The organism is Treponema sp. TIM-1 (assembly GCF_046533115.1).
Lineage (GTDB): Bacteria > Spirochaetota > Spirochaetia > Treponematales > Breznakiellaceae > JAIRMO01.
Window position 1 is genome coordinate 1 of sequence record NZ_JAJQRC010000002.1, and the last position, 230686, is coordinate 230686.

Annotated in this window: 202 protein-coding genes, 2 tRNA genes and 4 pseudogenes (1 of these 208 cut by a window edge); 101 read left to right on the top strand and 107 right to left on the bottom strand. The window is 51.1% G+C overall.

What is annotated here, in order from left to right:
- The first annotated feature begins 64 nt into the window (after positions 1-64).
- The 9 genes and pseudogenes from LQZ21_RS01495 (at position 65) to LQZ21_RS01535 (ending at position 12315) form a co-directional block, all read left to right on the top strand.
- The gene (locus LQZ21_RS01495; RefSeq protein ID WP_411042371.1) at positions 65-3949 is read left to right on the top strand and encodes an AAA domain-containing protein; all 3885 of its coding nucleotides are present in this window, start codon (positions 65-67) and stop codon (positions 3947-3949) included.
- Positions 3950-3980: 31 nt separating this feature from the next.
- Positions 3981-5153, top strand: coding sequence for an SH3 domain-containing protein (locus LQZ21_RS01500; protein WP_411042372.1), 1173 nt, complete (start codon positions 3981-3983; stop codon positions 5151-5153).
- Entirely contained in the window at positions 5150-5761 is a 612-nt protein-coding gene (locus LQZ21_RS01505; RefSeq protein WP_411042373.1) for a tetratricopeptide repeat protein, read from the top strand. Before LQZ21_RS01500 ends, LQZ21_RS01505 begins: the two co-directional genes overlap by 4 nt.
- A 120-nt stretch (positions 5762-5881) precedes the next feature.
- A pseudogene (locus LQZ21_RS01510) lies at positions 5882-6027 on the top strand (ISNCY-like element ISTde1 family transposase); the annotation flags it as partial.
- Between the two features lie 153 nt (positions 6028-6180).
- On the top strand, positions 6181-6420 hold the full coding sequence (locus LQZ21_RS01515; protein ID WP_411042374.1) for a hypothetical protein: 240 nt from the start codon (positions 6181-6183) through the stop codon (positions 6418-6420).
- A 149-nt stretch (positions 6421-6569) separates the two neighbouring features.
- Positions 6570-8078, top strand: coding sequence for a DUF3696 domain-containing protein (locus LQZ21_RS01520; protein ID WP_411042375.1), 1509 nt, complete (start codon positions 6570-6572; stop codon positions 8076-8078).
- Positions 8071-9243, top strand: coding sequence for a hypothetical protein (locus LQZ21_RS01525; RefSeq protein ID WP_411042376.1), 1173 nt, complete (start codon positions 8071-8073; stop codon positions 9241-9243). Before LQZ21_RS01520 ends, LQZ21_RS01525 begins: the two co-directional genes overlap by 8 nt.
- Before the next feature lie 67 nt (positions 9244-9310).
- A complete protein-coding gene (locus tag LQZ21_RS01530) occupies positions 9311-10948 on the top strand; it encodes an McrB family protein (RefSeq protein WP_411042377.1) in 1638 nt (545 codons plus the stop codon).
- A 5-nt stretch (positions 10949-10953) separates the two neighbouring features.
- The gene (locus LQZ21_RS01535; protein ID WP_411042378.1) at positions 10954-12315 is read left to right on the top strand and encodes an McrC family protein; all 1362 of its coding nucleotides are present in this window, start codon (positions 10954-10956) and stop codon (positions 12313-12315) included.
- A 50-nt stretch (positions 12316-12365) separates the two neighbouring features.
- Here LQZ21_RS01535 and LQZ21_RS01540 read toward each other — a convergent pair whose 3' ends face one another.
- Positions 12366-13337, bottom strand: coding sequence for a helix-turn-helix transcriptional regulator (locus tag LQZ21_RS01540; protein ID WP_411042379.1), 972 nt, complete (start codon positions 13335-13337; stop codon positions 12366-12368).
- A gap of 145 nt (positions 13338-13482) precedes the next feature.
- On the opposite strand from LQZ21_RS01540, the gene LQZ21_RS01545 reads away from it, so the two are divergent.
- The 3 genes from LQZ21_RS01545 to LQZ21_RS01555 are packed head-to-tail and all read left to right on the top strand — an operon-like array spanning position 13483 to position 15227.
- Positions 13483-13992 carry a CsgG/HfaB family protein gene (locus tag LQZ21_RS01545; protein WP_411042380.1) on the top strand — a complete coding sequence of 170 codons (510 nt, stop codon included), beginning with the start codon at positions 13483-13485 and terminating at the stop codon, positions 13990-13992.
- The gene (locus LQZ21_RS01550; RefSeq protein WP_411042381.1) at positions 13992-14522 is read left to right on the top strand and encodes a hypothetical protein; all 531 of its coding nucleotides are present in this window, start codon (positions 13992-13994) and stop codon (positions 14520-14522) included. Before LQZ21_RS01545 ends, LQZ21_RS01550 begins: the two co-directional genes overlap by 1 nt.
- Positions 14523-14525: 3 nt before the next feature.
- On the top strand, positions 14526-15227 hold the full coding sequence (locus tag LQZ21_RS01555) for a hypothetical protein (protein ID WP_411042382.1): 702 nt from the start codon (positions 14526-14528) through the stop codon (positions 15225-15227).
- 534 nt (positions 15228-15761) lie between these two features.
- On the opposite strand, the gene LQZ21_RS01560 is transcribed toward LQZ21_RS01555, so the two are convergent.
- Positions 15762-15835 (bottom strand) — tRNA-Ile (locus LQZ21_RS01560).
- Between the two features lie 138 nt (positions 15836-15973).
- Between LQZ21_RS01560 and LQZ21_RS01565 the strand changes: the two genes are divergently transcribed.
- The 7 genes from LQZ21_RS01565 (at position 15974) to LQZ21_RS01595 (ending at position 23579) form a co-directional block, all read left to right on the top strand.
- Positions 15974-16939 (top strand): ABC transporter permease, encoded by a 966-nt coding sequence (locus tag LQZ21_RS01565; protein WP_411042383.1) that lies wholly within the window; start codon positions 15974-15976, stop codon positions 16937-16939.
- On the top strand, positions 16936-17817 hold the full coding sequence (locus LQZ21_RS01570; RefSeq protein WP_411042384.1) for an ABC transporter permease: 882 nt from the start codon (positions 16936-16938) through the stop codon (positions 17815-17817). The genes LQZ21_RS01565 and LQZ21_RS01570 overlap by 4 nt, the downstream gene beginning before the upstream one ends.
- A 14-nt stretch (positions 17818-17831) precedes the next feature.
- The gene (locus tag LQZ21_RS01575) at positions 17832-18821 is read left to right on the top strand and encodes an ABC transporter ATP-binding protein (RefSeq protein WP_411042385.1); all 990 of its coding nucleotides are present in this window, start codon (positions 17832-17834) and stop codon (positions 18819-18821) included.
- Complete coding sequence (locus tag LQZ21_RS01580) at positions 18821-19777, top strand: ABC transporter ATP-binding protein (RefSeq protein WP_411042386.1); 957 nt, start codon at positions 18821-18823, stop codon at positions 19775-19777. The genes LQZ21_RS01575 and LQZ21_RS01580 overlap by 1 nt, the downstream gene beginning before the upstream one ends.
- Before the next feature lie 96 nt (positions 19778-19873).
- Entirely contained in the window at positions 19874-21421 is a 1548-nt protein-coding gene (locus tag LQZ21_RS01585; RefSeq protein ID WP_411042387.1) for an ABC transporter substrate-binding protein, read from the top strand.
- Between the two features lie 7 nt (positions 21422-21428).
- Entirely contained in the window at positions 21429-22505 is a 1077-nt protein-coding gene (locus LQZ21_RS01590) for a M42 family metallopeptidase (protein ID WP_411042388.1), read from the top strand.
- A 3-nt stretch (positions 22506-22508) separates the two neighbouring features.
- A complete protein-coding gene (locus LQZ21_RS01595; protein WP_411042389.1) occupies positions 22509-23579 on the top strand; it encodes an aspartate aminotransferase family protein in 1071 nt (356 codons plus the stop codon).
- A 104-nt stretch (positions 23580-23683) separates the two neighbouring features.
- Here LQZ21_RS01595 and garR read toward each other — a convergent pair whose 3' ends face one another.
- Positions 23684-24568, bottom strand: coding sequence for a 2-hydroxy-3-oxopropionate reductase (garR, locus tag LQZ21_RS01600; protein WP_411042390.1), 885 nt, complete (start codon positions 24566-24568; stop codon positions 23684-23686).
- A 186-nt stretch (positions 24569-24754) separates the two neighbouring features.
- Between garR and LQZ21_RS01605 the strand changes: the two genes are divergently transcribed.
- A complete protein-coding gene (locus LQZ21_RS01605) occupies positions 24755-24883 on the top strand; it encodes a hypothetical protein (RefSeq protein WP_411042391.1) in 129 nt (42 codons plus the stop codon).
- 61 nt (positions 24884-24944) lie between these two features.
- Here LQZ21_RS01605 and LQZ21_RS01610 read toward each other — a convergent pair whose 3' ends face one another.
- On the bottom strand, positions 24945-26414 hold the full coding sequence (locus LQZ21_RS01610; RefSeq protein ID WP_411042392.1) for a carbon starvation CstA family protein: 1470 nt from the start codon (positions 26412-26414) through the stop codon (positions 24945-24947).
- A gap of 448 nt (positions 26415-26862) precedes the next feature.
- Here LQZ21_RS01610 and LQZ21_RS01615 point away from each other — a divergent pair, with 448 nt between their 5' ends.
- From LQZ21_RS01615 to LQZ21_RS01630, 4 genes are read left to right on the top strand one after another with little or no spacing between them, the layout of a single operon-like run.
- The gene (locus LQZ21_RS01615; RefSeq protein ID WP_411042393.1) at positions 26863-28044 is read left to right on the top strand and encodes an OmpA family protein; all 1182 of its coding nucleotides are present in this window, start codon (positions 26863-26865) and stop codon (positions 28042-28044) included.
- A 27-nt stretch (positions 28045-28071) separates the two neighbouring features.
- A complete protein-coding gene (prs, locus tag LQZ21_RS01620; protein WP_411042394.1) occupies positions 28072-29304 on the top strand; it encodes a ribose-phosphate diphosphokinase in 1233 nt (410 codons plus the stop codon).
- A gap of 7 nt (positions 29305-29311) precedes the next feature.
- Entirely contained in the window at positions 29312-30718 is a 1407-nt protein-coding gene (locus LQZ21_RS01625; protein ID WP_411042395.1) for a xylulokinase, read from the top strand.
- Positions 30715-31368 carry an HAD family hydrolase gene (locus tag LQZ21_RS01630; protein WP_411042396.1) on the top strand — a complete coding sequence of 218 codons (654 nt, stop codon included), beginning with the start codon at positions 30715-30717 and terminating at the stop codon, positions 31366-31368. The genes LQZ21_RS01625 and LQZ21_RS01630 overlap by 4 nt, the downstream gene beginning before the upstream one ends.
- Before the next feature lie 57 nt (positions 31369-31425).
- Here LQZ21_RS01630 and LQZ21_RS01635 read toward each other — a convergent pair whose 3' ends face one another.
- From LQZ21_RS01635 to LQZ21_RS01645, 3 genes are all read right to left on the bottom strand, one after another.
- Entirely contained in the window at positions 31426-31803 is a 378-nt protein-coding gene (locus LQZ21_RS01635) for a RidA family protein (RefSeq protein WP_411042397.1), read from the bottom strand.
- An 80-nt stretch (positions 31804-31883) separates the two neighbouring features.
- A complete protein-coding gene (locus LQZ21_RS01640) occupies positions 31884-33209 on the bottom strand; it encodes a sodium-dependent transporter (protein WP_411042398.1) in 1326 nt (441 codons plus the stop codon).
- 88 nt (positions 33210-33297) lie between these two features.
- Positions 33298-34692, bottom strand: coding sequence for a tryptophanase (locus LQZ21_RS01645; RefSeq protein ID WP_411042399.1), 1395 nt, complete (start codon positions 34690-34692; stop codon positions 33298-33300).
- Between the two features lie 454 nt (positions 34693-35146).
- Here LQZ21_RS01645 and LQZ21_RS01650 point away from each other — a divergent pair, with 454 nt between their 5' ends.
- The 3 genes from LQZ21_RS01650 to LQZ21_RS01660 all read left to right on the top strand — a co-directional run bounded on the left by LQZ21_RS01650 (position 35147) and on the right by LQZ21_RS01660 (position 39355).
- Positions 35147-35812 carry a helix-turn-helix transcriptional regulator gene (locus tag LQZ21_RS01650; protein ID WP_411042400.1) on the top strand — a complete coding sequence of 222 codons (666 nt, stop codon included), beginning with the start codon at positions 35147-35149 and terminating at the stop codon, positions 35810-35812.
- Positions 35813-35906: 94 nt separating this feature from the next.
- Entirely contained in the window at positions 35907-37019 is a 1113-nt protein-coding gene (locus LQZ21_RS01655) for a diacylglycerol/lipid kinase family protein (RefSeq protein ID WP_411042401.1), read from the top strand.
- A complete protein-coding gene (locus LQZ21_RS01660) occupies positions 37019-39355 on the top strand; it encodes a hydratase (protein WP_411042402.1) in 2337 nt (778 codons plus the stop codon). Before LQZ21_RS01655 ends, LQZ21_RS01660 begins: the two co-directional genes overlap by 1 nt.
- On the opposite strand, the gene LQZ21_RS01665 is transcribed toward LQZ21_RS01660, so the two are convergent.
- Entirely contained in the window at positions 39352-39651 is a 300-nt protein-coding gene (locus LQZ21_RS01665) for a Trp family transcriptional regulator (protein WP_411042403.1), read from the bottom strand. The genes LQZ21_RS01660 and LQZ21_RS01665 overlap by 4 nt on opposite strands.
- Before the next feature lie 83 nt (positions 39652-39734).
- On the bottom strand, positions 39735-40397 hold the full coding sequence (locus LQZ21_RS01670) for an HAD family hydrolase (RefSeq protein WP_411042404.1): 663 nt from the start codon (positions 40395-40397) through the stop codon (positions 39735-39737).
- A gap of 266 nt (positions 40398-40663) precedes the next feature.
- On the opposite strand from LQZ21_RS01670, the gene LQZ21_RS01675 reads away from it, so the two are divergent.
- The 4 genes from LQZ21_RS01675 to LQZ21_RS01690 all read left to right on the top strand — a co-directional run bounded on the left by LQZ21_RS01675 (position 40664) and on the right by LQZ21_RS01690 (position 45554).
- Positions 40664-42133 (top strand): extracellular solute-binding protein, encoded by a 1470-nt coding sequence (locus LQZ21_RS01675; RefSeq protein WP_411042405.1) that lies wholly within the window; start codon positions 40664-40666, stop codon positions 42131-42133.
- 2 nt (positions 42134-42135) lie between these two features.
- Positions 42136-43047 carry a carbohydrate ABC transporter permease gene (locus LQZ21_RS01680; protein WP_411042406.1) on the top strand — a complete coding sequence of 304 codons (912 nt, stop codon included), beginning with the start codon at positions 42136-42138 and terminating at the stop codon, positions 43045-43047.
- Position 43048: 1 nt separating this feature from the next.
- Positions 43049-43924: a carbohydrate ABC transporter permease gene (locus tag LQZ21_RS01685; RefSeq protein ID WP_411042407.1), complete on the top strand. Its 876-nt coding sequence runs from the start codon at positions 43049-43051 to the stop codon at positions 43922-43924.
- 265 nt (positions 43925-44189) lie between these two features.
- Positions 44190-45554: an MATE family efflux transporter gene (locus LQZ21_RS01690; RefSeq protein ID WP_411042408.1), complete on the top strand. Its 1365-nt coding sequence runs from the start codon at positions 44190-44192 to the stop codon at positions 45552-45554.
- 14 nt (positions 45555-45568) lie between these two features.
- On the opposite strand, the gene LQZ21_RS01695 is transcribed toward LQZ21_RS01690, so the two are convergent.
- From LQZ21_RS01695 to LQZ21_RS01705, 3 genes are read right to left on the bottom strand one after another with little or no spacing between them, the layout of a single operon-like run.
- On the bottom strand, positions 45569-46444 hold the full coding sequence (locus tag LQZ21_RS01695) for a class I SAM-dependent methyltransferase (protein WP_411042409.1): 876 nt from the start codon (positions 46442-46444) through the stop codon (positions 45569-45571).
- Between the two features lie 44 nt (positions 46445-46488).
- Positions 46489-47391, bottom strand: a complete 903-nt coding sequence (locus LQZ21_RS01700) for a hypothetical protein (RefSeq protein WP_411042410.1) — start codon at positions 47389-47391, stop codon at positions 46489-46491.
- Positions 47388-48458, bottom strand: coding sequence for a PQQ-binding-like beta-propeller repeat protein (locus tag LQZ21_RS01705; RefSeq protein WP_411042411.1), 1071 nt, complete (start codon positions 48456-48458; stop codon positions 47388-47390). The genes LQZ21_RS01700 and LQZ21_RS01705 overlap by 4 nt, the downstream gene beginning before the upstream one ends.
- A gap of 286 nt (positions 48459-48744) precedes the next feature.
- Here LQZ21_RS01705 and LQZ21_RS01710 point away from each other — a divergent pair, with 286 nt between their 5' ends.
- Entirely contained in the window at positions 48745-49404 is a 660-nt protein-coding gene (locus LQZ21_RS01710) for a PTS sugar transporter subunit IIA (RefSeq protein WP_411042412.1), read from the top strand.
- A 62-nt stretch (positions 49405-49466) separates the two neighbouring features.
- Here the strand turns inward: LQZ21_RS01710 and LQZ21_RS01715 are convergent, their stop codons facing one another.
- The gene (locus LQZ21_RS01715) at positions 49467-50702 is read right to left on the bottom strand and encodes a hypothetical protein (RefSeq protein ID WP_411042413.1); all 1236 of its coding nucleotides are present in this window, start codon (positions 50700-50702) and stop codon (positions 49467-49469) included.
- A gap of 67 nt (positions 50703-50769) precedes the next feature.
- Here LQZ21_RS01715 and LQZ21_RS01720 point away from each other — a divergent pair, with 67 nt between their 5' ends.
- Entirely contained in the window at positions 50770-51465 is a 696-nt protein-coding gene (locus LQZ21_RS01720; RefSeq protein WP_411042414.1) for an RluA family pseudouridine synthase, read from the top strand.
- On the top strand, positions 51465-52487 hold the full coding sequence (locus tag LQZ21_RS01725) for an aldo/keto reductase (RefSeq protein ID WP_411042415.1): 1023 nt from the start codon (positions 51465-51467) through the stop codon (positions 52485-52487). The genes LQZ21_RS01720 and LQZ21_RS01725 overlap by 1 nt, the downstream gene beginning before the upstream one ends.
- A 33-nt stretch (positions 52488-52520) precedes the next feature.
- On the opposite strand, the gene LQZ21_RS01730 is transcribed toward LQZ21_RS01725, so the two are convergent.
- From LQZ21_RS01730 to amrB, 4 genes are all read right to left on the bottom strand, one after another.
- Positions 52521-53978: a hypothetical protein gene (locus LQZ21_RS01730; RefSeq protein WP_411042416.1), complete on the bottom strand. Its 1458-nt coding sequence runs from the start codon at positions 53976-53978 to the stop codon at positions 52521-52523.
- Between the two features lie 65 nt (positions 53979-54043).
- A complete protein-coding gene (gene hflC / locus LQZ21_RS01735) occupies positions 54044-55027 on the bottom strand; it encodes a protease modulator HflC (RefSeq protein ID WP_411042417.1) in 984 nt (327 codons plus the stop codon).
- Positions 55027-56001, bottom strand: coding sequence for an FtsH protease activity modulator HflK (gene hflK, locus LQZ21_RS01740; protein ID WP_411042418.1), 975 nt, complete (start codon positions 55999-56001; stop codon positions 55027-55029). The genes hflC and hflK overlap by 1 nt, the downstream gene beginning before the upstream one ends.
- Before the next feature lie 134 nt (positions 56002-56135).
- Positions 56136-56981, bottom strand: a complete 846-nt coding sequence (gene amrB, locus LQZ21_RS01745; protein WP_411042419.1) for an AmmeMemoRadiSam system protein B — start codon at positions 56979-56981, stop codon at positions 56136-56138.
- Positions 56982-57063: 82 nt separating this feature from the next.
- Here amrB and LQZ21_RS01750 point away from each other — a divergent pair, with 82 nt between their 5' ends.
- Complete coding sequence (locus LQZ21_RS01750; protein ID WP_411042420.1) at positions 57064-58266, top strand: hypothetical protein; 1203 nt, start codon at positions 57064-57066, stop codon at positions 58264-58266.
- Here the strand turns inward: LQZ21_RS01750 and LQZ21_RS01755 are convergent.
- The 17 genes from LQZ21_RS01755 to LQZ21_RS01835 form a co-directional block, all read right to left on the bottom strand.
- Positions 58235-59221 (bottom strand): DUF4340 domain-containing protein, encoded by a 987-nt coding sequence (locus LQZ21_RS01755; RefSeq protein WP_411042421.1) that lies wholly within the window; start codon positions 59219-59221, stop codon positions 58235-58237. The genes LQZ21_RS01750 and LQZ21_RS01755 overlap by 32 nt on opposite strands.
- Positions 59211-60827, bottom strand: a complete 1617-nt coding sequence (locus LQZ21_RS01760; RefSeq protein WP_411042422.1) for a GldG family protein — start codon at positions 60825-60827, stop codon at positions 59211-59213. The genes LQZ21_RS01755 and LQZ21_RS01760 overlap by 11 nt, the downstream gene beginning before the upstream one ends.
- A 3-nt stretch (positions 60828-60830) precedes the next feature.
- Complete coding sequence (locus LQZ21_RS01765) at positions 60831-61565, bottom strand: ABC transporter permease (protein ID WP_411042423.1); 735 nt, start codon at positions 61563-61565, stop codon at positions 60831-60833.
- Positions 61562-62527, bottom strand: coding sequence for an ABC transporter ATP-binding protein (locus tag LQZ21_RS01770; RefSeq protein WP_411042424.1), 966 nt, complete (start codon positions 62525-62527; stop codon positions 61562-61564). The genes LQZ21_RS01765 and LQZ21_RS01770 overlap by 4 nt, the downstream gene beginning before the upstream one ends.
- A 90-nt stretch (positions 62528-62617) precedes the next feature.
- Positions 62618-63544, bottom strand: coding sequence for a ribonuclease Z (locus tag LQZ21_RS01775; protein ID WP_411042425.1), 927 nt, complete (start codon positions 63542-63544; stop codon positions 62618-62620).
- A complete protein-coding gene (locus LQZ21_RS01780) occupies positions 63541-64584 on the bottom strand; it encodes a lipid II:glycine glycyltransferase FemX (protein ID WP_411042426.1) in 1044 nt (347 codons plus the stop codon). Before LQZ21_RS01780 ends, LQZ21_RS01775 begins: the two co-directional genes overlap by 4 nt.
- Positions 64585-64673: 89 nt before the next feature.
- Complete coding sequence (gene metG, locus LQZ21_RS01785; RefSeq protein WP_411042427.1) at positions 64674-66947, bottom strand: methionine--tRNA ligase; 2274 nt, start codon at positions 66945-66947, stop codon at positions 64674-64676.
- A gap of 29 nt (positions 66948-66976) precedes the next feature.
- Complete coding sequence (gene cyaB / locus LQZ21_RS01790) at positions 66977-67570, bottom strand: class IV adenylate cyclase (RefSeq protein WP_411042428.1); 594 nt, start codon at positions 67568-67570, stop codon at positions 66977-66979.
- 54 nt (positions 67571-67624) lie between these two features.
- Positions 67625-68686, bottom strand: a complete 1062-nt coding sequence (locus tag LQZ21_RS01795; protein WP_411042429.1) for an HD-GYP domain-containing protein — start codon at positions 68684-68686, stop codon at positions 67625-67627.
- Positions 68679-69026 carry an Hpt domain-containing protein gene (locus LQZ21_RS01800; RefSeq protein ID WP_411042430.1) on the bottom strand — a complete coding sequence of 116 codons (348 nt, stop codon included), beginning with the start codon at positions 69024-69026 and terminating at the stop codon, positions 68679-68681. The genes LQZ21_RS01795 and LQZ21_RS01800 overlap by 8 nt, the downstream gene beginning before the upstream one ends.
- A gap of 305 nt (positions 69027-69331) precedes the next feature.
- Entirely contained in the window at positions 69332-70516 is a 1185-nt protein-coding gene (locus LQZ21_RS01805) for a hypothetical protein (RefSeq protein ID WP_411042431.1), read from the bottom strand.
- Between the two features lie 23 nt (positions 70517-70539).
- A complete protein-coding gene (locus LQZ21_RS01810; RefSeq protein WP_411042432.1) occupies positions 70540-71286 on the bottom strand; it encodes an outer membrane lipoprotein-sorting protein in 747 nt (248 codons plus the stop codon).
- A 105-nt stretch (positions 71287-71391) separates the two neighbouring features.
- Positions 71392-72666, bottom strand: coding sequence for an ABC transporter permease (locus LQZ21_RS01815; protein ID WP_411042433.1), 1275 nt, complete (start codon positions 72664-72666; stop codon positions 71392-71394).
- A gap of 11 nt (positions 72667-72677) precedes the next feature.
- Positions 72678-74429: an ABC transporter permease gene (locus tag LQZ21_RS01820; protein ID WP_411042434.1), complete on the bottom strand. Its 1752-nt coding sequence runs from the start codon at positions 74427-74429 to the stop codon at positions 72678-72680.
- Complete coding sequence (locus LQZ21_RS01825) at positions 74429-75112, bottom strand: ABC transporter ATP-binding protein (RefSeq protein ID WP_411042435.1); 684 nt, start codon at positions 75110-75112, stop codon at positions 74429-74431. The genes LQZ21_RS01820 and LQZ21_RS01825 overlap by 1 nt, the downstream gene beginning before the upstream one ends.
- Positions 75113-75148: 36 nt before the next feature.
- On the bottom strand, positions 75149-76267 hold the full coding sequence (locus LQZ21_RS01830; protein WP_411042436.1) for a slipin family protein: 1119 nt from the start codon (positions 76265-76267) through the stop codon (positions 75149-75151).
- 19 nt (positions 76268-76286) lie between these two features.
- Positions 76287-76619 (bottom strand): GntR family transcriptional regulator, encoded by a 333-nt coding sequence (locus tag LQZ21_RS01835; protein WP_411042437.1) that lies wholly within the window; start codon positions 76617-76619, stop codon positions 76287-76289.
- A 241-nt stretch (positions 76620-76860) separates the two neighbouring features.
- Here LQZ21_RS01835 and LQZ21_RS01840 point away from each other — a divergent pair, with 241 nt between their 5' ends.
- On the top strand, positions 76861-77361 hold the full coding sequence (locus tag LQZ21_RS01840; RefSeq protein ID WP_411042438.1) for an REP-associated tyrosine transposase: 501 nt from the start codon (positions 76861-76863) through the stop codon (positions 77359-77361).
- 46 nt (positions 77362-77407) lie between these two features.
- Here LQZ21_RS01840 and LQZ21_RS01845 read toward each other — a convergent pair whose 3' ends face one another.
- The 5 genes from LQZ21_RS01845 to LQZ21_RS01865 are packed head-to-tail and all read right to left on the bottom strand — an operon-like array spanning position 77408 to position 82839.
- Positions 77408-78769: a PFL family protein gene (locus LQZ21_RS01845; RefSeq protein WP_411042439.1), complete on the bottom strand. Its 1362-nt coding sequence runs from the start codon at positions 78767-78769 to the stop codon at positions 77408-77410.
- A gap of 5 nt (positions 78770-78774) precedes the next feature.
- Positions 78775-79044, bottom strand: a complete 270-nt coding sequence (locus LQZ21_RS01850; RefSeq protein ID WP_411042440.1) for an ACT domain-containing protein — start codon at positions 79042-79044, stop codon at positions 78775-78777.
- 10 nt (positions 79045-79054) lie between these two features.
- Complete coding sequence (locus tag LQZ21_RS01855; protein WP_411042441.1) at positions 79055-80137, bottom strand: AI-2E family transporter; 1083 nt, start codon at positions 80135-80137, stop codon at positions 79055-79057.
- Positions 80134-82128 (bottom strand): tetratricopeptide repeat protein, encoded by a 1995-nt coding sequence (locus LQZ21_RS01860; protein WP_411042442.1) that lies wholly within the window; start codon positions 82126-82128, stop codon positions 80134-80136. Before LQZ21_RS01860 ends, LQZ21_RS01855 begins: the two co-directional genes overlap by 4 nt.
- A gap of 9 nt (positions 82129-82137) precedes the next feature.
- Positions 82138-82839 (bottom strand): tetratricopeptide repeat protein, encoded by a 702-nt coding sequence (locus LQZ21_RS01865; protein ID WP_411042443.1) that lies wholly within the window; start codon positions 82837-82839, stop codon positions 82138-82140.
- A gap of 332 nt (positions 82840-83171) precedes the next feature.
- On the opposite strand from LQZ21_RS01865, the gene LQZ21_RS01870 reads away from it, so the two are divergent.
- From LQZ21_RS01870 to LQZ21_RS01885, 4 genes are read left to right on the top strand one after another with little or no spacing between them, the layout of a single operon-like run.
- Positions 83172-83837 (top strand): metallophosphoesterase, encoded by a 666-nt coding sequence (locus LQZ21_RS01870; RefSeq protein WP_411042444.1) that lies wholly within the window; start codon positions 83172-83174, stop codon positions 83835-83837.
- Position 83838: 1 nt separating this feature from the next.
- Entirely contained in the window at positions 83839-84762 is a 924-nt protein-coding gene (locus LQZ21_RS01875; RefSeq protein ID WP_411042445.1) for a transcriptional regulator, read from the top strand.
- Positions 84763-84815: 53 nt separating this feature from the next.
- Positions 84816-85679: a pyridoxal kinase PdxY gene (gene pdxY, locus LQZ21_RS01880; RefSeq protein WP_411042446.1), complete on the top strand. Its 864-nt coding sequence runs from the start codon at positions 84816-84818 to the stop codon at positions 85677-85679.
- Positions 85679-86614, top strand: a complete 936-nt coding sequence (locus tag LQZ21_RS01885) for a M28 family peptidase (RefSeq protein ID WP_411042447.1) — start codon at positions 85679-85681, stop codon at positions 86612-86614. The genes pdxY and LQZ21_RS01885 overlap by 1 nt, the downstream gene beginning before the upstream one ends.
- A gap of 12 nt (positions 86615-86626) precedes the next feature.
- On the opposite strand, the gene LQZ21_RS01890 is transcribed toward LQZ21_RS01885, so the two are convergent.
- The 3 genes from LQZ21_RS01890 to LQZ21_RS01900 are packed head-to-tail and all read right to left on the bottom strand — an operon-like array spanning position 86627 to position 89331.
- The gene (locus tag LQZ21_RS01890; protein WP_411042448.1) at positions 86627-87193 is read right to left on the bottom strand and encodes a flavin reductase; all 567 of its coding nucleotides are present in this window, start codon (positions 87191-87193) and stop codon (positions 86627-86629) included.
- A 56-nt stretch (positions 87194-87249) separates the two neighbouring features.
- Positions 87250-88842 carry a glucose-6-phosphate isomerase gene (locus LQZ21_RS01895; RefSeq protein ID WP_411042449.1) on the bottom strand — a complete coding sequence of 531 codons (1593 nt, stop codon included), beginning with the start codon at positions 88840-88842 and terminating at the stop codon, positions 87250-87252.
- Positions 88843-88857: 15 nt separating this feature from the next.
- Positions 88858-89331 (bottom strand): arginine repressor, encoded by a 474-nt coding sequence (locus LQZ21_RS01900; protein WP_411042450.1) that lies wholly within the window; start codon positions 89329-89331, stop codon positions 88858-88860.
- A gap of 269 nt (positions 89332-89600) precedes the next feature.
- Here LQZ21_RS01900 and LQZ21_RS01905 point away from each other — a divergent pair, with 269 nt between their 5' ends.
- From LQZ21_RS01905 to LQZ21_RS01915, 3 genes are all read left to right on the top strand, one after another.
- The gene (locus LQZ21_RS01905) at positions 89601-91046 is read left to right on the top strand and encodes a flagellar assembly protein A (RefSeq protein ID WP_411042451.1); all 1446 of its coding nucleotides are present in this window, start codon (positions 89601-89603) and stop codon (positions 91044-91046) included.
- Positions 91047-91143: 97 nt separating this feature from the next.
- Positions 91144-91746, top strand: a complete 603-nt coding sequence (locus LQZ21_RS01910) for a phosphoribosyltransferase (protein ID WP_411042452.1) — start codon at positions 91144-91146, stop codon at positions 91744-91746.
- A 5-nt stretch (positions 91747-91751) separates the two neighbouring features.
- A complete protein-coding gene (locus LQZ21_RS01915) occupies positions 91752-92372 on the top strand; it encodes a ribonuclease HII (protein ID WP_411042453.1) in 621 nt (206 codons plus the stop codon).
- Here LQZ21_RS01915 and LQZ21_RS01920 read toward each other — a convergent pair.
- Both LQZ21_RS01920 and LQZ21_RS01925 read right to left on the bottom strand, forming a co-directional pair.
- Positions 92332-92799, bottom strand: a complete 468-nt coding sequence (locus LQZ21_RS01920; RefSeq protein WP_411042454.1) for a DUF3276 family protein — start codon at positions 92797-92799, stop codon at positions 92332-92334. The two genes, LQZ21_RS01915 and LQZ21_RS01920, sit on opposite strands and share 41 nt — an antisense overlap.
- Positions 92800-92811: 12 nt before the next feature.
- Positions 92812-94731 (bottom strand): phosphatidylglycerol lysyltransferase, encoded by a 1920-nt coding sequence (locus tag LQZ21_RS01925; protein WP_411042455.1) that lies wholly within the window; start codon positions 94729-94731, stop codon positions 92812-92814.
- A gap of 451 nt (positions 94732-95182) precedes the next feature.
- On the opposite strand from LQZ21_RS01925, the gene aroF reads away from it, so the two are divergent.
- Positions 95183-96208 (top strand): 3-deoxy-7-phosphoheptulonate synthase, encoded by a 1026-nt coding sequence (gene aroF / locus LQZ21_RS01930; RefSeq protein ID WP_411042456.1) that lies wholly within the window; start codon positions 95183-95185, stop codon positions 96206-96208.
- Between the two features lie 3 nt (positions 96209-96211).
- A complete protein-coding gene (locus LQZ21_RS01935) occupies positions 96212-97081 on the top strand; it encodes a prephenate dehydrogenase (RefSeq protein ID WP_411042457.1) in 870 nt (289 codons plus the stop codon).
- A gap of 21 nt (positions 97082-97102) precedes the next feature.
- Here the strand turns inward: LQZ21_RS01935 and leuS are convergent, their stop codons facing one another.
- The 3 genes from leuS to LQZ21_RS01950 all read right to left on the bottom strand — a co-directional run bounded on the left by leuS (position 97103) and on the right by LQZ21_RS01950 (position 103958).
- Positions 97103-99586, bottom strand: a complete 2484-nt coding sequence (gene leuS / locus LQZ21_RS01940; protein WP_411042458.1) for a leucine--tRNA ligase — start codon at positions 99584-99586, stop codon at positions 97103-97105.
- Positions 99587-99697: 111 nt separating this feature from the next.
- Entirely contained in the window at positions 99698-101353 is a 1656-nt protein-coding gene (gene cimA / locus LQZ21_RS01945; protein ID WP_411042459.1) for a citramalate synthase, read from the bottom strand.
- Positions 101354-101426: 73 nt separating this feature from the next.
- Positions 101427-103958, bottom strand: a complete 2532-nt coding sequence (locus tag LQZ21_RS01950; RefSeq protein WP_411042460.1) for an ATP-dependent DNA helicase — start codon at positions 103956-103958, stop codon at positions 101427-101429.
- 413 nt (positions 103959-104371) lie between these two features.
- On the opposite strand from LQZ21_RS01950, the gene LQZ21_RS01955 reads away from it, so the two are divergent.
- Positions 104372-106147: a hypothetical protein gene (locus LQZ21_RS01955; RefSeq protein WP_411042461.1), complete on the top strand. Its 1776-nt coding sequence runs from the start codon at positions 104372-104374 to the stop codon at positions 106145-106147.
- A gap of 89 nt (positions 106148-106236) precedes the next feature.
- On the opposite strand, the gene LQZ21_RS01960 is transcribed toward LQZ21_RS01955, so the two are convergent.
- Together LQZ21_RS01960 and LQZ21_RS01965 are read right to left on the bottom strand one after the other, a co-directional pair.
- Positions 106237-106665 carry a PIN domain-containing protein gene (locus LQZ21_RS01960; protein WP_411042462.1) on the bottom strand — a complete coding sequence of 143 codons (429 nt, stop codon included), beginning with the start codon at positions 106663-106665 and terminating at the stop codon, positions 106237-106239.
- The gene (locus LQZ21_RS01965; RefSeq protein ID WP_411042463.1) at positions 106662-106853 is read right to left on the bottom strand and encodes a type II toxin-antitoxin system VapB family antitoxin; all 192 of its coding nucleotides are present in this window, start codon (positions 106851-106853) and stop codon (positions 106662-106664) included. Before LQZ21_RS01965 ends, LQZ21_RS01960 begins: the two co-directional genes overlap by 4 nt.
- A 210-nt stretch (positions 106854-107063) precedes the next feature.
- Here LQZ21_RS01965 and LQZ21_RS01970 point away from each other — a divergent pair, with 210 nt between their 5' ends.
- Complete coding sequence (locus LQZ21_RS01970; protein WP_411042464.1) at positions 107064-108218, top strand: cysteine desulfurase family protein; 1155 nt, start codon at positions 107064-107066, stop codon at positions 108216-108218.
- A gap of 9 nt (positions 108219-108227) precedes the next feature.
- Positions 108228-109415: a tRNA uracil 4-sulfurtransferase ThiI gene (gene thiI / locus LQZ21_RS01975; RefSeq protein WP_411042465.1), complete on the top strand. Its 1188-nt coding sequence runs from the start codon at positions 108228-108230 to the stop codon at positions 109413-109415.
- 42 nt (positions 109416-109457) lie between these two features.
- On the opposite strand, the gene LQZ21_RS01980 is transcribed toward thiI, so the two are convergent.
- Genes LQZ21_RS01980 through LQZ21_RS01995 form a run of 4 tightly spaced genes read right to left on the bottom strand, consistent with a single transcriptional unit; the run spans position 109458 to position 114267 of the window.
- On the bottom strand, positions 109458-111572 hold the full coding sequence (locus LQZ21_RS01980) for a 6-bladed beta-propeller (RefSeq protein ID WP_411042466.1): 2115 nt from the start codon (positions 111570-111572) through the stop codon (positions 109458-109460).
- Entirely contained in the window at positions 111569-112249 is a 681-nt protein-coding gene (locus tag LQZ21_RS01985; RefSeq protein WP_411042467.1) for a tetratricopeptide repeat protein, read from the bottom strand. The genes LQZ21_RS01980 and LQZ21_RS01985 overlap by 4 nt, the downstream gene beginning before the upstream one ends.
- A 5-nt stretch (positions 112250-112254) precedes the next feature.
- On the bottom strand, positions 112255-113040 hold the full coding sequence (surE, locus tag LQZ21_RS01990) for a 5'/3'-nucleotidase SurE (RefSeq protein WP_411042468.1): 786 nt from the start codon (positions 113038-113040) through the stop codon (positions 112255-112257).
- A gap of 6 nt (positions 113041-113046) precedes the next feature.
- Positions 113047-114267: a galactokinase gene (locus tag LQZ21_RS01995; RefSeq protein ID WP_411042469.1), complete on the bottom strand. Its 1221-nt coding sequence runs from the start codon at positions 114265-114267 to the stop codon at positions 113047-113049.
- 256 nt (positions 114268-114523) lie between these two features.
- Here LQZ21_RS01995 and LQZ21_RS02000 point away from each other — a divergent pair, with 256 nt between their 5' ends.
- From LQZ21_RS02000 to LQZ21_RS02025, 6 genes and pseudogenes are all read left to right on the top strand, one after another.
- Complete coding sequence (locus tag LQZ21_RS02000; RefSeq protein WP_411042470.1) at positions 114524-115543, top strand: biotin--[acetyl-CoA-carboxylase] ligase; 1020 nt, start codon at positions 114524-114526, stop codon at positions 115541-115543.
- A 12-nt stretch (positions 115544-115555) separates the two neighbouring features.
- Positions 115556-116137: a biotin transporter BioY gene (locus tag LQZ21_RS02005; RefSeq protein WP_411042471.1), complete on the top strand. Its 582-nt coding sequence runs from the start codon at positions 115556-115558 to the stop codon at positions 116135-116137.
- Positions 116130-116888 (top strand): energy-coupling factor ABC transporter ATP-binding protein, encoded by a 759-nt coding sequence (locus LQZ21_RS02010; RefSeq protein ID WP_411042472.1) that lies wholly within the window; start codon positions 116130-116132, stop codon positions 116886-116888. Before LQZ21_RS02005 ends, LQZ21_RS02010 begins: the two co-directional genes overlap by 8 nt.
- Positions 116876-117583, top strand: coding sequence for a CbiQ family ECF transporter T component (locus LQZ21_RS02015; protein WP_411042473.1), 708 nt, complete (start codon positions 116876-116878; stop codon positions 117581-117583). The genes LQZ21_RS02010 and LQZ21_RS02015 overlap by 13 nt, the downstream gene beginning before the upstream one ends.
- 420 nt (positions 117584-118003) lie before the next feature.
- The gene (locus tag LQZ21_RS02020) at positions 118004-119389 is read left to right on the top strand and encodes an RlpA-like double-psi beta-barrel domain-containing protein (RefSeq protein WP_411042474.1); all 1386 of its coding nucleotides are present in this window, start codon (positions 118004-118006) and stop codon (positions 119387-119389) included.
- A 266-nt stretch (positions 119390-119655) separates the two neighbouring features.
- Positions 119656-119859 (top strand): annotated as a pseudogene (locus LQZ21_RS02025) (septal ring lytic transglycosylase RlpA family protein); the annotation flags it as partial.
- Between the two features lie 43 nt (positions 119860-119902).
- Here the strand turns inward: LQZ21_RS02025 and LQZ21_RS02030 are convergent.
- Both LQZ21_RS02030 and LQZ21_RS02035 read right to left on the bottom strand, forming a co-directional pair.
- Positions 119903-120085, bottom strand: coding sequence for a hypothetical protein (locus tag LQZ21_RS02030; protein ID WP_411042574.1), 183 nt, complete (start codon positions 120083-120085; stop codon positions 119903-119905).
- A gap of 268 nt (positions 120086-120353) precedes the next feature.
- The gene (locus tag LQZ21_RS02035) at positions 120354-120689 is read right to left on the bottom strand and encodes a hypothetical protein (RefSeq protein ID WP_411042575.1); all 336 of its coding nucleotides are present in this window, start codon (positions 120687-120689) and stop codon (positions 120354-120356) included.
- Between the two features lie 88 nt (positions 120690-120777).
- On the opposite strand from LQZ21_RS02035, the pseudogene LQZ21_RS02040 reads away from it, so the two are divergent.
- Positions 120778-120984 (top strand): annotated as a pseudogene (locus tag LQZ21_RS02040) (SPOR domain-containing protein); the annotation flags it as partial.
- Here LQZ21_RS02040 and LQZ21_RS02045 read toward each other — a convergent pair.
- From LQZ21_RS02045 to ppdK, 5 genes are all read right to left on the bottom strand, one after another.
- Complete coding sequence (locus LQZ21_RS02045) at positions 120965-121732, bottom strand: ABC transporter ATP-binding protein (protein WP_411042475.1); 768 nt, start codon at positions 121730-121732, stop codon at positions 120965-120967. The pseudogene LQZ21_RS02040 and the gene LQZ21_RS02045 sit on opposite strands and share 20 nt — an antisense overlap.
- Positions 121729-122499, bottom strand: a complete 771-nt coding sequence (locus LQZ21_RS02050; protein WP_411042476.1) for an ABC transporter permease — start codon at positions 122497-122499, stop codon at positions 121729-121731. The genes LQZ21_RS02045 and LQZ21_RS02050 overlap by 4 nt, the downstream gene beginning before the upstream one ends.
- Before the next feature lie 53 nt (positions 122500-122552).
- A complete protein-coding gene (locus LQZ21_RS02055; RefSeq protein ID WP_411042477.1) occupies positions 122553-123509 on the bottom strand; it encodes an ABC transporter substrate-binding protein in 957 nt (318 codons plus the stop codon).
- Positions 123496-124755: an MFS transporter gene (locus tag LQZ21_RS02060; RefSeq protein ID WP_411042478.1), complete on the bottom strand. Its 1260-nt coding sequence runs from the start codon at positions 124753-124755 to the stop codon at positions 123496-123498. The genes LQZ21_RS02055 and LQZ21_RS02060 overlap by 14 nt, the downstream gene beginning before the upstream one ends.
- A 126-nt stretch (positions 124756-124881) precedes the next feature.
- Positions 124882-127683, bottom strand: coding sequence for a pyruvate, phosphate dikinase (gene ppdK / locus LQZ21_RS02065; RefSeq protein WP_411042479.1), 2802 nt, complete (start codon positions 127681-127683; stop codon positions 124882-124884).
- A 120-nt stretch (positions 127684-127803) separates the two neighbouring features.
- Between ppdK and LQZ21_RS02070 the strand changes: the two genes are divergently transcribed.
- Entirely contained in the window at positions 127804-130338 is a 2535-nt protein-coding gene (locus tag LQZ21_RS02070) for a helicase-related protein (RefSeq protein WP_411042480.1), read from the top strand.
- Positions 130339-130402: 64 nt separating this feature from the next.
- Here the strand turns inward: LQZ21_RS02070 and LQZ21_RS02075 are convergent, their stop codons facing one another.
- From LQZ21_RS02075 to lepB (LQZ21_RS02085), 3 genes are read right to left on the bottom strand one after another with little or no spacing between them, the layout of a single operon-like run.
- A complete protein-coding gene (locus LQZ21_RS02075; protein ID WP_411042481.1) occupies positions 130403-131623 on the bottom strand; it encodes a coproporphyrinogen-III oxidase family protein in 1221 nt (406 codons plus the stop codon).
- Positions 131610-132338 carry a signal peptidase I gene (lepB, locus tag LQZ21_RS02080; protein ID WP_411042482.1) on the bottom strand — a complete coding sequence of 243 codons (729 nt, stop codon included), beginning with the start codon at positions 132336-132338 and terminating at the stop codon, positions 131610-131612. Before lepB (LQZ21_RS02080) ends, LQZ21_RS02075 begins: the two co-directional genes overlap by 14 nt.
- A gap of 19 nt (positions 132339-132357) precedes the next feature.
- The gene (lepB, locus tag LQZ21_RS02085; protein WP_411042483.1) at positions 132358-133344 is read right to left on the bottom strand and encodes a signal peptidase I; all 987 of its coding nucleotides are present in this window, start codon (positions 133342-133344) and stop codon (positions 132358-132360) included.
- Between the two features lie 66 nt (positions 133345-133410).
- On the opposite strand from lepB (LQZ21_RS02085), the gene LQZ21_RS02090 reads away from it, so the two are divergent.
- From LQZ21_RS02090 to LQZ21_RS02100, 3 genes are all read left to right on the top strand, one after another.
- Entirely contained in the window at positions 133411-134904 is a 1494-nt protein-coding gene (locus tag LQZ21_RS02090; protein ID WP_411042484.1) for an SUMF1/EgtB/PvdO family nonheme iron enzyme, read from the top strand.
- Positions 134901-135362, top strand: coding sequence for an SsrA-binding protein SmpB (smpB, locus tag LQZ21_RS02095; RefSeq protein WP_411042485.1), 462 nt, complete (start codon positions 134901-134903; stop codon positions 135360-135362). Before LQZ21_RS02090 ends, smpB begins: the two co-directional genes overlap by 4 nt.
- Positions 135363-135479: 117 nt before the next feature.
- On the top strand, positions 135480-136316 hold the full coding sequence (locus LQZ21_RS02100) for a TP0183 family DNA metabolism protein (protein ID WP_411042486.1): 837 nt from the start codon (positions 135480-135482) through the stop codon (positions 136314-136316).
- Here LQZ21_RS02100 and LQZ21_RS02105 read toward each other — a convergent pair.
- On the bottom strand, positions 136313-136747 hold the full coding sequence (locus LQZ21_RS02105; protein WP_411042487.1) for a septum formation initiator family protein: 435 nt from the start codon (positions 136745-136747) through the stop codon (positions 136313-136315). The genes LQZ21_RS02100 and LQZ21_RS02105 overlap by 4 nt on opposite strands.
- A 316-nt stretch (positions 136748-137063) precedes the next feature.
- Here LQZ21_RS02105 and LQZ21_RS02110 point away from each other — a divergent pair, with 316 nt between their 5' ends.
- The 4 genes from LQZ21_RS02110 (at position 137064) to LQZ21_RS02125 (ending at position 142911) form a co-directional block, all read left to right on the top strand.
- Positions 137064-139334: a hypothetical protein gene (locus tag LQZ21_RS02110; protein ID WP_411042488.1), complete on the top strand. Its 2271-nt coding sequence runs from the start codon at positions 137064-137066 to the stop codon at positions 139332-139334.
- 1 nt (position 139335) lies between these two features.
- Positions 139336-139677, top strand: a complete 342-nt coding sequence (locus tag LQZ21_RS02115) for a hypothetical protein (RefSeq protein ID WP_411042489.1) — start codon at positions 139336-139338, stop codon at positions 139675-139677.
- A gap of 89 nt (positions 139678-139766) precedes the next feature.
- Positions 139767-141197: a 6-hydroxymethylpterin diphosphokinase MptE-like protein gene (locus LQZ21_RS02120; RefSeq protein WP_411042490.1), complete on the top strand. Its 1431-nt coding sequence runs from the start codon at positions 139767-139769 to the stop codon at positions 141195-141197.
- Positions 141190-142911 carry a motility associated factor glycosyltransferase family protein gene (locus LQZ21_RS02125; protein WP_411042491.1) on the top strand — a complete coding sequence of 574 codons (1722 nt, stop codon included), beginning with the start codon at positions 141190-141192 and terminating at the stop codon, positions 142909-142911. Before LQZ21_RS02120 ends, LQZ21_RS02125 begins: the two co-directional genes overlap by 8 nt.
- 40 nt (positions 142912-142951) lie before the next feature.
- On the opposite strand, the gene LQZ21_RS02130 is transcribed toward LQZ21_RS02125, so the two are convergent.
- The 4 genes from LQZ21_RS02130 to murB all read right to left on the bottom strand — a co-directional run bounded on the left by LQZ21_RS02130 (position 142952) and on the right by murB (position 146625).
- On the bottom strand, positions 142952-143431 hold the full coding sequence (locus tag LQZ21_RS02130; protein WP_411042492.1) for a DUF192 domain-containing protein: 480 nt from the start codon (positions 143429-143431) through the stop codon (positions 142952-142954).
- Positions 143421-143999 (bottom strand): hypothetical protein, encoded by a 579-nt coding sequence (locus LQZ21_RS02135; RefSeq protein WP_411042493.1) that lies wholly within the window; start codon positions 143997-143999, stop codon positions 143421-143423. Before LQZ21_RS02135 ends, LQZ21_RS02130 begins: the two co-directional genes overlap by 11 nt.
- 177 nt (positions 144000-144176) lie before the next feature.
- Complete coding sequence (locus LQZ21_RS02140; RefSeq protein WP_411042494.1) at positions 144177-145379, bottom strand: Crp/Fnr family transcriptional regulator; 1203 nt, start codon at positions 145377-145379, stop codon at positions 144177-144179.
- A gap of 241 nt (positions 145380-145620) precedes the next feature.
- Positions 145621-146625 (bottom strand): UDP-N-acetylmuramate dehydrogenase, encoded by a 1005-nt coding sequence (gene murB / locus LQZ21_RS02145; RefSeq protein ID WP_411042495.1) that lies wholly within the window; start codon positions 146623-146625, stop codon positions 145621-145623.
- Between the two features lie 38 nt (positions 146626-146663).
- Here murB and cysS point away from each other — a divergent pair, with 38 nt between their 5' ends.
- From cysS to LQZ21_RS02195, 10 genes are all read left to right on the top strand, one after another.
- Positions 146664-148103, top strand: coding sequence for a cysteine--tRNA ligase (gene cysS, locus LQZ21_RS02150; protein WP_411042496.1), 1440 nt, complete (start codon positions 146664-146666; stop codon positions 148101-148103).
- Between the two features lie 111 nt (positions 148104-148214).
- Positions 148215-148709: an RNA polymerase sigma factor gene (locus LQZ21_RS02155; protein ID WP_411042497.1), complete on the top strand. Its 495-nt coding sequence runs from the start codon at positions 148215-148217 to the stop codon at positions 148707-148709.
- 1 nt (position 148710) lies between these two features.
- Positions 148711-149286: an anti-sigma factor family protein gene (locus LQZ21_RS02160; RefSeq protein ID WP_411042498.1), complete on the top strand. Its 576-nt coding sequence runs from the start codon at positions 148711-148713 to the stop codon at positions 149284-149286.
- The gene (locus LQZ21_RS02165; RefSeq protein WP_411042499.1) at positions 149283-149792 is read left to right on the top strand and encodes a hypothetical protein; all 510 of its coding nucleotides are present in this window, start codon (positions 149283-149285) and stop codon (positions 149790-149792) included. The genes LQZ21_RS02160 and LQZ21_RS02165 overlap by 4 nt, the downstream gene beginning before the upstream one ends.
- Before the next feature lie 28 nt (positions 149793-149820).
- Positions 149821-151419, top strand: coding sequence for a transglutaminase domain-containing protein (locus tag LQZ21_RS02170; RefSeq protein ID WP_411042500.1), 1599 nt, complete (start codon positions 149821-149823; stop codon positions 151417-151419).
- Between the two features lie 52 nt (positions 151420-151471).
- A complete protein-coding gene (pyrH, locus tag LQZ21_RS02175) occupies positions 151472-152158 on the top strand; it encodes a UMP kinase (RefSeq protein WP_411042501.1) in 687 nt (228 codons plus the stop codon).
- A gap of 226 nt (positions 152159-152384) precedes the next feature.
- Positions 152385-154052: a diphosphate--fructose-6-phosphate 1-phosphotransferase gene (locus LQZ21_RS02180; RefSeq protein ID WP_411042502.1), complete on the top strand. Its 1668-nt coding sequence runs from the start codon at positions 152385-152387 to the stop codon at positions 154050-154052.
- A 65-nt stretch (positions 154053-154117) separates the two neighbouring features.
- Complete coding sequence (locus LQZ21_RS02185) at positions 154118-156214, top strand: hypothetical protein (RefSeq protein WP_411042503.1); 2097 nt, start codon at positions 154118-154120, stop codon at positions 156212-156214.
- A gap of 684 nt (positions 156215-156898) precedes the next feature.
- Entirely contained in the window at positions 156899-158338 is a 1440-nt protein-coding gene (locus LQZ21_RS02190; RefSeq protein WP_411042504.1) for a right-handed parallel beta-helix repeat-containing protein, read from the top strand.
- Between the two features lie 243 nt (positions 158339-158581).
- A complete protein-coding gene (locus tag LQZ21_RS02195; RefSeq protein WP_411042505.1) occupies positions 158582-159259 on the top strand; it encodes a hypothetical protein in 678 nt (225 codons plus the stop codon).
- A gap of 36 nt (positions 159260-159295) precedes the next feature.
- Here LQZ21_RS02195 and LQZ21_RS02200 read toward each other — a convergent pair whose 3' ends face one another.
- From LQZ21_RS02200 to LQZ21_RS02245, 10 genes are all read right to left on the bottom strand, one after another.
- On the bottom strand, positions 159296-160564 hold the full coding sequence (locus LQZ21_RS02200) for an FtsX-like permease family protein (protein WP_411042506.1): 1269 nt from the start codon (positions 160562-160564) through the stop codon (positions 159296-159298).
- Positions 160561-161277: an ABC transporter ATP-binding protein gene (locus tag LQZ21_RS02205; protein WP_411042507.1), complete on the bottom strand. Its 717-nt coding sequence runs from the start codon at positions 161275-161277 to the stop codon at positions 160561-160563. Before LQZ21_RS02205 ends, LQZ21_RS02200 begins: the two co-directional genes overlap by 4 nt.
- Positions 161270-162586 (bottom strand): ABC transporter permease, encoded by a 1317-nt coding sequence (locus LQZ21_RS02210; RefSeq protein WP_411042508.1) that lies wholly within the window; start codon positions 162584-162586, stop codon positions 161270-161272. The genes LQZ21_RS02205 and LQZ21_RS02210 overlap by 8 nt, the downstream gene beginning before the upstream one ends.
- On the bottom strand, positions 162586-163668 hold the full coding sequence (locus LQZ21_RS02215) for a hypothetical protein (protein ID WP_411042509.1): 1083 nt from the start codon (positions 163666-163668) through the stop codon (positions 162586-162588). The genes LQZ21_RS02210 and LQZ21_RS02215 overlap by 1 nt, the downstream gene beginning before the upstream one ends.
- A gap of 31 nt (positions 163669-163699) precedes the next feature.
- Positions 163700-164668 (bottom strand): signal recognition particle-docking protein FtsY, encoded by a 969-nt coding sequence (gene ftsY, locus LQZ21_RS02220; RefSeq protein ID WP_411042510.1) that lies wholly within the window; start codon positions 164666-164668, stop codon positions 163700-163702.
- A gap of 13 nt (positions 164669-164681) precedes the next feature.
- Complete coding sequence (locus tag LQZ21_RS02225; protein ID WP_411042511.1) at positions 164682-166130, bottom strand: hypothetical protein; 1449 nt, start codon at positions 166128-166130, stop codon at positions 164682-164684.
- Positions 166131-166164: 34 nt separating this feature from the next.
- Positions 166165-167275, bottom strand: a protein-coding gene (gene prfB / locus LQZ21_RS02230) for a peptide chain release factor 2 (RefSeq protein WP_411042512.1) whose coding sequence is annotated in 2 segments (ribosomal slippage) — positions 166165-167202 and positions 167204-167275 — 1110 coding nt in all. Because the reading frame shifts where the segments join, the coding sequence is not laid out codon by codon here.
- Between the two features lie 150 nt (positions 167276-167425).
- Entirely contained in the window at positions 167426-169084 is a 1659-nt protein-coding gene (locus LQZ21_RS02235; RefSeq protein WP_411042513.1) for a nucleoside kinase, read from the bottom strand.
- A gap of 44 nt (positions 169085-169128) precedes the next feature.
- Positions 169129-170580 carry a nicotinate phosphoribosyltransferase gene (locus LQZ21_RS02240; protein WP_411042514.1) on the bottom strand — a complete coding sequence of 484 codons (1452 nt, stop codon included), beginning with the start codon at positions 170578-170580 and terminating at the stop codon, positions 169129-169131.
- Positions 170577-171317, bottom strand: coding sequence for a nicotinamidase (locus LQZ21_RS02245; RefSeq protein WP_411042515.1), 741 nt, complete (start codon positions 171315-171317; stop codon positions 170577-170579). The genes LQZ21_RS02240 and LQZ21_RS02245 overlap by 4 nt, the downstream gene beginning before the upstream one ends.
- 150 nt (positions 171318-171467) lie before the next feature.
- Between LQZ21_RS02245 and LQZ21_RS02250 the strand changes: the two genes are divergently transcribed.
- A complete protein-coding gene (locus LQZ21_RS02250) occupies positions 171468-172319 on the top strand; it encodes a DUF4097 family beta strand repeat-containing protein (RefSeq protein ID WP_411042516.1) in 852 nt (283 codons plus the stop codon).
- Between the two features lie 168 nt (positions 172320-172487).
- Here the strand turns inward: LQZ21_RS02250 and araD are convergent, their stop codons facing one another.
- Together araD and thpR are read right to left on the bottom strand one after the other, a co-directional pair.
- On the bottom strand, positions 172488-173186 hold the full coding sequence (gene araD, locus LQZ21_RS02255; RefSeq protein WP_411042517.1) for an L-ribulose-5-phosphate 4-epimerase: 699 nt from the start codon (positions 173184-173186) through the stop codon (positions 172488-172490).
- 57 nt (positions 173187-173243) lie between these two features.
- Positions 173244-173864: an RNA 2',3'-cyclic phosphodiesterase gene (thpR, locus tag LQZ21_RS02260; RefSeq protein WP_411042518.1), complete on the bottom strand. Its 621-nt coding sequence runs from the start codon at positions 173862-173864 to the stop codon at positions 173244-173246.
- A gap of 326 nt (positions 173865-174190) precedes the next feature.
- Here thpR and infC point away from each other — a divergent pair, with 326 nt between their 5' ends.
- The 7 genes from infC (at position 174191) to LQZ21_RS02295 (ending at position 177921) form a co-directional block, all read left to right on the top strand.
- Positions 174191-174709, top strand: coding sequence for a translation initiation factor IF-3 (infC, locus tag LQZ21_RS02265; RefSeq protein WP_411042519.1), 519 nt, complete (start codon positions 174191-174193; stop codon positions 174707-174709).
- A gap of 10 nt (positions 174710-174719) precedes the next feature.
- Positions 174720-174920, top strand: coding sequence for a 50S ribosomal protein L35 (rpmI, locus tag LQZ21_RS02270; RefSeq protein ID WP_411042520.1), 201 nt, complete (start codon positions 174720-174722; stop codon positions 174918-174920).
- Between the two features lie 12 nt (positions 174921-174932).
- Positions 174933-175292 (top strand): 50S ribosomal protein L20, encoded by a 360-nt coding sequence (gene rplT, locus LQZ21_RS02275; RefSeq protein ID WP_411042521.1) that lies wholly within the window; start codon positions 174933-174935, stop codon positions 175290-175292.
- Between the two features lie 3 nt (positions 175293-175295).
- The gene (locus tag LQZ21_RS02280; RefSeq protein WP_411042522.1) at positions 175296-175802 is read left to right on the top strand and encodes a cell division protein ZapB; all 507 of its coding nucleotides are present in this window, start codon (positions 175296-175298) and stop codon (positions 175800-175802) included.
- Positions 175803-175811: 9 nt separating this feature from the next.
- Positions 175812-176111 (top strand): cell division protein ZapA, encoded by a 300-nt coding sequence (locus tag LQZ21_RS02285; protein ID WP_411042523.1) that lies wholly within the window; start codon positions 175812-175814, stop codon positions 176109-176111.
- A 65-nt stretch (positions 176112-176176) separates the two neighbouring features.
- Entirely contained in the window at positions 176177-177436 is a 1260-nt protein-coding gene (manA, locus tag LQZ21_RS02290; RefSeq protein ID WP_411042524.1) for a mannose-6-phosphate isomerase, class I, read from the top strand.
- Positions 177433-177921: a DUF188 domain-containing protein gene (locus LQZ21_RS02295; RefSeq protein WP_411042525.1), complete on the top strand. Its 489-nt coding sequence runs from the start codon at positions 177433-177435 to the stop codon at positions 177919-177921. Before manA ends, LQZ21_RS02295 begins: the two co-directional genes overlap by 4 nt.
- Here LQZ21_RS02295 and LQZ21_RS02300 read toward each other — a convergent pair.
- From LQZ21_RS02300 to LQZ21_RS02335, 8 genes are all read right to left on the bottom strand, one after another.
- Positions 177884-179137, bottom strand: a complete 1254-nt coding sequence (locus LQZ21_RS02300; RefSeq protein ID WP_411042526.1) for a GAF and HD-GYP domain-containing protein — start codon at positions 179135-179137, stop codon at positions 177884-177886. The two genes, LQZ21_RS02295 and LQZ21_RS02300, sit on opposite strands and share 38 nt — an antisense overlap.
- Positions 179138-179357: 220 nt before the next feature.
- On the bottom strand, positions 179358-179672 hold the full coding sequence (locus LQZ21_RS02305) for a peptidylprolyl isomerase (RefSeq protein ID WP_411042573.1): 315 nt from the start codon (positions 179670-179672) through the stop codon (positions 179358-179360).
- Positions 179673-179853: 181 nt separating this feature from the next.
- The gene (locus LQZ21_RS02310) at positions 179854-180102 is read right to left on the bottom strand and encodes a hypothetical protein (RefSeq protein WP_411042527.1); all 249 of its coding nucleotides are present in this window, start codon (positions 180100-180102) and stop codon (positions 179854-179856) included.
- Positions 180103-180105: 3 nt separating this feature from the next.
- Positions 180106-181134, bottom strand: coding sequence for a hypothetical protein (locus LQZ21_RS02315; protein ID WP_411042528.1), 1029 nt, complete (start codon positions 181132-181134; stop codon positions 180106-180108).
- 45 nt (positions 181135-181179) lie between these two features.
- Positions 181180-181971 (bottom strand): lipoate--protein ligase family protein, encoded by a 792-nt coding sequence (locus tag LQZ21_RS02320; protein ID WP_411042529.1) that lies wholly within the window; start codon positions 181969-181971, stop codon positions 181180-181182.
- Positions 181964-182254: a hypothetical protein gene (locus tag LQZ21_RS02325; RefSeq protein WP_411042530.1), complete on the bottom strand. Its 291-nt coding sequence runs from the start codon at positions 182252-182254 to the stop codon at positions 181964-181966. Before LQZ21_RS02325 ends, LQZ21_RS02320 begins: the two co-directional genes overlap by 8 nt.
- On the bottom strand, positions 182254-183120 hold the full coding sequence (gene lipA / locus LQZ21_RS02330; RefSeq protein WP_411042531.1) for a lipoyl synthase: 867 nt from the start codon (positions 183118-183120) through the stop codon (positions 182254-182256). Before lipA ends, LQZ21_RS02325 begins: the two co-directional genes overlap by 1 nt.
- A 4-nt stretch (positions 183121-183124) precedes the next feature.
- Complete coding sequence (locus LQZ21_RS02335) at positions 183125-184450, bottom strand: lipoprotein N-acyltransferase Lnb domain-containing protein (protein WP_411042532.1); 1326 nt, start codon at positions 184448-184450, stop codon at positions 183125-183127.
- 299 nt (positions 184451-184749) lie between these two features.
- On the opposite strand from LQZ21_RS02335, the gene LQZ21_RS02340 reads away from it, so the two are divergent.
- The gene (locus tag LQZ21_RS02340; protein ID WP_411042533.1) at positions 184750-185412 is read left to right on the top strand and encodes a redox-sensing transcriptional repressor Rex; all 663 of its coding nucleotides are present in this window, start codon (positions 184750-184752) and stop codon (positions 185410-185412) included.
- Entirely contained in the window at positions 185393-186424 is a 1032-nt protein-coding gene (locus LQZ21_RS02345; RefSeq protein WP_411042534.1) for a class I SAM-dependent methyltransferase, read from the top strand. Before LQZ21_RS02340 ends, LQZ21_RS02345 begins: the two co-directional genes overlap by 20 nt.
- Before the next feature lie 7 nt (positions 186425-186431).
- Here the strand turns inward: LQZ21_RS02345 and rpmE are convergent, their stop codons facing one another.
- The 8 genes and pseudogenes from rpmE to rpsT form a co-directional block, all read right to left on the bottom strand.
- Complete coding sequence (gene rpmE, locus LQZ21_RS02350; RefSeq protein WP_411042535.1) at positions 186432-186635, bottom strand: 50S ribosomal protein L31; 204 nt, start codon at positions 186633-186635, stop codon at positions 186432-186434.
- Positions 186636-186661: 26 nt separating this feature from the next.
- Positions 186662-187945 (bottom strand): annotated as a pseudogene (gene rho / locus LQZ21_RS02355) (transcription termination factor Rho); the annotation flags it as partial.
- Positions 187946-188767: 822 nt separating this feature from the next.
- The gene (locus LQZ21_RS02360; protein ID WP_411042536.1) at positions 188768-189247 is read right to left on the bottom strand and encodes a CinA family protein; all 480 of its coding nucleotides are present in this window, start codon (positions 189245-189247) and stop codon (positions 188768-188770) included.
- Complete coding sequence (locus tag LQZ21_RS02365; protein ID WP_411042537.1) at positions 189234-189653, bottom strand: bactofilin family protein; 420 nt, start codon at positions 189651-189653, stop codon at positions 189234-189236. Before LQZ21_RS02365 ends, LQZ21_RS02360 begins: the two co-directional genes overlap by 14 nt.
- 7 nt (positions 189654-189660) lie before the next feature.
- The gene (locus LQZ21_RS02370; RefSeq protein ID WP_411042538.1) at positions 189661-190374 is read right to left on the bottom strand and encodes a response regulator transcription factor; all 714 of its coding nucleotides are present in this window, start codon (positions 190372-190374) and stop codon (positions 189661-189663) included.
- On the bottom strand, positions 190371-192014 hold the full coding sequence (gene lnt, locus LQZ21_RS02375) for an apolipoprotein N-acyltransferase (RefSeq protein ID WP_411042539.1): 1644 nt from the start codon (positions 192012-192014) through the stop codon (positions 190371-190373). The genes LQZ21_RS02370 and lnt overlap by 4 nt, the downstream gene beginning before the upstream one ends.
- Positions 192011-192340: an HU family DNA-binding protein gene (locus tag LQZ21_RS02380; RefSeq protein WP_411042540.1), complete on the bottom strand. Its 330-nt coding sequence runs from the start codon at positions 192338-192340 to the stop codon at positions 192011-192013. The genes lnt and LQZ21_RS02380 overlap by 4 nt, the downstream gene beginning before the upstream one ends.
- Before the next feature lie 67 nt (positions 192341-192407).
- Positions 192408-192683 carry a 30S ribosomal protein S20 gene (gene rpsT, locus LQZ21_RS02385; RefSeq protein WP_411042541.1) on the bottom strand — a complete coding sequence of 92 codons (276 nt, stop codon included), beginning with the start codon at positions 192681-192683 and terminating at the stop codon, positions 192408-192410.
- 929 nt (positions 192684-193612) lie between these two features.
- On the opposite strand from rpsT, the gene LQZ21_RS02390 reads away from it, so the two are divergent.
- Both LQZ21_RS02390 and LQZ21_RS02395 read left to right on the top strand, forming a co-directional pair.
- The gene (locus tag LQZ21_RS02390) at positions 193613-194059 is read left to right on the top strand and encodes an RrF2 family transcriptional regulator (RefSeq protein WP_411042542.1); all 447 of its coding nucleotides are present in this window, start codon (positions 193613-193615) and stop codon (positions 194057-194059) included.
- Between the two features lie 8 nt (positions 194060-194067).
- Entirely contained in the window at positions 194068-195558 is a 1491-nt protein-coding gene (locus tag LQZ21_RS02395) for a hypothetical protein (RefSeq protein ID WP_411042543.1), read from the top strand.
- Positions 195559-195617: 59 nt separating this feature from the next.
- Here the strand turns inward: LQZ21_RS02395 and LQZ21_RS02400 are convergent, their stop codons facing one another.
- The gene (locus LQZ21_RS02400) at positions 195618-199160 is read right to left on the bottom strand and encodes an SNF2-related protein (protein ID WP_411042544.1); all 3543 of its coding nucleotides are present in this window, start codon (positions 199158-199160) and stop codon (positions 195618-195620) included.
- A gap of 48 nt (positions 199161-199208) precedes the next feature.
- Between LQZ21_RS02400 and LQZ21_RS02405 the strand changes: the two genes are divergently transcribed.
- A complete protein-coding gene (locus tag LQZ21_RS02405) occupies positions 199209-200903 on the top strand; it encodes a capsule assembly Wzi family protein (RefSeq protein ID WP_411042545.1) in 1695 nt (564 codons plus the stop codon).
- Here the strand turns inward: LQZ21_RS02405 and LQZ21_RS02410 are convergent.
- Together LQZ21_RS02410 and LQZ21_RS02415 are read right to left on the bottom strand one after the other, a co-directional pair.
- Positions 200885-202132: a DEAD/DEAH box helicase gene (locus tag LQZ21_RS02410; protein WP_411042546.1), complete on the bottom strand. Its 1248-nt coding sequence runs from the start codon at positions 202130-202132 to the stop codon at positions 200885-200887. The two genes, LQZ21_RS02405 and LQZ21_RS02410, sit on opposite strands and share 19 nt — an antisense overlap.
- Positions 202133-202143: 11 nt before the next feature.
- Positions 202144-203385 carry a glycosyltransferase gene (locus LQZ21_RS02415; RefSeq protein WP_411042547.1) on the bottom strand — a complete coding sequence of 414 codons (1242 nt, stop codon included), beginning with the start codon at positions 203383-203385 and terminating at the stop codon, positions 202144-202146.
- Between the two features lie 195 nt (positions 203386-203580).
- Between LQZ21_RS02415 and LQZ21_RS02420 the strand changes: the two genes are divergently transcribed.
- From LQZ21_RS02420 to LQZ21_RS02435, 4 genes are all read left to right on the top strand, one after another.
- On the top strand, positions 203581-205056 hold the full coding sequence (locus tag LQZ21_RS02420) for a sodium:solute symporter family protein (RefSeq protein WP_411042548.1): 1476 nt from the start codon (positions 203581-203583) through the stop codon (positions 205054-205056).
- Between the two features lie 69 nt (positions 205057-205125).
- Positions 205126-206856 (top strand): thiamine pyrophosphate-dependent enzyme, encoded by a 1731-nt coding sequence (locus LQZ21_RS02425; protein ID WP_411042549.1) that lies wholly within the window; start codon positions 205126-205128, stop codon positions 206854-206856.
- Between the two features lie 182 nt (positions 206857-207038).
- A complete protein-coding gene (locus LQZ21_RS02430; protein WP_411042550.1) occupies positions 207039-207626 on the top strand; it encodes an indolepyruvate oxidoreductase subunit beta in 588 nt (195 codons plus the stop codon).
- Between the two features lies 1 nt (position 207627).
- Positions 207628-208941: a phenylacetate--CoA ligase family protein gene (locus tag LQZ21_RS02435; RefSeq protein WP_411042551.1), complete on the top strand. Its 1314-nt coding sequence runs from the start codon at positions 207628-207630 to the stop codon at positions 208939-208941.
- Positions 208942-208958: 17 nt separating this feature from the next.
- On the opposite strand, the gene LQZ21_RS02440 is transcribed toward LQZ21_RS02435, so the two are convergent.
- From LQZ21_RS02440 to LQZ21_RS02465, 6 genes are all read right to left on the bottom strand, one after another.
- Positions 208959-211730 (bottom strand): ATP-binding protein, encoded by a 2772-nt coding sequence (locus LQZ21_RS02440; protein ID WP_411042552.1) that lies wholly within the window; start codon positions 211728-211730, stop codon positions 208959-208961.
- Positions 211705-212709 (bottom strand): diacylglycerol/lipid kinase family protein, encoded by a 1005-nt coding sequence (locus LQZ21_RS02445; protein ID WP_411042553.1) that lies wholly within the window; start codon positions 212707-212709, stop codon positions 211705-211707. The genes LQZ21_RS02440 and LQZ21_RS02445 overlap by 26 nt, the downstream gene beginning before the upstream one ends.
- A 25-nt stretch (positions 212710-212734) precedes the next feature.
- Entirely contained in the window at positions 212735-215140 is a 2406-nt protein-coding gene (locus tag LQZ21_RS02450) for a PAS domain-containing sensor histidine kinase (RefSeq protein ID WP_411042554.1), read from the bottom strand.
- Positions 215141-215150: 10 nt separating this feature from the next.
- Positions 215151-216302: an FIST N-terminal domain-containing protein gene (locus LQZ21_RS02455; RefSeq protein WP_411042555.1), complete on the bottom strand. Its 1152-nt coding sequence runs from the start codon at positions 216300-216302 to the stop codon at positions 215151-215153.
- 67 nt (positions 216303-216369) lie between these two features.
- Positions 216370-217398: an HD-GYP domain-containing protein gene (locus LQZ21_RS02460; RefSeq protein WP_411042556.1), complete on the bottom strand. Its 1029-nt coding sequence runs from the start codon at positions 217396-217398 to the stop codon at positions 216370-216372.
- A complete protein-coding gene (locus LQZ21_RS02465; RefSeq protein WP_411042557.1) occupies positions 217391-218455 on the bottom strand; it encodes a response regulator in 1065 nt (354 codons plus the stop codon). Before LQZ21_RS02465 ends, LQZ21_RS02460 begins: the two co-directional genes overlap by 8 nt.
- Before the next feature lie 266 nt (positions 218456-218721).
- Between LQZ21_RS02465 and LQZ21_RS02470 the strand changes: the two genes are divergently transcribed.
- The 3 genes from LQZ21_RS02470 (at position 218722) to LQZ21_RS02480 (ending at position 222006) form a co-directional block, all read left to right on the top strand.
- On the top strand, positions 218722-220023 hold the full coding sequence (locus tag LQZ21_RS02470; protein ID WP_411042558.1) for a phenylacetate--CoA ligase family protein: 1302 nt from the start codon (positions 218722-218724) through the stop codon (positions 220021-220023).
- A gap of 9 nt (positions 220024-220032) precedes the next feature.
- The gene (locus LQZ21_RS02475; protein WP_411042559.1) at positions 220033-220449 is read left to right on the top strand and encodes an ACT domain-containing protein; all 417 of its coding nucleotides are present in this window, start codon (positions 220033-220035) and stop codon (positions 220447-220449) included.
- 66 nt (positions 220450-220515) lie between these two features.
- On the top strand, positions 220516-222006 hold the full coding sequence (locus LQZ21_RS02480; RefSeq protein WP_411042560.1) for a glycogen synthase: 1491 nt from the start codon (positions 220516-220518) through the stop codon (positions 222004-222006).
- 38 nt (positions 222007-222044) lie between these two features.
- Here LQZ21_RS02480 and LQZ21_RS02485 read toward each other — a convergent pair whose 3' ends face one another.
- On the bottom strand, positions 222045-223298 hold the full coding sequence (locus tag LQZ21_RS02485) for an HlyC/CorC family transporter (protein WP_411042561.1): 1254 nt from the start codon (positions 223296-223298) through the stop codon (positions 222045-222047).
- A 90-nt stretch (positions 223299-223388) separates the two neighbouring features.
- Here LQZ21_RS02485 and pepF point away from each other — a divergent pair, with 90 nt between their 5' ends.
- The 7 genes from pepF to LQZ21_RS02520 all read left to right on the top strand — a co-directional run bounded on the left by pepF (position 223389) and on the right by LQZ21_RS02520 (position 230233).
- Positions 223389-225188 (top strand): oligoendopeptidase F, encoded by a 1800-nt coding sequence (gene pepF, locus LQZ21_RS02490; protein ID WP_411042562.1) that lies wholly within the window; start codon positions 223389-223391, stop codon positions 225186-225188.
- 174 nt (positions 225189-225362) lie between these two features.
- Entirely contained in the window at positions 225363-226052 is a 690-nt protein-coding gene (locus tag LQZ21_RS02495) for a methionine ABC transporter permease (protein WP_411042563.1), read from the top strand.
- Positions 226053-226177: 125 nt separating this feature from the next.
- The gene (locus LQZ21_RS02500) at positions 226178-227035 is read left to right on the top strand and encodes a MetQ/NlpA family ABC transporter substrate-binding protein (protein WP_411042564.1); all 858 of its coding nucleotides are present in this window, start codon (positions 226178-226180) and stop codon (positions 227033-227035) included.
- Positions 227036-227139: 104 nt separating this feature from the next.
- On the top strand, positions 227140-227646 hold the full coding sequence (gene msrA, locus LQZ21_RS02505) for a peptide-methionine (S)-S-oxide reductase MsrA (RefSeq protein ID WP_411042565.1): 507 nt from the start codon (positions 227140-227142) through the stop codon (positions 227644-227646).
- A gap of 409 nt (positions 227647-228055) precedes the next feature.
- A tRNA-Met gene (locus LQZ21_RS02510) sits at positions 228056-228128 on the top strand.
- A gap of 358 nt (positions 228129-228486) precedes the next feature.
- Positions 228487-229860, top strand: a complete 1374-nt coding sequence (locus tag LQZ21_RS02515; protein ID WP_411042566.1) for a tyrosine-type recombinase/integrase — start codon at positions 228487-228489, stop codon at positions 229858-229860.
- Positions 229861-229972: 112 nt separating this feature from the next.
- Positions 229973-230233 (top strand): hypothetical protein, encoded by a 261-nt coding sequence (locus tag LQZ21_RS02520; protein ID WP_411042567.1) that lies wholly within the window; start codon positions 229973-229975, stop codon positions 230231-230233.
- Here LQZ21_RS02520 and LQZ21_RS02525 read toward each other — a convergent pair.
- The gene (locus LQZ21_RS02525; protein ID WP_411042568.1) at positions 230206-230553 is read right to left on the bottom strand and encodes a helix-turn-helix domain-containing protein; all 348 of its coding nucleotides are present in this window, start codon (positions 230551-230553) and stop codon (positions 230206-230208) included. The genes LQZ21_RS02520 and LQZ21_RS02525 overlap by 28 nt on opposite strands.
- Positions 230554-230685: 132 nt before the next feature.
- On the opposite strand from LQZ21_RS02525, the gene LQZ21_RS02530 reads away from it, so the two are divergent.
- Position 230686: a 1-nt sliver of a hypothetical protein gene (locus LQZ21_RS02530; RefSeq protein WP_411042569.1), read on the top strand. The gene runs 413 nt beyond the window's last position; only 1 of the gene's 414 nt is visible here; only part of the start codon is in view: it crosses the right edge, with 1 base visible at position 230686; its stop codon lies beyond the right edge, outside the window.

Here is a 230686-nt window from a genome sequence, read left to right on the forward strand (position 1 = left end):
GTGTAGCGTTTTTTTTCTCATGGTATTCTCCTCCCGGATTTTATCTTACCACATTTTTCCCTTTATGAAAACCCTTAACTTGTTGACATTGGATTTTGATTTGGATAATGATATACAGCAATTTTTCTCGGAAATTGAAAAAAAAATAAGCAGCCTAAAGAACTGGTCATTGTCACAATCCGTAGTATTAAGTCTGTTTTCGTTTCTAAAAATCAATATGTATAATGATTTTGAACGCAATGACAAAAAAATAAAAAAACACCCTATCGTAAGAGCGTTGTGTGGTGATACTACTCAACTTGCAGATCCATTAACCATAAATCCATCCGAATATGAACACGACAAGAAGAACCCGGCTGATATATTTCAAGTGCTGGATGCTGATTCAAGCCAACAGGATGCCATAGTAAGCGCCAAGAATGGATTAAGTTTTGTCTTACAAGGGCCGCCCGGAACCGGGAAAAGTCAAACCATAGCTAATATTATTGCTGAATGTTTGGCAAATGGTAGAAAAGTTCTTTTTGTTTCCGAAAAAGTGGCAGCACTTGATGTCGTTTTTAAAAGATTGTCAGACGCCGGAATCGGAGATTTTTGTCTGTCCTTACATAGCCATAAATCAAATAAAAAAGAAATAATTGAACAACTGGGAAATAATCTTGGCTTGGCTTCTGCAAGAAAAAGTGTTCAAAACAATATGACCCAGGTTTATACTAAATTATTTATATACAGAACTCAGCTTAATAATTATACCCGCGAACTTCATGCTAAACGATTAGGGCTTCAAAAATCGGTATATGAAATTTATGGTGAATTAATAAGATTTTCAGACAATAAGGATATAGTATTTTCCATCAGCAATATTGATAAAATAACAAACGCAGAATTTGAGAATATAATTCTTACGCTTGAAGAATATTGTTTAACATTACAAAAAAATACAAGGGAACAATCAGAAAATCCTTGGTATGGCTCCACAATAAAAACCTATACTTATGAATTGGAATATAAAATTAAAGAAAAACTGAACATTTTGTTTTCCTGGTTATCAGAAATTATCCCTCTATGCGATGAAATAAAAAACAATATATCTCTTAATACTAATAATATATCAAATGCACTAAAAATACTTAATGATTGTTCAAATGCCGTTGTAATTCCATATTTATGGATAAATTCAGATGTGTCAAAAGACTTGATTAGGAAAATGGATATTGCAAAAAAATATTATACTTCATTGTCAGCAATAATTGAAGAACTTGATAAGTCATTAAGAATTATTAAAAAATTGCATCCACGGTTTGAAGATATAGATGTACTAAAGATAAAATCATTTTCTGAATTTAACAAATTATTGAATTATTTTAAGTCATTTGTACGAAATGATGAATCCTATGCAATCTGGGAACAGCTTTTTGATTTCAATGAACTATTGCAATCTTTTGATGAATTGCAGACCATGGCAGCCAAATATAACTCTATATTAAATGAAATTCTCGTTAAATATGATAAAGATATAATGAAAATTGACGCAAAACAAATGTTGAAACGGTTTCAGCTTGATTATTCGTCTTTATTACGATTTTTTAATGCTCAATTTCATAAAGATAGAAAATTAATACTTAGCCATTTCAGAGAAATAACCAAAGATACAAAAATGATAAAAAATGATAGTGCCATACATGACTTAAAAATGTTGTGCGAACTAAAGGCTTTGCAGGAATGGTTTAACAGTAATCAGGATAAGCATGAAAGTCTATTTGGAGCCATGTATTCTGGTTTATCCACAAATACATCACAGTTGAATAAAAAAATCGAAAATTTTAAATCAATAATTGTTTCTGCCGGAATTTTCACCAAAGCCTTCTCGTTGTTTTCTAGATTTGATCAGTATAATATCGAATTTTCCGCTTTGTTTTCATTTTATTTTAGTGGGCTTGATACAAACTGGAACGAACTGAAAAGTGCTGTTGCATGGGCAGAACATTTTATTTCTTTAAAAAAAGATAGGCCCATGAGCGAAGATTTTATAAGACGCATTTGTGAAGACACTACAATGCCTGGTATTTGCAAAAGTTACTATTTCCTTCTTCTTAAAAAATCAGAGGATATGCTTGAAATGATGCACTGGTTTTATGGATTATTTGAAAAGGATACTTTTAAAACGTATGATTTAAAAGCACTTTCAATAAAAATAAAAGCTTGCGAGAAAAATATTGGTTCTTTGTATAATTGGATTGATTACAATAATGCTAAAGAAAAATGCAATTCATTGGGGCTTGCATCATTTATTTCAGAAATCGAAAATGAAATATTTTACAAGAATGAGATTATTCCCGTATTTAAAAAATATTTTTTTAAATCATGGATTGATTTTATTATGAAAGAAAACGAAATATTACAAAATTTTCGTGGACAAAATCAGGACAAAATTGTTTCAGAATTTCGTAATTTGGACAAAAATCAAATATTTATTGCTAAACAGCGTATCCGCGAAAAACTTATTGAAAAAATGCCTTATCAAGATATTTTTTCCAGAGGCAGCGGCGAAATAAAGCTTTTACAAAAAGAATTAAACAAAAAACGCCGGATTATGCCTTTAAGGAAACTGTTTCAAAATATCCCTGATCTTTTACTTGCGCTTAAACCCTGCCTAATGATGTCTCCTTTAACTGTTAGTCTGTTTTTGGAATCGAGCCAATTTAATTTTGATACTGTTATATTCGATGAAGCATCACAGGTTTGTACGGAAAATGCCATAGGAGCAATATCAAGAGGCAAACAAGTTATTCTTGCGGGTGACAGCAAACAATTGCCTCCGACTACCTTTTTTACTGCGGTCATTTCAGACCCCGAATACGATGATGAAGACAAAGATGATTATACAGAAGTTGATTCATACGAATCAATACTTGACGAAGCTGTCTCATTTTCATTTCCATCACAAACTCTTAAATGGCATTACAGAAGCAGAAATGAACATTTAATTGCTTTTTCTAATGCAAAAATATATAACAACAAACTAATAACATTTCCTTCAAACATTGATAATGGCAAGGATAATGGAGTTGAATATATTTATATACAAAATGGAATTTATGATAGAGGTGGCAAAAGAGACAATATTGAGGAGGCTAAAAAAGTTGTTGGACTGATATTTGAGCATATCGAAAATTTTCCAAACAGGTCAATGGGAGTTATTACTTTCAGCGTTTCTCAACAAGAGACTATTGAAACCGTATTGCGAAAAGGACGGCTAAACAACCCAAAATTTGAATTTTTTTTCAATGAAGAAAAAGATGAGCCGTTTTTTATTAAAAATATTGAAACCGTACAGGGTGATGAAAGAGATACCATAATATTCAGTATTGGTTATGGTAAAGACCATGCTGGAAAAATGTCAATGTTTTTTGGTCCGTTAAGTTCAACCGGCGGTGAAAGGCGTCTGAACGTAGCAATTACCAGGGCCAAGTATAATATAAAACTAGTTGGATCCATTACGCCGCAGGATATAAAAACAGAAAAAATTACAAGTGAAGGTCCGAAATTGTTAAGGTCCTATATAGATTTTGCAATAAACGGACAAAAGATGTTTCTAAATGAAAATTATGCCAGCAGTGATATTCAAATGGAATCGCCATTTGAGCAATCTATCTGTGATTTTCTTATACGGAATGGCTATAAGGTAAGTACACAGATAGGATGCTCCGGCTATAGAATTGATATGGGTATACATAAGCCAAATGATTATTCCTCATATTGTCTTGGCATTGAATGTGATGGAGAAACTTACCATTCAGCCAGAACTGCAAGAGAAAGGGATCGGTTAAGACAGTCTATTCTTGAAGATATGGGCTGGAAGTTATACCGAATATGGTCTACTGACTGGTTGAGAAATCAAGAAAAAGAAAGAGAAAAACTTATACAAGCGGTAAATTCTGCTTTGTCTTAGGCAATCGAAGGAAAGGGGCGGTGGATTTAAAATGGGAAGACGAAGAAACGATAGCTTTTCGAGTATTGTTCTTATAGTTGCACTCCTTCTTTTTACAATTTGGAAAATTGTTAGTTCGATAATAAATTTCATTGGAATGATAATTAATAGTATCGTAACTGCTATCGCTTCTTTCTTTTTTTTTATTGTAAACAATATTCTTGTGATTGGATTATGCGTATTATTATCATTTTCATTCTATCTTTTGGTTAAACAATTTAAAAAGCGCAAACCAGTAATCAGGCATAAATTCAAGAAACCTCAAAAATTACAATTGCATATATCGAAAAAAATAAATCACCCATTATATGATTTTTTATTAAATATAATTAAAAATTTTGGCAGTAATGTTTTTAGTGATGTACAGCAATGCCGTGGGCTTCTAAAAGATTTTGCAAAGAACGAGTATAACGAAGAAATTAAAATATTCAATGATTTATTGCTTGCTGAAATACCACGCAAGATTATGCATTCTACTGGTAAATGTTATTACAATAATTTTGTGCACCTTATTTTTAAAAAAAATTTTTCCGGAAAAAAACATGCTAAAGATTATGAAGATGAAATTTCTTTACTTGTTGAAATTTTATCAACTCTGAATCTGTTGGATATAAAAATCAGAGACGATTCAGAAAAACCATTGGAGATAGCAAAAAGGTTTTTTAAAAATATATACCAGTTTACCAAATACTATACGCGTATTATGTTCTATTATATAAAAAATAATTACAAGATAATTATTCCGAGTTTCTTAATGGTATTGTTTTCAATATTATTATTTTTCAGCTACACTTATCAATGGAGAGCATTCAATAAAATAAGCTATCCGTCCAAAATAAATTACAAACAAGTGGAGCAGACTGCAATTCAACCAGTTAAGGTATTTGCATATGTCAGTTCTCACGCCCTAAATATGCGGTCAGGGCCATCAATCTCAAATTCAATAATAACACAACTGAAGCAAAATAGTAAAGTTGAAATTATTTCTGTTTCTGAAGGCTGGTCATTAGTAATATTTGATGGGTATAGAGGGTATGTTAATTCTTCGTATCTGGAGAATAATCCGGTGCAAGTTCAAATTAACCAGTCCACAAATCAACAGAACGCACCAGCCCCTGCGCCAAAACTCAATCTTGAAGAAAAAGAGGTAAAGGAAAGAGAATGAATAGACTGTATTTTGTCTTTGCTTTAACTGTTGTATTAGCTGGATGTGTTTCTCTTCATATGACCAGCCTTGATTTAGGCAATGATTATTATCGGGCTGGTAATTATGAAGCTGCAATAATTGAATACCAAAAAGCAATTTATTCAAACCAAAACAACGCTCAAGCATATTATCAGATTGGTCTTGCATATGGGAAATTGGGGGATACTGACCATGCGCTCTTATCTTACGACAAGGCAATACAGTTAGACAGAAATATGGTAAATGCATATATCAATGCTGGTGCAATATATTTAAAGAAAAATGAATTTATTAAAGCAATAGATTACTTTACTGCGGCAATTCAACTCAATCAGTCTGACCCGTTATCGTTTTATAATCGGGGTATTGCTTATTATAAGCAAAGCAAGTATGAATTAGCAATATCTGATTTTGATAGCGCATTAAAAATTATCCCGACCGATGCAGATGCTCTTACTATGCGTGGTAATTCCTATGCTCAAAGAGGGAGCTATAAAGAAGCAATATCTGATTATAAGAAGGCCATCCTGATTGATCCATATAATGATGAAGCAAAAAACAATCTTGCTCTGGTTGAAAAATTGTAAGGCTACCGTATGAAATTAATAGTGGGGGCAGCCCCCTCCCATCCGCAGATAGGTGCGGTCAGAGCCCAATTTTTCCCCGCTACCTTCCGCCTGAAACTCCCGGTTCAGGATGGGATAACCCAGCCGAAAAGCCACTTTGGCAAGGCCTGCCAGAAGCGGGGCATTGAGGTCATCCGGCGAACAGCCCCCAGGCGAAAGGACGGGTGGGGCGGAACCACGGGGTGGACCAGGACCGGCTGGTGAAAGAGTTACGCATGGCTGGTGTCTTCTATTGCATAATCTTTTATCCTATGGTAAAATACAATATGGCATAAATGGTAAATCATAACAGACTTGAAAACCAAAAGCAGATGGGCAGGAGAGATCTGCCCAAATCTTTTGGTTAAGGAGTTCGTTTTAGCGGATTCCGGGAGTTTGTTATGGAAAAGTCTCAATTTCCAGACGATGGTTGTTGTTATGAAGGGTCCAAGAGCCGCCTTGTGGAGCGGAAAAAAAGAACGGCCAGTGCTATGGGGAACCCTGCGGTAAAAAAAGCCGAGCCGGCACCGGCAGTCAGGGAAACGCCGGAAAAGATGATCCGTGAACTTCAGGGCATCTTTTGCAAGGGCCGCTATCGGTCATGGATGTTTACGGCAGGGAGACGCGGTACTGACTGGTAAGTGACGAAAACAGCGCCGCCGAGGCAAGGCCAAAGCGGCGCAGAATTCGCACTATTTTTGCCTGGTTTATCAATAGTTGATAAACCAGGGTGATATGATGGGCGTAAAGCCCATAGCGTTGATTTACCTTAAAGCAGAGGAGTATGCGAATGTTAAAAAATTGGAAGGTGTCTAATTTTAAATCAATCTACTCTATGGAAGCCCCCCTGGAATTTGCTCCTCTCACCATCTTCTGTGGTACCAATTCGAGCGGTAAGAGTTCTGTTTTACAGTCTATCCTGCTTTTGCAACAAACACATTTGCAACAATTACAAAAAAATAGTAAGTATTGGCTGCCTACAATACTTCTTAACGGTGAATTAACCCGATTAGGGAAATTTAGCGAAATAATTTCGGCAGCAAGAAAATCTGATAAAAATAATGATAAAATAGCAATTGCATTTACAATAAATAACTATAAGACTAATTTTTATGATAGTTTTGATATAAATGATGAGCCGAGCGTATCAATTGAAAGTAAAATTGAGTTTAAATTGGATCATGATACGCAAGAACGTTTGCCTATTGTTAATTATATTTCAATTACCGATTTAAACTGTAAAGAGAGTAAGATTATTCTTAATTATCAAGACGAGCATAGACGAATGGGTAACTATGTTGTAGTAAGCGATAATGTCCAATTTATAGATAACATTAATAGTTACGATGATCTATCTGAGAGGGACCTCGGTATTCCATTTTTTCAGGGAGATTTTAACTCTTTCTTGCCAAGAATAAAATTTAAAAAAGAGAATCTTAACGAAAGCTATAATAAAAATATATCTATAATCCATGATTTTTTTTCCAAAAAACTATACTATATTGGTCCCCTAAGAGCTGATCCGAAAAAAAACAGTGACAACATAAGTCTGTTCGGAGACATGGGCGTGGGGTACCAAGGCCAATATACTGCAGATTTTTATTTTACCAATAAAGACAAAGGTGTTATTAATTTAAATCAGGAATATTTGAAAAATAACAATCTTGATATAAAAATGTTCATGGAGGATCTGGATAAATATGGTTCTGCTGCTTTTCGAAAAGGTTTCTCACTTGAAGAATATATTAGTCAATGGCTGGAATATATAGATGTTGCTGATGACATAACCGTAAATGAAGAAGGTAACTTGAAGGTTAAGCAGGGAGAGAGAGAGATGGGCTTAAACAATGTCGGTGTCGGCGTAAGCCAGGTGCTTCCGATAATTGTACAATGCTTTGCGGCAGAACCCGGTTCCACCATTATTATTGAACAGCCGGAACTACATTTACATCCCAAGATGCAAAGCCGGCTCGCTGATTTTTTCCTGGTTATGTCCCTTACAGGCATACAACTTATCATCGAGACCCACAGCGAATATATTATCGATAAATTGCGGCTGCGTATTGTTCAAGCCCCGCTTGATAAACCAATCAACAAAAAAGTCGCCCTCTATTTTGTCGAAAAGCACAACGGGGCTTCTGAATTCAAGAGAATTGAAATCAACGATTTTTCTGTAATGTCCGAATGGCCTGAGGGTTTTTTTGAGGAATCCATGCAGATAGCAAATGATATTTTATCGGCAGCCCGGCAAAAAGAAAAAGATAGTGGCTTGGATAAAGAGGAGAATGAAAATGACTAATATTTTCATTGATGCAAGTGTTCTGGCTTTCCCGCAAGCGGCACCGGAAGAAAAAGATGAATTTAATAATTTAGAAATATTTTTTCGCAACATTAGAAGGCTTAAGGACCTGGCCTCTAATCCCATGATAACAATCACAATAAAAAAGGATTTAAAAGACTGGCTGAAAGACAATGATTATTATCTTGATTATGATAAGAACAGGGAAAGGATAAATAATTTTACTGGTTCCAGAAAAAACTTTACAATCCCACCAAGAGAGATTGCTAAAATTTATGGATTTTTTTTTGAGAAATATCAAGCCTTATGTGTAGATATTCAAAAAGTGGAAGATGCTAAAGATAGATTGCTTTCAAAAGAAGAGTATACTGTATATTTAACAAATATTTCAGAAAGACTCATTGAAGAACATGAAAATCTGGTTCGTTATGTGGCAATGTTGAATAAGGTTTACAACAAAAAGGAAGACCGGCTTGTTTTAGTAGGTACCAGTAAAACGAATCTGTCTGAAGTTAATGAAAAAATCGCAAAGGTGTTGCCCGTCTCTGTTAATATCAGAGGTGTAAAAAAAGCCAGCAATGATTATGAGTATCATAAAAAATATAAAACGCCTGTTGAGGCATATCTTGCTGCAAAAGAAAATTTATCTCAGGATAAGAATATTGTATTTGGGCAGGATATTGATAAATCAACAGATTCTATTATTACTAAAATGGATTATAATTCTGATGATGAAATAGCGGCAGATAGATTATATGCTTATTTGAAATCACTTTCTGAGGTTGCTGAATTTTGTCGAATTAATAACATAGGAATAAAGGATGATAATGAATTTAATAACATTGTAAAATCATTTGGATTGGATTCTGTAAATGATGGTTCAACATATAATGATTGTCCTAGAAGAAAATGGCATTGTAATGATTCTTGTGCTCAGTTTACATTGCATCTTCGTCCAACAACCGAACCAGAATATTCTTTTTCTTTTATATGTGCTAAAACTGTGCGTGTATATTATAAATTAAATGATGCACGACAAATTATTGTTGGCATGATATGTAGACATCCCCCAACTCATGGCAAGGGAGGAGATCATGATAAAAACAAGTGCATGCGAGGCGAGTATTTCAGTATTGGCGATATCATTAATAATAAACGAAGATAGATTATAATCGACAAATGAAAAAAAATTTCATATTATAATAGCATCGTAGAAAAATTGGGAGATTTATATGATATTGCTTAATCATGGCATTGATTTTGAGAAGTCAAAGCAGCTTATGAAAACCATTCCTCACACGACTGCTCAAGGACAAGTTGAATCAAAATGGCGCAATAGTAATAACAGGGAAATAAAAGCACAAAGTTTTTGCTGGTTTGTCTGTTGGGCTTATACCGGAATGAGCAGTCCTGCCGCAAAAGAGAGGGCGCGGGAAATCTTCAACTCTATCTTTAGTGAGATATTTGGTGATTTTTCTCATTTTCTGAAAAAATATCCTTTAGATGGCGCATTTCACACAAGGGCAAGAAGCATTCGAAATAATGAACCTCAAGATGATGATAAATCAGAAGTTGAACTGGGAAAAATTCTAGATCGAGTGGAAATTTTAACTGAGGAGGGTTCCATAATGCAGAATCTTATTGATTTACTTGAATCAAATTTTAACCTCATCCTTACCGGGGCGCCGGGAACTGGGAAAACGTATCTCGCTAAACAAATCGCGATAAAAATGATATTTCCCCCAAAAAATAAATCGGAATTGTCAGAAAAAAAATTATCTCTTGAAGAAAATCTGATATTTTCTGAACACTATAGTTTTGTTCAGTTTCACCCATCTTATGACTATACGGATTTCGTGGAAGGTTTGCGGGCGGAAGAAGCCGATTCGGGTGTAACTTTTAGGCTCTATAATGGAATATTTAAGGAATTTTGCAGAAGAGCCATTGCGAAAAATACTGGACCGGCGAATAATTTTGACGAAATGTATGATAAGTTTATAAATGAGTTTCTTGAAACCCCTGTTCATTTCGAAACATTGGTACAAAAGAAGAAGTTTCGCGTGGAAATAAATAGCAAAAAAAGCTGTGTGGCAATTCCCGAAACAGAATCCGCAACACCCATGTCTGTTACAAAGGAGATGATCCGTAACTATGTGTTAACCGGTGCAATAAAAGATTGGAAACCATACACCACTGCGATTGGTGAATATTTTAAGGAGAAATATCCGATTCATACCACAATGGAAACTCATCAAGAAAATAATCTGCCTTATATATTTGTAATAGATGAAATTAACAGAGGGGAAATTTCAAAAATCTTTGGAGAATTATTTTTTTCTATCGATTCCGGGTATCGCGGGACAGAAGGCAAGGTAATGACCCAATATGCAAATATCCAGGATGATGAAACCATATTTGACCCTGAGTTGGGAAAAGGCTGGTTCTACGTTCCAAAAAACGTCTATATCATCGGTACAATGAACGACATTGACCGAAGCGTTGAAAGTTTCGATTTTGCTATGCGCAGGCGCTTTGTGTGGCAGGAAATCAGGGCAGATGATACGGCCGTTGATATGGGCTTATCACAAGAAAGTATAAACCGTATGAAAAACCTGAACAAAGCAATTGAGAGGATTGAGGGCTTGAACTCATCCTATCATGTTGGCGGCGCTTATTTTAAAAAATTGATTAATTATGGGGGTGATTATACAAAATTATGGGATAATCATATTTATCCACTTATAAAGGAATATTTGCGCGGTTTGCCGGATGAAGAATCAAATATAAAGTTGCTGGAAAGAGCTTATAAGAACGGAACCTCTGTTTCATCAAATATTGCCGACACAAAATTAGAAGACGATGATCTATAACCGTTATGCAAATTATACTTGAAGATAATAACGCGAAAGGCCGGTCGCTTCACCAGCTGTTAGAACAGTCTGTTGATTATTCTCGGGTTGTTTCCGATCTTAAAAGAATAGCCAATAAACCTATCGGCAGATTGGATGTATCAAATCTATTGATATTTCCCCATGACTGGAATGTTAGTAAGGATGAAATACATAATTCGATAATTATTGGTCTGGAAGAAACTGAAAATGACTGCCTAATCTCATCTGGTAACATAATGGGATTTGTCGGTGTAAATGAAGCTGAGGTTTTTATCAAATCACGTTTCGCAAATGATGATGGACACGACTATTTTTTGCATTATATGTTACAAAAAGTCAACAAATTGAATATTGTCAACTTTGATCTTAGGGGCGGTAAAGATACAATATGGGATTTTCTAATCTATATGTTTCCCGATTATTTGAGCAAGGCAATTAAACAAGGTCTTTATAAGGAATATAGACATATAAAACACAATGACACCAATGTCAAGGGGTCTATTGATGTATCCCGTCATATCCGCACTAATATACCTTTTGCGGGAAAAATCGCGTACAATACAAGAGAATATAGTTTCGACAATCCTGTATTGCAGTTGGTTCGGCATACAATTGAATATATCAAAACCCATCCTTATGGCCGTAATGTTCTTGCACGGGATTCAGAGATGATTGAAAACGTATCAAAAATTGTATTTTATACTCCAACTTACAACAAGAATGATCGTCAAAAAATAGTGAATGCCAACCGTCGTTTGGTACGTCACCCGTACTTTACAGAATATAAAAACTTACAAATATTTTGTCTGCGTGTTTTACGTCACGAAAAATTGTCTTTTAGTGGCAAAAAAGACAAAATCCACGGTATCCTGTTCGATGGCGCCTGGCTTTGGGAGGAATATCTGAATACCGTTTTAAAAAAGGACTTTATACATCCTGAAAACAAAACCGGAAAAAATGGGTTTAAGCTTTTCGAAAAAGGACCTCAAAGGATATATCCTGATTTTATCAGTGAACAAGTCCCCAAAATTGTAGCAGATGCAAAGTATATTCCATTAAATAGGCAGGAGTCTTATGCCGAATCCGATGATCGATTGATTAATATTTATTATAAAACCATTACTTATATGTACCGTTTCAATTCAAAGAGAGGCTTGTTATTTTTTCCTTACCCTTTTGAAGGAGAACCGTTTAATAAAGAGTATAAAATAGAAGACAGGGAAGGCACCTTGACAAAAATCGGTTTCAATATTCCAAAAAATATAGACGACTGGGGTGAATTCCAGGAGGCAATGAAAAAATCCGAGTGCAAATTTAAGAATACTATAAAAAAAATTTCAGAATGATTGGGCTGGTAAAAAGCATAAATGATAACCAGGACACAAACATTTTTATACTACATAGCCCCCATTTTCCTGACATTCTCTCTCCATTCGGCGACAAGTTCTTTCGGCTCTTCGGGAATGGCGAATTGTCCGAAAGATAGTACCCAGGCAAGAATATTTGAATATTGGGTACTGGAAAACTCAAGGATCAATCCTTGTTTATTTTCGGTGATAGTTTGATCATCCGCCCATTTTCGTTCTTTTATTATCAGGATTGCCATGCCGGAAAATTGTATCCGGTAATGGCGTATGATATCGCCATGATACATACCGAAAAAAGTTCCACCGGTTCTGGAACAAAAATCAAAATTCAGGGGAAGCTTAAAGCTTTCACCGGTCTTGTGGATATTCCGCATACGCGAAAGAGAAAAAAGCCTGACATCCCGGCGATCTTCCGCCCAGGCAAATATGCACCATCGTCCGTTGTCAAAGATCAGCTGGTAAGGGTATACACGACGTCTTTTGTAGTCAGAATCCTTCGCCCCCCAATAGTCAAATTCCAGTATTTTATTTTCTCGCAAAGAATCAATCACGGTATTCCAGATTTCAACCGGGACAGTTGCTTCCTGCACAGGTGGAAAAACGATTCGTTTATCAATCCAGGTAGTGTTTTTTCCGGTTTTAAGTGGGGCGACGATCCCTTCAAGTAAACGAGTTGCACTCTCAAAAAGCGGTGTGTTTTTACATAGAGTTAATATTGTCTTTACCATACCAAGAGCCATTAAATCGCTTTCCGTGGCAAATCCGCCGGGAAGCCGGTAAGTATTATCGCTGTAGTAAAAGCCGCGATGTAGGGCACTGTATTCAATGGGGGCATCCATCCTGACCCGCATAAACTCAATATCCCGGTGTATTGTTGCAGTTCCCACTTCATAGCGTTTTGCCAAAATAACGGCATTTGGATAACTCCCGGAAGCTATGTCCCGGTCGATTTCATAGATCCGTGGAAGCGCAAAACGGGGCCGTGGCGGCTTCTTCTCCATACGGGAATTATAGTATAATTTAGCTGATTTTGACAATATGGGCGGAAAAGTCCAAAAAAATTACAAATTTCGATAAATTTCAGTTTGGTTTATCATTACTTGATAAACCATCGTGTTATATTATGAATATATCATGGAGGAAAATATGAGGAAAATTATTTTATCCGTCTTCTTGATATCGTTATTTACCAGTTGTGCGACAACACTCAAAATTACAGATCAAATGGTACAGCCTATAATTGACGCACAACTCGCCGAGATTGAGGAATCAATTGAAACTGGCGCGCCCATGGCCATTTGGTGGTGTGACGATGAACGATTCCCCAAAGAACCAGGTGAAAAGGAGCATATAACAACTATTTCATATTGGATTCAAGGATATATTGAGGAGAAATTTGTCCGCTTAAATAAATATGATGTTGTGAGCAGAACACAACTTGATAAAATATTCCGCGAACAGGAATTTCAATATTCAGGTCATGTTGACGAGCAGACCATGGTATCCATCTGTAAAATATTCGGTGCGAAATATATGATAGTACCCAGAATAACACAAATAGAAACCTTCAATATTCAAGTCTTAAACAGCGAGACGGGTAAAATAATTTATACATCTAATACCGCCTTTAAAGAAAATCAAAGGATTGGTAAATAATGGGCGATTCTATAAAATATTCCGTTATTGGGATAATAGTATTTTATATTATTGTTTTTATCGCGGGACACCAAAAAGGAATGAAAGAAAATTATGAGACAGATATGGCCATTGCTGCCGAGTCATACAAGGTGGAGATTAACGAACTACAGAAAAATATAAAGAGTACAAGGGAAAATTACGACAACGAAATTCTTACTTTGCAAAAACGCCAAAGTGTTGAAATTAATACTTTGGAAAGGAAACTGTTTACTGAAATTGTTTCTTTACAAGAAGAACGAAGCGCTGAAATTGATTATTTAGAAATAAAACAGGATACAGAAATTGTTTCTTTACAACAAAGCATTGTCACAAATATTGATAAACTAAAAGAACAAAACAAAGAAGAATTGATACAAATACAAAACGCTTATTACATTCAGGGTCAAAAAGACAGCAGGGATGTCATGCAAAGAGAAATTGATTCAAAAGCACGGAAAAATATGTCAAAAGGCGATTGGAATGCACCGGTATATTCTATAGTAAGGTGAATTATGGACGAAAGAATGAAGAAAGATCCTACTGATTCAAGTCTACCGCAGGTGTGGTTAAAAAAAGAAGAATTGCCCTCTTTTCTCATCGATTATAATGGTATCATTAAAAAAGCAATTATTGAAAGAAATATAAATAATAGTGTAAAAACTATTCTTGGGGGCATGGGAAATATTCTGAAGACCGTGTTTTTTGTAAGTACAATAAATATCCCGATAACTATAGCGATACTATTTTGTATCGTCAATTGTCATAGTTTTTTTCAATCCGGATATGAAGCAGGAATAAAAAACAGTAAAGAAAAGGCAAAAAAGGAAGCAGCCGCTAACTATGAGCCGCAAATTATCGATTTAAAGTCAGAACTAAATATAATTACCGATGAATATAAAAAAACGATTAACCGCATGCAAAACGGTCATTCGGCAAAATTGGATTCCATGCAAGGCAGCCATTTAGCTCAATTGGATTCTATAGAAAATGATTATATAGGTAAAATAAATTTTATGGAGAATAATCACATGGCTAAAATGAATACAATGCAATGTGATTACGAGGCGGAAATCAGTACTATCCAAAGTGCGCATCAGGTGGAACTTAAAAAAACAAAAGAATCTAGTTATAGAAACGGACAAAGGGCTATGAAAAGTCGTATTGACGCTATGTTTAATCTGGAAGTTGAGAACACTGCGGTCCGATTTAAGTAGATAAAAAAGAGAAAAAGCTTGTATTTCTATCTTTTAAATGTATAAAGAAATTGACGTGTACTATGGCATTATGTTACGCTCCCTTCCCACGCCAGGCTGTACCCACATTTTGCAGCCATGGTCTGCTTTGGAAAGCCCTTATACACACAAGGTATCGTCCAGGGCGATGCAAAGTAAGCTTTTTGACGAACAACCAATGGTTCGGAACCTAATGCCGATCTAAAATCTAGTTTTGAAACAGTTTTGGACTGTATGTGACCTGAGTCACATACCTTATGAGAATCACATACCCCGACCGCTTGCGATGGTTTGTCGCAACAACAAAAGCATCATAAACAGCCCGAGCCCGAGCGATATAAGTAAATGGTACGGGAACCAGGGTTCCGCTGGTAGAGACTTGTAAGAATTACGGGTTATCTCCTGCATTATAAACCATCCTTATCTTAGTGCTACAGTGGGTACTACACTAAAATACAAGCATCCATAATCCGTCCATCTGCATTTGCTAATTCCTTATACTATAAGGAATTAAGTTGGGCCTTCCTGGACTTGAACCAGGGACCTACGGATTATGAGTCCGCAGCTCTAACCAACTGAGCTAAAGGCCCTTATAATAGACATATTTATACCCCGGATAAACAAAAAAGTCAATTAAGCCGGATTCAAAACTGAAATTTTGAATCCGGTTTGGGTTACTTGATTAATTCTTAAAATAATAATATTCTCCATTTTTATAGAAGACGTGTATGATAAAGTATATTATCAAAAGACTCATTTTGATGATCCCCGTCTTATTGGGGGTTACTTTTATAGTCTTTTTTATTATGAATCTCACTCCCGGGGATCCGGCGGTATTGATCCTGGGGGAACAGGCTAGCCCCGAGGCCATAGCCCAGGTTCGGGAAGAGTTGGGCCTCAACGATCCCCTCCTGGTACGGTACTTTACCTATATCAAGAATATGTGCCGGGGAGACCTGGGGATTTCCTATCGGAATAAACTCAGCGTTTGGGACCAGGTTTTGGATAAATTCCCTAATACCTGTATCTTGGCCTTTGCGGGTATCATCGTTGCCCTCATCATAGGGATTCCCGTGGGCATATTGTCGGCAAAAAAACAGTATACCGCCCTGGATAATATTACCGTGGTCCTGTCCTTGGTGGGGGTTTCCATGCCGAATTTCTGGCTGGGCCTGCTGCTTTCCCTGCTTTTTGCCCTTAAACTGGGCTGGCTCCCCTCCCAAGGCATGGGATCCGGTTTTCTTCCCCTGCTCAGGAGCGTCATTCTCCCCGCCATAACCCTGGGAACCGGGGTGGCTGCCACGGTGGTCCGGATGACCCGGTCTTCTATGCTGGAAGTCATCCGCCAGGACTACATCGTTACCGCCCGTTCCAAGGGGATCACCGAAAAGGAAGTAACCCGTAAGCATATGTTCAAAAACGCCCTTATCCCCATCATCACCGCGGTGGGCCTGGAGTTCGGTATCCTTCTCGGGGGGGCCATGTTGACCGAGACCGTGTTTTCCTGGCCCGGATTGGGGAGGCTCATGGTGGATGCCATTACCCGCAAGGATATTCCCATGGTCCTCGGTTCGGTCATTTTTATGGCCGTCATGTTCTCCCTGGTGAACCTCGCGGTTGATATAATCTATGCCTTTGTGGATCCCCGGATTAAATCCCAGTACAAGAATTCGGAAATAAGGAAAGCGGCATGAAACAAACCAAACAGCGTTCCCTCTGGGGCGAAGTGTGGCGCAGACTCAAAAAAAACAAATTGGCCTTGGTTGGTTTAGGCTTTCTTGTCCTCCTATTTACCGTGGCGATAACTACCATCATCATTGATGGGGTGACCCATGGGGGAATTTACAATACCTATGTAATTAAGCAGAACCTCCGCATGAGGCTCCAAGCGCCCAGCCTTCAGCAGCCCTTCGGCCTTGATGAATTCGGCAGATCCATCCTGTACCGTATGCTTTGGGCTATACGGTACAGCCTCTTTATGGGAACCGCCGCCATCATCATGTCCACCATAGCGGGGGGCGTTCTGGGCGCCCTGGCAGGTTATTACGGAAAGATGGCGGATAATTCCATCATGCGTTTTATGGATATCCTCTTAGCCATCCCGTCCATGCTCCTCGCCACCGCCATTGTGGCGGCCCTGGGGACAAGCCTGGTTAATGTGCTTATCGCTATCGCCATATCCTATATCCCCACCTTTGCCCGCACGGTCAGGGCTTCGGTGCTTACCGTAAAAGAACAGGAATACATTGAGGCGGCCCGGGCCCTGGGAGCGGGGGATTTCCGCATCATCTTTAAATATATCATCCCCAATTCCATGGCGCCCTTGATCGTTCAGGCTACCCTGGGAGTGGCGGGGGCGATCCTTTCCATAGCGGGCCTTTCCTTCCTGGGGCTGGGCATACAACCCCCCACCCCTGAATGGGGCTCCATGCTTTCCGGGGCCCGTTCCTATATTCGGGAAGGTTGGCATATCACGGTCATTCCCGGACTGGGCATCATGCTTACCATCCTTGCCCTTAACGTGTTGGGGGACGGGCTGCGGGATGCCTTGGACCCCCGGCTTAAAACCTGAGAGGCGGTTGAACCATGGCAGAACGGGAATTGCTTCGGGTAGAGGATTTAACCATCCGGTATGTAACCGATGACGGTATTGTGGAAGCCCTGAACGGGGTGAGTTTATCCCTTAAGGAACAGCATACCCTGGGTTTGGTGGGTGAAACTGGCGCCGGAAAAACCACCCTGGCTAAGGGTATCATGGGACTCATCCCGGACCCCCCGGGGGAAGTCCTCAAGGGTAAGGTGATTTTTGATGGACAGGACCTGCTTAAGGTGGGGGAAGGGAAGATGCGGACCATCCGGGGAAATCAAATATCTATGATTTTTCAGGATCCCATGACCAGCCTGAATCCGGTGATGACCGTAGGGGATCAGATCATGGAGGTTATCAAAACCCACAATAAAAAACTGAGTTCCCGGGGGGCCGTGGCGGCGGTGCGGGATATGCTGGAAACCGTGGGCATTTCCGCGGACCGGATAGAAGAATATCCCCATCAATTTTCCGGGGGTATGAAACAGCGGGTCATTATCGCCATCGCCTTGGCCTGTAATCCCCAATTGCTCATCGCTGATGAACCCACCACCGCCCTGGATGTAACCATCCAGGCTCAAGTGCTGGAAATGATCCGGGACATAAAAGACAGGCTCCATACCTCCATGTTGCTGATCTCCCATGATTTGGGAGTGGTAGCCCAAAACTGCGATCATGTGGCGATTATCTATGCCGGTGAGATTATGGAATACGGAAGCCTTCGGGATATATTTAAAATCCCCCGGCACCCCTACACCATAGGGCTTTTGGATTCCATTCCCAGCCTCGCGAAGGAGGTGTACCGGCTTAAACCCATTAAGGGACTCATGCCGGATCCTACGGATCTTCCCCGGGGCTGTAAATTCCATACCCGGTGCAACCATGTGATCCCTCCCTGTACCGAAGCGGTTCCCGGGCTTATCAACCTGGGGGATACCCCGGAAACAGAACATCTGGTCCGCTGTATCCGCGCCCAGGGAGAACCGTAATGGAAAAAAAAGAACTCCTCCGGGTGGAACACCTGAAAAAATACTTTCATACCCCCGCGGGGTCCCTGCATGCGGTGGATGATGTTACCTTTACGGTAAAAACCGGAGAAACCCTGGGGGTGGTGGGGGAATCGGGATGCGGTAAAAGCACCCTGGGCCGGGTCATACTGCGGCTCCATGAACCCACCGCGGGCAGGGTGTTTTTTGAGGGGTACAACATCCTTCAGTATAATAAGGAACAGATAAAACGCCTGCGCCGGAACATGCAGATCATCTTCCAGGATCCCTTTGCCTCTTTGAATCCCCGGATGACCGTGAGTGAAACCATCAGTGAAGCCCTGGTAATCCAAAAACTCTATTCCCCCCGGGATAAGGCGGGGCTGCGAAAACGTTCCCTGGAACTGATGGAGATGGTGGGCTTAGCCGAGCGCTTGATCAATACCTATCCCCATGAACTGGATGGCGGGCGGCGGCAGCGTATCGGCATAGCCCGGGTACTGGCCCTGAATCCTAAACTTATCGTATGTGACGAACCGGTCAGTGCCTTGGATGTGTCCATCCAGGCCCAGATCCTCAACCTTATGCAGGATATTCAGGATGAACTGGGATTTACCTATCTGTTTATCACCCACGACCTTTCGGTGGTAAAACACCTCTCCGATGATATTCTGGTTATGTACCTGGGACAGATGGTGGAAAAGGCCCCTACGGCCAGGCTTTTTAAAAATCCCCTCCATCCCTACACCAGGGCCCTGCTTTCGGCGATCCCCGTACCGGACCCGGACTTCGACATAAACCGTACCATCCTCAAGGGGGAACTGACCTCCCCCATAGAGCCTGCCCCGGGCTGTCGTTTTGCCAAACGGTGCCCCCAGGCGCGGGAAAGCTGTTTGGGGACGGATATTCCCTTTAGAGAAATAGAGGACAATCATTTTGTCGCCTGCGGGGAGATTTGAGGAGCTGGGTTTAACCGGTCTTGAGAAAAAAGCGGTCATTACGCCGTTTTCAAAACTGAAATTTTGAAACGGCATTAAATTTTATTTAGGAGTCAAATGATGAAGAAAATCGCAGGTGTCCTTTTGTTGGCAGGCTTGGTCCTGGTATGTATCGGTTGCGGCGGCGGTAGTTCCGGTGGTGCCGCTAGTTCCACGGTGGAGGGAAGTGAATATAAAGATACCATTACCTGGGGTCAGGGGGCGGATGTTACCTCCTTTGATCCTCATGTGGGCAGGCAGACCCCGGCGGTCCAGGTAACTAACCATATATTCGACACCCTGGTTCAATTTGACGGGACAAGTTCCGAAGTTATACCTCAGATCGCCGAATCCTGGGAACAGCTCTCCCCTACTTCGTACCGCTTCCACATACGGCAGGGCATTAAATTCCACGATGGAACCGATCTGACCGCGGAGGATGTCAAATACTCCCTGGACCGGGCGGTTGCGAGTTCTATGATCTCCTATCTGATGGACTTTATTTCCGAGACTATCATTGAGGATCCCTATACGGTGGTGGTTAATACCCATTTCCCCTATGCCCCCACCCTGAGGAACCTCTCGGTTCCCTTTGCCGCCATACTTCCCAAGGCCTATACCGAAACCGATCCGGATAGTCAAGCGAAAAAACCTGTAGGTTCAGGGCCCTATAAGTTCGTTTCCTGGACCCAGAGCGATTCGGCGGTTCTCGAAGCCTTTGCGGATTATTATGCCGACCCCCCAAAAACTAAAAATCTGGTTATGAAGGTTATTCCCGAAGCATCCCAGCGAACCATTGCCCTGGAGACCGGAGAAATTGATCTGGCCTATGACCTTCCCTCTAATGACCACAAGCTCATCACGGGAAATGAAAAGCTCTCCCTTTTTTTAGCGCCGCCCCTGAGCCTCTTCTATCTTTCCATGCATATGGAAAAAGCGCCCTTTGAAAACAAACTGGTGCGTCAGGCCATAAGCCACGCCATCGATCGGCAGCTCATTATTGATACCGTCGTAAGCGGCGCCGCTCAGGCTGCGGATGCCATTATCGCCCCCGGGGTATACGGCTATTACAGTGCCGGAGTTGACCAGTACGATCCGGAACTCTCCAAACAACTCCTTGCCCAGGCAGGTTACCCCAACGGTTTTACTACCAACCTCTGGGTAAACAACAACCAGGAACGGGTTGAGGTAAGCACCGCCATTGTGGATATGCTCAGGGAAGTGGGGATTACCGCCAAACTCGAAGTGATGGAAGCCGGGGCTTTCTGGGACAAAACCGACAACGGTGAACATGAAATGGCCTTTTTCGGTTGGATAACCTCCACCAAAGATGCCGACTATACCTACTATTCCCTGGGCCATTCCTCCAAATTCGGGCCCGGTGGCAATACCTCCTACATCAGCGAGCCCCAGGTTGACGCCTTGATTGAAAAGGGCCGGAACAGTACCGAGCCGGCAACCAGGGAACAGGCCTATAAGGATCTGGCGATCCTTTTGGCGGACCTGACTCCCTATATCTCCATCATGTATTCCCCCATCAGCGTGGGGGGTAACAAGCTGGTTGAGAACTTCGAGCCCGATCCGATTGGGTATCACCGGCTCGAAAATGTCCAGGTTAGGAAATAAAATTCGTATGGATAAACAGGAAACATTGTCCATGATCGGGGCCCTTTCCGATGCTCCGGGGGTCTCCGGTTTCGAGGATGAGGTGGTGGCGCTTTTAAAACGCTACGGTAATGGGTTGGGTAGTTTTACGGAGGATGCTATGCGTAACCTCTATGTAAAACGCCCCGGCCTGAGTGAAGGACTCCCGGTGTTACAGCTCGATGCCCACAGCGATGAGGTGGGGTTTATGGTCAAGGCCATCCGTCCCAACGGGACCCTGGATTTTATCCCCCTGGGGGGCTGGGTCCCCGCGACGGCTCCTGCCCATCGGGTGTTGGTCCGTAACGACGAAGGCCGGTGGATTCCCGGTCTCATTGCCAGTAAGCCCCCCCATTTTCTCAGTGAAGCGGAACGGAAGGAAGCTCCGAATCTGAGCGACATGGTGATTGATGTGGGAGCCTCCGATGACCGGGAGATTCGGGAGGATTTTCGTATACCCATTGCCGCTCCGGTGGTTCCCGATGTTACGTTTGAATACCTTGCCGACCATGATCTTATGATCGGCAAGGGTTTTGACAACCGTATGGGCTGTGCGGCTATCATTGCCACCCTCAGGGAATTGGCGGCGGAGGAGCTGGGGGTAACTATCATCGGGGCCTTTGCATCCCAGGAGGAGGTGGGACTCCGGGGGGCCACGGTTACCGCCCAAAGGGTTAAACCGGATATTGCCATTGTTTTTGAAGGCTGCCCTGCGGACGATACGGTGATGGAACCCTATGCGGTCCAAACCGCCATAAAGAAGGGGCCCATGCTCCGGCATATCGATGCCAGGATGATCACCAATCCCCGGTTTCAACGGTTTACCCTGGATACTGCCCGGTCCCAGGGTATCCCCGTCCAGGAGGCGGTACGTACCGGGGGCTCTACCAACGGTGGAGCCATCCATCTGAGTGGTCAGGCGGTACCGGTCATAGTAATCGGTATTCCGGTTCGGTATATTCATACCCATTACGGCATCGGCGCCTATTCGGATTTTGCGTATTCGGTACAATTAGCCTGTGCCATCATCCGTGCCCTGAATAAAAGACTTATCGAGGGATTTTAACCCATGACCATCGGGGGTATGTTTTGTCTTGAAAAACACCAGCCCCCAAACGCTTCCGGGGGGCTGGTGGACAAGTTGGGCGGGGAGGACCGACGGTTTTGTATGTCGGGTCGTTGTGCCATTTATTATTGCCTCCGGGATCTCATGGAGAGGGATACCAAACGGGTGGCCTACCTCCCCGCCTATACCTGCGAAACCGTTGTAGCCCCTTATAAAAAAGCCGGATACACCCTGTTGTTTTACGATGTCTCCCCCAAAAACCTGGTTCCCCGGTTTAACCGGGAGCTTATTCCCCGGATTTCTGTGCTGGCCCTGTGCGGTTATTATGGTTTTTCATTCTATGACCGGGAATTTATCGCCCTCTGTGTTGATGCCGGGGTGGCCGTCATCCAGGATATTACCCACAGCGTGTTTTCTGTCGACGGCATTGAACCCCTGGCGGATTATAATGCGGGCAGCCTGAGGAAATGGATGGGCATACCCTCCGGGGGCATCGCGGTAAAACGAAAGGGAAAGTTCAGCCTTCCCCTGCTGCCCCCGGAAGAAGCGCATATTCAGGGCCGGCTGGACTGTTTTACCGAGCAGGAACGGGTAACAAACCGGGAACCGGGCGCTTCGGAAGAAGGGGTGGATGCGATCTTTTGGGAAACCGAATTACGGCTCCGCCGTATGTTTGATGTGTATGAAAGCGACCCCTTCTCCGCGGAACTGATAAGCCGTTATCCCTGGGAGGATCTTTTTCGGAAGCGCCGGGACAACTACCGGTATGTTCTATCCCAGGCTCCCTTTGGTTCCGGGGTGGTTCCGGTGTTCCCCGAGTTGGGAGAAGGGGTTTGTCCCAGCCATCTTTCCCTCTACTCCCCAGACCGGGACGCCGCCCAAAAAAAACTTGAAAGTCTGGGGGTTAAATCCACCTTTTATTGGCCCTTCCATGGGGAGTGTTCCCTTTCGGATTTTCCCGGCGCATCCTATGTATACGATCATATTTATTCGCTTCCCGTGGATCAGCGTTATTCCCGGGAAGCCATGGCCTTTCTCTGTGGCGCCCTCAGGGAATTGGCCAATTCCGCTTAGGCCCCCGTTTGCCGATTCTTACCAAAGCCCCGCCTTTGCAAGTTCCCGACGGAGGTTTTCTATGGTTGTAATACCGAAAGACGGTCCCGATCATGATCCTGAGCTTATTTTCCGATTTTTGTTCCCGATACTTTGGCGTAATACCGGGCCAGGGCACTGTGATCATCCTGGCCAAAACCGTCGGCATGGAGGGTCTCCATCATTTCCCGTATCAGGGCGGTGAGGGGCAGGGGTGAACCTACCCCATGGGCGGTATCCAGGGCATTGGCCAAATCTTTGATATGAAGATCGATTCTGAAACCCGGTTTGAAATTGCTTTCAATCATCATGGGGGCCTTGGCGTTCAGAACGGTGGAACCCGCCAGCCCACCTCTGATGGCCTCAAAAACCAGTTGAGGGTCCACGCCGGCTTTTTTCACCAGGGTAAAAGCTTCGGCCACGGCGGCAATGTTGAGGCCCACCACAATCTGGTTTGCCAGCTTGGTGGTATTCCCCGCACCGATGGCCCCGCAGTATACCGCGGTAGAACCCATGGCGAGGAGAACGGGTTTTACCTCCTCAAAGACCTTCAGGTCGCCGCCCGCCATAATGGCCAGGGTTCCGTCTATGGCCTTGGGTTCACCCCCGGAAACCGGCGCGTCGATCATCTTGACCCCCTTGGCGGCGCAGGCTTTTTCTAGTTCCTGGCTTGCCAGCGGGGCAATGGAACTCATGTCGATAAGGATAGTCCCCGGTTTTGCCCCTTCAAGAATTCCCTTTTCGCCCAATACCGCGGTTTTTACATGGGGGGAATTGGGAAGCATGGTAATCACCAGCGGAACCTGTGCAGCGGCCTCCGCCGCCGAAACCGCCGCCTTTGCCCCGGCGGTAGTCACATTGTCGAGATTCTCTTGATGGTGATCAAAAACAACCAGTTCATGCCCCGCCTTAATCAAATTTTTAGCCATGGGTTTCCCCATGATTCCCAATCCGATAAATCCGATTTTCATAATACTGCTCCTCATGTTATTTTATGGACATATTCCGCTTTTATATTTTATCATTTACAACTATTTCATGTTATAGACGCGGGGTCAAAAACAGCCAAATCATTGTACAAGGTGTATGGCTGGACGCCCTGATAGCCCAAAAGGGACTGAAAAGTTTTACTGATAAAAATAATCACCCGGGCGGATATGCTGAAGCAAGAGCTTGCCCGGGTCCGGGAAGAGTATATCCTCAAAGACAACTATAACGCAGTCCCCATCCGTAACAGCGAGGGAAAGATCATCGCCGCCATGAGCCTTACCGCTTTTGAAACCTAGTTTTTTACTTTGGGCGTATTCGGCCGCATCGATCGATGCGGCCGGATGGCCTTCCTGCGAATCAGGTGCCTGCTACTCCCACAACCTCTTCTTTCAGGGTATTTTTCTGTTTCACCGCAATAAGGGAGATGAACAGACCAAACACCACTGCGGCAACCACCAGGCCCGTGACAATTCCCACCATGTAGGGCAGTCTAAAGCCTTCGGGGGCGATTAGAATATAGGAAGTAACCACCACAGTCATAAAAGTCGCGGGAATAGTGGTGATCCAGAACAATTTACCGGTTTTTGCCAAATAGGCGCTGGCGGCCCAAAGGGCTATGGTGGCTAGGGTCTGGTTCGACCAGGCAAAATACCGCCAAATCATGTTGAAATTAGCGGTACTACCAATGGCAAAGAGGACCAGCAAAATACCCACGAAAAAAAGCGGAACGGCGATTAAAAACCGGTTTTTTATGGGCTTTTGATCGAATTTACTGATATCCGCAATAGCGAGCCGGGCACTCCGGAAAGCCGTATCCCCCGAGGTTACCGGGCAGGCTACCACCCCGAGGACCGCAAGGACACCCCCAATGGGCCCCATAAGGTCGATGGAAACCTTTTTGACTACCACCGCGGCGGCTCCCGCTGCGGCAAGCCCTTCCTGGCCGCCAAAATGGGCCATAGCGGCGGCGGCCCAGATCATGGCCACCACCCCTTCGATGATCATGGCACCGTAAAATACGATCCTGCCGTCCTTTTCGGACTTGATACAGCGGGCCATGAGAGGAGACTGGGTGGCATGGAAACCGGAAATAGCACCGCAGGCAATGGAAATACAGAGAAACGGGAAGATATGCATAGCATTAGGATGCAGGTTCTTAAAGGTAAATTCAGGGATCGTCGCCACTTCGCCGGTAACAAAAAGCATGATAGTAATACCCACACCCATGATAAGCAGAGCCGCCCCAAAGATCGGATAAAGCCGCCCGATAACCTTATCGATGGGCAGGATCGTGGCAATGATGTAGTATAAAATGATCACGGTGAGGGAGATAACGTAAACAATACGGGAGCCCTCGGCATGGGGGATGAGGCTGTCCAAAACCTGAGCCGGAGTGGTAACAAAAACCACCCCCACCAGGATGAGGAGTACAATCGAGAACACCCGCATGATCCACCGGGGAATATCCCCTAGGTATTTGCCCACGATCTCCGCAATCGTCGAGCCCTCGTTCCGCAGGGAGAGCATACCGGAAAAGTAGTCATGGACCGCGCCGGCAAATATGCAGCCCAGGACTATCCAGACAAAAGCGGCCGGTCCCCAGAGCGCCCCGGCGATAGCCCCAAAGATAGGTCCCGTACCGGCAATGTTCAAAAATTGGATGAGTACGGCCTTCCATGTGGGAATTTCCACAAAGTCAACCCCGTCATTGATCCGCCCTGCAGGAGTTTTGGAATTCGGATTAATCACAAAGATTTTTTCTACAATCTTACCGTATACTACATATCCCAGTATTAACGCGATAACACCTACGATAAAAGAAATCATAGCGCCTCCTGAATTTTTCATTGAATGTATTCCCCAAAAATTCATTTTTTGGGGAATACGACCTTGAATTTAGAAAAAAAACGAACTTTCAACCGCTTTTTCCATAGCCAATCCAAATTCAAAAGAGGGTTGGAACTGACTCACCGGCCCTCAAAAACCTCCTATTATAATTTAACCATGGGTTTTCAAAATTTGTCAAGTTTTTTATAAGGTTCGAATTCTTCGGTATTTGACTATTCGATATTATTTTTCTTATATGCTTGACGTGATGTTTGGGGAAGATGATTCCCGGTTGCGTAAAGATAACGGACCGGAAAACATGACTTTTCTTACCCTATGAAAAAACAGCCTTGTCATCATTGCATAAAGGATTATCGGAAGGACGAATCCTGCCGATATCCTATAGGGAGTAATTATGCCGGAAATAAAAAGAGGGCTATTGTGCCTCATGGTTATAGGTTTTGCGATTCAGGTTCCGCTTCTTAGGGGAGAACAGTTTTTTTATAAACACAAAACAGGGGATAAATACCGGATTTTGTCCACCGTAAATGAAGAAGTTTACATAAACCGGCGGCTCTCCCACCGCGCGGAAATTTTAAACCGGATCGCCGTGGAAGTAACGGAAATCCATGACGGTATTGCCCGCCATGGGGCCCTGTTTCAGACCGCTGAACGGGCCCAGGGGGTAGGAGGAGGCCGGAGTTTCCAGTGGGCCCGGGAATATGAATCCGAATTCAACCGGAATCCCCAAGGATTTATTACCATTGATAGCAAGTTTTTTATGCCCGTGGTAAGGAATGTACCGGTTTTCCTGGATCAGGACCTTAATCCGGGAGATACCTGGTCTGCCGAGGGACACGAGATGCACGATTTTAGGGACAGTTTTGGCATAAATGAACCCTACCGGATCCCCTTTATCGCCGATTATACTTTTTTGGGCCGCCGGCAATGGCGGAATAAGGACTACTCTGCTTTTTCCGTATCCTACCGTATTTTCACCGAACCCGAATCGGTCCGGGGAACCCTCTGGCCCCGGCGTATCATGGGGGCGTCGGATCAAATCGTCTATTGGGATACCGAATTAGGTCAGGCTGCGGCGTATAACGAGGTATTCCGTATGGTTTTTGAACTATCCAACGGCAGTACCGTGGAATACCGGGGCAATGCGGAGGCGGAGATTATCGAATCCCCAGGGATGGATAAAGAAAAAATCGCCCGGGAAATCGAGGATACGATAAGGCGGATGGGTATTACCGATACCTCGGTCCGGATTGTGGATGAGGGAATATCCATTAGCCTCGAAAATATTCAATTTCAGCCCGATTCCGCGGAATTACTGCCGGCGGAAAAGGTAAAACTCGACCAAATCGCCGGGGTTCTCCAAAAATATAGGGAAAGGGACATCCTGGTGGGGGGGCATACCGCCCTGGCCGGTAGTGCCGAGGATAGGATGGTCCTTTCCCGGGAACGGGCGGCGGCGGTGGCGGACTATTTAATCGAAAAAAAAGCCCGCAGCCCCGACCGTATCGTGGTCCGGGGCTATGGGGCGGAACAGCCCCTGGGGGACCATAACACCGAAGCGGGCCGCCGAAAGAACCGGCGGGTGGAAATTACCATACTTGAAAATTAAAGGATGATATGCTAAAAATAAATATCCATGAACTACTCCAACCCGGCAAATCTTGCTGTGCTCGCCTGTCCCGGAGGGGAAGTCTTCGCCGATGAGGTAATTACCCATCTTAAGAAGTGTTATTATCATCACTTTAAGAAAACCGCCTCCGAATTAGCCCGGCGGTATAATATGGACACGGAAGAGGTCATTAAGAAGGTCAATTTCATCAATGAGGTTAATTCCCCGTCATCAAATTTGCCCGCGGATGTCCTAAAATTTCATACCCCCCGGTTCAAAGTCCCCGCCCGGTTTACCCTCTTCTCCAACGGTGAGATAAAATCGGAAATTCTGGAATCCATCCGGGGCAAGGATATCTATATTGTACAGGACGTGGAGAATCATTACCCCTTACAATTCAACGACGGTGCGGTGACCAGTTCCCTGTCGGTGAACGATCACCTTATGACCATTTTTGTGACCGTGGACGCCGTTAAACAGGCCGGGGCGGAACGGGTCACCCTGGTGGTTCCTATTTATCCCTATTCCCGGCAGCACAAAAAAAAAGGCCGAGAGGGGCTTACCGCAAGCCGGGTGGGAACTATTTTGGAATCCCTGGGGGTCAACCGGATCATTACCCTGGATATTCATTCCCGGGAAATTGGAAATGCCTTTAATTTTATGCGCCTGGAGAATCTTCATGCCAGCTATCAAATTATCCGCCGGTTTCTACAGATCACCGGGATCAAGGACGATGATCTTGTGGTGGTTTCCCCGGATACGGGGGCGGTAGACAGGAATAAATTCTATGCCACCGCCCTAAAACGGCCCCTGGCCCTGTTATACAAAGAACGGGATTATTCCCGGGTTTCCAAGGACGCCCTGGAAAATAACATTGCCGAGATAAAACTTCTGGGAAATGTCAGGGATAAGACGGTTTTTATGGCTGACGATATGCTGGGTACCGGAGGAACCCTTCTTAAGGCCATGAAATTCCTCAAGGAACAGGGGGCAGGAAAGGTAATCGCCGCCATCAGCCTTCCCCTATTCTCCGGGGATGCGGTCAAATATTTTGATACCGCCTATAATGAAGGGCTTTTTTTCCGGATCATTGGAACCAATGCCATATTTCAAGAGGAAGTGTTAAGCCGGGAATGGTATGTGAGCGTCAATATAACCAAACTTTTTGCCCAAACTATTTCCCGGCTCCACCAGGGGCTTTCCATGAGTTCCCTCCTGGATAACCGGGACATCATAGAAAAGCTCTTCACCGACACCTAAAAATTCCATGAATACCCGGCGGTTTATCCTCTGTGTTGATATCGGAACCTCCTCGCTTAAGGCCGCTTTTATTGATGTCAAGGGCCATAGCCGTGGGTTTGTCCGTAAGGCCTATCCCCGGGAACACCTGGTCCGGGGCGCGGTAAATGGGTCCGATTGGGAAAAAGCGCTGGTCCTGGCCAGAGAGGATCTGGCCAAACAAGCACCGGGCCGCAAGCCCGATGCCCTCTGTATTTCCGGAAACGGTCCTACCTTGGTTCCCCTGACCCGGGGGGGCCAATCCCTCGCTCCCCTCCACTGGTATAAAAGCCGGGCCGATACCCCGGAACAACTCCCCTCCCTGTTTCTCCCCTATGCCGCGTATTTTTTACAGGAAAATCCCGAAGAGTATGAACGGACCCGGTATCTCTTTTCCGCGCCGGAGTGGTTTTCTTACCGATGCGGAGCGGAGCCGGTAACCGTCCTCCCCTCCCCCCTTTACGAACCCTACTATTGGGATGAAGCCCAATGTCGGAAATTGGGCCTGGACCGGGACAAATTCCCCCCCTTTGTACCGCTGGGAAGTTCCATCGGCAGGGTTTCCGCCGAAGCCGCGGAATATTTTGACCTTCCCCGGGGAATCCCCATCATCGCCGGGGGGCCGGATTTTATCATGGCCCTTATAGGGGTTGGAGCGGTTGAGCCGGGAATCGTCTGTGACCGGGCCGGCAGCTCCGAGGGAATTAATATCTGCACCCCCGGCCCGGTTCATATTCCCGGATTCAGAACCCTGCCGCATATTGAAGCGGAATTTTGGAATCTGGGGGCTATCCTGCCCGCTTCAGGCCGTTTTTTTGACTGGTACCGGGAACTCACCGGACAGGCCGATAGGGGGTATGACGAATTATTGGAGGAACTTATCGGAAAACACCTTCCTGCTGAATCCCCCACAGCTCTGTCCCCCGGAGAGGGCCTTTTTTTTCCGGTATTGCCCTTCCCCGGTAAGCCTTTGGCGGCGGGCCTCTTTACGTCCTTCCCGGGACTTCTCAGCCAGGCCGGGTTCGGCAGGGCGGTTTTGGAAGCCCTGGGCTTTTTGGTTCGGGATACCCTGGAAATCTTCAACAGCCATGGTTTTCCCATAAAGGAGATGCGGCTTTCCGGGGGACAGAGCAAAAACGCCCGCTGGAACCAGCTGAAGGCGGACCTTACCAACTGTACCCTGCTGCTCCCGGAAATACGGGACGGCGAGCTTATGGGAGACGCCTGTATTGCGGCCCGGGCTCTGGGAGAATTCTCCGACCTGCCCCAGGCCGTCTCCGGCATGATCCGTTTTACCGGCTCCTATACCCCCTCCCCCAAAAACGTGTCCCGTTATACCGAAGGATTCCACGCTTATCGGGAATTTAAAGAAAAGGCCCGGAGTTTCCTGGAATGAAGATCTATCGGATCCCCTCGGTACGGTCCGCCCTGATTTTCGATATGGACTCGACCCTCTATACCAATGCGGAATACGCCCGGGACCAAATCGATCTTCCCATCTGGCATCTTGCCCGTATCCGCGGCCGGAGTTTTGAGGATATGAAGAGAGAAATAGAAACCTACCGGGAAACCTGGGCCCAAACCAAAGGAGAAAAAATCAGCCTTACCAATACCTTCAAGGATTTCGGTATTTCCCTGGAAGAAAACATCCGCTGGCGGGAAGAACTATACGAACCCTCCCGGTACCTCAAGCCGGATCCGGTCCTTGGCAAAACCCTCGACGCCTTGGCATCCGCCTTTTCCTTTGCCCTGGTTACGAATAATCCGGTGTTGGTTGCCAAAAAGACCCTCGCCGCTCTGGGAATCGGTGAATTTTTTACTATCATGGTGGGCCTTGATACTTGTAAGGTATCAAAACCCCACCGGGCCCCCTTTATTAAAGCAATGGAGTTCCTGGAAATTCCCGCCGAAGAATGTATCGCCCTGGGGGATCGGTATGATTTTGATATAGCCCCTCCCCTGGAACTCGGCATGGGGGGCATCCTGGTCGACGGGGTTGAGGATGTGTATGGCCTTGAGGAAATACTCAAACAGGACCATGTGTAATGATTCTCTGGGGTAAGGAACCCTCTGAAAACTTTAGTTTTCAGAGGGTTTCCAATCTTATTTCGCGGCGACTACCTCAATCTCAATTTTCGCGCCCAGGGGCAGCGCCGCGACCTGAACACAGCTGCGGGCGGGCGGATTTTCGGGAAAATACAACCCATACACTTCGTTCATCGCGGAAAATTCGGAAAGGTCAACCATGAATACGGTGGTCTTTACCACATTTTTTAACGAGAGTCCCGCTTGTTCCAAAATCGCTTTGCAGTTCTCAAGAGAATTCTTTGCCGCTTTTTTGATGTCCTCTTTTTCAAGCGTCCCAGCCGCCATATCCACCGGTAACTGCCCGCTGGTGAACACAAAACTTCCGGCGTCAATTCCTTGAGAATAGGGACCGATTGCCTTTGGAGCTTTTTCCGTAATAATTGCGTTTTTCATAGTATGTACTCCATTTATCTTGAGAATATCCTACACCCGGCATTCCCCGACATTCTAAAAATGTCAGGGAATTAAGGATTTTAACCTATACCGCCGAAGGCGATACTCAGGACGAACACCAGGAACGCAATTGCGCAGAACCCGTATTTACCCAGGGGAACAACCCACTTGCCGATTTTCTTCTCCCTGCCAAGCTGAATTTGCTCTGCGGCAAAATCCTTTCCCATAACCCAGAAGAAGATAATCGCCGCGATGAACGCCCCCAAGGGACAGACATAAATGGACATAATATCCATCCAGACCCCGATGATATCGGCATTCTCCAGGAAAACACCGCCTATGGACGCCAAAAGGAGAATAATGATTACCGACTTAAAGCGGGAAAGTTTAAAGCGATCCTGGAGCATCTCAATGGGCGTTTCAAAGATGTTGACAATGGACGTGGCCGCCGCAAAGAAAATAGCCAGGAAGAAGATGATGGCAAAGATCTGGCCCCCTGCCATCTGCTGGAAGATCGCGGGCAGGGTAATGAATATTAGGGGTGGCCCGGCGCCTATTGAGTCCGCTCCGAGCAGCGCGAATACCGCGGGGACAATCACGATTGATGCTAGGATGGCCGCGAGGGTATCAAAAATAGCGATGTTTTTCGCACAGGCAAGAACATTTTCTTTCTTACTCAGATAAGAACCATAGACCACGGTCCCGTTCCCCGCCAGGGATAGGGAGAAAAACGCCTGTCCCAGGGCAAAGATCCAGGTTTTGATGTCGCTTATATAGCTCCACTGGGGGATAAATAAATATTTGTACCCCTCAACGACGCCGGGCAGCAGGGCAACCCGAATGGCCATATAGATAAACAGGAGGTAGAAAACGGGCATCATAACCTTACATACCTTTTCGATACTCTTGGAGATACCCCCAATCATCATAATAAAGGTGATACCCAGGGCGGTAAGGTGCCAGCCTATGCTGCCGAAGTTGCCGACAATTTGGCCAAAGTAGGCCCCGGTATCCTTGTTGCTAATCACTGCCCCTGAAATGGAACCCCACAGATAGCGGAGAACCCAGCCCATGATGATCGCATACCCTGTCCCGATACCGAAGGCGGCGATGACCGGGATAACTCCGATTTCCTTGAAGGGTTTATTTTTTTGGGTCAGCGCTTTACGGAAGGTCCCCAAGGGTCCCGCACCGCCCCAACGGCCGAAGGCGGTTTCCTCCACAACGCCGGTCGCCCCCAGGATAAGAATACAGATGAAATACGGGATGAGGAATGCCGCACCGCCATATCTCGCCGTCCGATACGGGAAGGCCCACACATTTGCCATCCCTACCGCCGAACCTATGCAGGCGATAATAAATCCCCACCTGCCCGAAAACGAATCGCGTGCTTTTTCGTCCGACACAGTCTTACCTCCTATATTGATTAGCGCTGGGGCCGGCCGGGAAATTGGTTACTTCCCGGCCGACCCTCACATCAAAACTGAAACCAAGTCATTTAATCGGCTCAAGATGCGCCTGAAAATGCCGCAGAATCGGGGGTTCCCAAACAATGCGGAATCCGCGTTTTATGCTCGGTGCGCGCTTTTTAACTTCTATTACCGCGTCGATTATTACGTCCAGATGGGCCTGGGTGTACACCCGGCGCGGGATGGCGAGCCGTGAAAACTCAAAGTCGGCCTTGAGCTGTTTGCCCGTGTCGGGGTCGTTACCCAACATATACGAACCGATGTCGCAGCAGCGGATCCCCGCCTCCCGGTAAAGCTCAACGCAGAGGACCTGAGCGGGGTACTCGGTGTAGGGGATATGGGGGAACATGGCCTTGGCATCCAGAAACACCCCGTGACCCCCAACCGGTGCCTGATAGCCAATACCGGCATCGTCGAATTTTGCCGCCAGGTACTCCATCTGACCCACCCGGTAGCGGAGGTAGTTATCGTCAAGTCCTTCGCGAAGACCTACCGCCAGGGCTTCCAAATCCCGGCCCGCAAGCCCCCCGTAAGTGTAGAGCCCCTCAAATTCAATACACCGGGACTTGATTTCCAGGATGATATTTTCGTTGAGCTTCTCGTTCTTCACGCCGATCATGCCGCCCATGTTGACAATAGTATCTTTCTTTGCGCTCATGGTAAACATATCCGCATAGCTGAAGACTTCCCGCACGATCTCCGTGATAGATTTATTCGCATAGCCCGGTTCGTCCCGCTGGATGAAGTAGGCATTCTCCGCGTAACGTGCCGCGTCGATATCAAAGGGGATTCCGTACTTCTTGCAAACCGCCGAGGTCTCCCGAATGTTTTGAACCGAGACCGGCTGACCTCCGGCGGAGTTATTGGTGATGGTCATCACCACAAGGCCGATCTTCTCCGGCCCATGTTCTTTGATGAGCTTTTCAAGCCGCTCCACATCCATATTACCCTTAAAGGGGGCGCGTTTGGCCGGGTCCAGAGCTTCCGGTACCACGCAGTCCAGGGGGCGGGCCCCCGACAAAATGACATGGGCCCTGGTGGTATCAAAGAACATGTTTGAAATGGCGAATTTACCCTCGGACAAGAAAAGCGGAAGCAGTATCTTCTCGGCGGCGCGGCCCTGGTGTACCGGCTGGATATAATCGTAGCCGAAGATATCTTTGGCGGTATTGATCAGCTTATAGTAGCTGGACGCCCCCGCATAGGCTTCATCACCCTGCATCACGCCCGCCCATTGGAACTGGCTCATGGCGTTGGTCCCCGAATCCGTCAGAAGGTCGATATACACATCTTCACTTTTTAGATAGAAGAGGTTGTAATGAGCTTCTGCGATTTTCTTTTCGCGCTCTTCCCGCGTCAGCATACGAAGCGGTTCCACCACCTTTATGCGGAACGGTTCCGGTACATACTTTATTGCCATAAATGTTCTCCCCTAAAAAAATTAAATTTGAATTCGTTTCAAAACTCACGTTAGTTTGAAACTGATTTAGGGAAAAGCGGTTAGGCCCTAAATTAAGCCGGCCCGCTTTTTCTCTTAGATCTAAGGCCACTTACCAAGCAAAACTTATCGCTCAAAATCATGGTTGTCCCGGACCAGTGTATTTTGAAACCGTATCGCTTGATAAATTCCTCTACCTCATTATTGTATAATGAGGATGGGTACCTGTCAATGATTTTTTTTAATTATAATAAAAAATTATTATAATTTTTGTCCCGTCCCCTGGGACAAAAATATTTGCGTTTTTCCGAAGCGGCGGTTTCAAAGGCCGCTTGCTTTTGAAACTACTTTGGCTTTCAATTTGAAACCGGTTCGATGGTATCTTATCCTGCAGGATCTCCTTGTGTAATGCCCAGGGGACCGTTATAATACAACAATGGACTCCATCGAAGTAACAAAAAGCATCGTGGAATTTTTGGGCAAGGCCTGCGGGGAAAATTGCGAGATCGTGCTTCAGGATCTGCGGGAAGGGAAAATGGAGATTGTGGCCATCGCCAATGGTCATATCAGCGGCCGTACCGTCGGGGCTCCGCCCACGGACCTTGCCCTCCGTATGATGGCTCAGGAAGAATGGAAGACTCGGGATTATGTTTGTAATTATGAAGGAAAAACCAGGGATAACCGGCATCTTCATGCATCCACCTTTTTTCTTAAAAATGAAAAAAAGGACAAACTCCTGGGGATGCTCTGCGTCAATATTGATACCAGTAAATATACCCAATTAAGCGAAGCGGTACTTAAACTTGCCGGTTTAGGTTCCTTAAAAGACATCAAGCCCTCTGAAGAATTCCAGGCGGAAAATTTTTATGAAAACATGGAAGAGATTATCAAGTCGGTCCTGCGGGAAATGGGGGTAGGCGGCCAAACGCATCATCGGCTTTCCCAGGAAGAACGGCTTACCATCATTGAACGGCTTATGGAACACGGTATTTTTCTGCTCCGCGGGTCCGTAAGTAGTGTGGCGGAAAAACTGCATTGTTCCGAGGCGAGCCTATACCGGTATATCGCCATGGTGAACAAACGAAAAACCTACAAGCAATGACCGCCTTACCGGTTTCTTAACCGGGTAACAAGCAACTGCGTTTTTCCTGGATCCTATACTGGTAAAAATGAATTTGTTTCGGTATACTGCCCGTATGATTTTGCGGGATTTTGCCCAGGATCTGACGGAACTTTGTTTCCATACCCCTCTGGCTTCGGGACGGCCCCTCAGGTGGACCATTATCGCCAACCCCACCGCGGGAGGGTTTACCATCCGCTCCCGGTGGAAAAAACATCAGACCGCGCTTAAAAACGCCCGGGAGATAGCGGGAAAGAACCCCCGGCGGGAAAACGCCGGACCATCCCAAACCGCCCGGGAAGGGGATGGCGGTTCCGGCGAATTGGGAAGCCTGGGGCTCATCCCCACCAGGGCCCCGGGCCATGCGGGAAAAATCGTGAAAGCCCTGTTGGATGAGGCCGGCTCTCAGACCGATTCCTCCTTCCATCTGCTTATTACTGCCGGGGGGGACGGGACCAGTCTGGAAGCGTTAATCCCCCTTTTCGAGGCATCCCCGATCCTCCGCTCCCGGTTTGCCATACTCCGCCTTCCCATGGGAACCGGAAACGACGGTGCCGATGCCTGGGAGTTAGCCCAAGCCCTGGACCTCCTCATTTTTCCCACCCGGATCGAGGGGGCCCGGGCCGTGCGGCTTACCACCCGGACCCCGGGTAAGGGGCCTTTTCTGGCCTTCAATATCCTTTCCGTGGGGTTGGACGCCTTTGTTACCCACATGACCAACAAAATGAAGGGAAAACTCCCGGGGGATTCCTATAAATTATGGGTAGATATCGCGTCCCTCCTCTATGACCGGCTTTACCGGGTCGGCCCCATGGAGATCAATGCCTTTGACGGAACCGGCCGGACGGTGAAGTCCTTCCGGGAACCTCTCCTGTTATTAGCCGTGGGGGTCAGCGGCCACCGTACCTACGGTTCCCACAAGCGGATCCTCCCGGACGACCGGAATGTCTGCGGGGTAAAACAGATGCCCCTCCTGCGAAAGGTGGCCCTCAAGGGGCTTTTTACTGCCGGGGGTCATATTGATAAACCCGAATCCATCCTGTTTACTGCGGACCGGGTGGAATTCCGGGGGGAATATCCCATCCTGGCCCAGATGGACGGAGAGGCGGTACTCCTCACCCCGGAAGACTTTCCCGGAACCATAGAACTCACCGAACCGGTAATTCCCATCTTAAAGAGGAGCTTTTAATGGTACAAGTGATAGACCGGGGGGTATATCTCTGTAAGGGCAGGGAAATTATTGAGGATATCCCGGAAAATCAGGACCTTTTACGACAGCGTTCCCTTCGACGGGAGGAAGGGCGCCGGGCTACCATGGCCTATGGGGTACTACAGGCTCACAACAAAAGCGGGGATGAAAATAAACTGGAACTGGGTTTTGATGCCCTGGCATCCCATGATATTACCTTTGTCAACATCATCCAGACCGCCCGGGTCAGCGGTCTGGAACAATTCTCCCTCCCCTATATATTAACCAATTGCCATAACTCCCTCTGCGCCGTAGGGGGGACCATCAACGAGGACGATCATATATTTGGCCTTTCCGCGGCAAAAAAATACGGTGGGATCTATGTGCCCCCCCATCTGGCGGTGATCCATTCCTATATCCGGGAAACCCAGGGAGGCTGCGGCAGGATGATCCTGGGAAGTGACAGCCATACCCGGTACGGGGCCCTGGGAACCATGGGGGTAGGCGAAGGCGGAGGGGAACTGGTCAAACAACTCCTGGGCCGGACCTATTCCATGGCCTATCCCCCGGTAATCGGGGTTTACCTGTCGGGGAAACCCCGGCCCGGGGTAGGCCCCCAGGATGTAGCCCTGGCCCTTATCCGGGCGGTTTTTAAAACCGGGTTTGTCAAAAACAAGGTCCTGGAATTTTTCGGTGAAGGCGTCGGTACCCTTTCCGCGGATTTCCGCTTTGGTATCGATGTGATGACCACCGAAACAACCTGCTGGTCCTCCCTTTGGGAGACCGACCACCGTATTCGGGATTACCTTGGCGAACATCACCGCGGTGGAGAGTATTTTCCCATGGCTCCGGGGGATACGGCCTACTATGACGGTCTTATCCGTATCGATCTCTCGGCGATAACGCCCATGATTGCCCTCCCCTTCCATCCCAGTAACGTCTTTGAAATCGATACCCTCCTGGCGAATCCCGGGGATATCCTCCGCCGGGTTGAACAGGAGGGGACAGAGCTTCTGGAGAATAAAGAAGTTCCCTTAAAACTTACCGACAAGGTCGATGATAAGGGCCGGATTCGGATAGATCAGGGGGTAATCGCCGGATGCGCCGGGGGTACCTATGAAAATCTCATGGCCGCGGCAGCCATACTCCGGGGAAGTGGCTGCGGCAATCCCGGTTTTGCTCTGTCCCTGTACCCCGGCAGCCAGCCGGTGATGCTGGAACTGGCAAAAAACGGAGCCCTGGGGGATCTCATCTCCGCCGGGGCGGTGATCCGGACCGCTTTTTGCGGTCCCTGTTTTGGCGCCGGGGATGTGCCCGCCCATAAGGGCCTTTCCATCCGCCACACCACCCGAAATTTTCCCAACCGGGAAGGTTCCCGGCCCATGGACGGCCAGTTGGCTTCGGTGGCCCTGATGGACGCCCGGAGTATCGCCGCCACCGCCCGGAATAGGGGGTATCTCTGTTCCGCCGCAACCTTGGATTTTGAAGAAAAATTTCCCCCCTACCACTACGACGACAGCCCCTATAAAAACCGGGTCTATCATGGGTTCGGAAATCCTCGGAGCGACACGGCCCTGCATTACGGTCCCAATATCACCGATTGGCCCTCCATGGAGGCCCTGGGAGAAAATCTGCTCCTCAAAATAGCGGCTTATATCACCGATCCCGTGACCACCACCGATGAAATTATCCCCTCCGGGGAAACATCTTCCTTCAGGTCTAACCCTGTGGGGCTGGCGGAATTTACCCTGTCCCGAAAAGATCCCGGCTATGTAGGCCGGGCCAAGGAGGCGCAGCGGGCGGAAGCCCAGCGGCTTGCCCTCATACGGGGGGAAACATCACCGGAAACGAACGACAGACGGATCCTGAGTGAAATCGACGGCATCCTGGAACGGCTCCGTACCGTCCAAGAAATGGAAACCCTGGGATATGCCCGCCTTCAAATCGGTTCGGCGATCTTTGCCCACAAACCCGGGGACGGAAGCGCCCGGGAACAGGCGGCAAGCTGTCAGCGGGTCCTGGGGGGACTGGTCAATTTTGCCGGGGAATACGCTACCAAACGGTACCGGAGTAACCTCATCAACTGGGGGATCATCCCCTTTACCCTGGAGGGGGAGCCTTCCTTCAAACTGGGGGATTATGTATTTATACCCCGAATACGGGATGTGATAACAGAGGCCGGAACCTCCGTTACCGCCTATATAGTCACCGCCGGAGAGCTCTGTCCCTTTACCCTGGTCATACCGGAGCTTACCCCCCCGGAGGCGGAGATCATCCGGCAAGGTTCCCTGATAAACTATAACCATTCACGAAGTCTTTCCCCAGGAGCATATTAACCCAGACTCTCGAATAAGGCCAAGGCACGGCGAAAAGCGGAATTAGGTTTTTTGAGTTCCTTTGATCCCCGGGTTATTTTGCAGAGGGAAATCCCCAATTCCCGGGCGATTTTCCGCTGGGGTATCTTTTCCCCCAGGGCCTTTACCAAAGCCCAACGGGCGGCAATATCCGCGGTTTCCGCCGGGGTTAAGAGACAGCGCAGGAAGGCCTCAATCAATTCCGGATCTTCAATTTTAGCGAGGAGCCGGACCAATTCGCCTAAATTTTCCGCTACTCTGGGATCGTCAATTTTCATAATAGACTCCATACCTCTTTATATCTATGGCTGCCTGAAAAATTTGAAAAACTTGTTCGGATCCTTTTTTTAGTACGGCATTTTTACATGGTTATGTCCATCAGGGGGAGGAGTTCCTCCGGGGTATCGATAATCCGGTCGGCGCCGGCGGCTTCCAGGGCGGAGCGGTCCCTGAAACCCCAGCTTACCCCCAGGGCATGACAATCCGCGGCATGGGCGGTTTCCATATCAATTTCGGAATCCCCTATAAATATGGTTTCCCGGGGGGTCCGATCCAGTTCCATAAGGATCTCCCAGGTGGAGGCCGGATCCGGTTTACGGGGAACTCCCGCTTTTTCTCCCCGGATCAGATCAAAGGACCCCGGGGGAAAAAGCCCATTCACCACCAGGGTCGTTACCGGATCGGGTTTATTGGTTAAAACAGCGGTTTTTAGGCGCCGCCGTTTTAATTCCGCCACTACGGCGGGAATCCCCGGATAGGGCCGGGAATAGGTTAAGGGCCTTTCCACATAAAACCGGGCGGCGTCGGCAGCCAGGGCTTCGACGGTTTTTTCGTCCCGGGCTGCGGCAGGCAGGGCAAGGAAGGCTAAGCGCCTTATCCCCCACCCGATCATGGTAATATATTTCTCCTCGATAATTGGAGGATAGGCCCTGAGGATCAAAGCCCGGTTCATAGCTTCGGCAATGTCCTTTAGGGTATCAGCCAGGGTCCCATCCAGATCAAAGATAATACATTTAAATTTCATAGTTCTATTATATTACCGAATACATGAAAAAAAACGATTTTTTTGAAAAAAAATGAAGGAAAAACTACAAAAAAACACAATATCGTTTTATACTTGTGATAGAGTCAAGTAAACACTTGAAACTCGGGCTTGTTCAAACGCAGTTGGGTTTGGGCATGTTTTTGGAAAACCGGTCAAAAGTCCGGGTTTTCCGCTAAATCCAAGGAGGCTTTTCCAAAAACGGAAAATTTGGAATAGTATCCCTTTATTATTTTTAGGAGATTTTAATGAAAAAAACGGTTGGTATTCTTTTGAGTTGTTTTGTTATGTTAACGATCTTTGGAAGCTGCGGTAAAAAGGATCCGGAGTATGATTTGTACATATTTAACTCCAAAGGGGAGAATGCCCAGCAATTTGATGCTATGTGCCGGGCCTATGAGGCGGAAACCGGGGTCAAGGTCAAGAATTTTTCTATCGGTTCGGGGCAGGACCATTCAGAACCTTTGAACGCGGAAATGAATTCCCGGAATAAGCCGGTTATCTATTCCATCCAGGGGGTTAAGGAACTGGTGGAGTGGATTCAGGGAGGTTTTGTCGAGGACCTCTCTACGGTGACGGATCCGGCCTTTGCCGCCTTGGTGTCCGCCATCCCCCCCTCGCTACGGCTCACCACCGATGGGAATACCAGTTTCGGTATCCCCTACAATGTAGAGGGTTACGGGTATATCGCCGACACCAAGCTCCTGGGGGATATTTTCGGCCAGGCGAATGTGACCAATCTTGCTGCGGATATCAAGGCCGCAAGCTATGACGAGTGGGCGGCCCTGATTACGGCCCTGGACGGCTGGATCAAAAACCCCGCTCCGGCTCAGTTTACCATCAACGGTCATACCTATAGCTTCGCCCCTTCCAAAAGCGGCTTGGCGGTAAACCTGACCGGGATATTTGCGGTGATGGGCGCGGAAAAATGGACCTATGGGGACCATTTTATCAACGTGGCCCTGAATGCGATCTTCACTTCTCCTAACGACGCCAATACCGCCACCGAAGAGAAGCTCCGGGCCGGTAAAGGGGCCTTTGTGGATTACGCCCGGGCCCTGGACCTTAAGACAAGCCACTTGGCGGGGAAAAACGGCCCGGCCCAGCGGGGGCAGGATTTTGTATCCTCCGCCAATTTCGGCTATGATCAAACGGTACAGATCTTTGCCGACAGCAAGGCGGTATTTTTTAAACAGGGGAACTGGGCCTATGGAAACATTGCCGGGGTTAACCCGGAAATGGCGGAACGACTCATCTTCCTACCGGTTAAGATGCCCTTTAAGCCGGAGGATATCGTGAGGACCGACGGTATGACCGTGGAAAAACTCAACCGTTCCATCCCGGTGTTTGTCCCCAATTATTACGCGGTTAATAAACTTTCCTCGGACGCGGAAAAGAAACATGCCTATGATTTTTTGGTATGGCTCAATACGGCTCCTTCCGGTCAGCATTATGTGGTGGATGAATTTGCTTTTATTCCCTATAACGCGGACCCTGCGGTTACCACGGTACCCAATTCCCTGGGGAACTCCATCATCAGTTATATGAAAAGTGGGGATATCATTGCCGCCCCCTACCATGGAGCGCCCGCTTCCTGGTCCGGAGATGTGGTGGGTCTGCGGATCATGGAAAACTACATGACCAAACCCCAATGGACCGAAGGGGATTATAACGATATCGCCGACTATGCCATAACCGAATGGATTAAACTAAAATAGCCATGAACATCTATAAAAAGTGGTTTTGGCTGTTCCTTCTCCCGGCCCTGGCCCTCTTTATTTTGGTGATCCTTCTGCCCTTTGTGATGGGGGTGTTTAATTCCTTTGCCGCCTGGCGGGGGATCTACTATTTTGATCCCCAAACAGGAACCCGGGCGGCTTCGGCTTTCGATTCCCTGGTGGGGCTGGCCAATTATAAGGCGGCTTTTCAGGACGAACGGTTTATCCGGGCCCTGGGTTATACGGTACGGTACACTTTGATGGCGGTGATCACGATCAATATCGCCGCCCTTTGCTTGGCCCTTCTTTTAAACAGGATTATCCATGGGGCGGGCCTCTTTCGGACCACCTTTTTTCTGCCGAATATGCTTGGGGGCCTTGCCCTGGGTTTTATTTGGCAGTTCATCTTTCAAATCATCTTTACCGACGTACTTTTTGGGCCCCAAGGGATCTTCCATATTGAATTTTTGCGCTACATGACCCAGGATTCAGTCAAAGCCCTTTTCGCCCTGGTTTTCCTTAACACCTGGCAGACCGCCGGATATATGATGATCATCTATATCGCGGGACTCAATAATATCCCCAGGGATTTTTATGAAGCCGCCAGTATAGACGGGGCCTCTTCATGGCTTACCTTTCGTAAGATCACCGTACCTATGCTGATGCCCTCCTTTACGGTGGTGTTTTTTATGACCCTGGCGGGGAGCTTTAAGCTCCTGGACCAAAACGTGGCCCTCACCGATGGGGAGTTTAACACCCGGATGTTAGCCATGCAGATCCTTAGGACCATCAAGGATACCACCCCGTCGGACTATGGGAAGGCCCAGGCTCAGGCGGTGATCTTTTTTATTATCGTAGCGGTCATAACCCTGACCCAGGTCAACATCACGAAAAAACGGGAACTGGAGATGTAGGATGAAACAAACCGATGCCATACCCCATTATCAGCATAATTATTTTCTCAAACGGCGGATAACCCAGGCCCTGATCTATGGGTTCCTTACCCTGTTTTCCCTGTACACCCTCGCCCCCCTGTGGTTTCTATTGATCAATTCCTTTAAAAGCCAGGCGGAGATTATCAACGCTCCCCTGGGTTTTCCCGGAAAATTTGATTTTAAATACCTAGCCAACGCGATCCGGGAGATCCACTTTTTTAAAGCCCTGGGGGTAACGGCGGTCCTTACGGTGGTTTCGGTGGGGTTAATCATCCTCATCTCCTCCATGGCCGCCTGGGTTTTGGTGCGGAACAAGACCAAAACTTCGGGCGGTATCTTTATGCTTTTTGTGGCGGCCATGTTGATCCCCTTTCAGGCAATCATGTACCCCCTGATCCAGTTTTTCGACACCCTGGGACTTAAAAACCTCGGAGGGCTTATCGTCATGTATGGAGGCTTCGGCCTGTCCATGTCGGTGTTTCTCTACCACGGTTTTGTTAAAGGGGTTCCCCTGGGTATTGAGGAAGCGGCCTTTATCGACGGCTGTAATGTATTTCAGATGTTTTTTTTCATCGTGATGCCGCTGCTCAAATCCATTACCGTAACGGTGATAGTCCTCAACTCCATGTGGATCTGGAACGATTATCTCCTGCCCTTCCTGGTGATCGGTAATTCGGATACCAAAACCCTGGTGTTGGAACTCTATTTTGCCCGGATCCTCGCGGGCCAGTTCGGTAATCCCTGGCAGCTCATCTTCCCCGCGGTTTTGGTATCGATCATACCCATTGTGATTGTGTTCCTCTTTCTCCAAAAATTTATCGTCAAAGGTATAAGCGAAGGGGCGATAAAAGCGTAATTCCGGCCACCCCCGGCAAAAGCCCGGGGATTCCCGGAATATTCCCCCTTGATATATTACCCAGGATGTGGTATTTATTAAAAGGAATCTCTCAAAACTTTAGTTTTGGGAGATTCCTTTATTCATGGAAAAAAACGCATTGCGTATGCAAATGCAAGGTCTATCCATAAAGCAACCGACTTTAGGGATAGACAACTAAATAGCGCCACTTTCAAAATCATGGTCCCCGAACACCGGATTTTGAAACAGCCTCAGATAATAAGAAATGACAAGAAATCTTACCGTAGGAAATCCGGCGCTGCTAATCTTTTCCTTTGCCGTCCCTTTATTGATAGGCAACCTTTTCCAGCAGTTTTACAATATGGCGGACACCTTCATCGTCGGTCGTACTATCGGTGTTTTTGCCTTGGCGGCGGTGGGTTGTACCGGAAGCATCAATTTCCTCATCCTGGGATTTATGATAGGTTTTACCCAGGGCGCGTCTATTATCACCTCCCAGCGTTTCGGCGGGGGGGATAGCCGGGGAATCCGCCGGAGTTTTGCGGCAAATTTACTTTTAGGCGCCGGGATAACCCTGGCCCTTATGGCGGTGAGTATCACCACGGCCCGTCCCCTGTTAAAGCTCCTCAATACCCCGGAGGAAATTTTTGATTCCGCCTATTCCTATATCATCGTCATATACTGGGGTATCCCCGCCGCGTTTTTGTTTAACCTGTTTTCTAATATAATGCGGGCGGTCGGAGACAGCCGTACCCCCCTGATATTCCTGGTGATCGCCTGTATCATCAATATAATTTTGGATTATGTGTTTATCTTGGCCTTTCATACCGGAGTAGAAGGGGCGGCCTATGCCACGGTAATTGCCCAATTATTATCGGGTGTTTTTTGCATTCCGGTGATCCGCAAAAAACTCCCCATCCTCAGGATAACCCGGGAGGACTGGAAGCTTGATCTTCGGGAACTGATGAAACATCTGCGGATGGCGGTTCCCATGGGGTTTCAGATGAGTATCATCGCTATCGGGGTGGTAACCGTCACCTTTGCCTTGAACATCCTGGGGACTACCGCTGTGGCGGCTTTTACCGCGGCCCAAAAAATAGACATGGTGGCCACCATGCCCCTAGGTTCCTTTGGGGCGGCCATGACCACCTACGCGGCCCAAAATTACGGGGCCCGAAAGATAGACCGGATTGAAAAAGGGGTACTCCAGTGCTCCCTGATGTCCTGCTCCTTTGGCATCCTTATGGGGATCCTCTTCTTTTTTATCGGGAACCATCTGGCGGCGATCTTTTTAGGCACCGACTTAGCAGCCATCGCCTTGGCCCATACCTATCTTAAAATAACCGGTTCCTTTTATTTCTTTTTAGCCTGTCTCTTTATCTTCCGTCAAACCCTACAAGGGCTGGGGGATAGTTTAATCCCTACCATCGCGGGGATCACGGAACTGCTCATGCGTACCTTCGCCGCAATAATCCTTTCCCGGTATTTTGGGTTTATCGGGATCTGTTTTGCCGGCCCCATGGCCTTTGTCGGGGCCTGTATTCCCCTCACCTCCGCCATTATTTTTACCCTAAAACGGCTCCTCCGTAAATCCGTTGCCGAAAAAAAGCAGCTTACCTATAACCGGTAGGATCTGATAATCTTTTATACTCTTTTCACCGCCCGGATAAGCATCACATCCCCCCAGCCATATTTTTTAGCCGCCCGGTCTGCCCAGCGTTTGACCGGCGGCGGGGCCGTACCAGCCGCGAGCCCTCCCCAGGTAATAACCCGCTCAACGCCAAACCCGGTTTGCAGGAGCAATTGGGAAAGGGTTTTAACCGAAAAGAGGTACAGATGGTCAAATATGGCGGAACGCCAGCGGCCTTTAAAGAACCGAGCCTGAAACCCGGCTATATTGGGGGTGGTAACCAAAAAAAGCCCTCCCGGGGAAAGGATCCGGTACACTTCTCCGACAAAGGCGGCGGGATCATTCAGGTGCTCGATCAGATGGGAAGCCAGGACCAGGGTAAATTCGTTTTCGGGGAAATTATTTTTTTCCAGGGGAAGCACCCTGACATCAAGGCCCCGTTTGGCCCGGGCATATTCCGCCTGGGGGGTACTGATCTCCACCCCCCGGACCTGCCAGCCCCGTCCTCGCAAGAGGGTGAGGAGGGAACCCGTGGCACACCCCACATCCAGCACCTTGGGGAACGGTTTCTTAGACAGGTTTAGGCTTTTTTCCCACTCGTAAAAACCGGCATCCTCCAGGGCCAGTTCTTGGAGGCGCAAAAAGGAAACTTCATTGGCCAATTCATAGGAAAGATAGGATTCGCCATAATCTTCCCGGTACCGGCTCATCACCGTTTGGTCCAGGGGTTGGGGATTTATTTGGACCAGGCCGCAGCCCCGGCAGGCGACATAGGAAAAACCTTCACAGGAAAGCCGGGGCCGGAATTGCCGGGAGCCGCATAAAACACAGGGGATAAACTGAGACTCCACGCCCCGTACCGGCGTGGACCAGGTTTTAATCGTCCTCATACCTGTCCTTATGTAAAAGTCTGGTAATACCCCGAGCCGCGGCGTCATTCCACCAGGAAACGATATACATTATTCCGGACATTTCCGGTGATATCCTGGGCGATGACGGTAAGGGTTGCCTGTCCCCGTATAAACTCCACCTCGCCGATCTCAAAGGCCTGTTCAGAGGAATAAACCTGCTGGACCGGTACCAAACTGTTGCGGTACACCATCAAAACCCCGTCCCGGATGGAAAAGGTTTCAAAGGTCAAAACCCCAATCTCGATCCCGTTAAGGGAACATACAATCCGGTAGGGTGCCAGGGGTATTTCATTGGGATTGATACGGGTATCCGATGCCGCCACCAAAACCGTATACCGTCCCTGGCGTATTGTCTTTGCCTGGGAAAGATCGATCCGGCTGTTTCGGTCAGTTTTCAGCAAAACCGATTGAATCTGGGGCGGCATGGTATCCTCAAGGGGGGCAATAATGGTGGAAGGATTAACCCAACGCCGTTCCCGACGATCAAAGAGGGAAAAATAAAATCCCCCCTGATTTGTCCATCCCGATTGACCCGCCGACGCGATAACCACATCCTTATCTATTATATCAGGAAGCGCAGGATTCGTCATATCCTCAAAGCGGCTGTATATACCGATGATCCCGTCCCCATGTTCCAGGGCTATCCAGGAACCCAGGGGAGAGGGCAGCACCGACGCAGTGTTGGACGGGGTGTGGTAAAAGATCAGTTCTCCCTTATCCGCGGCCCGGATAGGTCCCTCTGCCAGAAAAATATTACCCAAGGATGGCCGGCCTTCATCGTTCCATCCAAAATTACGGGTAATCCGGGCTTCCTGCGAGGGCCAGTCCATGGGGTAAAGATAGGTAATCCCCAAAACGGTAATACCTCCCAGGAACGCCAGAAAAAACATCCCGGGAATCCGCCGCTTTTTTATAAACCACCTCATTTTTTATCCAACTCAAAGGAAACCATGGTTGTCCCCCCCCCAATAAAAACCCGGGAATCTTGACGGCCAAGAAATACGGCTTGACTAATAAAGGGCGCTTCAATAATTTTAGTTTCCGGAAGCCGAATCACCACCAAATTTTTCCGGAATTCAGACTCCGAGGTAATAACAAAGAGAAGACCGTCATCACCACTACCGTCTATGGCATGAATATCCCCATCCAGGGGTAAAAAAAGACTCTTTCTGGTTTGAATAGTATAGACCCCCAGACCTCCGTTCCGCTCAAACACCACACGGTTGTCGTTATCAATAAAAGCGATATGTACTTCCCGTCTGAACCCCTGGGGTAAGAATTCATGGTAAATAACCTTATAGGAATCCCCAAACCGTCCTAACAGAAGAAAACGCTGGGGGTCTATGCCGGAAACCATTGCCAATTTTGAACCGTCCCGGGAGATCCGGCAACCCAGAATCACCGAATACCGGGAACCTCCCGGTTCAAAGGGGGGGAAAACCAAACGGCCGTTCCCGTCCAAAAGTTCCACCGTGCCGTCCAGGGAACCGGTTACGATAAGACCGGCGGCGGCATCCATATAGGTAAGAGGGGCGGCAAAATCATGGGTCCATTGTACGGTCCCGGATTCATCCACCAGAGAGAGGGAAGTCTGTTCATAGTTAATAATGAACACCCGGTTATCCAAAAATTTAGGATAACCCCGGCTGTTTTTTATGGTTACTATCCGGCTGTTTAGGGGATCCCGGACCTCAATGGATTCAGGCATGGCTTGATATTCCGCCCAGCGGTCTTTTGAGAGGGATACATATCCCCCCTTAATGCGGTTAAGGGCAAAATTGCCCTGGGAATCAACATAACCAAAACGCCCCCCCAGCTCAAAGGGGATAAGCGGGCCGGTATCTTCAAAATCAGGATAATCGGATTCAAGGGATCTTAGCCATTGGGATGTTAAGATAGTTTCTACCGGTATCGGCCGGCCGGCGATAAAAGCATAGAACATAAAAAGAAGGAAAACCGCGATAATCCAGTATTTTTGTTTTTTTTTAACCACCCAGGCCCCTTCCGTATGATTTATAAAGGGGTGTTTCAAATTCCAACATTTTGAAATACCCCTTTATATATAGTATAGCAGGAGATCCTGTGTCAATCCGCCTCGGCGTATTCCCGCCATTGGGCAGGAGAACTGGAAGGCGAGGTAGTTTATCAATACCCGCCATGCCGCGGTAGGCTTGGTTAATTGTTCCGATTATCGTTCTGTTTTATGTAATGACTTGACATATTCTGCGGTATAATACAATACTTTAACCAGTCTGAAGTTTGCCACAAAAGGAGCGGTAATGATTGATGACGATATATTAACCATAGAAGAGGTGGCCCGGTATTTACGAGTTTCGGAGCGGACCGTCTATGATTGGGCACAAAAAGGGGAAATTCCTTCAGGGAAAATAGGGACCGTATGGCGGTTTAAGAAAACGGAGATCGAACAATGGGTAAACGACCGTTTATCGGCCAATAAATTGAATCCCCAGTTTAATTCTATCCATATCGCCACGGTAATTTCTCCGGATCGGATCATTTTTCTTAATTATTCCACAAAAAAGGATGCCCTCCTGGCATTGGCGGATAATCTTGCCAATGCCCCCCAGGTAAAAAACCGGCAGGAATTAGCCCAAGAGATCCTAAAGCGGGAAGAACTGATGAGTACCGCCATGGGCAGGAGTATTGCCATACCCCACGTCCGGTTGTCTTCGGTAACCGATTTGGTTGTTTCCGTGGGGATAAGTCAGACCGATATTATTGATTTTCAAACCTTGGATGATGAGCCGGTCCGTCTGATCTTTATGATCGCCGCGGCTTATAACCAGCATGCCTATTATCTCCAGACCCTCTCTTTTTTTAGTGCCCGCTTGAAAAATCAGGAACTTAGAAATGCCCTGCTGGCGGCAAAAACTCCTGAAGAGGCCTATACCCTTTTGGCGGGGGAGTACAGGACTTAACGGAACCTGGGGAACTTAACCGCGGCTGTTTAAAGGCTGCTATTAGAGGAGTATTAACCACCCTATTCAAATCGTATACCCATCCACCGGGAGATTTCGCTTACATCTGCCCTGATGCGGCCCAGGGGAACCGGGGCGGTGGTTTCCGCCACCAGCCACTGGATCCCTTCATGGGTAAACCGGGCGCCGGTTCCGGGCAGATCGACCAGCCCCATGGCATGGTTATAGTCGGCGGAAACCATAATCGCCCCGGGGATATTGGCCTGTTCCAGAATAATAGCCCAGAGCATGGCCCGGCTGTCGCAGTCACCCCGGCCTTCGAAGGCGGCGCTCACCAGATTTACAAAATCACTGCCCAAAAGATCCCTCTCATAGGTAAAGGATTGTACCCATCCCAGGGCTTTTTCCGCGAGGACCATACCGGGGGATTCCTCTGCTGCCGGAGCCGCCGGATCTTTCCAGGCCGATACATTCCAGTATCGTTCCAGGACAAAGGCGGCATTGGCCAGTCGTTCAAAGGAATCCCGGTATATGGCCCGATAAAAACGGGTCCAGGCCTCCCGCCAAAGGGGGGATCGTCCGTAAAGCCTGAGAACGACAAATTCCCGGTCTACCAGGGCTTGGGCGCCTTGGGCATCAAATTCCCTGAGAGAGACCTCAAGGCCAAGTCCCGCAAGATTATCAGTGATCCGCTTACCCCGGGGATAGGTAAATTCCGTAATGGGCCCCGGGACATATCTATCCGCCTCTGAGGGCGCAATGGAATCCAGGGCTGATAAATGGAGGTACTCAAGCTCCCCTGCCCCGGCCGGGCCGTAAGCTAAGGCCAAAAGCAGGGGGGGTGTCTGGGCGCCTGCATTTTCCCCGCCGCCTTCCAGCTCAACACAGAGCCCCCAGCCCGCAAAAGCGGAACCTTCCTCTCCCGTCCGCTTATCCCTGGTCCCAAAGGCCAATTCCAGGAGAGCGGCTTTTTTATTTCGATATTCAAAGAAAACCACTTCTCCCTGGTTTCCCAGGCGTTCTTGAACATCCGCAGTCAGGGCTTCCACCGACGGGTAGGCGGCTCCGGCATAAACAGCCAGATCAAGGGAGGTCTTCCATGAGGAAAAAAAAGAAAACCGATCCTTCCCGTTTCCGTCTTGATATTCATATCCTTCAGGAACATCAATACGAAATCCCCAGGTAGGAGAATAAAGGGGGGCGGAAACCATAAAAACCGGGCTTATCCCTCCAAACAAGAGGAGGATAAAAAAAACACTCCGTAAACGGGATATAACCGGATAAATTATTTGTTTCATGTTACTATAATAATCGGTAGATGCCGCAGGACTTATCTCAACGAAAATGGAAAACCCAGGAGGTTTTTTGAAAAATATTTCCCTTTTATTTGAAAATGACGAATGTATTATCCTTAATAAGCCGGCCGGGCTTCCGGTACAGGGAGGGGAAAAGGTAGGAGCTTCTCTGGATAGGATCCTGGCCTCGGAACGATCTCCCCGGCCCCTTTTGGTACACCGTCTTGATAAGGATACCTCCGGGCTTATTCTGGTGGCAAAAAACCGGGAAGCCGCCGCCCGTTTTTCCGTCCTTTTTTCCTCCGGGGGGACGAACCGGGGTATCACCAAGTTATATCTCGCTATTTGCGCCGGGCAGCCGAATCCCCCCTCGGGGATCATCCGGGAGGAGCTTTCCGGCAAGCGGGGGATCCAAAAGGCGGTAACCTCCTATCGATTACTGGATGAAAACGGGGGATTTTCCCTCATGGAACTGAAACTGGGCACCGGTCGTACTCATCAGATCCGCCGCCACCTGTCCCGTTTGGGAAATCCCATCCTGGGGGATGATAAATACGGGAATTTCGCCCTAAATAAAGAACTCCGTAAAACCCTGGGACTCAAGTACCTCCTCCTCCATTCCGCCCGGCTCATCATCGATGCCTCCCTTTTAGGATATCCCCTGGATGTCAGCACCCCGCCGCCGGATTATTTTCAGATTTTTAACATAGGGGAAGGGCCGGGTTATGAACCGGTGCATCTGCCAAAAAGAAAGGAGAGTCTATAATGGCACAAATAACTATAGGGAAAACCGGAGTACGGGTGGAACAAAACGGCTTCGGCGCATTACCGATCCAGCGAATAACCGCCGATGAGGCGGTGTACCTCTTGAAGAAGGCCTATCACGGCGGTATAAATTTTTTTGATTCCGCCCGGGGCTATACCGACAGTGAGGAAAAGTTAGGGAAAGCCTTTACGGGTGAGTGGGAGCATATTTTTATTGCCACCAAGACCCCCGCCGGAAAAGCCGAACAATTTTGGGAGGATTTGGAAACCAGCCTTAGAATGTTAAAAACCGATCATATCGATCTATACCAGTTTCATAATCCCCCTTTCTGTCCAAAACCGGGAGATCCCAGTAAACTCTACGATGCCATGGTTCAGGCAAAAAAGCAGGGGAAAATCCGGTTTATCGGTATTACAAATCATCGTCTCCATATCGCCTGGGAAGCTATAGAATCAGGACTCTACGATACCCTCCAGTTTCCCCTGAGCTATCTGAGTTCTGAAAAAGACCTTGCCCTGGTTGCCGCCTGCAAGGAAAAGGGCATGGGCTTTATCGCCATGAAAGCCCTTTCAGGGGGACTTATCACCAATGCCGCGGCGGCCTATACATGGATGGCCCGTTTTAAAAATGTTATTCCTATCTGGGGTATTCAGCGGGAAGGGGAACTGGATGAATTTATTTCCTATATAAAAAATCCGCCGGTTTTAACCGAAGAGAGGATGTCCTTTATCGAAAGGGATCGAGCGGGCTTACAGGGCGCTTTCTGCCGGGGCTGCGGATACTGTATGCCCTGTCCTCAGGGAATCGTGATCAATATGTGCGCCCGGGCGTCGCTCTTACTCAGGCGTGCGCCTCTGGAGATGTTGATGTCGGAGCGGGGAAAGGCGATGATGAAAAAGGTGGAGGATTGTATTCACTGCGACCAATGCTCCGCCAAATGTCCCTATGGCCTGGATCCTCCCACCCTTTTACAAAAGAATTACCAGGATTATCAGGAGATCCTGGCGGGAAAACCGCTATAACCAGAAGCTTTTTCAGGATCAAGCGCCGGGACATCACCCTGAATCCGCAGGGGTTTCCCGCCGGATTTCTCCGATAAGCCAAAGATCCTTCCGTAATACCAGGCGTAATTCGTCCCGGTAGAAAACGCTTTGGGGGAGGGTTTTGAAATCCCCGGAAGCCGGTTCTGTTGCTTCCGGTGTTTCGGAGGATGCGCCGGGTAACCAGAGGGTATAGGATACCCGGAAGCTTACTTCACCGTCCCCCGGATCGGTATCCAGTTCCGTGAGATCCATACCGGTAATCCCCACCACGGTTTGATCCGTGGGAAGTCCCCCGGCATCCAGCCATTCCTGGGCGGATATTACGGGATTGTTCATTTCATAGGCCATCCGGACCCGGCTCATCACAAAGAGATTGCTTATCATGGCAATATCGTTTTTTCCCGCCTTGTTGGTAACGCAGGCCTCCATCAGGGTATGATCCAGGGTACCAAAGGCTCCGTAATAGGTTTCAACGACTTCCCGAGGATTCATCCCCCGGGTGTTGGGCATATTGGCCCGTCCCGAAAGGATACTCCTCACGGAAAGAACCAGAACAACTAACGCGATAAGGACCCCGGTGATGATGGCCGTATTCCTCACCAGGAAACGTTTGGTTTTTACCGTGAGGTCCTTCTTTTTTTGGAACTGTTCCAATTCTTGGTTGAGCTTCGCCTGCTCTTCCCGGGCAAGTTCCCGAATATAGGAAATACTTTCCCGGGAACCGGGGGGGCCTAAGATCTCCGCAAAGGATTCCAAACTGGGACGTTTTGTTCCTTTCTGGGAAAAATATTTGACCGGGGCCAGGGTCTCGTCCAAAAGCCGGGCCAGATTCTTGTCCAAGCCCGGGGCCAAAAGCCGGACAGGAACAAAAACCCCCTCCCGCATATCCTGGCGGACCACATCAATATCCGGATTTTGAAAAGCCCCGGTTCCGCAGAATATCCGGTACAACATGGTCGCCGCTGCGTAGGCCGCAGCTTCCCCTCCGGTAAGGTCCGGATGTACCCAGCTTGCCGCGCCGGCAAGCCAAGCGTCATCCCCCGCCGCCTCCAGAATCCGCCGGAGGATCCGTTCCGGCGGAAAAAGAATAGTTCCATCCCCGGAGGCGGCCACGAGGGTCCCCGCGGGCCAGGGGAATGGGGGGCTTTTCTGGTTCTCTAAAAGAAGCCGCCCCTTGATCCAAAACCGTACTGCGTCCAGGGCCGTTTCTTTTTTTGTCGTATCGCAAACTAATTTGTCCAGTCCTTCTCCGTCAAAATCAGGACCCCAGATGACCATGGTCCCTTCCCGCTCAATGACCCCCCCGGGTTTCCACGGCTCAACCGTCCCCCTGGGGGTTACGATATAACCCTGCTGGGTAATAAACTGGGCCATCTTCGCCTGGGCAAACGCCTGAACGTTAAGGCCCGTATCAAAACCTAAAACGCCGGTTCCTTCAACTTCAAGATGTATGATCCCAAGGTCCTTCACTATGATTCTCCTTGAAGTATTTGAAATAGCATGATCCGGTTAGCGCCAGCTCCTTTATCCGGGACTTACCTCCCCTGGGGTGAATAGAGGTATTTAAAATAATCCATGTCGGTGGAGAGGGTTTTTTCAAACTTCGGTATGGTAGTACGGTAGGATTCCACTGCCCGCCAGAATTCGAAGAAGTTTCGATCCTGGTTGTAGGCCTCCGCATAGATGCGGGAGGCCTCCGCGTCCGCCGCTCCCCGGATGGCCTCGGCCTTTTCATAGGCCGCGGAAAGGATGGATCGTCGTTCATTATCCATCCGTCCCTGCCAGCCCGCCTTTTTTCCCTCCCCTTCGGACCGGAAGGCCTGGGCGATCTGATTCCGCTCCTTGATCATCCGGGCATAAACACTCTGGGTAAGTTCGTCGGAATACCGGATCTGCCGGACCACCACGTCGATAAGTTCAATCCCGTATTCGGGAACCATCCGCCGGGACCGGGTCAGGATCTCTTCCGCCAACTGCCGGCGGCCCTTTTGGATGGGTTCGTAGGTGGTATCGGGCTGGATCGAATCGGTGATAAGCTCCGGATCGAGTTCCACCCCTATCCCCAGGGCATCCGCGGCTCCGCTCTGTTCCATGATGATGTTGGAGTTCCGCACCGTTTCCCGAAGGTAGTTTTCCGCCACCACGGTCCGCACTTCGGAGTCGATAATTTCCGCCAGCTTGGAATAGGCCGCCCCCACGGTGGAGATGGACTCGTAGAATTTTTTTGGATCCGATATCCGCCATCGGGCGGTAATATCCACCCAGATGTACTGTTTTTCCCGGGTAGGCATACTCTTTTGTTCCCCGTTCCAGGCCATGATCCGTTTGGGATACCGGACAACCTCATCAATAAAGGGCATTTTCAGATGAAACCCGGCGTCGATCACCACATCCACCAGTTTTCCCATTTGAACAATCACCGCCTGTTCACCTTCATCAATAACATAAAAGGGTCCCACCGCCAGGATGCCGATGATAATTACGATGATAACCACCATTACCATGATAAATTTTTTCATTACCGGCCTCCCGTACTTCCGCCGGAGGAATTGAGATTCTTTAACGAAAGAAAACTATCCAGATTCCGATCGATAAGGGTAGTACCCGTATCTTCCCTAAAGATCTCTTCAATCATTTCATAATAAAGCCGCTGCCGGGTAACCTCCGGCGCCCGGCGGTACTCGTTGTAGACCAAATTGAACCGTTCCACTTCGCCATTAGCCTGGTTGACCCGTTCCGTGGCATAACCCTGGGCTATCTGAATACGCCGGTCCGCCTCACCCTTGGCTTTAGGGATCTCCTCGTTATAGACTTGCTGGCCTTCGTTGATCAACCGGTTCATATCCTGGATCGCCTTATTCACATCGTCAAAGGCCTCCTGAACCCCCGCAGGGGGATCTATATTTTGGAGTTTTACCGCGATAACGTTAATCCCCAACCCGTAGTTGCGAAAAGTTTCATTCATAAAATTCGTCCCCTCTACCTCAATAAAGCTCCGTTCCGGTCCCATGATATCCATGATTGTCCGGTCCCCCACCAGCATATTGATAACCGAACGGGATACATCCTGGATGGTTTCGCTCCGTTCCATTACGTTAAATACCCAGGCCTTGGCATCCACAATACGGTACTGGATGATCCACTCCACCTCAATAATATTAAGATCCCCGGTAAGCATGGTGGATTCATTGGTCTGGTTCGTATAGGTAGAGGAAACCCCGCTGCTCAGGGTACGGAAGCCGAATTGTTCGGTCTGAACGTTTTTTACGTTCACCACATAGTGGCGATCTATGCCAAAGGGCAGCTTAAAGTGCAATCCCGGCCCATTAATAGTATAAAACCGGCCGAACCGGGTAACGACCGCTTCTTCCGTCTGATCCACAATATAAAAACTCGTCCCCAGAAGAATCACGAGTACAATCCCTATAACAACAAGGGTCATAGTTACCGGGGTAAGCCACTTCGATAAAACCGAAGGGGTAACGTTCTGCATAGAGAACCTCCTTTACGTTTGATTGATTCCGATAATTCTAAAATTAACCGGTATTTGAAACCGGTTTAACGCAAGCCAATCCCCATTGAAACCGGCTGAATACATTACTCCTTTCCAGGATTCCTGTCTTCCCATCAGCGGCTTCTATACCACGCCATGGCGGCATATCCCACAAAAGAATCGGGGAAACTCGAACCGTCTTTGTCCTGTATATCGGCGCTGGTACCGTAAGCGAGGAGCTTCCCCCGGCCTAATCCCCGGGCTTCGGCAAAACCCAGGGCGCCTAAGACCGCCCCGGAGGAACAGGCGGCCTTTTCCCTTTCTGCCCGTTCCAGTACCAGGCCGGGGTCTCCCGCCTCAACAGCCGCAAGAAACCGGGCGTCATTTACCTTTTTTACCCATTCCAGCGCCTTTTCCCCTACACCCTGGGGTATAAAACCGTAATTATATCCATAGTGGGTAAGATCCGTGGAAGCGACAAGAACGATTTTCCGCTTCAGGGCCAGCCCGGTTTGGGCGATCTGTTTTCCCGCCTCAAAGGAGGCCTTTTCTGCGGGGAGCCGCAGCCAGAGGAGCCGGGCCCGGGGCAGAAAATAAGCTGCCATGGGAAGCTGTATTTCCACGGTATTATCCTGATAAGCATCTCCGGAACCTCCCAACGCTTTTTTAAGAATTTCCCGGAATTCCCAGTCGATCTCTATAGTCCCCCAAGGGCTTATCACCCCGTCTTCTTCGGCAAAAAGAGGAGGCGCCCCGGCGGGGAGGTGCCCGCCGATGATCACCACCGTATCGGCATCCCGATCCAGGGTCGATATGGCCCGGGCCGCGATAGCCCCGGAATAAAACCACCCCGCATGGGGGGCCATAACCGCCAGGGCCGATCCTTCCCCTGCCGCTTCATAATCTTCGAGAAATTGCCTGATCTCCTGGGGGTTTTGGGGGTACCATCCCGGGGAGAGCTGTCTTTTTCTCAATATCATCGTTTATTACACCCTTTGAAAAAGCCCCAAAATATCTTATTTTATTCTAGCATAATATAAAAAAAACGTATATAATAGGTTCATGCGTCAGAAAGTATCGTCGAGTATAGCACTTATCTGTATAGCGGTATATGTTTTGGCTCTGGGAATTGCGGCGTATAAAATTATTACCGGTATTAACGAACGTCAAAGATTAGCGGAACGGGAATTTGCCGAATTGGTGGATATCTCTTCGGCGGCAGGGGTTTTGGGGTTTATGAACGAACCCTTTAGAGAGGCTATCCAGGATGCCCTCATGGATTCCCAGACCCTCCAGGCCGTGATCATTTCCGGTCCCCTGGGGGTGGATACCTTTGAACGGGAGCGGGGCCGGATCATTACCTGGGTGGGTGAGTCTCCCCGGTTTAAAACCGCCTTTGGCCTTTCGGCGGAACCTTTTTTTATGCCCCTCAGGCTGGAGGGTATCCGAAATACCACCATCAGCGCGGTCTCCAATTATATCGACCATGACGGTCTTATCGATATATTGAAATATACCCTTCTCGCGATTTTAGTAGCCCTGGCCATTGCTTTTTCCACCCTGATCATGGAATTTCTCCAAACAAAGACCGAGGTAGCCGCCAAATCTTCCCGGAAACACGAGGCCGGCCCGACATCGGAAGAAGATGAGGCCTTTGAGGAGGAAGCTGTTTTTCACGGGGAGGAGTTTGTTGCCGAAACAGAAGCAACCCCCAAAGCGGCGGCCGAGGAGGTTCCTCCGGAAGATCCCCGTGGTCTTTATTCGCCCCATGGCAATATAGGATGGGAGGACTATATCAAGGATCGGCTTTCGTCGGAACTCCACCGTTGCGCCGCCTCTGAACAGGATTTGGTTTTTGCTATTATCGAATTCAAAAATCCCGAGAAAATCAACGAGGAAGTATTTATTAAGCTTGCCGATGAAGCAGTGGAATATTTTATCCACCGGGACCTGATTTTTGAAAAAGGAAACCGGGGCATTTCGGTTATTATTCCCAATATAGACGTGGATCAGGGGCTGACGAAATCCGAAATTTTCCATAATCAGATTCTGCAGCGCCTGTCCCCGGCCTTCCAAAAAACAGATCTTTGCATTGGCCTTAGTTCCCGTTCGGGAAGGCTTATCGACGGGGAAAGACTCATTTTTGAGGCCGAAAAAGCCCTGGAAAAGGCCATGCAGGAGCCGGTATCTTCCGTGGTGGCCTTTAAAAGCGATCCGGAAAAATACCGGGCCTTTATTGCGTCACAAAATAAGAAACGTCCCTGAAAATACGGTTCATCGTCCACTCCGCCAGGGAGTACACATAGTTGGAACCGGATGACCGGGCGGAGCGGTTCCCCGATTCCAAAAGGGGACCGATCTTGATGACCCGGGTGGTATTATCCCCGATTTGCAGGGTAATTTGCCCTTCGGTAAAGACCGGAGCCGCGGAACTTATGGAAGAAATAAAATCCTCCCCCTCCGCTTCCATCACGGCACGGATATAGGATTCTACTTTACCCGTATCCAGCACCTCTCCGCCCCCCCCCTCTTGTATCCAGTTTGCTCCGTTCCGGCTGAGGGTAAAACCTGGGGTTGGGGAATTTTCATCCTCCGGATTGGGGGGAGGAATAAGGATAATCCGCTGAACCATGTCGGCCCCTACCGGGGCGGCTTCGTTTTCAGGAAAAAGCCGAAGATTGTACCAGGAAGAACGGGCGCCGGTAATATACGAAGCCAGTTTGTTTTCCCCGGAACGGACCTCGTCCTGGGTGTTTTTGCGGAGGTATACCTCCTTGCCCGAAGCATCCCCCTCGCCGATAAGCAAATCCAGCAGGGGATAGCTGGTACCCGGACCGCCCCGGACGATGATGCGGGATGCCTTCTCGGCGGCAAGGCCCAGTTTTTCATGGGAGGCGGCAGAAGACGCCCGGATGGGATAGGCGGTGTTGGTTGAAAGGATCCGGAAGAGGTCCTCTACCCGGGATTGTTTGGCGGGATATTCTTCCCCTTCAAAGGAAACAAACCATCCGCCGCTGTTCCGTATCAGGGTAACCCCCGTACTTCCCTGGTCATAGATCTCCACCCGGTCCGCCTGGTCCACCTGTTCGGGCTGGAGCCAAACATAGGATGCATCCCGGGAATTGACCCGTTCAGGATCAAAAACCACGGTAGCGGTATATACCAACCCAAGAACGCCGGTTAAAACCAAAAGAACTAATAATCGCTTTTTAAACTCCATCGGAAAGCTCCCTTCCTTTAGTTTTTGTCCGTCTTTTAAGATTTCGGACTATGCCCACGACCACGATCCCCAGGGGAATGACCCCCACATTAAGAATCTGGCTGAACCTCATGGCCTTGAGCCGTTTTTCAGGATCGATAATCCGGTCAAGCCGTCCTGCCGGGGGCTGCCGGTTTCTGATGCCAATAATATCATCATCATTCCCCAGCCAATCCGCGGTTTTGAGCATAAAATCAAGGTTCTGAAACCCCTGTCCCTGGGTCATCTGAATGAGGGTAGTGGCCAGATCGCTATCACCAATGACCACTATCCGGGATTCCTTGGCTTCCACAGGAAGATCCGGTAATTCCTCCTCGGAACCTTCCCGGATTGGTTTGGGCTTATCCCTAAACCAGCCGGGAAATTTTCCCGAAAGGGCCACGGCGAGGACTTTACTTCCCCGGGTAGCTTCTTCTTCCATTTCGAAGAGGTAACTGGTCTCGGGATTTGCCGAAAAGTCCTTGGTCATGAGCCACGCATCGGGGGTGGTGGAAAAGAGGATCTCCCCCTCCACCGATTCGGGGGGAGTTAAGTTTATGGGACTTGCCCAAAAAAGGTCCATCCCTCCGAAACCCACGGTAAGGGGATGTTTCGGATTGCCGTTTTCCGCCAATACCCCTATCCAATGGGGATAACGGATTATCCTAAATTGTATGGAACCGCTGGGAGTCGCGGTCTGGTATTGGAGGGTCAGGGCGGAACGATCCAACACCATTTCGGGCTGTACCGCGGCGCCATAGGATGCAACCATGGCAAGCAAGCCGCCGTCATTTTTTATCCGGGATTCCAGGGTATTTTTGGCATCCACAAAGACCCCTTCCAGGGCGAAAAGAACCTTTCCCCCATTCTGAATATACCGGTCTATACGGTAGAGGGCCCATTCGTCCAGTTCCTCCACCCCCCCCAATACCAAAAGGACCGGCAGGACATCGCTTATTTCTTCTCCGGGGCTTAACACCCTGACCCGATACCCTGATTGGGTAAAAACCTGATCCAGGTATCCGTAATCCGATGTCCACTGTTTATCCGCGTCCCCGACTAAAACCCCCACTTCCCGTTCGGATTCCCGCAGCATGGAACGGATCCGGGAACTTATATCGTACTCCAGGGTATCCAGAGAAAATACCCAGGGCAACACCGCAACTTGGTCAAGATATTCGATCACAATTCCCGTATATACCGTGGAGAAAGTAGCCTCGTCCCGTTCAACGCTTTGGATCTGCCGGGGCTGGATCCCCATTTGCTCCACCGCCTGAACCATCTCTGTTTTTGAGGGGTCCCGCCGGGTAAAGCGGATCTTACCCCGGGAGTAGGCCGCGTATTCCCGGAGCAGATCCTCAATTTCCCCGGGGATGGGATGAATAGCGGAGAGTTTTTCCGACACATAATAGGTGATCCGTATCTGGTCGGGAATCTCACCGGAAAGATTCCGGGAAACCTGGGAAATGGTATAGGCCTTGTTTTTGGTCAAATCCAACCGGAACCAGAGCCGCTGACTTAACAATAAACCCAGGATAAGGGCGATGACGGATATAACCGTTAAAATCCAGCTTTGTCTTTTGGTCATCCCTTACCTCCATTTCCTGAAAAGCAGTACCCGGGTATTAAAAAACAAAAACAACACCGTGGTAATAATAAAAAATGCCAAATCCCGGGTATCGATAAGTCCCTTGGAAAAACTTTCAAAATGAAAGGACAGGGAAATAAAATTAATGCCTTCGCTAAGCCACAGGGGAAGGTTAAAGGTCATGGTGAATTGACTGGCCAGCATCACCAAGAGGAGTACCACCGCACTTCCCAGAAAGGCGCCGGCCTGATTTTTCGACAGGCAAGAGAGGAAAAGCCCCAGGGCAGTGGCGGATGAACCCAGGAGAAGGGCTCCGGCGTATTCCCCCAGAATGACCCCGGCATCAAAAAAACCAAGTGGTAAAAGGCTTACGGGTACCGGTATGGTAAGGACAATGATCACCGTTAACACGGCAAAGGATGAAAAGAATTTCCCCAGGACCAGATCCCATTCGGAAAAAGGCATGGTCAGGAGGATTTCAACACTCCCCAGTTTCCGTTCCTCTGCCCAGCTTTTCATGGTGATCACCGGGATCACCATGATGAATGCCAGGGGGAAGGCCGAAAAAAAAGGCCGCAAGGTAGCGGTATTTAACGAGAAAAAACGCTGAAAATAAAAAAACCACAGGGTAGTAAAAAGGAGAAAAAATACCCCGACTCCATAAAAAGCCGGAGAAATGCTGTAAGAATAGAGTTCTTTCCTCGCCAATGCAAGGGCTTTACGCGGCAAATACTTCATGGCCGGGACTCCTCTTCGCTGGTTAATTTTACAAAAATATCTTCCAGGCTGAGCCGCTTCCGGTCCATCCTGAGAATTTTGAAACCCCGGGAAACCGCCCAGTCAAAGATCCGCTCCCCATCGGCCCATTCGGTAGCCGACCCCCGGATTGGCAGGAAAAAACTTACCTTCACCGTACCGTCGGGACCATCACTGATACTGCCCGGCCGGACATCCCCTTCGGGAAGGCCAAGCCCATCCCGTAAACCCGCGATATCCGTCCCTTTCAGGATCAATTCCCAGGTATCCCCCCCCTTCATAGTGCCGGCAATTTCTTCGGGTTTACCCTGGGCGGCGATCCTGCCCTCGTTGAGGATGAGTACCTGAGAACAAACCGCTTCGACTTCCTGCAAAATATGGGTAGAGAGGATAACGGTTTTCCGTTTGCCCAGTTCCGTGATGAGGCCGCGGATCTCGATGATCTGGTTCGGGTCCAAACCGGAAGTAGGTTCATCCAGGATGAGAATGGGCGGATCATGGATGATTGCCTGGGCAAGCCCCACCCGCTGTTTATACCCCTTGGAAAGATCTTCAATCTTTTTGCCCGCCACCTGCTTGAGCCCACAGGCTTCCAGAGCGGATTGGATCTTCCCTTTTTGCTCCTGCCGGGGGATAAGCCGGGCCTGGGCAATAAAGGTGAGGTATTCCAGGGGGGTTAAATCCCCATAAAGGGGGACGCTTTCGGGAAGGTATCCGATGCGGCTTTTTACCTCCACCGGATCATCCTGAACGGAAATACCATCCACCAAGGCCGTCCCCTCCGACGGAAAATGATAGCCGGTCAGGATCTTCATGATGGTGGTTTTTCCCGCCCCATTAGGCCCGAGAAAGCCCAGGACCTGATCCTTACCTACGGAAAAGGACACATCCTTTACCGCTTCTACCGATCCGTATCGTTTTGTAAGGCTATTTACTTCTATCATATCGAGTTATATATAAAAAAAACAAAAAAAAATCAACACACCCCTGCGGTAACGGCTAAACTCGACTTAAAAATTTATGGGGTCTTCGCTTTAATCCACATACTCCAGGGGAAAAACCGACCGATCCCGGGAGAGGACCGTATTGGGAAAAATATCCCGGGCTTCCTGCAGTAGCGTCTTAAGGTTGTATTCATTGTACCGGGGGCTGTAATGGATCAGGGCGAGCTTTTTTACCCCCGCGGCAGCGGCGATTTGGGCGGCCTGTTCCGCGGTCATGTGTTTTTTTTCCCGGGCGCTTTCTTCCAGCTCTTTTTCAAACATTCCCTCGCAGACAAAAAAATCCGAACCCGCCACCTCGGCGGCAATCTCAGGAAAAGCCAGGGTATCGGTCACAAAGGAAAATTTTCTTCCTGAACGGGATTCCCCCAGTACCTGATCAGGGAATACCTCGGAGCCGTCCGCGGCCCGGACAGACTCCCCGGCCTGAAGCCTGGACCAAAGGGGACCCCGGGGAACCCCCAATGCCATGGCTTTTTCGGGGTGGAATTCCCCGGGGCGGCGGTTTTCTTCAAATACATAACCCATACAGGGTTTGGTATGCCTCAAAAGAAAAGCCCGTACCTGAAAGTCCTCCCCGGTATATACTATTCCGGGAGAATTTATTTCCTTAACCACGATTTCATAGTTGATATACATATCCAGGGTACGGCGATTGGTTTCAATATATTCGGCGATTCCCCGGGGACCGATGATGTATAGGGGATCGTCCCGGTCCACTTGGGAGGAAAGCATCAGGATTCCCGGAATACCCGTCACATGATCCGCGTGGAGGTGGCTTACAAAGATAACGGAAATTTTCTTCCACCGGAGGTTTAACCGGCGCAGGGAAACCTGGGTCCCCTCCCCTCCATCAAAGAGGAAAAGCTCCCCTTCCCGCCGGAGTAGGACCGAAGTTAAGTGCCGGTTGGGCAGGGGCATCATGCCCCCGCAGCCGAGGATAAAGGCTTCCAGGTTCATCGTTTTTTTATACTCCGTAAAAATTTCCGCAGGGACTCAGCAACGGTAAAAAGGCTTTTCCTTGCCCCTCGGTAAGTATAATCCCAGCTTCCACTCCGGTGGATAATCCGGCCCCCAAAACCGGTCTTAAACCGGTATAGTCCCGCCATGGGATGGGTGGGGTCCTCCCGGGGAGGGATGCCGTAAAGGTCATATTCCATACAGCCGGCGGCCCGGGCATCCTGCATAGCCCGCCATTGCAGGGCGTAGGGAGCCATAAGATTCCGCTTTTGATTGGAAGAGGCTCCATAGAGGTAGACCGCCTCAGGGCCCCGGAAGAGCACGATGCTACCGGCGATGGGGACCCCTTCGTGGGAGGCCAGATAAAGACGGAACTCCTGGGCGGATTTTTCCCGGGAACAGACAAAAAGGGTCTTATAGTATTCCGGACCGTGGATGGCGATACCGTCCCGTTTTGCCGTTTCCCGGTAGAGGGCATAAAAAACATCCAGATCCTGCTCGTCCCGGCGATCCACCACGACCCCCTTCTTTGCCGCAAGGCCGATGTTGTAACGCCACTTGGGTTTCATTCCCCCCAGGAGCTCTTCTTCGGAAGCCGCAAGGCCCATAATCACCGTATCCGGCGGCTGGACATCCATTCCCGCCCGGGAAAAGGGGGGATCTATCCGGGGAGGAGCGGTTTCGGCCCCTTCGGTATACCAGGGGGGATCAAAGCGGATAAAAGCCGTATTTCCGGGCAAGAGGGACCGTAAAGCCTGGGCTAGCTCCTTGAGGGCGCCGTTTCGGGCCCCGTCATCGGTAGGAAAGGCCGGGGGCAGTTCCGGCCCCCAGGGAACATAAGCGAAGGAAAGAGCCGGCGCCAGGGGCCGCCAGAGGATCAGGAGGGACAGAGCTTCCGCCCCGGCCCAATCCGCCAGAAAAGCCCGGGCCGTCCAACCGAACCGGGCCTTGAAGTCCCCCCAAAAGTCTGACTGGAGGAAAGAGCCTGCTTTCCCACAGCAGGATAGCTCGGCGGGAATGATACCGCGAAGATATCGCATGGGGACAGAGCTCAACTTGGAGGAGGCTGCATGGGGACAGAGCTCGACTTGGGAACTCAGATTGGGGATAGATTGTCCATTGGCAATCATTAATGCACCTCGCCGGCGCCGATTACCTTAGTATGGATGGGATTTCCCTGAAGGGTGAGAGCTCTGTCCCCAACGGTTACTTCATGGCTTACTACCTTGATAGGAATGGAGAAAAAGATATCGATATCTATCTCGGCAGGAGGTGTTCCGACGGGCAGACCTTGGATCTGTACCTGGGTACCGGTAGGGGTATCCCCCGCGTCGAGGACCTCCACCCGTTCATTACCCTCGGCATCCTTATCGGAAGCTGCCAGGAGCATACCCCGGCTTTCCACTCCCCGGAGTTTTGCGGTTTTCAGGTTATAGGCGAGGATGATATGTTTACCCAAAAGCTCCTCTTCTTTATAAAAGGGGACAAGACCGGAGACGATAATCCGTTCCTCTCCGGCGATTTCCAAGGTTTCGATGTAAAGCTTGTCCGCCTTGGGATGCCGTTCGATTTTTACGATCCGGGCAACCCTGAGGTCCAGGGTTTGGATAAAACGATCCGGGGCCGGGAGGGTCTTTTCCGGGGGCGTATTCCCTGACACCGCCGGGGTATCTTCTGGTTTAGCGGCTTCCCGATCCATCCTATCCTTCTGACTGCCGGAATACCGTTCCCGCAGGTCCCGTACCAGGTCATCCTCTAAGCGGGGGAAAAGGACCTCACTTTTTTCAACCCTCAATAGTCCACCCTCCTGACCGATATCCTTCCAGGAAAGAATTTTTTCCTGGGCAGAACCCTGAGGCCCAATGGCAAGACCAAAAAAGGATGCGATCTTCTCGGCGGCGGTGGGAATATAGGGATGGATCATCACCGCAATATCCCGAACCACATGGCAAAGATCCCGGATGAGGACCGCCGCGGCCGGAGGATCCTCCGTCCGTTTCTTCCAGGGTTCACCATCCTGGAAGGTTTTATTAGCAAATGAGGATAATTCAAAGACGGTCCTGAAGGCATCCCGGAGTTCCGCCCGCTCCAGCTTTGCAGTAATATCGGCCTCGAAATTCCGCACCCGTTCCCAAAATGCCGGATTTCCGGGTTCACTGGGGATCATCCCGTCATAATACCGGGTTACAAAGGAAAGGGTACGGTTCACCAGGTTCCCCAGATTACCGATCAACTCGCCGTTTACCTTCTCCTGAAAATCCTTCCAGGTAAAAAGGGCATCTGCCTTCTCCGGACGGTTATAAAATATATAAAAACGCCAAATATCCGTACCTATACCGGTATCCATGACATCGGTACCAAAAACCCCCATTCCCTTGGATTTGGAAAATTTCCCCCCTTCGTAGTTCAGATATTCGGTACTGGACATGTGGTGCAGCATGGTCCAATTTTCCCCGGTTCCCAGAAGGCTTGAGGGAAAAATAACGGTATGGAAGGGAATATTGTCCTTACCAATGAACTGAAAGAGTTCCACCTGCCCGGGATTTTTCCACCAATCATCAACAAAACAACGCCAGTCCCCGGTGGTCTCCGCCCCGTAATTTCCGGTGATGGAAATATATCCGATACAGGCATCGAACCAAACATAAAAAACCTTATTTTCATACCCCACTTTGGGAACCGGGATGCCCCATTTCAGATCCCGGGTGATGGCCCGTTCCCGAAGGCCGTTACGGATCCAGGAATGGGTCATCTGCAAAGCGTTATTTGCCCAAAAGCCCTTGACCGAAGCATCCTTAAGCCATTCCTCAAGGCGATCCTTTAGCTGTGGGAGATCAATATAGAGATGTTTGGTTGATTTGAGTACCGGCTCAGAACCGCAGCTTGAACACCGGGGGGCCTTCAATTCCGTGGGGTCCAGAAGCTTACCGCAAACCTCGCACTGATCCCCCCGGGCATCCGGGGATCCGCAGTAGGGACAGATACCTCGGACATAACGATCCGCTAAAAACCTATCACAGTGGGCACAGTGAAGCTGCTCTATGGTACGCTCCACAATGAACCCATGGGCATCCAACTTTTTGAAGATATCCTGCACAATTTCGGTCTGAATCGGCGTTGTGGTCCGGCCGAATTTATCAAAGTTGATATTGAACCAACGATAAATGTCCGCATGGATAGCATAATAACGGTCACATAATTCCTGGGGGCTCACCCCTTCTTCGGCGGCCCTGGTTTCCGTGGCGGTACCGTATTCGTCGGTTCCACATATATAAAGAGTATCGTAGCCCCTGAGTCGGCAAAACCGGGCAAAGGCATCGGCAGACAGAACCTGGATAAGGTTCCCTAGATGGGGTACATTGTTTACATAGGGTAACGCAGAGGTTATTAATCTTCGTTTCATATTAGATCACTATAAAAAGGCGATACCGCTTAGTCAAGGTAAGGAAAAGGACCGGGCTTAGCTTTCTCCCGGAGCATTTCTGTGTAATACCGGGGTTCGATCCGGTCTTTTTTGATGCCGATTTTGTGGAGCAGCTCCAAAAGACGGAACCTGGCGGCTGTTACGGCTTCATTCGTATCATTATCGGTGATGATTTCCAGCTCTACAAACCAGCCGAGGCCTTCTACCTCGGTTAGCTCCGTGGTAATGCCCTCGCAGATCCAGGCCCAGCCCCGTTTGTTTTTTTCTATACCCTTCTCAAGCCCCAGCCGGCGGAGTAACTCTTCAAAAGCAGTGTCATCGGATACTGAAAATTCCCGCTCATCGTTTATTTCTATACCCTCCCGGATCTCCTTGACCTTATAGGTTACCCACAAAGCGTGAGAAACCCTTCCGTCAGGATCGGTTTTGGTTTCCCGGCGGATCCGTACCCCTGATAGGGGGACAGAGCTGCCGGTCCCGGTAATAAACCAATAGGAATCCGCTTTCTCAAAGGATGTTTCAAGTCCGGCAAAGGAAAAAAGTCGGGCCCGTAAACCATCCGGATCATCCACCCAGGCTTTTAATTCTATTTCGATGGACATATATACTCCCTTAGCGAAAATATTGAGTAAAAGTGGTTTGGAAACTGAAGTTCCCTATTGATTTTGCAGGGAAATTTCCTTGAAAACATCCTGAATTTCAATTACCGCATCGGTAAGGAAGGGATCGAACTGGGTTCCCCTGCCGTCACTGATTATTTTGATGGCTTCACTATAGGGGAAGGCTGCTTTATACACCCTGGAACAGACCAAAGCGTCATACACATCCACCAGGGAGACGATCCGGGCGGAGAGGGGAATATCATACCCCTTAAGTCCCCGGGGATAACCTTTTCCATCAAACCGTTCATGGTGGCAATAACAAATATCCCGGCAATGTTTTAAATAAGGAGTATCGCTATGGGTCAAAATAGACTCGATAATGTTTTTCCCGATGGTGGTATGGGTTTTCATAATTTCAAATTCTTCCGGATCTAATTTTCCAGGCTTAAGGAGGATCTTATCGGGGATGCCTATCTTGCCCACATCGTGGAGGGCCACGGATTTGACAATAATATCCGGTTCAAGGCTGCGGAGTTCATCCGCATAGGGAGATAATGATCCCATCACATGATCGATAAGGGCCTTTGAAAAAAACTGGGTTCTTTTAACATGGCTTCCGGACTCTAAATTACGGTATTCTATGATATTTGCCATGGCCTGGAGCATGTTGTCCAAGGTTGAGGTTATTTCCGCAGCCTTTTCCGCAACCATCTCTTCCAAGCTGTCACTGTAATTCTTTAATTCAATCTGATTCATTACCCGGAGTTTTACAATTTCAGGCTGGAAGGGCTTAGAAATAAAATCCACCGCCCCGGCGGATAGGGCTTCGCTCTCCGAATCCGAGGTGGTGATGAAGATTACTGGAATACGCTTGAGGGAATCATTGGTTTTCATCACATTGAGCATTTCATACCCATTCATCTCGGGCATAAAGACATCAAGTAAAATGATTTTAGGTAAAACCTCAGCATGATACAGAATTTCCAGGGCTTCTTTCCCATTTTCCGCGGTAATAATATGATAACTATCCTTGAGGATCTCCTCCAGGATGAGGAGATTCATTTCAACATCATCAACTACCAGAACCGTAGGAATTTTAGTACCGATCTTATCCATATTGCTCAATTACCTTATCAACATTTTTTATCGTCTCCTCAAAGCAGGTTTTAAAAGATTCCGGGACGCCGGATTTTACCTCTTTGTTTTTTATCTGGACTTCAAAATCAACAGACTGTTTGTAGAGCTCTGTTAAAGACAAATTAGCGGCAATCCCCTTAATAGTATGGACTAAGCCCTGGGCTTTTTCATAATCCGCCCCTTCTACCGCGGCGAGAAGGGCTTCCAGGCTGGGATCCGCCTTAAATTTGTTTAATAATTTTACATAGAGTTTGGTATTTCCCATCACCCGTTTGATGCCTTCCGTTAACTCAATATAAACAACATCGTTATCAGCCATGCTCTTCTCCTCCTCGAAAAACATTTTTACGATACGTATACTGAAAGTTTACCGGTTTTACACGATAATTGTCCATCCCGACTGATAGTATTCTGTCAACATACCCTAAGCAAGGCCACAGAATATGCTCCCTTAATACAAATCAACAAATTCCACCCCCCAAACCTTGAAATTTAAAGAAATAATTGAATAAAGTATACACAAAAAAATTCGTTTTAGCAATTAAAATAAGTTGAAATGTCATATTTTGAACCGGTAACGGTATTCCCGAAACTTCAATTTTGGGGGTGGCTAGGCGGTCCCCGTTAAAACCGTAGTCTGACCTTGGCGGTAACCAAACCGTTGGTTCCACTTATTTGTGGACCCAGTTCCCCCCGAAGGCCGTTTCCGGTAAAGGCATCCCGATCCAAAGGAACCCGACCGGTTAAACTGAGGGTTATCCCTTGAAAAAGGTCATGATCCAGGGTAAGGGATGGAGAAAAAGATATATCGTCCAGACTGCAAAGGACCGTAAGGTTTATCTGGGTATAATCACTAAAATGATAGAGGAAGGTACCGCAAAGGTAGTTCCGGTTTGAGAATCCGGTTTGATTTTCAGTACTTTGCGCGGTGGACGACGCGGCCCCATTGTAAAGGTATTCAGTCAAAACATAGAAATTTCCGTTAAAAAAAGAATAGTCAAACCCGCTACTTATAGAAAGTCCGTCTATGCCGGTACGGACTTCATGGTTATATCTATAAAGCAGATCGACGATAAAGCCTAATTCCATATCCGCCTTAAGAGACAAACCGGTACGGTGGATTCCATATTCAGAAGTATCCTGAGGAGATTCAAAGCTATATAAGACCTGGATACTTGCCCGATCCCAATGTTTATCTCCGGATATTCCCATGAGAAACCCCTTGCCATGGGCGTTAAAAGGATTTTTAGGAGTAGTGGTAAAGGTGAGCAGCTTAATGGTATCTTCAGGGTAGACGGAAAGGGCTGCCCCCAGTACGGCCCGGGGGCGGGCATCAGGAAAGAGGGGATTTCGGGGATTAAGAAAATCAGACGGACTAAAAACCTGGCCAAATCCAAAACCCAGACGCATGAGTCCCGTATCCACATCAAGATATTCGCCTTTTATCCGCATATAGAGCCGTTCTAGTTCCATGGCCGCCGCATAATTATCCCCCGTAACAAAAGCGGAGGCAGAGAAGGGGTTTAAAGTTGCACCGGCAAAACCGGCTAGGGCGGAACTACCGGCGGCGGCAATAAGATTGAAAGCCCCATAAAAATCAGCTCTGTCCCCAATTTTTGTCTGAAACCGCAGATTTGCATACTCTTCCCAGCCGAATAAAAAGGGGGATATGTCCCCGGTACCACCCTGAAAACTCACCTTACTGTCCAAAAAGCCCGAAAGGGTAAATCCCTCTGCAAGCAGCTCTGTCCCCAAAGAGAGTAGAATCATCCCTAAAAACAAGCCGAAAATCCGGATCTTTCTTTTCATACTATCATCCCTCCTTACTTTCCTTACCGTTCCAAATTTCTAGTGCTGAAGATCGAATTGGGGATGGGCTGATCCAGAATGATACTTTTCAGTACCAAGGTCGTTTTGCTGCCCCGGCGTAGGAGATCCCGAATCTCCGTTTCTACCGGGAAACGGCGGCCTTCGATTGTTTCGATCCTTTTCAGGTTGTATTCTTTAAGCTTTATCCCGGACAGGGCAAAAAGTTCATAATGGATACAGTCTCCATTCTCTTTATCTATCCAAAGTTTCTGTTTCGGGTAACTTTCGGTCTTCTTTTTCGCACTTAAATCCAGGACCCAACAATCCCGGTTGTTCCAGATTTCGGACCCCGCAAGAACCGGATTATACCGGGCCGATAGTTTTTCATTCTCAATGGTATCCTCATAGGAAAGATCCGACCCCATCATACTCTCCTTAAGCATATGTCCCGAAACAAGCATCACCTCCTCGGTATCCGGGGAATACACATAGAGTCGTCCTCCCCTTTTGAGGTACTTGGTTCCCCGATCCTCAGGATTGGTAAACTCAGTAAAATTGTCGGTATTCTCCCGGGCCCAGGCCTTCATAGTCTTAACATAGCGCCGATTTTGATACTCAATGATCATCTCCCCTTCGTATTCAATGGTGGTATAAATCTCATTATCATCCACCCGCCGTAATAATTCCGCCGCAGACGGCGTCTGAGCGGACACAATGGCCGCCGCCATTAAAACAAACAAAACCGCAAATACCCTTACTTTCGTTTTCATCGTAAACCTCCTAATAGTAACTACGAACCACACTAACAAACACAAAAAGGAAAACATGCCGAACAAAAAGTTCGTGTTTTTCGTGTGGTTCGTAGTTGAAATTCTTCATCTCCGCAGCGCTTCCACCGGTTCCACGAAGGCACTTTTCAGGCTGGGGAACAGGGTGAAGAGGGACGCCACCAGTACGCCCATGAGCCAGCTTTTCAGCAGGTTGACGAAACTGAAGGCGAAAAATATCGCGTTGGCCGCGGGCATTTCGGCGAAGGTGCTTTCCCCGGCAAGGGCGGTCCAGCGCAGGGGAAAGAACTGGCCCACGCCGGTAAAGACGCCCCCCAGGATCACCCCCGCAGTGGCCCCGGCTATAGCGAGGAACAGGGACTCGAAGAAGAAGACCCGGACGATTTCCCCACGGGTCATGCCAAGGCTCCCCATCATGCCGATTTCTTTGATCCGCTCGTGGATGATCATGGTAATCGTATTGACGATGAGGAGGCAGGCCACGATGAGGAAAACCAGGTAGATCAGGAAATACATGGGTTCGTACATATTCATCATCACGATCCAGTACTGATCCCGCCATTCGGTGACCACGTCTTCCGGGCCGAGGATTTTTTCCATCTCCGCGGCAATGCGCCCGCTCTGTTCCGGGGAGTCCCCGTAGACGATGATCTGCTGGGAAGCGTCGTCCAGCACGAGGAGGCGCTGGAGGCGGCCAAAGTCCACGATGATGGTCTCCCCGTCGGCCTTGGCGTAATCGAAGCGGAAGATCCCGCTGACCACCGGGGCCCACATCTTGTCGGAGAACTGGGCCGACACGGTTTTGAGGGGAATACGGTCGCCTATCCTGAGCCCCGCCTTTTCCGCAAGCCGCAGACCTATGGCGCACTCGTTACTGCCCCGCTCGGGCCAGCGGCCCTCCACCAGACCGTCATTCCGGTTCGTCAGGTTGAAGTGATTTACCGCCGTCTCCTCCCCCATGTTCATCCCCCAGAGGGTGGCGTGTTTCACCAGACTTTCCTGCAACGTGGCGTAGGCGGAGATCCGGGGAAACACCGCCCGCACGCCGGGAATGGCCCGGATCCGTTCCGTCACCGCCGCCAAACTCTGGCCCTCCGCCACGGGGTACTGGACAGGACTGTACTCGCTTTCCGCCTCGTATTGGGCCGACACCGCCCGGACATGACCCAACTCAAAAACCTGCACCACCTCGTGCATACTCTTCAACATCCCCTCGATGAGGGACGAATAAAACACGACGAAGAACACCGCTATCCCCACCGCCGCCACGCAGAACATGGTCCGCCTGAGATTGCGAAAAATGTTCCTGAACGCGATGGTGATAAGGGCCCCCGTTCCCCCCTGCCGATAATTACCGCTCATATAAACCTCCTTCATTCAAACCGCAGGCTTTGCGTAATCTCCATCTTCACCGCCCGGCGGGCGGGGAGCAGGGCCATGAGAGCCGAGAGGAGCGTGGCCACGATGCCGCTGCCTATGATGGTGTCCAACTTCCAGGTACCCCGGAAGTTGCCCGCCACCCGGTAGCCCATGCTGCCCCCCATCTGTTCCATCATTTCCGAAAAGTCTATGCCGTACTTGACCATAGGGATGTTGAGGAGGCAGCCGAGGATGATGCCCAGGACGGAACCGATGAGGCCCAGAAGGGCCGCCTCTACCATGTAGGTGAAAATGAGCTGGCCGCCCGTCATGCCCAGGGCCCGCATCATGCCGATTTCCCGGGTCCGTTCCAGGATCGCCAGGAGCATGGTGTTGGAAATGCCGATGAAGGCCAGGAGGAAAAGGAGGATGGAAAATATTTTGCTTGCTCCCGATTCCATGTTCTCGTAGCCCAGGTAGTCTTTCACATAGTCCGTCCAGAAAAACACGTCCAAATCATCGGGGAGGGCGAGGCCCCGTTCCGCAAGACCTGAGTCCAGGGCGGCGCGGATGGCTGCTTTGGTTTCGATACCGCTGGTCATGTCCGCCGCGCCCAGGGTCTTGTCCCGGATCAACAGTTCGGTGATCCGGCCTTCCAGCATCATTCCCGCCTCGTCCTGCAGCACGTCCAGGGGCATATAGCCGGTGTTGTAGTTGTTGACGGGGTCCGGGGAATTTACCAGGCCCACCACTTTGGCGTCGATCACCTGGTTCACATGCCGGACCGCGCCGGAAAAATCAACCCGGAGCATGGCCGCCAGAGCCGCGTCCCGTTTTGCCGGGTCTTCCTCGATTAAAAGGTACGCGCCGGTAAGTTCGTCGTATTCGTAGGCCCCGCCCACCAGCCGCTGTTCCTCCGCGTTCAAAAGGGGCCAGAGGTCCGCGTCCCACTTGTCCGCCCGAATCGAGTCCGGGGCCATCTTGTAGTCGATGACCGTGGAGATCCGCACGTCGTTGCGGCCCGTGGTATCAACCAGATTCCAGAGCCGGTCCAGGTCCGGCCGGGGCAGGTCCCGCCTGAGAACCAGCCGGCCCCTGGCCCGCTCCGCCGCGTATTCCTCGCTTTCCCCAAACTGGACTTTTACTTCCATAGGCGCGTAGCAGTTTCGGATAAAAGTTTCGTCCGCGGGAACAAAGCCGTCACCGACGGCGGCCCTCACCGCTTCGATCAAATCTTCCAGTTCCGCCGGTTCCGGCCGGGTAGGAACCCCCACCCGGAGTTTGTCCGCGGTCATCAGCCCCAGGGCGACGCCGAACTCGCCGTTTCGGATATACCGGCCCAATTCAATGTAGTCCGTGTAGGCCAGGGTCCGCGCTTCCGCCGCAGGGTCCACGGCGTATACCACCAGCGGCGCGGAGCCGGTGAGGGAATAGAGGGTTCCCGAAAAGGTGTACCGGGGGGCCGCGTCGTAGCCCGCCTTGTCCAGCGCGGCGGCGCAGGCCTCCCAGCCGCCGAAGGTCTCGTAGCCGGGCAGCTCGTCCTTCTTGTCGAAGTACCCTTTGGTTTGCAGCTTCGCCGCCCCGATCTCGTAGTTGATAATGTTCCGCCGGGACTCGTTGTTCATGCCGGCGAGCCAGCTATCCATAAAGATATAGACCGTCACGCTCACCATGATCGCCGCGCAGGTGAGGATCGTCTTCACCTTGTGCCGCGCCAGGTTCCGCAGCGCCAGCCGCTTTAATTCTATCACGCTTGAAATTGTCATTACTTCACCTCGTCGGATTCAACCTGGCCGTCCCGGATCCGGATGAGCCGGCGGGCGTGGTCCATCACCATAAGGTCATGGGTGGAGAAGATGAAGGTGGTCCCTTCGAGTTGGTTGAGCCGCACCATGAGTTCCAGAATCTCCCGACCTATGGTGGAATCCAGGTTCGCCGTGGGTTCGTCGGCGAGGATCAGGGCGGGCCGTTTTACCAGGGCCCGGGCGATTGCCACCCGTTGCTGCTGGCCGCCGGACATCTCCTTGGGCCGCCGCCTCTCCATACCCTCAAGCCCCACCTGGGCCAGAACCTGCCGGACCCGGTCCCGGACTTCCCCCTTGTCCACCCCCAAAAGGGTCAGGGGAAAGCCGATATTTTCCTCCACCGACAGAACGGGAATAAGGTTATAGGCCTGAAAGATAAAGCCGATGCTATGCCGCCTGAGCAGGGCGAGCCGCTTCTTTGAAAGCCCCGCAATATCGGTCCCGCCAACACTCATAGTCCCGCCGGTCAGGGTGTCCAGGCAGCCCGCCAGGTGGAGGAAGGTGGACTTGCCGCTCCCGGAAGGCCCGGCAATGGCGGCAAAGTCCCCGCCCTGAAATTCCAGATTCAACCCCCGCAGGGCGTGGACCGTCTGCCCGTTCAAGCCGTAATCCTTCACCAAATTTTCCGCTTTTACCACTGTCATAGTATGCTCCTCAAAGTTACCTGATAACCAACCATGTCATTGCTCCCCCTCATTTCTATCTCCTCTCTCCTCCCGCCGTAGTTCCGTCAAAGCCTCAAGGCCGAAGATGTCCTTTGCCTTGAGTTCCTCGGTAATTGAACTGGGAACCAACATCATGGAATTCCCCGCTTTGAGCCCTTCATTCAAAATCGAAAGGATCTTGAGCTTCATCGCCGGTTCGGTTTTCGCGTAAATCCGAACCGCCTCTTCCAGCTTTCTGGCAATCTCTATCTCCGCTTCCGCCAGAAGGATCCTCCCCTTCTTTTCCCGTTCCGCCTGGGCAAGCCTTGAAAGGGAATCCTGGAGATGTTCCGGAATCTGTATATCCGTAATTTCGATATGTTGTACGGTGATTCCCCATTCGGTGGTTTTTTTATCCACTTCTTCCTGAATCTGCTTTTTAATGATATCCCCTCTTTCCAGGAACGTAGTCAAATCATGGCTGCTCACCGCGTTTCTCAGGGCTGTCTTTGAGGAGAGGATCACCGCATCCTCGTAGTTCTGAACCTCCAGGACCGCTTTTTCCGGGTCCCAGACCAGCCAGAAACACAGGGCATCCACGGTCACCGTCACCGAATCCAGGGTGAGGGTTTCTTGGGCGGAAAAATCAGTCACCCGGATTCTAAGATCCACCCGTTGGGCTATCCTATCCGCAATGGGAATAAGTACAAAAAGCCCCGGTCCCCGGATTCGGTAAAACCTACCGAAACGCAGCACAATGGCCCGTTCCCATTCTTCCAGCCGTTGTATTGCCGGGACAAAAAGCACCGCTAGGGCCATAAAAATGAGGGACAGAGCTAACCGGGGAAAACCTATAATTCCAAAAACACCGACCAGCAGGATGTATATTTTTATCCCCGCCCCCCATCGAGGGAAGAAAATCAATAATATAAGGGTTACACAGGGCATTCCCAGAAGTATTCCTAATTCCGGTAACGAAGGCGGAGAACCGGTAACCAATGAGCCTCCCAGGATAAAAAGCACCCCAATTCCTAAAAAGCCTATTCCCAGCGCGTTCAGGGAGAAATCCCGAAGTTTCTGCCGGGGCTGAATATTTTTAATAAGCTGTTTAACCGCAGGATTTTTATTTTTCTGGGTAGATCCATTAAACTTCATGTTACTCCTCCTATAATTCCTAAACAAAATAATTTTCAATAAGCTGTTTAAGTTCCTCTTCTCCGACTCCCAAATTCTGCATCTCCTGAACAAACCGGCCGATAACTTCCTGGATCTTTCGATTCCGTTCATCCCGTTCCTGAATCGGTTTTTTATCGGAAACATAGGTCCCGCTTCCCACCTGGGTAATCAGGATCCCCCGGATCTCCAGTTCCCCATAGGCCTTTGCAATCGTGTTCGGGTTGATCCGCAATTCTATCGCCAGGGAACGAATGGTAGGTAATTTATCCCCCGGTTTTATCCGCTCCGACAGAATCGCGTATTCTATCTGCTGGATTATCTGCCGATACACCGGTACACCCTTATCCGTGTCCAGAGAAAAATATAATTTCCTCTCTGCATTTGTACTATTCATCTAGTACAATCGTAAATGAACTAGTACAATATGTCAATTACTTTTTTTATTTTTTATGCTATTTAGGGACAATTTAGGGGACAGAGCTTATTAGCTGGAAAAGAAGTCTAAAGTCCGCTTTTTTAAAAATTTACGATTTCCCGAAGCAATATGAATATGAGATCCATAATAAAGAGTTATGAGACATCCAAGAAAACTTAAGGATAACGCCACTTATCATGTGACGGTCCGGGCAAACCGGAGGGAGATGGTTCTTTTTTGTACGGCTATGCGGATTTTGTTCCTCAATGTGGTAAAACGGGCAAAAAAGAAATATAAATTCCAAATAGACAATTTTTCTATCATGGGAAATCATGTTCACCTTATTATTCGGCCGGGAAAGGATGAATCCTTATCCCGTATCATGCAATGGATATTAAGTGTCTTTGCTATGGCATGGAACCGAGCCCACTTTCAGACCGGTCATGTATGGGGAGAACGATTTTTTTCCAAGATCATCAATGATTGTATCGAATTTATCAAAACATTTCATTACATTTCGCAAAATCCGGTAAAGGCCCAATTAGTCAAAAGTCCTGAAGAATGGGAATTTGGAGGACTCTGGCATTTTATTTCAGGGAAAAAAGAAATAATTGGGGAACCCGCATCATGGATCCAAGAGATATATCGGAATTATTGAGAATATTCTATCCCTGGGATCGTAAACAGCTCTGTCCCTCTAGATACTAATTTTTGAAGCTATGGAGAGGGGCAGGTATCCTGCCGCCCCGGGCGATAAAGGAGTCGCTTTTCGCCCTGTTTACCGCCATAATGGGAGTACCCCCTAAAAGGCCGCCGAATTCCGCCCATTCCCCGGCTTTTTTACCCGGCACCGGAATGACCCGTACCGCGGTGGTCTTATTGTTCACCATCCCGATGGCCATTTCATCGGCAATGATCGCCGAAATCGTTGCGGTGGAGGTATCCCCCGGAAGGGCAATCATATCCAGTCCCACCGAGCAGACCGAGGTCATAGCTTCTAATTTATCCATGCTTATAGAACCGGCTCTCACCGCCGCGACCATACCTTCATCCTCCGAAACCGGTATGAACGCCCCGGAAAATCCTCCCACATGGGTCGAGGCCATAACCCCCCCCTTTTTTACCATATCCGTCAGCATGGCCAGGGCCGCGGTAGTTCCGTGGGTTCCCGCCGACTCAAGGCCCATCTCTTCCAGGATCCGGGCTACCGAATCCCCTACCGCGGGGGTAGGGGCCAGGGAAAGATCCAATATTCCGAAGGGAACCCCTAACCGTTTGGCCGCTTCCATCCCTACCAGTTGACCCATACGGGTAATCTTGAAGGCCGTTTTTTTGATAATATCCGCCAGTTCATCAAAATTTGCGTCCCGATGCCTTTCCAGGGCGGCCTTCACCACCCCGGGACCGGAAACACCCACATTAAGGCATGCCTCCCCTTCCCCGACCCCATGAAAGGCCCCGGCCATAAAGGGATTATCCTCCGGCGCGTTACAGAAAACCACTAACTTCGCACAGGCGATCCCATCCGTGCCGGCGGTTTTTTCCGCGGCGGCCTTGATCACCTCTCCCATGCGGCGGACCGCGTCCATGTTGATACCGCTTTTCGTACTAGCCACATTTACCGACGCGCAAACCCGTTCCGTAAGGGACAGAGCTTCAGGAATCGAATCAATAAGCCGTCTGTCCCCCTGGCAAAAGCCCTTTTGTACTAGGGCAGAGAACCCCCCGACAAAGTCAATACCCAGTTCCTTGGCGACCTCATCCAGGACCACCGCATAGGGGGTATAATCTTCGTCCCCGGAAGAACCGGCAATAAGGGCCATGGGGGTAACCGAAAGACGCTTATTGATAATGGGGATACCGTATTCGACCTCTATCTGCCGGCCCGTCTGAACCAGGGATCCCGCCGTCTTAAGGAGTTTTTCCCGGATTCTCCTCCGGGTCTCCCCGCCGGACGCGGAAGCGCAATCCAGTAGGGATACCCCCAGGGTAATGGCCCGGATATCCAGTTTGTACCGCAGGAACATATCCACGGTCTCTTTTATTTCAAATGGGGTAAATAACATAAGTTTTATATACGGTGCATGGCGCTAAAAACCTGTTCATGCATGATGCTGATGGATACCTTCATGGTTTTTCCAATTTCATCAAGTTCTTCTTTGATCTTTTCCAGGGAAACACTGCCTTGGGAGAGGTCAACCATCATAACCATGACAAAGTTACCCTTTAAAATGGTTTGGCTTATATCTTCTATATTGATATTCCGTTCCGCCAAAAAAGCGCTTACCCGGGCAATTATACCAACATGATCGGTACCTACCACGGTGATAATCGCGTTCATCCTATTCCCCCTAATCCGGTTTTATCATGTGTTCGGTAAGAAACAAATCCAGTACCGTTAAGAAAAGAATCACCACCATCGGACCCACTATAATACCATTAAACCCATAAACGCTCACCCCCCCCAGGATAGCAAAAAAAATGATCAGGGGATGCAGCTGGATCCGGTTCTGCAAGAATATAGGACGCAGAAAATTATCCAGGGTAGAAATAAAAAATCCCGAAATAATAAGAAACAGGATTCCTTTAAGGATTTCGCCATTGAGAATACGGATAACCCCTATGGGCAGCCATACGAGACCCGCTCCAAACATGGGAATAAAAGCGCAGATCAAGGTCAAGCCGGCAAAAACCAGCGCCCCCTTGACCTGGAAAATTACAAAAACAATATAGGCCATAATAGCCTGAACCAGCGAAACCATGATGTATCCGAAGAAAAGATTCCTCGTGATATCCTTAAATTTCCCCACCAGAGCGGTAATATGCTCTTTTCTAATAGGGATAGCGTGGAGAACGAGCCGGGAGAGATAGGCGCCATCCATATAAAAGAAAAAGAGGCTAAATATCATCAGTACCAGCCCAAAAAGAAAGGAACCCACATCCCGGGCTAGGCTGCTGCTCATTTGTATAAGATTCTGGAGGCTTGAACTCAAATAGGCGACTATTCTCCGCTGAATCTCATCGGCGCTGATGATGATTTGATCCGAGGTAATATCCCGGATAAATTCGGATATTTTTTCCAGCATATCCCGGATGATTCCGGGATTATGGTTAAAGGTATCCCGTGCCAAACGGATAAGTTCCGTGATCTGTCTAAAAAACTGGGAGGCCACAAAAAAAAGCGGGATCAGGATAAGTATCACCGTTCCTAAAGAAAATATCCCCGCCCAGATGTTTTTGCATATCATCCCCTTTATGCCTGAAGTTTTAATTTTTTTTACCACCCGTTGGTGCAGGGGGCTTAAAAGTATATAGAGTAAGGTGGACCATAGAAGAACGGTAAAAAAGGGGGCAAAAAGCCGGAACACTATCACCAGTAGTATAATGAGGATCGCAACAAATACGGAGTTTTGTACAGCCTTTGACCAACTCATAATTCTAACAATATCCTTTCCGCTTCAGCCCGCCGGGAATAACCGGGGTTACGGGTCAGAAGATCCTGAATATACCGTTTGGCTGAATCGGCGTCTCCAAGGCTAACATAGGTATTACCCAGGGCCAAGATAGCATCCCAGTTATTGGGAACCAGCCTAACCAAATCCTGGTAAATATCCCGGGCCTTGGTTAGGTCCCCGGCGCCTATATAGGCCAGGGCTAAATTTTCCCGCACCGTGGTATTATTAGGTTGAATGGTCAAGGCCCGCTCGTAGTGTTCCACACTTTGGACCCATTTTTCCTGTTTGGCGTACGCCTGCCCCATGTTGTTATTAACCTCAAAATTATTCGGTTCCACCCGATAGGCTTCACCAAGAACTTCCAATGCCTGATCCGGAAAACCTCGGGCGGTATAAAATTTTCCCAAGTTTATCCGGGGCAAGAGATACCGGGGATCCAAAGAAGCGGCTTTGGTATAGGACATAACCATATCGTCCGAATTCCCCGCCGCCTCATGGGCAAGTCCCAGGGTATAATTATATTCTTTGTTGTTCGGGCCCCTATCCGCGGCTTTTTTTGCGAATCCCACCGCTTCGGTGCTTTTGTTAAGGGCAAGCTTAACCACCGCCATGTTGTAATTGGTCCGGTCGTCGTTGGGCGCCGACTCCAGGGCTTTACCAAAGGAAATCTCTGCGGCGGCATAATCCCCGGCGGCACTCTGGACCACCCCCAATTCCCGCAGGGCGGCGAGATCCTGGGGCTCGTAACGCAGGATCTGGGTGAATGCGTCAATCGCCCCCCGGGTATCACCCTTGGCGGAAAGAATCCGGCCTATTCCCCGGTAAGCCGCGGTATAATCGGGCCGTATCGCCACTGCCTGCCGGAAAGCGGCCAGGGCATCGTCCCGCTGCCGCAGCTCATAAAGGGCAATCCCCAGGTTATACCAGGCGGGTTCAAACCGGCTATTAAGACGGGTAACCGTTTCAAAGGCCTGTCGAGCCTCGGCAATTTTGCGGGAACTGAAATAGGCCCGTCCCAGTTCATAGGAGTACACAAAATTATTGGGCTCCAATCGGACCGCTTCCCGGAATTCTTCCGCGGCGTTATCCCATTGGCTGAGATCCCGGTAAATCTTTCCCAGGGTATTGTGGGGCATAGCCTGGGAAGGGTCCTTTTCCAGGGCCTCTCGGGCATGGGATTGGGCGGCTCGAAGAGCTTCCTGCCCTTCGGGATTGTTTTTATTTCGGGAATATCCATCATAGTAGGCATCCGCTACCTCCGCGAGCTTTTGCGCTTCAAAACGGGGCTGTCCCGGAGGTATATTGTCCAAAGCGGTATCAAAGGCTTTGATAGCGCTGTTGAAATTATTCCCCGTAACGGCGGCCTTTCCCTGAGAGATATAGTCGTTTACGAGGCGCATTCGGGCTTGTAATTCCCGGGACTGCCGGGCAAGTTCTTCCTCCTCCGCTTTGCGCCGGGCCGCTTCCGCCTCCTCATTGGCCCGTTGTTCCGCCTCCGCCACAAGCCGGGCGGCGGCTTCGGCTTCTTCCCGGGCCCGTTCCTCCCCGGCATTCCGTCGGCGTTCCGCCTCCAGCCGTTCCATGGCGGCAATTTCTTCCAGAGAAGGTCTGCCTTGGTTGGCCGCATGCTCCCGGGTCAGGGCTTCCCGCTGGGCGACCAGAATCGCATCCCGCATATTACGGGCCTCCTCGTCGAAAACGTTCTCAATCAGGAGACGGTCCAAAAGGTCCAGGGCTCGCTGATAAGCCTCCTGCTCCATATATTCCCGGGCAAGTCTGATGATGTTGTTACGAGGAACGTCGGTCCCGGTATTATTATCATCGTCCAGGGTGATATTTTTTCCTCCGTTATCTTCCCCTTCCGCCTGCCCGTTATCGTTATTAAAGAGAAAAATTGCCCCTATGGTAAGTAATATAATAACTACAACCCCCAGGGCTATCCCACCAATGACTATGACTCTTTTATTCATTTCGCATTCCTATTCCAGCTCAAACGCGTCATCATACCCCAGGACTTCCTCAGTACCGGCGGAAAGACCGGTACTTTCTTCCGTCGCTGCTTGAAGGGAAGCGGATATCTCATCCAAAAGCCGCTGTTTCCGTTCTGCCTCAGCCCGGGCCGCGGCTTCCGCCTCGATCCGGCGCCGTTCTTCGGCGGCAAATTCTTCTTTGATGGAGGCTACCAGCTGCTCAATCCGGGGCCGTTTCGCTGATCGGGGCTCCAGAGACAAGTAAAGCTCATAATCGGAGATAGCATCCTTAAGGGAACCGGCCTGAACCAGGGCATTCGCCCGGTTTAAATAGGCTGAAGCATAGGCGGGATCCGCCTCAATGGCTTGGGTATAGTACTGTCCCGCATAATTCAGGTTACCCTTACTATAATAGAGATTACCTAGGTTAAAGGCAATCCGGGCGGTTTCATCCCCGCCCCGGGGAAGTATTTTTCGAAATACCGCAATAGCGTCGTCCAACCGGTTAAGCTGCTGGTAACTTATACCCAGATAAAGACCGGCCCGGATATTTGCCGGATCCTCCGTCAGGGAAGTTTCCAGAAAAGGAAGGGCTTCCTGAGGCCTGTTCAGGAGAAAATATTCTTCTCCCTGGGTAAAGGCATCTTGGGCAAATCCCCGGGACAAAAACAAGCCCCATAAAATCATACCCAGACCGAATGTTTTCTTCATCCTTATTCCCGCCATGCTATTTCCACCCTGCTTTCAAGGTTTGACATGAAGGATTAAAACAATTAATCTTCATAATAATAAAGATACCATAAAAAAGCGAAAAAAGTCATGACCATGATACAAACGGTCCTCAAAAAAGTAAAATCGATAAAGCCCCCAGTGATACGGGATTATCGGGTTTTATTGGTAAATTTTCGGCAGAATTTACGACAATTTTTTCCCTTTTTTTATAAAATCAAAGGAAAAAGGTGGCTTTTTTCCATGAATTTGGGGATTTTTAAATCGAAGGCGGCTTTTTTAAAATTTAATCTTTTGAAAAGGCCTTAAAGATTATGAAAATATTATGTATATCCGATCATATCGATCCCCTTGTATATTCAAACTCGATTAAAGAACGTTTTAAGGACATTGATATGGTCCTCAGTGCCGGGGATCTTCCCATGGAATATTTGGAATTTATCGTTTCAAGCCTCAACAAATCCCTGTTTTTTGTGTTTGGAAATCATAACCTTAACGAATTGTACCGGTATAAAACCTCCGGTATGATCGGTTATCGTAATTGGATAAGTGAGGATGCGACTTATGGGTCGGGGGCCGTTCATATCGGTTCCAAAGCAAGAATGGAGGAAGGACTTATTATAGCCGGACTGGGAGGTTCCCGGCGGTATAACCGGGGGGAAAATCAGTATACCGAATTCCAGATGAACTTCGAAATTATAAAACTCATTCCTATCCTGATCATCAACCGGATCTTCCGGGGAAGATTTCTGGATATACTCCTGACCCATGCCGCTCCCCGGGGTATCCATGATAAGGAGGATCCCTGTCATCGGGGCTTCAAAGCTTTTTTATGGTTCATGCGGGTCTTTAAACCTAAATATCTCATCCATGGTCATATTCATCTCTATGATTTATCGGATCTCAGAACCACCCGGTATAAGGATACCCTGGTGGTAAATGCCTTTAGTCATTACATAATCGAAATCGGGGAAAAATAATATGAAAAATATGTTTACCATACAAGCTACGGAAGATTTTTCAAAGGCCCGGGGTCGGGCCATACTCTCCCGGATTCAGCATTTTATGAATACCGATAAGGATAAACTCCTCTCTTTTAATGATGTAAAGGAAATCCTCAAACCCAAAAACCAAACCTATAAGGGGATGCAGACGGTCCCCATTAACCTTATCGTGGGCAGCGAAGGCCGGTATCGGGACTTTAATAAATATTTTCTGCCAAAATCGGATCACCTCAAATCCCGCTGGGTCCGGGTTGATGAAGCCCATATCAGAAGTATTGTCTTGCCCCCCATTCAACTTTATGAAATTGGGGGAGTCTATTTTGTCCGGGACGGGAATCACCGGGTTTCGGTGGCCAGAAGTCAGGGAGTTGAGATGATCGATGCGGAAGTAATCAGCCTTTCCAGTGAAATAGCCATCGATCCATCCATGACCACCGACGATCTCCGGGATCTGATCATCGGCCTTGAAAAAAAGGCGTTTTATGAAAAAACCGAATTTGGAAAATATACCAATTGCTATGATTTGGATTTCAGTATGCCCGGGCGTTACGATGTGATATATAACCATATTTTGGTCCATAAATATTATCTTAACCAGGGGATTCCCAAGGAAATCCCCTTTTCCGATGCCCTGATCTCCTGGTATAACCATGTATACGAGCCTATTATCAAAATAATCAAGGATGAACGGCTTTATCTTAATTTTCCTGGCAGAACCCCGGGGGATCTTTATGTCTGGATCGTCAAACATTGGGATTTTTTGAAAAAAAAATACGGTATCTATTATTCCATTCCCGATGCGGCCAGGGATTTTTCTCAAAAGTACGGAAAAAACAGGGTCAAATTCCTCCAATTTATGACCGCCCTGTTCCACAAGCTGATATACCGGTCGCCGTCATAAGGGCGCCCGGTATACCTGCGGGTGGTTTTAAAACAGAACAAGGAAGATAAGCGGTGGCTATTTTATCAATACAATCCCATGTATGTTATGGCTATGCGGGAAACAGTGCCGCGGTGTTTCCCCTCCAGCGTATGGGGCATACGGTCTGGGCAATTAATACCGTGGAATTTTCCAACCATACCGGATACGGCACCTGGCGGGGGACAGAGCTGGGGGCGGAAATGACCACCGCCTTGGTCCAGGGCTTGGACGAGCAGGGAGTTCTTACGGATTGCGAGGCGGTCCTTTCAGGCTATATGGGGAATGCCGCGGTGGGCCGGTCGATTATGGATACGGTCCGACTGGTACGGACCAAGGCACCGGGCGCCCTTTACTGCTGCGATCCCGTAATGGGGGATATAGATCGGGGCCTTTATGTCAAGCCTGATATTCCGGATATTTTTAAAAATGAAATCATCGTCCTGGCGGATCTCTTAACCCCCAACCAATTTGAACTTGAAGTTTTAACCGGAATGGATACCGGGGATATCACCGCCGCCCGTAAAGCCATAGATCTGCTCCATGCCCGGGGCCCCAGGATTGTACTGGTGACCAGTTACCGGGAAGGGAAAAATACCACCGGTCCCCGGGACCATATTGATCTGTTGGTTTCCGCCGGAAGCGAAACCTACCGGATCCATACCCCGGAACTTCCTTTTGATATGGCCATATCCGGGTCCGGGGACCTGACCACCGCGGTTTTTCTGTCCCGATACCTTGAGACCGGGGACATTCGGAGCGCCCTGGAGCTTACCACGGCGTCAATCTACGGAATCATGGAAGCCACCTTTAACGCCCATAGCCGGGAACTCTGTATCATAGCGGCTCAAAATGAATTGAACCATCCTTCCCGGTCCTTTAATGCGGTACGGCTCTAGTGTCTAAAATAACGAAGACTCCCCTATCCGAAGTCCCCTACCGCTACTTTAAAGAATTTATTGCCCCGGAAACGGATAGGTTTGCCTTTCTGAGCGCCCTGCTGGATAAATTGGGCCTACGGCGATCGACCCTTACCATTGCAGGAAACCGGCATTTTATGGTTTTCCCACCTCACGAGGGACAGAGCTCGCCGAAAGGTCAGAAAGGCCAGGCCTTCCAAGCGAGCTCTGTCCCCATTGTGCTGGTTGCCCATTATGACCGGGCAGCGGACAGCCCCGGTGCGAACGATAACAGCGCCGCGGTATTTCTTCTTATAGAAACAGCCATGAAACTATGGCAAAAAAAAGGTAAGAACTGGCTTATTATCTTTACCGACAAAGAGGAATTAACCCAAGACGAGGGAATCAAAAGTCAGGGATCCTATACGCTGGCCATGGGATTACGGCAAGCCGGTCTTGGAAGGGGACGATTTTTCATATTCGATGCCTGCGGTACCGGGGATACCCTTATTATTTCCACCACCGCCGATCACCTGATGAAAAACGAAAAAGGGCTGGGGATAATAAAAACAAGGCAGGCGGTACAGCAGCTGAGAAACTTGGCCCTGGAAACAACCCGGGAACTTCAGATGGATAAGGTGCTGCTCTTGCCAACCCCCTTTTCCGATGACGCGGGTTTTTTACGGGCGGGAATACCCGCCCAGACCATCACGGTACTCCCCGGTAAGGAAGCGAGCCCCTTTATTTCCCTCCTGCGGAACAACTCCGGCCTTGACCAGGCTCTGGTAAACCGGGAGATACAGAAAAATTATGACCGACGTTTAATCCCCGAAACATGGCGCTGCCTTAACGGCCCCGGGGATAGTTACCCCCGGCTTACCCCGGAACATTTTTCCCAGGTGGTACGTTTTGCCTGTGCTTTGAGTAAAAAATGAAAATCGGCGGGGTCACACTCCCTGGTATACCTTTAAAGTCAAAACCTCCCCGATGAACATCCGGTGGTAATCCTTCTCCGGGTAATTTTTTTCGATGGAGGGATCTAAAAAACCGGTAGGATCAAAATCATGGGTATACAATTTACGGCAGACGATAACTTCCGACGCTTCCTTAAAACCGATACCACCGGCGGCTTTACCTTCTTCAAACACCAGGGGAGTAAGGCCGGTTTCTGCGGCCTTATCCGTATCCCGGCCTGTACGGGACCCGCAGAACTCTAGAGCCTTCCGGTAGCTTGTGTCGAAAAAACTGAGGCTAAAGAGGGAAGCGGCATTGGCAAAATCAAAGGTATACCGGGTGGGCCGGATAAACATAAAAGCCACATTCCTGCCCCAAAGCACCCCAAGCCCTCCCCAAGAGGCGGTCATGGTATTCCAGTTATCCTTCCCCTCCTTGAGGTTTCCGGTGGTAATGAGCATCCACCCATCCCCAATCCGGGCCGCAGGAGAACCGGGAAATTCCCGAATATCCTTTTCTATCCAGCCCTTATCCGCAGGAATCACCGCTTTCTGGTTCATATATCCCCCTTCCCGTTAGGCGGTTTCAAAATGTCAAAATTTTGAAACCGATTCCATTATATCCCTAAAATCTCGCTATAGGCATCCAGGGCGGAATCCCCGGAATTTCCCCCGGCCTTAGCAGCCAGGACCTTTTTGGTGAGGACCTTTCCCAACTGTACCCCTTCCTGATCAAAACTGTTGATATTCCAGACAAAACCCTGGAACATAACCTTATTTTCAAAATGGGCAAGGAGGGCTCCCAATGCCTGGGGGGTAAGACGTTTACCGTAGATAAGACTGGAGGGACGCCCCCCAAGGAATTCCTTGTTCCGGTTCGAGTCGGTCTTACCCTTGGCAAAGGCAACTATCTGAGCCGCCAGGTTCGCCTTAAGTTTAGTCTGACTCACGGATCCATCCACTTCCACATCATCCCCCCGCTGACTTTCGATAAAACCCACAAACTGCAGAGGCACAACATCCGTCCCCTGATGGAGAAGCTGATAAAAAGAATGTTGACCGTTGGTACCGGGTTCTCCAAAAACCACGGGGCCGGTGGAATAGGCCAGAGGAAGGCCCTCCCGGTTAACCCCCTTGCCGTTGGACTCCATATCAAGCTGCTGGAGATGGGCGGGGAACCGGGAAAGGGCCTGGCTATAGGGGAGGACGGCCGTATAGGGGTACCCCAGAAAATTCCGCTCCCACACTCCGATAAGGGCATCCAACAGGGCGGCATTGGCAAGGACCTTCGGTTCCAAGGCGTTTTTATCCGCCTTATGGGCGCCGGCGAGGAGTTCCTTAAACACTTTCGGCCCAAAGGCCAAGGAAAGGATGACCCCTCCCACCGCGGAGGTAGAAGAATACCGGCCGCCGATAAAATCGTCGATGTAAAATGAATCCAGGTATGCGGGGTTATGGGCCAGCGGACTGGTTTCACTGGTTACCGCCACCATATGTTTACTGGGATCCAGCCCCGCTTTGGTGAGTTTATCCTTGACGAAAAGCTCGTTTGCCAGAGTCTCCTGGGTGGTACCGCTTTTAGAAACCAGAACAAAGATGGTCTCTTCCAGGGTACAGCGGGCAACTATCTGGGAGGCGTCATCGGGATCCACATTGGAGATGAACTTCGCCTGTAAATGTCCCTTCCCCTCTGCGGCGGCCCAGTTTTCCAGGGCAAGGTACAGAGCCCGGGGACCCAAATCCGATCCGCCTATACCGATCTGCACCGCCGTGGTAAAGGCCTTTCCCGTGGAACCCCGGATTTTACCGGCATGGACCGCGTCGGCAAAGGCGGAAAACCGGTCAAGTTCATGGGCGTAAAATTCCCCCAGGTTCTTCCCTTCATGTAAAACCGGTTTTCCCAATTGCCCCCGAAGCAGATGGTGGAGGACCTTCCGGTTTTCTCCGGTATTCATCGTTTCCCCGTCAATCAACGCCTGGTACTTCTCTATAAGCTCCTGCTCATCCGCCAGGGCCTGGAGAGCCTCTATCACGGGATCGTCCACCGCTTTTGCGGCCCAGGAATAGGTGAACCCCGCGGCCAGGGGAACCACCGCCTTTCTTACCCGTTCCGCGGTAAGTTGGGATACAAAATCAAACCCCTTCCCCCGGGGCACAAGATCCAAAAGTCGCTTATAAGCGGTAAGCTTATCAAAATTGTTATATTTCATAATCCATTCTCTCCATTAATCTTCCAGTTCAGGAATACTTTCCTTCATCCGGCGTATAAAATCCTCTCCGGTTATACCTTCCCGGAGGCATACAAAAACCGTATTGTCCCTTCCCGCGATGGTTCCCAGCACATCGTCCAGGCTTAAGTTATCCACCGCCAGTGCAACCGAATCGGAATGACCCGAATAGGTTTTGATCACCACCATATTTCCGGACCATTCGATAGAAACATACCCCCGAAGAAAATCATGGATATAGGTCCGTTCGGTCTCTTGCCGCTCATCTTCTCCGGGCAGGGAATACACATACCCGTTATGACCATCGGAGATCTTACCTACCTTGAGGAGTTTTAAATCCCGGGAAAGGGTTGCCTGGGTAACAATAAATCCTTCTTTTTGCAAATGTCCCAAAAGTGTTTCTTGAGACTCAATTCGATAGGTCTTTATCAATTTACGGACAGTTTTTAAACGAGCCAACCGTTCCTTCACAATTACTCCATATTACTCGGGGGCTAATTAAACCGTTTTCAAAATTGGCTGTTTGTCACCGGCCCAATTACGAATAATTATCCTCCATCCTTGCATAAATATACAATGGCAAGATACTTTTTGCAAGTATTTTTTTAACACGCTTAATCCCCGCATATCCACGATCTAAACTCCCTTAATCCTGGGTAAAATATCCTGCCATATCCTATAATTATAACTATAGAAGATCTTGCCGATATTATGGTAGGAATATTCGGAGCATAAAACTAATGGAGAAATTCAACTCTAATAAAAATAGAGATCAAGCCGGAAAAGTACCGGAAAGTAAAAATCCACAAAATCGTGCAACCGTTTTAAGGGAAAATAAAAATGACGGAAATATATCCGTAACTTTTTCTGAAGATGACCTGGAAGCCCGGGCGGACTTTATACCCGCCGTCGGAAATGGAGAACCCATCACCCTCGCCTATGTTTCTTCGGTCCTGGAACGGCTTAATATAGTCTACGGAATACAGGAAAAAACTATTCAGGAGGCAATCCTCCGGTGCAATCATGATAGAAAACCCATAAAAGATGTCCTCATCGCCCGGGGGGATCCCCCAAAAGATGAGGTACTTGAGTATTTTGAACTTGCCCCCAATCCGGCTTCGTCCCCGTCCGAGGCAAACAACCGTATTGATTACCGCTCCCAGTCTCCCTTTGTCATCGTAAAAAAAGATCAGATCCTGGCGTATAAACGGCCCCGGGAAAAAGGGCAGGACGGTAAAAACATCCATGGGGTGCTTATTCCCCGGGGCGTACTGCGGCCTGAAGGAGTTTCCGGAGGACAAAATACCAGAACCGACGAAAACCATATCATCGCGAAAATCGCGGGTCAATTGATAGAAAATAAAAAAGTCATCAGCGTCCAGGAATCGCTGGTGATAAAAGGCGGTGTAGGGTATGCCACGGGGAATATTATTTTTCCCGGGGATGTGATCATCGAAGGGCCGGTATCGGATGGATTTAAGATCTATTCCGGCGGCTCGGTGACCATAAAACAGACCTTTGACGTGACCGATGTGATCACCAAAAATGATCTTACCGTAGCCGGTGGGATCATCGGCAGGGGCCGAGCCCTGGTTAAAGTTGGCGGAACCCTTAAGGCTAAATTCATAGAAAACTGCCGGGTGGCTTGTCGAAAAACCTTAATGGTGGAAACGGAGATCATCAATTCCAGTATATATGCCATGGAAAATATCGAGCTGGGGGATAAGGGAGTAATTGTCGGGGGGGATATTACCGCCATCCATGGGATCCGGGCAGGGGCAATAGGTAAAAAATCCGGGAAACCTACCCATATCCATTGTGGAATTGATTTTACGGTCCAGCAGGAAAAAGAAAAAAACAATTATCAACTCCGGATCATCTCCGCCAAACTGGCAAAACTCAGGGAACTGATGGCTGTTCCGGAGCAAAACCCGGAAAAAAAAGCCAAAATGGAAGAACTTTTGCACCGTCTTGAGCAGGAGCAAAAGAAAACCGGGCAGCGGATCTCCGATCTGTTAGGCCGCTTGGAAGCGGATGATAAGGCCCTGGTGGAAGTAACCGGGGAAATTGCCCCGGGTACCCTGATCGAAATTTGTCAGATCGCCCTTTTTGTCGAAGAACCCTTACGGAAGGTACGGATAAGCTTGGATAAAACCAAGGGAAAACTCGTCTCCGAACCCTTGTAAAATACCTTTTAAACAGCCACCCCTGGTCCACGTTGTTGCCCGGTCTTGTGGGTCCCATCATCTTCCCGCAAGAAGAAAAAATCGGTATGCTACTGTTATGAGAAAGGAATTCCTCCCCTATGATGTAGTTCGGAATAATGCCCTCAAGCTGGCCCATCGTATTTATCATGATGGATTTATACCCGATGTCATTTATGTTTCCCTCCGGGGCGGTGCGTATCTGGGGAATGTGATCAGTGAGTATTTTAAGATAGTTCGTGCCGGCGGCCGGCCGGTGTATTATGCGGCGGTGGTGGCCCGTTCCTACACCGATGTCCGTAAGGCGGGCAAGATCAAGGTTGAGGGCTGGACCTATGCGCCGGAACACCTCCGGGTAGGGGATAAAATCCTCTTGGTGGATGATATTTTTGATTCCGGCCAAACCATTAATTATCTGGGACAGATCATCCTGGAAAAGGGCATACCCCGGGACGATTTAAAAGTGGCGGTCCACGACTATAAATATTTTTATGATAAACCGGACCAGCTTCCCATTCAGCCCGATTATTGGTGCAGAAAACATGAACTATCCATCCACGAAGAGGACCGCTGGATCCATTATATGAGCCATGAGCTGGTGGGTCTAAGCAGGGAAGAACTGGAGGAGTATTATTATGCTCCGGATCCCCAACTGCGGAATGTCCTGGACGTGATTCCCTGACCCCGATGATATGCGGTATTGATGAAGCGGGCCGGGGGCCCTTGGCCGGCCCGGTCTGCGCCGCCGCGGTGATCCTCCCCGAAGATTTTCCCCGGGATGTCCTGGGGGATTCAAAAAAACTTAGCCCCCGGCAGCGGGAAGAGGCCATGAAAATCATCTATCGGGGGGCCTTCGCCTGGGGCATCGGCTGGGCATCGGCTTTTGAGATCGACCGCATTAATATCCTTAAGGCGAGCCTCCTGGCCATGAAGCGGGCCTTTGAGGAGTTGGCCGCCGCTTCCCTGGCCGCACTCCCCCCCGGGCTCAGCGCCATTGTAGACGGCCTTTACGTACCGGATATCCCCCTCCCCTGCCGGGCCTTGGTCAAAGCCGACGCCCAAGTCCCCGAGGTTATGGCCGCCTCGATCCTCGCCAAAACCGCCCGGGATCGGATGATGGAACGGTATTCCTGGCTTTATCCCGACTACGGTTATGACCGGCATAAAGGCTATCCCACTCAGGACCACCTAAAAAGAATCGCCATCCATGGGCCGTCCCCTATCCAGCGCCGGAGTTTCAGGGTTAAACCGATCCAGCTACCCCTCTTTAATCATCCCGATCAGGATGGGGGCCCTCAGGACGGATAGCCCTAACGGAGCGGGGCTTCCGGGGGCCCGGTTTGGCGGCGCCGGTCTTGTTTTTTGCCTTCCCGGTTTTAAGCAGTACCCGTTTTCCCTTTTCCTGCGGGGCCTTCCCTCCCCGCTCAGGCCGCAGGAAGCGGGGATCCCCTTTTTCCCGGTCCCGATTCTCCTGAGGTTTTCGGTGTTCCCCCCGGTTCTTTTCCCGAAAGGCCTTTTCCAATACCTTGAGGGCTTCGTCAAAACCCTGGAGAAATTCGGGAAGGTCTTCGGCAAAAAAGATCACCGATTGGCGTTCAAAGCCTCCGGAGTCCCGGTTTTTGCTTTCCACGATGTTGAGGTAGAGATCCCCCAGGCGGTTTTCTTTTACATTAAAAAAGTAGGTTCTATTTTGTAAAGAAACCTTGGTTGAAAACAATTCTCCCCGTATCCCCATATTCCGCTCCTGTTAATTTCCGGCTTGATCCGCCCGGGTAACCAGGTGCCGCTGCCATTCGATAAGGTCCCGTTCCATCCGTTTATCCGAGCCTTCCACATCCGCCATGATTCGGAAAACCGGTTCCGTACCGGAACCCCGCATCCAGATACAGGCCGGGACATGGCCGGTTTTGGTGGAAAAAAGGATCTTTAAGCCCCCCCGGCCGGCATCGCCGAAGCGGGAAAGTCCCCGTTTTTCCTCCATTCCTACAAAGGCGGTGGCGCTCCACCCGGTGATACCGTAACGGGCGTTAAAGTAATCCTTTCGTTCCTCCCATTCCTGGAGAAAAAATTCCTGGTACCGGTTTTTGAGGAGCCCGTGATCGACGGTTTTGATCCGCAGTAACGCCTCCGGGGTATAGGAACCGGTGGTGATAAAGGGAGGGAGGGCGGCGATAATATCCGCCAGGGTAAAATCAGGATGGTATACCTCGGCTTGATCCGACAGATCACACCAGAGTTCAAAAAAGCCCTTCCGTTCCCCTTCGCTCCGGATGGTAAGGAGTTTTACCAGGGCCAACACCGTATTAATGGGATCCCGTACCGCCGAAGGATGGGTAATATTACCCCCGGCGGATCCTTCCCCCAGGATCCGTACCAGATATCCCTGTTCCCGGAGCTTCCGGGCCAGGCCAACCACATTAGCCTCCCCCACTTCGGCCCGGAAAACCGACACGTCAAAGGCCTTGGCAATCCGATCCACCCGCATGGAGGTAGGGCCGTTCACCGCAATAGCCGCTTTTCGCAGGGCGTTTCCCTTATTATCAAACTGAAGTTCGCCGGTCCAAACCAGGTGGGCCAATTCGGAAACACAGGCCAGGGCGAAAACTTCCTGGGCTTCCAGGGCCCGGGCCCGTCCCTGGGTTTCGTCCCAGAAAACCAGATTTCCCCGGTCCCCGTCACAATCCGGCACATAGCCGATAACCACCCCGGGATTCTCCCGGTGGAGTTGCTCCACAAACTGCCGGCAGGGTTCCAGGGATTCCCCCTCGGGGACGATACGGTGGGCGATTTCCCGGGGTTTTTGAAACATTCCGTAAAAACCCAGCCCCAGGGAAGTAAGAAATTCCCGGTCTATAGATAAGGTCCGGGCGGATCCGTTAAAATCCGCCGCCACCCCCAGGAAATGGTTCCGTAAACTTCGGGTCATAACCTCAAAAAGGGAGCTTTCCCCGGCATTTTCGGTTCCTCCGGTAAGTTCCCGGGTAAAGGAGAGATACGCCCCATAGGCTTCGGCTTTGATCTCCTGAAGGCCTAAATACACCTGGGTGAGTTCCGGAATATTCCCATACCCCACCCAGGAAACCGCCTGGGGTATAACCTGGGGATCCGCCATCCGGGCCCGGAACGCTTCAATCAGGAGCAGCGCCTCCGGTGCGGGGAGAACCCCCCCATCGGTAAGACCGAATTTAAGACCGTTATGCCCTATGGGGTTATGGCTGGCGGAGATATATACAAACCCCTGGGCTTTGCCGGTCCGGGCATAGGCCATGATCTCCGGGGCAGCGATGATAAAGGCGAACCGTACCCCGCAGCCCTGTGCCAAAAAGGTCCGGATCATCGGATCCGCTATGGCCGGTCCCGTGGGTCTTGAGTCCATTCCGACTATTACCTGGGGATGTTCCAGGCCCGTTTTTTGTTTAAGATATTCCGCAAAGATCCCGGCCGCAATACTGGCTATAACCCCATGGACCGGACTTATTTCTTCTCCGGGGCTCTCCTCATCGCCGTTTTTCGCGAAGATCCCCCGCCACCCCGATGCCGAAAGGATCATTTTATCCAGCACTTCATCCAAACGGGTCTTGGTCAAAGCCGGATCATCCCCTTTGAAGGGAAGTACCGCAGGATCGGCAATAAAAAGTCCCGAATCAGGATGCCGTATTAACGCCATAGGGCAAACTCCTTGTTACCAGAGGCGGTTTCAAAAAAATCTAATTTTTGAAACCGGTTCAATATAAAAACCCATAAGGGGGAAAATAGTATACTGGTTTTTGAATTCTATTGCTATAGCCAACGGCAGCTCCGGACGAGGGGGGATATATTACTTGACAGGGATTTCTCCCCTGTTTATACTCCCCTATCATAAGGAAACAAGGTGTTTAATTCCGCGGCTTACAAGATATTCTTTATCACCGGTTGCAAGGCCGGTTTTTCTCTTTCCTCCTATTACTATTATTATTACCGGTCTTTATGTCCCGCGGAGCCGATAGGTTTTAGGTTAAAAACCTAAAAACAGGCAAAACCTGATAATTCAGGGAGATCCCGGGATAAATTAACCGGGGTCTCCCTTTTTTTATGTCCGGCGGGATTTTAAATCCCGGAAAAACAACCAGGAGGTTATCATGATTATCGCCTTAAAACCGGAAGCGGAAAAAGGGGAAGTAGAGAAATTTACGGTTTTTCTTGAACAGCAGGGGGTAACGGTCCACTATTCCCAGGGAGCATCCCGGATCGTATTGGGCCTGGTGGGGGATACCCAGGGGATCAACGCCGAAGCCCTCAGGGCTCACCATGTGGTAGAAAAGGTTATTCGGGTACAGGAGCCCTATAAGCGGGCGAATCGGCTTTTTCACCCCGAGGATACCCGGATTGAGGTACCCGGGCCGGATGGTATTATTCGGAGCATCGGCGGGGTTTCCCTGGGTATTATCGCCGGCCCCTGTTCGGTAGAAAACCGGGATCAGATCCTCCAGGTGGCCAGGGAAGTAAAAAAAGCCGGGGCGGGATTTCTCCGGGGCGGGGCTTTTAAACCCCGGACCAGTCCCTATAGTTTTCAGGGTCTGGGATGTGAAGGGCTTGACCTGCTTCTGGAGGCAAAAAAAGAAACGGGCCTGCCCATTGTAACCGAACTTATGGGAAATCACCAGCTTGAGGTTTTTGAGGATGTGGACATCATCCAGGTGGGGGCCCGGAACATGCAGAATTTTACCCTCCTTAAAGAACTGGGGAGAAGCCGTAAGCCCATACTCCTCAAGCGGGGTTACGCCTGTACCTTAACGGAACTCCTCATGGCTGCGGAGTACATCATGGCCGGCGGGAACGACCGGATCATCCTCTGTGAACGAGGGATCCGTACCTTCGGCAGTTTCACCCGGAATACCTTAGATCTGTCGGCAATCCCGGCCCTGAAAAAGCAAAGCCACCTTCCGGTAATCGTGGATCCCAGCCATGCCACGGGTCTTGCCTGGATGGTCCCCTCCATGGCCAAGGCCGCCCTGGCAGCGGGGGCCGACGGTGTCATCATCGAAGTCCACAACGATCCGGAAAACGCCCTCTGCGATGGGGAACAGTCCCTCACTCCGGAAGAATTCGCCCGGCTCATGGACTCCTTAAAAAAATACGCCGCCCTGGAAGGCCGGGTCCTCTAGCCTATGAAACCAATCGAAAACAACGTGGTGGGGATCATCGGGCTGGGGCTTATGGGCGGCGCCATAGCCATGGCCTTGCGATCCGGGGGGCTTATCCCCCCGGGAGGCCGGGGACGGATCCTGGGCTGCGACATCGACGGGGATACCCTGGCGGCGGCCCGGGTGGACGGGGTTATCGACGAGGGTTTCACCTCCCCGGAACCCCTGCTGGGACGCTGCGATATGATCTTTCTCTGCCTCAACCCCGCCACCCTGCTGGAATTTATGGAAAAACAGATGAGGGCCTTCCGTCCCGGGACCCTGATCACCGATATTGCCGGTATTAAGGGACATATTGCCGCGGCCATGGAAACCACCCTCCGGGAGGATCTGGACTTTATACCGGGACATCCCATGGCGGGGAGCGAAGGGGGAGGCTATGGGAACGCGAAAAAATGTGATTTTCACGGAAAAAATTATATCCTCACCCCCCTGAAACGGAACAAGGGCGAAAATTTGGAATACCTTAAAGCCCTGCTATACCGGATGGGTTTCGGCAGGATCACCTGTACCACGGCGGAAGAACACGACCGGAAGATCGCCTTTACCAGCCAGCTCTGTCACGTTATTGCCGCGGCCCTCATCAACTGCGAGGCTGACCGGGAGATTACCCGCTTTGGAGGGGGGAGTTTTGAGGACCTTACCCGGATAGCCATACTCAACGTTCCCCTGTGGACTGAACTCTTTTTGGAAAACCGGGATGCCCTCCTCCACCGGATCACCCAATTTGAGGAAAGTCTGGAGAAAATCAAAGGGCTTATCGCCGAGGAACAAAAAGAGGAATTACAGGAGACCCTCAGGACCGTGCGGAACCGGCGGGCTGCTATGGGATAAGACGCATACCAGTAGCAGGCCCTATGGTTTTACCACCAGGTTGACCAGTTTATCCGGTACGGTGATCACCTTGACCAGCGTTTGTCCCTCGGTCCATTTGCGAAGTCCCGGCAGGGCCCGGGCGGTCCGCTCCAACTCCTCCCGGGGGGTTCCTGCCGCGGCCACAAACTTGTCCCGGATCTTGCCGTTGATCTGGACCACAATGGTAAGTTCCTCCTCCCGGGTGAGGGCATCATCATAGTTGGGCCAGGGGGCTTTGGATGCCGATTCGGGATGGCCCAGTTTTTCCCATAATTCTTCCCCAAGATGGGGAGCATAGGCGCCGACCATCAGTACCAGGGGTTCCCAGAGGTCCCGGGGGACCTCCTTTAATTTGGCCAGTTCATTGGAATAAACCATCATGGCGCTGATGGCGGTGTTGAAGTTCAGGGTTTCGGTATCGGCGCTCACCTTCTTGATGGTCTTGTGGAGGAGTCTGACCAATCCGGCCCAGGGGGGGGGGATTTCCCCGGATCCGGCGGGGAGGCCTTCAGTCACGGGTTTTTCACTGATGGCCCAAAGCCGTTCCAGGAAGCGGGAGACCCCCACGAGCCCCGCGGTGATCCAAGGCTTGGTGACTTCCAGGGGACCCATGAACATCTCGTAGACCCGCATGGCGTCGGCGCCGTATTCCCGGATAATGTCGTCGGGGTTGATGACGTTCCCCCGGCTTTTGCTCATCTTTTGGTTGTCCTCCCCCAGGATCATCCCCTGATTCACCAGCCGCTGAAAGGGCTCCGGGGTGTTGACCAGGCCCAGGTCGTAGAGGACCTTGTGCCAGAACCGGGCGTAGAGGAGGTGGAGGACCGCGTGTTCCGTGCCCCCCACATAGAGGTCCACCGGGGCCCAGTAGTCCACGGCGGCGCGGTCCGCGAAGGTTTTTTTGTTGTGGGGGTCCAGGTAGCGGAGGTAGTACCAGCAGGAGCCTGCCCATTGGGGCATGGTGTTGGTTTCCCGCTTGGCGGGGCCCCCGCAACGGGGGCAGGTGGTATTTACCCAATGGTCGATCAGGGCCAGGGGGGATTCCCCGGTACCGGTGGGTTTGTAGGACTCCACCTCGGGCAGGATCAGGGGCAACTCCGTCTCCGGTAGGGGAATGATGGGGGAGCCGTGGACCTTCCCGCAGTGTTCGCAGTGGACCACAGGGATAGGCTCCCCCCAGTACCGCTGGCGGCTGAAGATCCAATCCCGGAGCTTGTAGTTTACCGCCTTTTTCCCGATACCCTTTTCCTCAAGCCATGCGGTGATCCTTTTGATAGCCTCCGCCGTAGGGAGCCCGCTAAATTGACCGGAATTCACCGACCAGCCATCGGCAACGGTACATTCCGCCGGTTCCCCGGAATAATCCTTTCCCGCTTCTACCTTCTCGCTGCTCACCACTAGGCGTATGGGCAGTTTGAAGGCCTTGGCAAATTCCCAGTCCCGTTCGTCATGGGCGGGGACCGCCATGATAGCCCCGGTTCCGTAGGAAATGAGGACATAATCGGCAATCCAGATGGGGATCCGCTCCCCGTTTACCGGGTTCACCGCGTAGGCCCCGGAAAAAACCCCGGTTTTGACCTTGGCCAGGTCGGTCCGTTCCAGGTCGCTTTTCTTGGCCGCCGCATCCAAATAGGCGGTAACCGCCGCTTTTTGTTCCGGCGTGGTGATTTTGTCCACCAGGGGATGCTCCGGGGCCAAAACCATATAGGTTACCCCAAAAAGGGTATCCGGCCGGGTGGTGTATATTTCGAGTTTATCGGGATGCCTCTCCAGGGCAAAAAAAACATTGGCCCCCTCGGAACGGCCTATCCAGTTCCGCTGCATGAGTTTCACCGGCTCGGGCCAGTCCAGGCCGTCCAGATCCGCCAGGAGCCGTTCCGCATAGGCGGTGATCCGGAGTATCCACTGGCGGATCCGCTTCCGGCTTACCTTGGTGCCGCAGCGTTCACAGAGGCCGTCCTTGACCTCCTCGTTGGCCAGACCGGTCATACAGGAGGGGCACCAGTTGATGGGGCTTTCCGCCTCGTAGGCCAGGCCCTTTTCAAAAAGTTTGAGGAAGATCCACTGGGTCCAGGTATAATATTCCGGGCTTGAGGTATCCACCTCCCGGTCCCAGTCGTATGAGAAGCCCAGGGTCTTTATCTGGGATCGGAATTTGTTGATGTTCGCCGCGGTAGTCACCGCCGGGTGGGTTCCGGTTTTGATGGCGTAGTTTTCCGCAGGAAGGCCAAAGGCGTCAAACCCCATGGGATGAAGCACATTGTACCCCTTCATCCTGAGGTAACGGCAATAGATATCCGTCGCGGTATACCCCTCGGGATGGCCCACATGGAGTCCCTGGGAGGAGGGATAGGGGAACATATCCAGCACATAGCGGCGCTTTTCCTTGGGAAAGGCGGGATCCTCTATCGCCTTAAAAGTTTTATGTTCCTCCCAGTATTTTTGCCATTTTTCCTCAATCGTAATAAAAGGGTATTTTGCCATTCCTCGTTGGACTCCTTTTTCAGTTGGGTTCCGTTAACGCCCCAGGATCAGGACGATCCCCGCTAGTATAATACCCGCTCACAGGGGGTGTATCAAGCGTTTGCCGGCCCCTTATAGATACGCCCGGAACTTCCGCTCAATATCGCCAATCAGCTTGTATTCGATGGAATCCACCAGGGCGGCACGGCTGGCATCGATGATGTCCTCGGAAACCCCCAGGGTACTCCAGGTTTTCACCCCGTCGGTGGATTCGATGAGGACCCGGACCTTGGCGGCGGTGGCGGCGTTGCCGTCGATAACCCGGACCTTGTAGTCCGAAAGCCGGACCTGCTCCAACTCCGGGTAGAACCGGGTAAGGGCCCGGCGGAGGGCGCCGTCCAGGGCGTTCACCGGACCATCCCCCTCGGCGGCGGCGATCTCGTCCTTGCCCTCCACCCAAACCTTGACCCATGCGTGGGAACAGGCAATGGTCTCCCCGGTAGGGTGTTCACTGACCACCCGATAGGCGAGAATTTTGAAGAGGGACCGCCGGGACTCTTCGGAACGGCCCGTATGCCGGCTTAGTTCCCGGCGGACCAGGATCTCGAAACTGGCGTCGGCCCCCTCAAAGGCCCAGCCCTCAGCCTCCAGAGTCTTGAGCTTTTCCGCAATGGCCGCGATTACCGGGTGGTCCTTCGTAAAAGAAGGATCGATCTTTTTCGCCCGCTCGGCCACGGCGGAACGCCCCCCCACTTCGCTCATCAAGAGGTGCCGGTTGTTCCCCACCAGGGCGGGATCGATGTGTTCAAAGGAACGGCGTACCTTGAGGACCCCGTCGGTGTGCATCCCCCCCTTATGGGAAAAGGCGCTGGACCCCACATAGGGCATGGCACCGGGGACCGGGATATTGGCAATCTCCGCCACCCGCCGGGTCGTTTCGGCGATCAGGGGCAGCTTGCCCCGGGGAAGGCAGCGAAGCCCCCATTTGAGTTCCAGGCTGGGGATGAGGGCCGCAAGGCTCGTATTGCCGCAGCGTTCTCCAAAGCCCACCAGGGTCCCCTGCACATGCCGGCACCCCCCCTTAACCGCCGCCAGGGCATTGGCTATGGCCAGCCCCATATCATTATGGGCATGAATCCCAACGTCCACCCCCGACTTTTCATACTTTTGAAGAACCGCCCCCACTCCGGCGGTCATATCGTCGGGAAAACTGCCGCCGTTGGTATCGCAGAGAACCATGGTCTTTGCCCCGGCTTTCAAAGCGGTTTCCAGGGTGGAGAGGGCATAGCCGGGATTGGCCTTCCAGCCGTCAAAAAAATGTTCCGCATCGAAAAAAACTTTACGGCCCTGGGCCGTAAGAAAGGCCGTGGTTTCAAAAATCATGGCAAGATTTTCCTCAAGGGATACCCGGAGTACCTCGGTTACATGGAGATCCCAGCTCTTCCCAAAGATCACCACCCCTTCGGTATTCGCCTCAAGCAAACGGCGGATTTGGGGATCATCGGCGGCTTTTATCCCCGGTTTTCGGGTTGGCCCAAAGGCGCAGAGCCGGCTATGTCCCAGACTGAGCCCCCGGACCAGGCTGAAAAATTCCGCGTCCTTGGGATTACTTCCCGGGTTCCCCGCCTCAATCCAGGCCACCCCCAGATCATCCAGGGCCCGGACTACGGCGAGTTTATCCTGTACCGAAAAGCTGATCCCTTCGCCCTGAGCCCCGTCCCTGAGGGTGGTATCGAGAATTTCAAGGTCCGTTCCCCCGGATACGCCGGTTTCTGTTTCGCTGCTCACCTTTCCTGCTCCTACCGGAGTTTACCCGATTTTAACGCATATTAAAAGTACATCATTGCAGTTTGAAACCGCCTCAGGAAAACAAAAAGCTTTCGGTGTCCCGTAAAACCGAGGAAAATTCCCCAAAGCTGGTCCGGGTCTTGGGCAGGGAACGGATGAAAAATTCCCCGTACCGCTTGCGGAGGATCCGTCCGTCCAAAACAGCTACGATACCCCGATCCCCACTGCGGCGCATGAGCCGGCCAAAGCCCTGTTTGAATTTCATCACCGCTTCGGGAAGGGAAAGCTCCATAAAGGGATTTCGCCCCTGTTTTTCCAGCGCTTCCCGGCGGGCTTCGAAAACCGGGTCCCGGGGGGTCCTGAAGGGGAGGCGGCAGAGGATCACCATCCGCAGGGTATCCCCCGGGGCGTCCACCCCTTCCCAGAACGAATCGGTTCCAAAAAGAACGCTGGACTCGTCCGCCAGGAAAGCGCCGAGGAGGCGGCTCCGGTCGTCGTCTCCCTGTTTCAGGCAGCGGATCCCCTGTTTTTCCAGGACCGGAACCGCGGCGGCATAGGCGCTTTTAAGGGCTTCGTAGGAGGTAAAGAGGACCAGGGTAGACCCTCCGGCGAGCTCCGTCAGTTTCAAAACCGCCTGATCCACAAAGGCCTGGTATCGATCTTCGTCGGGAAGGGGGGCATCCGCCGGGGCGGCGAGCAGCACCGACCGGGCATAGGGAAAGGGAGAGGGGAATTGTCCCGTAAGGGGTTCCCGGTCCGCCACCAGGGTGATTCCGGAACGGCGGTTCCAATAGGCAAAAGCTCCGGGGTTCTGGGAGCCGGAACCAGAACCGGCTACGGTGAGGGTGGCGGAGAGGCACACCACGGTCTTATGGGGCTCAAAAAGGGCGGTCCCCAGGACAGGGGCCACCTCCAGGGGAGTAACGGTAAAAACCGCCCAGGAACCCCGATCGTCACCGGATACCGCGCTTCTATGGGTCTCCAGCCACATAACCTCCTGGGGGCGTTCACCGTATTCCACAAAGGCCCCGCAGACAGCGGCCACCGTCTCAAGCCGCCGCAGGACGGCCTTTACCTCCCAGGCCACGGCGTTACGGTCCGAATCGGCTGCCGTGGTGGTTGCCGGGTCCTTTTCGTCTTCGGCAAACTCCACCAGGGACCGGAGTACCCCCGCCAGGGAAGCTATGCGCTTCCGCAGGGTTATCAAGGCGGGTATCAGGACCGGAAGGAACCGGTCCTCCCGGGAGGGACAGAGCCGGAAAACTCCCTCTTCAGCGCAAAGGTCCAGTCCCGCCTCGTCCAAGGCGTCAGCGGCGTCCCGGGTTTTTTGAATGGCCTCCGCCGCATCGTCAAGCTCTTGGGGGGTTATGGTGGGAAGCCTGAAAAGGAGCCCCATTTGACGGCCCCGGCGCCGGTGGTAGAGCCGCCCCAACTGGCGGTAGAGCCCCAGGCGGCTGAATCCTTTGGAAAAAAAAGAGGTGGCCGCATCCTCCACCTTGTGGGCCTCATCGATGACGATCCGCCGGTAGGGGGGCAGTACCACGGTACTGTCATACCCCGCCCCCTCCCGCCGGGCGGCAATATCCGCGAAAAGCAGGTGGTGGTTCACCACCAGGACCCGGGCATCGGCGGCTTCTTTTCGTAAGGCCAGGACAAAACACCGCTCCCGTTCGGGGCAGCGCATTCCCATGCAGAGATCGACCTCCGAACAGATCCGGGACCAGAGATCGTCCGGGGGCATAAAGGAAAGATCCGACCGGCTCCCGGTTTTGGTGATTTCCGACCAGGCGAGGATGGCCCGGATGTCGTTGTCGTCTTCCTCGAAAAGGCTCTGTTCCCGGAGAGCATCGTACAGGCGGCGGCGGCACAGGTAGTTTCCCCTTCCCTTGATGAGGACCACCTTGATTTTTTTGTTTAGGGCCGCCGTTACCAGGGGTATGTCCTTGTCAAAAAGCTGCTGCTGCAATGGAATGGTAGCGGTGGAAAGGACGATCCGTTCATTGTTTTCCAGGGCAAACACCAGGCTGGGGAGGAGGTAGGCAAAGGACTTCCCCACCCCGGTACCCGCCTCGGCGGCCACCAGGGCGTCTTCATTAAACCCCCGGATGATGAGCCGCATCAGATCCAATTGGGATTCCCGGATCTCGTAGGAGGGGAGCCGCCGGCTTATGGCCCCCCCCGCTTCCAGGGCGGCGCAGAGGCGTTCCGGGTCCAGTTCCTTCCGCTTTTGTCTGAGGGTGGGTTCGGCAATAACGTAGACCTTTTCCACCTGGTTATCGACGATGAAGGAGCCCATCCCCCCCTCGGCGGCCCGGGAGGCGATGACCAAATCGTTGTCACTGGGGACAAGAAAAGCCGAAGAGTGGTTGTGGATGAGCACATCCGGGGGCCGGGAGGGATCTTGAAACCGGTCCAGGGCAAGGACGGAACTTTCGTTGCCCCGGGCCGCTATCTCCAGGGAAGCCACGAGCCCCGCCTCGTTACAATAGCCCAGGGCAAACACCTCATTACCCCCGGCGTCCTCGATTTCCGCCCGGAGCCGGGCCCTGGACTTTTCCGTAAACCGTTTCGCCGCCTGCACCGGATATCCCCCCGCCGGGAGCATACAACGGAGGCCGCCTGATACGCAAGTCGTATCAGGCGGCTTTTTTTCGGTGTTTTTTTTGAAATTTTTTAATTATTTTTCAAAAAAAACGAGATTTTTTTTGAAAGGTATGATACAGTCTTTAGTATACCCTTTAAAGGGAATGATACGGGCTGCCGGGCATGTTACAAAGCAAACTACCTGCGGCCGTCAAGTATATCGGGGCTCTGAAAAGAGGGACCCCGGGGTAGCGCCCATACCTAGCAAGTAAAACGCTGCCGCCGGGGCTGCACTAACGCACTGTTGATTATAGCCGAGCCCGGCAATAATAACAATGCGCCAGTCCTCTTTTTATCCCCCGGCGTGGGGTTACTCCTGCGCCGGGGACACCCGGGATTTGTCCCGGGTGTATATATTTTATGAAGGAGGACTCTATGAAAAACAAGAGTCGTTTTATAGGGAGCATGGTCTTGCTCCTCATGGCATTGCTGGTCCTGGGGGGCTGCCCCACCGGGACTTCGGGAACGGAGACCCAGAATCCGGGGAATCCCCCTTCCAATCCTTCCGGTCCTTCCGGTCCCTCCATCCCCACTAAAACGCCGGTGCAGTTGGCAAGTGAACTGGTGAGCACACTGAATAGGGGCCTTGCTGCTGGCGCTGAGATTGTAGAGCGTGTCGGCTCAACCGTCACGGTTAAAAATAATTTTACCGTTGGTACTGGTCCAGGAGAGATTGCGGCCGTTACCATCCCTGGCGGGGTTACCTTTTCCGTGCCGGATGGTAAGACGGTAACCATTGCCGGAGGAACAACTACGGTCAGCGCCGGCGGTAAGGTTGAAGTAGCAGGTAACGGTACCTTAACCAAAACAGGGGGAACCTTCAACTTCTCTCCCGGTGCGGTTGTCTTTAAAGTGGATTTGGAAACGACTGATATCGGTAGCGGTTCAAAGGGGTTAAACGACCGAATAACGGGGGCAAAGAAATTGGGCCCCGGCACGGTCATGGAGTTGACCCCGGACTTCTATGAAGATGTAGAGAATAACGTCACGACGGCTATCGTCACCGACGCCGGCCCTGACCGCAACACTATCCCCTACACCATCAAGGGCCAGGGAACGGCAGACGACGACCCCTCCCTTCCCGTGGGTATACTCCTGGCCAACGACAAGGTGACGCTGGACGAGATGAAGGTCGAGATTACCATCCCAACCCAGGCGGCGATAACGACGAGTAATACAAGGTATACGGCTGGTATATCCATCAGCAGATATGATGGAACCAGCATACTTACCGGTGATAATCTGGCCAATAATGATGTAACGGTAAAGAATTGCAAGGTAACCTATGCCATTGACCCATTGGACACAAACACCAGCTATACCCATAACGCCGGTATCTATGTATCAGGTGCCTCAGGCCCCAGTGTTACTCCGCGAAAGATTATTATTGAGGGTAATACGGTTGAGACTTCGGGAAGGGGGACAGCGGCGGCCCAGGGAGTGGTTGTCCAGTATTACGATCCGTCTATAGTCATTAAAAACAATACCCTGTCATCGGGTACGGGTGGCGCCGAAACCGTAAACGCTCCGGCCGCCGCCCTCTTTTTGAACATTAACCCCGCTACGATAACGGACCCCACGGTTTCGCCGCAAATCACCGGAAATACGCTTGACGGCCATAACATCGACTTTTACGTCAACATCTTCAGCACGGGGGATTATAAAGGTGTAGAGGACCTGTTTAACAGCAAATTCGGCACCTACTATTCCACCTGGGCGACAGACACTACGGACAATTTCTACCGGAAACTCTACACCGCGCTTATCGGCCAGTCCAAGGCTACCGGGTATGCCGGATTGTTCTTCATGGTGCTTGGTGGAACCGCGGGTTCATACGACGGCTATTGTTTCGTCTACGAAGCCTGGGAGAAAAGCAGCGGCGTGGTTACCGCAGTTGACTATTGGGGCGCAACGATTCTTTCTTCTGGAACGGCCCTTGCTTATAATGCCGGTTCAGGTTCGAATATGTATGATACCGATGCGGCCGCAGGCACATCGGGAAACGGCCATTTCAACACCCAGAAAGCCGGGTATCGCGGACGGATAAATCTTACGACCGATCCAAAATCATATGATAACTTCAAGTTCCACCCGACTGATGGTAATTCGCAAGGTTCTTATAGCTGGGCAGACGGAGTTACCTCCCTATAAACTCTCCCACCGAACCTCCTGGTTTGGGAAAGGTCCCCTCGCGGCTAGTCCGTGAACAGCCCCGGCAGGCTTTCCCTGCCGGGGCTTTTTTATGTCTTGCGGAACGATGGACACTGACAAAGGACAGTGCACTTTTTTGCATATATTTCAAGGGGTATATACTTTGCCATTGCCATAAAATGTTTGTCTTTGGTGACGATCTTTAATTTATTTTGCATACAATTCTGGGCGATTAGTATATCCGATATTCCTACATTATTGTTCCCATACTTTAAATTTAATAGTTGTATACCTTGTATTTCCCGCCAATCAATTACCAAAACTTTTTTCCGTAAACTATTCAATAAGTCCGCTAATTTATTTTCTCTTTGGTGAATTACCAATGGCAAGAGTTCTGTTAAAATAATATCGTTTGTACATACCAAATTAGTATATATCAATTCCTTGATAAAAGAATATTTTTCATTTCCCTTAAAAAATTCAATCCATGCGGACGAATCTATAATAGTATCGCTCATCGTTTCCTCAATTTATCCAAATCAATATCCAGGGTTATTTTTCCAAAATAATTAGTCAATTCTCTGACCTTTTCTCGTTGGATGACATGCTCTAACGCGTATTTTATCAAGGCGGTTTTGGTTGAAATTTTGGTTAATGTCATGGCTTCATTAACCAATGCGTCGGGCAATTCCAGAGTGGTTCTCATATAAAATACCTCTATGCATATAATAACATCTTTTCGTATGTATTGTCCAATGATTTTTTACATAAACCGCGATGAAATTTAACCATATAACCATATTATCGAAGCAAAAGTTCGTGATGTTCGTGTCGTTCGTGGTTAATCCTATTCTTCCTGCGTAACATGGGCTGATAATCTTTACAAGGCCCGGCTTTTTTTTTATGATCCTACCCTATGGATACCTGCCGTAACCGGCTGCGGAAACGCCGTTACTTTGACTGGGCCGCCACCGCCCCGCCGGATATTCCTGTCCCCGGGGACGTCCCCTTGGGGAACCCCTCCTCCCGTCATGGTGAGGGCCGGGAGGCCCGGGACGCCCTGGAGGAGGCCCGGAACCGGTGTGCCGCCGCCCTGGGGGTACGGGCCAAGCACCTCTTCTTTACTTCCGGGGGAACCGAATCCAACGCCCTGGTCCTCTTTTCCACCCTCTTCCGAAACCGGGGGGATATCCTCTACTCCGCGGTGGAACATCCCTCGGTAAGTGAGAACTGCCGGGTCCTGGAGCGGCTGGGAAAAGGGGTTGCCCCCATCGCCGTAGGTGAGGATGGCCGGGTAACTACGGAAACCCTGGAAGCGGCGCTGAAGAAAAATACCGGGGCCCGTTTGGCGGCGATTATGGGGGTGAATAATGAAACCGGGGCCGTCATGGACCTTTCCGGCCTGATAGACCGAATCAGAAACCGGGGGGGAGCCCCCGTCCATGTTCACGGCGACATGGTCCAGTCCCTGGGGAAGATCCCCCTGGACCTTACGGCCCTGGATCTGGATTCCGCCTCCGTAAGCGCCCATAAACTCGGGGGCCCCCGGGGGATAGGCCTGCTCTACTGCCGGAAGGACCTGGAACCCCTCTACCGCGGGGGGGGGCAGGAGGGGGGCAAACGGCCGGGAACGGAAAACATCGCCGGAGCCCTGGCCCTGGCGGATTGCCTGGAAAGGCGGCTTAATCCGGATACCCTGAAGGGGGAATATGAAGCCGCCGCTTGCCGCTGGGAAACCCTGATCCGGACCCTCCGGGGAATGGACCGGTGTTCCCTCATCCCCCGGGATCGGGGGGATAGGGATCCCCGGTTTTCCCCCTATATTCTCCAGGCCGCTTTTCAGGGTATTCCCGGGGAAGTGATGGTCCGAACCCTGGATGACGCGGGGTTTGCGGTTTCTACCGGCTCCGCCTGTTCCTCGGCGTCGGGCAAACGTCCGATCCTCGCCGCCATGGGGGTGGATGAAAAAACCGCCTTTGAAGGGATTCGGTTCTCCCAGGGCTGGTCCACCACCGCCGAAGAGGTGGAAGCCCTGATCAACGCCATAGGAGAAATCCTTAAAACCCTGTAACATAAAAGGATGATCACCTATCTTTTAAAATTGGGGGAACTTACCCTTAAAGGGGGAAACCGCCGGGCCTTTGAACGGATACTCCGGCGGAATCTGGAAGCGCTGATCCGGGGAACCGGGGCGCGGGTGGAGACCGCCAACGGCCGCTTCTACATCCACAGCCCTGAAGGGACAGAAAAACAGGCTGAAGACGCCCTGGATCATCTGATGGGTATCACCGGATGGGCCAAAACCGGGGTATGCGAAAAAACCGTGCCCGCGGTGATCCGCTCCTGTATAAACGAGGGGCAAAAGCTCCGGGAGCGGGGGCTTCAATCCTTCAAAATTGAGGCCCGCCGGACAGATAAGAGTTTCCCCCTGGATTCCTACGGTATCGCCTGTGAGGGGGGTAAGGCGGTTCTTGAGGCGGTCCCGGGGCTGCGGGTGGATGTCCACCGGCCCGAGGGAGTTATTGAGGTTGAGATTCGGGAAAAGGCCTATGTATACGGTTTTGGCCGCCGGGGGCGGCGGGGACTTCCCGTGGGAAGCGCCGGCCGGGGGCTGCTACTCCTCTCCGGAGGTATAGATTCCCCGGTAGCGGGTTACCTCTTGGCCTCCCGGGGGATGTTGATCGAGGCGGTTTATTTTCACGCCTACCCCTATACCTCGGAAGAAGCCCGGCTTAAGGTAATAAAACTGGCGGAAATTGTCGGCCGGTATTCCCAGGGGATACGGCTCCACATCCTGCCCGTTACAACGGTTCAAATGCGGATAAAAGAGGGGGCCCCATCGGAATGGCATACCATACTCCTCAGGATGGCCATGATGGATGTTGCGGAAAAGCTGGCGGTAAAATGGCGCTGCCAATGCCTTATCACCGGGGAAAGCCTCTCCCAAGTGGCAAGCCAAACCATAGAAAATATAGCCTGTACCGAAAACCGGGTAAAACTCCCGATATTACGGCCCCTTATCGGCATGGATAAGGAGGGAATCATCCGGCTCGCCGGGACCATCGGTACCTATGAAACTTCGATCCTTCCCTATGAAGACTGCTGCGTTCTTTTCAGCCCCCCCCATCCCATCCTTCGGGGGGACCGGAACGAAGCGCTCCGCCTCTATGAAGGGCTTGGCCTGGAAGAAAAGTTGGAAGAGGCCCTCCGGGAAGGGATCACGGAGAAATGTTCCTTCCCCCAGGAAAGGCCGAAGCCGCTATGTTAGGCCATGCCGGGGTATTCCCCAAGGGCTAAAGCGCCGGATGCCTTATTCCAGGGGCGGAAAATATCCTATCTTATCCCGGCCGGATCGTTCCAAAAGATACACCTCCGCTTCCACCGAAAGGTAGGCCCGCCCAAAATCCGTGGGAAGCTGGGACCGATAGCGCAGGGTATATGAACCGGAAGAAGCCGATCCCAAACGCTCCAGGACCGGCGTTATGCCTTGAGGCCGGTAGAGGGGCAATACCTGGCCTCCGGTTTGATCACAAAGATACCGGAGTTCCTCTGCCGGAGGCTCTTCTCCCACGGTTACCGCGTAAAACCGGATGCCGTTATTGGTAAGGTAGGCGGCAAGCTCCGAAAGACTGTATTGATCAAAGGCAAGCTCCCCCAGGGTTCCTACGCCCACAAATACCACCGCCCGCTTTTTCGAGCCCGGCAGGAGATCCGTGGCGGCCAGCCGCAGGCCCCGATCAAAGCGCCACCGGGCGGTATAAGAAGCGGGATTCCCCCGGGCGGCGGCGGCAAAAACCGCCGCGGAGGCCCCCGCAAGCCCTTCCCGCTGGGGCTGCTCCCCGGCGGAAACCAGGGAAACCACCCGGCTGCCCCCGGCCAGGATATCCCGGATCGCCGCGGCCAAGTCCGCTCCCCGGGAAGCTGTTTCCGGGGAACGTTCCATCAGAAGCACCACATCGCTGGATTCGGTCTGGTAGGCGCCACCGATAAAATTCTGTTCGCTGACCGCACGGCCTTCCTCGCTGAGGAGGAAATTCCCCGCGTTCAGGCCCACCACCGGCCGCCGCCGGCGGTTCTGAACCTGTACTTCCACGGTTACTTCGGGAAAATTATCCGATACCACCCGATCTATCTGCACAAAAAGACCGGCGGCCATCTCGTTGATGGGGGTCATTACCGCCACTTCCCCGGCTTGGAAATTCGCCGCCAGGATATTACCGTTCCGGTCAAGCTCCGCCCCCACAATCCGCACCCGGGAATTTCCCAGAACCCCCAATTCGCGGACCAGGGCGGAATCAATATCAATAAGGAGGAGCCGGTTGGTATCCGCCAGCAGAAGCTGCCGTTCCGAAAGGAACCGAAGGCTCTCGGGCCCGGAAAGCCCCTCTTCCACTAAAACACCCCCATAGCTTCCATTCCGGTCAAAGATAAAAATCCGCCGGGACACCCCGTCGGCGATAAAGATCCTTTCCCCCCCGGCGGCTATACCCGTGGGGGAAAGGAGCCCCTGAAACCCGGATCGCCGGTCCCCAAAGGACAGGATAAATTCCCCATCGGGATCAAATTTGGAGATCCGCCGGTTTCCGTAATCCACCACATAGAGGTAACCCTCCTCATCTATGGCCATATTCTGGGGACCAATGAGCTGGCCCTCCCCCAGGCCCTTGGAGCCGATATAGGCCAGCCATTCCCCATCGGCGCTGAGGATACTCACCCTGCCTCCCCGGAATTCCGAAAGGTAAAGCCTGCCGTCAAGACCCCGAACCAAATCATAGGGCCGATCAAATCCGTTCAGGGGACCCCGGCGGCGCTGGCGGATCATACCGTTTACGTCAATCCGGACCAGTTCGTTACTCCCATAGGCCACCACCCATGCCGAACCGTCTTCCAGGGCCAGGATCGAGGTGGGTTGACGGTATAATACAATATCATCGGAGGTACCAGGATAACGTCCCGCTTCCACATAACGGATATCCTCGTCCATGGCGGGAAAGAGGCTGCGGCGGTTCCGTATGGTTTCAATCCGTCCCATTACCAAAAGACCGTCCCCGGAGGAAGGCCCATAGGCCGCCGCCGCCGCCTGCCATTGCCGGAGGGCCGTATCCTCAAGGCCCGACCGGAAATAAGCCCGGCCTAACCAGTCCAGAATAAGCCCTTCCCCGGGCCGGAAGGCGAGGGCCCGTTCAAAGGAAAGAATCCCCTCGTTAAAGGCATAACGGTTATAGGCCTGCACCCCCAGACGAAACTCTTCCCGGGCATTAAGGGCGCTACGGTCTGCCCCTCCCAGGGCATCGCTCTGCTGGGCGTTAAGGGAGACGGGAAAAAACCAAAGAAAACCGGCCAGGATCGCGGGAATCAGCAAAAGCTTCCCGCCCGCCGGAACACCATCCCGGCCGGCCGGGTCCCCGGAACCCGCTCCATTCATTGGGTATCCCCCACCACCATACGCATATGGGTTTTTATTGTCTGTTCCCGGGGGGCTAAATCCAAGGCCCGGCGCAGCCAGATCCGGGCTTCCTGGGGTTCACCGTTTTTAAAATAAGCCCACCCCAGGGAATCAAGGTATGCCGGATTCTGAGGCTTCCGGTCCACCGCTTTGCGGCAAAACCGGAGTCCCCGGAAAATATCCATACCGGTATCAACCAAAATAAACCCCAGGCCGTTCAAAGCGGTAGTATTATTTTCATCCAAATCCAGGGCTTTTTCATAAAACTCCACCGCCTGTTTGTAATTTTTCTGCGTCCACGCCGCATAGGCCAGGGTAGTATAGAGCTGCACCGACTCAAATCCCCCTGAAATAAGGCGATTAAGCTCAAATTCCGCCATCTTGGAACGCCCGGTCCGCACATAAATATACGCCAGGGCCATCCGGCATTGATAGGCCCTGAGGGGATTGGAACCGTTGGTTACCACCTGTTCCAGGTACAATAGGGCATTTTCGTATTGCTCAAGTTTGGTATAACAGAGTCCCAAATAATAGACCAACTCCGCGTTTTCCTCGGCGCTAAAGTCGTCGGTCTTTACCTTTTTTAGCTCCTGTAAGGCCTTAGCCCAGCGCTTATTGATAAATAACCGTATGCCTTCCTGAAGGGTTCCTGTCATCCCATTTACCCCATCGGAGTGCCGCTTTTTTCCAGGCTGGCTATTACCGCTTTGTGGGGAGGAACGACGGCACCCCGATCCCCCAGTACCACCGGATAAAGATAAACCGGACTTACCGACACCAGGTTCCGGGAAACTACCTCCCAATCGGAGCCCGGATCGTTTTCATTTTCAATGAATCCTGAGTTTATAAAACAATAGGTATACCCATCGGGGGCATCAAAAGAAACCAATTTATCCTGGTAATGCCTGCGGGTAGGAAAGGTAATGGCCATACCATCGGGCCCTTGGGGGGTATTGGGGATATTCACATTGATAAAGATATCCTCCTCCCAGAGCTCTATCAACGCGTCCAACTGGGCAACCGCGAAGGAAACCGCCCCATCCCAATACAGTGGCGGGGTAAGTCCCGCCAGGGATAAGGCGATAGAGGGAATATGGTGCAGGGCTCCCTGCCGGGCCGCTGCGGCGGTACCGGAATAGACAATATCCGTACCAAGATTAGGCCCTGCGTTGATCCCCGAAATGAGGAGTTCCGGCTTAATGGGAAGGCATCCCAAAGATGCCGCCATAACACAATCCGCGGGGGTTCCCGTACACACCCAGGTGCCCGGTCCCTGGGCCTTGATCCGGATGGATTGGTTTAGAGAGATAGAATTGGAAACCCCGGAACGGTCCGAATCCGGGGCAAGCACATAGATCTTATGGCCGGTTCCGCGGCGCAATCCCTCCGCAAGCCTTTGGAGTCCCTCACAACCGATACCGTCATCGTTGGTTAGTAGTATATTCATGGAATCCTATGACGCTCCCCTCCCAGAAGTTCCCCCGTCCAAAGACGGGTTTTTGTGTATGGGTCCCCCTCCAGGTAAAAGCCGGGCCGCCGCGGCGGGACGGACATTGTACAGCAGAGGATGAAACCCAAAGATCCGTTCATAATCTTCAAGCCGCCGTTGATATTCGGCAATGGCTTCTTCCTTGAGGAAGGTATACGTACACCCGCCAAAACCCTGTCCGGTCATCCGGGAACCCAACACCCCCTCAATTTCCTGGGCCCGCTTTACCAGCCAGTCTATCTCGGGACAGGAAACTTCGTATAGATCCCGAAGGCTTTCATGGGAATGGAATATCAGCTTGGTTAACGCGGGAAAATCCGCTTTTTTTAGGATCCGTTCCGCGTCGTTGACCCGCTGGAGTTCCTGGATTATATGCAGACAGCGCCGCCGGATTTCCTCGGGTAAATCCCCCATGGAATCCATCAAATCCTCGGCGGCGTAATCCCGAAAACTCACCCCATGTCGTTTCTGGGAGAGGATATCAAGCCCCTTCCGTATGTCCTGCCGCCGCTGTTTGATTTCATCCTCTACTCCCATACGGACCCGGGAATCCATGATGAGGATCTTGTTTTTGGCCAGGGGAGATTTTATTCGTTTTACCTCCCGGGTAACCTCATCCACCACAAGAAAATGATCCTTTTTAGCGGAAAGGGCAATAAGATAATCCACGGCACTGATGTTTTTTCCGAAAAAAACCCCTTTAGCAAGGACAAGCCGGTTTAAAAGTTCCTTATCATTGATATTAACGGAAAAAAAACCCCGCAGCGCCACCGCGGCGGCGACTTCTATGGCCGACGATGAGGCCATACCCACCTGTTGGGGAATGTTTCCCGAGAGGGTAAAATTAAGACCCTTTACCGGATACCCCAATTCGGCAAATACATGAACGGCAACCTTGACGTAATTTGCCCAACGATCTTCCCTTTTGTATTTAAGGTTCATTAAGGTGGTGCGTTTCCGCTCTCCCAGGTCGGCGGCATAAAAACGGAGGGAATTATCCTTACGCAGGCTCACGGCAACCCGCATATGCCGGTCAATCGCGGAAGAAAGGTACAATCCGGCCTTTGGCTCGCCATGTTCCCCTAAATAATGAATTCGTCCGGGAGCTTCGGCAATAACAACAGATTCGGATCGGTCGGCGTCTAACTCGTATTCTGTACGGTGAAGGGCACCGATGTCCAACATTTTCATAACCCCTTGTAGTAAAAATTGAGAGCTTCCCGATCCGCTTTGTTACCTGCCGGTTTTAAGAACCCAAACAAACCGTCGTAAATCTCTAACTTTGATGATACAAGAAAATTACGGTTTATTCAACAAAAAACCTTCTAATTTCATATTGTTACGGTTCTCTTACACCATATTTTATCACAGGGAAGATAAAAAGGAGAAGGGATCCCCGGTATTGACGGAGGAAAATTTTTTCGTTAACCTTATTTTTTATATGGTTAACGATATTGATAAACCTATTTCTACCAAGGCTTATCTCCTGGAAAGGCTCCGGGGGAACCGGCATACCCGGATCTCCGGGGAAATCCTGGCAAAAGAACTGGAGGTTTCCCGGGTAGCGGTCTGGAAGGCGGTACAGGCCCTGAAAAAAGCGGGGTATTCCATCATCGTGGATGATGGCGGATACCTGCTGGCCGATGAGGAACAGGACTTTCTCTACCCATGGGAATTCGGGGACCGGGAAAAATTCTTCCGCCACTGGGTCAGCACCGACAGCACCATGAACCGGGCGAAAGAACTGGCCCAAGGGAAAAGTCCTTCGGGTATGGTGATCACCGCGGAGACCCAGACCGCGGGCCGGGGCAGAAACGGGCGAAATTGGATATCCACCCCCGGGGGCCTGTTTTTTACCCTCCTGATCCGGCCCGGCTGTACCGTGAGGGAATATTCGCTCCACACCATGGCAGTCCATATTGCCGCCGCGAAAACCCTCGGCGCCCTATGCGGAAAGGAGGCCCGTCTCCGCTGGCCCAATGATGTATATGTCGGGGACAAAAAAATAGGGGGGATCCTTTCGGAATTTCACGGAGAAGGGGACTTCGTCTCCTGGCTTAACCTGGGGATAGGGCTTAATATTAACAACCGTATTTCTACCCCGGAATCGGTGAGTTGTTTGGACCTCTTAGGACACCCCCTCTCCAGGAAGGCCGTACTGGTTCGATTTCTGGAAAACCTGGAAAGAATACAAAAATCAGCCCCCACTCGGGAGGAAGTAACAAAACAATGGAATCAAAACGCCCTGGGACGAGGAGGAGAGGTCCTGATCATCCCCGGGGACCATGCCCGCCGGGATATTCCCCGGACGGGTCCCGCCCCGGGGGAGAGCCGAGGGCGGGGTAGGTTTTGGGGAATCGACTCCTCAGGCAGGGGAATAGTAAAAAACCCCTCGGGAATCATACGGATATCCCCGGCTTCATCCTCACTTTATTTTATCGAGGAAAACCGTTTTTTTTAAGGAGTAATTAATATGGAAACCAAAATCGCCCTTAGGGCAAAACGAAGGGCCATTGCCCAAACCACCATGGCGGCCCTCTTTGCGGCCCTGATCGCGGCGGGGGCCTTTATCTCAATTCCCCTGCCCTTTTCCCCGGTACCCGTGACGCTGCAGAATTTGTTCGCCCTCCTCTCGGGGCTCATCCTGGGGCCCCTCCTGGGAGGGGCGGCGACAGCCCTCTTTCTTCTCGCCGGCGCCCTGGGGGTTCCGGTATTTTCCGGCGCCGTCGGGGGGTTCGCCCACTTTTTCGGCCCCACCGGGGGGTTCCTCCTGGGCTACCTCTTCGCGGCCCTAAGCGCGGGGTTTATTGCGGGCCGGCCCCGGGGAAACCGGCGGGTACCCCTCCTGCGGATCATCCTGGCGGTCCTGGCGGGATTCCTCGTGGTGTATGTCCCCGGGGTTATCCGGCTTAAAGTTGTCCTGGACACGGATTGGGGTACGGCCCTGGCCGCGGGGTTTATTCCCTTCATTATCGGGGATACCCTCAAGGGGATCGCGGCGGTACTTATCGCTCCCCGGCTGCGCCGGGTCGCGGTGGAACAGATGGATGGCTAACCCCCTTTTTTCGGTAAAAAATCTGGTTAAGGTCTTTCCCAACGGAAACCGGGGCATCTCCGGTATCGACCTGGACCTCTATACCGGGGAATGCGTGATCATCGCCGGGGCCAACGGTTCCGGCAAAACGCTCCTCGCGGAGATGCTCCTGGGTTTAACGGATCCCACCGAGGGGGAAATCCGATTTCAGGGCCTCCCCCTGGATGATACCGAGGCTGTCCTGCGGCGCGAGGCAGGGTTGGTTTTTCAAGACACCGATGCCCAAATCATCGGGGAGACCGTAGTGGAAGATGTCGGCTTTGGCCCCAAAAACCTGGGCTTTTTTAAGGAAGAAATTCGGCGTCGGGTAGAGGCGGCCTTGACCGCGGTGGGGCTTGCGGATAAAGGGGATTACCCTCCCCGCCGGCTTTCCGGGGGAGAAAAACGGAGGCTGGTGGTGGCGGGGGTTTTGGCCATGGGCTGTGAAACGATGATCCTGGATGAGCCCTTTGCCAACCTGGATTGGCCGGGGGTTGTCCAGGTACTCCGGGTCATCCGGGACTTAAAACAGGCCGGTAAAACCCTGATCATCCTGACCCATGAGCTGGAAAAGGTTCTGGCCTTTGCGGACAGGCTCATTATCCTAACCCAGGGACTTATCCGGGATGACGGCCCCCCCGAGGAGGTCCTCAACCGGCTCCAGGATACCTACGGGGTCCGGGATCCCCGGTTTTCATATGCCCGGGTGGAGGATTGTACATGGCTCGATTAAATCCCCGGGATTCCATTCCCTATGCCTATTGTCCCGGTTCAAGCCTTCTCCATCGCCTGCCTGCGGGACTCAAGCTCCTCCTCTTCCTCTCCTTGTCCTTTTCCGCCTTTTTTTTCGGCTTTCCCGGCCTCTGTGGGGGGAGCCTGCTCCTCTTTTTCGGGACCCTTTCAGCGGGGATAAAACCCTGGGAATTGTTCCGGGGGGCCCGGTATCTCTTAATCATGACGCTTTTAGTCCTCGCCTTTAGGTCCTGGAGCTTCTTTCCCCCGGCATTTAATGTTTCGGGATTTACCGCAGGCTGCCGCTTTGCCGCGACCATCCTGGTTTCTTTTGCCGCGGCTTCCCTCCTTTTTAAAGTAACCACCATGACGGAATTCCGGGAGTCTATCCGCAGAGCCGAAGGGATCCTGCGGTACCCCCTCCTGGCCCTGTTAAAACCCTTACGCCAAGACTGGGCCTGCCGGCTGCGATATCGGCTGGAACGGCCCCGGCTTAGTTTGGGAATCGCTCTTTTATTGGGGTTCCTGCCTCAATTTTTTGAAATATGGGAGACCGCCTCCAAAGCCTATGCGGCCCGGGCAGGAAAAAAGGGGATATCTCGGATAATAGTCCTTATCCCCGTCTTAAGCGAGGGAATGATGGAACGGGCCGGGAAAACTGCCCGGGCCCTGGAAGTCCGAGGAGTATCCCTTTAGCTATTTCCGCCGGATTACCGGATTTTGAAATCCTTTCTATAAAAAATCCATAGAAGCCTTGATCAAACGGATACAGCGTATTAAAATAAGACAAACGGTTGTTATAGAATCCTATGGATCCTGGGGACCATACGTTTTAAATAGCCAGGGTTTTTTAAAATTTTATAAGGAAAAACGGAATTTAGACCGCTTTTCCTAAAGCCGGTTCCAAAAACAACCGAGTTTAAAACCGGTATAGGTGCGCTGGTTCTAAAATCGATTATTTTGTTACCGGCGCTTGCGGTTTCAGGCGAACGTCTTACGAAACCGCGTTTTATAAGTTGCAGTTCTAAAATTATGGCCCTGCCGGACCATCGGATTTCGGAACTGCCACCAGTAATTTGGTATTTTTAACCGGAAAAACCGGGGAGGCGGGATACAATGAAAAGACTCATCACATCTTGTCTGTGGGGTATGTTTTTTATCATGCTGGGATTTGCCCAAACTCAGGAAGGAAGAGGAACCTGGTATGATACCGAATCAAAGGGATTATCCGCTTCCCATTCGAATCTTCCCTTTGGGACCCGGGTACGGATAACTAATCTGCAAAACGATCGGCAGGTTATTGTAACCATTGACAACCGAATTGCCGATACGCCAAACCGGATTGTTGATATATCCAGGGCAGCGGCGGATAATTTGGGAATGAATCCCCGGGGTACTACCCCGGTACGGCTTGAGGTACTGGCCCGTCGGCAGACCGATACACCGGTGCCGACGGAAATAGCTGTCGTCCCCCCTCCGGAACCAACGGTAAACCAGCCGGCTTCCTCCCCTACTCCCCCCCAAACGGTGGGAATAGAGGTAAAGTCGGATCCCTCCCAGGGTAATCCCGGTATGGTGAATCAGACTATTATCACCTTTAACGGAATGCCTGGTTATTCTCAAAATGAGGGGAGTGCTTCCCTGACCCCGGCTCCGTCCCTTACCTCGTCCGGAGGCAGGCAGGTGCCGATGATGCCGGAACCGGTGGCCACGGCGCAAGAAGTGCCGGTTCCCATACCGTTCCAGCCGGAGCCGGTGCTGAGATCCCCGGAGCCGGTAGTGGTTGCTCCCCAACCTATGATTATGCAGCCTTCGATAATAGCTCCGGTAGTGGTTCCCCCGGTGGTGGTACCTCCGGTCCTGGCCCCGCCGGTGCTGGCGGAACCGATATTGACCCCGCCGGTATTGGCTGAACCGGTCCTGACTCCCCCGGTATTGGCCGAACCGGTACTGACTCCGCCGGTAGTGGCGGAGCCCATATTGTCCCCGCCGGTTCTTTCCCCCCCGGTAATATCGGAGCCGGTAGTGGCTGGGCCGATCACAACAGAGCCGATCATGAGTCCTCCATTAGTATCGCCGATGGTGACTGCGGAACCGATGGTTGCCACTCCCATAGCCCCAGAGCCCCTAACCGTAAGCCCAACCTATATGACGCCGGCCTATACGGACCCTGGCCCTACCGGATTGATAACACCGGAGCCTTTGAGGGTTCCTCCGGTGAGAAGTCCCACCGCCCCGACAGTCGTCCAAGTCACGCCCCGGATGCCCGATCCGCGAAGCGGCAAAATATATCGGTTGCAGGTAGGGGCTTTCTCCAATGAACTAAATGCCCGGGAGGCGGTTTTCCGCCTGCGGGAAGTGGGGTTTGATCCCGCGTATGAACTCTATGGCGGTTATTGCCGGGTAGTCCTTACCGGAATACGGGCTGCGGATGTCGAAGCCATAATTCGACGGGTAGGAGCCGCAGGTTTTATACAGGTTTTTATTCGAGAAGAGTCGTAAGCCTATGAGGTATGGTAAATATTATATCGACGATATTCCCAAAAACTTCGGTCGTTGGGAATATTGAGGTTGTTTCAACAGATCGGGATAGAAAATATTTTTTGATTTTTGGTTCAAGGGAAATTTGGATAAAACCCTTGTTCAAGATGTAGGGAATTGTTATACTTGTAACAAGTTCTCTTTTTTTGGGTTGTGAATTTGGTATTTTAAGAAAATTGGGGAGGCAATATAAATTGAAAAAGATAATATTATCTTGTCTGTGGGGTATGGTTTTTATCATACTGGGATTTTCGCAGACCCAAGAAGGAGGAGGTACTTGGTACGAAACCGAATCAAAGGGATTAAATGCTTCCCATTTAAATCTTCCCTTTGGGACTCGGGTGCGGGTAACTAATCTGGACAATGATCGACAAGTAATCGTAACTGTTGATAATCGAATTCCCGAATCAGCGGATCGGATCATTGATATATCTAAGGCGGCGGCGGATAATTTGGGAATGAATCCCCAAGGGGTCACGCCGGTACGTATTGAGGTATTAGCTCGGCGAAGAAGTTCCGAACCCGTACCGGCAGAAGCCCCGGCTCCAGAACCGCCTCCGCCACCTCCACCGGTAGTAGCGGCAGCTCCGCCCCCGGCTCCACCCCCCCCTGCTCCTGAACCCGAGCCTGCGCCCGCGCCGGAACCCGTAGCGGCACCAGCTCCTCGACCGGCCGGTGAAAGCTCCGGTATGGTAAGTCAAACTACTATTCATATTTATGGTCTCCAGCCTTACAGTCCTGAGGCCGGTTCACCGATAGGACCCGGGCTCGTTGCCCCGGCACCATCGGTCGTTGCTCCTGCGCCGGCGGTCGTTGCCCCGGCACCGGCGGTGATTGCTCCCCGGCCCGCAGTAATTGCCCCACGGCCCGCAGTAATTGCCCCACGACCCGCGGTAATCGCTCCCCAACCGGCGGTGATTGCTCCTCAACCCGCGGTGATTGCTCCCCAACCCGCGGTGGTTGCTCCCCAACCGTCGGTCGTTGCTCCCCAGCCCCGAATATCTTCCCCGGGTTTTAGGTCCAGTGGCGAATCAGGCTGGGTTTCTCCGACGGTAGTCTCTCCGACAACCGTACAACCCACAACGGTAAGACCCTTAACCGTAGAACCGATAACCGTAAGCCCCACCATCGTGGAACCGACCATTGTGGGACCGACAATGGTGAGCCCCACAACAATAGGACCAACAATGGTGGGACCGACAACCGTGGGGCCAACAACAGTGGGACCGACAACCGTGGGACCGACAACCGTGGGCCCCACAACAATAGGACCGACGACGGCAGCACCGACAACGGCGGCGCCTCAGGTTCCAAGCGTTAATTACGGATCCGGTGTCGGAAGATTCCGCCTGCAGGTTGGAATCTTCGCCGAGGAATCAGCCGCCCAGAGTATGGTTATTCGGCTCAGAAATGTGGGGCTTAATCCTGCTTATGAAATTTCCAACAATTACTACCGGGTCGTTATTGCCGGGGTACTGGCGACGGATCTTGATGCCATAACCCGACGCATAAATGCTGCGGGCTTTACGGATATCCTTATCCGGACAGAACCGTAAGCCTATCCTTTCCAGGGGGACCCGTCAGGGCTTTAAGCAGGATTCGTTCCAGCTTACCTTGGGCGGGGGCCCCATAGATCCGTTCTGTGCGGCTTAAAGAAATTTTTTTGTCCAAAACTATTCCCCCGGGCGGATGGGTCAGAACCAGAACCCGTTCCCCAAGATAAATGGCCTCCCGGGGATCGTGGGTTACGGCGAGGGCCCGACGCTTTTCTTTTCGGATAAGATCCAGGAGTATATCCATAAGTTCCAGCCTGAGGGGAATATCCAGGGACTGAAAAGGTTCATCCAAAAGGATGAGTGGACCGGGGTACGCAAAGGCCCGGGCCATGGAAATCCGTTGCCGTTCTCCCCCGGAAAGTTCATCCGGGTAGACCCCGGCTTTATCTTCCAGGGAAACCAGCTCTAAAAAATACCGGGCCCGTTTTTCGGCTTCCGCTTTCCCCAGAGGACCTTCGATGGGAATCATCACGTTTTTCAAAACCTTATACCAGGGGAAAAGCCGGGGTTCCTGAAAAATAAAAGAAACCGCCTCTGTTTTTCCCGGATCTCCCCCAAGACGGATCTCTCCGGACCGGGGTTTTAAAAGACCGGCTATGAGCCGCAAAAGGGTGGTCTTACCGCAGCCTGAAGGACCCAGGATCACTACAGGGTTCTCATCATCCAGATCCAGAAAAATATTTTCAAAGAGGGGATTTTCGGTAAATGAAAAGGATACGTTTTCAAGAGAAAAACCCAGAGGCTTCATGAGATACCGCCTCGTTTTTTTACGACCGAAATGAGCAGGCTGAGAAGGGATTGGGAAAGGGCCGCAGCCAAAACCGTGGCTGCGGTCCAGGCAAAAAGCTCCGGCGTTTCAAGCTGGGCCTTAGCCTGCTGCATCCCCGTTCCCAGGGACCGCACGGGCTGTACCAGCACCTCAGCAGCCACCACCACCTTCCAGCATAGGGAAAGGGAACTCCGGAGTCCCCCCAGGATAAAGGGGACCAGGGTAGGGATATAGAGCCGCCTGAGGGTTTCGGCCCGGGACAAGCGGTAGACCCGCAGGAGTTCGACAAGCCGGGGATCCACCGCCCCTATCCCGGTCATGGTATTGGCGGCCATCACGGGGAACACCATGAGAAAGGCGGTAAATATCGGGGTCCGTTCCGAACCAAGCCAGAGAAAGGCGATGAGGATCACCGCCATTACCGGGGTAGCGGAGATAACCGAAAAAAGGGGCCGAAAAAGGGCCGCGGCCCGTTGGTCAAGCCCCGTGGCGATCCCCGCCAAAACTCCCAGGGGTACGGATATAAGGATGCCTAAAACGACCCGGACAAAACTATTCCCCAGGGAACGGAGAAAGGTTTCGGTGGTAATGAGGGTGGCGAACCGGATAAAAACCGGCAATGGCCCCGGAAAAAGCAGGATACTTCCTGAAAACCGGGAGGCGAGTTCCCAGAAAAAGAGAAGAAATAGAACCCCTAAAAATCCGAATACCGGGAAATATCCCCCCGGCTTGTTATTTTTTACCATCCCCTGCTAAGATTCCCTCCTCCGTTATCTAACCCTTTAGAGGGTATAAGTGGTTAGAGCTTAAGATAAAAACTATCCGGCGGCAGGGCGTTGCCAATTGCCGCCGGGGAAAAATCCAGGAAGATCTTAAAAAGGGCTTCCAGGGAGGCCCTGGCCTCTGTCGCAGGGATAAACACGTAATTACTCCGGGGTATGGCGGCGCTTACCACGGCGGCCCGGAGGCCCAGATCGTGTTTCTCCACCAAGGCCCCTGCTTCTCCAGGATGAGCGATAACCCAGCGGATAGAATTTTCATATTCCGCCAGAATGGTCCTTACCACATCGGGCCGGGACCGGGCAAAATCGGCATCTACCACCAATACCGTCATGGGAAAATTCCCTTTACCCCCGGCCTTGATCCATTCGGCCTCGATATCGGCAACTTCCCGCAGGCCGGGCTTTCCTGTCCGGGCCATGGTGGCGAAGGGTTCCGGGAGCAGGGCGGTAGCGATCCTTCCCGCAATCAGGGACTGCGCAATTTCCGGATAGGCCAAGGCATATCCCAGCTGTATATCCCTGCCAGGATTTATCCCCCGGGAGAGGAGAATCCGCCGGAACACCAAATCCGGGGTTGCCCCCTGACCGGCCACCTCCACGGTCTTCCCCCGGAGATCCTCAATCCCCCGCACCGCCGGATCGGAAGTTAAAAGACTTAACATCCCCGTCCCTACCACCGCGGCGATTTGCAGGGGCTTTCCCCCGGAGGCTATCTTGGCCGCCACATTAGGGGGCAGGATCCCGACCTTGGCTTCCCCCGAAAGAAACCGGGCCGCCAGGAGATCCGCCTGGGCCAGGGCTTCCAGGCGGATATTCATCCCCGATACTGCCGGGGGATTTTCAAAAAGCCGGATCATCCCCACCCCGGAGGGTCCTTTAATGCCGTATATAGTCAGGGACGATTGGGCGCCGAGAAAAGCCGCAAGACATCCGAAAATGAAACAAAAGAACAGACCATGTTTAAATGATTTCATGTTTTTCACTCCTCTTATAACGGTAATATATCAAAGTTGTTATCATTCCGACAAGTAAAAGAAATATATTGAGGATAAAGGGCAGATTACGGGAAATACCGGAAAGGATCCCTCCTATCCAGCCGAAGGGAGAGGTGGAAAACATGATGATCATGTGCTGAATCGCCATTACCCGGGCCCGTTCGGCAACGTTCACATGGAGGGCAACCAGGGATTCGGCAAGCATGGCCAGGATTCCCGCGCCGAACCCGTCAAAGACCAGGGACAGGCAGAGTATCCCGTATTTTAAGCTCCCTTCCACCGGGGTATTTATGAGAATAGTCTGGCCTGCCATATAACTGGCGAAACCTAGGAGCAATGGAGTTCGTAAACTTACCTTGGTAAGGTGGGGAATGACCGTAAAGAAAAAAACGAGGGCGATGATGGAACGCAGCATGGGGAAAAAGGGCAAAAGGGAATCGGGAACCAAGAGTTTTTTACTAACAATAACCTGCCAGAAGGTAATGTTGATCATCCCCACGGCGCCCACCAGGGCGGTGATAATAAGGGCGAAGATTGTTCCTTTGGACTTCCCCATGATCCGTAAAACCCCGCCATACCCGCCCAGGAGGGAGAAGATACTTTTTCCCCGGGTTTCCCGGATCCGTATCATCCCGGTACCGGTTTCTTTGGAACAAATAAAGAGGATTATCAATTTAATGGTCATCACCACAAAGGCGTTGGCATAGAGGATCCTAATAGCGGGAACCAGGGTGAACCGGGAGACCAAAATAGACGAAATAGGGGCAAAAAGGGCGGAAAGCTGAGCCGATACGATTACCAGGGAGTAGATCCGGGTGATCTGGCTTTTTTCGGCATCCTCCACCATGAGGCAATCCCAGGAGTTGGTAGTCACCTTCATAATGCCGTTAAAAAGGGCGGCAACCAAAAAAAACCAGAAATTCTCCGCCCGAATCCAAATGAGACAGGGAACGGACCAAGCCAAAAAATCAAAGATGGCAGTGGTTTTTCGTCGGCCGAGCTTATCGGTAATGGCGCCGCTTAAAAAGGCAAAAATCACCTGGGAAAGCATATACACCGAGGCGATAAACCCAACTTCGACATCGTTCAGGCCCACGGCGAGCATATAAACCGACGCATAGGGCAGACAGAGGTTCATCGAAAGCCCCCAGAGGGGTTCGGTATATACACAAGCCCGCGGATTTCCCCGGAGGCTCACCAGCGTTTTGATAAGCGGATTATTCATGTTGTTATATAGGGGATCCTACCCCCGTTTAGACTCCATTATCTTAAAAATTAAAGTTTTGGATACTAATCCTCTCGAATAAAAAAACGCCGGAAAGCTCCGGCGTCATCGTAATCGAAAAGAGTTTTACCTGGTACCGGCCTTGGTCCCCCGCTTTCCGGTCCTGCCCGGTGTTTTCGCTTTAGCGGATTTAACAGGTTTATCCGCTTTAGCGGCTTTACGCACCTTTTCTGTTTTACCCGTGGAAGCCTTTTTATTGACCGGACCCGGAGTTGTGTTGTTAATCACCGCTTGGGCTCCCGCAAGCCGGGCAAGAGGTACCCGGTACGGGGAACAGGAAACATAGTTTATTCCCGCCCGGAAACAAAAATCAATGGTGACGGGATCGCCGCCATGCTCCCCGCAGATACCCACATTAAGATTGGGATTGACCTGGCGCCCCTGCTCCACGGCGTTCCGGATGAGGAATCCTACCCCTTCTTCGTCAATAGACTTAAAGGGGTCCACATCCAGGACCTGATGCTGCAGATAGGTGGGCAAAAAGGAGGCCACGTCATCCCGGCTGAAGGCAAAGGTCATCTGGGTAAGATCGTTGGTACCAAAACTGAAAAAATCCGCATATTTGGCAACATGCCCCGCTCGGAGCGCCGCCCGGGGCACCTCTATCATGGTGCCGATTTTGACCTTGAGTTTTACCCCTTCCTGCTCAAGAACCTGCTTTATCACGGCCTCCGCATTGGGGCGGATCAGTTTTAATTCCCGAGCGGTAACCACGATGGGGATCATTATCTCCGGATCCACGGGAATATTTTTCTTGATACAGTCCACCGCGGCCAGGACAATGGCTTCAACCTGCATATCGTAAATTTCAGGATATGTTATGGCCAGACGGCAGCCCCGATGTCCCAACATGGGGTTTATCTCATGAAGCTTTTCAATCTTGGGCAGAAGTTTTGCGGGTTTTATATTAAGATAGGCCGCAAGCTCCGCAATTTCCTTTTTGGTCTGGGGAACGAATTCGTGCAGGGGGGGATCCAGGAGCCGGATGATCACCGAACGGCCCTCCATGGCACTGAAGATGCCAAAGAAATCCTTCCGCTGGAGGGGGAGTATCTTCCGTAACGCCTCTTTCCGTTTTTCTACCGTATCCGCCACGATCATAGCCCGGAAGTGGATGAGTTTTTCCTTCTCAAAAAACATATGCTCCGTACGACAAAGTCCCACCCCTTGGGCGCCGAAATCAAAGGCCCGTTTGGCATCCTCGGGCTGGTCCGCATTGGTCCTGATCTCAAAACCCTTAATCGACCCCCGTACCGAAGAAGCGCGAACATCGTCACACCAGCTTAGGAAAGTTTTCATGTCATCGGATATTTCCGGGACCGCCAGAGGAAGCTTTCCCTCATAGACAAACCCGGAAGAACCGTCAATGGTAATCCAGTCCCCTTCCTTAAAGGTCTTGCCGCCGATGTTCACCTTTTTTCCCTGTACCTGTACATCCTTCGCCCCGGCCACACAGGGGGTTCCCATACCCCGGGCAACCACCGCCGCATGGCTGGTCATGCCTCCGGTGGAGGTGAGGATCCCCTGGGAAACCACCATACCGCCGATATCCTCAGGGCTGGTATCCTGCCGGACAAGGAGTACCTTCTCTCCCCGGGTATGCCAATCCTCGGCTTCTTTGGCGGAAAACACGATCCGGCCGCAGCCTGCCCCGGGAGATGCGTTAAGCCCCTGGGTAAGGGAGCGGGCATTCGTAAGGGCCGCGGGATCGATCATGGGATGGAGCATCTGATCCAGATGCTCAGGGGTTACCCGGAGGATCGCGGTATTTTTATCGATCAGTTTTTCGGCGACCATATCCACCGCGCATTTAACCGCAGCGGCTCCGGTCCGTTTGCCGTTCCGGGTCTGGAGGATAAAGAGTTTTCCCTGCTGGACGGTGAATTCCATATCCTGCATATCCCGGAAATGTTTTTGGAGCCGGTTCTTAATATCCACCAACTGTTGGTAGATCTTTTTGTTTTCCGTCTCCAGGGTGGCGATCTTCTCCGGGGTTCTAATCCCGGCCACCACATCCTCCCCTTGGGCGTTCATGAGGTATTCCCCATAAAATTCGTTTTTGCCCGTGGAAGGATCCCGGCTAAAACAAACACCGGTTCCCGAATCATCACCGAAGTTACCGAACACCATGGACTGAACGTTGACCGCCGTACCCTTGATATTTTTAATGTTATTAAGCTCCCGGTATTTGATGGCCCGTTCGTTCATCCAGGATCCAAAAACCGCGTTTATGGCTCCCCAAAGCTGATCCAGGGGATTCTGGGGTAATTCCTTACCCACATGGTGTTGAATGATCTTTTTGTATTCCTCCACCAGTTCTTTCAGATCTTTGTCGCTGAGATCCTTGTCAAGATTTATGTTCCTGGCTTTTTTTATGGAAGTTATGGCCTCCTCAAAGGCAGTGTCGGGTACCTCCATAACCACTCCGCCATACATCTGAATAAAACGTCGGTACGCATCCCAGGCAAACCGGGGATTACCGGTTTTTGCCGCCAGACCCAAAACAGCCTCATCGTTGATCCCCAGGTTAAGGATAGTATCCATCATACCGGGCATAGATACCGCGGCCCCGGAACGGACCGAAACCAACAGGGGATCCTCGGGATCTCCTAATTTTTTCCCCATGGTCTTTTCGAGTTTTTTTAGGTTTGCCAGAACCTCTTCCTCAAGGCCGGCGGGATATTTTTTTTTGTTTTCATAATAAGCGGCACATACTTCGGTAGAAATCGTAAAACCCGGAGGCACCGGAATATTCAGACTGGTCATTTCCGCCAGATTTGCCCCTTTACCGCCAAGGACATCCTTCATCTTGGCGTCTCCTTCGGCCTTCCCTTCACCGAAGAAATATACATTCTTTTTCTTTGCCATTCATTATCCTCCTTCTTTATTATAAAGAGAGATAAGAAAAAAAGAAAGCCCTCCGGTTATCGGGTAATGTGCTGGATTGAATTACCTCTTTGTGGTATGATAAGGGAGGTTATAGCATAAATGAATTATTTGGAACTTCCCGTTTACAAACATAAGGATCTTATCCTTACCGCTCTCGCGGAACATCAGGTGGTGGTGGTGGAAAGTCCCACCGGTTCAGGAAAAACTACCCAGCTCCCCGTGATCCTCCATGGAGCAGGATACAGCGGACTGGGTATGATCGGAGTTACCCAGCCCCGGCGGATTGCCGCGGTTTCGGTGAGCGAATACATCGCCCGGCAGATGGGCACTTCCATACCGGGCCTGGTGGGATATAAGATGCGCTTTGAGGATAAAACCGACGAATCCACCCGGATCAAGATCATGACCGATGGGATCCTCCTTCAGGAAATGAAGCTTGACCCCTATCTTTCAAAATACGGCTGTTTGGTGGTGGATGAGGCCCACGAGCGGAGTCTTAATATAGATTTTATCCTGGGCCTTTTAAAACGGGTTCTGGAAGTCAGACCGGAATTTAAGGTGATTATTTCTTCCGCCACCATCAACACCCAGGTTTTTTCTGAGTATTTCGGGGAATGTCCGGTGGTAAAAATCGATGCCGTTACCTACCCCGTCACCCTTATCTATGATCCCCCTCCTCCGGTGATCCCGATGGAAAGGAAGGACCGGTACCGGAAGGACGGCGATTTCTTCGGTGCCAGCAGTGAAGATGTCCTCCTGGATAAAATTGTGATGATCATCGAACGGATTATCGGTGAAAAACGGGAAGGGGATATCCTCATATTTCTTTCCGGAGAAAAAATAATAAGAATATGTATGGCCCGGCTGGGGATGGGGCTGGCGGGAAAGTATCTGCATCTGGTCCCCCTTTATGGAAGGCTCGGTAAGGATGAGCAGGAACGGGTTTTTGATCCCGCCCCCAACGGTAAAATCAAGGTGGTAATCTCCACCAATATCGCGGAAACCTCGGTTACCATCGACGGGATTACCACGGTGATCGATTCGGGACTGGCAAAACTCAACTACTACAACCCCCGAACCTTTACCGCCAGCCTAATCGAAGGGCCGGTCTCAAAGGCATCGGGAAACCAGCGGAAAGGCCGGGCGGGCCGTACCCGGGAGGGTATTTGTTACCGGCTTTATAGCCGGAAGGACTTTGAAAACCGCCCCCTTTTTACTACGGAGGAAATTTTCCGTACCGATCTGTCCGAAGTGGTCCTCCGTATGGCGGATCTGGGGATTAGCGCCTTTGAGGAATTTGACTTTATTTCCCCCCCCAATCGGGAAGGGCTCATCGCCGCTATTGAAACCCTGAACTTGCTGGATGCCCTGCTGCCGGACCGGAGCCTTTCTAAGATCGGAAAAATGATGACCGAATTTCCCCTGCCTCCCCGGCAATCCCGGATCATTGTGGAAGCTATCCTCAGGTATCCCCAGGTTACCCAGGAAACCATCATCGCGGCGGCTTTCCTCTCGACCCAGAGTCCCTATGTGCTGCCCCCGGGAGAGGAAAGCGATGCCCGCAAGGCCCACCATGGTTTTCGGGACAATATGGGGGATTTTGTCTCCTACCTTAAACTGTACCACTCCTATAAGGCGGCTTTTAACCGGACTAATTTTTGTGAAAAAAACTACCTGGACGAACGGGCCATGGCGGAAATCGCCAATGTCACGGAACAGTTGGAACTGATCGTATCCGGTATGGGAATTCCTATTCTCTCCGGCGGGAGTAATGAGGATTACCTTAAGGCCGTAGCCCGGGGGCTCATTCAATTCGTCTGTGTCCGGGAAGGTAAGGATATGTATCGGAGCCTTACCGCAGACCGGATCCTGATCCATCCCGGTTCGGTAATGTTCAGAATGGACCCCCAATACATTGTGGCCGGGGAAATCGTACGGACCTCCCGGATGTACGCTATGTCGGTCTCTCCCCTGTCCAAGCAGGCTTTGGAGGAGATAAGCCCCCAACTTTTTGAAAGCCTGGGGGGGAGATCCCAGTTAACCGAAAAGGGGACTGCCCTTCCGGAAAAACGGCTCAAAACAGCCGGAGACTTTACCAATACCATCAAGATCGGCGACGAAGTTTTCGATATCGAAACCTTCAAAGGGAAAAAGATGGTAAAACTCTCCTGGGAACGGCTTTCCAAAATCAAGGGGGAGATAAACGAGGCTATGTACAAGGGATTCAAGGGGATGGTCATTGTTGGGGGGATTTATACCCTGCTGGCGGGAGAAAAACTCAGCCTGATCCTCTCCCTTGCCCCTTCCCTGGACATAGATGGAGCCCTGACCCGGACCTGGCCCCGGAAGGAACAGTTTAACCTCCGGGAAAACCCCATCGCGATTATTTCCCGCCTTCCGGACCTGGTAAATCCCGCGATCTGGAAGCAGGGGAAAAAAGAGTTAGGCTTTATCGGTCTTTTTACCGATGGGAATGGAAACTATTGGTTCCGGTGTTCCCGGGGTTTCTCCACCGGCCTCAACGAAAGCCTGTCGGCCCTGGAAACCCTGATCGACGATCTGGGTGACGAGGCGGACGCGGAAACCAAACGTATCGTAAACCAGACCTACCGGCGGCTTTCGGAATACCTCTAGGAACAGTTTTTTTGAAAGAGCGGCTGGTCCCCCCTAAGTGAATTATCGAATAGGCTTAGGGGATTCATCTTTCTTTATGTTCCAGTTCCTCAAAACAATCCATCAAGAAAGGATCCAGAAACAGAAGCCCTTCCCGGGTAAGGGCAACTTTGTCCGGCCTTACCAGCCCCCGATCCCACCACCGGGCAAGGGTTCCGGGGATACACGTCGCAATATCCCGGCCAAAACGCCGGATAAAAAGTTGGGGATCCGGGCCTTCGATGGAACGGAATCCCATAAGGCACGTCTCCTTCATCAAGACAATCCGATCCAGGGATTCCACTAAAATCAGGGGCTTTTTTTTCAGTGGGGACAGAGCTCTGTCCCCACTGAAAATTCGGTCCTCAACCGGGGTGTCGAGGTAGGCATCCACATCCGCCATGACGGTATAACGGGTCCCCCGGCCTACCCGGTCATCAATAATCGTTCCGGACGCGGCCGGTCCCAGACCGAGCCAATTCTCCATTCGCCAGTACCGGATATTATGGAGCGATTCCTTTCCCGACAGGGCAAAATTGGAGACCTCGTACTGACCATAACCCGCCCGCTCCAGGGTGTCTCGGCCCATAAGCCAGAGCCGGTCCGCCTCGTCCACCGGGGGAAGGAATGTCTTAAATCGGGGGTCCGCCACCAAGGGGGTCCCGGCTCCCGGGGTAAGCGCGTAGAGGGAAATATGACCGGGGGTAAAGGACAGGAGTTTTTCCAGGTCCCCGGCCAGCACCTCCCGGTCCTGGCCGGGGAGCCCGGTGATGAGGTCCGCGGAAAAGGCGGCGCCAAAGTATTCCCGAACCAGGCGGAGCCGTTCCGGAAGCAGCGCCCCCTCCCCGACCCGGTGGACCAAGCGGCGGGAAGGCTCATGGAAGGTCTGGACCCCCAGGCTGATCCGGGTTACCCCCCCCACCCGGCAGGCTTCCAGAAAGGACCCGTCCGCGGACTCGGGATTTGCCTCTACCGTGATCTCCAGGGGGGAATTCGGCATGAGGGAACCCAGACCAACGAGGAGACGGGCTATCCTCATCCCTCCCAGCAGGGAGGGGGTCCCCCCTCCTATATACAGGGTAGGAACCCGGCGGATACCGAAGACGGTTAGGATATATTCCGCATCGGCCAGCAGGGCGTCCACATAATGGTCAAGCCGGGGATCCTCGGCCTTAACGGGAATAGAATAAAAATCACAATAATCACAGGTCCCGGCACAGAAGGGGATGTGGATATAAAGGGAGCAGGGCCCCTCAAGGCCGGCCAAGGCGGTTCAGGGGCCAATACCGGAAAAGGACCCTGCCGGTGATAAGGGCTGTAGAAACAGGCCCCCAGGTCCGGGAATCGTTGGTATTGCTCCGATCATCGGAAAGGACAAAACACTCATCATCCCCCAAAACCCTGGGATCTATATTCCCCGAAAACGGGAGGGATTCATCCCACAGGGCAGGTACCTGGGGTATGGTAATATCATAGGGCCGGTCGGATAACTCAAATTCGGTATAACTATAGGTATCATTCTGGGGTTTTACCCGCAGAACAAATTGGGTCATGGATATTTCGTCCCCCGGTAGGGCTATTACCCGCTTTACAAAAACATGTTCTCCCTGATCGGTGATATTTACCTGTTGGGCCGTAAAAAATCTGACCAGAGCATCCCAAAAACCGATAAAAATATTTTTCTTTTCTTTCAGTGCCATGTCCACCAAAACGATGTGGCCCCTGCGGAAGGGGATGGACCGGTTTGTCCCGGTGTTTTGGAGGATCAACCGGTTAAATCCAAAGGAAGAAAGGATCAACCGGTCCCCCCGGTGAAGTCCGGGCAGCATGGTTTCATTTTCCAGAACCCACATGGAAAAGAAAAAAACCGTTACCAGGTTATACAGGAGAAAAAAGACCACAATCCATATAAATATCCAGCGTATAAAAAGCCATTGACTTTTTTGAGCGGCATAAGAATATTTGCGCCATTTATTGAACATACCCTAGTTCCTTACCCGATTACCGTATTAACCCTATCCGCCGGAGCGGCCAATAAATAACAGAACCCTTCCCCAAGACCTTGGATAGCCGGACCGGATTAAAATACCGCCCATCCCGGGAATTATCCCGATTGTCCCCCAAGGGGAAGATCCTGCCTTCGGGAATATACCACCCCTGAATATACCGGGCCAGGGCTAACCTATAACGCTCATCCTCAGGATGGGCGGCCCGGAGTAATTCCAGACGGCACTGTTCATGATAAAGATAATCGGGGTAAGACCAGTCGCGGGCGGCGGTAGCAGCGGCGATGAGGTGTTCCGGGGAGGGCAGTCCCAGGTTATTATAGGCGGTAAGTTTTCCCGCTGCCGCCAAGGCCGGATAGTCCGATGGTTCCATCAGCCGGCTAATGTGGTAGTTAAAATTCCGGCCCACCGCATATTCCCGTTCCGTAACCCATCGGTCCTCCCCGGCAAAACGGATCCGAAATTCTCCCTTATCCATGATAAACCGGTCACCGGCCACCCCCACCGCCCGTTTTATAAGGAAATGGGCCTTGGGTTCCCCGGCTTCATCCCGGTCAATATCCACAAAAGACAGAGTAAGCATATAGATGATCCGCTGGGCAATGTCAAAAGCCGGCCCCCGGGAAATATACGAAGGATTTTCAAATATAATAATGTCGTTTCGTTTTGGTTTTATGGGACTGGGGAGTTTTCCCAAGCCCGGAAGTAATTCAGGGCCGTATAGGATCTTATTGACGAAAATCCGATCTCCGATAAGGAGGGTATCTATCATGGAACCCGAAGGGATCTGGTAAGCCTGTAACAGGTACTGGTTAATGAGGAGCACCACCCCGGCCGCCCATAAAAAGGCTTCAACCCAATCCAGAAGGGGATTTTTTTTCTTTTGTTTTTCCCTTTTGATCCGCCGAATCCTGCGCCGCCGGCTGAGATAGGCTTCGGTAAATTTCTGAACCTGATCAAAAAAAAGCATCTTATTGGTCATGTATAAAAAAACTATCACGAAGTCTCATCGTTGACAAGATATGGATGAGAGTCCTATAATGCCGCCATGTTCGAAAAAAACGTTCCTGAGGAAACAAATGGGGAAGATCAGGTTCGTCTTGTCCCCATTTTAGGCGTGAGGCCGGGGATCTATTTGACCATCCTCTATGCTCTCATCATTTTATTGGTCCTCTTTTTTGTTTTGATATACCCAGGGCTTATCAAACCCGGCAGCCTGGGGATCCTCAATTCCGAACCATTGGGGGCGGCGGTCCGGGTAGACGGGGTAACCCTGGGGGTCACCCCCTGTGAGATCTTTATACCCCGGGGAAGGCGGGTGATTGAATTGGTCCTTCCCGGATTCCAATCCCACCGGATAGAACAGGAGATCCCCGGCAGGATCTTCGCTTCGGCTCTTTTTCCCCATAAAGAATTTATCACCGGAAAACTTCAAAGCGATAATCCCGGAGCGGTCCTGACCCTGGGGGCTGCGGATTACGCCGAATGGTCCTTTGCGGGGGAACCTACCACGGCGTTTCAGATCCCTTTGAGCCTCTCCGAGGGGGCATACCGGGCGGGACCCGCCGGAACAGATCTCCGGATCTATAAAAAATTCAACGAAATTCTCCAGGCCTCCCTCCGGTTTACCTCCACCCGGGCGGCCCTTCGGGATCTCCTGCGGGCTAAATTTCTCATAGACAACGGAGGTTTATCCCCTTCACCGGTAACCATACTCCGTTCCGCAGAAGAGATCCTGACCTATCTGGCTGAAACCCCGGGCGCCGCGGCATGGTTGGGAGCGATACTCCCCCCAGAGGAAGCGGATGTCCTGGTTGATTCCCCCTGGTACCAGAAGGACCAGGAAGGGGCCGTTGCCTTAGGACTATCCTCCTCTCTAGGGACGGTCTCCGGGGAAACCCTGGAAATAGGCACCCTGAGTTTCAAGGAGCTGCCCGGCGGAACCCTGGTACAGGGAACCCCTTTCCCCCATGCTACGACCGTCGGAAGCTTCTGGATTGCCGCCACCGAGGTAAGTACCGAAGCTTGGGATGGCTTTCTGGCGGACGAGCCGGAGTGGCGGGCGGAGAATACCCAGGTCTTGATAGAACGGGGCTTGGTAAATTCGGATTATCTCCTCCCTGCGGATAACCCCTCCTATCCTTACCCCACGGTTCCCGGCGTTTCCTGGTACGCGGCCCGGGCCTACTGTTTATGGCTCTCCCGATTTCTCCCCCCTGCCCTGGCCTCCTATGAGGTACGACTCCCCACGGAAGCGGAGTGGGAATATGCGGCAAAGCTTGGTCAAAGGGGGGAGCTTCCCCTGGATATGCTCGGCGGCCTGTGGGAATGGTGCGGGGATCCCTTTGCTCCCTTAAGCTTCTTCCCGGCGGCGAGGGAAATAATCCGGGATATAAGTTCCCCGGAAAGGCCGGTGAAGGGCGGCTCCTGGGTAAGTTCCCCCGTTACCATTGATGTCGAAACCAGGGCTTCCCTTCCCCCCTCATCCTGTTCGCCCTTTGTTTCATTCAGACCGGTTATTGCCCTCCGGGAGACGCCATGAGCGGGGGGATCAAAATCATCGCCCTCAATCGCAAGGCCCGGTACGATTACACGGTGGATGATCAATATGAATGTGGGATAGAGCTTTTGGGAACCGAGATTAAGTCCCTCCGGGACGGGAAAATATCCTTCCCCGATGCCTGGGCCGAAGTAATTGGGGGGGAAATCTGGCTCCGTTCCTTTAGGATAGCTGAAAACCCCTTTTCTTCCATTTTTAACCACGATCCGGACCGGAAAAAACGGCTGCTCCTCCACAAAGAAGAAATAAAGCGGATAAGCCGCAAGGTCGAGGAAAAGGGCTATACCTTGATTCCCCTTTCGTTTTATTTTAAAAAGAGCCGGGTTAAGGTAGAATTGGGCCTTTGTAAGGGGAAAAAGGCCTATGATAAACGGGCGGATATCCGGGAACGGGATATAAAACGGGAAGTGTCCCGGGAATTTCGGGAACGGCTGCATTAATCCCTCTCTCCGCTCATTTTGGCGGAACCAGGGGTTAAAGGTTCCCCAAGGGAAATAAATCGTTTTTTTTAAAAAATTTCGTGTTTTTTTTAGATTTTTGTGATATAATTATAATATATGAGAAGGAAAAATTTCTATATTTGGCTATTTTTTATAATTTTTCCTCCCCTGCTTTATTCCCAGAATGTTAAACCCCTGGTAGCAATCATGCCCTTTACCGTACAGGGTATACCAATAGATGAAGCGGGGCTCATTGAATCCTTAATTAAATCCTATATGGGGGATCTGGGAACCGATGTGGTCTTCCTCGATTCTGCCATAAGCATGGATACTACCTACAGTTCGGGACTTTTCCGGTCTCCGGAGTATATCCTTTCGGGGAGTATCCTCCGAGAAGGGGAAAACCGTATCCTCATGCTGGAATTCTATAAACAAAGTACCGGTGACCGGGTTTTATATACCTCCGTTCATAAGACCTTAAGTGATCTTGCCTTAAAAACCCGTTCCCTGGTGGTATCGGCCTTTGATATCAGGTCCGAACCGGAAAGAATCGAAACAGAACCTCCGGAACAACTGACGGTAAACAAACTCGCCGGCACCTGGCGGGGAGACGCGGCGATACAGTTGGTCCGGCTCAGACGAAATATGGGCGGGACGGCGATCTTTACTTCCGGTGTCCAGATGAACCTTACCTATCTTATCGAAAACAATATCCTTAAAGTGTTTCAAGATTCTCCGAACACTGAACGGTTTTATCATCCCCTGCCCTATCAGGTGGCAAAACGATTGAGGGCCGAAGCGGAACCGATGCGGTGGGAATTCCAGCTTTATGAAAAGGGCGGTCTCCTTCGGGGAAAAAGGATTGAAACCAGGGTACGATATGAAGGCGAGGAAATTTTGGAATTGATCCCCGGTGTGGAACGGCCGGTGGAATGGATTAAATACGGCCGTTAAGATCGGCGGCGCAGAAAATCAAAGATCCCTAAAAGGGCAATTACCCCCATCCCGGTATAAAAGGCGATAAAACGGAAGATACGGTTGGGAATATGTTCCGGCAAGATGATGGAGGTAACTTCTCCTGCGGCGGCGGGCTGTTTGACCTTTTCCGCTAAACCTACAATGCGGATGAAGGTTTCATCATCCCGGCCGAATCCCAGATCCCGGGCATATACCGCGATGGTATCCGAATCGTACAAGAGGGCATCCCGCAGGCCTTCCAACTCTTTGTTTTTTTCGTTGAGGGCTTCTATATTTAATTGCTGCTTATCCCGTTCCCGGCTGAGATTCCGGTATGCTGAAAACCCGATATCTCCGGTGAAAATTGAAGTTAGGGTATAAAGGGTTATGGTAACCCAAAGGGCGATGAGATATTTTAGGGATCGCATTACTTTGATTTACGGCTACTTTCTTGTTATTCTTAAAGAATATTCATTGACAATAGGAAAAACTCTAGGCTAACATTAAGATAATATACTTACGGGAACCGATTCCAAAATTCGGTTCTTTTGTGTAGTATAGGAGTATTCCCAAGCCTTGTTTTGGGGATTGGCGCTATTGAAACCCTTTCAAGGCTAGTTTTCTAAAAAAACTACTTGACAGGGTAAAAAATGCCGATATACAGGATATAAATCTGAGCTTGTTCCAAAACTCCTTTGGTTTTGAAACAGCCTCGGATATATGTACCAATTTAGGGAGCAGGTCATGGCAAGTGAAAAAAAACCCTCGATATATTCCGATCGTGGTTCTATCGGTTCTTCCGATGAACTTGATGAGTATGGGGTATGGGTAAAAAGTGAACCCCAGGACCTTTCTTCCGAAAATAGTGGAATTCAAAGCATCGAGGAAATCGTACCTGATGTAGAAGATCTGCCGGATTTTGGAGAAGAAGTTTTTACGGAACAGGAAAAATCTTCGGATGGGGAGGCCAAAACGGAAACCGACGAGGGGGATCTTTTTCTTCCCGACATAGAGGATCTGCCGGATTTTGATTTTTCCCTTGAAGAAAATGCCCTTTCCACCGAGGGAACAGATGATACCATGGATTTGGGTCCGGACCACGATGACGAAATCACGGATGATTTTTTTGATATTTCCGGTACTGATCCGGGGGAAACAACGGAAAAGACCGATCAAGACCTCGTAAATTTTGATGATCTACTCTCTTCCAAAGAGCCATCTGAAACGGCCTCGAAAGGGGAGGATACCTTAACCGAAATATCCATGGAGGATTTTCTTGGAGAGGTACCTAAGGATTCGGATGCCGCCTTAACCGATCCCGTGGCAGAGAAGACGCCTACGGAAACGGAACATACGGAACTCCAGCCCCCTGTGACCAAAGCCCCGGAAGATAAAAAATCAGGTGAATTAGATTTATCCACCCAACTCCTGATGAAGATCGCCGATGAACTCTCCTCGATAAAGATGGAAATATCCAGCCTTAAGCGGGAGCTTTCGGGGATCCGGGGTACTACCCTGGGGAATGAACCGGATCGCGATGGTGGTTTTTTGGATGAAAAAGAGGAGGATGAAAAGCTCTCCCTTACCGGGGCTGAACTTGATAATATCCTTAGTACCGCAAGCTTTACCGAAGAAGTCGGAGCCGATGCCGCCAAAAGTACGGTGGAGGATCTTATCCCGGAGGATAAAAGTAAAGCGGAGCGGGAAGATGTCTCGGAATCTACCGAACAGATTCGGGAGTTACCGGATTTTATTGCCGAAGAATCTCCAACTGAAGAGGCCGAAACTGAGGAGACCGTAGGCCAAGCGGCCGGTATTGATATGGAAGAAGCCTTTCCCGATGAACTATCCTTTGAAGACACCGGGGATTTTTTCGTTTCCGAGGAAGTGGACCTTTCCGCATCGGAAGATCTTTTTGAAGAGGACCTTTTACCGGAAGCATCCATCACGGTTCAGGACGAGTCTTCCGGAGAGGGCATGGAAACGGGATTGTCCGATGTTTCTCTGGAGGATGATTCCTTATCCCTGGAGTTTGAATCTGAGGCAGAGGATATCTCGCCCCTTCAGGAAGGACCCCTTGAGAATTTGGATTTTGAAGGTTCGGTGGAATCGGACATAAGTCCTTCGATTCCCGAAGAAGATACGGACATACCGGTTATTTCGGAGGAACCGGGGGATGATTTTAGTGAGTCCATAGATATAGATATTTCCGACGAGCCCATCTCCCCCCCCCTGGGTTTTGAGTATACCCCGGAAGAAGTTATTCCAGAGGAAATCCCCCCGATAGAGGCTTCCTCAGAATTACAGCTGCTTCAGGAAGAGGGAGTCGAGCCCATGACTGCGGCACCGGATGATACCGGGTATCTTGATGAAGAGGTTCCGGCGGAAGACGGTTTTGAAGAAGAAGCCCTTGACTTATCCAACGCCGTTATTGACGAACCGGATCTCTCCGGGGATGTGGTGGAAAATCCCATTCAGGAGCCGTCCTTGGAATCAATCTCCCTTGACCTTGATCTGGAAGAATCCCTGGAACTTCCCGAAGAAGATACGGAGGAGGTTTTGGAGTTTTCCGAGGAGGTTCCAGAAGAAATATCCATTGATCTACCCGAGGCAGATTTCGATTCCAATGAATTACCTCAGGATCTCCTATCCGATGTGGAAGAAGTGCAGGAAACGGATGAAGACAGCTTCCCCGTAGAAGAAGAAAATTTCGCCCAGGTTGTCCCCGAAGATTTTGTGGTGGAGTCCGATGATTCCCAGGTTTCTTTTGACCATGCCATCGATGAAACCATCCAGGAAGAACCTGCTATCCAGTATACTGATGATGAGGAAGTTACCGGAGAGGTATCTGAAGAGCCGAATGTTCCGGATAATCTTAAACAGGAGTTGAAGGTGGTCCTTTCTTATATGGATCAGCTTTTGGAATCCCTGCCGGAAGAAAAAATTGAGGAATTTGCCCAATCGGAATATTACGATACCTATAAAAAACTTTTTGAGGAATTAGGTTTGGTCTAAAATGGGGCTTTTAAGTAAAGCCACTTCCCGGATTATCCGGCAAATAATAGAAGAAGAATTTATTCAATACCATACGGCTCATGGGGTCTTAAGTGGAATAATCTTTGAAACACCGGAAAATATGGAGTACCGGGGCTTTAACGATGAGCTTTCCGCCATAACCGCTTCCTTCGCCCTGACTCTGCCGCTTCCCCCGTTCCGTTGTCTTATTTTGTTCCCCTCCTCTATTGATAAAGAATTGGTTGCCCATAGAATTTCAGGAACCCTCAAAACAGAAGTTTGTTTTCTCTTTGAGTCGGAAAATCCCGAAGGGGCTTTTGAGAGCCTAAGGCCCTATCTGTAACCATGCGGGAACGGCTGGTCCCTACCGGAAGTGGGGCACCCACAGTATACGCCGGAAAACAGGCGTTACATTCCCGGTATAACCCTCGGTTGGAGGCGGAAAAATACATTAACGCCCTTAAATTTCGGGAAAATATCCGGTTTTTTATTCTTATCGAACCGGGAATTGGGTATATGGTTCCGATATTACGGAAAAATAACCCCCTGGCGAAAATTATTGTGTTACATATTTCGGATTTTTTTTTATACCCGGAAAATGGCGGCGAAACCCCGGAAGTGGATGCGGTGTGGGGTCCCGGAAGGGGGCTTCCGGTCCAACGATTTTTGGAAGAAGAGATCCCTGATATCGAAGCCCGGTTTATTGGACTTATCGAATGGCGGCCTTCCCTAAGCGCTTATGGCGAGGAATATCTCAGGCTTCTTTCCGAGGCCGCCGACTTTATCAAACGGATTGACGCCAATGTGAGAACCGTTACGGGCTTTGGTCAAAGATGGTTTAAAAATGTCTTTAAAAACCTCAAGCTGTTCCAACAAGTCCTGGAACCGGTCCCGTTATCTATCCCGGTGGTCATCACCGGGGCAGGGCCGAGTCTGGAGGAAACCATCCCCCTGATACAGAAATGGAAACAAAGGGAAGCCCTGGGGATCCTGGCCGCCGCTTCATCGGCGGAAGCCCTGGCCGCCGGGGGGATCCTGCCCGATCTCATCATAAGTACCGACGGCGGCGGATGGGCGGCGGCTCATCTCCGGGGGGCTCTAAGAAAAAAGCCACCGGCTCTGACCGTCACCTTGAATGCATCCCTCCCTTCCCAATGCGGAGAACTACCCATCTTGGTAGTAAGCGACGGCAGTGTCTGGCAAAATCTGCTCCTAAAAAGCATGGCCATCCCCTTTATAGCGCTGCCTTCCCGGGGGACGGTGACCGCCGCTGCCCTGGAACTTGCCCTGGAACTTACCCATGGAGAGATTTTTATTACCGGCACGGATCTGTCCCACCGGGATCTCTGTACCCATGCCCGGCCCTATAGCTTCAACCGTCTCCTTGAGCTGGGCGCTTCCCGGTTTCATCCCCTTTATTCGGAAACCTTTGTCCGGGCCGGGGCCATCGCCGATTCGGGAAACCATGGAATCTATGCAGCCTGGTTCGGCCGACAACTGGAAACGTATCCCAAACGTCTCCATACCCTGGGAAAAAATAACCCGGTTTTTAATTCCCTGATAGATGTGGTAAAACCGGGCCTTTCCGGTTCCGGGGAAAAGGTAACGATGGCAAAGGAAAGGATCCCTTCCGGCGGGGGAATATTAAACTTCTCGGCACGAATAAGGCCTTCCTTTCCCGCAGAACATGCCCTGGAAGCCCTGTTACAGGCCCTTTCGGATCCCGGTTTTGCCCCAATCATTACCGGGGAGTTATCCCCGCTCCTTCTTTCCGGGGAAAAAGAACCTTCACCCCGGGCCTTAGAAAAAGTTATCCGTTCCCTGGTGGGACCTTATTTTTCAGGAAGGCGCCGGAATGGATAGACGATATTTTTTTGAACGGAATCTTCTGGCCCTTTCGGTTTCGGATCCGGAACTTTGTTCCCGGCTTACTATGGCGGAAACAACCCGGGGACGGTATAAATTCCTCACCGCCCGTTCCGGGGCTCAGGTTCCCGCCCTGATAGATGCCGCCGGAGCGGCCCATCCCCTTCATTCCCTGGTGGATCCCCAAAAAGAAGGGAGACGGCTGGTTTCTACGACAGCCGATGAGGGGTTCCTGGTTTTTTTCGGCCTTGGCGGCGGATATCATATCGAGGCAGCCTTAGAACGGAAGGATATATACCGGGTTTTGGTGGTGGAGTATGATTTAAACGGACTTGCGGAATTGTTAAGTTCCCAAGAATACATCCATATCTTTAACGATTCCCGGTTTCGCCTATTGGCGGATGTTTCCCCGGCGGCTCTGGAAACGTATATTCCCCAGATTTATCAGCCGGTTTTATATGGAGGTATCCGGGTTCTTCCCCTGCGGACCAGGACCGGCTTTGATCAGGCCCGGTTTAACGAAGCCGCCGATGCCTTTACCCGGGCCATTGAACGGGTTAAAGGGGATTATTCGGTTCAGGCCTATTTTGGAAAACGATGGTTTTCAAATATTATCCGAAACCTCTTCTGGGCGGAACAGGAAGCGCCCCCAATTCCGCCGATCCGTTATGCCGCAATCAGCGCTGCTGGTCCTTCCCTGGATGCGCAGCTTCCGGAACTTATCCGACGGCGGGACTCCTGTTACCTAATAGCCACCGATACCTCCCTGCCAAGCCTCCTTTCCGCGGGGGTGGAACCGGATGCGGTCATTTCGATTGATTGTCAGCATATCAGCTATTACCACTTTATGGGAGGGCTTCCCGGTCATATCCCCCTGTTCCTGGATTTGGCGAGTCCTCCGGCGGTGGCAGCCTGTTCAAAAAACCTCCATTTTTTTTCAAGCGGACATCCCCTGACCCGATATATATCCCGGTTTTGGCGTTCTTTACCCCCGGTGGATACCTCCGGGGGTAATGTTACCTATGCGGCGCTGTCCCTGGCGGATATCCTAGGAGCGCAGCAAATAGAACTCTACGGGGCTGATTTTTCCTATCCCCGGGGTATTACCTATGCCCGGGGGACCTATATTTACCCCTATTTCGATAAAAGACAGAACCGCTTCTCCCCGATGGAATCCCTTTTTTCAGATTTTCTCTACCGCAGTCCTTCCCTTACCCGGGTGGGGACCGGGGATTCCTGGTACTACGAGACAAAAATCATGTCCCGTTACCGGGAAGGGCTTGAGGAAAAGGCCCATACCCTGGGTACGGTCCGAGCCATCCCCGGTATGGGTCCTCCCCTGGCTCTGGAAAAAAAATCCAATATCCCCTCAGTTACGGGGCTTCTCCATTTTTTTTCCTCCGGTCCCTTGACCATGACTGCGAAGGATTTTCTCTTGGAATATCAAAAAAAGATAGGTTCCCTTCCGTCCTGCCGGCAGGGAATACCGCAACTTTTGGAAAAGCTCAAGGAAGATGAAAGGCTGATCCTGGCCACCCTGCTCCCCATTGGGGCGGCATTAAAGCACCGCCGGCCGGAACTGACCGGGGAAGCGGTTTTGGAGGAGGTCCAAGCCTTCTGTACGGCGGAGATAAGCCGGATCTTACCGAGTATGGCCGGGAAAAATCAGAACTACGACGATATGGATGTAGTGCCGACAGCGGATCGGTGACAGATGGTAATATCCGGTACCGTTCTGTTATATGGTCCCCTCACCGCAGATTCAGCCTATCCCCCACCCTTATACCGGTCCGTTCAAACCAGCCTTGGGGAACCTCCAGGGCATAACGGACCGAACGGCGGGAATGGACGGAGCTAAGATCCCGGGGTTGCATATCATAGATTTCCAGGATCCGGCCGTCATAACTTATAAAGGCAATGGAAAGAGGGATAAGGGTATCTTTCATCCAAAATGAGAGGATCTGGTCCCGCTCAAAAACAAACAACATCCCCTCCCCATCGGGAAGGGCGGTACGGTGCATAAGCCCTTGGGCCCGTTCCGCTTCGGTACGGGCGATCTCAACTTGAATCCGAATCCGATCCCCTCCGGCCTTTTCCAGGGTGAATTCGGCGGTTTCCAATTTCTTTTCCGAGGGAGTACAATGGATCTGCCCAACGGAAACCAGGAGAATCAAGACTAAAAATTCCGAGCCCTGTTTCAGAAGACGCGGCTTGGGGCCGTTAAAAGCCATTGAGGAATTCCTCCCGTAAAAAAACTTCCCCGGATTCCTTTACCGCCGATTCTCCCATAATTTCGGCAAATGCCGCTTTATCGATATATTTAACCGTCAAAGGCCGCTCAATGGCGATCCGCGTATCCTCGGATTCCCATACCGCCTGTCCTGGATTGAGAAAAAGGGGCTCCCCATATTTTTTAACAAAATCGATGAATACCGAATAATGATCAATGAGGGACGGGTCCAGGGAAAAGGCCATGATAAATAACGATCCCTCCCGCAACTGAAAAAAGGCCCGCCGGATAAAGGAAAAACCGGTGGTCTCCACCAGACTTTGTTCTCCCGTGGGGAGAAAGGACACATCCCGATCTCCCCGGAAGTGAAAAAGCCCATCCTGTTCCAGAATCTTTTTGAGATCCTCCAGACTCATCCCCAGGGAAATTTCCCGGAAAGTCCGGGGAAGGTTCCTCACTTCAGGAGTTTCGGCGGTAGGTATAACGCCGATCCCATCAGGGCTATCCTGAGAATAGACAGGGATGGCTAAGAGGAGCCAACCCAAAATTAAAAGATACGGCTGTTTCAAAAAGTCAAATTTAGAAACAGCAGCCTTAGATTTAAAACAACAAAGCCCTTTTATGAATATCATGCGATCCCTCAATTTAATATCGGTGAAAAGCGGCTCCCCTAAAACTGAAGTTTTGGGAAAGCCGCCTTAGCTTTAGGGTAAAAAAACGGTTCGGCAGCCATTTTTTTCAAAACCTTACCCAATTCTCTGTATTTTTTTGAAAAAATCGGTCTGCCGCAGGATTTCTAAAACACTCATCACCATTATTTTATTCTCGAAAACCTGAATTTTCCCGGTTTCCGTCATTTTCCGAAATACCGACATACCATCGTTTCTGGAAAGCCCCACCATATTAAAAAGTTCCTGGGGACCAAAATCAAAAACATAGGATTGCTCTAAACTGAGGGTAACCCGATTTTTTTCAAGTTGGATTAAAAGGGCATCATACATGCGGCCCAAGGGATTGACGATCTGGGTGTTCGCCAGCTGTTTATAAACAAACCAAAGCCGTTCCGATAATAGCGTGGTCAGCCGGGCGATAATCTGAGGCTGGGTTCCGACCATCCGAACAAAATTCGTCCGGTTTACTGCCAGAACCGAACAGTTTTCAAAGGCTATGGCGCTGGCCGACCGGGGTTTGGACTCCAATAAGGCCATCTCCCCCAAAATATCCCCGGCTTTAAGAACCGCCAGGAGTACCTCGTTATTATCCACGATTTTAGTGATCTTCACCGACCCTTTCTGGATTATATACAGCTCATCCCCCGGTTCACCTTCGGAAAAAAGCATGGAATCCTTGGGATACTCCCGGTTGAAATCATCAGGTTCATGAATCAATGTAATATTTTGGGCATAAAGGGCAATTTTCATCATCTCTTCCCGGGCTTGATTCACCATTTTTCCCCCGGGACAGTACTTTACATATTGATGATAGGCATAGTAGGCCTGATTAAACTGGCTTTGTTTGTGGTAATAGGTTCCCACATCAAAAAGATGGGAAGGATCATTTTCCGCCGTATTTTTCAAGGTCAACCGGGTCAGGGCTTCGTCCAGATACCGCATCCGCTTTGAAAATTGTAGGATGATCTTCATGGCCACCGGAGTATTGTTCTGGATAAGCTGACTGTACTGTTCCTTTTTGACCGAAATAAGCGTAACATCCGTTACGGCTTGGGCGGTTTCAATATGACTGTGGGAAGACATGGTAGAAATAACCGCAAAAAAATCTCCGGGCCCTAAAATATCACGCCCCTCTTCCGCCACCACTTCCACTTCTTTGGAAAGCCGAACTTTACCCCGGTGTATAATAAAAAACCTATCGGCATTTTGTTTACCCTCTAGGGTGATATAGGCATTTTTCGGAAAATTTACAAAACTTAACTCAAGCTTCCCGGACATGCCCCCCCCTATAATCGTTAAAAGTATAGGGAACCACTCCAGGTTTTGTCAATGCGATCGCCAAAAACCTCGGCGATCTGACAAAGTATCAAATCCGCGCAGTATACCTTTCCGGTATCCAGATGATACAAATTGCTGAGCTTATATATACCGTATCCTATCTGTGCATCAGAAAAGCCCATTTCGGAGATGATGCGGGGCTTATAGGAGCGGCGCTTCTCATATCGAAACGAGGTGACCCTTAGGATAAAACGTCCCTCGTGGGTATACCCTCGTAGCCATCCCAATCCCCCACAAAGAGGATCTCCGGCTCCAAGCGGATACCCAATGCGGTGTAGACCCTGTCCCCGACGGTTTCAACCAGACCGCGGATATCGGCGGCCGTGGCGTTTCCGGTATTGATGATGATATTACCATGGTAGTCCGCCACTGTCGCTCCTCCCTGCCGCAGCCCCCGGAGTCCCAGTTCATCGATGATCTTCCCCGTAGGTTTCCCGAATTCCCGATTGTTTTTAAAGACTGACCCCGCCGAAGGGTAACGGTAATGTCCCTTCCGCTCCCGATCCTGACGGTGTTTTTCCATTTCCCCCCGGATGTCCTCCCTATCCCGGGGAGCCAGGCGAAACTGGGCGGAAAGGATAAGCCCCGGCATATCCTGAAAAGGACTCTTTTTATAGGCAAAATCCTCTGCCCGAAAGGGGATCTCCCGCAGGATGTAGGCGGCATCCAAAAATTCGGTTTGCACCAGGATGTCGGAAACGGACCGTTCGTAACACCGGGCATTCATCCATACCGCCCCCCCCACGGAACCGGGCATCCCCGCGAGAAACTCAAGTCCCCCAAGGCCCAGCCCGGCAGCGGCCTCCGCAGCGGCGTCCACCGTGGTTCCCGAACGGATTCCCATACAGATCCAATCTCCGTCCTGCCTTTTCCCCTTCCCCGGAGGAAGGACCGACCATCCCATCCATCCCGAAGTATCCAATACAATACCCCGGATACCCCGGTCAGCAACCACGATATTGGCCCCTCCCCCTAGAATAAAAACCGGGATCCCGTAAGACCGGGCCTCTTTTAAAAGGACCGCCGTATACCGGGGGAAGAAGTCCTCCCCGGGTTTTACCCACAGATCCGCCGGTCCCCCGACATTGAAGGTAGTATGGGCAGCCATGGGTTCGTTAAACCGCAGTTCCCCGGAAAAGTTTGTCTCCATATTGATTTTTTCTATCATTTCCCGTAGGGTATTCATAATCAAAAACATGGTATCAGTTTTTTTCCGGAGGTTCCATGGCGCTTACCCTATACAATACCCTGGGGAGGGAATTTCAAGCCGTTAATTCCCTGGTTCCCGGCCAGATTGGATTTTACGGTTGTGGTCCCACGGTATATAATTACGCCCATATCGGAAATCTCCGGGCCTATGTCCTCCACGATATTCTGGTAAAAACCCTTACCCGGCGGGGATACCGGGTGACCCATGTGATGAATATTACCGATGTAGGGCACCTTTCCGGGGATAATGACAGCGGTGATGATAAAATGGTAAAAAGCGCCGAGGAACGGGGAAAGGGGGTCCTGGAAATCGCCGAATTTTATACCCAGGCTTTTTTTAATGATACCGAACGTCTTAATATTCAACGCCCTACGGTGGTTTGTAAAGCCACGGATCATATCGCAGATATGATAGGGTTGATAAAAAGAATCGAAGATCGGGGGTTCACCTATTTTGCCGGAGGGAACCTCTATTTTGATATAAGCCGTTTCCCCTCTTACGGAGACTTAGCCCTGCTCAGGATGGATGAGCTCAGGACCGGCGCCCGAACCGGACCGGATGAAAACAAGCGAAACCCCCAGGATTTTGTCCTCTGGTTTACCAAAAGTAAATTTGAAAACCAGGCCCTGGTTTGGGACAGCCCCTGGGGACGGGGTTACCCGGGATGGCATATTGAATGTTCCGCCATGAGCATTAAATATCTGGGGGAGCAGTTTGATATTCACGCCGGAGGGATCGATCATATCCCCATCCACCATACCAATGAAATAGCCCAAAGCGAAGCGGCCACGGGAAAACATCCCTGGGTGCGCTATTGGATCCACAACGAATTCCTGGTGATGGATAAGGGAAAAATGTCCAAATCCGCAGGGGGCTTTCTTACCCTTCAATCTTTGGTTGATTCCGGGTACGATCCCCTGGATTATCGGTATTTTCTCCTGGGGGGGCATTATCGGAGCCAGCTGCAATTTTCCTTTGAAGCCCTCAACGGCGCCCGGAATGCCCGAAAATCCCTCCTTGATCGGGTGAAGGCCCTGGCGGAAAAAACAGGGCTTATCCCGGTTTTGGCGGAAACGGATGGTGGGTATGGTAAAGCCGACGCATATCTGGAAGCCTTTGATGCGGCCCTGGATGAGGATCTCTCCACCCCCAAGGCGCTGGCCAGTTTATGGACCCTCCTCCGGGATACGGAAGTTTCCCCCCAGGAAGCTTTGTCGGCGGCCTTTACCATGGACCGGGTCCTGGGCCTCGGTCTGGCAAAGGAGGCAGAGGGGGTGTGGAACCGGGTGGAAAATCAGGATTTTGTCCGGGAAATTGCGGCCTTGATAGAAGAGCGGCAGGCGGCAAAGAAATATAAAGATTTTGTTAAGGCGGATGGAATTCGGGATGCCTTAAAAAAACGGGGAATAATATTGGAAGACGGGCCCTCTGGAACCCTTTGGCGCCGTGAATGATCCCCGGCCGGAAGACGGGTTTTGGGGTATAAGCCCCCGCCGAATAAATAGCTGTAAGGCTGTAACGATTGAGGTAAAAACTTGTTTCAGGATATAGATAGGAAAGTATCGATGGCGGAATTCCGCAGGATCTACGATTCCACATTTTCGATACTATTTCGAGTGGCATATCGTATTGTGGCCGATGAGGAGGCCGCGGAAGATCTATGTCAGGAGGCTTTTTTTCGGTTATATGAAAAAAACATGGTTTTTCCAAATCCAGAGGAAGCAAAATATTGGCTCATTCGGGTAGTGAAAAATGCGGCGTTGAATTACGCAAAACGGAAAGAGCGGGAACGGAGGGCATATCAACGGGCTTTTCGGGAACTTACCCAAACCCAGGAAACCGGAGAAGGAATTTTACTCAGGCAGGAAACGCAAAGTGAAATTCAGAAGGCGCTGGAAAAACTTCCTGAGAATTTACGGATAGTATTAATATTAAAAGAGTATGGTGAATTGAATTATAAAGAAATCGGACGGGCTCTTGGTATAAGCGAAGGGAACGTTAAGGTCCGGATATTCAGAGCCCGAGAACGTTTAGCCGGAATCTTAACGAAGGATGGTTAGTATGTGTCCAAATCGTCAGATCCTTTCTGTGTATTACGACAAGGAACTCCCCTCTCCCTGGAGAGAAAAAATGGAAGCTCATCTTGCCCTATGCCCGGAATGTAGAAAAAGATTGGAACAATACCGGTCTTTTTTCTTTCCGTCCGCCGGTGGGGAAGCATCTGCCGTTAATTCCCGGACGGAAGAGGCAAAGACCAGAGTTTGGCAAAATTTAGCCGTCCCGGAAGAAAAACCGGTCGAAGTAAAATTCCGGCAAAACCTCTGGCGGCGTTCGATTGTCATTCCCCTGCCCCTGGCGGCGGCCATGGCGGCCCTGCTGGCGGTGGCCTTTACCTTGGTTTTGTTAAACCGTCCTACCCCGATGATGGTCCCCCAAGAAATAACCGCCGCCAATGGGATAGGTCTGGACCTGCAAGGGATAACCCCGGTTTCGGATATCCGGGGGGTGTTGCAATATCTCAGTGATGAGGATGATATTGTTATTCTCCGCCTTCCTGAAAGCAAAAGTTTTATGAGTTATGGTGAACCTCTATATATCAGGGCGGAGGACTATTCAAGGAGTACATTGCCCCGATGATCCTTAAACCTTTGGTGTTATGGGGAAGTATCTTCTTTATAAGCGCCAATACTTTGATATTTCCCCAGGACACGGTCCTTGAGGATATGTTACCCGGCCTGCGGGAACAGGCGGTTGTATTAGACATCGTCGCCCGGGTTGTGGAAGAAAACCAGCAGGAAGTGTGGAATGCGACGAATTCAAAGGTAACTATCCCCGGAAGACCCGTCGGCTTACGGCTGGTGGGGGAAAATATCGTGGTGGCGGTACAATTTACCCCTTATTTCAGAAATGACGGAAACAATGTGCTGGTGGCACAGGGGCAGATCTGGATTAATGTACCCAACGAAGGAATCCGGTATCAAACAACCATGCAGACCATACCCATGAAATTCGGGGAACAGATCTATTTTTTCCCCCTGGGTTCACGAAAATCTCTTAATGAAGCCCATATTGAAATACGGTTAGCGTTACATCCCTATGTTAAGGACCAAAAGAATAACCCGAATCGTAATGTCGACGAGTAATAATAAAATCCGTACCGCTACAGGCCCCATGATTCTTCTGGTTTTATGTATATCGGGGGGACTTATCGCCTGCGGGGATCCCCCTCCTCATATTGTTTCTATAAATCCCAGAACCGGAACGCCGGGAGAGATCCTCACTATTTTGGGCGAAAATTTTGGGGATGTCCAGGATAAATCCTATGTTACCATCGCGCAGATTTTCCCCACCATGTCCTCATATATCGAATGGACGGATACAAAAATTGCCCTGCGGCTCCCGGAATTTGGGGAATCCGCCCTTATATATATCCAAAGGGGGGATAAAAAAAGCAACCCTGTCTTAATTTCCAATCGGACTACCCTACCTCAGCCGACGTCCGGGTCCGATATGGATAAAAGCCCCCGGATATTGTCGGTCGAACCGAGTTCCGCGGTCATTGGGGCTTTGATTATCATTCAGGGAAGTAATTTTGGTTCGAGCCGGGATACCAGCGGGGTATTTTTTACCCGGGATGAGGACTCGCCCCTCCGGGATACCATTCCCGTATGGACGGAAGTTTTTGATTCCAATTTTGGATATGAATTGTGGAGTGATCGGGAAATTCAAGTCCGGGTCCCCGACGGCGCGGCCAGCGGGAATCTTGAGATTCGGACATTCCGAGGAAATTCAGAACCATTTTTTTTTGAAATTACCGATAAACCCGGAACCAAAGTTTTTGGGGAGAAACAGACCTATACCCTCAATTATACGGTGGGGATTCAGACCAGGGAAGTACCGGCTTCCCATTCTCTTTACCTTTGGCTTCCCCGGCCGGTTCTTTCGTCTTCCCAACCATCGGTTCAGCTCTTATCCTGGACCAGGGCGCCTTTTATGGAAAATTATCGGGAGACGGTCCTGTTTAAATTCAATGATCTCGCCCCTTATACCACCATGGAGACTACCCTCTCCTTTCGGCTGGAAACATACGCCATTACGACCAATATCAAAGAGTCGTTGATCAAGGAAAGCGGTACCTTTCCCATGGAAACGGTTTATACCCTTCCTGGCCCATTGATCCCTTCGGACCATGCCTTGATCAAGACCCATACCAATACCATTATTGGGCGGGAACGGAATCCTTACCTGAAGGCCCGGAAAATATACGATTGGCTTATTACCCAGGGGGGAATACGGTGGGAACCCGTAACCGGAGGTGTTCTGGAAGCCTTGGACAGGAAACGGACCGATCCCTATGGGGCGGCCCTGTTTTTCTGCGCCATGGCCAGGGCCGGGGGTATCCCCGCTCTGCCCGTATCAGGGGTTTTAATCGGCCGGTCCCAGAAGGCGATCCGCCACTATTGGGCGGAGTTTTGGATTGACGGGTTCGGCTGGATACCCCTGGATCCCGCCTTGGGAACGGGGACTGTCCCGGCTGATTTTGCCTTTACCCTCCGGCAAGATCGGGCGGCTTACTATTTCGGCAATATGGATAACCGGCATGTTGCCTTTTCCCGGGGAGAACGGGTCTTATCCCAAATGGAAGTCCGGGGAAAAACCGTGTCCCGGGAACGGGATTTTGCCCTGCAAAACATCTGGGAAGAATCTTCCGGGGGTATTAACTATGATTCCCAATGGGGAGATGTTATAATTACTTCGTTAGAAGAATAACTAATCGTGATAGGTGGTACTGGTGTATCATGATAAGAGGTAAGGAGTATATATGATAACGGTTATTTCCCTGGGGGGGTCCATTGTCGCCCCCGATGGGGTGGATGAAAAATTTCTCAAGGACTTTGTATCCCTTATCGGAGAGTTTTTGCGGGAAGATGAAAAACGGCGCTTTATCTTAGTGGTAGGCGGCGGAGGTCCCGCCCGGGCTTGGCAGCAATCATACCGCAGGATAAGTACCGCGGTAATGGCTGAAGCGGCTGATTGGATAGGCGTTATGGCTACCCGGCTTAATGCCCAACTGGTAAAGGCGGTGATGGGAGAATGGTGCACTCAGGAGGTGGTCACCGATCCTTCCCGGGTGGGTCCCCTGGTTGGCCGGGTCCTGGTGGCGGCAGGATGGAAACCGGGATTTTCCTCGGACTACGATGCGGTACTCCTGGCGGAACGGTTCCAGGCAGATAAAGTTATCAACCTGTCTAATATCGAACAGGTTTACAGCGATGATCCTCGGACCAATCCGGAAGCAAAACCCCTGACCGCTTTATCCTGGACGGAATTCCGTGCCCTGGTCGGTGATGAATGGGTTCCCGGTAAAAACGTGCCCTTTGACCCGGTGGCAAGCCGCCACGGGGCAAAAATCGGCCTCACGGTAATATGTGCCGGGGGACGAAATCTGGAAAACTTAAAAAAAATCCTCCGGGAAGAAGATTTTTTAGGTACCACCATACATCCTTAATGAAGGGCTTCCTAAAATGGCCCGCCTGGGCCGTTGAATAGAGTACGGTTTTAAATTCAGGGATCAATCCTTACCCCCAGGATACGCTTAAGGTTCCATTCTGCTCGGATAGACTTCATACCCGGCTTGCTTTAGACCGGTTATTTTGGTTATCATTGAGGCGGTTCCAAAACTTCAGTTTTGGATAAGTTCATTATAAACACGAAAACATCATAAGGAGAACATAATGGAAATATCCGCTCTTCAAAAATTTCGTTATGCTTATAAACCAAAACTGCCCGCCGGGTTGGCCGGGGAAATTACCGAGATAGCCCTTGAATTAGGCGCCCCTACCGAATCCGTGTCGGATCAGGGGGAACTACGGGAACTTTTTAAACATACCTATGGTAAGCCCCTGGTAACCTTTGTTACGGGAAAAAATGAAAAAATACAAAAAAAATTAACCGTGGGGGTAATCCTTTCCGGGGGACAGGCTCCGGGGGGACACAATGTTATCGCCGGTCTTTTTGACGGCCTTAAAAAGGGAAATACCGATTCAAAGCTCTATGGATTTCTCGGCGGTCCCGGAGGGTTTACGGACAATAAGGCCCTGGAAATTACCGGGGATTTTATCGATCACTACCGCAATACCGGCGGCTTTGATATGATAGGTTCGGGGAGAACCAAAATTGAAACCCCGGAACAATTTGCCGCAGCCTTGGAAACAGCCAAAAAACTTAACCTGGATGCGGTGGTCATCATCGGAGGAGATGATTCCAATACCAACGCGGCCCTCCTGGCGGAATATTTCCTAAGCCAGGGATCGGCGGTCCAAGTAATCGGGTGCCCAAAAACCATAGATGGGGATCTGAAAAATCAATATATCGAAGCGTCCTTTGGTTTTGATACGGCGGTAAAAACCTACAGCGAACTCATCGGAAACATAGCGCGGGACGCCAATAGCGCCAAAAAGTATTGGCATTTTATCAGGCTCATGGGCCGTTCCGCAAGCCACATTGCCCTGGAATGCGCCCTGCAAACTCAGCCGAATATCTGCCTTATCTCCGAGGAGGTGGAGGCGAAGAATTTTTCCCTGGGCCGGATTGTGGATCAGATCTGCGACGCCGTGGTAAAACGAGCGGAAAACAAGGAAAATTTCGGGGTGGTTTTGATCCCCGAAGGGGTCGTGGAATTTATCCCGGAAATGAAAAAACTTATCGCCGAGTTGAACGATGTAATAGCGGTCAACGCCGAAACCTTTGCCACTCTTGGGGGCTTTGAAGACCAGCGCGCCTGGCTTGCGGGTATCCTTTCTCCCGGTTCCCATTCCCTTTTTCAAAGCCTTCCGGGGGAAATCGCCCAACAGCTTATTATGGATCGGGATCCCCACGGTAATGTTCAGGTTTCCCGGATTGAAACGGAGAAGCTTCTCATCAGTATGGTAGAAAAAAAACTTTCGAAACTCAAAAAAGCCGGAACCTATGGGGGAAAATTCAGTGCCCTGGGACATTTTTTTGGATATGAAGGCCGCTGCGCCTTTCCTTCGAACTTCGATGCTGACTACTGTTACACCTTGGGATTCAGCGCTTTTGTGCTCATCGCCTCGGGACTTACCGGTTATCTTTCCAGTGTACGGAACCTCACCGCCCCGGCGGACCAGTGGACAGCCGGAGGGGTACCCCTTACCATGATGATGAATATGGAACACCGAAAGGGTTCCAAAAAGCCGGTAATCAAAAAGGCCCTGGTAGAATTGGAAGGGGCGCCCTTTAAGACCTTTGTTGAGGCCCGGGATACCTGGGCGGTAAAAACCAGTTTTGTTTTTCCTGGGGCCATCCAATATTACGGCCCTCCGGAGCTCTGCGATCAGCCGACCAAGACCCTCCGGTTGGAACACCGGGCAGAAGGCCGGTAATTGACTCGCGGCGAGGGTTTCATATCCCGTGGCTCTGCCGGGCGATAAAAATAAGGAGGGATGTTATGGAAAGAAGGTGCGTCTTTGCTTTGTGGTTGATGCTCCTGGCCGGAACAGGTTTGACGGCCCAATCAGGAATGGATGTTTCGGGAACAAGCGAGAATCTGTCCCGGGAAAAAAACGGGACGGCGCCGTCAGAGGCGGTCCGGAAAACGTTGGTCCCCCTTAAACGGATAGCCCTTTTCTCCTCCGGGGTCGCTTATTTTGAACATCAGGGGGACGTTTCGGGTTCCGTGAGGATAGACCTCCCCTTTAAAATAGCGGCGGTTAATGACGCCCTTAAATCCCTGGTTATTAATGACCCCCGCTCCCCTTCCCCATCGGTAAGTTACCCTTCGGAGGAGACCTTATACCGGACCCTGAAGAGTCTCAGGATCGATCTTTCAGGGAATACCGATATCGTGGAGCTATTACGAGGGCTTACCGGCACGGACATAGAGGTATATACCTCTACCCTCATTGCGGGGAGGATCCTGGGGATCGAATACCGGCCGGCGATACCGGCGGAGGAATCCTCTCCCCGGGGATCGCCGGAGGCTTGGCTTTCCCTCGTGACCCCCCAGGGCATACGGGCGGTGGGGCTCCGGGAAATAAGCCGTTTTGTTTTTAAAGATCCGGAGATCAACGCCGATTTAAACCGGGCCCTGGACCTTATCAGGGATTCCCGGGTTTCGGATACCCGTAATCTGCGGGTAGAACTCCCCGGTTCATCCGAGCGGAACATCTCCATAAGTTACGTGATCCCCGCCCCGGTATGGAAGGTTTCCTACCGTCTGGATCTATCCCGGGACAATCCCTTCCTCCAAGGTTGGGCTATAGTGGATAATGCCGGGGATGTAGACTGGGATGGGGTGGAACTCTCCCTGGTTACGGGGAAACCGGTCTCCTTTGTTCAGAACCTCTATCCCCCCTACTACGTGAACCGGCCGGTGCTGCCCTTGGCAATCGCCGGCGCCGCCGAGGCCCGGACCTATGATTCGGGATATGCGGCCCAGGGCTACCCGGAGGACAGTGCGGCTAAAATCCGGTCTGCCCCTCGGGTACAATACGTCCAGGAAACCTATGATGAGATGGCGGAAATGCCGGCGCCGGCCCCCAACGTAGCCGGGGGGGTTATGGAAACCGCCCTGCCTTCGATGGCGGGGGATCAGTTTGAATTTACCCTCCGGCATCCGGTCAGTCTTGCCCGGCAGCAAAGCGCCATGCTGCCCCTGGTAGCGGGGGAACTCCTGGCGGAAAAGGTTCTGGTTTTTTCCGGGGCAAATACCGTAAACAAGGGGATCATCCACCCCGCTATCAGTGTGGAACTGACCAATACCACCGGAATGCGGCTCCCCGCGGGGCCTATTACGGTTTTTGACGGTGGAACCTATGCCGGTGACGCACTGATCGATTTTTTTCCGGAGGGGGAAAAAAGGCTCATCTCCTACGGGGATGAGCTTTCCGTTAACGGCAGGGTAAACTCCTCTGTTTCCCGGGTGGTAAGCGCCGTCACGGTTAACCGGGGAGTTATGACCATTTCCCGGAAACTGATTTACGAAAAAGCCTATGTCTTTAAAAACAATTCCCGGGAGGGAAAACGGCTTATCCTGGAGCATCCGCTTATCCTGAATGCAACCCTCACCGAGCCCGCTTCTTTTTATGAGCGAACCGATGCGCTCTACCGCTTCGAACTGACCCTTGACGCCGGGGGGGAACAGTATTTTACCGTAAAAGAGGAAAGCCCCCTGGCTGAGCGGATAACCCTGGCCCAGCTCGGACTTGATTCCCTCATGTCCTACGCATCCAATGGGGAAATTCCCCCCGCGGTACGAGCCGCCCTGACCCGGGGGGTAGAACTCCAGCAAAAAACCGCGGCAGCCAAAACCGCCCTCACCACGGTGGAAACCCAGCGGACCCGGCTTATCGCAGAACAGGACCGGATCCGGCGGAATCTGGAAGCCGCGGGGAACCAAAGTGCCCAGGGCCAGGAGTATCTCCGGCGGATGGCCGTTATGGATGGGGAGATCGATACCCTCAATGCCGCCATTGCGGATGCTGAAAAAAATCTCCGGGATGCCCAAAACAACTTCGATGTTTTTCTGGGGTCAATAAATTTATAGACCCTTACAACACGGTGGGACTTTGCCGCGTTTTGCCTGTTCACGTACGTTATACGCAATTTTTTTGCCCCCAATTTGTTGCCGTACCGAAGAACCCGCTTACCGGTTCGCGGGGAAGCTCCTTGACGCGGGGAATGTAGTGGTTTTTTACTACCATAATAATATCAAGCTATTGAATGGATTTTACCGGTAAGCTAAAATACTCATAAAATGAGCCGTAAAAGCGCCCGTCTAAGCAACAAAACGCCCCAAGGAACCGCCAGTTCCTCGAAGCGGAACTGCACAGGAACCAAGGAACCAAGGAACCAAGGAACCAAGGAACCAAGGAACCAAGGAACCAAGGAACCAAGGAACCAAGGAACCAAGGAACCAAGGAACCAAGGGAACCAAGGAACCAAGGAACCAAGGAACCAAGGAACCAAGGAACCAAGGAACCAAGGAACCAAGGAACCAAGGAACCAAGGAACCAAGGAATTATGGGCCGGTAACCGGCTCTGTCAAGCCCCCCCATGGGGGGCAGCCCTCCACGGCAATTCCGCAAAGCGGAATTGCCGCTCATACCGCATATACCGATAGTTTCTCATGTTTCCCGAAAAAACGCCGGAGGGTTCCCCGCATAGGAACCTTCCGGTTTTTTTATATGTTTTTTTGTTGGCGGAACAGTAAAACCGTCCGGAGGATTTTATGAAAAGCATAAAGACCATTGTTTCATGCGGACTTATCGCCCTGGCGGTGGTAATCACCTTTGCGGGCTGCGCCAGCACCGGCGGCGGCGCTGCCGTCGTTACCGCTACCGGCGAAGACGGACAGTTTACCGCCATTGCTATTCCCGGTGCGTATAATGACACCCTTGCCGCGGCATTGGATTGGATCGGCGCCAACGCGAAGGAAGGCGGCGCGTATACCATTACGGTAAAGGCCGATGAAACGAGCGCTCCCCGGCAGCTTTCCTACGATGGCAAGCGGGTAAGCATAACCATACAAGGCGATACGGCAGATCGGGCGGTTAGTTTAAGCGGGAAGGGCGCGCTTTTTGCCGTGGAAAACGGGGTTGCGCTGATCCTGGACAACAACCTTACGCTCAAAGGGCGGGGGAACCGCGAGAGCGCCGCCAATGAACGCGCCCTGGTTGAGGTACACTCCGGCGGCATTTTGCAGGTGAAGGCGGGCGCTGTTATTACGGATAATTATAATGCCGATAATGGCGGCGGTGGGGTGCAGATCCACGAAAACGGAACCTTCACCATGATGGGCGGCGAGATACGCGGCAACACCGCCAAGGGTGGTGGTGGAGTGTCTATCTACAAGGGAACCTTCACCCTAACGGGTGGCACGATAAACGGCAACACCGCTACCGAATGGGGCGGCGGTGGGGTGCAGGTCGGCGAAAACGCAGTCTTCACCCTGACGGGCGGCGAGATACGCGGCAACACCGCAACCGAAGGCTCAGGCGGCGGGGTAAATGTCGGCAACAAGGGCGCGTTCACCCTGGAGAACGGCACGATAAGCGGCAACACCGCCGACAAAGGTCACGGCGGCGGGGTGTCCGTCGGCGAAAACGCAACGTTCACCCTGAAAGGCGGCGAAGTGAGCGGCAACACCGCCAAAAACGGCGGCGGGGTGAATATCCACAAAGACACCTTCACCATGGAGGGCGGCGCGATACGCGATAATACTGCCACCGAAAGCGGCGGCGGGATGTCTGTCGGCGAAAATGCCACGTTCACCCTGAAAGGCGGCACGATAAGCGGCAACACAACCGCCAAGGCAGGCGGCGGGATGAATGTCGTGAGGGGAACCTTCATCATGGAGGGCGGCGAGGTCCGCGGTAACACCGCCGGGGGCGGCGGCGGGATAGCTGTCTCAGGAGGAACCTTCATCAAAAAGGGCGGGACCATCTACGGCGATACCGATAAAACCCATACCGCGGGCAGTAGCGAAAACACCGCTACGGGCGGCAACGGGCACGCGGTTTTGCTCGAGGACGGCGGTAAACGGCGTTATGCCGACACGGGCCCGGAGGTTAAGCTCTACGCCCAGTGGGAGAGCAGTGCCCGGGCCTGGACGTATAACGACCCCGCCGCAGGCGGCGTGGGGGATACGGCGGGGGCCTGGGAGAACTAAGAATAGAAGGAAAGAAAAGACCGGGAGCGGCTCACAAAAGACAATGGGCGGCCCATAAAAGACAGGGAGCCACTCCCAAAAGACCAAGAGCCGCCCCTAAAAGACAATGAGCAGCTCACAAAAGACAATGCGCCGCTCACAAAAGACCATGAGCGGCGCATAAAAGACCGGGAGCCGTAAATAAAAACCGGTGAGCGGTTTACCATCATCAATATCGTACTAGAGAACAATAAGGAGTGAAAAATGGCCCATAATGCCGATTATATCCCCACCCGGGATGCTGATTTTGACGGCTGGTTCCTGAACTACCAGAACTATGTGGTAACAAAGACCTCCGGGACGCCCCCCGCGTGGACGCACATCCCCGCGGAAAAGGTTACGGCCCTGGCAGCCCGCTACGACGCCTGGCACGCCGCGTACCTCAAGACGGTGGGGCCCCATACGCGGGTGGACACCGAGGCCAAAAACGACGAGCGGAAAGCCGCCAAAGCCGTTATCCGCCCCTTCACGGCCCAGTACCTCAAGTTTGATCCGGTTACCAACGAGGACCGCACCGCCATGGGCGTCCACAACAAGGATACCATTCCTACCCCCTCCGGCGTGCCCGCCACCGTGCCGGTCCTGGAGGAACTCAAGCCCCTGGGCAACGCCCGGGTGGAAATCCGCGTCCACGACGAGAAGACACCGGAGAGCCGCGCCATCCCCTACGGCTGCAACGGCTGTGTGGTGAAATACGCCTGGGGCAAGGAGCCCATCACCGACCGGGACGCCCTCACCCAAAGCAGGCTGATAACCCGCTTCCCCTACACCCTCGATCTGCCGCCTGAAGCCTCCGGTTCGGTGCTGTCAATTACCGCCTGCTGGCAGAACCGGGACCTTATGGGCAGGCCCAGCGGGATAGCGTGCGTGGTGGTTTCGTAAACAGCCGGAACGATAGGGATTATCGGGGTTACCGGATTAATATTTCCGCAGCAATTCCATGGGGGGTATTTTCCCTGCCCGGTGGGCAGGAATCCAGGAGGCGAGCATGGAACAGAGAATCGTAAAAAAACCGATAAAAAAAATCATGGTCCAATCAATGATAATGGGGATGATTTCAAGGTAAAATCCGGGATCGAGGATCTTAACCGTTCCTTCCCGGTTAAAAAGAGATGAAAAAAAACCAAGGACGATTTCCAGGCCATGAATAAGGGAATTGATGTAATTTCCTATGATAAGCCCCAGGGCAATGCCAATAAGTGCCCCCAATAGACCGGTTAAAAAAGAACCGCAGAGAAAAATCCGGCTGATTTCCCGGGGGTTTGTCCCGAAAGCCTTGAGGACCGCGATATCCCGGCTGCGCTCAATGACCAGCATGGATGTGGCAGAGGATACATTGACCGCCGCCACCACCACAATGAGGGCCATGATAAAGAGGAGAAGCTGCCGGGTGGATTCGTAGGATTGATATTGGGAACGTTGTAGTTCTTTCCAGGTATAGATTCCAAATCCGGGCCCCAGGGTTTGATAGAGGGATGCGGCAACCCTATTGGCATCCTTATAGGGATCGGCTATTTTTACGATCAGATGGGTATAGGATAATTCCGGTGCCAGAAACTGTTTGCCCCCTTCATAACTCATAATGCACCAAAGGGAATCCAATTCCCGATACCCGGAAGAAACAATACCCCGGACCGTAAAGGGAAGAAACCGGGGAATATTCCTGCCGTCTTCGGTCACCCGGATGGTCATGATTCTGACGGTATCCCCCACTGCAACCCCTGCGGATTGGGCCAGTTCTTCTCCCAAAAGAACCTCCCGGGGGGATTCGATTTTTGTGGTTCCCGAAAGGGTAATCAGATAACTACCCCGTTCATCATAATTCCAAAAAGCAGGATCCACCGCCCGGATAGCGGCCCCGGTCTTTCCCGATTTACCTACCAGGACCCCCAAGCCTTGCTGTTCGGGCCAAATCCCCCGGACTTCCCCAATTCCGGACATGCGGGGGATTAGGTCCTCAATATCCCCGGGATCTCTGAAGTTATATACCTGCAGGTGACCGGTCCCTAATTCAAGATACCGGTCGGTAATTCCCCGGATCATACCGTCCGCCACAATAAGGGTAACTATGATAGGAATAAGGCTGAGGGCTATCCCTGCCACCGCGCCCCTGAGGTACCGCCCCCCCTCACGGGCCCTGCCGAGAAGGTACCGGAGGGCAACAAAAAAACTGGAACCAAACTTCACCGCCGGTCCCCGCTTATTTCGGTTTTCCGGAGGATACCCGCTTCCAGGGTATAGCGGAGCCCGGCCCGCTTTGCCACCTGTTCCTCATGGGTAACCACAATCAGGGTTTTACCCCACTTTTCCGCCCCGGCGTATAAAAGTTCCGCCACCACCAAACTGTTCACCGGATCCAGGTTACCCGTGGGCTCGTCCGCAAGAATGATATCGGGGTCATTAACCATGGCCCGGGCTACCGCTACCCGCTGCCGTTCTCCGCCGGAAAGCTGAGAAGGGAAATGGTGGATCCGTTCCTCCATCTTCACATCCCCCAGAAGGACCCGGGCCCGTTCCAGGGCATCCTTCTTCCGCATCCCCGCCATATACGCGGGAAGCATGACGTTTTCCAATGCGGTAAAATCCTTTAATAGATAGTGAAACTGAAAAATAAAACCCACCTTATGGCTTCGGTAGGAACTCAAGCCGCTCTCCGAAAGTCCGGTGATTTTCACCCCGCCCACATCAACGGACCCGGCATCAGCACGGTCAAGACCGCCCAGGATATTGAGGAGGGTGCTTTTCCCGCTGCCGCTGTGACCGCTGACGGCTACGGAACTCCCCTCGGGTATATCAAAGGTGATACCCTTGAGGATATGCAAAATTTCCGCGCCGGATTTATAATCCTTGACGATGTCCCGAACCGATACCAGTATGTTTTTTCCATCGACTTCATTCATAACGCAGCACCTCCGCCGGCCTAGTGAGGGAAATCTTTCTTGAGGCAAACCAGGCGGCAAAAACCGCGGATAAAAAACCAAACATGAAGATCAAGAATACTTCCTGGGGAATGACCCGGGAGGGAATCTCTTTAATATAAAAAACCGTCGGGGAAAAAAAAGCGAATCCCCCATCCCCCGGGACACCGGAACCGAATAAAGAAAGGGATATAAAATTAAACAGATCGATAAAGCCGTTGACCACGGTCTCAAGGACGGTAAAAAAGACGCCGATGTTACAGGCTAAAATAAGCCCCAAGAGGGTTCCAAGTCCTGCTCCCGTGATACCGATAAAAAACCCGTCCCAGACAAAAATAAGCCGTACCGCCCGGTCACTCCCCCCCACCGCCCGAAGCAGCCCGATATCCTCCCGGCGTTCCAGTACCGCCTTCCGCTGGGCCTGGAAAATATTGAGCCCTACCACGATAAAGATGAGTCCCACCAAAACAAACATCAGGAGTTTTTCCGTCCGCAGGGCACCAAAAAAAGCCCGGTTATAGTCCCGCCAGGATTTGATGGTATACCCCTCCCCCTCCTTAAATTCGGGAAGATCCCGGAGCCGGGCGGCTATCCGCTGATCCTGCCAGCGGTTTTTAAGTTTTATTCCCAGAGAAAGGGTATCCTTTCCCGCAAGCAGGATGGCTTTATCCAGGTTGATAAAGGCCCAACCCAGATCGTATTCATAAAACTCGGTTCTAAAGATCCCCCTCACCGTAAAAACGGAATCTTCCGGAGAAGCATCCTCGGGGAATATTCCTGAAATGGAAAGAAGAGAGAGTTCATCCCCCACATCCACATCAAGCCGCCGGGCCAGTTCTACCCCTAGCAGTATGGAATCGGCTCCGGTTATGTCAAAGCTTCCCCGGACCATATCGATTTTTTTTGCCATCCCCGCATCCCTTTCCAGGGCGTCCGGGGGCAGCCCCCGAACCGCCGCCACCTGTTGTCCTCCCCAGTTTCCCCGGATTATACCGGTAAGTTCCAGAAAAGGAAGGATAGCGGTAACTCCCGGAAGGGCGGCGACTTCCATAACCCGGTTCTTTTCAGCTTCGGGAAGAGATTCAAGGCGTATATGAAAAGAAGATATTTCCAGGATGCTTTCGATAAACCCCAACTGGAATCCATTCATCACCGCCAGGATCACCGTCAAGGCCAAAACACCGATAAAAATTCCCAATGCCGCGAGGATCATGGAGGAATTTGACCGGTCCTTCCGTTTTTTTGAAATATACCGGGCTGCCACAAAACCTATCCACCGAAAGCTGCCCATTAGTCTGTGGTCTCCGGCCGGGAACGGATCCGCTCTTCGGATGTTTTGCGGCCCTCTTCCCAGATCGCCCTGAGGACAGGCCGTCCCTGCATATATAAGGTCTCCACCTCCCGCGGACCTTCGAGTCGGACCATCCGTTCCAAAACACCCTTGTTGTAATTCCGCTCCTCTATACGGTCCCCCGCATCATCGTATTCATATTCAAGCAGCCGATCATCTTCCCCGGCAATCCAATGCACCGATTGAATTTTATTATCCTCGGACCACGTGTTTTTGATTTCGCCTATAACCTCGTCCGCTTCATCATATCTGGTTTCAGTGAGGATCCTCCCCCGGCTATCGGTGGTATATACGACCCGGTCGCCCCGGTTTATAAAAACATCCTGTAAAAAAATCGAGCTATAGGCAGCATTAGGGCCGATGAAATTCCCCGGTCTCCCCACGTCAAGTACCATATGGGGAAACCGTACCCTGTCCATAGGAATATCGCTATGGTATACCCGGTTAATCCCCCGGATGGAAGCGAAGCGGCTATACCGGTAATAATCGGTCCATAGGTTCTGAGTAATTTCTTCCTCCTCATCGGAAGGGGGGATTTTGAGCCTGGTTTCGGTTCTGATAAGGATCTTATTGTTATACATATAGTTGATTATTTCATCGGAACCGTCAGTATTCAAACGGTGTTCTTCCACCATAAGGTTATCCCCATTATAAATTTCAATAAACCCCGGAGGACCCTGGGATGTATCCTCCGTTTCCTCTTCCGAGTCGGGGGTATCCTCCTCGGCAGAGGCTTCAAGGGGAGGGATAAGCACCGCGTTCAACCTTGTTTTCCCCCCGGAGTCTCTGAATATCCATTGCCGCCGGGATTCATTACCGTTTTCATAGAGAATTCGCCGTTCAATCAGGAAGCTAGGATTATAATAACCGCGTATCTCAGGGGGTAATTCTGAGGCCTGAACCGTTTCAACGGAAAGGGCATATTTTTCCCGCAACGCGAGCCGAGAAAAGGCCGGTTCCAGGGCCATTCCCGCGGCATTAGAGATATACCAGTCCGCCGCACCGGCGATCTCCGCCGCCATAAAAAGGAAAAGCGGAAGGCGATACCATCCCTTAATGGCCGGCCTCCTTTGAGGACCCGGGGCTTTCTAAAGGTTCCAGGCCTACAAAATTTCTTGTGTATTCCCGGGGATCAAAAAATTGGAGGTCCCCGTATCTTTCACCGTCACATAAAAAGATCACCGGAAGGTGAAGCTCCGCGGCTAAGGAATATACCACCCCTCCTTTGGCGCCGGAATCGTATTTGGTAAGGATGATCCCGTCCAGGGTAACCGCTCCATGAAAAATCTCGGCCTGGGCCAGGGCATTCCTGCCGGTGGTGGCATCCAATACCAGCCACTTCACATAAAATCCCCCCGCCACCTTGGATTCCACCACCCGGTCTATTTTTTTTAATTCCTCCACCAGGGCGGTTTTGGTATGCATCCGGCCGGCGGTATCGGCGATGATCACCTCTCCGCCCCCCGCCTGGGCGGCTTCCACCGCGTCATAAACCACCGCCGCGGGATCTCCCCCGGGTTTATGGGCAATAACCCGGCTCCCTATCCGTTCGCCATGGATCTTAAGCTGATCGACGGCCGCCGCCCGAAAGGTATCCGCCGCCGCCAGCAGGGGCCTGCCCCGGTTCAGGGACAAGACCCGGTGGGCCAGTTTTGCGGCGGTAGTGGTTTTTCCAACCCCGTTAACCCCCAAAAGAAGGATTACCCCCATTTTTTGCGGGCTCGATACCGGTTTTGCCGGGGATCTAAAAAAGTCATATACGGAATCACCCTTATCGGAAAAACCCGATGGTAAAAGCTCCTGGGTCAAAATTTCCGCCAAAGCACGGCGTACCCCTTCTCCGTCGTTTATCTTTTCTTTTCTGCAATGTTCCTTGAGTTTATCCACGGTTTTGAACGCTTCAACGGCGCCGAAATCCCCCTCTACCAGGAGATCGGCCAGGTCCTCATATAATTCATCGTTAATTGCCTTTTTTACTCCAAAAAAACTTTTTATACGACCGGCAAAACTGTTTGCTTTCATAAAAAATGCCTTCCTATTTTAGCAAGGGAACCGCATCTTCGCTGGCGGTAGAAATATAACCGTAGGTCCGGTATAACCATTCGCCGATAAAGAAACCGGTTGTCACAAAAGCGCCGAGGAAAAAATAAGTATTATGAAGGAGTACATTTGAACTTTGAGGATACAAACCAGGATTCTGTCCGTGAACAGTGGGCGCATAGGCGGTTGATATTCCATAGAGCAGTACCGTCAAAGGCAGGGCTATCCAAAACCGTCCCCAAGCTCCGTAAAATTTATGCCTCGCCGTTTCAACCTGGTTTTCTCCGGGAAGATAGGACATGGACGGTTTTAACGTGATGAGGTTTCCTGCCCGGTTCGGCGTGGCGCTAAAAGCCATCGAATCGGTACTTCCCCCGGGAGTCTCAATCCAGATATATTCATATTGATTTTTGGGTACCATCATGCTTAGGGGAGGTTCCCCGAGAAAGAGGGCACCCCGGTACAGTGCCCCCTGGGGGGAGGTATCGGAAACCCTGATATCAAACCTGTCCTGTGGAGTGGGGGGTAAGGTGAGGGTCAAATCCGTAAGTTCCCCGGAATTAAGCTCCAAGGGGGTGGAAATCAGGCCATAGTTTTCCGCAAAGGCTTCTATGATTACCTCCCCGGGGGGATATTCTAAAATATCGGTCTTCCCCAAACCTGCAAAGGAGTTTTGGATCATGATGAGCGCATCTTCGGGATCAGTTTTAACCGCCACCATAGCCGGGAGCGTTCCGGACACCTCGCCGGCCAAACGGTTCGCTAATTCAGTCATGGCGGAGTTTATATCTTCGGGAGAAAAGATAATGGTATCCTCATAGATAAAGGAACGGGCATAGAGGGTATACAGCTTAAGGCTTAAATTTATCCGCCCGAAGTATTCAAATACCTCTCCCAAAAGCAGGGCATCGGCTTTCTGGTTTACGCAGAAGGAATACTCCCCTCCCTCCTGGGGGGGAGGGGGAAAGGAACCGTTAAGATTGGCCTCGGTAAGGATAAATGCCGGTTTGACCGCAATGGGAGGACTTTCCTCCTCGGTCTTTTTCAGTGCCTGCTCAAGTTTTTTTATTTCCTCTTCAATAATTTCCAGCCGGCTTCGATACTTCCAATCCGGCTCACCCTTAAAGAGCAGAAGATCCCGCTCATTCCGTTTCGCCGTAAGACTTTTAGCCGCTTCGGTCCTGGATTTGGACCAGGCGGCGCCCTCATAATAGGCATATTCCGGGGCGGATCGTTCCCGGCGTTCCACCCGGTTAAGGGCGTAAACCAGGTCCCTCGCCAAAATATCCCCGATAAATTGCCGGCCGGGGGGCAGTTTCGTAATATCCAAGGCGCTGATACAGAGGGTCCACTCCGTATTAAGGGGTTCTTTCGGCTCTTCCTGGGTCTTTCCCCGTCCGAATACCGCCGGAACCGAAACAATTAAAAATACGAGGGAACCCAAAAAAAGAGCCCGCCGATGATCGCCCTTTGTTTTTTTAGGCGTGGGAGTTATTCCAAGCAAAGCGTAAATACTCCTCTATAAAAAGATCTATGTCTCCATCCATTACGGCCTGGATATTACCAATTTCGGCCTTGGTTCGGTAATCCTTAACCATGGTATAGGGCTGGAATACATAGGACCTGATTTGATTTCCCCAGGAAATATCCTTTTTTTCCTGGGCAAACTTTTCGTTTTCCTTTTCTTTTTCCTGCCGGTAATACTCATACAACCGGGCTTTGAGCATACTCATGGCGATGGCCCGGTTTTTAATCTGGCTCCGTTCATTCTGACAGGCCACCACGATCCCCGTGGGAAGATGGGTAAACCGGACAGCGCTGTCGGTCTTGTTCACATGCTGCCCCCCGGCGCCCCCGGAACGGTAGGTATCCACCCGGAGATCTTCGGGGCGTATATCCACTTCTATGGTATCGTCTATGACCGGGAACACATACACCGACGCGAAGGAAGTATGCCGCCGGGCATTGGCGTCAAAGGGGGATATCCTTACCAATCTATGCACCCCGGATTCTCCCTTGAGGTATCCGTAGGCATAATCCCCCGCTATTCGGGCAGTGGCGGACTTGATTCCTCCTTCGGCTTCCAGGCGATCCACCTCCTCTATGGCAAAGCCCTTTCGCTCCGCCCAGCGCAAGTACATCCGGTAAAGCATCTGGGACCAGTCGCAGGCTTCGGTTCCCCCGGCGCCGGAATGGATGGTAAGGAAACAACCGTTACCGTCCACCTCCCCGGGCATGAGTTCAAAAATATTCCGTTCCTCATACCGGGTGGAAATGGCCTTTAAAGCGGCTTCAATTTCCGCTCCCTGGGATTCGTCATGGGCCTCTTCGGCCAGTTCATAGAGAACGGCTAAATCGTCAATTTCCGCCACCAACTCCTTCCAGGGTTCATACCTGTTTTTGAGGGCCTTAAGTTCCCCCATGGTTTTTTCCGCCTGGGCCGAATCATTCCAGAAATTACTTTCCCCTGCCCGGGCTTCCAGGGCGCTTATCCGATCCCCAAAGGAAGACGCCTCAAAGACGCCTCCAGGTAGCGTAGATCCGGGCCTTTAATTCGGTAATGGGTCCCCCTAATTCGGATAATAACATAATCACTCCTTTCCGGACATAAACATACTTCATAGGATATGAAAAAGTACCGGTTAAGTCAAAGGGTAATAAACCCTCCGCCCCGGAGTCTCCGAATAATCCGGTGAGAGAGCCGGTTTCAACATTCGGTCGGTTTGGGGAAAGCCTTGTCTAATATTTAAATTCGCTCTCCCCGATAAATTCCCTGAGGATACTCTGCCCCGGTACAAATTGGGGAGGGATAGGGGCGAAATTTTCAAGAAAAGAGAGGAGCCGCACCGCCTCGGAGTATTCGGGTATATCCGGTTTTACCAAACGGAGCAGGGGCTCAGCATAAAATTTCAGGACCGCCAATTCATAATCCAGGGCGGAATTAAAAGCCACATCCGCCGCATTCTGAAAGGGGAATATGTGTTTCCGTTCACCCCGCTGAACGCTGGGCCACATCTTGATAGTACCCACGGCACTGTTTCCCCGGAATTGATAATCCCGAACAATCCGCCGCAAAAGCCGGTTATCACTGGTGGGGATACGGTTATGGTCATCCAGGTTGAGCTGGGTGAGGGCGGATACATAGAGCTTAAATTTTTTATCCCCCTCTATCTGGGGGGTCAGGGCATCGTTCAGACCGTGGATACCTTCCACGATGAGGATGGTCCTCCTGGTCATCCGGACCCGCCGGCCCTCCCCTTCCCTGCGTCTTCCTATTTTGAAGTCAAAGAAGGGAATTTCCACCTCTTTACCGTCCAAAAGGGCCAGCAGTTGTTCGTTAAGATAGGGTACATCCAGGGCTTCGAGACATTCGTAATCAGGCTCTCCTTTTTCATCCCGGGGGGTCTTATCGGTATTGACATAATAATCGTCCAAGCTTATGGCCACCGGGTCTATGCCCATAACCTTAAGCTGGATGGAGAGCCGCTTGGCGGTGGTGGTTTTACCGGAACTGGAGGGACCGGCAATGAGGATTACCTTGACGGTATTCTGTTTTTCATATATTTTCGCGGCGATTTCGGCTATTTTATTAACCTGGAAGGCCTCGGCAATCCTGATATACTCTTTGACGGTCCGTTCCGATACCAGCCGGTTGAGATGTCCCACCGCGTGGACCCCCACGATGCGGCCCCACATTTTATATTCACGGTAGACCGAAAAGATCTTGGGACTGTCTTCAAAGGGATCAAGGGCATTACCTCTGCCGACACCGGGGAAGCAGAGGAGAAACCCCTCATGGTAGGGCAAAAGGGAAAAGGCCCTTAGGATCCCGGTCCGGTTTACCAGGGGGGCAATATAAAGATCCACAAACCCTTTACACTCATTAATCTTGATCTTGGATTCACTCCGCTGCTCCAGGAGGAGGCTGGTATCGGTTTGTTTGTTTTTTTTAAAGAGCGCCAGGGCTTCCCCATAGGCCATATACCCAAAGGAAATGGGGAGGTCCTCCGCAACCAGGTTGTTCATTTCCCGGGTAAGATCCGCAATCTCCTTATGGTGGGGCTTTTTTTCATCCGCAAAGGTATAATAATAGCTATTCCCCAAGGAATGCCCCACATAGAGGCTCCGATCGGGAAATAGATTCCGGGCGGCCACCGCCAGGAGAAAGGCCAGGGACCGGCGATAGATCATGACCCCGTCGGGGGCTTCCAGGGGTACGGGCTCCAGGGTTGAATTGACTTCAAGCCTGGTGGAGAGGGGCAAAATTTCATTATTTACCCGTACCGCCGCCACTCCTCCGGGAATGACGCCGAAACGGTCTAAAAGGGTGTCCACCTGGGTCCCAAAGGGACAGCCGATGGAAGAACCATCAGGAAAATATACCTGGATCTCGTTCATAAATACTCCTCTAAAAAACGAAAGGGTTTTTAAACCGACTCAATCTATAAATCCCCCAGGTAATTCCTGATAAGGTCCAATTTGAGGGTCCGCAGCTTTTGGGTCATAGAAACTTTGTAAATGTGGGGATTGAGGAAGCGTTTGTAACTCGTATCAAAGGTTTCCAGGCCCACTTGAACCTTCTTTTGAATTTCTTTAAGAGAAGGGAGAACCGCCGTCACTTCCTCCTGGGCAAGCCGTAACTTAAGGAGGGGTTCCGCGGAACCCTCCACGGTATGATAAAAATGGCGGTAATCCGCCGATGGATGCCAAAAGGCATAGCGGTTCCCCGGTTCTATGGTTTCAGGGCCGGCGGGATCATCCTCCCGGCTGAGGACATCCGCCACGGCCATTCCCTGGGAATCCTTTACCCGCCAGACCTGTTTTACCGCGGGGTTGGTGGTCTTTTCGGGGTTGTCGGAGAATTTCATAACCGGTATTGGGCGGCCCTCCCCGTTCTCCCGGGCGGCGAGTTTATATACCCCGGTAAAAGCCGCCTCATTGCCCCCGGTCACCATATTGGTCCCCACCCCCCAGGAGTCAATGGGAGCCCCCGCGTCGGTAAGGGTTTGGATGATGGTTTCATCCAGATCATTGGAAACCGCAATGGTTGCTTTGGTAAGACCGGCGGCATCAAAAAGCTTCCGGACTTCCATGGAGAGGTAGTGGATATCCCCGGAATCAAGGCGGACCCCGAAATTTTTCCCTTGGGCGGTGAGGCGTCTCCCTGCCTTTATCGCATTTAATACCCCGCTTTTCAAGGTATCATAGGTATCGATAAGAAAAATGGTCCGGTCCGGGTACATCTGTGCATAGGCCTCGAAAGCCTCCTCTTCGCTGTTGTGGGCCATGACCCAGGAATGGGCCATAGTTCCCAAAACAGGGATCCCGAATTCCTTGCCCGCCAGGATATTGGAGGTACCCACGGCGCCGCCGATAAAGGCCGCCCGGGAAGCCGACATGGCCCCGTCGTACCCCTGGGCCCGGCGAAGACCGAATTCCATGAGCGAACCTTTGCCGGATGCAAGCCAGATCCGGGCGGTTTTGGTAGCGATGAGGCTTTGAAAATTAATGATATTGAGGATCAGCCCTTCTATTATCTGGCATTGGATAAGCTCCCCCCGGATCCTGATGATGGGTTCCTGGGGGAATATCACGGTCCCTTCATCCATGGCCCAGAGGGAGCCGGTAAAGCGAAAACCCGAGAGATAATCGAGAAAGTCCTTTTCGAAAATACCAAGACCCGCCAAATAGGCGATATCTTCGGGGGAATAGGAAAAGGTTTTGATCGCCTCCAACAAAGTCCCCAATCCGGCAAATATGGAAAATCCCCCGGAAAAGGGCTGCCGACGGAAAAACATCTCAAACACCGCCTGGGAATTAAGCCCCTTCTTCCAGTAGCCTTGGGCCATGGTAAGGGAATAAAAATCCGCGAATAACGCTGAAATATGGTTCATACTATATCCCGGGAAGCGATAAAGATCGCCCCCCCGTCCTTCATGGTTTTGACGGCCCGCTCCACCGAGCCTGGGGGATAATCCACCCCCGCCACCGCATCCTCCAGGACCATAACCCTATAGCCCAGCCGAATTCCATCCATCACACTATAAAACACACAATAATCCGTGGCGAGCCCCCCTATCAAAATGGTATTGATGGAACGGGCCCGGAGGTAATCATGAAGTTCCGTCGGAGTACACCGGTCATTTTCAAAAAAAGCGGAGTAGGAATCCAGATCTTCCCGGGATCCCTTACGGAGGCTCAGGGTAAAAAGATCCCTCCGGAGCTCATCATGAAAATCGGCGCCCTCACTGTCCTGTATGCAATGAACCGGCCACAGGATCTGGGATATTTCCCTATGGATAGGATCCAGGCCGGGAAACCGCTGCCGATACCGCCGTACCGCCTCTTCCGAAACCGGCAGGGTGATAAGGTCGTTAATTTGCTTTCCCGGATGGGATGCGGCAAAGGAAACGTGCCGGAGGGGATGCCAATCCTGGGTGGCGATAGTTTCTCCCTTTCTTTCGGCAAATTTTTCCGCCGCCCGGTTGATGGGTCCAATAACCCTATCCCCCCGGTTTACCGCCAAGGCTCCGGCAGGCCGTTTTTTGCCGTCCTTTGAAAGATAGGCCGGACAAAAATCATTTTGGATGTCAATTGCCAGAAGCACGGATTTAGAAAAATCGATCGTCATAAATCGCTCCTCTTTCTATAATACGACGGAAAAAGGGATGCGACAAGATTTCCCGTGTGAGGTTGCGGGACAAAGCCTTATTGGAGTATACTATACTGAAAAGGAGATTTAAAATCTATGGTTCTAAAAACTCGGCGGAATATTAAAGTCATGGCGATACTTATAACCCTGGGTATGGCGGTTCAGAGTTTTTCTTTGGAAAATACCCCTGGAAACCATAGTACATCCATCGAAACAAGGGGAGTTACCTCCCTTATCATCTCATATACCACGGCTCACCTTACCCTATTGGAAAGTGATAACGATGAATTGATATTAAAAGCGTATACGAATGGGAATACGCTGGAAAATTTTGGGAATATTTCCCTTGAGGGTTCCGTCCTTTCTATTATAGATGGCCAATGGACTGCCTCTAATCAGACGAATGTTAAAATTGAGGTATATATCCCCCGGTCTTACCGGCAAAATTGCAGTATCTTTATTAATACCGGTACCCTTACGTCCGAAACGGAGCTTACCTTAAAAAATTTGGCGGTAGAGCTTTCCAGCGGTTCCGTAACCCTGGGGCGGGTCGCGGCTGAAAATATATACATAAAGTCGTCCAATGGAAATATCAGGATAGATCATGCGGAAGGTAATATGTGGCTTGATGCCATCAGCGGCTCCATCCTGGTTCAATCCGCCCGGGGCGCAGGGACTTTCCGAACCTCCTTGGGATGGATAACCATGGGGATGGAATATGTAACCGGGAACCTTTCATTCGAGACCGGCATCGGGGCCATAGTCCTGTCCCTGCCCGAGACGCTTTCCTTTAACTTCGATGCCCTGACAGGAAGCGGAAATATACGGCTTGATTCACCGGACCAACAGTACCACCGGGCGAACAGCGGTCCGTTGAAAATGCCGGTCGGTCCTGAGCCGGTATATACCATACGATCCCGAACCGGTGTGGGGAATATCACCATGCATATGAATATACGCCCCCCGGAGGAAATGCTTTAGGACCCGCGCAGAAACAACATGACCGAATGGTCATGTTGTTTCTTTATTGCGTAAGCAATTAGAACAAAATGCCCTGCATTTTATTCTTGTGCGGGTCCTTAGCATCGAGAAGCTTGTACCAAAACGTAAGCTGGTTTTGGAACCGCCCTGGAGTATCCGGTCTTTCACTCAAGACTTTTCCTGCTGACCGTAATATGCTCCGGCACCGTGTTTGCGGAGGTAATGCTTATCCAACAATTCCCCCTGCATTGGCTGAAGGGCGGACGTCAACAGGCGGGCATGCCAGGCCATCATGGCTACTTCTTCCAAAACCACGGCATTATGGACCGCTTCCGCGGGATCCTTCCCCCAAGAAAAAGGACCATGGCTATGGACCAATACGGCGGGAACCGCATCGTAGTCCCGGTCGTTAAAGGTTTCTACGATAACCCTGCCCGTTTCCCATTCATAGTTTTCCCGGATCTCCTCCGCGGTCATCCGCCTGGTACAGGGGATCTCCCCATAGAAATAATCCCCATGGGTTGTACCGTAAGGGGGTACACCGGTTCCGGCCTGGGCAAAGATGGTCGCCCAACGGCTATGGGTATGTACCACCCCGCCGATATTCGGAAAAGCCCGGTATAACTCCAGATGGGTGTCGGTATCAGAGGAAGGGTTCAGCGTCCCCTCAAGCTTCCGGCCCTCCAGGTCAAGGACTACCATATCACCAGGGCTAAGTTTATCGTACGCAACCCCCGAAGGTTTTATCACCACCACCCCCCGGCCACGGTCAATACCGGAAACATTACCCCAGGTAAAGGTAACCAACCCGTACCGGGGGAGCAGCAAATTGGCCTCGCAAACCGCCTGTTTTAATTGTTCTACCATAATTTTTCCCTTTTATAGAACGTTATTATAAATACCAATAAAAATATAGAAGGCAATCTAACGTTCCGGTTTTAAAATATCAGTGGGGAGGCGGTAAGACGGTCCTTCCGGAGGTTTGAGGGGAAACACGGCCAGGGCAGTGTAGTGAGGACCTTCCCGGTACAGATCCGACTTAAATACCGTAACTTTCCGAATCACCCCCTGGGCATGGATGGACCAATTCCGCTCATCCCCTGGTAAGGTTACGGCCACCCCGCCTTTCCGGGCCAAGGTTATATGGGGGGTATAGGGCCGGGTTTCCGGCTTCCTAAAGGAATAAGCTTCCCGTTCCCCCAGGGCGGCGAGTTTTTTTTCAAAGCAGGCGGCTAAATTTCGTATATCATTTTTCCCCCTTTCAATATCCAGGGCAAGAATCCGTACCGCTCCCCCCGGGGGAAAGGTGATGATTCTTCCCGCACTTATGGAAAAAGCCGCCGTATTTTGTAGGGTTTCTTGTAGGGCTTCTTGTAGCAGGGCTACCCCTTTTTCATCCACCTCGCCAAGAAAGGCCAGGGTTATGTGGTGATTTTCTTCCCTGCTCCAACGGAAATGGGGATAACGATCCTGTAATCTTGCCTGTATTTGATGAAGGGAAGGGATAAATTCAGGGGGAAGCTCCAGGGCAACAAAGGTCCGCATAAAAATACTCCCCTGGGGATTTTCCTAACCCGGGGGTTTCGAAAAATCCCCTATGACAACCGAGGCAAACCCGACAAACGTAATGTGCCTTGGGTATGAAAATCCCCCTTCCACTAAAATATCGATATATACAAAAGAACTATTTTTGTCAACGGAAGCCTCCCTGGGCTTCAATTTTTGAAACCGCCTCCTTGACATAAGCAGGATTCGATGGCGGCTTGACAATTAGGACCCAAAATGACTGGACATTCCACTTCATCTTTGTTATACTAAATAAAATTTCCGGTATATACCCCCTTTATGCCGGAAATTTACGAGGAGGCCAGTTGGCAGATAAGGATTTACGAATTAATGAACAGATTCGGGTGCGGGAGGTCCGCCTTGTTCGGGAGGATGGAGGACCCCAGGGGATTTTGTCCATCACCGAAGCGCTCGAAATGGCCAGGGAACAGGGTCTTGACCTGGTGGAAGTAGCCCCTCAGGCGGTTCCGCCGGTGGTCAAAATTCTGGATTATGGTAAATTTAAATTTGAGAATGAAAAGAAAGTCCGGGATTCAAAAAAGAAACAAAAGCTTTTAAAGCTGAAAGAAATCCGTATGCAGCCCAAGATTGATGAACATGATATGGATTTTAAATCAAAACATGTCCGGGAATTTCTTGCCGATGGCAATAAGGTTAAAGTAACGGTTCGTTTTCGCGGGCGGGAACTCGCCCATACCGAACTGGGATTGGATGTTCTTAAAGATGTTTTAAAACGTCTTGAAGGGGATTATGTCATGGATAAGGCCCCGGCCATGGAAGGCCGGTTTATGTCCATGGTTTTAAGTCCCAAGTCTAAGAAATAGAGGGTGGCATATGCCGAAAATGAAGACCAAAAAAAGCGCCGCGAAGCGCTATTCCTTTACGGGAACAGGCAAGGTAAAATACAAAAAACAAAACCTTCGCCATATTCTTACCAAAAAGTCAAGTAAGCGGAAACGGAATCTCCGCCATGCCGGGATCTTGTCCGGCGACAATGTGCCGGCGATCAAAAAGAAATTATTACCCTACGGATAGGAGTGTTTTGTTATGTCAAGAGCAATAGACGGTTCTAAAAGAAAGGATCATCGTAAAAAAATACTTAAACTGGCAAAAGGGTATTGGGGCCGGCGGCATTCCAATTATAAAACCGCCAAAGACGCGGTTGCAAAAGCGCTTTCGTATGCCTACCGGGATCGGAAAGACCGGAAAGGTGATTTTCGGCGGCTTTGGATTATCCGGATAAACGCGGCCTGCCGGGCGGAGGGACTCTCCTATTCCCGGTTGGTGGACGGTCTTAATAAGGCGGGGGTAACCATAAACCGAAAAACCCTGGCGGCTCTGGCGGTGGAAGATTCCGGCGCCTTTAAAGCGGTAGTAGCCCAGGCAAAAACGGCATTGGGGGCATAATCCATGGTAACCCTTGAGCAAGTCAAATTATTGGAAACTAAGGTCGCCAAGGCCCTTGATTTTGTCAGCCAGGTAACCGGTGAAAATACACTCCTGAAGGAAAAATTGGATGCCTATCAGAGACGGATTGATGAGCTTGAGGTGTTAATTCAACGTTTTAAAGAAGATCAGGGCCGCATTGAGGAAGGAATTATTTCCGCCCTTAATCGGCTCAACCAATTTGAGGATGCCGTAGAGAAGAGTTTTTTCCCTAACCTAAACGGGGCGGGGATACCGCCGGAGAAAATCGAAGCCGATAAAAGCGGCGATTCCAACCGGGACTCCAAGGTTCCGCTCGACCCCCCGGATGAGGGGTATCTTTCGGAATCACCGGAGGATGAGCCCCTTTTAACGGCGGCTGAGTTCGATACGGGCTTGTTCGAACCGGAAACGGAAATTTCAGAACCTCCAGAAGCCGGGGAAACCACGGGTGACGCTTCTACCAATACCGCGGAATTGGATATTTTTTAAGGGGTTTATATGCCGAAAAGTGACCTCCGTATTACTATACTGGGGACATCCTTTTCAATTTCCGCGAACGAAGACTCCGCTTACCTTGAAAGTCTTTTAGCTTATTTCCGTTCCGCCGTGGAAAATACCCAAAAAAAAACCGGTATCGAGGATCCCCTTAAACTTGCCATTATCACCGGTTTTTTACTTTGCGATGAACTACAAAAAAAACAAAAAAATGACTTTGACCAGCACGATTTCCAGGAAGCGGAGAAACTCCTCTTGGATATGATTGTCCGGGTTGACAAGGTTCTGGAGGATAAAGGATAACCGCCGCCAGGGGCAGGCTCTGCTTCCTCGCTTGTCCCTTTGGTAAAGGCCGGGTAAAATGTGGTATGTTTCAGATTTTTAAACTGAAAAACCAGGTAAAACCCTATGGATGGGGTTCCCCCGAATGGATCCCCGGTTTATTAGGCCATACAAACCCCCGCAGGGAACCGTGGGCTGAATTGTGGATGGGGGTACACCCTGAAGGTCCTTCCCGGGTATCCCTGCAAGGGGAGGATCTGTTACTCTCCGCCTTGATAAGCCGGGACCCCCTTTATTACCTGGGGGAAGCGGTAAATCGGATCTTCGGTACCCTCCCCTTCTTGTACAAACTCCTGGCCGCGGCTAAGCCCCTTTCCATCCAAGCCCATCCCAGCCTGGAACAGGCAAAAGAAGGGTGGGACCGGGAAAACCGGGAAGGACTGGCCCTGAATGCTCCCAACCGGAACTACAAGGATGCCAACCATAAACCGGAAGTTCTTTGCGCTTTAAGCCCCTTTCAGGCCATGTGTGGGTTTCGCGTCCCCGGCGAGATCCGGCGCCGCCTTGAAGCCCTGGGGGAACTTTTTCCCCCGCAAAGGCCCCTGGGAATGGCTTTGGATAAACTGAAATCCGCCCTGGATAAGCCCGGAGGGCTTAAGGATTTTATCCGCCTTCTCTTCAGTTTCCCCCGGGAGGTTACCGAAGAATTAACCAACGGGATCCTTCAACGGGCGGTTTTGGAAAAAGCCCATCCGGAATTTACCGATGAATGGCGTCTTTCCGCCTACTTTGCGGAGCTTTATCCCGGGGACCCGGCACTTATCGCCCCCCTCTACCTTAACTGTATCAACCTCAATCCCGGAGAGGCGATCTATCTTCCCTCGGGGATCCTTCACGCCTATGTCCATGGTTTTGGGGTGGAACTTATGGCCAATTCGGATAATGTGCTTCGGGGCGGTTTGACATCAAAACATGTGGATGTCGATGAGTTGGTATATATCCTCAATTTTTCCCCCTTTTACCCGGAAATATTAAAGCCTCCGGAATCCCCGACCGCTTTTTTCAGCTATCCCGTTCCCTGCAGGGAATTTTCCCTTTCCTGCCGGGAGGGCCGGGGACCAAGGGCGGACTTTTTCGGGGAAGGGCCTTTTATCTTTGTGGTCACCGGGGGTAAGGTCACCATCGAACAAAAAACCCCCGGGGAAAAGTGGAGTCTGGAAAAGGGGGAAAGCGCTTTTATTCCCGCGGGAATTGCCGCAAAAGGACTCTCCCTGGAGGGAACCTATACCCTCTATGCCGCCGGGGTGGGTACCACGGACCTCCGGGAAGAAGCCGGGCTTTGGTGAAGATCCTGGTAGACGCCGATTCCTGCCCGGTCCTGGTCCGGGAAACGATCCTGCGCGCGTCCGTACGAACCGGTATCCGGGCTATATTTGCCGCGAACCGGCTGATTCCGGGTATAGGCGGAGACCGGGGGATGATGGTGCTCTGTCCCCCCGGAGATGATGCGGCGGACCACCGGATCATCTCCCTGGCAGAACCGGGGGATCTGGCCATTACCCGGGACATTGTTCTGGCGGCCCGGCTTGTGGCGGCAGCCATTACCGTCATAGATGACCGGGGAAGGGTCTTTGACCAGGAAAACATCGGGGAATGTCTGTCCCTTAAGGATTTTATGGTGGGCCTCGCGGAACACGGCCTTGGCAACGGCCGGGGCGGATCCTACGGAAAACGGGAACTCAAGACCTTTGCCGACAGTTTTGACCGGATCCTATCCCGGCTTATCCGGGAAGCTACTCTTGCTCAGGGAAAAGCGCCTGGATCTGTTTGATATTGTGCAGGCTCTCAAAAAAACATTCCACCAGGAGGGGATCAAATTTTTTCCCCGATAATTGCCGGATCTCTTCTAAAACCCGTTCCTCGGACCAGGGTTCCTTGTAAATCCGTTTGGAACAGAGGGCATCATATACATCCGCGATGGCAACGATCCGGCCGGGAAGGGGTATTTCTTCCCCTTTTCGACCCAGGGGGTTCCCGTCGGCATCGGTTTTAATCGGTTTTTCCGTACTCGGATCAATCCATCCGGGATATCCGGTTCCATCCCAATTTTCATGGTGGGTAAGGGCAACATCCCGGGCAATAATGTCCAGGTCGGACTGGGGATCGTCGAATAAGGCCGCCCCATATAGGGTATGATGCTGCATGATAAGGTATTCTTCCTGAATAAACCGGGCGGGCTTTTTTAAGATGACATCCGAAATAGCCACTTTTCCTACATCGTGGAGCATGGCGGCGATCCGCAGGGTATCCCGAAAACGCTCCCGCTCAGCTTCTGAAATATGCTGGCGGGCCGCCCATTTATCGTAGATCTCCACCGCGTAACCGGCTACCCGGTTTACGTGGGGACCGGTCTCTTTCGGGTCCCGCAGTTCCGACATCTTAATCACCCTGAGGATCATGGCCCTGGTCATATAGGCCCGCTGTAGGACCACCGTAGCATTGACCGCAAAATGGGAGAGAAGAAATTCATCATCCTTGGAAAAGGGAATGATATGCCCCGCTTTATCCTTAGCGTTGATCATCTGGATTACCCCCATAAGACGATCCTCGGCGGTCTTGAGGGGGATTGCCAGGGTAGAAATAGTTTTATATCCAGCAATACGATCATAGGAGGTATTGAAGGAATAGGGAGCAGTTTGGGGGATGTGATAGACATCAGGAACATTAACTAATTCCTGAGTTGCGCCGCAATAGCCGGAAATGGTCTGTTTATCAATATTTAGGGAAAATACCGAATAAATAAGTTTATGTCCCGGGGGTAATTCTTTCTGCAGGGTATCGTTATGGGCATATTTTATGACGAGCTTTTCAACATTCCGGTCTTGCTCCCGTACCCACTCTTTGACATAAATTGATCCCGCGTCCGCGTGAACTACCCGGCGGGCTTCCAATAAAATACGCTCCAAAAGGAGATCCAAATCCTGAATTTGATTTAATTCATGATCAAGGCGAATAATTGACCGATATTCACTTTTTCTAATCGCCATGAGATTCCCTTTTGGGCTTTACAGGCAGGAACACCTTTCGCATCAATAATACCGAACTTTTACCTGAGACTGTTTCAAAATCCTGCTGCTCGGTAAAACCATGATTTTGAAAGACAAACTCTGCTTAACAAGTAAGCTGAACCGCAAACCAGCTTAAATTGGAGCTTACTTACTTTTTTTATAACCAATCCCAAAAACCGCCTGGATTTTGGGATTGGCGCTATTCTTTCCGGCCGGTACATTTGATAATATGATAACCGAATTGGGTCTGCACCACATCACCAACGGATCCGGGCGAAAGCCGTTTAACCGCCGCTTCAAAGGGAACCACCATTTTACCGGGACCAAACCACCCCAGATCCCCCCCGGAAGATTTTGAAGGGCAGGTCGAAAATTCCCGGGCCAGGGGCTCAAATGGGGCCCCCTGTTTAATCCGTTTTAACAGATCTTCCGCCAATGTTTTATCTTTAACCAGAATATGACTTGCGCGCCATTCCATAGTTTTATCCTCCCCGTTACTATTATAGTACGATATTAGGGCTTCTTAAACAAAGAGTCAACCAATTTGAATAAAAAAGCCCCGGGGAAAGGAGTAACCCCGGAGCTGAATCAAAAAGAAAAGGAGGAATAAGAAGAAACAGGGAAAAGATTAAGCATTTTCCTATTTATAATAACAATATTTATGGGGAAAAGTAACAATAAAGAAAAAAATCGAACTATTTTTCAGCTTTCCATTGGGCAATTATATGCTCGTAGGCCGCAATGGTAGCCGCCATGGTGATATCCTGGACTTCACCCCGGCCGGTCCAATCGGCGCCGTCCATGTGATACAGATGCTGAAGCACCCCTTCCAGATCCGCGACGGTACAGGTCGGATCCGATTCCCGGCGGCGTAACAAGCCCCGAATCTCTTGTTCAAAAACCTCTTCATATTTGATATCCCGCCAATCCACCGATGAAGCCACCCCTCAATCCTCTCCATATTCAATCGTCCGGATTATCCGGGCGCCCGGACTGGGGACCAGAATCCCAAAACGGGGGATCATCCGAATCTCCCGGCGTTCTATCCAATTCCCCCTTTCGTCCAGGGTATAGTCATAACGAAAATCCACCGGATCGGTCTCATCGGGACCGGGAGTTCCGGTGAGACGCACCAGAAAACCTCCCTCATTCCACTGAAAGGCATATGATTGATGGAATTCCGAGAGAACCGGTTCTTCCCCCTCTACATCCGCCGGCATAGGCCGGAGCAGGCGCCGCTCCCAATACCGGGGCCGGCCATCTTTGGTATACCCCGCGGAAAATCTTCCCAGGGGGGAATTAATCTCCGAAATATTTCCGAAGCTGTTTTGATGCTGTTCTATCTGGATCTCCCCATCGGTATATTGATTTTGCATTGTTAGGATCCCCGAGCCGGGTCGGTTGAACAGATAGGTACATACCGCCAGGGGATTTCCGTTCCGATCATACCAGGTTTCCATATCCCCGGTAAGGGCGTTTTGTACCACCCCAAAAAAGACCTCCTCCCCCTGGGTTATCCTCATTACCAAAAGGGCCGGATCATCCCCATCGAGGAATTCGATATTCCACGGCCGGTCGGTATCCTCTATGATAAGTTCCTGAATGTTACCGGATGCGCCCAAAACCCTCCGGACCTGGATAAAATTTCCCTGAAATAAAAAGGGAAAATCCGTGAATAATTCATCCCGATTCCGGGTTACCCGCCAGGATGCGGAATCCAAGGTAAGGGTAATGGAACGGGGCCGCCCATTTTCCACCACAAAGGCATCCGGGGGCATGGCCACGGGCCAATCGGGCTGCCACCGTATGTCCGGCGCGTCGAGGGCTGACAAAAGAGCATAAATGGGGAAAAAAACCGGCTCATCCCCCGAAACTTCAGATTCTTCCGGGGGTTCGGTGTTAATTATTTCCTCCCCTGCTAAAGGAAAAAGACCCAGGAGCATCATCCATACCAAGGGTATTACCGAAAACTTCATAAATAATAGTATATATAAAAAAAAACCTTGGATAAAGGGCGAGCCTTACCGCCTAAAAAGCCATTCGGGGGAACTGAATTTTTCAACCGCCAGTTCCCGGGCCCGGCGCTCTTCCTGCCGGGTATCCGGGGCCTCCCCTCCGATCCAGGGGACGGTCCGGATAAATTCCAGGGACAGGGCCTGGCTGAATCCCTTTGCCAGGGCATTTTCCGCCTCGGCAAAGGGAACCGGCCGGCCCAGAAGGGTTTTGAGGCTGGTAATCCGATCCTTCACATCCTGAATAAGCTTACCTTTGAGTTTTTCCGACGGGACCCGGAGGAGTTCAAACATAAGGTCCACATGGTTCTCCAATAAAATGGTTCCATGCTGGAGGAGGCAGCCCATCCTGCGGGTCTGGGCGTTACCGGAAATTTTTCGTTCCCCGGATATGATATCGTTGATCGGTATAAACCGGGAGGGGACCCCCAAGAGATCCAAGCCCCGGATGATGCCGGCACAGAGGAGTTCATAGGATTCATGGATGGTACTGCCCGCCAGGGGATGGGTGAGGGGCATCACCATGCTATAGGTCAACTCGGCCTGGTGAAAAACCGCCCCGCCTCCGGAGATACGGCGGACCACATCCACCCCATAACGTTTGCAGGCCTCCAGGTCAATCTCCTCCGTGAGCCCCTGGAAATATCCTACCGATACCGCCGGAGGGTTCCAGCCGTATAAACGTAATACCGGCGGGGAAGTTCCCCGGGCCACGGATTCCAGCAGGGCCTCGTCCAGACCCATATTATAAAAGGCGTTTCCATAACCGGTTTTGAGGAGCCGAAAGGGATACTTAGCCATGGCTATGCTCCTCATCCAGGGCGGCATAAACCACCCTTGCTAATCCCGCGCCGTTTATGCCGAAGGCCTCAATACCCTCCCGGCACATCAATAAATCAAAGGTTCGGGACAAATCCGCCACCGCCGTACCGGAAAGTCCCTGTTCCACCCGGTCAAACCGTTCTTCGGGACTGGCAAAAAAATCCCCCCGGATACTGATGGTCCTGATATGGCCCTGTTCCACCTCGGCGGTGAACCGTATAAGTTTGCATCCCTCCGGTTTCCCCAACCCTTCCAGCCGCATTATACCTCCGCCGCGGCCAGGGCATGGTAGCTGGTTCTTGCCAAAGGGGAGGACACCACCGAGGTAAAACCCCGGGCCCGGGCTTCTTCGGCATAACGCTGAAATTCTTCAGGGGGTATATATTCGGCTACCGGAATCTGAGCCGGGGACGGCCTGAGGTACTGTCCGAGGACTAGGATATCTACCCCAACCGAACGGAGTTCGTCCATGGCGGAAAGCACCTCCTCCCTTTTTTCCCCCAATCCAAGCATAAGGCTTGATTTGGTAACCGAAATACCTGACAAGCCGGGATTCTTAGCCGCCCTGAGGGTGGCGAGGCTCTTATCAAAGGAAGCCCGCCTATCCCGAACCCACTGGAGGGAACGTACCGTTTCCACGTTATGGGCCAATACATCCGGTTTTTGTTCCGCAAAATAGGCCAGCTCCGATTCGGTATAATCAGGGATAAGGACTTCTACCCGTATACCGGGGTTCTGTGCTTTGATGGTTCCGACACAGGCGGCAAAATGATCCGCTCCCCGCAGGGGCAGATCATCCCGATCCACCGAGGTAAGTACCACATACCTGAGCTTTAATTCCTCCACTGCCCGGGCAATTTCCCGGCCCTCCGCTTCCCAAAGGGACCGTCCTTTCCGGGCGGAGGCCACCGCACAGAACCGGCAGGCCCGGGTACAGAGGTCCCCCAGGATCATAAAGGTGGCGGTTCCGGAGCCCCAACACTCTCCCCTATTGGGACATTGGGCTTCATCGCAGACCGTATGAAGCCGGTGCTTTTCGATTATCCCCCGCACCCGTTTCCAAGTATCCCCCGCAGGCGCCTTAACCCGGATCCAATCGGGCTTTTTAGGGGCCTTTTTTTCAGTCATTATCTTACCTTGTCCCCGCTTTTTTCCGAAACCAACCGAATTTTGGAACAAGCCCCTTCAAAAACATTTTTCCGCCCGGGGGTATAAAACTTAAAACCAGGGCAAAGGGCAAAACCAGGGCCTGGGTTACCTGGTTTTGTTGATAAAATCCGGGGAATAGTTTGATGACCATGGAGAGGATACCCCCCAGGACCACATAGGTCCAAAGCCCCCGCAAAATCCATTCCGAAAACAAACGCTTTTTTTGATCCTTTTCCCAGGCAACTTTAATACCCAGGGGAATTGCCGCCAGAATCAGGGGATTTATGTAGAGAAAATTACTGTTATGGTAGGTATAGTCGTGATTGGTAAAAAAAGTCATAAAAAAGAGGATAACCCCGGCGATCCCGAAAAAAAGACCCAAAAAACTCTGGCTTAGCCCTAACAGAACCCGGCCTATTTTTGGTTTTGTCTTTCGCAGCCAAAAGAAAAAAACCAGAACCCCGGCGATAAAAAGGCCTAAAAAAAGTTCCCGGATCCATTGCCGGCGGGGCTTATCCAAAACCGCCGGCCGGTTTACCGCCCGGTAGAGGATCTCCGTGGAGGAGACTAAGGTTCGTTCCTTCCCCAAGGGATCAGTATACCGGAAATTCTGAATCCGGTTCCCTATCTCCGCGGGGAGGAACATTTCTTCCCACTCGGTTATGGGGGTGTCGATACCCTGGCCCATAAGGAAATTGAGGAACCAGTCAAAAAAAGGGGAAAACCAGGTATGCCGGCGGACATGCTGCCGCAGAGTAAACCGGCCCGGGGCAGGGGCGAACCGTTCCTTAAATTGGCCGTTGGTGGCAAGATCAATGATGTCCCGGATCCGGGTGGCGCAGTTATCTCTAAAATGGTGGTAATAGTAGTCCCGGTTTTCGGGAAGCACATTTTGTTCCACAAAAGACCATATCGCTTCTTTTTTTCCTGCCGGAAGATTCAGGGTATAGATGGTTACGTCCCGGTTGGTCCTGATATAGTTATTGATATTAACCTCGGTGGGGGAAACGCCGCAGCTATAGAGAAGCCGACCCATGGCAAAATTAACAAAAAAACGGACGTTTTTAAAGGAAAAAAGCCCATAATCGTAGAACCGGCTTTGACCGGATACGGCATCTTCCACAATCAGGGCGATATGCCCCCACCAAAAGTACAGTTCATCCCCGGGACCCATAACCGCTATTTTTAAGGTAAGATAATCCCCCCGGCTTCTCCCGGCTTCACTCTGGGCGGAAAGAGAAAAAACAGGTACCAGTAAAAGAACCATCAAAACCGCTAAAACACAAGGGGATTTACCAAAACCGTTCAATATATACTCCTTGGCACTTTTTTATGCGGATTTTAATACCACCTCAAATTATAATTATTTTGAACGATTACGGTAATCCTGACAATCCCCGGATATTTCTTGAAGGGCAGACAAAAAACTGCTCCTGGGGATGGTTTCAAAAGGTCCCAGGAAGCATAGGATCTTGAGGCAGCCTCATTTTTCCATTTTTCTTATCGATTGATTTTTATCGAAAAATAATATACCATAAAAGCTGTTTTAAAATCATGGCGTTACCGGCCAGATTTTGAAACAGTTTTACTAGATGATAAGGAATCATTGTGGCAAAAATTAAGATTTCCGCCGTCCCTTCCATACGCCGCTTACCCTCGTATTTACATACGATCCGGCAATATCAGCATGAGGGCAGTGAATTTATCTCCGGAACGTTAATCGCCCAGGAATTAAACCTGGAGCCGATTCAGGTTCGTAAAGATCTGGCCATTACCGGTATCATCGGTAAACCCAAAAAGGGATATCCCCTGGAGGCATTAATAATCGCCATTGAACGGTTCCTCGGCTGGGATTCTCCCCAGGATGTGGTGTTGATTGGGGTGGGGAATTTGGGAACCGCCCTGATGGGATACCAGGAATTTCAATTCCATGGATTAAATATTATGGCCGCCTTTGATAAAAACCCCGAAAAAATAGGGACTACCGTTCACGGAGTAACGGTCCTGGATGCGAATACCATGGGTATTCAGATCCGCAATTTCGGTGTCAAGGTCGCCATCCTCACCGTACCCTCCACTTTCGCTCAGGAAACAACGGATGTCCTGGTGGAAGCGGGCATCGTGGGGATCTGGAATTTTACCAATGTCAAACTCAAGGTTCCCGATCAGGTAATAGTCCAAAAGGAGAACCTATCCTCCGGGTATGCACTGCTTTGCGTGACCATGCAGGCCAACCGTATGGATGAGGGGAATGGAAAGAACTTCCGCTGAGATAAAAACCGCCGCTCAGGGAGAGATGCTCCATAACCGGGTAAAAAAAAGGTACAAACACCTTAAAAAATGGGCTTCACGGATAGGAACCGACGTATTACGGCTCTATGACCGGGATATACCCGAAATTCCCCTGGTATTGGATCTCTACGGAGGTGCGGTCTCCGGGGCCCTCTATAAACGGCCCTACGAGAAGGATCCGGGGGAGGAAGCGTCATGGCTTAGGGTCATGTCCGGGGCGGTTTCCGACGCCCTGGGGATTTCCCGGGAACAGGTTTTCATCAAATACCGGGAGCGGCAGCGGGGAAGTACCCAATACCAGAAGATGGGACAAAAAAAATTTGAGACGGAGATCCATGAAGCGGGGTTGACCTTCCGGGTAAATCTCTCGGATTACCTGGATACGGGTTTTTTTCCGGACCGCCGCCGGATGCGAAGCCGGATCCGGGCCGAGGCATCCGGCAAAACCCTGCTCAACCTGTTTTGCTATACCGCGGCCTTTTCGGTTTGCGCCGCCGCCGGCGGTGCAAAGGAGATCGATTCGGTGGATTTATCCCGCCCTTACCTGGAATGGGCGGCGGTGAACTTTGGACTAAACCACCTGAGAACCCGTAGAGTTCCCCCGGAATTCCTCACCGCCCGGCGCCCTCCCGGGGAAGGATCTGTCCCCTATCGGCTTATCCGGGCCGATGTCCTCTCTTTTCTTGATACCGCCCTGAAGGCAGGGCTTTCCTGGGACATGATCATCCTGGATCCTCCGGCTTTTTCCAACTCAAAAAAGATGAGGGCTACCCTGGATGTTAAACGGGACCATCAATCTCTCATCTCCCAATGCCTTTCCCTGCTTAAACCCGGAGGAAAACTCTGGTTCAGCGCCAATGCCCGGTACTTTCACCTTGACCCTGAAAAATTTTCCGGCTGGGAAGTTATGGATCTCTCCCCCCTCATGGAAGATGAGGACTTTCGAGGAAAAAAAATGCCCCGGTGTTATACCTTTACGCGGCCTTCATAAGGGAAGCTTACTCTTTGATATTGTACTTCTTGCGGAACCGTTCAATCCGGCCAGCGGTATCCACCAGTTTCTGTTTACCCGTAAAGAAGGGATGACAGGCGGAACAAATTTCAACCTTGATATCCTTAACGGTGGAACGGGTCTCGATCTCATTACCACAGGCACAGGTAATCTTGGTAAGCTCGTATTTCGGATGAATTTTTTCTTTCATCTATAAATAAACCTCCCGGAAATTTATTAATCCATACCGGCGGAACCGGTGTTCATCGATCTAAGGAATGCTTCATTATTCTTAGTTTTCTTCATCTTGTCAACCAGAAGTTCGATGATCTCGATATCGTCCATGGGGTTGATAACCTTCCGGAGGATCCATATCTTCTGTAGTTCCTCTTCGGTGAGGAGGAGCTCCTCCTTCCGGGTGCCGGATTTTTTGATGTTGATCGCCGGGAAAAGCCTGCGGTCGCTGATCCGCCGGTCCAGGTCAATCTCCAGGTTACCGGTACCCTTAAATTCTTCAAAGATAACCTCGTCCATACGGCTGCCGGTCTCAATAAGGGCGGTGGAGATAATGGTCAGGCTTCCCCCCTCCTCTATATTCCGGGCGGCCCCAAAAAAACGTTTGGGCTTATGGAGGGCGTTGGAGTCCACCCCGCCGGAGAGGATCTTCCCCGAAGTGGGAACCGTCTGATTATAGGCCCGGGCCAGGCGGGTGATGGAATCCAGGAGGATCACCACGTCTTTTTTATGCTCCACCAGGCGTTTTGCCTTTTCCAATACCATTTCGGTAACCTGGACATGCCGGGTGGCCTGTTCGTCAAAGGTAGAGGAGATCACCTCCGCCCGGACGGTCCGCTCCATATCGGTAACCTCCTCGGGGCGCTCGTCAATGAGGAGCACGATAAGGTATACCTCGGGGTGATTTTTGGTAATGGCATTGGCGATCTTCTGCATCATGATGGTCTTCCCCGTCCGGGGGGGGGCCACGATGAGGGCCCGCTGCCCTTTACCGATGGGACAGAAAAGGTTGATGATCCGCTCGGATATACCCTCGGTGCTGGTTTCCAGGTCGAGTTTTTCATCCGGGTAGAGGGGGGTCAGGTTATCGAAGGGGATACGGTTTTGGGCCACCGTGGGATCGTCATAGTTCACCGTTTCCACCCGGAGCATGGCGAAAAACCGTTCCTGCTCCTTGGGGCTGCGGATCTGGCCGTAGACGGTGTCTCCGGTCTTAAGGGCGAAAAGCCGAATCTGGCTGGGACTGATGTAGATGTCATCCGGGCCGGGGAGATAGGAATTCTGGGGACTCCTGAGGAACCCGTACCCATCGGGGAGAATCTCCAGGGAACCATAGGCATAGATGATCCCCCCCCGCTCGGTATGGGCCTTAAGAATGGAGAAGATAATCTCCTGCTTTTTTAAGGAAACCATATCCTCATGGGAAATATTATAGGAGGCCGCCAATTCCCGGAGGTCCATCATATTAAGCCGGATCAGCTCATTAATTGAAAGCCGGGGTTTACCGTTATCCTGATCCAGGCGGGGTTCAGGTTTACCGTAGATATCCGGCATGGAAGGAAGGTTTTTGGGAATCGCCGACAGGGGAACCGCCGGAGTTTGGGAATTTGCCGCCGGCGGGATCCCCCCGGCAGGAATCCCCGGAGGCGGAACCGGGGCAGTGACCGGCTGGGGCGTCACGATCGCCTGAGAACTCCGGAAACCGCTTTTGCCCCGGCTCTCCCGGTGGGAACCGACCCGTTTAGGCCTTGCCCGAACAATCACCGCTTTTCCGTTGGGTTTCTCCCCGGAATAGTCATCCCCTGAATCTTCAACGCCTGAAAATTCTCCTTCACCATAATCCACCGGGCGGTTTTGTTCCGGGGATCCCGCATCCCCCGTCTCCGCCGGACGATCCGCTTCAAACTCCGTCGCGTTATTCAGGTTAAGCGGCAGCGACGGTTCTTCTGCGCCGCCATAGGAATTACTCATAGCCAATTCCCCTTGTCCAAAATTGTTCGATTCGTCGGTCTCTATATTTTTTGAATTTCGACGCTTTCTTACGATTGCCATGGATAAACTCCGTTTCTATATTTTACATTCCCGATTTTTCAGAACGAGAAAAAATGAGATACCATATACCACGTATCTTCAACGGGTTCGTTTCCTGTTAGATTATTTTCTTAACTGAAAGGACTGCCTGTCTAAGTAACAATACATCAACCCAATTATTGAAAAATAAATTTTTCAACTACTTAATTTCTTTAAATGTATATGTTCCATCCTTTCATGTCAAGATATTCTTTAAGGAAACTTCTGAAAACCTGGCCGAGGTTTCCGGAACTTCCTTTAAATCTTATGAATATTCCGGATCAATTCCCTGAGGGTGTCCAGGGCCGCGGCCAAACGAACCTCATTTCGGGAACCAGTATAATGGAATACCAAACCCCGGCTTTTACCTCCCCGGCCCGCTACTCCTATCCATACCGTACCCGCCGGTACGGAACCGTCACCACCGGGGCCCGCAAGCCCCGTAACCCCCGCCGCTAAATCCGCTCCGCTCCGCGCCAGAGCCCCCTCGGCCATGGCACAGGCCGTTTCCTCGCTTACCACCCCATGCCGCAGAATAAGTTCGTGGTCCACCCCCAGCATCCGTTGTTTCGCCGCTATGGAGTAACAAACGAAGGAACCCCAAAACACCCGGGAAGCCCCGGGAACCTGGACGATCAGGTCCGCCGCCAGTCCGGCGGTACAAGATTCGGCAAGGACTACCGAAAGGGATGCGGAGGATAATTTTTCGATAAGTTCCAGGGCTTCAATTCTCGCCATCACCCCTCTGCAATTCCGCCTTTATCTCCTCGGTGGGCCGGGAAAAAATCTCCACATCCTTCTCAATCCCGGTCATACCGCAATGACCTTCAAAAAGCACCCCATCGGCGATCCGCAACCGGGCGGCACTGACATCCCCCCGAACCTCCGCACCGGGAAACATATCTACCTTATCCATGGCATTCACCGTCCCCACCACGGTCCCATAAACAATCAAGGAGGTAACGGAAATATGATCCGCCTCAACCACGGCCCCTTTATCCACGATAAGGGCCCCGGTAGCTTCTATGGTTCCCTTAAATTTACCCTGGATACATAAGGTTTCCTTAAATCGTAAAAAACCGCTAAAATTTGTAGTATTTCCAAAGATCACCATGGGAGAACCGGCGTTTTTTTTGCCATCCATGTGCTTCTTACTCCTCCCGCAGGGAACCCCGGATCTGATTCTCCAGGACTTGAAGTCCAATTTCGTTTTTCTTTAACCCTTCCCATTCCGCTATGGTTCGTTCAATACGGGCATCCAATCCGGCAATATGCTTCCGGACCACCTTTGACTTTTCCCTGATTACCGCCAAAAGCCGGGGCAGGGTGTTTTGATCGATAACTTCTTCGGTCCGGGAAACTTGGGTAATAACCGCATCTAACTCATCCATGCTTTTAACAAAATCCGCCACGTCTTTTTTTATGGATAGACTGAATTCCTCCGCCAGGTTTAACCGGGATTCCCGGACCACAATCTGCCCAAAAAGTTCCCGGTTCCGCAGTACCGCCCGGATCCGGGCGAGGACTTCGGAAAAATTATAGGGTTTGGTGATATAATCATCTATCCCCAGGGCAAACCCCTCCACCTTATCCTTAACATCATCCAGAGCTGAAAACATGATAATGGGAATTTCCCGGAATTTCGGGTCGTTTTTTAAGGTTTTGGTGACCTCCCATCCGGACATCCGGGGCATAATATTATCAAGCAAGATCAGATCAGGATAAAACCGCTTAACCTTCTCCAGGGCTTCCACCCCATCGGAAGCTTTCTCCACGATAAATCCGAGTTTAGAAAGCATCACCTCAAAGAATTCAAGATTTATCTGCTCATCATCCACAATGAGTATTTTTTTGCGGGTATTCATTGCTTCCTTCCTTTTCGCATTTTTATTATATGTCCTCCCAAGCCTGCTATCAATACAAGAAAAGCGGCGGCGGTACAAATTCGAGGGAAAAAATCCCCATATCTGGTATATAACGAATCCGATTTTACCACGGGAATCTCCACGGTAAGTTGAACTTCGGCAAAGGGTTCCGCCATGGCGAGGATCCTGCCGTTGGGGTCTATTCCGCAGGTTTGGCCCGACGCGGTGGATCGAACCATGGAACAACGGTTTTCCACCGCCCGGAATACCGCCATGGACAGATGCTGCATCTGGGCGGGAAGACTCTTGGACCAGGCGTCATTGGAGAGGTTCACGATAAACTCCGCTCCGTTTTTTACAAATTCCCGGGACAGGTACCCAAAGGTATCCTCAAAACAGATGGGACTGGAAAATTTAAGGCCGTTTATCGAAAAAACCGTAGCCTCCTTGCCTGTTTTCCAGAAATGGGTATCCGCATTCTTGAGCGCATTATACACCCAGGGGAGCTGCTTTTCATAGGGAAAATACTCCGTAAAAGGGACCAGGTGGAGTTTACGGTACAAACCGGCTATTTCCCCCCGGTTAAAAAGCATCACCGCATTATAGTCCACCCGCTCCCATTGGCCTTTATCATTTACCTCCAGCCGGGCATCGTCGTTCCCGATAACAAAGGGCACCTCCTGAATTTTAAGGTAATCCAAAAGTTCCTTAACCAGGGCATAGGATTCCTGATCATCCCGGTAGGTCTCGTGCCAGTAAATCCGGGGGACAAAAGCCGTTTCAGACCATACTACCAGATCCGGCTTAGACGATGCCAGGGCCTCTTGAGAAAGGCGCCTTAAAACCCGAAAATTCTGCCGGTAGTCTTCCATATCGCCCCGCCAGGGGTCGGTATTATGCTGAATCAGGGCGATCCGGGCGGTGGGGGCATCCCGATAATCCACCGGAGAGACAAACCCATAGTTCAAAGCGGCGGCCATGGCCACAAGCCATATAACCAGGGCTACCGGTTCCCGACGGATAAACCCCTTTAGAAGGGCCAAACCTCCTGTTGGATTTCCTCCCTCCCCTTTAGGGGACAAAAAATCTTTCAGTGCGGCGGCCAGATAGACCGATGGGAAAATCACCAGGGCGGAAACCCCCCATACTCCGAAGATATCGGCGATTTGGATCACGGGAAGCTGGGTCCATTGGGAATATCCGGTTATTCCGTAGGGGTATCCGAGGAAACCCTGGGTACGGAGGTACTCATAGGCTATCCAGATGAGCCACTGCACGATATAACCCCGCCGGGGGAACAGAAGGGACGCCGCCTTGAGCAGGGGAAAAAGGACCGCGAAAAAAACGAGGTAAATAAGCCCCACGATGAGCCCTGCCAGGGGATGAAAAACACTTAACCAATAATTAAATAAACCGTAAGCCGCATATCCGTAGAGGGCCCCCCAAAACACGGATGCGCCTACATTAACCTGATATAAAAGCCAAAACAAGGGTATATAGGCAATCCAGGCAAGCAGGGGTATACCCTGACTGACCAATAAATTGGGAAAAGAAGCGGCAAATAATAGGGAAGCGATTAATACGGCAAAAAGGTAGAGCAGGAAGCGGCTCCATCCCTTTCGGCCTCTAAACAAGGTCATGTATCACTGCCATTTGTATGGGACAATTCCGCCAAATTCCATACCGTCTGTTTTAATTCCCGGCCCGGTCTAAATGCGGCAATTCCATGTGAAGTAACTGAAACCATTTCGCCGGTCTTGGGATTCCGTGCCTTTTGCCGGCCTTTTCTGACCCGGATCTCGAAGGTTCCGAATCCCCGCAATTCTATGATTCGCCCTTTGACCAGGGCTTCTTTTATATCATCAATAAAAAAGTCAATAAGTACACGAATTTCTTTGCGATTCATACCGGTTTTTTCATATAAGGAGTCTATAATATCAGCTTTGGTTACCTTTTTTTCCACCATATATCCTTATTCTAAAATAAGACCCGCCATGTTTGGAGGGTCTTATTTCTACCGGTCCTGACCGTATTTATTGGGCTTCTTTAAGGGAATTATACAGGCGCTGCATCCGTGACTTTTTTCGGGCAGCCGTATTCTTTTTTATAATACCCTTCCTGGCGGCGGTATCTATCTTTTTTATCATGTCCTTAAGAGCCGCCTCCGCCTCGCCGATTTCTTTTTTTCTGGTCAGAAGTACAAATTTTTTTGCACTGGTCCGAACGGAACTCTTTACCGCCTTGTTTCGAAGACGGCGCTCTTCACTCTGCCGATGACGTTTTTCAGCGGAACTACTTTTACCTGCCAAAGGAAAACCCCCAAAATACAAAATTTTTCTTACCCTTATCGCTAAGGTTATACAGGCTAAAACCCGTTAAGATTCTCTTAATTTAAAAAAACACAACCCTTACAAAACCCAGACACCTCGCCTACAAAGACGGGGAATTTTATTTGAAATCAGAAGGCCGCCGTTCGGTACGCTTGCATTTTTCACATTCAGCGATGTTTTTTACCTTTCCCGCCTCAAAAAGGGTTTTCATTTTGACTTCACCACCACAGGAACAAAAGAATTTCTGGGTCGAGCTGGATGTACGGGCATTTTTACTGGCCTGAGCCATAATTATTCTCCTTACCGCATTAGGCGCTTATCAATGATTCCCGAAAAAAATCAGGAATTTGAACCATGTTTCAAACCCCTTGGTTCGCAAACAATCTCTTTTGATAATATGTAGAATACTACGGAGGCCAAGAATCTGTCAACGGTAAAAGGCCTTGGGAACAGGATAAAGCGATAAAAAATGAGCCGTCCCCAAACTAACCGAGCCAAGGGATTGATTCGTTGCGAAGGGTCCATACCCCGGGGATGGGCCGTTCACCCCGGGATTACCGGAAATGGGGGACTGAAATCCCCTTTTTTCCGGGGATTGCGTTAAAATAACCCGTATTTTCTCGCTTTTTTTCATTTGGTATTTTACATTTATTAAAAAATATATTATCATAAAAAGTCATTTCAAAATTTCGGTTTTTGGAACCGCTTCTTTAAATTTAGCGGAAAAATCGGGCTTTAGACCGCTTTTCCCGGAGCGATTCCACCACCTGGGTTTTGAAACCGGCCTAATCGTGCTACGGGGTTATCTACCCAGGGTGTCTTTGGCACACCTTCGTGCAAAAATCCCGATTATCGGGGCTGCTTAGGTACCCGTAGTTTGAAAACGGCTCAAGCAAAAGGGGGGTTCAATGAGGATTACCACTCGAGGCCGGTATGCGCTTCGGGCATCTTTGGCCTTAGCGCGGCTCGGAAAAGACGGTTCCCCGGTATCTATCAACAACTTGTCTGAGCAGGAGAATATTTCGTCCGTATTTTTGGAACAAATTTTTTTTAGGCTACGAAAGGCGGGGATTGTTACCTCCGTACGGGGCCCCGGCGGCGGCTTCTGTTTTGCCCAGCCCCTGGACAAGTTGACCATCAAGGCTATTCTGGATGCCGCCGGTGAAGAGCTGAACCTCACTAACTGCGATAAAAGCCGGGATGACTGTGAAAGAATCGGCTATTGTCTTACCCATTTTATATGGCAAGATGTAACCGATTTGGTAAATAATTATTTTAGAAATATTACCATTGCGTCAATTCTGGAAAAATACCATACGGAACCGGAAAAAACGCGGTCAGAAGGGATTGTATAGTGGGAAGGGTGGATCAAATAAAAAATAATGAAGCATACCGGAAGGTATTGGAGGCCTTCAAGAATCAGCGGAAGGGCGCTACCATCGCGGACATTACCGCAAAAACAGCCCTGCCCCTGGATTCGGTCCGGGAACTGGTAGGGGTTGCGGCGGATGAATACCGGGCCCGGTTACAGGTTACCGAATCCGGTGAAATTCTCTACTCGTTCCCCCATGGGTTTGTCAGTAAATATCATGGTTTTCGCCGGAATCTGTCCAGGACGATGGAAAAAATAAAAAAGGGGATGCTAATTGCCGGTACCTGGATCTTTAAGGTGTGGATCATGGGAATGCTCGTGGGGTATTTTGTCCTTTTTATGCTCATTGCCCTGGCATCCCTGGTTATTTCCGTGGCCGGTAGTTCTTCCAATTCCAATAACCGTTCTTCCCATCGGGGAAATGGTTTGGGGGGGATGTACTTTACCTCCCAAATTTTTAACCTGATCATCCGGATATGGTTTTATTCGGAATTAACCAAGTCTCTGGACGGAAGGTATTACGAAAACCGGCGGGCAAAGCCCAAGGGCAGACCCCTTTATAAGGCTATTTTTTCCTTCGTATTCGGCGATGAGGATCCCAATGGGGATTGGGCTTCCCGGGAAAAACGGTCTGTCATCGCCTATATCCAGGCCCACGGGGGGGTAATTTCCCTGCCCGAGTTTATGACCCTTACGGGACTTCCCCCGGAAAAAGCGGACCCGGCGATCCTCTCCTGCTGCGCCGAGTTTGGCGGCCTTCCGGAAGCAACCGAGGAAGGAACCGTGGTATACCGTTTTGACCCCCTGCTGCTCCGGGCGGACAGTCAGGATCGTTCCTTTACCGGCCTATCGGCGATTATCAAACGTTTAAAATCCTTTTCCTCCAATAAAAAAAATATGAATGTCTGGTTCGGCGTGATCAACGGGGTAAATTTGGCCTTTGGGACGTACTTTTTTTTCAATGCCATGAATATTGGCGGCCTGACGTCCCAAACGCCCATAGGTGCCGGTTTATATCCCTTCGCCGTGACCCATATGCTTTTTTCCGGACTTTTTTCCGATCCCCTGCCCTTCATCACCATTGGTTTGGGGCTGGTTCCCCTGATTTTCTCCCTCCTCTTTTGGCTCATCCCCGGCCTCCGCTATCTGAGGCTGCGGGAGGAAAACGAGGCGGTCAAATTTGAAAATATGCGGAAGATAGGTTATGGCCGGATCTGGGAAAATCCCCGGGAAGTAAAAGCCGGGGATCTGCCCCCGGATATTCCCGAATGCCGTCCCCGGAACTTGGCTGCCGCGGCGGACAAAATCATCAAGGAACTGGGCTCCTATGCGGTTCCCGATGTAACGTTGGATAACCGGGGAAATCCGGTCTACACCTTTACCGAACTTGCCCGGGAAAAGGATGCCCTAAAAAAATACCGTTCTTCCCTGGACGGCAGCACCTCTTCCCTGGGAAAAACCGTTTTTGACAGTGAAGGATGATACAAAAGGACCCCTACCTATAGGTTCCTTGATCCTGCCGGACCGGCGGATTTTCAACCTCATCGGGCAAAAAGGGCCCGAAGTTCCTCATGGCTCATTCGGGCAAGCCAGGATTCCCCGGAGGAAACCGTCATATCCGCCAGTTCCCGCTTACTGGTGAGCATGGCGTCGATTTTTTCCTCAAAGCTGTTTTTGGTGATGAACCGGTGGACAAAAACCTTCTGGGTCTGGCCGATACGGAAAGCCCGGTCGGTGGCCTGGTTTTCCACCGCGGGGTTGTACCAGAGATCGTAGTGGATAACCCGGCTGGCGGCGGTAAGGTTGAGACCCAGTCCCCCGGCTTTAAGGCTTACGAGGAGGATCCGTTCGGCGGGATCTGTCTGGAAGCGGTTCAGCACTTCGCTCCGCCGGGTTTGGCTGAGGCCGCCGTGGTAGACCAGGACTGTTTCGTCCAGTTCTTTTTGGATGATGGTCTCCAGGCAGGAGAGGGCTTCCACATATTGACTAAAAACCAGCACCTTTTCCCGGTTGGCCAGGATCTCCTGGAGCAGGGTCACCAAAAGACAAGCCTTGCCCGAGAGGTTTGATCGGGGGGGACTTTCCTTGTCGTATACCCGGGGATGATCACAGACCTGCTTGAGACTGGTGAGGAGGGCCAATACCAGGGCCCGGCGTTCCCGGGGATCCTCCAGCTTTTCCGACTTTTCCATGGTGGCCGCCACGATACTCTCGTAGAGGGCGGCTTGCCCCTTTTCCAGGACCGCGTATTCATTGATACTCACCTTATCCGGCAGATCCGAGATAATCCTCTTGTCGGTTTTAAGCCGCCTGAGGAGGAAGGGGGCGGTGATCCGCCGGAGGGCTTCGGCCGGGTCCTTTTGCCGCATTACCTCAATGGGGGTTCTATAGGTTTCCTTGAATTCGGCCTGGGTCCCCAGGTAGCCCGGGAGAATAAAATCGAAAAGGGAACGCATATCTTCCAGGCGGTTCTCCACGGGGGTTCCCGAAAGGGCGAGACGGTACCGGGACCGGAACTGCTTGAGGGTTTTGGAGCCCCGGGTTTCGGCGTTTTTCATCAGGTGAGCCTCATCGGCGATGAGGATAGAAAAGGGCCGGTGGATGAGTTTTTCGCTGTCCCGGACCGCGGTCTGGTAGGTGGTGAGAAACACCTCCCTGTTCCCTGCCAGGGTACGGCGGCTGCCGTGGTAACGGACAACGGTCAGGGAGGGGGCGAAGCGGCCCAGCTCCCGTTCCCAGTTTTCCAGAAGTGCCGCAGGGGCTACGATAAGACAGCCCTCCCCCAAAAGTCCCTCCGCTTTAAGCCGGAGGATGACCGCGATGGACTGAATGGTTTTTCCCAGCCCCATATCATCCGCCAGAATACAGCCGAACCCGGAAAGGAGGAGGGAACATATCCACCGGTATCCCCGCTCCTGGTACTCCCGCAGTTGAGCCCGGAGGTCACCGGGTATGGGGAAGGAACGTTCTTCAAAGAGATTTTTGATGATCTCCTCCGCGTCAAAGGAGAGGATGCTGTCCCCGGAAAAATGGGCCTTGAGAAAATCATTAACCGTGGGTTCCCTGGTTTGAGCGCTTTTGAGGAGCCGGGCCAGTTCCGCCGGGTCCAGGCGGATAAATTTATCCCGGAATTTAACCACGGTCTTTTTTTGTTTTACCAGGGCCTGAAATTCCGCCGCGCTGAGGACCTCGTCGCCGATGGCCACCTGCCACTGCCAGTCCAGAAGCTTATCCAGACTGAGGTAACTCACCAGGGAACCGGCCTGTTTTACCTCCCCCCGGAGGACCAGCCGGGGTTTTAATTCTCGATGGAGGTTTTTGGGGAACACCACGGCGATCCCCAGCCGGGAAAGCAGAGGGGCGGCGTTGTCCAGAAAATCCGCGAGCCGGTCTTCCCCAAGCCTCACCGTATTACGGGTGGAAAGGGTAGACAGTTCCGGGAGGTAGTTGGAAAGGGCCGTAGGGGCCCGGAGGACCTCGATGGATCCGGTTTTTTTGACCGCATCCTTGAGGGAGGCTTTTTCCATCCCCCCCTCCCCTTCCAAAAGAACCTCCATGGAGAGGATAAAATCCGGACTTTTATAATCCTTGGGGGGAATGTCCCGGGAAGGCTGTTTTTCCGGACCGGATTTGAGGGTAAATTGATACCGGAAGGCGGAAAAATCCATCCTGAGAACCGAAAGCCAGTTGGCTATAGCCAGGGGCATACTCCGTAATGCCGGAGAAGCCACATCCAGGACCCCGCCCTGAAAAAAAAGATCCAGTAGTTCCCGAAGATACTTATTTCCCGCCGGGGTCCCCGTTACCCGGGAAAAATAAAGCCGCCATACCCATTCGGTAAGCAGGGCCGAGGAGATAAGATCCACCACGCTTCTGCCGCCGGCATAGGATGGTTTTACCCTGCCGGAGGCGGCTTTGGGGGGAAGTTTTGAACCGGACTTGGCCGGTTTCAGCGGTTTCTTCCGTTCCGGTTTCAGGGAGAGCAGCCGGTCCTCATACCGGGCCAGGGTATCCAGGCTATCCCGGATCAGGGGAAGCCGGTCGTAGGGGAGCCAGATGATACGCAGGTCTTCCCCCTCCAGCAGCGGGCAGGGAATAAAAGCCCCGGTGGAACAGAGAAGATTGAGGAATTTGAACACGTAGTAGAGGAAGGTATAGGAGGAAGTACCATCTTCGGATGAAAAGGACCGAAACCGGGTAAAGGCCTCGTAGACCGAATACCGTTCCTGTTCGCCTGAGGGACTTTGCCGGATCAAAACCAAAGCCGCCCCGGGCCGTGCATCGGCACATTCCAGGGTCCAGTGGGATCGGGAAAACCGGTGCTCCTCGGCATCAAGATCGCCGGCTTCCTCCCAGGGGAGGTACCGGGCGGCCCGGTGATAGAATTCCGCCAAAACCAAGGAAAAATCCCCCTCACTAAAGGCAGACGTCGGGGGCAGGAGGGAGAGGATCAGGTCCGTACAGTGGGGGATTTCGGGAAATTCCGGAGGATCAGGGGGGATTTCCCTTTCATCCTTACCGATATCCACGGTAAAGGGCGGGGACAATTCCCGGCCGCCCCGGTCCCCAAGGGAGAGGCCGTACCGGTCCGCAACCTTCCGGAGATCTATCCCCCGGAGGCGGAAAAGCGTCTGGGGATCGGCGTCGATTTCCCGGGCAATAATATAGTACAACGCCGCCATATGTTTACAAGGGTCCCCATAATCCGGGCAATTACAGGACCGTTTCATCTCCCTCCAGCGTTTGGGAATAAGATGTATCCCTTCCTTTTTGAGCTTAAGCAGAAAGGATTCAGGGAGTTCTCCCGCGGCAATCCGGGCAAGCAGGGAGGGGTCTTCCTCTATTAATTTAAAAATCCTTTCCCCCTCCTCAAGGGGGGGAAAGGAAATCTCCACCTTGTAGAAGGGCCGGTAATTCCCCTTTACCTTGGCCGTTACCTTTCCGTCCTTGATTTCCAGGGAAAGAACCTTGCCCGTATTGGCGTAAGTCCTCCCCCGGTCCAACCGGGCTCCCATCTGATAGCTATCCAGAACATCGATAAACCATTTCCCCCAGGGGGTCCTGCCATAGGTTTGCCTTGCCATGAGCCGGATTGTATCACAGAATTAAACCTGATACACTATAGGCCGCTCATGATTCCCTTATTCCGGACCCTTTTAAAACGGATCATTTTCCCGCGTTTGAGTCCCCTGGTCCTCTTTTTTATGGTTCTCCGGCTTTATGCCGAACCCATGGTAATGATCTCCCCGGGAGACCCCCTTTTGGATGAGCTCCGGTTTCTGCTTAGGGAAGGGGGCATAAGTTTTACTTCCTTTACCCCGCCCTTTTCGGGATACGAAATCCGGGAAATATTGCAAGACCTAAACCCGGACACCCTTTCCGATCCTGCCCGGGCCGCCTATAACCGGATTATGGAAGCCCTCAATCCAAAATTACTGCTCCCCCGGGGGATCTTCAACCTGTCCCTTGGGGTACAGACCGCCCCGGAGGTCCGGCTGAGGACTAATAAGGAGGTATCATGGATCCGGGGGATCTATGACAGCCCGGCCTTTCTGAAAATTCCGGTGAATTTATTTTTTACCGATCATCTGCTTCTCAACGCCGAACCGATGCTGACTTCGGAACCTTCCTCCTATGAGGATGAAGGGGTCCTGTGGAACACCAACCTTCCCTATCTTCCGGAGCGGGTGGATCTCAACCTGCCCCTCCGGGCCTTTGTCGCCGCCGCGGGCCCCTGGTGGAGTTTTCAAATAGGCCGGGACCGCCTTTCCTTTGGATCGGGTAAAACCGGGAATCTTGCCCTTTCGGATACCCCGGATTTTTACGATTTCGGTAGAATTTCCTTTTTTTCCCCTTATTTTAAGTATTCGTTTTTGATAAGCCAATTACCCCTTGCCACCGATACCCTGTTCGCCCCGGGATTCGGCCCGGCCTCTTCCGGGGAACTTACCCAAACCACCCAGCGGTATCTCTATCTGCACCGTATAGACATGCGTTTTTTCCGCCGTATTTCTCTGGGTTTTACCGAGGGGATCATGGCAGGCAATTCACCTCCGGAACTGCGGTTTTTTACCCCCCTGGGTCTTTTCCATTCCTTTTTTGCCTGGAATGATTACGAAGCCTGGCATGGGACGGGTCCCCGGGGAGATACCGGGGAGGGTTCCCTGGTGGGCTCCCTGTTTTCGGTTGATCTTGAATGGGCTGTTCTACCGGCTCTGGCCCTCTACGGCCAGTTGGTGATGAACGAATTTTCCACTTCCTATGAAAAAAACCGGTGGCCCGATACCCAGCCTCCGAATGGCCTGGGATATTTGGCAGGCCTGGAGTATACCCCCGGATTTAAGTCCTGGGGGGCTTCTTTTTACGGGGAATTGGTCTATACCGATCCCTATCTGTATGTCCTGTCCAGTCCCTTTGCCAGCTTTATCTCCATGCGCCGGCTTCCAGAGCTGGGGAATAAGGATCTCCGCTATCGGTGGATCGGTCATCCCCAGGGCAGGGATACCATGCTGATCGCCCTGGGGGCGGATTTTTTACGGGAACCCTGGGAGTTTGCCCTGGGCCTCTCCTTTATCCGTATGGGGGAGCATACCATCCAGTGGGACTGGTCCCAAGGGAAGGATAGTTTTAATGAAGTAAGCCCCACGGGAAGGCCCGAAAATGTTTTTACCGCCCAGGGGGAAATGCTATGGCAATTTCTCCCCGGGTTCAGCCTGAAGTTTTATGCCGGGCTCTCCATGGTTTTTGATCGCCGCCACCAGGAAAGGACCGCCCCGGAATTCGGCCTTGAAACCGCCCTCTCCCTCTCCTATTCCAGAACCTTCTGAGCGGGACCCGGGGGGAGAAGGATTTTGGAAGGTGTTTCCTCCTCGAAGGTTTCGGGAAGGCATATCTGTCCCCGATAAAGTACCTTGGGATAAATGGTAATCCCCAGTTTTTTTTCCAGCCGGGCCAAACGGCGCATCTCATCCTCGTTCCCGATGGTGATCATGATCCCCCGGTTGCCGGCCCGGCCGGTACGGCCCGCCCGGTGGATATAGGGGCCCCCTTCGGCGGGGACGTCCAGGGCGATCACATGGGTAATGCCCGGAATGTCCAGGCCCCGGGCGGCAAGGTCACTGGAAACCAGGACCGTAATTTTTCCGGACCGGAAGCCGTCGATGGCTTCTTTTCGGTTTTTTTTATCCATGTCCCCGTAAAGACCCGCCGCGGGGATGTGATGATACTGGAGTTGGGAAACAATATTTCCCGGCTGTCCGCCCCGGGCAGAAAAAACCAGGGCCTTTTTGGGTTTCACCGCCCCGAGCAAAGAACGGAGGTTTTGGATCTTCCGCCGTTCCTCACAGAAAAAAGCCCAATGTTCTATCCGGTCCCGGAGGATTCCCTCTTCCCCGGTTTCCACAAAAAGAGCCTCCCCCTCCATAAAGGGTAACAGCAGGTCCCGGATTTTGGGAGAGAGGGTAGCCGAACAGGCGGTAAGCTGCCGATCCCGGTTTATAAGGCCCAGCAATTCCCGGGTATCGGCGGCAAGCTCCTCCGCAAAAAGCCGGTCTCCTTCATCCAAAACCAAAGCCCTAAGGCTCCCCAATTTAAGCTTTTTCATCCGGGTCAGGAGTACCAGGCGGCCGGGGTTACCGACGATTACCCGGGGCCGGTCCTTTTTAAGGGACCCAATCTGCCGTTCCAGGTTGGCGGAACCGATGACCAGGTTCACCTTGATCCGCCGATCTTGCCCTTCCAGGAGAAAATCCGCCTCTTTTTTTATTTGGGAACATAATTCCAAGGTAGGGGCGAGGATGAGGAGTTCCGTTCCCCTTCCCCCAATACCGGGATCATCCCCCGGCCCCGCCATGACGGAACCGAAAAGGGTTTGGAACAGGGGAAGAAGGTATGCAAAGGTTTTACCCGTTCCTGTGGCGGAACAGAAGAACACATTTTTACCCGCTAAAAGGGAGGGAACAACCAGCTTCTGGATAGGGGTAGGTTCCCGAATATTCCTTTCCGCGAGTTTTTCGATAAAACCGGGACTTATTCCCAGAGAGGCAAAGGATTCCATGAATACGACCCCTACCGATGTTTTTGGGGGAAACTTTTAATGGCATCCCGGTATATTTGTACCAGTTTTTCCGTTAAGGAATCAATGGTCCAGGCCCGGGCATGGATCTTCGCCTCGGCGCGCTTTCGTTGATAGAGGTCCTGATCTTCCAGCAGGTCAAAAACCCGTCCGGTAAATTCATCGGGATCGTTTTTTACCATAAAGCCCCCGTTGTTCCCGCCCATCACCATGATGGTACCCATTTCACCGATGGCCACCACCGGCGTACCGGACAACATGGCCTCGATGGTTACCAAGCCCTGGGTCTCCGTTAACGAAGGAAAAACAAAGATACTGGAAATAGCATAGGTTAAGGCCAGATCATACCGGGTCAAATATCCGGTAAAGATACAGTGCTCCTCAATACTCTTTTCCTCACATTCCTTTTGGAAATAAACCAGATCCGGACCGTTACCGACGAACAAAAAAACCGTTTCCGGGTGCTTTTCCCGAATCCGGGGAACCAAGGACAACAAAAAATCCAGGTTTTTTTCTTTGGCGATCCGCCCGGCGAATAACAATATCCGTTTCCCCGTGAGGCTGGGATATTTTTTTTCCATAATGTCTCTAAAACGGTCTATTTCCGAGGCTTCGTGCTCAAAGATGCGGGGATCGATTCCCGTGGGCAAAAGGTAGATCTGTTTTTTTATATTATATCTTTTAACGACCTCCTGAATTTGAAGGGTGGGGACGATAATCAAATAGGCTTTGTTGATTACATATTTAAGATAACGGCGGGCAAAAAGCTTAAGAAAAAATACCGGAACCATGGGGAAATAATTTGCCGCGTAATCTTCCCAGAGGGTATGGAAAGTGTATACCGCGGGAAGGTTATTCCGTTTTGCATATTGAAACCCGAATTCGGCAATCACAAATTCAGAATTAATATGGAGTACGTCCGGACCAAAGAGGTCGATCTGTTTGGATACCCAAAACCACTTATGTATTTTTGCCATCCGGTCTTCCTTAGAAAGAAACAGAGGCATGGAAGGGACCCGTATTACCAGGGGCTCTCTGCTCGTATGCTCCCTATTATTTTGTTCATGCTCCGATTCCGAGGCGAGCCGCTCCACCGAAGTTGGGCCGGGATAAAAGGAACAAACGATCAACACCTCGTGGCCGGAACGCAGCAGGGCATGGGAAAAAGAATCCACCGATACGGTAACACCATTAACCCGGGGCCAATAGGCATCGGTAAACATGACGATTTTCATATGTTTCAAATATAACATACCGAGGGCTTTTTTGGAAACAAATTCCATAATCTTCCCGTTAACCCCGCTTTTACCTCCTCTATACACCGATCTTTGGAGCGCGGACAGGGGAACAACCATGGATCGAACCGTCCTATCCCGGTATACTGGTATAAATTCCGCAAAGTTGATACCATAAACCATAAGGAAGATACCATGGTTAGTATAGGCATTGTTTTTTTAGTGGTATTTTTAGCCCTGATGACGGGGATTGGCATATGGGGGATGCGGAAAACCAAAACCCTGGGAGATTTTTTCCTTGGGGGCAGGACCATGGGTCCCTGGGTTTCCGCGGTAGCCTATGGAACTTCGTATTTTTCCGCGGTGATCTTTATCGGTTTTGCCGGGGCCCAGGGCTGGCAGTTCGGCCTCAATGCCCTATGGATCGCCCTGGGAAACGCCCTTATCGGCGCCTGCGCGGCCTGGGTGGTTTTGGCCCGGAGAACCCGGCGGATGACCCAGAACCTGGACGCCATGACCATGCCGGAATTCCTTCAGAAACGGTATGGGGCAAAGCACCTAAAACCCGTGGCGGCTTCGGTGATCTTTTTTTTCCTGCTTCCCTATTCCGCTTCGGTCTTTAAGGGCCTGGGGCACCTTTTTGAGGCGGTTTTCCATATTCCCTATGATCTCGCCCTCCTTATCATGATCGCCTTTACCGGGGTATACCTCATTCTGGGCGGGTACTTTGCCATTGCCATTACCGATTTTATCCAGGGGATCATCATGTTTTTCGGTGCCGCCGCCATGATCCTCGTACTCTCTGGGCAAGGCGGGGGCATCTTGGAGATGATCAGGAAAGTAGCGGAAAATTATCCTGTCCACGTCCCCCCGGAACGGCAGCCCTCGGCGCTGACCATTGTCTCCCTGGTATTTATGACCAGTTTTGGTACCTGGGGGCTCCCCCAGATGACCCAGAAGTTCTACGCCATCAAAAATGAGGCGGTGATCCCCCGGGCTGCGGTGGTGACCACAGTTTTTGCCCTCATGATCGGTATCGCCGCCTATTTAACCGGCGCCTATGCCCATGTATTCTTTGACCTAACCACGGTTCCCCAAAACGAAGCCGGGATCCTCTACGACTCCATTATCCCCACCCTGCTGACTAATCAGTTTATCGGAAACCTCCAATTGCTTCTGGCCCTGATCCTGCTCCTGGTGCTTTCCGCTTCCATGTCCACCCTGTCGTCCCTGGTACTGGTGTCTTCTTCTTCGGTGGCCATAGACCTCTACCCTTCTCAGGTGGATAGCAAAACCGGTAAAGACCGGTCCGTGGCAATGATGCGCCTCCTTTCGGCCCTGTTTATCATCGTGTCCTATTTTATTTCCCGGTTTCAAATAGGATTTATCGTTACCCTTATGTCCTTAAGCTGGGGGGTTGTTTCCGGCGCCTTTGCCGCCCCCTATATCCTGGGGCTCTACCACCGGAGGATTACCAAAGCCGGGGCTTACGCGGGCCTGATTACCGGACTGGTTACCGAAATAGTTCTCTTTTTTGTTTTGGGATCCGCCCGTTCTCCGCTGGCCGCATCCTTTGCCATCGTGGTTCCCTTTATCGTGGTTCCCCTGGTTTCCCGCTTTACCTCCCCTCCGGAGAAGCAGTTTTTGGATAAGGTCTTTGAGGGAATTTAAAGGACGGAATATCATGTTTACGGGGGTATATATGTCAAATGTGCTTGAATGGGAATATGGGAGTCTTCCATGATCGATTCAACTTCCCTAAGACAAACCTTGCTCCTGGGGGATGAGGCGGTTGCCCTGGGGGCGCTCCATGGGGGGGTAAGCGCCTCCTACGGATATCCCGGTACCCCCTCCACGGAGATCCTGGAGTATCTTATCGGTGAATACCATAAAACCCGCCAAAGCGGGGCCGGGGGGCCCGTAGCCCGGTGGTGTACCAACGAAAAGACCGCCCTGGAAGGGGGCCTGGGGGTATCCTTCGCGGGCCGCCGTTCCATGGTCACCATGAAACATGTGGGGCTCAACGTGGCATCAGACCCCTTTATAAACGGCGCCCTCCTGGGGATCAAGGGGGGCTTGGTGATCGCCGTGGCGGATGACCCGGGGATGCACAGTTCCCAGAACGAGCAGGACTCCCGGTTTTACGCTTCCTTTGCCATGACCCCCTGCTTGGAACCCCGAAACCAGCAGGAAGCCTATGACATGACCCGGGAAGCCTTTGAGGTTTCCGAAAAGTTCCGCATCCCGGTGATACTGCGGCTGACCACAAGACTCTCCCACGCCAGGGGGGCGGTGACCCTTGCCCCGGGACGGGGGCAAAATTCCCTTTCCAAGACGGAAGACAAGACCCAGTGGATGCTCCTGCCCGCCTATGCCCGGCGGAATTACCTTTCCCTCATCGAAAAACAAAAGGACCTCCTGGCCTGGTCAACGGCCCATACCGCCAATAAGGACGAAGGAGAAGATAAGCGCCTCGTGGTGATCACCTCCGGCCTGGGGGGTAACTATTACGAGGAAAATCTTGAGGATTTGGTGCAGTTTAGGGGGGGAAAGGTTCCTGCCCGGATCCACATCGCTGCCTATCCCCTCCCGGTCGAATCGATCCGTAAGCTCTGTCACGGGGCGGAACGGATCCTGGTAATCGAGGAGGGCCAGCCCTTTATTGAGGAGAAGCTCCGGGGTATCCTGCCCCTGGATACGGCGGTTTCGGGAAGGTTTGACGGTACGGTACCCCGTACCGGGGAATTGGACCCCGACAAGGTGCGGCAGGCGCTGGGACTGCCCCCTCGATCCACTATACTCGCTTCCGGCGCCTTCGATTTAACGCGGCTTCCGGGGCGTCCCCCCCAGCTCTGCCAAGCGCAGAACGAAGCGGCCGGAGTCTTCGATTTAATGCGGCTTCCGGGGCGTCCCCCTCAGCTCTGCGCAGGCTGCCCCCATGGGGACAGTTATGAAACCATCAAAAAAGCAGTGGCAGGGCTTCCGTCGGTGGCGATCACCTCCGACATCGGCTGCTATTCCCTGGGAGCCACCCCCCCCTATTCGGCCATTGAAAGTATCGTTTGTATGGGGGCCTCCATAGGCATGGCCAAGGGAGCCGCCGAAGCGGGGATAACCCATGCCATCGCCGTCATCGGGGATTCCACCTTTCTCCATTCGGGAATAACCGGCCTTATCGACGCGGTAACCGCGGATCTTCCCATGACCGTGATCATCCTGGATAATTCCATTGTGGCCATGACCGGCTGCCAGGAAACCATGATCCCCTCAAACCGCCTGCCCCCCCTGATCCTGGGTCTTGGGGTTAAGCCGGAACATCTCCTGGAACTGGAGGCGAAAAGGCAATTCCTGGAAGAAAACGCCGCCCGGCTCAAGACGGAAATTGAGTATCAGGGACTTTCGGTGGTGATCTTGCGGCGGGAATGTCTGGAAGCCTTTCGGATAAGAAAAAAACAGGAAAAGGCGGGGTAAACCCTCCCTGCGGGGAGGCGTCCCTGCCCAAAATTTGAAACCGCCGCTCCTGACGAATTCTTTGGATGAAGTTAAGATATCACAAACTTTCTCAGTTTTTCCGGATTTTTTAAACGGTATCGTTGGCGTTGGTGGGAAAACCTCCTTGTATAAAACGGGGAAAATAGCTATTATCTATATCCATGAAAAAGGATATCATCCTTGCGGGGGTTGGCGGACAGGGGGTATTGTCTATTGCCGCCATTATCGCCCAAGCGGCACTTGCCGAAGGTCTCTCGGTCAGGCAGTCCGAGGTTCATGGTATGGCCCAGCGGGGAGGGGCGGTTTTGGCGCACCTCAGGATTGCCGATGGGATGATCCCTTCGGACCTGGTTCCCCAGGGAGGGGCGGATCTGATTATCTCCATGGAGGTATTGGAAAGCCTCCGGTATGTTCCCTGGCTTGCCCCTACCGGAGCTTTGGTTACCGCGGCGGAACCTGTCATCAACATTCCCGATTATCCTGAAGTGGAGGAGATCCTCAAAACTATCATGGCCTTCCCCCTTTACCGGATAGTAGCGGCGGCGGCCCTTGCCAAAGAAGCGGGGCTTGCCAGGGCGGTAAACATGGTTATGGTGGGGGCGGCCTCACCCTTCCTTCCTATTTTGGAGGAAACCTTGGAAAATACCATTGCCGCTCAATTCGCCGCGAAGGCCCCGGCAACAGCGGAGGCAAACCGGCAGGCGTTCCGGCTGGGCCGAAATGCCGCTTCTTTACGGGAAGTTTTTTGATATGACCTACCAGTACTGGAATCCAAAGATGGAGACCCTCCCCCGGCCGGATCTGGAAGCCTGGCAGCTTAGGCAGCTTAAAAACATGGTTACCTATGCCCTGAGGACCCCCTTTTATAAAAAGCGGCTTACCGAAGCGGGGATCAAAAGTGAAGATGCTATTAAGAGCCTTAAAGATCTTAACCGTATCCCCTTTACCACCAAACACGATTTACGGGACGGCTTTCCCTACGGGTTTCTGAGTATCCCCCGGGAAGAGGTGATCCGGCTCCATGCCTCAAGCGGCACCACCGGTACCCCCACCACGATTTATTTTAATAAGGAAGATATAAGCCGATGGACCGGTTTTGTGGCCCGGTGTATCTACGGGACGGGATGTGATAAAACCGATGTGTTCCAGAATATGATTACCTATGGTCTTTTTACCGGGGGCCTTGGGTTCCATGCCGGGGGGGAAGAAGTGGGGATGCTGGTGATCCCCTCGGGGGCGGGAAATACTACCCGTCAATTTCGGCTTATGCAGGATTTTGGTACCACCGTGGTCCATGCCACCCCGAGTTTTCTCCTCCATGTGGAAGCCAAGATGCGGGAAGAAGGGGTGAGCCGGGAAAGCATCAAGCTTAGGAAAGCCTTTGCCGGGGCGGAACCCTACTCGGAAGACACCCGCCGTCGTATTGAGGAACTATTGCATATCGACGTATACAACTCCTATGGCCTTTCGGAGATGAACGGTCCCGGAGTAGCTTTTGAGTGCCCAAATAAAAACGGCCTCCATATTTGGGAGGACGGCTATATCGCCGAAATTGTCAACCCCGATACCTTGGAACCGGTACCGGAGGGGGAAACCGGGGAATTGGTCCTCACCATCCTCTGCAGGGAAGCCACCCCCATTTTACGGTACCGCACCCGGGATCTCAGCGCCTTTTATCCCGAGCCTTGTTCCTGCGGCAGAACCCATAGGCGGCTCCACCGCATCACCGGCCGCACCGACGACATGCTTATTATCAATGGGGTAAACCTCTTCCCCAGCCAAATTGAGGAAGTGATCATGTCCATCAAGGAAGTAGGGAATAATTACCTTATCGTGATCGAAAAAGAAGGGGTCCTGGACCGGATCACGGTAAAAACCGAGGTGGGACCGACTATCTTTATGGATGATGCCCGTCCCCTTAATGCCCTGAAGGAGAGGATCCGCAAAACCCTCCAGGCATCCATCACCATCAATCCCCGGGTAGAACTCCACGAATCGGGCAGCCTCCCCATATCCGAAGGCAAAGCCAAACGGGTCCAGGACAACCGCTCCCAGGATATATAACGCTTGGGGGCTCCCGGTTACGACTGTTCTGATAGCAGCATTTCCAGTCGATCCCGGATGGCATCATATTCCAAATTGTCCAATTGTTCCCTAAGCCACATTACCAGGTCTCCGTTGGATTCATATTTCCATTGTTCAATTTCCGATAAAACCTCTTCCATTATGGCGGGTTTAAACCGCTTGCTGGCATCCAATAATTTTTTAAGGAGGTCGCTGTCCGGACTGGCAGCCTCTTTTTTTTCAGGGCTCTGCTCCAACGCAGACTGCAATAATTCCCGGAGCTTGGTGAGCAGGGCTTCCACCCTTTCTATAAAAGCGCCGTTTTCCCCGCTCACCGTGTCGTAGTCCCCGGCCTTGGCGGCATGTTCCAGTTTTTCCGCCCATTGGCCGATCTCGGTGGCGACGATACCGTAACTCGATCCCTTGATACCGTGGACGGTCACGGCGTACTCGGGGAGCTTTTCCCGGGAAAGACCCTGGAGTTTATCCAGCAGATCCGGGGTATGTAACAGGTAAGACTTAAGGATATTCAGATATATCTTTTTTTCTTCGTATCGGGCGATCCCCGCCTCCACGTCCAGTTCCTCTACCGTAAAGCCGTTAAAATTCACGGGGGTATATTCCTCTTCCGCTTCGAGGATTTCGGCGGCATCGGCTTCTTCCCGCATCATCTCCGCCTGTTGCAGTCTCTCTTCGGTTTGTTTGTCCCGTACCCACTGGTTGAGGATAGTATCCAGCCGCATAATGTCGATGGGTTTCGAGATAAAGGCATTAAAACCGTTGGAAAGGAACATTTCCTCGTTCCCCACAATTGCGTTGGCGGTGAGGGCGATAATAGGTACGTTTTTTGCGTATTCCGTATTGATTTCATTACGGATAATCCGGGTTGCCTCTATGCCATCCATTTCGGGCATCATGTGATCCATAAATATCGCGTCATACCGCATCTTTTCGTCCCGGACTTTTGCGATGGCCTCTTTTCCGCTGCCGGCACAATCTATGGTGAGTCCATAGGGCAGCATGAGGCCCCGGGCCACATCCAGATTGGTGGTCACATCGTCCACTACCAGGACCCGGCCATAGGGCATGTAAAAACGGATAAGATTTTTCCCCCGACTGCGTTTATCATCCCTAAACCGGAAGGAACAGAGATTTTCTACTACCGCTTTGCCTATGGGCTGTTCATTGTCGAGCCGCTGCCGCAGGGTGACGATAAAGGTACTACCCTTGCCGTATTCACTTTCTACCCTGATGGTTCCTCCCATCATCTGGACAAGTCTTTTGGTAATGGAAAGCCCCAGACCGGTACCTTCAACCTTACGGTTTGCCTTGGTATCAAATTGACTGTATTCGACAAAAAGCTTATCCAGATCTTCTTTTTTTATACCCTTGCCGGTATCCGTCACAGTAAAAGAAAGGATAGCGTCATCTCCCTGTTTTTCCCACCGGATTCGCAGGATCACGCTGCCTTCATGGGTATATTTAAAGGCATTGGAGAGGATATTGCTTAATATCTGCTTTACCCGCAGCTCATCTCCATAAAGCTGGGAAGGAAGGGTTTCATCCAAATCCAGCTCAAAGTTGATAGGCTTGGAACCAATACGGACAATGTTAAGCTGTACCGTATCGTTAATCAGGCTTGGGGTATCGTATGATACCGGGATAAGTTCAAAACTGCCCGCCTCGATCTTGGAAATATCCAGGATGTCATTGATAATCCCCAAAAGACCGGACCCGGAATTGTATATTTTTTCCAGATCCTCATGGGTCTCCGGAGGAAGATCCTTTTGTATCTCAATTTCCGAAAGACCGATGATCGCGTTCAGCGGGGTACGGATCTCATGGCTCATGGTTGCCAGAAAGGCGCTTTTGGACTGGCTGGCCGCTTCCGCTTCCAGCTTTGCCTGTACTACCGAGGTAATATCGGTGATATCGATAAAGGTACCCTGGGTCTCCCCGGACAATTTATTGGCAATGATCTTAAAATACCGGGGCTCCCCATTGCGGAGGATCTCCTTAGTACCCTCATAGGCCCCCCCGTTATTCAGGATCTCGGCGATCATCATCTTGACATTCATATCCCCAAAAAGATCGAGGATGGGCCGCCCCACGGGCAGGGCGGGATTTTTAATACGGGCAAATTCCGCCAGGGGTTTACTGATGAAGGTGATACAGTTTAGTTCATCCACCAGGGCAATAAGATTGGGGGTAGTAGCCATGAGGGTACTAAAGGCACCTTCCGCCTTAACCGATGCATAGGTTTTTTGCCGGGTAAAACCGGCAATCAGATAGATAAATACGGAAGCGCTCAAGGCCATAACCCAATCGATGAGGAGGGTACTGATCCGGGTGATTCCCGTATCTTCTCGTAAGAAGGTCCCCGAAAAGGTTATGCATAAAATGATGAGATTGGTGATAAAAATAAATCTCAACATACTCCAGGGCTGAAAGTACACCCCCGCAAGGACACAGAGGCCAACATATACAATAAAATAATGCCGGAAACTCCCGATGATCACGCAGCCCACCGTATAGGAGATAAACACCACCAGGGGTGCCAGGAGGGCAAGCCACCGGATGTTTTTTATGAAATAGATCATCAGGAACAGACAAAGGACGGCGATGAAGGTAAAGACGATCATCTCCACCAATTTTTTGTAGGCCCCCTGGGCTACATAATCCAGACCGCGAAAAAATCCGAAGACGAATATGGAAAAAATCGCCAAACTGTTTGCCAGCCGGTAAAATAAGACGTCATCGATCCTATGGGGCAGGGTGATTTGTTTCATGGTATTCCCTTCTCCTCCGGTAGGCCAAATTATTAACCGTGACGATCCGCACAGCCCTCGGTATGATTTCTATGGTAAGTTCCGAATCAAAAAAAGCCTCCCCATCCAGATTGACCAGGAGGGGGGATTCGGAACTGATGGATACTTTCTTTACCCGCCGCAGGGAACAGAGCGAGGGATATTTATAGTAGTGCCCTTTTAAATAACCGGTAATAAACCTGAGAACCTGAAGGGAACTGACCTTCTGCCCGATAATCATATCCAGCTTTCCATCGTCCGGTACGGCGGTGATAACCGGAGACTTACCGGAACCGTAACAGGGGCCGTTGGCGATATTGATGAGACTGTAGTCGCCGCTTAAATCCTCCCCGTCGGCGTCTATCTCGTAGCGTTGACCGATAACACTCTGATCAAAGGCCGCCCGCACCCCTCCGATAACGTAAAACAAACTGTTTAGGGCGGAAAAACGGAAACGGAGCTTTTCAAAACGCCGGTTCAATGAAAGGGTCCTGATCACCGAAGCCGCTTCCAGGCCCACCATACAGAAGTTCAGGGCACAGTTGTTCCCGCAGTGGATCACATCCGTGGGGATCACCGGGGAAGTAATCTGTAATTCAATATTGCGGAATTCCTCATAATGCTCGTCCCCAAAGGAACGGACAAAATCACTGCCGGTCCCATAGGGCATCAGAGCCAATTCCGTATTGGGGGCGCCTATGATACCGTTAAGGCAATCAAAGATGATCCCGTCCCCCCCCAGGGCATATACCCGGAGGATCCGGTCCGGGTCCATCCGCCCGATCTGATTTCTAATGACACTGACCGCATCCCGGGGATAGCGGGAGATATGGATAGTATACTCCGGTCCGGGATTTTTTTTAAAATAATCCTCTATCCGCGAAAGGATCCGGGACCGATCCGTTTGCAGGGGAAAAGATTTAGGATTGATCACAAAGAGATGTATGCGTGTTTCATCCATAAGCAGGCTTCCCCAAAAATTTAATTTATGTTTCTAACCGTTCGCGAATGGCCTCATATTCCAGATTATCCATCTGTTCCCGGAGCCATTCCACTAAATCTCCTCCGGATTCGTATTCGTATTCTTCAAGTTCCGCTAGGATATCTTCCATCACCGTGGGCTTAAACCGTTTACTGGCGTCCAACAGTTTTTTCAGCAGGTCCTTGCTGGGAGTGGCGGCCTTCTGTCTTGCGGAACCATCTTCCGCAGCGTCCCGTAACAGATCCTCAATACCCCGAAGGGCCGCTTCCACCTTCTCAATAAAAGCGGCGGTTTGGCCGCTTACCTTTTCGTAATTCCCCGCCTTTGCGGCATGTTCCAATTCCTCCGCCTCTCTGCCGATCCCATCGGCGCAGATACCGAAACTGGAACCTTTTATTCCGTGGACCGTTATGGCATATTCCGGCAGGGTCTCCCGGGAAAAGGAACGAAGTTTCTTCAAAAGTTCCGGGGTATGGATCATATAGGAACGGAGGATCCCCCGATAGGCCGTTTCCCCCTCGTAACGTTCTATTCCCGCCTTGAGATTGATACCGTCAATTTTCACATTCTCCGGTATGCCGGCGCTGGAATTCTGCGAAGCTTCAGCCTGCTGGGAAGGTTCCTGTTCCACCTTCCAGAGGGTTTCTTCACTCTGCTTGTTCCGAACCCACTGATTTAATATAACATCCAGCCGCATGATATCAATAGGTTTCGCCATAAATGCGTTGAAACCCGCGGCCATGAACATTTCTTCATTTCCCACCAGGGCATTGGCTGTCAGGGCAATAATCGGTACGGTCCTGGCGTACTCCGTACCGATTTCATTGCGGATAATCCGGGTCGTCTCAATACCGTCCATTTCGGGCATCATGTGATCCATGAATATCGCATCATATTTTACCGGTCCGTTCCGAATCTTTTTAATCGCTTCCTGTCCGCTCTGTACACAATCGATGGTCAAACCATAGGGAAGCATCAGTCCCTTGGCCACATCCAGGTTGGTGACCACATCGTCCACCACCAAAACTTTTCCGTAGGGCATGCGGACCCGGACCAGATTTTTGCTCCGGGTGCGCCGGGTCTCAATAAACCGGAAGGACTTGAGATTTTCCGCGACCTCAGGTCCGATAGGCCTGAGATCGGTGATTCCCTGGCGAAGCCGGATCGTAAAGACGCTGCCCTTGCCATATTCGCTTTCCACGGAGATATGTCCATCCATCATTTCCACCAGTTTCTTGGTGATGGAAAGTCCCAGTCCGGTCCCCTCGATCTTGCGGTTCGTCCGGGTATCCAACTGACTGTATTCTGAAAAAAGCTTGCCCACATCCTCTTTTTTGATACCGATGCCGGTATCACTGATAACAAAGACGATAAGGGCATCCTCACCCTGTCTTTCCCAACCGATATGAAGAAGTACCGTTCCTTCCCGGGTGTACTTAAAGGAATTGGAGAGGATATTGTTCAAAATCTGCTTTACCCGCAGTTCGTCCCCGAAAAGCCGGGCCGGCAGAGTATCATCAATATGCAGTTTAAAGGAGATGGGTTTAGAACCGATGCGGACGATGTTTAACTGAATCGTATCGTTGATCAGGCTGGGGGTATCGTATTGTACCGGGATAAGCTCAAAATTACCCGCCTCAATTTTGGAAATATCCAGGACGTCGTTGATTATTCCCAGGAGGATAGAACCCGAATTGTATATCTTTTCCAGATCAACATGGACGTCCTCGGGGAGATCCTTTTGCAACTGGATCTCCGAGAGGCCGATAATCGCATTGAGGGGGGTACGGATCTCGTGGCTCATGGTCGCCAGAAAGGAACTTTTCGCCTTTGAAGCCGCCTCCGCCGCCTCCTTGGCCCGCAGGGTTTCTGTAACATCGTGAAAGAGGATCATAACGCCCTCTACCGTGCCGGACTTGTCCCGCATGGCGGTGGTATTGGTGGTATAGATCCTGAATTCGCCGCTGCCGGTAATGTCCAGCGTTTCTTCCGTTCTTATGGTTCCCTGTTCGGTCATGGCGCGGCCTATGCAGGCGACGGTATGTTCCGAAAAAGCATCGTTGTTGAAACGCCTGAAAACCTCGGAAAAGTGCAGTCCGTTGACAAGGCCGAAATTCTGTATCCCCGCCATTTTAAGAAAGGTATCCGTGCAGTAGGCAAAGCGTCCCTCGCCGTCCAGCAGTATGATGACGTTGGAACTGTTTTCCAGCATCATGTTCATGAATTTTTCCTGCTTGGTCTGTTCCTCTTTCAATTTTGCGGCAAGTCCGTCCCGGATGGCGGATACTCTTTCAAAGCGCATCATCGTATTTTGCTGATTGGCAAGCAGACGATTGAGTCTTTTTACCTGAATCTGTAACGAGGCGTTTTCTTCCCGCAGGGCCTGTACTTCTTCCGCTGTTTCCGTCATTGCCGCCTTCTTATAAAATACAGATGATCAGAGAGTCGTTTTGCAAATGGTTTACCACCCTGCTGCCGCTGATCTGGGAGGGGAATATCTCCCCCGCGGAATACACAAAATGGTAGGGCGTGTCCTTAAGACATTCCTTTACTTTTTCATGCTCCGCCAGGGGCTGCATACCCAGAGCCCAGTTGCGTCCCGCGCAGGAATACATCAATATCCCGCGGCCTTTGGCTGCCGCCTGGGCTTCGGTCACCTTTTTTTCGGTGGAATTCACCACATCCTCGAATCCCATGGTGGCCAGGGCGACGGTGGAATTAACCGGGACAGCCCCGCACAGGATCAAACCGCCGTCTTCGGTACCGTTGATACAGGCCCGGACCAGCATGGAACCATCTTCCAGATAAATAATGAAGGGCATGGCCTGCAGGCCCATCACATCGTTACCTTTAACAAGTCCTATGGATTCAATGTACTTTATGGCGGGCATGTTGTTTATGGTCTGCACAATGTTACGGTTTACCCCGGTTATGACCGCCTTTTGTTTGAGAACGTTTTCTGCATTTACGGAGACGCTTAAAAATTCAGGAGCCGCGTTGCCCACCAGGACAGTCAATGCCATAGAGGCCAGGTAGGATTCGCCGTTGCAAATCGTATAGGACCTGCTGAAATCCTGTTCGCTGGAGATGGCCAGGGTACCGAAGGCGGGGATGCCCCCGGAGAGGGCATCGAGCTTTTCGACAAATTCGTCCCCTCCCACATTGAACAGAAAGGGAACAAAGGGCATCAGCATGGCGGGCTTTTCGGAAAGCCCCGCCGTGATTCTGTTGTAGAGTTCCGTAAGGGGAGCGTCAACGGAATCAGTAACAGGCCCCGAAACGCCGCTTATAAATTGTACGTCGTCGCTGGTCAGCACCGTTACCGTAAGACCCATCTGGCTCATGCCGGATGCTGTCGAAACGCTCATGGTGGTCGAACCAACGGTATCAAAGGGGAGTTTTTCCGAAAGGGCCTTAACCACCCCGCTGTCCACAAAATCGCTATAGCAATGTATGATGCCCAATGAATTGGTTAAACGATTATGCTCCAAATCCAACTGTCCCAACAGATCCGACACTGCCAGATCCACCTCATCGATCTCTTCCGTAAATGCGGTAAAAAATTTAATCATAACCGTACCTCCATAAAATAAAAAAGCAGTATGCTCCATGAAATTTTTGGAATTCCCCCAATATGTCTTATCTGACGGGAGACGCTTTTATGGAGTCTACCAAATTTTCATGGATGGCTTCAAAGGCATCTATCACTCTGCCGTCAAAGTTTTTATTTTTTCCCTCAATGATGATCCGGTACGCCTCAAGGTGATTCATCCCCCGGCGATACACCCGGTCGGCTACCAGGGCGTCATAAACATCCGCCACCGCCATAATGCGCCCGCACAGGGGGATTTCATCCCCGGCGAGCCCTTTGGGATATCCCTTTCCGTCAAACCGTTCGTGGTGGGATGCGGCGATCTGCTTGGCGTATAGCAGATACTGCTGGGTAGGGGTCCGGTCAAACATGTGGGCCAAAATTTCCTCCCCGATGGAGGTGTGCTGTTTCATGATGTTAAACTCTTCATCATCCAGCCGATCGGGTTTGAGGAGGATCCGGTCACTGATGGCTATCTTTCCGATATCGTGGAGGGGCGCCGCCCGGACCATCATTTCCAGATCCGTGGGGGTCAGTTTATCCATAAACATCCCATTTTCGATCAACTTTCGGCCCAGGATCCCCACATACCTTGAGGTACGAACCACATGCTCCCCGGTATTTTCATCCCGGCATTCGATAAGTTCCGCAAAGGACAAGGATATATTCTCCGAAAGTTTCGCCACCGTCTTTTCCAACTGGGCCTGGTAGGAGGAAAATCGCAGGTGCAGTTCTATCCGATGCAGGAGGATACTTTTTTCTACCGGTTTGGTGATAAAATCCCGAGCCCCCGACTGAAGCCCCCGGACTTCGATTTCGGTATCGTGGTTTCCGGTAAGAAAAATAACCGGGATACTTCCCAGATAATGGTTAAGCCTGAACCGTTTTAAGGTCTCAAACCCGTCCATCTCGGGCATTTCGATATCCAGGAGGATCAGGTCCGGTTTTTCCTGCATACAGATCTGCAATGCCATGGCGCCGGATTTAGCGAGGGATACCTCATAACTCCCCCCAAGTTGAGCGCCGATCTGTTTGAGACTGGAGATATTGTCATCCACCACCAGGATTTTATGCATAATCCAGTCTGTCCCCTTCAAATTTCAACACCGGCAGCGTCTTTATATCCAAAGCCGCCACGGCATCCCGGGCAGCCACAAAAGCGTCTACCACCCGGGGATCAAAGGCACTTCCCTTTCCATCAAGGATCATTTGGAAGACATCATCGTAGTCCATGGCCTTGCGGTAAACCCGGTCGGTTAAACAGGCGTCATAAACATTGGCCACCGCGAGGATCCGGGCGCAAAGGGGAATGTCCTCCCCGGCGAGGCCGTCGGGATAGCCCGTACCGTCATACCGCTCATGGTGCGATCGGGCGAGATGGATGGCCAATTCCAGGTACTCCTCTTCCGGAAGACGCTCATAGATCTTTTTCAAAAACCGGGCCCCAATAATGGTATGCTTTTTTACCTCGTCATATTCTTTTTCGGTCAATTGTTCCCTTTTGAGAAGCAAAACATCACTGATGCCGACTTTGCCGATATCGTGGAAGGGGGTGGCCCGGATAATCCGGTTCAAATCCTTTTCGGTAAACTCCCCCGCAAAGGTCCCCTCCACCAGCAGTTCCTTGCCGATAAGCTCCACATATTTTCCGGTCCGCAGTACATGGCCGCCCACATTACGATCCTTACATTCGATAAGCTCCGCAAAGGAGGCAACGATGCTGTTTTCCAGTTCCATTACGGTACGTTCCAGGGAGGTCTGATACGCGGAAAATTGGAGGTGGAGTTCCAGCCGGTGGAGCAGGATATCCTTATTGGCCGGTTTGGTGATAAAATCCATGGCCCCGGACTGGAGGGCCCTGATTTCGGTATCCATGTCCCGGTTGCCGGTAAGAAAAATAACCGGTATTGGGTTAAGTTTCGGGTCTGCTTTTAACCGTTTTATGGTCTCAAAACCGTCCATTTCGGGCATTTCAATATCCAGGAGGATGAGATCGGGCTTTTCCTGTTTACATATTTGTAACGCGAGGGGACCGGATTTGGCCAGAGAAATTTCATACCGGGGGGTAAGTTGAGCGCCGATCTGCTTAAGGCTGGATAGATTATCATCCACTACCAGTATCTGCTTTGCCATACTCCTATCCATAATATCCGGGCGATTCCCATATTTGATAAAATCTATCATGAATTGAATCAATCTGCAAGACACTCCGGGCGGACCTGTCATTCCAGGCGGCCGGATAACCCCGGGTTTATCTGTTGACTGGAAGGCGGGGTCCGTATCCCGGAACTCGGCTCCCGGGTTCTTCATTGAGGTATTGAGGGAATCCGGTAAATAGGTATATTATAAGCCTGTAGGGCTCCATTTCTTTCTCAAAAATTTTTTTGTAAGGAAAAATTATGATCTTTAATCCTGAATATGAATGCATGGATGGGGAAACCCGAAAACGGCAGCAACTGGCCCATCTTAAAAACCAGGTAGAAAAACTCTATGCCGTGGTACCCTTCTACCGGGAAAAAATGGATGACCTTGGGATAAAACCCCGGGACATCCACACCCTAAAGGATATCGAAAAGCTGCCCTTTACCACTAAGGATGACCTGCGGGAGACCTTCCCCTATGGGCTGCTGGCCTGTCCGAAGTCGCTTATTGAGGAAATCCACATGTCATCGGGAACCACCGGAATCCCCGTGGTAGACGCTTATACCCATAAGGATATCGAAATCTGGGGGGAATCCATGGCCCGGACCATGGCGGCGGCGGGGTGTACCCGGGATGATACGGTCCAGAATTGTTACGGATACGGTCTTTTCACCGGAGGACCGGGGGCACATTACGGCGCCCGGGTATTGGGGGCAAATGTTTTGCCCATGTCATCGGGGAATACCGCCCGGCAGCTCCAGGTGATGCAGTCCTTTGGGTCCACCATCCTTACCTGTACCCCCTCTTATGCCCTGTATATGGCGGAGGAAGCGGAAGCGGCGGGGATAGATTTAAAAAAACTTCCCATAAACAAGGGCTGTTTTGGGGCCGAACCCTGGAGTGAAAACATGCGGAAGGAGATCGAGGCCCATTATGATATGAAGGCCTACGATATCTACGGACTTACCGAGATCATCGGACCCGGGGTGGCCTTTGAGTGCGAAGCCCAGGATGGGCTCCACATCAATGAGGATCTTTTCTATCCGGAAATCATCGATCCCTATACGGGACAGACCCTGCCCTATGGGGAAAAGGGGGAACTGGTCTTTACCACCCTGACCAAAGAGGGAACCCCGCTGCTCCGTTACCGGACCCGGGACATAACCTACTTTATAACCGAGCCCTGTTCCTGCGGCAGAACCACCCTGCGGATGCACCGCCTTTTCGGCAGAACCGACGATATGCTCATCATCCGGGGGGTCAACGTCTTCCCCAGCCAGATAGAGCATGCCCTTATCGAAATTGAGGGAACCGAACCGCAGTATCTCATCATCCTCAACCGGGGGACTTCCCACCTGGACGAAGTGGAACTTCAGGTGGAGGTAAAAAAGGAATTTTTCAGCGATGAAACCCGGGATCTGGAGGGATTACGGACCAAGATCGAAAACGTGATGAAATCCAAACTGCAGATCAGCCTTAAGGTCAAGCTGGTGGAACCAAAAACCATAGAACGGTCCATAGGCAAAGCAAAGCGGGTTATTGACAACCGTAAGATATAAGGGGGAATTATGCAGATTAAACAAATATCGGTGTTTCTGGAAAATAACGCGGGCCGTCTGGCGGAGGTGACCAGGGTTCTCGCCCAGGGAGGTATCAATATCCGGGCCATCTCCATCGCGGATACGGCGGATTTCGGTATCCTCAGGCTTATTGTGGACAAGGATGCCGAGGCCCTCACGGTCCTTAATGCCGCCGGATTTACTACCCGGGAGACCAATGTGGTGGCGGTGGAAATCAGTGATACCCCGGGAAGCCTGGCCAAGGTGATGGAGTTATTCCAAAAAGCCAATGTCAATATTGAATATCTCTACGCTTCCCTGGAAGGGAAAACCGGCAAGGCGGTGGTTATTTTTAAGCTGGAAAATTTTGAAATAGGGCTTAAAATTATAGAAGACCATGGTCTTGCTATGATCGACCATTTTTAAGGCGCTGAATGAACCTGCCCGCCCTAATGGCGGGACAGGGAACCTCCGGCGAATAGAGGGGCAAAAATGAAGATCTTAATGGCTGCCAGTGAAGCTGTTCCTTACGCAAAAACCGGAGGCCTCGCCGATGCCGTATCCGCTTTAGCTATTGCCCTGGCAAAATTGGGTCATGAAGTGCGGATCGTTATTCCCCGGTATTACTCCATAAACCGGGATAAACTCACCAAACTTGAAGGCGCCCTGGGGGTTCCCGTGGGGGGAGGTGAAGAATGGAGCGCCATTTATACGGCACGCCTGCCGGGGGCTCCTCCCAAGAACCCCATCTCCGTTTTTTTTATCGATCACGAAAATTTTTTCGGCAGGGACGGTATCTATGGGATCCCTGCGGAGCCTGATTTTCTTGATAATCCCCGGCGGTTTACTTTTTTTTCCCATGCCGTGTTTCAACTATGCCGGAAACTTTCCTGGTATCCCGATGTGCTTCATGCCCATGACTGGCCGACGGCCCTGGTTCCGGTTCTCCTTAAATTCGGGCAGCGGACCGGAGAATTTGCCAAAACCATTTCGGTCCTGACGATCCACAATTTGGGGTATCAGGGAATTTACAGTAAGGATAATTATTACTATACCAGGCTGGGGTGGAATGTTTTTTTTGAAGCCGGGTTAGACGACTGGAATATGATGAACTTTCTTAAAGCGGGGATCAACTGTGCCGACAAGCTGAATACGGTCTCCCCGAATTATGCCCGGGAAACCCAGACCCAAGCCCACGGCTTCCGCCTGGACGGAATGCTCCGATACCGGTCCGCGGATTATTCGGGGATCCTCAACGGTATAGATACCGACGTCTGGAACCCGGCCAAGGATACGTTTATTCCCCAGCCCTACAGTATTAAAAATATGGCGGGGAAAGCCAAGGCCAAGGAGGCCCTGCAACGGGCCTTTGAATTGCCCGGGGATCCTCAGGTTCCGGTCATCGGTATGGTAACCCGGCTTACCGAACAGAAGGGCGTGGGAGCCCTGTTTGGTCCCTCCTACGGTTCCGCCTGGTCTATTTGCCGGGATATGAATATCCAGTTTGTCCTGTTGGGTACCGGTGAAGCCTGGTGTGAAAATGAGGTCCGAAGTCTCTCCTCGCGCTTATCCAATTTTAAGGCCCGGATCGGATACAGCGAAGACTTAAGCCACCTGGTGGAAGCGGGGAGCGATTTCTTTCTTATGCCGAGCCGTTATGAACCCTGCGGCCTTAACCAGCTTTATTCCCTCGCCTATGGGACCCCCCCCATAGTACGGAATACCGGCGGACTCGCGGATACGGTGGAAAATTTCAACCAGGAAACCGGGACAGGAACGGGATTTATGTTTGATGATCTTACTCCCAACGCCATATACGACACCACCGGCTGGGCGGTGTGGGCTTATTACAACCGCCGGTCCCTGGTAGAGGCCATGCGTATTACTGGAATGAGGCAGAATTTTTCCTGGAAAAAATCAGCGGAAAAGTATGTCGAATTATATAAAAGCGGCCTAAACGCCCGTAATAGCAACCCATTTTGAAAATATCGGGATACCATGGTATATTCCCGCCTACTGGCTTATGGTCCGTCCGACAGGCGGGTGACCAGAACCTCCATGACCCGGTGACGGAGGGTCTTTAAGACCTTAACGGAAAGATCCTTAAAAACAAACTGATCCCCCTCCCGGGGCGCCCCTTCCAGGTTTTCAATTACCCAGCCTCCTACGGTAAGGGCTCCGGGTTTCCCCTCCCCTTCATCCAGGAAAAAAAAATCAAAAAAATCCTTTAAGCCGGTATTACCAAGAATTGTATAGCCCCCCCCTTCCAGGGGGATAATGTTGGTCACCACCTTTTCATGTTCATCCCAGATTTCACCTACCAACTCTTCCATAATATCTTCTATGGTGATAATCCCCATGGTTCCGCCGAATTCATCCACCAGAACCGCCATATGGGACTTTTTTTCCTGGAGGATCTTGAGGAGCCCTGAAATTTTCATGGATTTGGTGATAAATACCGCGGGTTTGACAATCTGTTCCAGGGGGCGTTTTTGCGTAATCACCTGGTAGAGGAAATCCTTGAGCAAAATAACTCCGATAATATTATCGATGGATTCCTTAAAAACAGGCAGCCGGGAAAATCCGGTATCGAAAAATTTCTGTTTAATGGTTTCGGTGGAATCCGTGAGGGAGACCGCGGCCACATCCACCCGGGGGGTATAAATATCATTGGCGGTAAGATCGTCAAACTCAATGGCCTGACGGATCATGTCCTCCTCTCCCTTATTAATGCCCCCCTCTTGCCGTACTTCCTCCACAAAGGTGAGGAGTTCCGCCTCGGTCACGGAACGATCCGAACGGATCCTGAAAACCTTGAGAATAAATTGTTTCCAATGGGTAATCAGCCGGTTTATCGGAGAAAAAACGATCAACAGGCCCTTTAACAGGGGAGCGGCAAACATGGCGTATTGTTCGGGGTTTTCTTTCGCCAGGGTTTTGGGGGAAATTTCGCCGAAGAGGAGGACCAGTACGGTCATCACCAGGGTCGCCAGGCTGACCCCGGCATTGCCGAAAAAGCCGACAAATAACACCGTGGCTAAGGCGGAGGAGCTGATATTGACGATATTATTTCCGATAAGCACCGTAGACAAAAGCCGGTCATAATTTTCCGACAGGGCAAGGACCAGGGCCGCCCGTTTATTCCCCTGCCCCGCCAGATTTTTTATTCTTATCCGGTTTAACGATGAAAAGGCGGTTTCGCTGGCCGAAAAAAAAGCGGAACCCATGAGCAATAAGCCGAGGGAAATAATAATACCAATACTAAAAGAATCCATTTGTCTTTTAATTCTTATACGATTTTGACGTCCCTGTAAATATATCCTGCCGCCTTGACAGGATCTTTCTCCTCCCCTATATCTATAAGTATGGATGAACATCGTATACCCCTCCGCTCGGAGGTAAACCGGCAAGATACCTGGGACCTTTCCAAGCTCTACCCCAATGATGGGGATTGGAAAAAAGGCCTAGAAGCATACGAAAAAATCGCCGAAAGGATTCCCGGTTTTCAGGGAACCCTGGGCAAGTCCGCGGAAGCCCTGGCGGATTACCTGGACTTTGTCCGGGACTTCAATATCCTGGAGGAACGCCTAGGGGTTTATGCCGAACTCAGGCAGACCGAGGATGAGGGGGATGCCGCCGCCCGGACCATGACCGGTCGGTTCATGATGGCCGCGGCCAAGGCCCAGGCTGCGGGATCCTGGGCGGTTCCGGAGATCCAGGCCATCCCCGATGAAACCATGGAAGTCTTTCTGGTTCATCCCCGTTTGGGGGAATATACGATATACCTCAAAAAACTCCTCCGGTATAAGCCCCATGTGTTGAGCGACCGGGAAGAACGGCTCCTGGCCCTCCATGCCGAGGGGGAAAACATCGCCGCCGACGCCTTTTCGGTGCTTACCAATGTGGATATGGACTTCGGTTCTATCGACACCCCCCAGGGGAAGCGGCCCCTCTCTCATTCCACCTGGTCCGTGTTCATGGAAAACCCTGACCGGGATATACGCCGGCGGGCCTACGAAGCCTTTTACCACTGCTTCAATTCCCACAAAACCACCCTGGGGGCCCTCTATGCGGGGCAGGTCAAACAGGACGTGATCCGGGCCCGGATCCGGGGGTACCCCTCCGCCCGGGCAGCGGCGCTTTTCCCCGACCAGGTTCCCGAAGGGGTCTACGATAACCTGGTGGCGGTGGTAAACCAAAATCTTGCCCCCCTGCACCGTTATTATGCCCTGCGGAAGCGGGCCCTCAAACTGGATACCCTGCGGCACTACGATGTATACGCCCCCATCACCGCCGCCCCGGCAAGGAAGACCTCCTGGGACGAGGCGGTGGATATGGTTACCTCGGCTCTGGCTCCCCTGGGACCGGAGTACACGGGGGTCCTCGCGGCGGGGCTCCGGGGCCGCTGGGCGGATCGGTATGAAAACAAGGGAAAACGGTCCGGGGCCTTTTCTTCGGGGAGTTATACCGGGGAACCCTATATCCTGATGAACTACAAGGAAGACAGCATCCGGGACGTGTTCACCCTGGCCCACGAGGGGGGACATTCCATGCACTCCTGGTATTCCGCCCGATCAAACCCCTTTATCCACTACGGGTACACGATCTTTGAGGCCGAGGTAGCCAGTACCTTCAACGAGGAACTCCTCTTCCGTTACCTTAAAAGTCACGGTACAGGGGAGGAATTCAAAACCTCCATCATCAACCACCGGGCGGATGATATTCTCTCCACCCTGTACCGGCAGACCATGTTCGCCGAATTCGAGGCCCGCACCCACGAGCTGGAAGAAGGGGGCGTTCCCCTGACCACGGAACTCCTCCGGGAAGAATATCGGAAGCTGCAGAAAACCTATTTCGGTCCGGAAATGGTTTTGGAAGAAACCAGCGATCTGGAAGGTCTGCGGATTCCCCATTTTTACCGGGCTTTCTACGTATATAAATACGCCACCGGGATCTCCGCTGCCCTGGCTCTGGCAGAACGGGTCCTCTCCGGTGGAGTGCGGGAACGGGATGACTATTTTGCCTTCCTTAAATCCGGAGGTTCCCGGTTTCCCATGGAGTCCCTGAAAGTGGCGGGGGTGGATATGTCCTCCCCCGCTCCGGTGGAGGCGGCCTGCGGGGCCTTCGGTCGGCTGGTGGAGGAACTGGAGGGGCTTATCCCCTAGACTGGTAGGACGGTGGCGAAACCGGGTTTAAAAAACTTGAGTTTTGCACTTCAGGGTTGAATGCGGGGTACTTGGGGCAGCTTTAAATTTTACATTTTTTAACCTATATTACTTGACAAAAATAAATTCATTTGATAACATATTAAATATATAGGATTAATATATAACAGGAAAATGGTAAGGAGTGAGGGGATGTTTAACCGTTCAACTATTATGGAGGTCTTGGAACTGCTGCCTAAATCAACGGCGGAAACCATCTATATGACCTTCGCGTCCACTTTTTTTGCGTGCCTTTTGGGGCTTCCCCTGGGAATCTGGCTGTACAGTGTCTCGCCTCCGGGACTGATACCCCGAAAGGTCATCTACAATATCATTTCCCGGGTGGTGAACCTGTTCCGTTCATTTCCCTTTATTATATTGATGATACTCCTGATGCCCCTGTCCCGATTCATCATACGGACATCCATCGGGCCTACGGCGGTGGTTATCCCCCTGTCCATTGCCGCCGCGCCCTTTGTGGCCAGGGTGGTGGAATCGGCCCTGCAAGAGGTGGATTCCGGCTGTCTGCTGGCGGCCCGGGCCATGGGTTCCACCAATTTTCAGATAATTTACAAGGTACTGGTACCGGAAGCGCTGCCGGCGCTGATTTCGGGGTTGGCCCTGACTATCATCAACCTCATCGGATATTCCGCCATGGCCGGGGCTATTGGTGGCGGTGGGCTGGGAGATATGGCCATCCGTTACGGTTATTACCGGTTCAGGATGGATGTGACCGCCGGAGCCGTGGTGGTGCTCCTGTTTCTCGTAGAGGGGGTTCAGTTGGGTGGATCTGCGGTAAGCCGCTTGCTGCTTTCAAAGCGGTAAAAGGGTAATTGGCGGGATATCGGTTTTTTCCGGTATTCCTGCTTTATATATAGTTTTTTTAAAATTATGGTCTCTCAGGACCATCGTATTTTAAAAAAATCTCTACAAAATCCAAGGAGGATTATATGAAAAAAAGAATACAATCTGTATTCAACGGAAAACAGCGCTTTTCCGTACCGGGCGCTCTGGCGATAGCCGCGGCGCTTATCCTGGCCCTCGCCTTTGTGCAGCCCGTGGCTGCCAAAGGCAGCGGAGAAAAGGCCGGAACCACCGTCCTGAAGGTCGGCGCAAACCCCATACCCCACGCGGAACTGCTTAACCTGATAAAGGACGATCTGGCTGCCGAGGGTATCAAGCTTGAAGTGGTGGAGTTTACCGACTATATCGTGCCCAATACGGCGCTGATTTCCGGTGAACTGGACGCGAACTATTTCCAGCACGTTCCATATCTTGAATCCAATGACGACTGGAAGGCAAAGCTTTCCTTCCTCTACGGTATTCATGTGGAACCCTTCGGGCTTTACTCCCAGAAATACAAGTCCGTAGCGGACCTGCCTCCGGGGGCGACCATCGCCATCCCCAATGATCCCGCCAACACCGGCCGGGCCCTGCTGCTCTTCCAGGCCAACGGCCTTATCAAAGTGAAACCCGAGACGGGATTGCGGCCCACAGACCTGGACATCATCGATAATCCCCGGGGGTTCAAGTTCCGCTCTTTGGAAGCGGCCCAGCTGCCCCGTTCCCTGGCCGATGTTGACGGCGCTACCATCAATGGTAACTATGCCCTGGAAGCGGGACTCAACCCGGTTCGGGACAGCATTATTCTCGAAGGCGCTGAAAGCCCCTATGTCAACGGCGTAGTGGTACGGAAGGGGGATGAAAACGATCCCCGGGTGGCGGCCCTGAAAAAAGTCCTCCAATCCCAAAAGGTGCGGGATTACATCGCCTCCCACTATGACGGCGGTGTAGTAGCGACCTTTTAAGGAACCGATTCCCCAGGCTTAGTTTGGGGATTGCCTCAAGGATAGCCGCAAAAGGTCCACAACGGGCCTTTTGCGGCTGTCTATTATATGGTAACATGAAAGCCATGAAAACGATTTATATTGCCGCTGGATGTTTCTGGGGGGCGGAAAAATATTTCTCCCTCATCAGGGGTGTTTGCCGTACCGAGGTTGGTTATGCTAACGGCAGCACGGAAACCCCTTCTTACGAAGAGGTAAAATACCGGGAAACCGGCCATGCCGAGACGGTCCTGGTGGAATACGATCCGGCGGTGATAAGCCTGTCCTTTCTGCTGGATCTTTATTACGAAGCCATTGATCCGACTTCGTTAAACAGACAGGGGGCGGATGTAGGGACCCAGTACCGTACGGGTATTTATTATACCGACCGGGATGATCTGCCCGGGATCAAAGAATCCCTGGAGAAGCTCCGGGAAAAAATCGGCGCCCCGGTGGCCATAGAAGTGAAACCCCTGGAAAATTTTTATACCGCCGAAGAGTACCACCAAAAATACCTGGAAAAAAACCCCGGCGGTTACTGCCATATAAACCAGTCCCTGTTTGATCGGGCTAAGGCGGCAAAACTAAATTAATACCTTCATTTGAGTAACCATGGAGTAACCGGCTCCCATGATGCCTAATAACTAAAAATCTAGTCCAAATTATAATAATTCCATCCGGAAAGGGGGAATTGAATAAGGCTGGATATACATAGTAGACAGAGAATCATGCTGAATTGCGATGGAAGAAAGCAAGGTATATATCCCGGTTGAATTGAACCAGAGGCTGTATGAGGCCGTGGAGAAACGCTTGATGATAAACCGTGAAAAAAGGCTACACAGGAAACCCTCCCTGTCAGGGAGGAGGAGGTCAGAACCCGGCGGCCTGACTTCGGCTGGATTTTTGTTACTGGACAACCACCCCTTTTCGGCTAGAATAATTATTAGGCAATGCGGCCCCTTGACCAATCTTTTTGTTTGTTATATATTTTATTCACCACGACGCAGGGTAGAGCAGTTGGCAGCTCGTCGGGCTCATAACCCGGAGGTCCCAGGTTCGAGTCCTGGCCCTGCTAAAAAATGCGCCCTCTCCGGAGGGCGTTTTTTTGTCTATATGCAGGACTCGAAGGGTTTCCGCCGCCGACCAGCGGGAGGACCAGGGGCCATGGATGGCCCCGTCAGGCGGAAACCCCGGCCTGGAGTCCCGAAGCAAGGATGCTGAGGGATAGAGGGCGAGTCCTGGCCCTGCTAAAATGAGACACCCCCACCAGTGGGGTATATTGGACTATCTAAACACCAGGAATAGTACGTCGTACCGGTCCTGGCGGGGAACTTCCCATTCAAGAGGCGTTCCTAATCATTGCAGAAACCCGAATGACATATAAGACGACATAGAAAACCCGTCTTCCTTGTCATTCCGCAAGGATTAGGGAAATGAAAAAGCCTCTCCCCTTTTCTGTGTTCAAGAGGGCCAACCGGCCCTGTTACGTAGTTGCCTTCAAAAATCCGCAGACCGGCAAGTATCTTCCACCAATCAGTACCAGGCAAGTAAGCGAATCGGCGGCAATACAGACCGCCTTTGGGTGGTTCCGGGACGGGATACCACAACAAAACGGCAAAACCATAGACATCAAACGGTATTCCCTACGGGAAATGGCGAAGGATACCGATTTAGCCCCGGATGATGTGGACTTCATCATCGGTGAATTACAGCACCGGGGTATCCTGAAAAAGGCAGTCCTAGCCGGAACCCGGCAAGACCGGGATTTTCCGGATTTCCTCATCAATTTCTGGGACTATGACAATTCCCCCTACGTCAAAGAAAAACTCCGGAAAAATCACGGCATACATCGGCGGTATTGCCGGGAACAGTCCGGAGCGGTCCAAAAATACTGGGCCCCCTTCTTTTCCGGGAAACTCTTAGGGGAGATAAGGCGGCAGGACATAGAAGCCTTCATCGAGTATTTTGAAACCCTGCCCCAAAAGGGTAAATCCATTCCAAAGTCAGCAAAACGGAAAAACACCATCATTCAGGCGGGGACTATCGCCCTGTCGTGGGCCTTCAACAAGGAAATGGTAGACCGGGACGTAACCCAGGGCATCACCTGGTTTTCCGGCAAGGCGGCGGAACGGCAGATATTGACCCCGGAACTGATGCAGGCGGTGTTTAAGGTTGAATGGCCGGATGAACGGGCCAAATTGGCGAATATGCTTGCCATGGTAAGCGGCATGAGGGCGGGGGAGATACAGGGACTCCGGGTACAGGATTTGGGAAAGGATTGCCTCTATGTCCGGCATTCGTGGAATCGGCAGGACGGCCTTAAAACCACCAAAACCAATGAAAGCCGGGTTGCGGAGGTTCCTTTTCCGGGGCTTATGCGGGAATTGTTGACCTTAGCCGTACACAATCCCCACAGACAGAGTATGGACGGCTATGTGTTTTGGGCGGAACAAAAAGCGGACAAACCCATGGAGCAGGCGATATTCAACCGTACCTTGCGGGAAGCCCTGGTACGAACCGGTATGAGTGAAAAATCGGCCAAGGTATACACCTTCCATGGATGGCGGCATTACTTCACCTCCTATATGCGGGAACGGGTCAACGAGAAACTATTAAAACAGCAGACCGGACATAAAACCCTGGATATGCTTGACCACTATTCGGGGCATCGGCTGGTGGGAGACCGGGAAAAGATACGGGAGGCCCAGATAGAGACTTTCGGTAATTTGTTACCTGAACAACCTACCGAGCCCCTCATAGGCCGGGGTTCCCCTCCGGATAGGTCTGGGGCTGTCATGGAAGCATAATCTTAACGGATGTAAGGCTGTTTTCCCGTAAAAAATCCAAAAAAAACTAAAAATATTAGTTTTTTTGTGAATGGAGGGCCTCCCCAATGCAACTGTATAACAGGAGGATTATATGAGTGAATATTCAAGCAAGTGGGAACAGGTAGAAAATGGATTGGCCGAAATAGCGGCGGAAATTACCGCATTGGGTGACATGATACCAACCTTAATCCAATACAGAGAGGACATGGAACCGGGAACCCCCAGGGGGATAAAAATCCTTCTTACGGAAATACGGAAACGCACTGAGGACTTGCGGAAATATGTGGGCAGTAACTTTCAGCGGGTTAAGACCGGACAGGACGGTCAATCTTGCGGGGGGCCATCGGCTTGAGAGAGGTAATAGCCCCGGACTTGATTGAGGGTCCGGGTAACGGCTATGACCGCCTCATCAAAGGACTTGTTCAGGATAGCAGGCACATCAGGCGGTAAAGCCCCCTCCGGCTTGAATAACTCATAGGGTTCGATATTTAGGGCGGAGGCAAACTTTACCAAAGTCAGGGGAGAAAGCCATTTGTTGCCATTTTCAAGATTGCTCAAAAAATTGACGGAAATATCAAGTTTTTCGGCCAAATCAGCCTGGGAGAGGTTCCGGCTAATGCGGTATTTTTTGATATTCAGGCTTAGAATGCCCCGTAGTTCCTGTTCGGTCATAATCCACCTTTTGGAGAATGTTTTATTCTATTATTGGATAAATGGGATTGACCAACACCTAATAAGAAATGTTATAATTCTCCAATAGAACATTTTGAGGGCTAAAATACCCAAATAAACAGGAGGATACAAA

Coding starts and splice junctions, on each gene's coding strand:
- LQZ21_RS01495 (WP_411042371.1), top strand. CDS start 65: ATGAAAACCCTTAACTTGTTGACATTGGATTTTGATTTGGATAATGAT.
- LQZ21_RS01500 (WP_411042372.1), top strand. CDS start 3,981: ATGGGAAGACGAAGAAACGATAGCTTTTCGAGTATTGTTCTTATAGTT.
- LQZ21_RS01505 (WP_411042373.1), top strand. CDS start 5,150: ATGAATAGACTGTATTTTGTCTTTGCTTTAACTGTTGTATTAGCTGGA.
- LQZ21_RS01515 (WP_411042374.1), top strand. CDS start 6,181: ATGGAAAAGTCTCAATTTCCAGACGATGGTTGTTGTTATGAAGGGTCC.
- LQZ21_RS01520 (WP_411042375.1), top strand. CDS start 6,570: ATGTTAAAAAATTGGAAGGTGTCTAATTTTAAATCAATCTACTCTATG.
- LQZ21_RS01525 (WP_411042376.1), top strand. CDS start 8,071: ATGACTAATATTTTCATTGATGCAAGTGTTCTGGCTTTCCCGCAAGCG.
- LQZ21_RS01530 (WP_411042377.1), top strand. CDS start 9,311: ATGATATTGCTTAATCATGGCATTGATTTTGAGAAGTCAAAGCAGCTT.
- LQZ21_RS01535 (WP_411042378.1), top strand. CDS start 10,954: ATGCAAATTATACTTGAAGATAATAACGCGAAAGGCCGGTCGCTTCAC.
- LQZ21_RS01540 (WP_411042379.1), bottom strand. CDS start 13,337: ATGGAGAAGAAGCCGCCACGGCCCCGTTTTGCGCTTCCACGGATCTAT.
- LQZ21_RS01545 (WP_411042380.1), top strand. CDS start 13,483: ATGAGGAAAATTATTTTATCCGTCTTCTTGATATCGTTATTTACCAGT.
- LQZ21_RS01550 (WP_411042381.1), top strand. CDS start 13,992: ATGGGCGATTCTATAAAATATTCCGTTATTGGGATAATAGTATTTTAT.
- LQZ21_RS01555 (WP_411042382.1), top strand. CDS start 14,526: ATGGACGAAAGAATGAAGAAAGATCCTACTGATTCAAGTCTACCGCAG.
- LQZ21_RS01565 (WP_411042383.1), top strand. CDS start 15,974: ATGATAAAGTATATTATCAAAAGACTCATTTTGATGATCCCCGTCTTA.
- LQZ21_RS01570 (WP_411042384.1), top strand. CDS start 16,936: ATGAAACAAACCAAACAGCGTTCCCTCTGGGGCGAAGTGTGGCGCAGA.
- LQZ21_RS01575 (WP_411042385.1), top strand. CDS start 17,832: ATGGCAGAACGGGAATTGCTTCGGGTAGAGGATTTAACCATCCGGTAT.
- LQZ21_RS01580 (WP_411042386.1), top strand. CDS start 18,821: ATGGAAAAAAAAGAACTCCTCCGGGTGGAACACCTGAAAAAATACTTT.
- LQZ21_RS01585 (WP_411042387.1), top strand. CDS start 19,874: ATGATGAAGAAAATCGCAGGTGTCCTTTTGTTGGCAGGCTTGGTCCTG.
- LQZ21_RS01590 (WP_411042388.1), top strand. CDS start 21,429: ATGGATAAACAGGAAACATTGTCCATGATCGGGGCCCTTTCCGATGCT.
- LQZ21_RS01595 (WP_411042389.1), top strand. CDS start 22,509: ATGACCATCGGGGGTATGTTTTGTCTTGAAAAACACCAGCCCCCAAAC.
- garR (WP_411042390.1), bottom strand. CDS start 24,568: ATGAAAATCGGATTTATCGGATTGGGAATCATGGGGAAACCCATGGCT.
- LQZ21_RS01605 (WP_411042391.1), top strand. CDS start 24,755: ATGCTGAAGCAAGAGCTTGCCCGGGTCCGGGAAGAGTATATCCTCAAA.
- LQZ21_RS01610 (WP_411042392.1), bottom strand. CDS start 26,414: ATGATTTCTTTTATCGTAGGTGTTATCGCGTTAATACTGGGATATGTA.
- LQZ21_RS01615 (WP_411042393.1), top strand. CDS start 26,863: ATGGTTATAGGTTTTGCGATTCAGGTTCCGCTTCTTAGGGGAGAACAG.
- prs (WP_411042394.1), top strand. CDS start 28,072: ATGAACTACTCCAACCCGGCAAATCTTGCTGTGCTCGCCTGTCCCGGA.
- LQZ21_RS01625 (WP_411042395.1), top strand. CDS start 29,312: ATGAATACCCGGCGGTTTATCCTCTGTGTTGATATCGGAACCTCCTCG.
- LQZ21_RS01630 (WP_411042396.1), top strand. CDS start 30,715: ATGAAGATCTATCGGATCCCCTCGGTACGGTCCGCCCTGATTTTCGAT.
- LQZ21_RS01635 (WP_411042397.1), bottom strand. CDS start 31,803: ATGAAAAACGCAATTATTACGGAAAAAGCTCCAAAGGCAATCGGTCCC.
- LQZ21_RS01645 (WP_411042399.1), bottom strand. CDS start 34,692: ATGGCAATAAAGTATGTACCGGAACCGTTCCGCATAAAGGTGGTGGAA.
- LQZ21_RS01650 (WP_411042400.1), top strand. CDS start 35,147: ATGGACTCCATCGAAGTAACAAAAAGCATCGTGGAATTTTTGGGCAAG.
- LQZ21_RS01655 (WP_411042401.1), top strand. CDS start 35,907: ATGATTTTGCGGGATTTTGCCCAGGATCTGACGGAACTTTGTTTCCAT.
- LQZ21_RS01660 (WP_411042402.1), top strand. CDS start 37,019: ATGGTACAAGTGATAGACCGGGGGGTATATCTCTGTAAGGGCAGGGAA.
- LQZ21_RS01665 (WP_411042403.1), bottom strand. CDS start 39,651: ATGAAAATTGACGATCCCAGAGTAGCGGAAAATTTAGGCGAATTGGTC.
- LQZ21_RS01670 (WP_411042404.1), bottom strand. CDS start 40,397: ATGAAATTTAAATGTATTATCTTTGATCTGGATGGGACCCTGGCTGAT.
- LQZ21_RS01675 (WP_411042405.1), top strand. CDS start 40,664: ATGAAAAAAACGGTTGGTATTCTTTTGAGTTGTTTTGTTATGTTAACG.
- LQZ21_RS01680 (WP_411042406.1), top strand. CDS start 42,136: ATGAACATCTATAAAAAGTGGTTTTGGCTGTTCCTTCTCCCGGCCCTG.
- LQZ21_RS01685 (WP_411042407.1), top strand. CDS start 43,049: ATGAAACAAACCGATGCCATACCCCATTATCAGCATAATTATTTTCTC.
- LQZ21_RS01690 (WP_411042408.1), top strand. CDS start 44,190: ATGACAAGAAATCTTACCGTAGGAAATCCGGCGCTGCTAATCTTTTCC.
- LQZ21_RS01695 (WP_411042409.1), bottom strand. CDS start 46,444: ATGAGGACGATTAAAACCTGGTCCACGCCGGTACGGGGCGTGGAGTCT.
- LQZ21_RS01700 (WP_411042410.1), bottom strand. CDS start 47,391: ATGAGGTGGTTTATAAAAAAGCGGCGGATTCCCGGGATGTTTTTTCTG.
- LQZ21_RS01710 (WP_411042412.1), top strand. CDS start 48,745: ATGATTGATGACGATATATTAACCATAGAAGAGGTGGCCCGGTATTTA.
- LQZ21_RS01715 (WP_411042413.1), bottom strand. CDS start 50,702: ATGAAACAAATAATTTATCCGGTTATATCCCGTTTACGGAGTGTTTTT.
- LQZ21_RS01725 (WP_411042415.1), top strand. CDS start 51,465: ATGGCACAAATAACTATAGGGAAAACCGGAGTACGGGTGGAACAAAAC.
- hflC (WP_411042417.1), bottom strand. CDS start 55,027: ATGAAAAAATTTATCATGGTAATGGTGGTTATCATCGTAATTATCATC.
- hflK (WP_411042418.1), bottom strand. CDS start 56,001: ATGCAGAACGTTACCCCTTCGGTTTTATCGAAGTGGCTTACCCCGGTA.
- amrB (WP_411042419.1), bottom strand. CDS start 56,981: ATGATATTGAGAAAAAGACAGCTCTCCCCGGGATGGTACCCCCAAAAC.
- LQZ21_RS01750 (WP_411042420.1), top strand. CDS start 57,064: ATGCGTCAGAAAGTATCGTCGAGTATAGCACTTATCTGTATAGCGGTA.
- LQZ21_RS01755 (WP_411042421.1), bottom strand. CDS start 59,221: ATGGAGTTTAAAAAGCGATTATTAGTTCTTTTGGTTTTAACCGGCGTT.
- LQZ21_RS01760 (WP_411042422.1), bottom strand. CDS start 60,827: ATGACCAAAAGACAAAGCTGGATTTTAACGGTTATATCCGTCATCGCC.
- LQZ21_RS01765 (WP_411042423.1), bottom strand. CDS start 61,565: ATGAAGTATTTGCCGCGTAAAGCCCTTGCATTGGCGAGGAAAGAACTC.
- LQZ21_RS01770 (WP_411042424.1), bottom strand. CDS start 62,527: ATGATAGAAGTAAATAGCCTTACAAAACGATACGGATCGGTAGAAGCG.
- LQZ21_RS01775 (WP_411042425.1), bottom strand. CDS start 63,544: ATGAACCTGGAAGCCTTTATCCTCGGCTGCGGGGGCATGATGCCCCTG.
- LQZ21_RS01780 (WP_411042426.1), bottom strand. CDS start 64,584: ATGCGATATCTTCGCGGTATCATTCCCGCCGAGCTATCCTGCTGTGGG.
- metG (WP_411042427.1), bottom strand. CDS start 66,947: ATGAAACGAAGATTAATAACCTCTGCGTTACCCTATGTAAACAATGTA.
- cyaB (WP_411042428.1), bottom strand. CDS start 67,570: ATGTCCATCGAAATAGAATTAAAAGCCTGGGTGGATGATCCGGATGGT.
- LQZ21_RS01795 (WP_411042429.1), bottom strand. CDS start 68,686: ATGGATAAGATCGGTACTAAAATTCCTACGGTTCTGGTAGTTGATGAT.
- LQZ21_RS01800 (WP_411042430.1), bottom strand. CDS start 69,026: ATGGCTGATAACGATGTTGTTTATATTGAGTTAACGGAAGGCATCAAA.
- LQZ21_RS01805 (WP_411042431.1), bottom strand. CDS start 70,516: ATGAAAAGAAAGATCCGGATTTTCGGCTTGTTTTTAGGGATGATTCTA.
- LQZ21_RS01810 (WP_411042432.1), bottom strand. CDS start 71,286: ATGAAAACGAAAGTAAGGGTATTTGCGGTTTTGTTTGTTTTAATGGCG.
- LQZ21_RS01815 (WP_411042433.1), bottom strand. CDS start 72,666: ATGAGCGGTAATTATCGGCAGGGGGGAACGGGGGCCCTTATCACCATC.
- LQZ21_RS01820 (WP_411042434.1), bottom strand. CDS start 74,429: ATGACAATTTCAAGCGTGATAGAATTAAAGCGGCTGGCGCTGCGGAAC.
- LQZ21_RS01825 (WP_411042435.1), bottom strand. CDS start 75,112: ATGACAGTGGTAAAAGCGGAAAATTTGGTGAAGGATTACGGCTTGAAC.
- LQZ21_RS01830 (WP_411042436.1), bottom strand. CDS start 76,267: ATGAAGTTTAATGGATCTACCCAGAAAAATAAAAATCCTGCGGTTAAA.
- LQZ21_RS01840 (WP_411042438.1), top strand. CDS start 76,861: ATGAGACATCCAAGAAAACTTAAGGATAACGCCACTTATCATGTGACG.
- LQZ21_RS01845 (WP_411042439.1), bottom strand. CDS start 78,769: ATGTTATTTACCCCATTTGAAATAAAAGAGACCGTGGATATGTTCCTG.
- LQZ21_RS01850 (WP_411042440.1), bottom strand. CDS start 79,044: ATGAACGCGATTATCACCGTGGTAGGTACCGATCATGTTGGTATAATT.
- LQZ21_RS01855 (WP_411042441.1), bottom strand. CDS start 80,137: ATGAGTTGGTCAAAGGCTGTACAAAACTCCGTATTTGTTGCGATCCTC.
- LQZ21_RS01860 (WP_411042442.1), bottom strand. CDS start 82,128: ATGAATAAAAGAGTCATAGTCATTGGTGGGATAGCCCTGGGGGTTGTA.
- LQZ21_RS01865 (WP_411042443.1), bottom strand. CDS start 82,839: ATGAAGAAAACATTCGGTCTGGGTATGATTTTATGGGGCTTGTTTTTG.
- LQZ21_RS01870 (WP_411042444.1), top strand. CDS start 83,172: ATGAAAATATTATGTATATCCGATCATATCGATCCCCTTGTATATTCA.
- LQZ21_RS01875 (WP_411042445.1), top strand. CDS start 83,839: ATGAAAAATATGTTTACCATACAAGCTACGGAAGATTTTTCAAAGGCC.
- LQZ21_RS01890 (WP_411042448.1), bottom strand. CDS start 87,193: ATGAACCAGAAAGCGGTGATTCCTGCGGATAAGGGCTGGATAGAAAAG.
- LQZ21_RS01895 (WP_411042449.1), bottom strand. CDS start 88,842: ATGAAATATAACAATTTTGATAAGCTTACCGCTTATAAGCGACTTTTG.
- LQZ21_RS01905 (WP_411042451.1), top strand. CDS start 89,601: ATGGAGAAATTCAACTCTAATAAAAATAGAGATCAAGCCGGAAAAGTA.
- LQZ21_RS01910 (WP_411042452.1), top strand. CDS start 91,144: ATGAGAAAGGAATTCCTCCCCTATGATGTAGTTCGGAATAATGCCCTC.
- LQZ21_RS01915 (WP_411042453.1), top strand. CDS start 91,752: ATGATATGCGGTATTGATGAAGCGGGCCGGGGGCCCTTGGCCGGCCCG.
- LQZ21_RS01920 (WP_411042454.1), bottom strand. CDS start 92,799: ATGGGGATACGGGGAGAATTGTTTTCAACCAAGGTTTCTTTACAAAAT.
- LQZ21_RS01925 (WP_411042455.1), bottom strand. CDS start 94,731: ATGGCGTTAATACGGCATCCTGATTCGGGACTTTTTATTGCCGATCCT.
- aroF (WP_411042456.1), top strand. CDS start 95,183: ATGATTATCGCCTTAAAACCGGAAGCGGAAAAAGGGGAAGTAGAGAAA.
- LQZ21_RS01935 (WP_411042457.1), top strand. CDS start 96,212: ATGAAACCAATCGAAAACAACGTGGTGGGGATCATCGGGCTGGGGCTT.
- leuS (WP_411042458.1), bottom strand. CDS start 99,586: ATGGCAAAATACCCTTTTATTACGATTGAGGAAAAATGGCAAAAATAC.
- LQZ21_RS01950 (WP_411042460.1), bottom strand. CDS start 103,958: ATGCTCCCGGCGGGGGGATATCCGGTGCAGGCGGCGAAACGGTTTACG.
- LQZ21_RS01955 (WP_411042461.1), top strand. CDS start 104,372: ATGAAAAACAAGAGTCGTTTTATAGGGAGCATGGTCTTGCTCCTCATG.
- LQZ21_RS01960 (WP_411042462.1), bottom strand. CDS start 106,665: ATGAGCGATACTATTATAGATTCGTCCGCATGGATTGAATTTTTTAAG.
- LQZ21_RS01965 (WP_411042463.1), bottom strand. CDS start 106,853: ATGAGAACCACTCTGGAATTGCCCGACGCATTGGTTAATGAAGCCATG.
- LQZ21_RS01970 (WP_411042464.1), top strand. CDS start 107,064: ATGGATACCTGCCGTAACCGGCTGCGGAAACGCCGTTACTTTGACTGG.
- thiI (WP_411042465.1), top strand. CDS start 108,228: ATGATCACCTATCTTTTAAAATTGGGGGAACTTACCCTTAAAGGGGGA.
- LQZ21_RS01980 (WP_411042466.1), bottom strand. CDS start 111,572: ATGAATGGAGCGGGTTCCGGGGACCCGGCCGGCCGGGATGGTGTTCCG.
- LQZ21_RS01985 (WP_411042467.1), bottom strand. CDS start 112,249: ATGACAGGAACCCTTCAGGAAGGCATACGGTTATTTATCAATAAGCGC.
- surE (WP_411042468.1), bottom strand. CDS start 113,040: ATGAATATACTACTAACCAACGATGACGGTATCGGTTGTGAGGGACTC.
- LQZ21_RS01995 (WP_411042469.1), bottom strand. CDS start 114,267: ATGTTGGACATCGGTGCCCTTCACCGTACAGAATACGAGTTAGACGCC.
- LQZ21_RS02000 (WP_411042470.1), top strand. CDS start 114,524: ATGGTTAACGATATTGATAAACCTATTTCTACCAAGGCTTATCTCCTG.
- LQZ21_RS02005 (WP_411042471.1), top strand. CDS start 115,556: ATGGAAACCAAAATCGCCCTTAGGGCAAAACGAAGGGCCATTGCCCAA.
- LQZ21_RS02010 (WP_411042472.1), top strand. CDS start 116,130: ATGGCTAACCCCCTTTTTTCGGTAAAAAATCTGGTTAAGGTCTTTCCC.
- LQZ21_RS02015 (WP_411042473.1), top strand. CDS start 116,876: ATGGCTCGATTAAATCCCCGGGATTCCATTCCCTATGCCTATTGTCCC.
- LQZ21_RS02020 (WP_411042474.1), top strand. CDS start 118,004: ATGAAAAGACTCATCACATCTTGTCTGTGGGGTATGTTTTTTATCATG.
- LQZ21_RS02045 (WP_411042475.1), bottom strand. CDS start 121,732: ATGAAGCCTCTGGGTTTTTCTCTTGAAAACGTATCCTTTTCATTTACC.
- LQZ21_RS02050 (WP_411042476.1), bottom strand. CDS start 122,499: ATGGTAAAAAATAACAAGCCGGGGGGATATTTCCCGGTATTCGGATTT.
- LQZ21_RS02055 (WP_411042477.1), bottom strand. CDS start 123,509: ATGAAATCATTTAAACATGGTCTGTTCTTTTGTTTCATTTTCGGATGT.
- LQZ21_RS02060 (WP_411042478.1), bottom strand. CDS start 124,755: ATGAATAATCCGCTTATCAAAACGCTGGTGAGCCTCCGGGGAAATCCG.
- ppdK (WP_411042479.1), bottom strand. CDS start 127,683: ATGGCAAAGAAAAAGAATGTATATTTCTTCGGTGAAGGGAAGGCCGAA.
- LQZ21_RS02070 (WP_411042480.1), top strand. CDS start 127,804: ATGAATTATTTGGAACTTCCCGTTTACAAACATAAGGATCTTATCCTT.
- lepB (WP_411042482.1), bottom strand. CDS start 132,338: ATGTTCAATAAATGGCGCAAATATTCTTATGCCGCTCAAAAAAGTCAA.
- lepB (WP_411042483.1), bottom strand. CDS start 133,344: ATGACCAATAAGATGCTTTTTTTTGATCAGGTTCAGAAATTTACCGAA.
- LQZ21_RS02090 (WP_411042484.1), top strand. CDS start 133,411: ATGTTCGAAAAAAACGTTCCTGAGGAAACAAATGGGGAAGATCAGGTT.
- smpB (WP_411042485.1), top strand. CDS start 134,901: ATGAGCGGGGGGATCAAAATCATCGCCCTCAATCGCAAGGCCCGGTAC.
- LQZ21_RS02100 (WP_411042486.1), top strand. CDS start 135,480: ATGAGAAGGAAAAATTTCTATATTTGGCTATTTTTTATAATTTTTCCT.
- LQZ21_RS02105 (WP_411042487.1), bottom strand. CDS start 136,747: ATGCGATCCCTAAAATATCTCATCGCCCTTTGGGTTACCATAACCCTT.
- LQZ21_RS02110 (WP_411042488.1), top strand. CDS start 137,064: ATGGCAAGTGAAAAAAAACCCTCGATATATTCCGATCGTGGTTCTATC.
- LQZ21_RS02115 (WP_411042489.1), top strand. CDS start 139,336: ATGGGGCTTTTAAGTAAAGCCACTTCCCGGATTATCCGGCAAATAATA.
- LQZ21_RS02125 (WP_411042491.1), top strand. CDS start 141,190: ATGGATAGACGATATTTTTTTGAACGGAATCTTCTGGCCCTTTCGGTT.
- LQZ21_RS02130 (WP_411042492.1), bottom strand. CDS start 143,431: ATGGCTTTTAACGGCCCCAAGCCGCGTCTTCTGAAACAGGGCTCGGAA.
- LQZ21_RS02140 (WP_411042494.1), bottom strand. CDS start 145,379: ATGTCCGGGAAGCTTGAGTTAAGTTTTGTAAATTTTCCGAAAAATGCC.
- murB (WP_411042495.1), bottom strand. CDS start 146,625: ATGAATACCCTACGGGAAATGATAGAAAAAATCAATATGGAGACAAAC.
- cysS (WP_411042496.1), top strand. CDS start 146,664: ATGGCGCTTACCCTATACAATACCCTGGGGAGGGAATTTCAAGCCGTT.
- LQZ21_RS02155 (WP_411042497.1), top strand. CDS start 148,215: ATGGCGGAATTCCGCAGGATCTACGATTCCACATTTTCGATACTATTT.
- LQZ21_RS02160 (WP_411042498.1), top strand. CDS start 148,711: ATGTGTCCAAATCGTCAGATCCTTTCTGTGTATTACGACAAGGAACTC.
- LQZ21_RS02165 (WP_411042499.1), top strand. CDS start 149,283: ATGATCCTTAAACCTTTGGTGTTATGGGGAAGTATCTTCTTTATAAGC.
- LQZ21_RS02170 (WP_411042500.1), top strand. CDS start 149,821: ATGATTCTTCTGGTTTTATGTATATCGGGGGGACTTATCGCCTGCGGG.
- pyrH (WP_411042501.1), top strand. CDS start 151,472: ATGATAACGGTTATTTCCCTGGGGGGGTCCATTGTCGCCCCCGATGGG.
- LQZ21_RS02180 (WP_411042502.1), top strand. CDS start 152,385: ATGGAAATATCCGCTCTTCAAAAATTTCGTTATGCTTATAAACCAAAA.
- LQZ21_RS02185 (WP_411042503.1), top strand. CDS start 154,118: ATGGAAAGAAGGTGCGTCTTTGCTTTGTGGTTGATGCTCCTGGCCGGA.
- LQZ21_RS02190 (WP_411042504.1), top strand. CDS start 156,899: ATGAAAAGCATAAAGACCATTGTTTCATGCGGACTTATCGCCCTGGCG.
- LQZ21_RS02195 (WP_411042505.1), top strand. CDS start 158,582: ATGGCCCATAATGCCGATTATATCCCCACCCGGGATGCTGATTTTGAC.
- LQZ21_RS02205 (WP_411042507.1), bottom strand. CDS start 161,277: ATGAATGAAGTCGATGGAAAAAACATACTGGTATCGGTTCGGGACATC.
- LQZ21_RS02210 (WP_411042508.1), bottom strand. CDS start 162,586: ATGGGCAGCTTTCGGTGGATAGGTTTTGTGGCAGCCCGGTATATTTCA.
- LQZ21_RS02215 (WP_411042509.1), bottom strand. CDS start 163,668: ATGGCGGCGGAGATCGCCGGTGCGGCGGACTGGTATATCTCTAATGCC.
- ftsY (WP_411042510.1), bottom strand. CDS start 164,668: ATGAAAGCAAACAGTTTTGCCGGTCGTATAAAAAGTTTTTTTGGAGTA.
- LQZ21_RS02235 (WP_411042513.1), bottom strand. CDS start 169,084: ATGAACGAGATCCAGGTATATTTTCCTGATGGTTCTTCCATCGGCTGT.
- LQZ21_RS02240 (WP_411042514.1), bottom strand. CDS start 170,580: ATGAACCATATTTCAGCGTTATTCGCGGATTTTTATTCCCTTACCATG.
- LQZ21_RS02245 (WP_411042515.1), bottom strand. CDS start 171,317: ATGACGATCGATTTTTCTAAATCCGTGCTTCTGGCAATTGACATCCAA.
- LQZ21_RS02250 (WP_411042516.1), top strand. CDS start 171,468: ATGGCGATACTTATAACCCTGGGTATGGCGGTTCAGAGTTTTTCTTTG.
- araD (WP_411042517.1), bottom strand. CDS start 173,186: ATGGTAGAACAATTAAAACAGGCGGTTTGCGAGGCCAATTTGCTGCTC.
- thpR (WP_411042518.1), bottom strand. CDS start 173,864: ATGCGGACCTTTGTTGCCCTGGAGCTTCCCCCTGAATTTATCCCTTCC.
- rpmI (WP_411042520.1), top strand. CDS start 174,720: ATGCCGAAAATGAAGACCAAAAAAAGCGCCGCGAAGCGCTATTCCTTT.
- rplT (WP_411042521.1), top strand. CDS start 174,933: ATGTCAAGAGCAATAGACGGTTCTAAAAGAAAGGATCATCGTAAAAAA.
- LQZ21_RS02280 (WP_411042522.1), top strand. CDS start 175,296: ATGGTAACCCTTGAGCAAGTCAAATTATTGGAAACTAAGGTCGCCAAG.
- LQZ21_RS02285 (WP_411042523.1), top strand. CDS start 175,812: ATGCCGAAAAGTGACCTCCGTATTACTATACTGGGGACATCCTTTTCA.
- manA (WP_411042524.1), top strand. CDS start 176,177: ATGTTTCAGATTTTTAAACTGAAAAACCAGGTAAAACCCTATGGATGG.
- LQZ21_RS02300 (WP_411042526.1), bottom strand. CDS start 179,137: ATGGCGATTAGAAAAAGTGAATATCGGTCAATTATTCGCCTTGATCAT.
- LQZ21_RS02315 (WP_411042528.1), bottom strand. CDS start 181,134: ATGAAGTTTTCGGTAATACCCTTGGTATGGATGATGCTCCTGGGTCTT.
- LQZ21_RS02320 (WP_411042529.1), bottom strand. CDS start 181,971: ATGGCTAAGTATCCCTTTCGGCTCCTCAAAACCGGTTATGGAAACGCC.
- LQZ21_RS02325 (WP_411042530.1), bottom strand. CDS start 182,254: ATGCGGCTGGAAGGGTTGGGGAAACCGGAGGGATGCAAACTTATACGG.
- lipA (WP_411042531.1), bottom strand. CDS start 183,120: ATGACTGAAAAAAAGGCCCCTAAAAAGCCCGATTGGATCCGGGTTAAG.
- LQZ21_RS02345 (WP_411042534.1), top strand. CDS start 185,393: ATGGAAAGAACTTCCGCTGAGATAAAAACCGCCGCTCAGGGAGAGATG.
- rpmE (WP_411042535.1), bottom strand. CDS start 186,635: ATGAAAGAAAAAATTCATCCGAAATACGAGCTTACCAAGATTACCTGT.
- LQZ21_RS02360 (WP_411042536.1), bottom strand. CDS start 189,247: ATGGCGAGAATTGAAGCCCTGGAACTTATCGAAAAATTATCCTCCGCA.
- LQZ21_RS02365 (WP_411042537.1), bottom strand. CDS start 189,653: ATGGATGGCAAAAAAAACGCCGGTTCTCCCATGGTGATCTTTGGAAAT.
- LQZ21_RS02370 (WP_411042538.1), bottom strand. CDS start 190,374: ATGAATACCCGCAAAAAAATACTCATTGTGGATGATGAGCAGATAAAT.
- lnt (WP_411042539.1), bottom strand. CDS start 192,014: ATGACCTTGTTTAGAGGCCGAAAGGGATGGAGCCGCTTCCTGCTCTAC.
- LQZ21_RS02380 (WP_411042540.1), bottom strand. CDS start 192,340: ATGGTGGAAAAAAAGGTAACCAAAGCTGATATTATAGACTCCTTATAT.
- LQZ21_RS02390 (WP_411042542.1), top strand. CDS start 193,613: ATGAGGATTACCACTCGAGGCCGGTATGCGCTTCGGGCATCTTTGGCC.
- LQZ21_RS02400 (WP_411042544.1), bottom strand. CDS start 199,160: ATGGCAAGGCAAACCTATGGCAGGACCCCCTGGGGGAAATGGTTTATC.
- LQZ21_RS02405 (WP_411042545.1), top strand. CDS start 199,209: ATGATTCCCTTATTCCGGACCCTTTTAAAACGGATCATTTTCCCGCGT.
- LQZ21_RS02410 (WP_411042546.1), bottom strand. CDS start 202,132: ATGGAATCCTTTGCCTCTCTGGGAATAAGTCCCGGTTTTATCGAAAAA.
- LQZ21_RS02415 (WP_411042547.1), bottom strand. CDS start 203,385: ATGAAAATCGTCATGTTTACCGATGCCTATTGGCCCCGGGTTAATGGT.
- LQZ21_RS02420 (WP_411042548.1), top strand. CDS start 203,581: ATGGTTAGTATAGGCATTGTTTTTTTAGTGGTATTTTTAGCCCTGATG.
- LQZ21_RS02425 (WP_411042549.1), top strand. CDS start 205,126: ATGATCGATTCAACTTCCCTAAGACAAACCTTGCTCCTGGGGGATGAG.
- LQZ21_RS02430 (WP_411042550.1), top strand. CDS start 207,039: ATGAAAAAGGATATCATCCTTGCGGGGGTTGGCGGACAGGGGGTATTG.
- LQZ21_RS02435 (WP_411042551.1), top strand. CDS start 207,628: ATGACCTACCAGTACTGGAATCCAAAGATGGAGACCCTCCCCCGGCCG.
- LQZ21_RS02440 (WP_411042552.1), bottom strand. CDS start 211,730: ATGAAACAAATCACCCTGCCCCATAGGATCGATGACGTCTTATTTTAC.
- LQZ21_RS02445 (WP_411042553.1), bottom strand. CDS start 212,709: ATGGATGAAACACGCATACATCTCTTTGTGATCAATCCTAAATCTTTT.
- LQZ21_RS02450 (WP_411042554.1), bottom strand. CDS start 215,140: ATGACGGAAACAGCGGAAGAAGTACAGGCCCTGCGGGAAGAAAACGCC.
- LQZ21_RS02455 (WP_411042555.1), bottom strand. CDS start 216,302: ATGATTAAATTTTTTACCGCATTTACGGAAGAGATCGATGAGGTGGAT.
- LQZ21_RS02460 (WP_411042556.1), bottom strand. CDS start 217,398: ATGCATAAAATCCTGGTGGTGGATGACAATATCTCCAGTCTCAAACAG.
- LQZ21_RS02465 (WP_411042557.1), bottom strand. CDS start 218,455: ATGGCAAAGCAGATACTGGTAGTGGATGATAATCTATCCAGCCTTAAG.
- LQZ21_RS02470 (WP_411042558.1), top strand. CDS start 218,722: ATGATCTTTAATCCTGAATATGAATGCATGGATGGGGAAACCCGAAAA.
- LQZ21_RS02475 (WP_411042559.1), top strand. CDS start 220,033: ATGCAGATTAAACAAATATCGGTGTTTCTGGAAAATAACGCGGGCCGT.
- LQZ21_RS02480 (WP_411042560.1), top strand. CDS start 220,516: ATGAAGATCTTAATGGCTGCCAGTGAAGCTGTTCCTTACGCAAAAACC.
- LQZ21_RS02485 (WP_411042561.1), bottom strand. CDS start 223,298: ATGGATTCTTTTAGTATTGGTATTATTATTTCCCTCGGCTTATTGCTC.
- pepF (WP_411042562.1), top strand. CDS start 223,389: ATGGATGAACATCGTATACCCCTCCGCTCGGAGGTAAACCGGCAAGAT.
- LQZ21_RS02495 (WP_411042563.1), top strand. CDS start 225,363: ATGGTAAGGAGTGAGGGGATGTTTAACCGTTCAACTATTATGGAGGTC.
- LQZ21_RS02500 (WP_411042564.1), top strand. CDS start 226,178: ATGAAAAAAAGAATACAATCTGTATTCAACGGAAAACAGCGCTTTTCC.
- msrA (WP_411042565.1), top strand. CDS start 227,140: ATGAAAACGATTTATATTGCCGCTGGATGTTTCTGGGGGGCGGAAAAA.
- LQZ21_RS02515 (WP_411042566.1), top strand. CDS start 228,487: ATGAAAAAGCCTCTCCCCTTTTCTGTGTTCAAGAGGGCCAACCGGCCC.
- LQZ21_RS02520 (WP_411042567.1), top strand. CDS start 229,973: ATGAGTGAATATTCAAGCAAGTGGGAACAGGTAGAAAATGGATTGGCC.
- LQZ21_RS02525 (WP_411042568.1), bottom strand. CDS start 230,553: ATGACCGAACAGGAACTACGGGGCATTCTAAGCCTGAATATCAAAAAA.